216 protein-coding genes, 2 tRNA genes and 3 riboswitches (1 of these 221 cut by a window edge) are annotated in these 222,727 nt (G+C 64.7%); of the genes, 122 read left to right on the top strand and 96 right to left on the bottom strand.

The window, feature by feature from the left end; translation table 11 throughout:
• Window positions 1-190: hypothetical protein (locus AC4D1W_RS10325; RefSeq protein WP_490898679.1), on the top strand; the 190-nt coding region annotated here is incomplete at its 5' end.
• Between the two features lie 297 nt (window positions 191-487).
• Entirely contained in the window at window positions 488-631 is a 144-nt protein-coding gene (locus AC4D1W_RS10320; protein ID WP_490898678.1) for a hypothetical protein, read from the top strand.
• 565 nt (window positions 632-1,196) lie between these two features.
• Here the strand turns inward: AC4D1W_RS10320 and AC4D1W_RS10315 are convergent.
• The 14 genes from AC4D1W_RS10315 to AC4D1W_RS10250 form a co-directional block, all read right to left on the bottom strand.
• Entirely contained in the window at window positions 1,197-2,912 is a 1,716-nt protein-coding gene (locus AC4D1W_RS10315; RefSeq protein WP_490898677.1) for an IlvD/Edd family dehydratase, read from the bottom strand.
• A complete protein-coding gene (locus AC4D1W_RS10310; RefSeq protein ID WP_490890264.1) occupies window positions 2,909-4,063 on the bottom strand; it encodes an acyl-CoA dehydrogenase family protein in 1,155 nt (384 codons plus the stop codon). The genes AC4D1W_RS10315 and AC4D1W_RS10310 overlap by 4 nt, the downstream gene beginning before the upstream one ends.
• A 7-nt stretch (window positions 4,064-4,070) precedes the next feature.
• Complete coding sequence (locus AC4D1W_RS10305) at window positions 4,071-5,249, bottom strand: CaiB/BaiF CoA transferase family protein (RefSeq protein WP_490890262.1); 1,179 nt, start codon at window positions 5,247-5,249, stop codon at window positions 4,071-4,073.
• 38 nt (window positions 5,250-5,287) lie between these two features.
• A complete protein-coding gene (locus AC4D1W_RS10300; protein ID WP_490890260.1) occupies window positions 5,288-6,148 on the bottom strand; it encodes a fumarylacetoacetate hydrolase family protein in 861 nt (286 codons plus the stop codon).
• 56 nt (window positions 6,149-6,204) lie between these two features.
• A complete protein-coding gene (locus AC4D1W_RS10295; RefSeq protein ID WP_490890259.1) occupies window positions 6,205-6,978 on the bottom strand; it encodes an SDR family oxidoreductase in 774 nt (257 codons plus the stop codon).
• The gene (locus AC4D1W_RS10290; RefSeq protein ID WP_490890257.1) at window positions 6,978-7,883 is read right to left on the bottom strand and encodes a dihydrodipicolinate synthase family protein; all 906 of its coding nucleotides are present in this window, start codon (window positions 7,881-7,883) and stop codon (window positions 6,978-6,980) included. Before AC4D1W_RS10290 ends, AC4D1W_RS10295 begins: the two co-directional genes overlap by 1 nt.
• Complete coding sequence (lhgO, locus tag AC4D1W_RS10285) at window positions 7,880-9,112, bottom strand: L-2-hydroxyglutarate oxidase (protein ID WP_490898676.1); 1,233 nt, start codon at window positions 9,110-9,112, stop codon at window positions 7,880-7,882. Before lhgO ends, AC4D1W_RS10290 begins: the two co-directional genes overlap by 4 nt.
• Window positions 9,109-10,344: an MFS transporter gene (locus tag AC4D1W_RS10280; protein WP_490898675.1), complete on the bottom strand. Its 1,236-nt coding sequence runs from the start codon at window positions 10,342-10,344 to the stop codon at window positions 9,109-9,111. Before AC4D1W_RS10280 ends, lhgO begins: the two co-directional genes overlap by 4 nt.
• On the bottom strand, window positions 10,341-12,524 hold the full coding sequence (locus tag AC4D1W_RS10275; protein WP_490898674.1) for a TRAP transporter permease: 2,184 nt from the start codon (window positions 12,522-12,524) through the stop codon (window positions 10,341-10,343). Before AC4D1W_RS10275 ends, AC4D1W_RS10280 begins: the two co-directional genes overlap by 4 nt.
• Window positions 12,521-13,021 (bottom strand): hypothetical protein, encoded by a 501-nt coding sequence (locus AC4D1W_RS10270; protein WP_490898673.1) that lies wholly within the window; start codon window positions 13,019-13,021, stop codon window positions 12,521-12,523. The genes AC4D1W_RS10275 and AC4D1W_RS10270 overlap by 4 nt, the downstream gene beginning before the upstream one ends.
• Before the next feature lie 6 nt (window positions 13,022-13,027).
• The gene (locus AC4D1W_RS10265) at window positions 13,028-14,041 is read right to left on the bottom strand and encodes a TAXI family TRAP transporter solute-binding subunit (RefSeq protein ID WP_490898672.1); all 1,014 of its coding nucleotides are present in this window, start codon (window positions 14,039-14,041) and stop codon (window positions 13,028-13,030) included.
• A 77-nt stretch (window positions 14,042-14,118) separates the two neighbouring features.
• On the bottom strand, window positions 14,119-14,712 hold the full coding sequence (locus AC4D1W_RS10260; RefSeq protein WP_490890248.1) for a carboxymuconolactone decarboxylase family protein: 594 nt from the start codon (window positions 14,710-14,712) through the stop codon (window positions 14,119-14,121).
• Window positions 14,705-15,433 (bottom strand): SDR family NAD(P)-dependent oxidoreductase, encoded by a 729-nt coding sequence (locus AC4D1W_RS10255; RefSeq protein ID WP_490898671.1) that lies wholly within the window; start codon window positions 15,431-15,433, stop codon window positions 14,705-14,707. The genes AC4D1W_RS10260 and AC4D1W_RS10255 overlap by 8 nt, the downstream gene beginning before the upstream one ends.
• A gap of 205 nt (window positions 15,434-15,638) precedes the next feature.
• Window positions 15,639-16,301 (bottom strand): GntR family transcriptional regulator, encoded by a 663-nt coding sequence (locus AC4D1W_RS10250; RefSeq protein WP_490898670.1) that lies wholly within the window; start codon window positions 16,299-16,301, stop codon window positions 15,639-15,641.
• 151 nt (window positions 16,302-16,452) lie between these two features.
• Here AC4D1W_RS10250 and AC4D1W_RS10245 point away from each other — a divergent pair, with 151 nt between their 5' ends.
• Window positions 16,453-16,632 (top strand): hypothetical protein, encoded by a 180-nt coding sequence (locus AC4D1W_RS10245; protein ID WP_490890244.1) that lies wholly within the window; start codon window positions 16,453-16,455, stop codon window positions 16,630-16,632.
• A gap of 10 nt (window positions 16,633-16,642) precedes the next feature.
• Window positions 16,643-17,026, top strand: coding sequence for an Hpt domain-containing protein (locus AC4D1W_RS10240; RefSeq protein ID WP_490898669.1), 384 nt, complete (start codon window positions 16,643-16,645; stop codon window positions 17,024-17,026).
• Here AC4D1W_RS10240 and AC4D1W_RS10235 read toward each other — a convergent pair.
• Both AC4D1W_RS10235 and AC4D1W_RS10230 read right to left on the bottom strand, forming a co-directional pair.
• On the bottom strand, window positions 17,023-17,790 hold the full coding sequence (locus tag AC4D1W_RS10235; RefSeq protein ID WP_490890241.1) for a response regulator transcription factor: 768 nt from the start codon (window positions 17,788-17,790) through the stop codon (window positions 17,023-17,025). The genes AC4D1W_RS10240 and AC4D1W_RS10235 overlap by 4 nt on opposite strands.
• 261 nt (window positions 17,791-18,051) lie before the next feature.
• Entirely contained in the window at window positions 18,052-19,704 is a 1,653-nt protein-coding gene (locus AC4D1W_RS10230) for a sensor histidine kinase (RefSeq protein ID WP_490898668.1), read from the bottom strand.
• A 153-nt stretch (window positions 19,705-19,857) separates the two neighbouring features.
• Here AC4D1W_RS10230 and AC4D1W_RS10225 point away from each other — a divergent pair, with 153 nt between their 5' ends.
• From AC4D1W_RS10225 to AC4D1W_RS10185, 9 genes are all read left to right on the top strand, one after another.
• Entirely contained in the window at window positions 19,858-21,054 is a 1,197-nt protein-coding gene (locus AC4D1W_RS10225) for an ROK family transcriptional regulator (RefSeq protein WP_490890432.1), read from the top strand.
• Between the two features lie 334 nt (window positions 21,055-21,388).
• On the top strand, window positions 21,389-23,542 hold the full coding sequence (locus AC4D1W_RS10220) for a heavy metal translocating P-type ATPase (protein ID WP_490898667.1): 2,154 nt from the start codon (window positions 21,389-21,391) through the stop codon (window positions 23,540-23,542).
• A gap of 18 nt (window positions 23,543-23,560) precedes the next feature.
• Entirely contained in the window at window positions 23,561-24,031 is a 471-nt protein-coding gene (locus AC4D1W_RS10215) for a hypothetical protein (RefSeq protein WP_490898666.1), read from the top strand.
• A gap of 67 nt (window positions 24,032-24,098) precedes the next feature.
• A complete protein-coding gene (locus AC4D1W_RS10210) occupies window positions 24,099-24,731 on the top strand; it encodes a DUF305 domain-containing protein (protein WP_490898665.1) in 633 nt (210 codons plus the stop codon).
• Between the two features lie 230 nt (window positions 24,732-24,961).
• Window positions 24,962-26,347 carry an extracellular solute-binding protein gene (locus tag AC4D1W_RS10205; RefSeq protein WP_490898664.1) on the top strand — a complete coding sequence of 462 codons (1,386 nt, stop codon included), beginning with the start codon at window positions 24,962-24,964 and terminating at the stop codon, window positions 26,345-26,347.
• 182 nt (window positions 26,348-26,529) lie between these two features.
• Entirely contained in the window at window positions 26,530-27,324 is a 795-nt protein-coding gene (locus tag AC4D1W_RS10200) for a carbohydrate ABC transporter permease (protein ID WP_490898688.1), read from the top strand.
• The gene (locus tag AC4D1W_RS10195; RefSeq protein WP_490898663.1) at window positions 27,321-28,208 is read left to right on the top strand and encodes a carbohydrate ABC transporter permease; all 888 of its coding nucleotides are present in this window, start codon (window positions 27,321-27,323) and stop codon (window positions 28,206-28,208) included. Before AC4D1W_RS10200 ends, AC4D1W_RS10195 begins: the two co-directional genes overlap by 4 nt.
• Window positions 28,209-28,212: 4 nt before the next feature.
• The gene (locus tag AC4D1W_RS10190; RefSeq protein ID WP_490898662.1) at window positions 28,213-31,230 is read left to right on the top strand and encodes an alpha-mannosidase; all 3,018 of its coding nucleotides are present in this window, start codon (window positions 28,213-28,215) and stop codon (window positions 31,228-31,230) included.
• A 130-nt stretch (window positions 31,231-31,360) separates the two neighbouring features.
• The gene (locus AC4D1W_RS10185; protein WP_490898661.1) at window positions 31,361-31,624 is read left to right on the top strand and encodes a hypothetical protein; all 264 of its coding nucleotides are present in this window, start codon (window positions 31,361-31,363) and stop codon (window positions 31,622-31,624) included.
• Between the two features lie 308 nt (window positions 31,625-31,932).
• Here AC4D1W_RS10185 and AC4D1W_RS10180 read toward each other — a convergent pair whose 3' ends face one another.
• Genes AC4D1W_RS10180 through AC4D1W_RS10160 form a run of 5 tightly spaced genes read right to left on the bottom strand, consistent with a single transcriptional unit; the run spans window position 31,933 to window position 35,636 of the window.
• Complete coding sequence (locus tag AC4D1W_RS10180; RefSeq protein WP_490898660.1) at window positions 31,933-33,192, bottom strand: HNH endonuclease signature motif containing protein; 1,260 nt, start codon at window positions 33,190-33,192, stop codon at window positions 31,933-31,935.
• Entirely contained in the window at window positions 33,117-33,593 is a 477-nt protein-coding gene (locus AC4D1W_RS10175; RefSeq protein ID WP_490898659.1) for a hypothetical protein, read from the bottom strand. The genes AC4D1W_RS10180 and AC4D1W_RS10175 overlap by 76 nt, the downstream gene beginning before the upstream one ends.
• Window positions 33,594-33,602: 9 nt before the next feature.
• On the bottom strand, window positions 33,603-34,433 hold the full coding sequence (locus AC4D1W_RS10170) for a cytochrome c oxidase assembly protein (protein WP_490898658.1): 831 nt from the start codon (window positions 34,431-34,433) through the stop codon (window positions 33,603-33,605).
• A gap of 10 nt (window positions 34,434-34,443) precedes the next feature.
• Complete coding sequence (locus AC4D1W_RS10165) at window positions 34,444-34,932, bottom strand: DUF2243 domain-containing protein (protein WP_490898657.1); 489 nt, start codon at window positions 34,930-34,932, stop codon at window positions 34,444-34,446.
• Between the two features lie 53 nt (window positions 34,933-34,985).
• Window positions 34,986-35,636 (bottom strand): hypothetical protein, encoded by a 651-nt coding sequence (locus AC4D1W_RS10160; protein WP_490898656.1) that lies wholly within the window; start codon window positions 35,634-35,636, stop codon window positions 34,986-34,988.
• 252 nt (window positions 35,637-35,888) lie between these two features.
• On the opposite strand from AC4D1W_RS10160, the gene AC4D1W_RS10155 reads away from it, so the two are divergent.
• From AC4D1W_RS10155 to AC4D1W_RS10140, 4 genes are all read left to right on the top strand, one after another.
• Window positions 35,889-37,346, top strand: coding sequence for a S8 family serine peptidase (locus AC4D1W_RS10155; RefSeq protein WP_490898655.1), 1,458 nt, complete (start codon window positions 35,889-35,891; stop codon window positions 37,344-37,346).
• 202 nt (window positions 37,347-37,548) lie between these two features.
• On the top strand, window positions 37,549-37,794 hold the full coding sequence (locus tag AC4D1W_RS10150; protein ID WP_490898687.1) for a helix-turn-helix domain-containing protein: 246 nt from the start codon (window positions 37,549-37,551) through the stop codon (window positions 37,792-37,794).
• 319 nt (window positions 37,795-38,113) lie between these two features.
• Window positions 38,114-39,793 (top strand): glycoside hydrolase family 13 protein, encoded by a 1,680-nt coding sequence (locus AC4D1W_RS10145; protein WP_490898654.1) that lies wholly within the window; start codon window positions 38,114-38,116, stop codon window positions 39,791-39,793.
• Between the two features lie 40 nt (window positions 39,794-39,833).
• Complete coding sequence (locus tag AC4D1W_RS10140) at window positions 39,834-40,850, top strand: LacI family DNA-binding transcriptional regulator (RefSeq protein WP_490898653.1); 1,017 nt, start codon at window positions 39,834-39,836, stop codon at window positions 40,848-40,850.
• Window positions 40,851-40,924: 74 nt separating this feature from the next.
• Here the strand turns inward: AC4D1W_RS10140 and AC4D1W_RS10135 are convergent, their stop codons facing one another.
• The 4 genes from AC4D1W_RS10135 to ybaK form a co-directional block, all read right to left on the bottom strand.
• Window positions 40,925-41,959 (bottom strand): M14 family zinc carboxypeptidase, encoded by a 1,035-nt coding sequence (locus AC4D1W_RS10135; protein ID WP_490898652.1) that lies wholly within the window; start codon window positions 41,957-41,959, stop codon window positions 40,925-40,927.
• Between the two features lie 178 nt (window positions 41,960-42,137).
• A complete protein-coding gene (locus AC4D1W_RS10130) occupies window positions 42,138-43,934 on the bottom strand; it encodes a peptidoglycan DD-metalloendopeptidase family protein (RefSeq protein WP_490898651.1) in 1,797 nt (598 codons plus the stop codon).
• Window positions 43,935-44,179: 245 nt separating this feature from the next.
• Window positions 44,180-45,082, bottom strand: coding sequence for a diacylglycerol/lipid kinase family protein (locus tag AC4D1W_RS10125; RefSeq protein WP_490898650.1), 903 nt, complete (start codon window positions 45,080-45,082; stop codon window positions 44,180-44,182).
• Window positions 45,083-45,166: 84 nt separating this feature from the next.
• Window positions 45,167-45,655 carry a Cys-tRNA(Pro) deacylase gene (gene ybaK, locus AC4D1W_RS10120; protein ID WP_490898649.1) on the bottom strand — a complete coding sequence of 163 codons (489 nt, stop codon included), beginning with the start codon at window positions 45,653-45,655 and terminating at the stop codon, window positions 45,167-45,169.
• 117 nt (window positions 45,656-45,772) lie between these two features.
• Here ybaK and AC4D1W_RS10115 point away from each other — a divergent pair, with 117 nt between their 5' ends.
• Together AC4D1W_RS10115 and AC4D1W_RS10110 are read left to right on the top strand one after the other, a co-directional pair.
• Window positions 45,773-47,074, top strand: coding sequence for a cation:proton antiporter (locus AC4D1W_RS10115; RefSeq protein ID WP_490890207.1), 1,302 nt, complete (start codon window positions 45,773-45,775; stop codon window positions 47,072-47,074).
• Complete coding sequence (locus AC4D1W_RS10110) at window positions 47,067-47,807, top strand: YqjF family protein (protein WP_490890206.1); 741 nt, start codon at window positions 47,067-47,069, stop codon at window positions 47,805-47,807. Before AC4D1W_RS10115 ends, AC4D1W_RS10110 begins: the two co-directional genes overlap by 8 nt.
• A gap of 15 nt (window positions 47,808-47,822) precedes the next feature.
• Here AC4D1W_RS10110 and AC4D1W_RS10105 read toward each other — a convergent pair whose 3' ends face one another.
• Together AC4D1W_RS10105 and AC4D1W_RS10100 are read right to left on the bottom strand one after the other, a co-directional pair.
• Window positions 47,823-48,101, bottom strand: coding sequence for an acylphosphatase (locus AC4D1W_RS10105; RefSeq protein WP_490890205.1), 279 nt, complete (start codon window positions 48,099-48,101; stop codon window positions 47,823-47,825).
• Window positions 48,098-48,793, bottom strand: coding sequence for an SDR family oxidoreductase (locus AC4D1W_RS10100; RefSeq protein WP_490890204.1), 696 nt, complete (start codon window positions 48,791-48,793; stop codon window positions 48,098-48,100). Before AC4D1W_RS10100 ends, AC4D1W_RS10105 begins: the two co-directional genes overlap by 4 nt.
• Before the next feature lie 160 nt (window positions 48,794-48,953).
• On the opposite strand from AC4D1W_RS10100, the gene AC4D1W_RS10095 reads away from it, so the two are divergent.
• The 3 genes from AC4D1W_RS10095 (at window position 48,954) to AC4D1W_RS10085 (ending at window position 52,193) form a co-directional block, all read left to right on the top strand.
• A complete protein-coding gene (locus AC4D1W_RS10095) occupies window positions 48,954-49,925 on the top strand; it encodes an aldo/keto reductase (RefSeq protein ID WP_490890203.1) in 972 nt (323 codons plus the stop codon).
• A gap of 7 nt (window positions 49,926-49,932) precedes the next feature.
• Window positions 49,933-50,931, top strand: coding sequence for an SDR family oxidoreductase (locus AC4D1W_RS10090; protein ID WP_490898648.1), 999 nt, complete (start codon window positions 49,933-49,935; stop codon window positions 50,929-50,931).
• A gap of 68 nt (window positions 50,932-50,999) precedes the next feature.
• The gene (locus AC4D1W_RS10085; RefSeq protein ID WP_490898647.1) at window positions 51,000-52,193 is read left to right on the top strand and encodes a TerC family protein; all 1,194 of its coding nucleotides are present in this window, start codon (window positions 51,000-51,002) and stop codon (window positions 52,191-52,193) included.
• A gap of 86 nt (window positions 52,194-52,279) precedes the next feature.
• Here the strand turns inward: AC4D1W_RS10085 and AC4D1W_RS10080 are convergent, their stop codons facing one another.
• On the bottom strand, window positions 52,280-52,528 hold the full coding sequence (locus tag AC4D1W_RS10080) for a hypothetical protein (RefSeq protein ID WP_490898646.1): 249 nt from the start codon (window positions 52,526-52,528) through the stop codon (window positions 52,280-52,282).
• Between the two features lie 174 nt (window positions 52,529-52,702).
• Here AC4D1W_RS10080 and AC4D1W_RS10075 point away from each other — a divergent pair, with 174 nt between their 5' ends.
• The 4 genes from AC4D1W_RS10075 (at window position 52,703) to AC4D1W_RS10060 (ending at window position 55,733) form a co-directional block, all read left to right on the top strand.
• On the top strand, window positions 52,703-53,674 hold the full coding sequence (locus AC4D1W_RS10075; RefSeq protein WP_490898645.1) for an ATP-grasp domain-containing protein: 972 nt from the start codon (window positions 52,703-52,705) through the stop codon (window positions 53,672-53,674).
• A 67-nt stretch (window positions 53,675-53,741) separates the two neighbouring features.
• Window positions 53,742-54,161 carry a ChaB family protein gene (locus AC4D1W_RS10070; protein WP_490898644.1) on the top strand — a complete coding sequence of 140 codons (420 nt, stop codon included), beginning with the start codon at window positions 53,742-53,744 and terminating at the stop codon, window positions 54,159-54,161.
• Between the two features lie 114 nt (window positions 54,162-54,275).
• On the top strand, window positions 54,276-55,334 hold the full coding sequence (locus AC4D1W_RS10065) for an iron-siderophore ABC transporter substrate-binding protein (protein WP_490898643.1): 1,059 nt from the start codon (window positions 54,276-54,278) through the stop codon (window positions 55,332-55,334).
• A 93-nt stretch (window positions 55,335-55,427) separates the two neighbouring features.
• Window positions 55,428-55,733 carry a PRC-barrel domain-containing protein gene (locus tag AC4D1W_RS10060; RefSeq protein ID WP_490890195.1) on the top strand — a complete coding sequence of 102 codons (306 nt, stop codon included), beginning with the start codon at window positions 55,428-55,430 and terminating at the stop codon, window positions 55,731-55,733.
• 72 nt (window positions 55,734-55,805) lie between these two features.
• On the opposite strand, the gene AC4D1W_RS10055 is transcribed toward AC4D1W_RS10060, so the two are convergent.
• The 8 genes from AC4D1W_RS10055 to AC4D1W_RS10020 form a co-directional block, all read right to left on the bottom strand.
• The gene (locus AC4D1W_RS10055) at window positions 55,806-56,039 is read right to left on the bottom strand and encodes a DUF6480 family protein (protein ID WP_490890194.1); all 234 of its coding nucleotides are present in this window, start codon (window positions 56,037-56,039) and stop codon (window positions 55,806-55,808) included.
• Complete coding sequence (locus tag AC4D1W_RS10050) at window positions 56,036-56,299, bottom strand: hypothetical protein (protein ID WP_490890192.1); 264 nt, start codon at window positions 56,297-56,299, stop codon at window positions 56,036-56,038. Before AC4D1W_RS10050 ends, AC4D1W_RS10055 begins: the two co-directional genes overlap by 4 nt.
• Before the next feature lie 105 nt (window positions 56,300-56,404).
• A complete protein-coding gene (locus AC4D1W_RS10045) occupies window positions 56,405-57,790 on the bottom strand; it encodes a dihydrolipoyl dehydrogenase family protein (RefSeq protein ID WP_490898642.1) in 1,386 nt (461 codons plus the stop codon).
• A gap of 78 nt (window positions 57,791-57,868) precedes the next feature.
• A complete protein-coding gene (locus AC4D1W_RS10040) occupies window positions 57,869-58,627 on the bottom strand; it encodes an iron ABC transporter ATP-binding protein (RefSeq protein WP_490898641.1) in 759 nt (252 codons plus the stop codon).
• Window positions 58,624-59,631 carry an iron chelate uptake ABC transporter family permease subunit gene (locus AC4D1W_RS10035; protein WP_490898640.1) on the bottom strand — a complete coding sequence of 336 codons (1,008 nt, stop codon included), beginning with the start codon at window positions 59,629-59,631 and terminating at the stop codon, window positions 58,624-58,626. The genes AC4D1W_RS10040 and AC4D1W_RS10035 overlap by 4 nt, the downstream gene beginning before the upstream one ends.
• Window positions 59,621-60,640: an ABC transporter permease gene (locus AC4D1W_RS10030; RefSeq protein ID WP_490890187.1), complete on the bottom strand. Its 1,020-nt coding sequence runs from the start codon at window positions 60,638-60,640 to the stop codon at window positions 59,621-59,623. Before AC4D1W_RS10030 ends, AC4D1W_RS10035 begins: the two co-directional genes overlap by 11 nt.
• A 47-nt stretch (window positions 60,641-60,687) precedes the next feature.
• Window positions 60,688-61,638 (bottom strand): siderophore ABC transporter substrate-binding protein, encoded by a 951-nt coding sequence (locus AC4D1W_RS10025; RefSeq protein ID WP_490890186.1) that lies wholly within the window; start codon window positions 61,636-61,638, stop codon window positions 60,688-60,690.
• 157 nt (window positions 61,639-61,795) lie between these two features.
• Window positions 61,796-63,121 carry a DUF2252 domain-containing protein gene (locus AC4D1W_RS10020; RefSeq protein WP_490890184.1) on the bottom strand — a complete coding sequence of 442 codons (1,326 nt, stop codon included), beginning with the start codon at window positions 63,119-63,121 and terminating at the stop codon, window positions 61,796-61,798.
• A gap of 51 nt (window positions 63,122-63,172) precedes the next feature.
• Between AC4D1W_RS10020 and AC4D1W_RS10015 the strand changes: the two genes are divergently transcribed.
• The 4 genes from AC4D1W_RS10015 to AC4D1W_RS10000 all read left to right on the top strand — a co-directional run bounded on the left by AC4D1W_RS10015 (window position 63,173) and on the right by AC4D1W_RS10000 (window position 66,106).
• A complete protein-coding gene (locus AC4D1W_RS10015) occupies window positions 63,173-63,988 on the top strand; it encodes a CPBP family glutamic-type intramembrane protease (protein ID WP_490890182.1) in 816 nt (271 codons plus the stop codon).
• A gap of 61 nt (window positions 63,989-64,049) precedes the next feature.
• The gene (locus tag AC4D1W_RS10010) at window positions 64,050-65,249 is read left to right on the top strand and encodes a mechanosensitive ion channel family protein (RefSeq protein WP_490890180.1); all 1,200 of its coding nucleotides are present in this window, start codon (window positions 64,050-64,052) and stop codon (window positions 65,247-65,249) included.
• A 70-nt stretch (window positions 65,250-65,319) separates the two neighbouring features.
• Entirely contained in the window at window positions 65,320-65,706 is a 387-nt protein-coding gene (locus AC4D1W_RS10005; RefSeq protein WP_490890179.1) for a DUF7793 family protein, read from the top strand.
• Window positions 65,707-65,725: 19 nt separating this feature from the next.
• Window positions 65,726-66,106, top strand: a complete 381-nt coding sequence (locus AC4D1W_RS10000; protein ID WP_490890177.1) for a DUF7793 family protein — start codon at window positions 65,726-65,728, stop codon at window positions 66,104-66,106.
• Between the two features lie 33 nt (window positions 66,107-66,139).
• Here AC4D1W_RS10000 and AC4D1W_RS09995 read toward each other — a convergent pair whose 3' ends face one another.
• Window positions 66,140-67,177, bottom strand: a complete 1,038-nt coding sequence (locus tag AC4D1W_RS09995) for an NAD-dependent epimerase/dehydratase family protein (protein WP_490890175.1) — start codon at window positions 67,175-67,177, stop codon at window positions 66,140-66,142.
• A 120-nt stretch (window positions 67,178-67,297) separates the two neighbouring features.
• Between AC4D1W_RS09995 and AC4D1W_RS09990 the strand changes: the two genes are divergently transcribed.
• The 8 genes from AC4D1W_RS09990 (at window position 67,298) to AC4D1W_RS09955 (ending at window position 75,404) form a co-directional block, all read left to right on the top strand.
• Window positions 67,298-68,404, top strand: a complete 1,107-nt coding sequence (locus tag AC4D1W_RS09990; protein WP_490890174.1) for a YihY/virulence factor BrkB family protein — start codon at window positions 67,298-67,300, stop codon at window positions 68,402-68,404.
• Window positions 68,401-68,811 (top strand): four-helix bundle copper-binding protein, encoded by a 411-nt coding sequence (locus AC4D1W_RS09985; RefSeq protein WP_490890172.1) that lies wholly within the window; start codon window positions 68,401-68,403, stop codon window positions 68,809-68,811. The genes AC4D1W_RS09990 and AC4D1W_RS09985 overlap by 4 nt, the downstream gene beginning before the upstream one ends.
• Window positions 68,812-68,904: 93 nt before the next feature.
• Window positions 68,905-69,897: a glutathione S-transferase family protein gene (locus AC4D1W_RS09980; RefSeq protein WP_490890171.1), complete on the top strand. Its 993-nt coding sequence runs from the start codon at window positions 68,905-68,907 to the stop codon at window positions 69,895-69,897.
• A 189-nt stretch (window positions 69,898-70,086) separates the two neighbouring features.
• Window positions 70,087-71,139: a FecCD family ABC transporter permease gene (locus AC4D1W_RS09975; RefSeq protein WP_490890169.1), complete on the top strand. Its 1,053-nt coding sequence runs from the start codon at window positions 70,087-70,089 to the stop codon at window positions 71,137-71,139.
• Window positions 71,136-72,200, top strand: coding sequence for a FecCD family ABC transporter permease (locus tag AC4D1W_RS09970; protein WP_490898639.1), 1,065 nt, complete (start codon window positions 71,136-71,138; stop codon window positions 72,198-72,200). Before AC4D1W_RS09975 ends, AC4D1W_RS09970 begins: the two co-directional genes overlap by 4 nt.
• Window position 72,201: 1 nt before the next feature.
• Window positions 72,202-73,089 (top strand): ABC transporter ATP-binding protein, encoded by an 888-nt coding sequence (locus AC4D1W_RS09965; protein ID WP_490898638.1) that lies wholly within the window; start codon window positions 72,202-72,204, stop codon window positions 73,087-73,089.
• 110 nt (window positions 73,090-73,199) lie between these two features.
• Window positions 73,200-74,267 carry a siderophore-interacting protein gene (locus AC4D1W_RS09960; RefSeq protein ID WP_490898637.1) on the top strand — a complete coding sequence of 356 codons (1,068 nt, stop codon included), beginning with the start codon at window positions 73,200-73,202 and terminating at the stop codon, window positions 74,265-74,267.
• Window positions 74,268-74,394: 127 nt separating this feature from the next.
• A riboswitch (cyclic di-AMP (ydaO/yuaA leader) is annotated at window positions 74,395-74,573 on the top strand.
• A gap of 21 nt (window positions 74,574-74,594) precedes the next feature.
• Window positions 74,595-75,404, top strand: coding sequence for a M23 family metallopeptidase (locus AC4D1W_RS09955; protein ID WP_490898636.1), 810 nt, complete (start codon window positions 74,595-74,597; stop codon window positions 75,402-75,404).
• Between the two features lie 48 nt (window positions 75,405-75,452).
• Here the strand turns inward: AC4D1W_RS09955 and AC4D1W_RS09950 are convergent, their stop codons facing one another.
• Window positions 75,453-76,451, bottom strand: a complete 999-nt coding sequence (locus AC4D1W_RS09950) for a diacylglycerol/lipid kinase family protein (RefSeq protein WP_490898635.1) — start codon at window positions 76,449-76,451, stop codon at window positions 75,453-75,455.
• Between the two features lie 113 nt (window positions 76,452-76,564).
• On the opposite strand from AC4D1W_RS09950, the gene AC4D1W_RS09945 reads away from it, so the two are divergent.
• The 10 genes from AC4D1W_RS09945 to AC4D1W_RS09900 all read left to right on the top strand — a co-directional run bounded on the left by AC4D1W_RS09945 (window position 76,565) and on the right by AC4D1W_RS09900 (window position 85,073).
• Complete coding sequence (locus tag AC4D1W_RS09945) at window positions 76,565-76,804, top strand: hypothetical protein (protein WP_490898634.1); 240 nt, start codon at window positions 76,565-76,567, stop codon at window positions 76,802-76,804.
• 5 nt (window positions 76,805-76,809) lie between these two features.
• Window positions 76,810-77,619: an SGNH/GDSL hydrolase family protein gene (locus tag AC4D1W_RS09940; RefSeq protein ID WP_490890158.1), complete on the top strand. Its 810-nt coding sequence runs from the start codon at window positions 76,810-76,812 to the stop codon at window positions 77,617-77,619.
• A gap of 28 nt (window positions 77,620-77,647) precedes the next feature.
• Window positions 77,648-78,145, top strand: coding sequence for a MarR family winged helix-turn-helix transcriptional regulator (locus AC4D1W_RS09935; RefSeq protein WP_490890157.1), 498 nt, complete (start codon window positions 77,648-77,650; stop codon window positions 78,143-78,145).
• A complete protein-coding gene (locus tag AC4D1W_RS09930; protein ID WP_490898633.1) occupies window positions 78,142-79,278 on the top strand; it encodes a glucose-1-phosphate adenylyltransferase family protein in 1,137 nt (378 codons plus the stop codon). The genes AC4D1W_RS09935 and AC4D1W_RS09930 overlap by 4 nt, the downstream gene beginning before the upstream one ends.
• Window positions 79,279-79,528: 250 nt before the next feature.
• Window positions 79,529-79,765 (top strand): 50S ribosomal protein L28, encoded by a 237-nt coding sequence (gene rpmB, locus AC4D1W_RS09925; RefSeq protein WP_026545364.1) that lies wholly within the window; start codon window positions 79,529-79,531, stop codon window positions 79,763-79,765.
• Window positions 79,765-79,932, top strand: coding sequence for a 50S ribosomal protein L33 (gene rpmG / locus AC4D1W_RS09920; protein ID WP_019481734.1), 168 nt, complete (start codon window positions 79,765-79,767; stop codon window positions 79,930-79,932). The genes rpmB and rpmG overlap by 1 nt, the downstream gene beginning before the upstream one ends.
• 2 nt (window positions 79,933-79,934) lie before the next feature.
• A complete protein-coding gene (gene rpsN, locus AC4D1W_RS09915; RefSeq protein ID WP_309072093.1) occupies window positions 79,935-80,240 on the top strand; it encodes a 30S ribosomal protein S14 in 306 nt (101 codons plus the stop codon).
• Between the two features lie 256 nt (window positions 80,241-80,496).
• Window positions 80,497-80,787, top strand: coding sequence for an HU family DNA-binding protein (locus tag AC4D1W_RS09910; protein WP_056544463.1), 291 nt, complete (start codon window positions 80,497-80,499; stop codon window positions 80,785-80,787).
• Window positions 80,788-80,910: 123 nt separating this feature from the next.
• A complete protein-coding gene (locus tag AC4D1W_RS09905; RefSeq protein ID WP_490898632.1) occupies window positions 80,911-83,067 on the top strand; it encodes a bifunctional copper resistance protein CopD/cytochrome c oxidase assembly protein in 2,157 nt (718 codons plus the stop codon).
• A complete protein-coding gene (locus AC4D1W_RS09900; protein WP_490890153.1) occupies window positions 83,064-85,073 on the top strand; it encodes an NHL domain-containing thioredoxin family protein in 2,010 nt (669 codons plus the stop codon). Before AC4D1W_RS09905 ends, AC4D1W_RS09900 begins: the two co-directional genes overlap by 4 nt.
• A gap of 6 nt (window positions 85,074-85,079) precedes the next feature.
• Here AC4D1W_RS09900 and AC4D1W_RS09895 read toward each other — a convergent pair whose 3' ends face one another.
• From AC4D1W_RS09895 to panD, 6 genes are all read right to left on the bottom strand, one after another.
• On the bottom strand, window positions 85,080-86,063 hold the full coding sequence (locus AC4D1W_RS09895) for a hypothetical protein (RefSeq protein ID WP_490890151.1): 984 nt from the start codon (window positions 86,061-86,063) through the stop codon (window positions 85,080-85,082).
• Window positions 86,064-86,168: 105 nt separating this feature from the next.
• Window positions 86,169-87,521 carry an ABC transporter ATP-binding protein gene (locus AC4D1W_RS09890; protein ID WP_490898631.1) on the bottom strand — a complete coding sequence of 451 codons (1,353 nt, stop codon included), beginning with the start codon at window positions 87,519-87,521 and terminating at the stop codon, window positions 86,169-86,171.
• Between the two features lie 34 nt (window positions 87,522-87,555).
• Complete coding sequence (locus AC4D1W_RS09885; protein ID WP_490890147.1) at window positions 87,556-88,401, bottom strand: carbohydrate ABC transporter permease; 846 nt, start codon at window positions 88,399-88,401, stop codon at window positions 87,556-87,558.
• Window positions 88,398-89,327: a carbohydrate ABC transporter permease gene (locus AC4D1W_RS09880; protein WP_490890429.1), complete on the bottom strand. Its 930-nt coding sequence runs from the start codon at window positions 89,325-89,327 to the stop codon at window positions 88,398-88,400. The genes AC4D1W_RS09885 and AC4D1W_RS09880 overlap by 4 nt, the downstream gene beginning before the upstream one ends.
• 29 nt (window positions 89,328-89,356) lie before the next feature.
• Window positions 89,357-90,682: an extracellular solute-binding protein gene (locus AC4D1W_RS09875; protein ID WP_490898630.1), complete on the bottom strand. Its 1,326-nt coding sequence runs from the start codon at window positions 90,680-90,682 to the stop codon at window positions 89,357-89,359.
• Window positions 90,683-90,902: 220 nt separating this feature from the next.
• Window positions 90,903-91,331, bottom strand: a complete 429-nt coding sequence (gene panD, locus AC4D1W_RS09870; RefSeq protein ID WP_490890144.1) for an aspartate 1-decarboxylase — start codon at window positions 91,329-91,331, stop codon at window positions 90,903-90,905.
• A gap of 132 nt (window positions 91,332-91,463) precedes the next feature.
• Between panD and AC4D1W_RS09865 the strand changes: the two genes are divergently transcribed.
• On the top strand, window positions 91,464-91,802 hold the full coding sequence (locus AC4D1W_RS09865; protein ID WP_490890142.1) for a YnfA family protein: 339 nt from the start codon (window positions 91,464-91,466) through the stop codon (window positions 91,800-91,802).
• A gap of 12 nt (window positions 91,803-91,814) precedes the next feature.
• Here AC4D1W_RS09865 and AC4D1W_RS09860 read toward each other — a convergent pair.
• From AC4D1W_RS09860 to AC4D1W_RS09850, 3 genes are all read right to left on the bottom strand, one after another.
• Window positions 91,815-91,888, bottom strand: a tRNA-Gly gene (locus AC4D1W_RS09860).
• A 91-nt stretch (window positions 91,889-91,979) separates the two neighbouring features.
• The gene (locus AC4D1W_RS09855; RefSeq protein ID WP_490890140.1) at window positions 91,980-92,276 is read right to left on the bottom strand and encodes a protealysin inhibitor emfourin; all 297 of its coding nucleotides are present in this window, start codon (window positions 92,274-92,276) and stop codon (window positions 91,980-91,982) included.
• Window positions 92,273-93,337: a M4 family metallopeptidase gene (locus tag AC4D1W_RS09850; RefSeq protein WP_490890139.1), complete on the bottom strand. Its 1,065-nt coding sequence runs from the start codon at window positions 93,335-93,337 to the stop codon at window positions 92,273-92,275. Before AC4D1W_RS09850 ends, AC4D1W_RS09855 begins: the two co-directional genes overlap by 4 nt.
• A gap of 116 nt (window positions 93,338-93,453) precedes the next feature.
• On the opposite strand from AC4D1W_RS09850, the gene kynA reads away from it, so the two are divergent.
• The 4 genes from kynA to AC4D1W_RS09830 all read left to right on the top strand — a co-directional run bounded on the left by kynA (window position 93,454) and on the right by AC4D1W_RS09830 (window position 95,748).
• Window positions 93,454-94,308, top strand: coding sequence for a tryptophan 2,3-dioxygenase (gene kynA / locus AC4D1W_RS09845; protein ID WP_490890137.1), 855 nt, complete (start codon window positions 93,454-93,456; stop codon window positions 94,306-94,308).
• A 46-nt stretch (window positions 94,309-94,354) separates the two neighbouring features.
• The gene (dcd, locus tag AC4D1W_RS09840; RefSeq protein WP_490890135.1) at window positions 94,355-94,951 is read left to right on the top strand and encodes a dCTP deaminase; all 597 of its coding nucleotides are present in this window, start codon (window positions 94,355-94,357) and stop codon (window positions 94,949-94,951) included.
• Window positions 94,952-95,064: 113 nt separating this feature from the next.
• The gene (locus AC4D1W_RS09835; RefSeq protein ID WP_490890133.1) at window positions 95,065-95,253 is read left to right on the top strand and encodes a hypothetical protein; all 189 of its coding nucleotides are present in this window, start codon (window positions 95,065-95,067) and stop codon (window positions 95,251-95,253) included.
• A 279-nt stretch (window positions 95,254-95,532) separates the two neighbouring features.
• A complete protein-coding gene (locus tag AC4D1W_RS09830) occupies window positions 95,533-95,748 on the top strand; it encodes a hypothetical protein (protein WP_490890131.1) in 216 nt (71 codons plus the stop codon).
• 68 nt (window positions 95,749-95,816) lie between these two features.
• On the opposite strand, the gene AC4D1W_RS09825 is transcribed toward AC4D1W_RS09830, so the two are convergent.
• Entirely contained in the window at window positions 95,817-97,166 is a 1,350-nt protein-coding gene (locus tag AC4D1W_RS09825; RefSeq protein WP_490890129.1) for an MFS transporter, read from the bottom strand.
• A 178-nt stretch (window positions 97,167-97,344) separates the two neighbouring features.
• Here AC4D1W_RS09825 and AC4D1W_RS09820 point away from each other — a divergent pair, with 178 nt between their 5' ends.
• Genes AC4D1W_RS09820 through mnhG form a run of 6 tightly spaced genes read left to right on the top strand, consistent with a single transcriptional unit; the run spans window position 97,345 to window position 103,668 of the window.
• Window positions 97,345-100,338 (top strand): Na+/H+ antiporter subunit A, encoded by a 2,994-nt coding sequence (locus AC4D1W_RS09820; RefSeq protein WP_490890128.1) that lies wholly within the window; start codon window positions 97,345-97,347, stop codon window positions 100,336-100,338.
• Complete coding sequence (locus AC4D1W_RS09815) at window positions 100,335-100,832, top strand: Na(+)/H(+) antiporter subunit C (RefSeq protein ID WP_490890126.1); 498 nt, start codon at window positions 100,335-100,337, stop codon at window positions 100,830-100,832. The genes AC4D1W_RS09820 and AC4D1W_RS09815 overlap by 4 nt, the downstream gene beginning before the upstream one ends.
• A complete protein-coding gene (locus tag AC4D1W_RS09810; RefSeq protein WP_490898629.1) occupies window positions 100,829-102,457 on the top strand; it encodes a Na+/H+ antiporter subunit D in 1,629 nt (542 codons plus the stop codon). Before AC4D1W_RS09815 ends, AC4D1W_RS09810 begins: the two co-directional genes overlap by 4 nt.
• The gene (locus AC4D1W_RS09805; protein WP_490890123.1) at window positions 102,454-103,023 is read left to right on the top strand and encodes a Na+/H+ antiporter subunit E; all 570 of its coding nucleotides are present in this window, start codon (window positions 102,454-102,456) and stop codon (window positions 103,021-103,023) included. Before AC4D1W_RS09810 ends, AC4D1W_RS09805 begins: the two co-directional genes overlap by 4 nt.
• Window positions 103,020-103,277 (top strand): MrpF/PhaF family protein, encoded by a 258-nt coding sequence (locus AC4D1W_RS09800; RefSeq protein ID WP_490890122.1) that lies wholly within the window; start codon window positions 103,020-103,022, stop codon window positions 103,275-103,277. The genes AC4D1W_RS09805 and AC4D1W_RS09800 overlap by 4 nt, the downstream gene beginning before the upstream one ends.
• A gap of 7 nt (window positions 103,278-103,284) precedes the next feature.
• Complete coding sequence (gene mnhG / locus AC4D1W_RS09795; protein ID WP_490890121.1) at window positions 103,285-103,668, top strand: monovalent cation/H(+) antiporter subunit G; 384 nt, start codon at window positions 103,285-103,287, stop codon at window positions 103,666-103,668.
• 3 nt (window positions 103,669-103,671) lie between these two features.
• Here the strand turns inward: mnhG and AC4D1W_RS09790 are convergent, their stop codons facing one another.
• Window positions 103,672-103,932 (bottom strand): DUF4235 domain-containing protein, encoded by a 261-nt coding sequence (locus AC4D1W_RS09790; RefSeq protein ID WP_490890120.1) that lies wholly within the window; start codon window positions 103,930-103,932, stop codon window positions 103,672-103,674.
• A gap of 113 nt (window positions 103,933-104,045) precedes the next feature.
• Window positions 104,046-104,161, top strand: a riboswitch (TPP riboswitch).
• Window positions 104,162-104,215: 54 nt separating this feature from the next.
• Between AC4D1W_RS09790 and AC4D1W_RS09785 the strand changes: the two genes are divergently transcribed.
• The 4 genes from AC4D1W_RS09785 to AC4D1W_RS09770 all read left to right on the top strand — a co-directional run bounded on the left by AC4D1W_RS09785 (window position 104,216) and on the right by AC4D1W_RS09770 (window position 107,773).
• Window positions 104,216-104,827, top strand: a complete 612-nt coding sequence (locus AC4D1W_RS09785; protein WP_490890119.1) for an ECF transporter S component — start codon at window positions 104,216-104,218, stop codon at window positions 104,825-104,827.
• A gap of 1 nt (window position 104,828) precedes the next feature.
• Window positions 104,829-106,322, top strand: a complete 1,494-nt coding sequence (locus tag AC4D1W_RS09780; protein ID WP_490898628.1) for an ABC transporter ATP-binding protein — start codon at window positions 104,829-104,831, stop codon at window positions 106,320-106,322.
• Window positions 106,319-107,116: an energy-coupling factor transporter transmembrane component T family protein gene (locus AC4D1W_RS09775; protein WP_490898627.1), complete on the top strand. Its 798-nt coding sequence runs from the start codon at window positions 106,319-106,321 to the stop codon at window positions 107,114-107,116. Before AC4D1W_RS09780 ends, AC4D1W_RS09775 begins: the two co-directional genes overlap by 4 nt.
• Window positions 107,117-107,260: 144 nt before the next feature.
• Window positions 107,261-107,773 (top strand): sigma-70 family RNA polymerase sigma factor, encoded by a 513-nt coding sequence (locus AC4D1W_RS09770; RefSeq protein WP_490890115.1) that lies wholly within the window; start codon window positions 107,261-107,263, stop codon window positions 107,771-107,773.
• Window positions 107,774-107,786: 13 nt separating this feature from the next.
• Here the strand turns inward: AC4D1W_RS09770 and AC4D1W_RS09765 are convergent, their stop codons facing one another.
• The 8 genes from AC4D1W_RS09765 to AC4D1W_RS09730 form a co-directional block, all read right to left on the bottom strand.
• Window positions 107,787-108,362, bottom strand: coding sequence for a COG4315 family predicted lipoprotein (locus AC4D1W_RS09765; RefSeq protein ID WP_490898626.1), 576 nt, complete (start codon window positions 108,360-108,362; stop codon window positions 107,787-107,789).
• Between the two features lie 129 nt (window positions 108,363-108,491).
• Complete coding sequence (locus tag AC4D1W_RS09760; RefSeq protein WP_490898686.1) at window positions 108,492-109,700, bottom strand: O-succinylhomoserine sulfhydrylase; 1,209 nt, start codon at window positions 109,698-109,700, stop codon at window positions 108,492-108,494.
• A gap of 70 nt (window positions 109,701-109,770) precedes the next feature.
• Entirely contained in the window at window positions 109,771-110,253 is a 483-nt protein-coding gene (locus tag AC4D1W_RS09755) for a rhodanese-like domain-containing protein (protein ID WP_490898625.1), read from the bottom strand.
• A 6-nt stretch (window positions 110,254-110,259) separates the two neighbouring features.
• Window positions 110,260-110,385: riboswitch (SAM riboswitch) on the bottom strand.
• Window positions 110,386-110,472: 87 nt separating this feature from the next.
• Window positions 110,473-111,327: an aminodeoxychorismate lyase gene (locus tag AC4D1W_RS09750; RefSeq protein WP_490890110.1), complete on the bottom strand. Its 855-nt coding sequence runs from the start codon at window positions 111,325-111,327 to the stop codon at window positions 110,473-110,475.
• Between the two features lie 54 nt (window positions 111,328-111,381).
• Window positions 111,382-111,666 (bottom strand): hypothetical protein, encoded by a 285-nt coding sequence (locus tag AC4D1W_RS09745; RefSeq protein ID WP_490898624.1) that lies wholly within the window; start codon window positions 111,664-111,666, stop codon window positions 111,382-111,384.
• Between the two features lie 92 nt (window positions 111,667-111,758).
• Window positions 111,759-113,810, bottom strand: a complete 2,052-nt coding sequence (gene pabB / locus AC4D1W_RS09740) for an aminodeoxychorismate synthase component I (protein ID WP_490898623.1) — start codon at window positions 113,808-113,810, stop codon at window positions 111,759-111,761.
• A gap of 3 nt (window positions 113,811-113,813) precedes the next feature.
• On the bottom strand, window positions 113,814-114,431 hold the full coding sequence (locus AC4D1W_RS09735) for a LysE family transporter (protein WP_490890106.1): 618 nt from the start codon (window positions 114,429-114,431) through the stop codon (window positions 113,814-113,816).
• Window positions 114,428-115,387, bottom strand: coding sequence for an NAD-dependent epimerase/dehydratase family protein (locus AC4D1W_RS09730; RefSeq protein WP_490898622.1), 960 nt, complete (start codon window positions 115,385-115,387; stop codon window positions 114,428-114,430). Before AC4D1W_RS09730 ends, AC4D1W_RS09735 begins: the two co-directional genes overlap by 4 nt.
• A 145-nt stretch (window positions 115,388-115,532) precedes the next feature.
• On the opposite strand from AC4D1W_RS09730, the gene AC4D1W_RS09725 reads away from it, so the two are divergent.
• Entirely contained in the window at window positions 115,533-116,237 is a 705-nt protein-coding gene (locus AC4D1W_RS09725) for a TetR/AcrR family transcriptional regulator (RefSeq protein ID WP_490898621.1), read from the top strand.
• A gap of 24 nt (window positions 116,238-116,261) precedes the next feature.
• Here the strand turns inward: AC4D1W_RS09725 and AC4D1W_RS09720 are convergent, their stop codons facing one another.
• Both AC4D1W_RS09720 and AC4D1W_RS09715 read right to left on the bottom strand, forming a co-directional pair.
• A complete protein-coding gene (locus AC4D1W_RS09720; protein WP_490890102.1) occupies window positions 116,262-116,771 on the bottom strand; it encodes a low molecular weight protein-tyrosine-phosphatase in 510 nt (169 codons plus the stop codon).
• An 86-nt stretch (window positions 116,772-116,857) separates the two neighbouring features.
• Window positions 116,858-117,331, bottom strand: a complete 474-nt coding sequence (locus AC4D1W_RS09715; RefSeq protein ID WP_490898620.1) for a MarR family transcriptional regulator — start codon at window positions 117,329-117,331, stop codon at window positions 116,858-116,860.
• A 91-nt stretch (window positions 117,332-117,422) separates the two neighbouring features.
• On the opposite strand from AC4D1W_RS09715, the gene AC4D1W_RS09710 reads away from it, so the two are divergent.
• The 9 genes from AC4D1W_RS09710 (at window position 117,423) to AC4D1W_RS09670 (ending at window position 126,665) form a co-directional block, all read left to right on the top strand.
• Entirely contained in the window at window positions 117,423-119,621 is a 2,199-nt protein-coding gene (locus AC4D1W_RS09710) for an MMPL family transporter (protein ID WP_490898619.1), read from the top strand.
• A 175-nt stretch (window positions 119,622-119,796) separates the two neighbouring features.
• On the top strand, window positions 119,797-121,671 hold the full coding sequence (dnaK, locus tag AC4D1W_RS09705; RefSeq protein ID WP_490898618.1) for a molecular chaperone DnaK: 1,875 nt from the start codon (window positions 119,797-119,799) through the stop codon (window positions 121,669-121,671).
• Between the two features lie 2 nt (window positions 121,672-121,673).
• Window positions 121,674-122,390 (top strand): nucleotide exchange factor GrpE, encoded by a 717-nt coding sequence (locus AC4D1W_RS09700; protein ID WP_490898617.1) that lies wholly within the window; start codon window positions 121,674-121,676, stop codon window positions 122,388-122,390.
• 150 nt (window positions 122,391-122,540) lie between these two features.
• Window positions 122,541-123,551, top strand: coding sequence for a DnaJ C-terminal domain-containing protein (locus AC4D1W_RS09695; RefSeq protein ID WP_490898616.1), 1,011 nt, complete (start codon window positions 122,541-122,543; stop codon window positions 123,549-123,551).
• Between the two features lie 37 nt (window positions 123,552-123,588).
• Window positions 123,589-124,011 carry a heat shock protein transcriptional repressor HspR gene (locus AC4D1W_RS09690; RefSeq protein ID WP_490890089.1) on the top strand — a complete coding sequence of 141 codons (423 nt, stop codon included), beginning with the start codon at window positions 123,589-123,591 and terminating at the stop codon, window positions 124,009-124,011.
• Window positions 124,012-124,058: 47 nt separating this feature from the next.
• Window positions 124,059-124,664 carry a hypothetical protein gene (locus tag AC4D1W_RS09685; RefSeq protein WP_490898615.1) on the top strand — a complete coding sequence of 202 codons (606 nt, stop codon included), beginning with the start codon at window positions 124,059-124,061 and terminating at the stop codon, window positions 124,662-124,664.
• 5 nt (window positions 124,665-124,669) lie between these two features.
• A complete protein-coding gene (locus AC4D1W_RS09680; RefSeq protein WP_490898614.1) occupies window positions 124,670-125,362 on the top strand; it encodes a PspA/IM30 family protein in 693 nt (230 codons plus the stop codon).
• A 51-nt stretch (window positions 125,363-125,413) separates the two neighbouring features.
• A complete protein-coding gene (locus tag AC4D1W_RS09675; protein ID WP_490898613.1) occupies window positions 125,414-126,106 on the top strand; it encodes an SDR family NAD(P)-dependent oxidoreductase in 693 nt (230 codons plus the stop codon).
• A gap of 46 nt (window positions 126,107-126,152) precedes the next feature.
• Entirely contained in the window at window positions 126,153-126,665 is a 513-nt protein-coding gene (locus AC4D1W_RS09670; protein ID WP_490898612.1) for a DinB family protein, read from the top strand.
• A gap of 9 nt (window positions 126,666-126,674) precedes the next feature.
• On the opposite strand, the gene trmB is transcribed toward AC4D1W_RS09670, so the two are convergent.
• Both trmB and AC4D1W_RS09660 read right to left on the bottom strand, forming a co-directional pair.
• Window positions 126,675-127,544, bottom strand: a complete 870-nt coding sequence (gene trmB / locus AC4D1W_RS09665; protein ID WP_490890079.1) for a tRNA (guanosine(46)-N7)-methyltransferase TrmB — start codon at window positions 127,542-127,544, stop codon at window positions 126,675-126,677.
• A gap of 45 nt (window positions 127,545-127,589) precedes the next feature.
• Window positions 127,590-128,819 (bottom strand): M20 metallopeptidase family protein, encoded by a 1,230-nt coding sequence (locus AC4D1W_RS09660; protein ID WP_490890426.1) that lies wholly within the window; start codon window positions 128,817-128,819, stop codon window positions 127,590-127,592.
• A 308-nt stretch (window positions 128,820-129,127) separates the two neighbouring features.
• Between AC4D1W_RS09660 and AC4D1W_RS09655 the strand changes: the two genes are divergently transcribed.
• A complete protein-coding gene (locus AC4D1W_RS09655; RefSeq protein WP_490890077.1) occupies window positions 129,128-130,771 on the top strand; it encodes a DEAD/DEAH box helicase in 1,644 nt (547 codons plus the stop codon).
• Between the two features lie 130 nt (window positions 130,772-130,901).
• Window positions 130,902-131,306 carry a YccF domain-containing protein gene (locus AC4D1W_RS09650; protein WP_490898611.1) on the top strand — a complete coding sequence of 135 codons (405 nt, stop codon included), beginning with the start codon at window positions 130,902-130,904 and terminating at the stop codon, window positions 131,304-131,306.
• 4 nt (window positions 131,307-131,310) lie between these two features.
• Here AC4D1W_RS09650 and AC4D1W_RS09645 read toward each other — a convergent pair whose 3' ends face one another.
• A complete protein-coding gene (locus AC4D1W_RS09645) occupies window positions 131,311-133,248 on the bottom strand; it encodes a penicillin-binding transpeptidase domain-containing protein (protein WP_490898610.1) in 1,938 nt (645 codons plus the stop codon).
• Window positions 133,249-133,348: 100 nt separating this feature from the next.
• On the opposite strand from AC4D1W_RS09645, the gene AC4D1W_RS09640 reads away from it, so the two are divergent.
• Both AC4D1W_RS09640 and clpB read left to right on the top strand, forming a co-directional pair.
• Entirely contained in the window at window positions 133,349-134,347 is a 999-nt protein-coding gene (locus AC4D1W_RS09640) for an aldo/keto reductase (protein ID WP_490898609.1), read from the top strand.
• Between the two features lie 118 nt (window positions 134,348-134,465).
• On the top strand, window positions 134,466-137,063 hold the full coding sequence (gene clpB / locus AC4D1W_RS09635; protein ID WP_490898608.1) for an ATP-dependent chaperone ClpB: 2,598 nt from the start codon (window positions 134,466-134,468) through the stop codon (window positions 137,061-137,063).
• Between the two features lie 41 nt (window positions 137,064-137,104).
• Here clpB and AC4D1W_RS09630 read toward each other — a convergent pair whose 3' ends face one another.
• Together AC4D1W_RS09630 and AC4D1W_RS09625 are read right to left on the bottom strand one after the other, a co-directional pair.
• The gene (locus AC4D1W_RS09630) at window positions 137,105-137,590 is read right to left on the bottom strand and encodes a septum formation family protein (RefSeq protein ID WP_490898607.1); all 486 of its coding nucleotides are present in this window, start codon (window positions 137,588-137,590) and stop codon (window positions 137,105-137,107) included.
• Entirely contained in the window at window positions 137,590-138,348 is a 759-nt protein-coding gene (locus AC4D1W_RS09625) for a hypothetical protein (RefSeq protein WP_490898606.1), read from the bottom strand. Before AC4D1W_RS09625 ends, AC4D1W_RS09630 begins: the two co-directional genes overlap by 1 nt.
• A 275-nt stretch (window positions 138,349-138,623) precedes the next feature.
• Between AC4D1W_RS09625 and AC4D1W_RS09620 the strand changes: the two genes are divergently transcribed.
• Complete coding sequence (locus AC4D1W_RS09620; RefSeq protein WP_490890069.1) at window positions 138,624-138,851, top strand: DUF3073 domain-containing protein; 228 nt, start codon at window positions 138,624-138,626, stop codon at window positions 138,849-138,851.
• Between the two features lie 147 nt (window positions 138,852-138,998).
• Here AC4D1W_RS09620 and AC4D1W_RS09615 read toward each other — a convergent pair whose 3' ends face one another.
• On the bottom strand, window positions 138,999-140,057 hold the full coding sequence (locus AC4D1W_RS09615) for a LacI family DNA-binding transcriptional regulator (protein ID WP_490890067.1): 1,059 nt from the start codon (window positions 140,055-140,057) through the stop codon (window positions 138,999-139,001).
• Window positions 140,058-140,217: 160 nt separating this feature from the next.
• Between AC4D1W_RS09615 and AC4D1W_RS09610 the strand changes: the two genes are divergently transcribed.
• Genes AC4D1W_RS09610 through AC4D1W_RS09595 form a run of 4 tightly spaced genes read left to right on the top strand, consistent with a single transcriptional unit; the run spans window position 140,218 to window position 145,644 of the window.
• Window positions 140,218-141,522, top strand: a complete 1,305-nt coding sequence (locus AC4D1W_RS09610) for an extracellular solute-binding protein (protein ID WP_490898605.1) — start codon at window positions 140,218-140,220, stop codon at window positions 141,520-141,522.
• Window positions 141,523-141,530: 8 nt separating this feature from the next.
• Window positions 141,531-142,478 carry a carbohydrate ABC transporter permease gene (locus AC4D1W_RS09605; protein ID WP_490898604.1) on the top strand — a complete coding sequence of 316 codons (948 nt, stop codon included), beginning with the start codon at window positions 141,531-141,533 and terminating at the stop codon, window positions 142,476-142,478.
• Window positions 142,478-143,296 (top strand): carbohydrate ABC transporter permease, encoded by an 819-nt coding sequence (locus tag AC4D1W_RS09600; protein WP_490890061.1) that lies wholly within the window; start codon window positions 142,478-142,480, stop codon window positions 143,294-143,296. The genes AC4D1W_RS09605 and AC4D1W_RS09600 overlap by 1 nt, the downstream gene beginning before the upstream one ends.
• Before the next feature lie 2 nt (window positions 143,297-143,298).
• A complete protein-coding gene (locus tag AC4D1W_RS09595; RefSeq protein ID WP_490898603.1) occupies window positions 143,299-145,644 on the top strand; it encodes a beta-xylosidase/alpha-l-arabinosidase in 2,346 nt (781 codons plus the stop codon).
• 74 nt (window positions 145,645-145,718) lie between these two features.
• On the opposite strand, the gene AC4D1W_RS09590 is transcribed toward AC4D1W_RS09595, so the two are convergent.
• Complete coding sequence (locus AC4D1W_RS09590; RefSeq protein WP_490898602.1) at window positions 145,719-146,741, bottom strand: LacI family DNA-binding transcriptional regulator; 1,023 nt, start codon at window positions 146,739-146,741, stop codon at window positions 145,719-145,721.
• Between the two features lie 178 nt (window positions 146,742-146,919).
• Between AC4D1W_RS09590 and AC4D1W_RS09585 the strand changes: the two genes are divergently transcribed.
• Both AC4D1W_RS09585 and AC4D1W_RS09580 read left to right on the top strand, forming a co-directional pair.
• Entirely contained in the window at window positions 146,920-148,059 is a 1,140-nt protein-coding gene (locus AC4D1W_RS09585; RefSeq protein ID WP_490898601.1) for an endo-1,4-beta-xylanase, read from the top strand.
• Window positions 148,056-151,097 (top strand): endo-1,4-beta-xylanase, encoded by a 3,042-nt coding sequence (locus tag AC4D1W_RS09580; RefSeq protein ID WP_490898600.1) that lies wholly within the window; start codon window positions 148,056-148,058, stop codon window positions 151,095-151,097. Before AC4D1W_RS09585 ends, AC4D1W_RS09580 begins: the two co-directional genes overlap by 4 nt.
• Window positions 151,098-151,197: 100 nt before the next feature.
• On the opposite strand, the gene purM is transcribed toward AC4D1W_RS09580, so the two are convergent.
• The 7 genes from purM to AC4D1W_RS09545 form a co-directional block, all read right to left on the bottom strand.
• Complete coding sequence (gene purM, locus AC4D1W_RS09575) at window positions 151,198-152,322, bottom strand: phosphoribosylformylglycinamidine cyclo-ligase (RefSeq protein WP_490890050.1); 1,125 nt, start codon at window positions 152,320-152,322, stop codon at window positions 151,198-151,200.
• Window positions 152,319-153,878, bottom strand: coding sequence for an amidophosphoribosyltransferase (gene purF / locus AC4D1W_RS09570; protein ID WP_490898599.1), 1,560 nt, complete (start codon window positions 153,876-153,878; stop codon window positions 152,319-152,321). The genes purM and purF overlap by 4 nt, the downstream gene beginning before the upstream one ends.
• A gap of 66 nt (window positions 153,879-153,944) precedes the next feature.
• A complete protein-coding gene (locus AC4D1W_RS09565; RefSeq protein ID WP_490890047.1) occupies window positions 153,945-154,238 on the bottom strand; it encodes a hypothetical protein in 294 nt (97 codons plus the stop codon).
• A gap of 18 nt (window positions 154,239-154,256) precedes the next feature.
• Complete coding sequence (locus AC4D1W_RS09560) at window positions 154,257-155,705, bottom strand: DUF2079 domain-containing protein (RefSeq protein ID WP_490898598.1); 1,449 nt, start codon at window positions 155,703-155,705, stop codon at window positions 154,257-154,259.
• Window positions 155,702-156,091, bottom strand: a complete 390-nt coding sequence (locus AC4D1W_RS09555; protein ID WP_490890041.1) for a sterol carrier family protein — start codon at window positions 156,089-156,091, stop codon at window positions 155,702-155,704. Before AC4D1W_RS09555 ends, AC4D1W_RS09560 begins: the two co-directional genes overlap by 4 nt.
• Before the next feature lie 2 nt (window positions 156,092-156,093).
• Window positions 156,094-157,098, bottom strand: coding sequence for an asparaginase (locus AC4D1W_RS09550; protein WP_490890038.1), 1,005 nt, complete (start codon window positions 157,096-157,098; stop codon window positions 156,094-156,096).
• Between the two features lie 96 nt (window positions 157,099-157,194).
• A complete protein-coding gene (locus AC4D1W_RS09545; protein ID WP_490898597.1) occupies window positions 157,195-158,742 on the bottom strand; it encodes a molybdopterin-dependent oxidoreductase in 1,548 nt (515 codons plus the stop codon).
• Window positions 158,743-158,944: 202 nt separating this feature from the next.
• On the opposite strand from AC4D1W_RS09545, the gene purD reads away from it, so the two are divergent.
• Window positions 158,945-160,246: a phosphoribosylamine--glycine ligase gene (gene purD / locus AC4D1W_RS09540; protein WP_490898596.1), complete on the top strand. Its 1,302-nt coding sequence runs from the start codon at window positions 158,945-158,947 to the stop codon at window positions 160,244-160,246.
• A gap of 2 nt (window positions 160,247-160,248) precedes the next feature.
• The gene (locus AC4D1W_RS09535) at window positions 160,249-161,115 is read left to right on the top strand and encodes a phosphoribosylaminoimidazolesuccinocarboxamide synthase (protein WP_490890032.1); all 867 of its coding nucleotides are present in this window, start codon (window positions 160,249-160,251) and stop codon (window positions 161,113-161,115) included.
• Window positions 161,116-161,181: 66 nt separating this feature from the next.
• Here the strand turns inward: AC4D1W_RS09535 and AC4D1W_RS09530 are convergent.
• From AC4D1W_RS09530 to AC4D1W_RS09510, 5 genes are all read right to left on the bottom strand, one after another.
• Window positions 161,182-161,255: transfer RNA gene (locus tag AC4D1W_RS09530), tRNA-Pro, on the bottom strand.
• Between the two features lie 103 nt (window positions 161,256-161,358).
• Window positions 161,359-163,206: an ABC transporter ATP-binding protein gene (locus AC4D1W_RS09525; protein WP_490890031.1), complete on the bottom strand. Its 1,848-nt coding sequence runs from the start codon at window positions 163,204-163,206 to the stop codon at window positions 161,359-161,361.
• Window positions 163,203-165,029, bottom strand: a complete 1,827-nt coding sequence (locus AC4D1W_RS09520) for an ABC transporter ATP-binding protein (RefSeq protein WP_490890030.1) — start codon at window positions 165,027-165,029, stop codon at window positions 163,203-163,205. Before AC4D1W_RS09520 ends, AC4D1W_RS09525 begins: the two co-directional genes overlap by 4 nt.
• Before the next feature lie 116 nt (window positions 165,030-165,145).
• On the bottom strand, window positions 165,146-166,087 hold the full coding sequence (locus AC4D1W_RS09515) for a metallophosphoesterase (RefSeq protein WP_490898685.1): 942 nt from the start codon (window positions 166,085-166,087) through the stop codon (window positions 165,146-165,148).
• Entirely contained in the window at window positions 166,084-168,324 is a 2,241-nt protein-coding gene (locus AC4D1W_RS09510; protein ID WP_490898595.1) for a transglycosylase domain-containing protein, read from the bottom strand. The genes AC4D1W_RS09515 and AC4D1W_RS09510 overlap by 4 nt, the downstream gene beginning before the upstream one ends.
• 37 nt (window positions 168,325-168,361) lie before the next feature.
• On the opposite strand from AC4D1W_RS09510, the gene sp36 reads away from it, so the two are divergent.
• The 4 genes from sp36 to AC4D1W_RS09490 all read left to right on the top strand — a co-directional run bounded on the left by sp36 (window position 168,362) and on the right by AC4D1W_RS09490 (window position 170,936).
• Window positions 168,362-168,523 (top strand): Sp36 family protein, encoded by a 162-nt coding sequence (gene sp36 / locus AC4D1W_RS09505; RefSeq protein ID WP_490890027.1) that lies wholly within the window; start codon window positions 168,362-168,364, stop codon window positions 168,521-168,523.
• Entirely contained in the window at window positions 168,520-169,002 is a 483-nt protein-coding gene (locus tag AC4D1W_RS09500) for a RidA family protein (RefSeq protein ID WP_490890026.1), read from the top strand. Before sp36 ends, AC4D1W_RS09500 begins: the two co-directional genes overlap by 4 nt.
• 4 nt (window positions 169,003-169,006) lie before the next feature.
• Window positions 169,007-169,918, top strand: a complete 912-nt coding sequence (locus AC4D1W_RS09495; protein WP_490890024.1) for an NUDIX hydrolase — start codon at window positions 169,007-169,009, stop codon at window positions 169,916-169,918.
• A 574-nt stretch (window positions 169,919-170,492) separates the two neighbouring features.
• Window positions 170,493-170,936: a hypothetical protein gene (locus tag AC4D1W_RS09490; protein WP_490898594.1), complete on the top strand. Its 444-nt coding sequence runs from the start codon at window positions 170,493-170,495 to the stop codon at window positions 170,934-170,936.
• A 167-nt stretch (window positions 170,937-171,103) separates the two neighbouring features.
• Here AC4D1W_RS09490 and AC4D1W_RS09485 read toward each other — a convergent pair whose 3' ends face one another.
• Window positions 171,104-171,781, bottom strand: coding sequence for a Crp/Fnr family transcriptional regulator (locus tag AC4D1W_RS09485; RefSeq protein WP_026544229.1), 678 nt, complete (start codon window positions 171,779-171,781; stop codon window positions 171,104-171,106).
• Window positions 171,782-171,986: 205 nt separating this feature from the next.
• Here AC4D1W_RS09485 and AC4D1W_RS09480 point away from each other — a divergent pair, with 205 nt between their 5' ends.
• From AC4D1W_RS09480 to AC4D1W_RS09465, 4 genes are all read left to right on the top strand, one after another.
• A complete protein-coding gene (locus tag AC4D1W_RS09480) occupies window positions 171,987-173,171 on the top strand; it encodes a MarP family serine protease (protein WP_490898593.1) in 1,185 nt (394 codons plus the stop codon).
• Between the two features lie 185 nt (window positions 173,172-173,356).
• On the top strand, window positions 173,357-175,051 hold the full coding sequence (locus tag AC4D1W_RS09475; RefSeq protein WP_490890017.1) for an ABC transporter substrate-binding protein: 1,695 nt from the start codon (window positions 173,357-173,359) through the stop codon (window positions 175,049-175,051).
• Between the two features lie 87 nt (window positions 175,052-175,138).
• Window positions 175,139-176,143: an ABC transporter permease gene (locus tag AC4D1W_RS09470; protein ID WP_490890015.1), complete on the top strand. Its 1,005-nt coding sequence runs from the start codon at window positions 175,139-175,141 to the stop codon at window positions 176,141-176,143.
• The gene (locus AC4D1W_RS09465) at window positions 176,140-177,084 is read left to right on the top strand and encodes an ABC transporter permease (RefSeq protein WP_490890013.1); all 945 of its coding nucleotides are present in this window, start codon (window positions 176,140-176,142) and stop codon (window positions 177,082-177,084) included. The genes AC4D1W_RS09470 and AC4D1W_RS09465 overlap by 4 nt, the downstream gene beginning before the upstream one ends.
• An 87-nt stretch (window positions 177,085-177,171) precedes the next feature.
• Here the strand turns inward: AC4D1W_RS09465 and AC4D1W_RS09460 are convergent, their stop codons facing one another.
• The 4 genes from AC4D1W_RS09460 to acs form a co-directional block, all read right to left on the bottom strand.
• The gene (locus AC4D1W_RS09460; protein ID WP_490890011.1) at window positions 177,172-178,905 is read right to left on the bottom strand and encodes a dipeptide ABC transporter ATP-binding protein; all 1,734 of its coding nucleotides are present in this window, start codon (window positions 178,903-178,905) and stop codon (window positions 177,172-177,174) included.
• A 4-nt stretch (window positions 178,906-178,909) separates the two neighbouring features.
• Window positions 178,910-179,386 (bottom strand): type II 3-dehydroquinate dehydratase, encoded by a 477-nt coding sequence (aroQ, locus tag AC4D1W_RS09455; protein ID WP_490898592.1) that lies wholly within the window; start codon window positions 179,384-179,386, stop codon window positions 178,910-178,912.
• 51 nt (window positions 179,387-179,437) lie between these two features.
• Entirely contained in the window at window positions 179,438-180,736 is a 1,299-nt protein-coding gene (locus AC4D1W_RS09450) for an MFS transporter (RefSeq protein ID WP_490898591.1), read from the bottom strand.
• A 145-nt stretch (window positions 180,737-180,881) separates the two neighbouring features.
• Window positions 180,882-182,864, bottom strand: a complete 1,983-nt coding sequence (gene acs / locus AC4D1W_RS09445; protein WP_490898590.1) for an acetate--CoA ligase — start codon at window positions 182,862-182,864, stop codon at window positions 180,882-180,884.
• Between the two features lie 303 nt (window positions 182,865-183,167).
• Between acs and AC4D1W_RS09440 the strand changes: the two genes are divergently transcribed.
• From AC4D1W_RS09440 to AC4D1W_RS09430, 3 genes are read left to right on the top strand one after another with little or no spacing between them, the layout of a single operon-like run.
• Entirely contained in the window at window positions 183,168-184,454 is a 1,287-nt protein-coding gene (locus AC4D1W_RS09440; protein ID WP_490898589.1) for a hypothetical protein, read from the top strand.
• Window positions 184,455-184,505: 51 nt separating this feature from the next.
• Complete coding sequence (gene nth / locus AC4D1W_RS09435; protein ID WP_490890002.1) at window positions 184,506-185,285, top strand: endonuclease III; 780 nt, start codon at window positions 184,506-184,508, stop codon at window positions 185,283-185,285.
• Complete coding sequence (locus AC4D1W_RS09430) at window positions 185,282-185,965, top strand: NUDIX hydrolase (protein WP_490898588.1); 684 nt, start codon at window positions 185,282-185,284, stop codon at window positions 185,963-185,965. Before nth ends, AC4D1W_RS09430 begins: the two co-directional genes overlap by 4 nt.
• On the opposite strand, the gene AC4D1W_RS09425 is transcribed toward AC4D1W_RS09430, so the two are convergent.
• Window positions 185,966-187,672, bottom strand: coding sequence for a bifunctional 3'-5' exonuclease/DNA polymerase (locus AC4D1W_RS09425; protein ID WP_490889997.1), 1,707 nt, complete (start codon window positions 187,670-187,672; stop codon window positions 185,966-185,968). It lies immediately after the preceding gene.
• Window positions 187,673-187,787: 115 nt separating this feature from the next.
• Here AC4D1W_RS09425 and ssd point away from each other — a divergent pair, with 115 nt between their 5' ends.
• The 7 genes from ssd (at window position 187,788) to AC4D1W_RS09390 (ending at window position 192,585) form a co-directional block, all read left to right on the top strand.
• Window positions 187,788-188,855, top strand: a complete 1,068-nt coding sequence (gene ssd, locus AC4D1W_RS09420; protein WP_490898587.1) for a septum site-determining protein Ssd — start codon at window positions 187,788-187,790, stop codon at window positions 188,853-188,855.
• Window positions 188,852-190,042: a TadA family conjugal transfer-associated ATPase gene (locus AC4D1W_RS09415; RefSeq protein ID WP_490889992.1), complete on the top strand. Its 1,191-nt coding sequence runs from the start codon at window positions 188,852-188,854 to the stop codon at window positions 190,040-190,042. The genes ssd and AC4D1W_RS09415 overlap by 4 nt, the downstream gene beginning before the upstream one ends.
• A gap of 1 nt (window position 190,043) precedes the next feature.
• Entirely contained in the window at window positions 190,044-190,766 is a 723-nt protein-coding gene (locus AC4D1W_RS09410; RefSeq protein ID WP_490898586.1) for a type II secretion system F family protein, read from the top strand.
• Entirely contained in the window at window positions 190,763-191,326 is a 564-nt protein-coding gene (locus AC4D1W_RS09405; RefSeq protein WP_490898585.1) for a type II secretion system F family protein, read from the top strand. Before AC4D1W_RS09410 ends, AC4D1W_RS09405 begins: the two co-directional genes overlap by 4 nt.
• 228 nt (window positions 191,327-191,554) lie before the next feature.
• Window positions 191,555-191,845: a DUF4244 domain-containing protein gene (locus tag AC4D1W_RS09400; protein ID WP_490898584.1), complete on the top strand. Its 291-nt coding sequence runs from the start codon at window positions 191,555-191,557 to the stop codon at window positions 191,843-191,845.
• Window positions 191,846-191,872: 27 nt separating this feature from the next.
• On the top strand, window positions 191,873-192,220 hold the full coding sequence (locus AC4D1W_RS09395) for a TadE family type IV pilus minor pilin (protein ID WP_490889985.1): 348 nt from the start codon (window positions 191,873-191,875) through the stop codon (window positions 192,218-192,220).
• Window positions 192,217-192,585, top strand: a complete 369-nt coding sequence (locus AC4D1W_RS09390; RefSeq protein ID WP_490898583.1) for an Rv3654c family TadE-like protein — start codon at window positions 192,217-192,219, stop codon at window positions 192,583-192,585. Before AC4D1W_RS09395 ends, AC4D1W_RS09390 begins: the two co-directional genes overlap by 4 nt.
• 28 nt (window positions 192,586-192,613) lie before the next feature.
• On the opposite strand, the gene AC4D1W_RS09385 is transcribed toward AC4D1W_RS09390, so the two are convergent.
• Complete coding sequence (locus tag AC4D1W_RS09385) at window positions 192,614-194,968, bottom strand: DEAD/DEAH box helicase (RefSeq protein ID WP_490898582.1); 2,355 nt, start codon at window positions 194,966-194,968, stop codon at window positions 192,614-192,616.
• Between the two features lie 59 nt (window positions 194,969-195,027).
• Window positions 195,028-195,678 carry a GNAT family N-acetyltransferase gene (locus tag AC4D1W_RS09380; protein ID WP_490889979.1) on the bottom strand — a complete coding sequence of 217 codons (651 nt, stop codon included), beginning with the start codon at window positions 195,676-195,678 and terminating at the stop codon, window positions 195,028-195,030.
• Between the two features lie 97 nt (window positions 195,679-195,775).
• Here AC4D1W_RS09380 and trhO point away from each other — a divergent pair, with 97 nt between their 5' ends.
• Window positions 195,776-196,693 (top strand): oxygen-dependent tRNA uridine(34) hydroxylase TrhO, encoded by a 918-nt coding sequence (trhO, locus tag AC4D1W_RS09375; RefSeq protein WP_490889977.1) that lies wholly within the window; start codon window positions 195,776-195,778, stop codon window positions 196,691-196,693.
• Between the two features lie 13 nt (window positions 196,694-196,706).
• Here trhO and srmL read toward each other — a convergent pair whose 3' ends face one another.
• A complete protein-coding gene (srmL, locus tag AC4D1W_RS09370) occupies window positions 196,707-197,819 on the bottom strand; it encodes a PheS-related mystery ligase SrmL (RefSeq protein ID WP_490898581.1) in 1,113 nt (370 codons plus the stop codon).
• Between the two features lie 294 nt (window positions 197,820-198,113).
• On the opposite strand from srmL, the gene AC4D1W_RS09365 reads away from it, so the two are divergent.
• The 4 genes from AC4D1W_RS09365 to proC all read left to right on the top strand — a co-directional run bounded on the left by AC4D1W_RS09365 (window position 198,114) and on the right by proC (window position 204,821).
• The gene (locus AC4D1W_RS09365) at window positions 198,114-199,700 is read left to right on the top strand and encodes a DUF7059 domain-containing protein (RefSeq protein WP_490898684.1); all 1,587 of its coding nucleotides are present in this window, start codon (window positions 198,114-198,116) and stop codon (window positions 199,698-199,700) included.
• A 204-nt stretch (window positions 199,701-199,904) separates the two neighbouring features.
• Complete coding sequence (gene topA, locus AC4D1W_RS09360) at window positions 199,905-202,664, top strand: type I DNA topoisomerase (RefSeq protein WP_490898580.1); 2,760 nt, start codon at window positions 199,905-199,907, stop codon at window positions 202,662-202,664.
• 68 nt (window positions 202,665-202,732) lie between these two features.
• Complete coding sequence (locus tag AC4D1W_RS09355) at window positions 202,733-203,719, top strand: Ppx/GppA family phosphatase (protein WP_490889970.1); 987 nt, start codon at window positions 202,733-202,735, stop codon at window positions 203,717-203,719.
• A 256-nt stretch (window positions 203,720-203,975) separates the two neighbouring features.
• The gene (gene proC / locus AC4D1W_RS09350; protein ID WP_490889968.1) at window positions 203,976-204,821 is read left to right on the top strand and encodes a pyrroline-5-carboxylate reductase; all 846 of its coding nucleotides are present in this window, start codon (window positions 203,976-203,978) and stop codon (window positions 204,819-204,821) included.
• Window positions 204,822-204,827: 6 nt separating this feature from the next.
• On the opposite strand, the gene AC4D1W_RS09345 is transcribed toward proC, so the two are convergent.
• Together AC4D1W_RS09345 and AC4D1W_RS09340 are read right to left on the bottom strand one after the other, a co-directional pair.
• On the bottom strand, window positions 204,828-205,466 hold the full coding sequence (locus tag AC4D1W_RS09345) for a potassium channel family protein (protein WP_490890421.1): 639 nt from the start codon (window positions 205,464-205,466) through the stop codon (window positions 204,828-204,830).
• A 22-nt stretch (window positions 205,467-205,488) separates the two neighbouring features.
• Window positions 205,489-206,901 (bottom strand): TrkH family potassium uptake protein, encoded by a 1,413-nt coding sequence (locus AC4D1W_RS09340; protein ID WP_490889966.1) that lies wholly within the window; start codon window positions 206,899-206,901, stop codon window positions 205,489-205,491.
• 180 nt (window positions 206,902-207,081) lie between these two features.
• On the opposite strand from AC4D1W_RS09340, the gene AC4D1W_RS09335 reads away from it, so the two are divergent.
• The 5 genes from AC4D1W_RS09335 (at window position 207,082) to AC4D1W_RS09315 (ending at window position 210,743) form a co-directional block, all read left to right on the top strand.
• Window positions 207,082-208,230, top strand: a complete 1,149-nt coding sequence (locus AC4D1W_RS09335; protein ID WP_490890419.1) for an acetoin utilization protein AcuC — start codon at window positions 207,082-207,084, stop codon at window positions 208,228-208,230.
• A 55-nt stretch (window positions 208,231-208,285) separates the two neighbouring features.
• Window positions 208,286-208,735: an ArsR/SmtB family transcription factor gene (locus AC4D1W_RS09330; RefSeq protein WP_490889964.1), complete on the top strand. Its 450-nt coding sequence runs from the start codon at window positions 208,286-208,288 to the stop codon at window positions 208,733-208,735.
• Between the two features lie 265 nt (window positions 208,736-209,000).
• Window positions 209,001-210,101 carry a 3-deoxy-7-phosphoheptulonate synthase gene (locus AC4D1W_RS09325; protein WP_490889963.1) on the top strand — a complete coding sequence of 367 codons (1,101 nt, stop codon included), beginning with the start codon at window positions 209,001-209,003 and terminating at the stop codon, window positions 210,099-210,101.
• A 133-nt stretch (window positions 210,102-210,234) separates the two neighbouring features.
• Entirely contained in the window at window positions 210,235-210,447 is a 213-nt protein-coding gene (locus AC4D1W_RS09320) for a helix-turn-helix domain-containing protein (RefSeq protein ID WP_490889962.1), read from the top strand.
• Window positions 210,448-210,644: 197 nt separating this feature from the next.
• Window positions 210,645-210,743 carry a 30S ribosomal protein bS22 gene (locus tag AC4D1W_RS09315; protein WP_003792170.1) on the top strand — a complete coding sequence of 33 codons (99 nt, stop codon included), beginning with the start codon at window positions 210,645-210,647 and terminating at the stop codon, window positions 210,741-210,743.
• A 48-nt stretch (window positions 210,744-210,791) separates the two neighbouring features.
• Here the strand turns inward: AC4D1W_RS09315 and AC4D1W_RS09310 are convergent, their stop codons facing one another.
• Window positions 210,792-211,631 carry an HAD family hydrolase gene (locus AC4D1W_RS09310; protein ID WP_490889959.1) on the bottom strand — a complete coding sequence of 280 codons (840 nt, stop codon included), beginning with the start codon at window positions 211,629-211,631 and terminating at the stop codon, window positions 210,792-210,794.
• A 116-nt stretch (window positions 211,632-211,747) separates the two neighbouring features.
• Here AC4D1W_RS09310 and AC4D1W_RS09305 point away from each other — a divergent pair, with 116 nt between their 5' ends.
• Both AC4D1W_RS09305 and AC4D1W_RS09300 read left to right on the top strand, forming a co-directional pair.
• The gene (locus AC4D1W_RS09305; RefSeq protein ID WP_490889957.1) at window positions 211,748-212,017 is read left to right on the top strand and encodes a glutaredoxin family protein; all 270 of its coding nucleotides are present in this window, start codon (window positions 211,748-211,750) and stop codon (window positions 212,015-212,017) included.
• A 153-nt stretch (window positions 212,018-212,170) separates the two neighbouring features.
• A complete protein-coding gene (locus tag AC4D1W_RS09300; RefSeq protein WP_490898579.1) occupies window positions 212,171-212,881 on the top strand; it encodes a redox-sensing transcriptional repressor Rex in 711 nt (236 codons plus the stop codon).
• Window positions 212,882-212,916: 35 nt separating this feature from the next.
• Here AC4D1W_RS09300 and AC4D1W_RS09295 read toward each other — a convergent pair whose 3' ends face one another.
• Together AC4D1W_RS09295 and AC4D1W_RS09290 are read right to left on the bottom strand one after the other, a co-directional pair.
• Window positions 212,917-213,588, bottom strand: coding sequence for a hypothetical protein (locus AC4D1W_RS09295; RefSeq protein ID WP_490898578.1), 672 nt, complete (start codon window positions 213,586-213,588; stop codon window positions 212,917-212,919).
• 117 nt (window positions 213,589-213,705) lie between these two features.
• Window positions 213,706-214,257: a YceI family protein gene (locus AC4D1W_RS09290; RefSeq protein ID WP_490898577.1), complete on the bottom strand. Its 552-nt coding sequence runs from the start codon at window positions 214,255-214,257 to the stop codon at window positions 213,706-213,708.
• 185 nt (window positions 214,258-214,442) lie between these two features.
• Here AC4D1W_RS09290 and AC4D1W_RS09285 point away from each other — a divergent pair, with 185 nt between their 5' ends.
• From AC4D1W_RS09285 to ccsB, 5 genes are all read left to right on the top strand, one after another.
• Entirely contained in the window at window positions 214,443-215,108 is a 666-nt protein-coding gene (locus AC4D1W_RS09285; RefSeq protein ID WP_490898576.1) for a histidine phosphatase family protein, read from the top strand.
• 86 nt (window positions 215,109-215,194) lie between these two features.
• Entirely contained in the window at window positions 215,195-215,767 is a 573-nt protein-coding gene (locus tag AC4D1W_RS09280; protein ID WP_490890417.1) for a TlpA family protein disulfide reductase, read from the top strand.
• A gap of 89 nt (window positions 215,768-215,856) precedes the next feature.
• Window positions 215,857-216,570, top strand: coding sequence for a cytochrome c biogenesis CcdA family protein (locus tag AC4D1W_RS09275; RefSeq protein WP_490898683.1), 714 nt, complete (start codon window positions 215,857-215,859; stop codon window positions 216,568-216,570).
• Window positions 216,571-216,612: 42 nt separating this feature from the next.
• Window positions 216,613-218,301, top strand: a complete 1,689-nt coding sequence (gene resB / locus AC4D1W_RS09270) for a cytochrome c biogenesis protein ResB (protein ID WP_490898575.1) — start codon at window positions 216,613-216,615, stop codon at window positions 218,299-218,301.
• A complete protein-coding gene (gene ccsB / locus AC4D1W_RS09265) occupies window positions 218,301-219,335 on the top strand; it encodes a c-type cytochrome biogenesis protein CcsB (protein WP_490898574.1) in 1,035 nt (344 codons plus the stop codon). Before resB ends, ccsB begins: the two co-directional genes overlap by 1 nt.
• Before the next feature lie 109 nt (window positions 219,336-219,444).
• On the opposite strand, the gene AC4D1W_RS09260 is transcribed toward ccsB, so the two are convergent.
• Window positions 219,445-219,825, bottom strand: coding sequence for a PLD nuclease N-terminal domain-containing protein (locus AC4D1W_RS09260; protein ID WP_490898573.1), 381 nt, complete (start codon window positions 219,823-219,825; stop codon window positions 219,445-219,447).
• A gap of 30 nt (window positions 219,826-219,855) precedes the next feature.
• Between AC4D1W_RS09260 and AC4D1W_RS09255 the strand changes: the two genes are divergently transcribed.
• Window positions 219,856-220,149, top strand: a complete 294-nt coding sequence (locus tag AC4D1W_RS09255; RefSeq protein ID WP_490889943.1) for a DUF4229 domain-containing protein — start codon at window positions 219,856-219,858, stop codon at window positions 220,147-220,149.
• Between the two features lie 21 nt (window positions 220,150-220,170).
• Here the strand turns inward: AC4D1W_RS09255 and AC4D1W_RS09250 are convergent, their stop codons facing one another.
• The 3 genes from AC4D1W_RS09250 to AC4D1W_RS09240 form a co-directional block, all read right to left on the bottom strand.
• Window positions 220,171-221,055, bottom strand: coding sequence for a 1,4-dihydroxy-2-naphthoate polyprenyltransferase (locus tag AC4D1W_RS09250; RefSeq protein ID WP_490889941.1), 885 nt, complete (start codon window positions 221,053-221,055; stop codon window positions 220,171-220,173).
• 65 nt (window positions 221,056-221,120) lie between these two features.
• On the bottom strand, window positions 221,121-222,254 hold the full coding sequence (menE, locus tag AC4D1W_RS09245; protein WP_490889940.1) for an o-succinylbenzoate--CoA ligase: 1,134 nt from the start codon (window positions 222,252-222,254) through the stop codon (window positions 221,121-221,123).
• A gap of 6 nt (window positions 222,255-222,260) precedes the next feature.
• Window positions 222,261-222,727 carry the final stretch of a 1,4-dihydroxy-2-naphthoyl-CoA synthase gene (locus tag AC4D1W_RS09240; protein WP_490889938.1) on the bottom strand. Its footprint extends 505 nt past the window's final position, so 467 of the gene's 972 nt are visible here — the last part of the coding sequence; its start codon lies beyond the right edge, outside the window — the gene reads right to left on this strand; its stop codon occupies window positions 222,261-222,263.

The following is a 222,727-nucleotide window of genomic DNA, read 5'->3' as shown; positions in this document are numbered from 1 at the left end:
GCCTCAAACACACCCAGGCAGAGTCCCTACCCTCGACAAGACCGGAAAATACGGCAGAATAACCAGGGTCAAAGTGGCTCACTTTTCAACCCACAAAACGGCTCACTTTTCGACCATCGCTGACAACGGTACCGTCTGGTATTTCTTCCAACTCTTCCACAGTGACAGGAGGTTGTTGAACGCCGTTTGATTTAGGCATAACGCGTGTATGCAGGACCCAATGAGTGGGTTCCGTGGTTGATCGCTAATCAGTTGGTATTCATCAGTTGGCTCGACCGCGCCTTCAGACTCAACCAAGATCTCGAGTCCCAATTTCTGAGCAACTCCCGAGAGATCGATCTGTTCGTCTAGCGCTTCGAAAACCAATACGAGCTGCGGATCGACAGCCTGAATTGACTCGGTTAGTTGGACTTCTTCACCGAAGGCAGTGACGGCCTCATCGAAGCGAGATTGAATCCGCTCTGCACGTTGCGCAGCGTTTGTGAAGGTGACGCGTGATCGCCCTCCTGACCGCGGAGGTATGGCGTTGGACGGCGAAATAGTGCCCAAAATTACGGGTCTCGCCGTCGAGGCCCCGTCCGTCGGCGACGTCATGCTTCAGTGTCGTGTGCTCGTGCCGACCACTGCCTAAGTAGCTGTTGGCTTACCGCCAGCGAATTCGGCTCCGGACCGGAAAGAATCGACCTCCGCTGGACGTCAAACTGAATGACCAATGGCTGAGTACGATGCCGACCTTCCATCCGCTCGTACCCAAGGCTCCGTTCTACCATGTGCCCGCAGCGTTCACTGAGATCGATCGGGACGCGGCTCCTCGCCCTCAGCTGACAGAGCAAGCGCCGCGCCCGTTCGCCCAAGCCGGTGCACAGGGACACGGCCTTTTCGCGCCTGAAATTACAGCGACGCCGACTCAGTTTCCGAAGAAAAGGGACTATCGCACGATCAAGTTGAGTGAAAAGGACCTGCGATACAGCCCGGGCGTCCACCGGATGGCAGGAATCGCGATGATCATCATCGCAGTTCTTGTGGGAGCGCTTCTAGGCGCTATTCCGGTCGTGGGACCGGTTCTGTTCATTGCGTGTGTGGCTCTGGGTGTTTTCGGCAATGTGCGATCGCGTAAAGTCGCCCGAGCAGTGGCAGCGGCAAGGAGTGGTTCCGGGACCCACGGCTAAGCAGTCCCCTTCGTGGGGGTCGCGCGATCACGCTCTAAGGAAGCGGAAGTCACAACCTTCGTCCGCTTGGGTCACCTCTTTGACGTAGAGCCGTCGATAACCCCGGTCGGGGACTGCCGGCGACGTAGGCCCGAGTTCCGATTCACGTCGCTCCAGCTCCTCCTCCGACACCTCAAGCTGCACCAGTCGCCGGCTAACACTTAGCGTGACGGTGTCGCCGGTCCGCACCAGCCGCAGGGGCCCACCGACAGCTGACTCGGGGGTCATGTGCAGCACCACCGCGCCCGCCGCTGTCCCGGACATGCGGCCGTCCGAGATGCGCACCATGTCCTTCACACCCTGGGATGCGAGCTTCTTCGGGATTGGCAGATAGCCAGCCTCCGGCATACCGGGGTTTCCCACCGGTCCGATGTTCTTCAACACCAAGACGGAGTCCGGCGTGACGTCCAGCGCAGGATTATCAATTCGAGCAGCCAAGTCGGCGGCGTTCTCAAACACGACCGCCGGTCCGGAATGCTCGAGCAGCGCAGGCGACACCGCCGCCTGCTTGATGATCGCCCCACCCGGAGCCAGGTTCCCACGCAGCACCGCCAGGCTGCCCTGCGGATAAATCGGATCGGATAGCGGCCGGATGATGTCCTGTGGGAAGCCCGGACCGGCGTCGTCGATCTCTTCACCCAGCGTTCGCCCGGTCACGGTCAGCACATCGCGGTTGATCAGCGACCCCAGCTCACGCAACACGGCAGGTACGCCACCGGCACGGTGGAAGTCCTCCATGTAGTACTTGCCCGACGGCTTCAGGTCCACCAGCACCGGCGTCTCCGCACTCATCCGGTCCAGCTCATCCAGCGACAGCTTGATCCCCAGCCGCCCGGCCACAGCGGTCAGGTGGATAATCGCGTTCGTCGAACCGCCGATCGCCAGCAGCATCCGCAGCCCGTTCTGGAACGCCTCGGGCATCAAAATCGATGACGGAGCAACACCAGCAGTAGCCAACGCAACAGCCTGCGTCCCGGTAGCCTCTGCAATCCGCACCCGGTCAGCCGTCACCGCCGGAGCCGAAGCGGACCCAGGCAGCGCAATCCCCATCGCCTCGGCGATGCACGCCATGGTGCTCGCCGTCCCCATCACCGAGCAGGTGCCGACGCTGCCCACCAAACGTGAATTCACGTCGTCGACCTCAGGCCTTGAAATTTCCCCACCCCGGAACTTGCCCCAGTACGCGCGGCAATCCGTGCACGCACCGACCCGCTCGCCGCGGTAGCCACCGGTCAGCATCGACCCGGTGACCAGCGAGATCGCCGGCACACCGGCCGACGCCGCACCCATCAGCTGCGCCGGCACCGTCTTGTCGCACCCGCCGATGAGCACGACGGCGTCCATCGGCTGCGCGCGGATCATCTCCTCCGTGTCCATCGACATCAGGTTCCTCAGGAACATGCTGGTGGGGGAGGAGAAGCTCTCGTGCACCGAGATGGTAGGAAATTCCACCGGCAACCCACCGGCCAGCATCACGCCACGCTTCACGGCCTCGACAAGCGCCGGCATGTTGCCGTGACATGGGTTATAGCCGCTGCCGGTGTTTACGATGCCGACGACGGTCCGGTCCAGCGCATCATCCGAATACCCGGCGCCCTTGATGAACGCCTTCCGTAGGAACAGCGAGAACTCGGCGTCGCCGTAGCTGGTGAGGCCGCGGCGGAGGCCGGTCGGTTCGGGCGAGGGGGAGGAGGAGTCGCTCACCGGAACGCAGGCGTTCCCGTGATGTGGTTGCCTAGGATCAGGGTGTGCACCTCGTCGGTACCCTCATAGGTGCGCACACTCTCCAGGTTGTTCGCATGACGCAGCGGGGAGTAATCCAGCGTGATCCCATTGCCTCCGAGCATTGCCCGGGCCTCGCGGCAGATCTCAATCGCCTCCCGGCAGTTATTCAGCTTGCCCACCGATATCTGGTACGGCTCCAGCGTCCCGGCATCCTTCAGCCGGCCCACCTGCAGCGCCAGTAGCATGCCCTTATTGATCTCCAGCGCCATGTTCACCAGCTTCTGCTGCGTCAGTTGGTACCCGGAGAGCGGCTTGCCGAACTGCATACGCTCCTTCGAATACGCCAGCGCCGCCTCATAGCTGTCCCGTGCCGCGCCCATCGCACCCCAGATGATCCCGTACCGCGCCTCGTTCAGGCACTCGAACGGACCACGCAATCCGCGAGCCTTCGGCAGCATCGCCGACTCGGGCAGCCGCACGTCGGTCAGCTCGATGTCGCACTGGATCGACGCCCGCATCGACAGCTTCTGCCGGATCGCGGTCGCCGTGAACCCCTGCGTATCGGTGGGCACCACGAAGCCGCGGACGCCGTCGTCGGTCATTGCCCAGATGATCGCGACCTGCGCAACCGTTGCCAACCCGATCCACCGCTTGGCGCCGTTCAAAACCCAGTCGGAACCGTCCTTCCGAGCATTCGTCGTCATCGATCCCGGGTCGGATCCGGAGGAAGGCTCCGTCAGGCCGAAGCAACCAATCGCCTCGCCCTTGGTCATGCGCGGCAACCACTCGTTCTTCTGCTCCTCGGAGCCGTGCTTCGCGATGGCGCTCATCGCCAGCGACCCCTGCACGCTCACGAACGTGCGCAGGCCGGAGTCACCGGCCTCGAGCTCCAGCGCGGCGAGGCCGTACTCCACCGAGCTGCGGCCAGGGCAGCCGTACCCCTTGATGTGCATGCCGAGCAGGCCCAGCTCGGCCATCTTCGGCACGATCTCCAGCGGGAACACTGCGTTGTCATACCACCCGGCGATGTTCGGCTTGATCTCGGTATCCACGAATTCGCGGACAGACGCACGCAGCGAAATCTCCTCCTGCGACAGGAGCGAGTCGATGGACAGAAGGTCAACAGTCATGGTTCTACTACTTTCCGCTGGTGGTGGTCGAGAGCGACGCGAAGGTCGCATCGTTGTGTTCGCCGAGCAGCGGCGGCAGGCGCCGGTAGCTGGCAGGGGTCTCGGAGAGGTGGATCGGATTGGCGACCTGGTGGCTGGTGCGCGGGCCGGCGTCGTCGGACATTTCGACGGCGGGATCAAGTCCCAGCTCCTCGGCCAGCTGCAGCGCCTCCACAATCGAGTTGACCTTGCCAGCCGGCACGCCCTCCTTCGACAGGACGGCGGACCACTCGGCCGCGGGACGCTTGGCGAGCTGCTCCTCGAGCAGAGCCTTCAGCTCGTCGCGGTGAGCCACGCGCTGGGTGTTGGTCTGGAACCGCTCATCGTCCGCCAGCTCAGGAACCCCGAGGATCCGTACGAGCGACGCGAACTGCCGGTCCGTCCCGACGGCGACAGCCAGCGGCCCGTCCGCGGTGGCAAGCGTCTCGTACGGCGCGATCGACGGATGCGCGTTCCCCATCCGCTGCGGCGCCTCACCGGTGGCCAGCGTGCTCGACGCCTGGTTGACCAGCCCCGCCAGCAGCGACGACAGCAGGTTCACGTCGATCCGCTGCCCCTGCCCGGTGGCATCCTTATGCCGCAGCGCAGCCAAAACCCCGACGACGGCGTTCTGCCCGGTCAGCACGTCCACCAGGGCCACGCCCACCTTGCTCGGCTCCGAGTCCAACGACCCGGTGACGCTCATCAGCCCGCCGACCGCCTGCACCAGGAGGTCATACCCCGGAAGGTGGGCCCCCGCCGTCGCACCGAATCCGGTGATGGAGCAGTAGATGAGGTCGGGCTTTTCGGCGTGCAGGGTTTCGTAGTCCAGCCCGAACTTCTTCATCACGCCCGGCCGGAAGTTCTCGATGACCACGTCAGCGTGCAGCGCAATGTCCCGGGCACGGGCCAGCCCCTCCTCGGTCCGCAGGTCACACACCACCGAGCGTTTGTTTCGATTCACGCTCGAGAAGTACGTGCCGACGCCGTGCTCGTCGACGGGCGGCGTCCAGGACCGGGTGTCGTCCCCGGCAGGGCTCTCCACCTTGATGACGTCCGCCCCGAAGTCGGCGAGCATCATCGACGCATAGGGTCCCGCGAGAACGCGGGAGAAGTCCGCCACCCGGACGCCCTCGAGGGGACCGGTTCGCGATACTGACGTGCCCATTGCGCGTCATCCTCCTTGGTTGGTGGTGCTGTGTGGCCTCAGGGTCCCGCGGTCACGGGATTGCTCAGTGTGCCAACCCGGGCGACGCGGCACTCGGCCGTGTCACCGGGCTTGATGTGGATGGCTCCGGGCGTGCCGGTGGAGATGATGTCGCCCGGGTAGAGCGGCATCACCTTGGAGTGGAAACTGATCAGGTATTCGGGGCTGTACCGCATGTGCGCCACGGTGTTGGTCCGCAGCACCTCGCCGTTGACCACCGTGGACACCTCCATGTCCGCGAGGATCCCGTCACCCACCGCCTCGGCCAGCGGCACAATCCGCGGCCCGAAGGAGAAGAACCCGGGGAAGTTCTTGGACCGCGTGAGGAACCGCGGGTTCCGCTGCAGGATGTCCTCGGCCGTCTGGTCCAGCACGGGCACGACGCCGGCCACATAGTCCAGCGCCTCGTCCACCTCCACGTTGCGGCAGTACCGCCCGATGACGACGGCGACCTCCGCCTCCGCGGTGGTCCGCTCGCTCTGCGACGGGATGGGAATGTCCTCCCCAGGTCCGATGATCGTGTGGTCGCCCTTGATGAACGACGCCGGCTCCTCCGGCACCCCCTCGGACAGGTCCGATGCATGCTCCACATAGTTCAGGCCGATGCCCCACAGCATCCGCGGGTGCCGGTAGGGGGCGCCGTAGGTGACCTCCGAAGGGTCCCGAAAGACGCCGTCGTCGGCCTTGTCAGCAGCCTGCTCCAGCTGGTCGAGGAGCTCCTCGACCAGGATTTCCCGGACGTCGCCGGTGAAGCCGGGGATGAGGTCGCGGACCAGCGCGACCCCGCGTTGCGGGTGCACAACGGCGGCGAACTCCTCCGAGCCTTCAAGGGTGGAGCAGAGGTGCAGGGTGTGGTTCATGGTTCTCTTTCCAGAGTGTGTACGTGGGGGAGGGGAAAGCTAGTACGAACGGAGGGTCAATAAGAACGGACCAGGCCACCGTCGCAACGGATTTGCTCGCCGGTGACGTAGGCTGCGGGCTGGCTGGCGAGGAACGCGACGACGGCGCCGAATTCCTCCGGCTTGCCGTACCGGCCCGCCGGGATGCTTGCCTCGGAGGAGGCGCGGGCTTCCTCGGGCGTCTTCCCGGTGCGCTTGGCGGCGCCCGCGTCGAGGGACGCCACGCGGTCGGTGTCAATACGCCCGGGCAGCACCATGTTCACCGTGATCCCATCGGCAGCGACCTCGTTGGCGAGCGTCTTCAGGTACCCGGCAAGCCCGGCGCGCCCGATGTTGGACAGCGCCAGGTTCGGCAGCGGACTCTGCACCCCGCTGGATCCGACGGCGATAATCCGCCCCCAGCCCCGTTCCCGCATCCCCGGCAACACCAACGAAACCAGCTTGATGTGCTGCAGCAGCAGTTGATTCACGGCGGCCAGTGCCTGCTCATCCGAGACGTCGGCAGCACCACCGGGGGGCGGGCCGCCGCTGTTGAGCACCAGTACGTCGACCGGTCCGAACGCCGCCTCGGCCGCCTCGACCAGCCGCTCCTGTGCCCCGTCCAGGTTCAGGTCAATGCCGACTCCGACGGCGGAGGGCAGCTTCTCGGCCTCAGCCCCCACCAGGTCCTCGCGGCGGGCGGCGAGCACCACATTGGCGCCTTCCTCGGCCAACGCCCTGGCAATGGCCAGCCCGATCCCGGAGCTCGACCCCGGCACCAGTACGTTCTTACCCTTGAGTCCCGTATCCATCAGGCGAGCTCCTTTGCGGTGTTGTCTCGAACAGCGTCGAGGTGTGCGTCGATCATGTCGGCCAGTTCCGGCGGCAGCGTGGGCGCCGGCGGGCGGACCAGCGCTTCGGCGATGATGCCGCGGCGTCTGAGGATTTCCTTGCGCAGCGCCAGGCCAATTCCGGGCTGGCCCTCGAAGTTCGCCAGCGGCAGCCACGGCGCAAAGACCTCCCGGGCGGCGCGGAAGCCGCCGTCGCGGTTCGCTTCGATGGCCAGCTGCAGCGCTTCCGGGTGGGAGAAGCCGGTCATGGCGCCGGCGGCGCCGGCCGCAAGCTCGTCGATCAGGCCGACGCCGCCGAGCCCGCCGAACACCGGGACATCGGTCTTCGCGGTGAGCTGGGCGATCGCCGCGGCGGTGGGCGGCGCCTCCGACTTCACTGCCGAGATGAACGGGCAGCGCTCGACGACGGCGAGGATCTGCGCGGTGCTGATCTTCACCCCGGAGGCAACCGGGTAGTCCTGCAGCACGATGTCGGCACCGGTGGCCTCGTGGATGGCGGTGAAGTGGGCGGTCAGCAGGTCCGGATTCGGCGTGTTCACCTGCACCATGAGCGCGGCGAGGTTGGAGCCCGCGGCGCTCACGGCGGTGTTGGCCTGTTCGATCGCCACGTTCGTGGTCCGCGACGACAGCCCGACGACCAGCGGCGTCTCCTCGGCAGCCTCTGCGACCGTGGACACGGTCAGGATCTGCTCACCGGTATCGAGCGACGCGCCCTCACCGAACACCCCGAGCACCACCATGCCGGTGGCCGGGATGTGCGTGTACAGCTCGACTTCGCGTTTCAGCGACTCGGTGTCGACGGCGAACGACGGCCCGGTGAACGGCGTGGCAAGCACACCCCAGAGCCCCTTCTTCAGATGCGTCATGCGGCTTCCTCACTGTCAGGATTTTGATCTAGTACAAGGGACACAATGTGCTCGGCAATGGCGAGCGACGACGTCGCGGCCGGCGACGGCGCATTCCGCACCGCCAACACCGACCCGTGACGGGTGATCCGGAAGTCGTCCACCAGCGAGCCGTCGCGGTCCAGCGCCTGGGCGCGGATGCCGCTGGGCCCGGGAACGACGTCGTCAATGGTCAGCTCCGGCACGTACTTGCGGGCCTCTGCGACGAAGCGGCGCTTGCTCAGCGAACCCACCATTTCGACGGCGCCGGTACGCCAGTGCTGCTTCGCGAAGGCCCGGAAACCCGGGTACCCGACGGCGTCGCCCAGGTCCCGCGGCGAGACCGTGCCCCAGCCGTACGCCTCGCGGGCGAGCGCCAGCACCGCGTTCGGGCCGACCATCACCTCGCCGTCGGTACGCGGGGTCAGGTGCACGCCAAGGAAGGGGTACCGCGGGTCCGGCACCGGATACACCAGTCCACGGACGAGGGACCGCTTCTCCGGCTTGAGGAGGTAGTACTCCCCGCGGAAGGGCACAATCTTCGGCTCTTCGTCGTCGCCCGCGAGTTTCGCCACGCGGTCTGCGTGCAGCCCGGCGCAGATGATCACGGAGTCGAACACTTCCCACGTGTCCTCGTCGTTGTGGCGCCCGGTCACCAACGTTTCACCGCCGCGGGTGGTCAGCCCGGTCACCTCAAAGCCTGTGTGCACCGTCCCGCCGGCGGCCTCGATGTCCTCGGCGAACGCCCGCGTCACTGCGCCATAGTCCACGATGGCCGTGTGCGGGGAGTGCAGTCCGCCGACGCCTTCAACGTGCGGTTCAATCTCGCGAAGTTCGTCGCGGTTGATGATCCGCACACCCGGGACTCCGTTGGCCCGGGCGCGGGTCATGATGTCTTCCAGGCGCGATTCCTCGACCGCGTTCCGGGCAACAAGTACCTTGCCGCACTCGTCATAGGGGAGGCTGCGCTCGCCGCAGTACTCCTTCAGCAGTTCGACGCCCCGGCGGCACAGCGTCGCCTTCAGCGATCCGGGCGTGTAATACAGCCCGGCATGCACCACGCCGGAGTTCCGGCCCGTCTGGTGTGCGGCGAGTGTCGTTTCCTTTTCGAGGACGGTGACCTTCGCGTCCGGCTGCTGCTGGAGCAACCGCCGGGCGACGGCGGTGCCCAGGATGCCGCCGCCGATCACCGCATAACGTGTGGCTGTCATTGAGTCTCCTTAACAGGGGTCTGATTGCGTCGCAGCGAGGACAGTGTGAACACCGGAACTCCCCGCGACTTGCGGATCATCCGGCGCCCGATGCGGAAGGTAACGGCAGCAGCCAGCGCGACGACGCCGGCCACCTGCCAGGCGGTGGAGTACGAGGTGGCGCTCACCAGCAGCCCGAACAGCAGCGGCCCGCCGGCCGCGCCGAGCGAGAGCCCGGTCTGCACCACCCCGGTCGCCGAGGCGGCCGCCAGCCGGTTATCCCGCACGACGGCGAAGTGCAGCAGCCCCGGCCAGGTCCAGCCTGCGCTGTAGGCAAGGAGTGTGCCGGTCACCATCAGCGCGGTCGACCCGACACTGAGCATCCAGTAGCCGACGACGCCGGCCACCAGCAGGTTGGCGATCAGTACGTAGGGGCTGCGGGTTGGCATTCGATCCATGAGCGCGCCGAGCAGGATGCGGATGCCGAGGCCTATGACCGCCGCACCCGCGAAGAGGTACCCGGCGGTGCTGGGCGCAATGCCCGACTGCACCATGGAGTCCACGAGGAACACACCGAGCGAGGTGGCAGCCGCGGCAGCGAGACCGGCACCGACGGTGAGGACCACCAGCCCGGCGCGCGGGGTGCCCCGGTCTTCCGGGTGGGCTGCCGTCGTCATCGTTGTCATGGGTGCCTGTCCGCGGACCAGCGTCCAGAGGGCGAGCGACAGCGCCAGCGCGGCGCCGAAGAAAAAGGCATACCGCCAGCCGAGCACCAGCGCGACGCCGGGAACCGCCAGCCCGCCCAGTAACGACGCCGCAGGGATGGACGACTGCTTCACTCCGAACGCCAGGCCCAGCCGGTTACTGCCGATGCTGCGGGAAATGCCGAGATTGGCTGAGGGCTGCGCCATGGCGTTGGCAAGGCCGCCGATGAACAGCGCCGCCACCAGAACGGGGAACGACGGCGCTGCTCCGGCGCCTGCCAACGCCACGGTCGCGAGGCAGGCCGAGAAGACCATGCCACGCCCGGCTCCCACCCGCTGCACCACTCCGCCCAGCGGTCGGGCCAGAGTTCCGGACACCGCAAACAGGGTTGCTGTCGCGATGCCCATCTGCGCCGGCCCCATGTGGAGGTCGTCGCGGATCTGTACTGCCAGCGCGCCCAGAAGGAACGCGGGCAGCACCCCGGTAGTGGTGACGGAGACGGCCTGCAACAGGGTGGTTACAGGCCGTCCCGAGGACGGTAGGCTCACGCGGTTGTTTCGGAGGCACTGGCGGCTGCCGGTGCGGGTTCATCGTGGGAGTGCCGCTTCCGGCGGATGAAGTGCAGCACCAGACCGAGGGCCACCATACTTCCGCCAACCATCATGTAGAGCGGCTCCATCACCAGCAACGGCAGCGAGCCGAGACCGATCAGCGCCCGCTCAAGCCAGTTCGCAGGCCCTGCGATCCAACCGCCGAACGCCACGGCCAGGGAAGCCACCGTGATCGCCGAGACGACCAGCGCCAGGAGCACCGTCGCAACACCGCCCTGCATCAGCAGGCCGACGCCCGGGCCCGAGAGCACGAAGATGAACGGCACCAGGAAGGCCGAGAGGGTGTACCGCCAGGTCAGCCACATGGTTGGTATCGGCTTGCCGCCGGTGATGGCGGAGGCCGCGAACGGGGACAGCGCCGTCGGAGGCGAAACCTCGCTGAGCACGGAGTAGTAGAAGATGAACATCGCTGCGGCGAACGCGGGGACACCGACGTCCTGCAGCGCCGGGCCGATGATGACCCAGGAAATGATGAAGCTCGCCGTCACCGGAACCGCAAGGCCCAGCAGGATCACCGAGATAGCCGAGAACAGAGCCGTGAGGAACAGTGACCCGCCGGCGAAGTCCACGATGATGTTCGCGAGCTTCAGGCCGAGCCCGGTCAGCGTCATCACACCGACGATGATGCCGGCGGCCGCCATCACGGGAATGACGGAGAGTGCGCCGGTGGCGCCGATCGCCAGCGCATCCCAGATACGCTTCGGCGTCATCCACGATTCGCGGTCCAGGAAGCTGAGCAGGAAGGCGAGAATTGTGGCATACACAACGGCACGGAACGGCGTCATGCCCATGGCCATGAACACCACGATCGCGACCAGCGAGCTGAAGTGGTACCCAAAGCGCAAAAGCAGCTTGCCTGCCGGCTTGGTCTGCATCTGCACGGGCTTGGTCTTGAACCGCCGTGCGTCCATCTCGATTGCGAGGATGATGCCCAGGTAGTAGAGCAGGGTCGGGATGGTGGCCCAGATCAGCACCTGCAGGTAGGAGACGTTCAGCAGCGCAGCGATGATGAACGCAGCGGCGCCGAGGGTCGGAGGCGACATGATGGCGCCGATACCGGCGGCCGCGAGGACACCACCACCGTTTTCCTTCGGGTAGCCGGCCTTCTTCAGCAGCGGCCAGGAGATACCACCGAGGGTCACCGTGGTTGCAACACCGGAACCGGAGACCGTACCGAGCAGGAAGCCCGCGAGCGTCACGGTACGGCCGGGACCCGACTTGGACTGGCCGAATGCCGAGAAGGACAGGTCAATGAAGAACCTCGTGGCGCCGGATGCCGTGAGCACCGCGCCGTAGATAGTGAACAGGATGATGTACGTCGCTGCCACATCTGTCGGCACCCCGAAAATACCCTGGGTGCCCATCACGTTGTGGCCCACCAGACGGATCCACCCGAATGAAGACGTATTGAACGGCGCCGGGAAGTAGGGACCGAAGTAGGCGTACGCGAAGAAGCCGACCACCACTATCGGAACCAGGATGCCGACGGTCCGCCGGGCAGCTTCAAGGACCACCAGGAGCGCGATCGTACCCATGATGAGGTCGAGGTAGGTGGGGACCACTGCGCGCCGGAAGAACGAGTCCCAGTCACTGATTATGTAGAGGAACGGGACGGCGGCGATGATGGCCAGCGCCCAGTCCAGGATGTGCGGATTGTCGGACTTGCCCGCTGCTTTGTCCTTGTCCGTACGGCCCCAGCCGCGGTAGACGAGGAACGTCATGGACAGGCCGATCATCAGGAAGGCCGGCAGGTAGAACTGTGTGGCCATCGGGTTGAACACCCAGTACAGGCCGAAGGCGGACAGCGCGACGCCGACCACCTTGATGATCATTGCGGGCTTGCCGCTGAGGTGCCGGGCGGGCTTCTCCGCCTCGAACTCGGCAATCAGCGCTTCCTGGTCGATGGTTTCCAGGTCAGCGTCGTCCGCATCCGGTGAGCCCTTGAACTCCTCCTCGGTGCTCCGCTTCTCGGCTGCGGCAGTCTTCCGGTCAGCTGCGGTCATCCGGTGAGAACCTTGGCCGGCCTTGGTCTCGTGGTCCGGGTCCTCGACTAATGATTTCCGTCGCTTCCCCGCTCGGGCGGGCGCGGCACCTTTGCCGTCTGGTCGCTCGGTCATTGGGTCTCCTTGATGTCTAGCACAACGAACGGATTGTCGTTCCCGACGAGCGACCACAGCTCAAGCGGCGGTTGTCCGGGGACGTGGAGAGTACGCTGCCCGAGGTCGGTGGCAGCGATTGAAAGGCTCTGGAAGACCACCGGCCGGGACGGGTTCGGTGGTACAACGTAGTTGCGCCGGTCTTGTGAACCGGCAGGCAGGGGGGCATCAGGAACGCCGTAGTACTCCTCGAGGACGGCCAGCTGGTCGGCCGCTATCTCCACGAGACGGTAGGAGCCGTCGGCAAGCACCTCGTAACGCTCTTCAGCGAGGGTCTGGTAGATCGAGTTGCGGTAGCTCACCGCGAAGGTGTCCCCGGTCAGGGGCACCGTGGCAAGCTCGCCGTCGTCGTTCGAGATCACCAGGGAACGCTGCTCTGGGTCAGCGTTCCCGGCGGTCACGCCGGCCAGTGTGCCAAGGCACAACAGCACGGCGACGACGACGGCGAGCCTGCGCATGGTTGGTTAGCCGGCCTGGTCGAAGTAGTTCTGTGCGCCCGGGCAGGTTTCTACGAACGGAACGTCACCGGCGGTGGCGGGGTCCATCTCTTCCGCGGCGGGGTGCACCTGGATGAGCTGTTCCTTGTTCTCGAAGAGCGCCGTGGTGATGTCCTCCTGGAGCTGCTCATCCATGCTGGACGGGGCAACGAGGATATTCGGCGAGACGATCACCGGAACCGGTTCGGTCTGTCCCTCGTAGGTATTGGCTGGGATTTCCTCCTCGACGTAGAACTCACCGAACTCGTCGGCCATCGGTGCGGCGTACTCACCGATCGGCACGATCACCATGTCGCCGTCGGCCGCGAGGTCGATCAGCGCACCGGTTGGCAGGCCGCCTGACCAGAAGCCGGCGTCGATGGTGCCGTCACGCAGCGCTGCCACCGTCTCGGCAACGCCGAGCTGGCGGCGGTCAATGTCCGTCTCGGGGTCGAGACCGGCAGCCTCCAGGGTGCGGAGCGCGGCAACTTCTGTTGCCGAGCCGGGTGCGCCCACTGAGACAACCTTGCCCCTCATGTCCTCGACGGTCTGGATACCGGTGTCCCCAACCGTGACCGGCTGCAGGTAGTTGTTGTAGACGTTGCCGAGCGAGCAGATCTCCTGTGCGTTGCCCTCGAAGTCATTCACTCCCTCAACAGCGTCCGACACCACGTCACCCACCGCGAGGGCCAGCTGCGCGGCTCCGCTTTCAAGCAGCAGGATGTTGTCCACTGATGCATTGGTTTCCTGGACGGTGGCGTCGTAACCCTCGATGTTGTCGCGGATGACGGTCGCGAAACCGCCGCCCAGCGGGTAGTAAACGCCGCCGGTGCCGCCGGTCGCGATGGACAGTGCGCCACCGTCGCCGGCCTCTGCCCCGCCCGTACCGCCTCCGCCGCCGCCGGGTTCGGGGCTGCCGCAGGCGCTCAGGAACAGTGCCGGTGCAAGGACTGCGGCGGCAACGATGCGCGGTCCGCGTACCTTGTTCTTGGTGCTGGTCATGGGTCTCTCCCTTGATATGTGATCGGTTTCTGGTGCGGTATTGATCTTCACGGTGTTGATTTTGATGGTGTTTGTTCTCACTGCTGATGCCCCTTGTGTGGAGCCGTTTCGGCCGGGGCTGGGACGTCAGCCACGGCCAGCAGTCCCGCGAGGGTGCGGTAGTACCCCACGAGAACTGTCAGTTCTGTCATCCCGCCGGCGCCTAAGTGCTTTTGCGCCTCCGCACGGATGTCTTCTCCCACACCGGCTTCAGCGACCAGCTCCCGGGTGAGTTTGAGGGCAGCGGTTTCGCTGCCAGATGCGCCCGTCGGTATGCTGCCCGCCAACAGCTGCGCCAGCTCCTCTTCGGAAACGCCGACGACGGCGGCCGCGCGGCTGTGCGCGTACCACTCGTACTCGGACTTCAGGGCTGCCGCGACGGCGCAGATCACGAGTTCGCGGGTGCGGTCGGGGAGTTCGCCCTTGAACCGCAGCGCAGCGCCGAGTTCCTGCACCGCGTTGCCGATGGCGGGCGCGAAGAGGAGGGCATTGAACGGGCCGGCGAGGGAGCCGTCGTCGTACAGGATTGTGAACGGGCCGTTGGCGCGTGGGCCGGCGGTGATCCGGTCGTAGAGGTCCCGCTGTTCCTGGGAGAGGTCACCGGGAGCCAGAAGGGGGAAGAGGTCAGACAAGGGTTCGACCTCCGTCCACGTAGAGGACATGCCCGGTCACGAAGGACGCCTGCTCGGAGGAGAGGAAGAGGACGGGGCCGGTGAGGTCGTCGACGTTGCCGAGCCGCCCGGCGGGGACCAGCGACGTGTAGTGCTCGCGGACGCCCGGCTTGTCCAGGTGCGTCCGTGTGAGGTCTGTTTCGGTGTAACCGGGGGCGATCGCGTTGACGGTCACGCCGCTGGATGCCCATTCCCGTGCCATGACGCGCATCATCTGGTTGATGCCGCCCTTGCTCGCAGCGTAGGGCCCGTGGTCGGGGTGGGCGAGGAGCCCCGAGACGGAGGAGCAGTACACCTGCCGGCCCCAGCCCGCGTCCACCATGTGCTTTCCGGCGGCTCTGCCGAGGCGGAAGGCGCTTGAAAGGTTGATGTCGATGGTGCGCTGCCAGTCTTCATCCCTGGTCTCGAGGACGGGGACGCGATGGTTGACGCCGACAGCGTGGAGCAGGATATCGATGCCGCCGAGTGTTTCAACCGTTGCCCGGACGGCGTCTTCGCAGCCGCCAGCCGTCGAGAAGTCGGCTGCCAGGCCGTTCTCGTAGCCTTCGAGGCGTGATGCATCAATGTCCGCAACGACCACGCGGGAACCCGCCGCGTTGAACGCAGCGGCGCACGCGTCGCCTATGCCCCCGGCACCGGCGATAAGCACCCGCCGATCGGCAAGTCCTAGCCAGTTATCCACGTATTTTGCGGTTCCTCTGCTTCGTCATCGAATAAGCGCTATTGGAGATTGTATACAAAACGAGGTCAGGCTGTAACCCCCGTCACATAAAAAGTTAGCAGAGGTAACTTCGTTTTGGGGGAGCGTTATCGGAGTGTGACATGTTACTCGGGACGCCCCGGAACACGGAGCGAGGGCCGACGGAACCTTCCAGGCTCCGGCCGCGCTACGTGGCGTCGAGGAACCTGCGGAGGGCATCGACGGCGTGGTTGCGGTGATCGTCCAGGTGCTTCACGAGCCGATCAGCGTCACGGTCAGCGAAGGCGTCGATGATGAGGTTGTGCTCTTCCTCGACGCGGTGGCGGTTGGTGGGGGCGCCGTAGTACACGAAGCGGTACGTGTCAGTGGCGTCCCACAGGACCTGGATGAGCCGGTCGAGCCGCGGCATTCCGGACGCGGACAGCAGCGCGAAGTGGAACCGGCGGTTGGCTTCGGTCATCGGCAGGATATCGGCGGCGGCGCTCGCGGCCTCAACCTCAAGTGCGGCGTCCTTCATGGCCTGCAGCACCGATGCGTCCGCCCGCTTGACTGCGGCATATGCTGCCTCGGTTTCGAGGAGCTGCCGGATCCGGTACACCTCCAGGAGGTCGGCAAGTGACAGCCGGGCAACCTTGAATCCCCGATGCGGCTCGTAGACGATCTGCCCTTCACCCTCGAGGATCTTGAACGCTTCGCGCAGGGGGACCCGGCTGACCCCCAGCCGGTCAGCGAGAGCATCCTGCCGCAACGGTTCGCCCGGCTGTACCTCGCCGGCGATGATCATGCGGCGCAGTTCGGCCAGCGCGAAGGCCTGGGCGGTAGGGGGCCGCTTGCGCGATGTGGCGGTCATGTGCGCGTCCTCCCTCTTCCGGTCGCCGAAACTCCCTGTTGACTCTAGTTCAACACAAAGCCTCTTCCGGATTGCCCGGGGAGGAGAAGATGAGCCTGCCCGGGGTATTCAGCATTCTTGAGGAAAGCTTCGCCCAAAAGGACGCGGTGGCTTGAAGTATGTGGTTCACAGTGGGAACAGACTTCTCCGGGGCGGACCGTTCGCCGGCCCGGAGATAGATTTCGTCGACGGGTTGGGAGCGCGTGAGGTTGGCCTGGCTGAAGAGCAAACTGAACTGGGCTCTACCCGCGAAACCGGCATCGAACCTGGAACCGGCGGAGTGCGTGCCTGAGCATCTCCCCGTGCACCGACCGGAGGTTATTGCACGGCTCGCCGATGAGCTGCCCGCCGTGGCGGATGCCCTGCGCTATCGCGATAACTTCGCCAGGCTCCTCCCGCAGCGCATTCAGGCCCTCACCACCGAGATTCGCTCGAAGGACGAGCAGGCTGCGCTGGCCACGCTGCTCAGCCTCAAGGTGGGTTCGAGCATGGTCGGCGCACCCCGGCTTCAGCACGTGGTGTCCCAGTGCCTTACGGATATCCGGGCCGGTCGCCGGACCGGCTGTCTGCCGACGCTCGTGCGGGAAGCCGAGCGGTTCCTCACCTGCCTGGCCGATTCTGGCGACGGCGGCGCCGCAAGTCCGGGCTTCAACCCGACTCACGGGAGACACAGGGCCCAGGGCTAGTCGACCGGCATCATCCGGTAGCCGACACCACGGACAGTCTTGATGAAGCGCGGTTCCCTGGTGTCCTCACCGAGTTTCTTCCGCAGGTTCCGGATGTGCACCTCCACGAGGTGATGATCGTCCGTCCAGCCCTCACCCCACACGCGCTCCAACAGGGTTTCCCGTGACCACACGCGGCGCGAGCCGGTGATCAGGGTGGCGAGCAGATCGAACTCGATCTTTGTCAGCGGCAGTTCCTCACCGTTGAGGCGCGCCACCCGCCCCTCGACATCCACAGACAGGGCACCATGCACGACGACGGCCCCGTCACCTTCCGCGGTGTTCCGCGTCCCGTCGCCGTTACCCTGAACTGCCGTGCCGGGGGCGGCCCCGCCGTCAACGAAGGATCTCGGGCGGCGGAACATCGCCGCAACCCTTGCCCGCACCTCACGCGGGCTGAAGGGCTTGACGATGAAATCGTCGGCGCCGATCTCCAGCCCCATTACGCGTTCGATCTCCTCGACGCGAGCCGTGATCATGACGATGTAGGCGTCCGTCTGGGGCCGCAGCTGACGGCAGACCTCCATCCCGTCGAGGTCCGGCAGATTCAGGTCCAGCGTGACGAGGTCCGGCTGGTGCTCCCGCACGAGGTCCAGAGCTTCCCTGCCGCTTGCTGTCTCGATGATGTTGAATCCGACCATCGAAAGGGTGAGTACCAGGAGCTCGCGGATGTCAGAATCGTCCTCCACGATCACTGCCGTGCGCTCGAAAGAATCAGTACCCATACTCAGTACCTTGCCAGACGAGGGCGTGCCCGGGGAGCCGGGTTACCCGAATGTCTTTCCCAAATCTTGAGGAGGCTCCCGCACATCCTTGAGTTTCGTGGGCCACACTGAGGGGGTAGGTCCTGTTCCCGAGAGGACAGAACGCCGCACTGGTGGAGATTTCTGCCGTCCGCGCGGTGACCGTCGGAGCGTTCAGCAGCGTAGCGTTCCTTCGGTTGCCGTCGAGTCTCCCCACAGTCCCTGGTGCCACAGAACCGTTCCTCATATCCGCGGCAGCTCAATGCTGACCGTCGTGCCGACGCCCAGCTCGGAGTGGACGGACAGCTGCCCACCGTGCCGTTGCACGGCCTGCGCTGCGATGGACAGCCCCAGACCGGTTCCCGGAATCTCGGCCGCAACCGAATTGGAAGCCCGATAGAAACGGGTCAACAAATGGGGGAGTTCTTCCTCGGGGATGCCGATGCCGGAGTCCTCGATTGTTACGCGCACCGTGGCGTCGTCGGACAGGAAGCTCAGGGTGACCAAGCCGCCGTCGGGCGTGAATTTCACTGCGTTGGACAGCACGTTCACGAAGACGCGCTCCAGGAGTTCGCGCATTCCCCTGATTCGCTGGGGCGAATCGGCGGGGGCGAGCTGGATCGAGACACGTTTCCTGACGGCGAGCGGCAGCAGGTCCGTCACCACCGAATCAAGCAGGGGAACGAGGTCGATCGGGGCCGAGCCGAGTTCGGTGCCGGAGTCGAGCACAGACAGTGCCAGGACGTTCTCCACCAGTGTGCTCAACCGCTGGCCGTTGCGCTCGATGACCTTCAACATTCTCTGTGCGTCGGACGGCAGTTCACCGCCGTCGCCGTCCTGCAGCAGTTCAATGTAGCCAAGAATCGAGGACAGGGGAGTTCGCAGCTCATGGTGCACCGTCGCCACGAAGCCGTCCTTGGCGGCGTCGAGCTCCCGGAGGCGGTCCACCACCTGCTGCTGACCGACTATCAATTGCCCCTGAATCATTCCGTGCGCCAGGTTGCCGAGCAGGTGCTGGAGCAGGGCAATTTCGGCACTGGACCATTTGCGGGCGCCGCGGTCGGCGACAATCCAGAGCAGGCCGAACGGCGTTGCGCCTTCGCCGATGGGCAGCAGGAGTCCGCTGCGCGTGAAGCCGGCCATGCGGGCGTGGATGTTGGGCAGGGTATCGGGGACTTCGTCGAGCTGCCCGGCGATCACCGCGAGTGAGCCGGAGGTGCGCCACAGTTCGGTACCGACGACCTGCAGTTCGTCCAGCAGATCGGTGACGTCGCTGGGTTGCACGCTCCCATCCCCGCGCTGCCAGCGTGCAGAATCGCAGGAGATGCGCCCGTCGTCGAAGATGTGCAGCGTCACGTCTTCGGCATCAAGTGCTTCGCCGATTCCCTGCAGCGCCTTCTCGACCATCCGGGACGGCTCATTGGTCTGGCGAAGTTCGTCGGAGATGCGCCGCACCCGGTCCCGCAGGAACGCCGACTCATGCCGCCGTTCCTCGCGCAGCCGGTTGCGATGGATAGCAGTGTTGACCCGGTGCAGCAGATCATCGGTTGCGATGGGCAGCAGCAGGTAGTCGCTCGAGCGCATTGCCAGCTCGGGGTGGGAGATGACCTGTTCCGCCGTCTTCGCGGTCAGTACCACGGGGATGTTTCGCGGGAGCAGATGGTCGGCTTCCTTCGCGATGGTTGCCAGATACTCGAGTGCGGTCTCAGCGCCGACGACGGCGACATCAGCGGTGCCCTCGAGCGCTACCTCGATCGCCGGGCCGACGGTGCTGTGAGCGGCCACCGAGAAGCCGGCGTCCCGAAGGCTGTTCGCCAGCTCGTTGAGCAGGTCGACGTCGGAGTCAACCACCAGGGCAGTGCCCAGGGCAGCATCGAACTCGGCGGTTGCACCCAAGACTCGTCCCCTTGATTCGACCTGTGTTGTTGCAGGTTCTGCCGAGTCTAGCGACGTGCTCGTTGCCTTGCTGAAAAGTGGCGGTAGTATCGTGCATCAGCCGCCTCTGAGCGAAAGGCACCAGACGTGCGACGTGGCACCAATCTCCCCCGGATGGGGGACTTCAACCAGAGTGTCATTCTCGATGCCATTCGCCGTTCCAATGAGGGCCTGAGCAGGGTTGAGCTGGTGGATTTGATCGGCTTGTCCCCGCAGGCTGTCTCCAACATCACCCGTCGCCTGCTGGCGGAGGAACTGATTGTAGAGGCGGGTAAATCGGGCACCGGCCCGGGCAAGCCGCGGACCATCCTGCGCATCAACCCGTCCGGCCGGTACGCCATCGGCGTGCACCTGGACCCGGCGCTGATGACTGTGGTGCTGATGGACCTGATGGGCGCCGTGATACAGCGCCGTGTCCGTGAAACGCCGATAGGGACAGAACCAGGGCAGATTATCGACGCAATTGCAGGCGAGATACGTACGCTGCTCGCGGAGTCTTCGGTGGACCCAGCACGCATTGAGGGAATCGGGGTGGCACCTCCGGGGCCCATCGACCAGCCTGCGGGCACCGTCGTCAACCCTCCGCTCCTGCTTGGCTGGGATCGCGTTCCGCTGCGCGATGCCCTGGCGGAGGCTACCGAAATGCCGGTCTTTGTGGAGAAGGACGTGACGGCGGCTGCGGTCGCCGAGATCTGGGGCGGTGGACAGGAGAGCACGCAGAGCTTCGTGTTCATCTACATCGGGACGGGTATTGGCTGCGGCATCGTTGTTAACGGCGAGGTGCTGCGCGGGAGCTCGGGGAACGCCGGTGAGATCGGGCATATCGTCGCGGACCCCAACGGGCCGGAGTGCCCCTGCGGAATGCGCGGCTGTATTGCGGTGACGTGCGATCCGCAGTCATTGGTCCGCGAGGCGGAAGAGCGCGGAGTGCTGAGCGAGGAGGATCACCGCAACGGCGATGTGGCTGACGGGCTGCTGCAGTTGTGCGCTGCGGCGGAGGCGGGCGACAAGGTGGCATGCGACATCATCACCAGGGCTGCCGTCCGCACCGCACGGGCAGTCTCGGTACTGGTCAACGTGCTCGACGTCGACCGCGTGGTGTTCGGGGGGCCATTCTGGGCGCCGCTGGCCAACCGGTATCTGGAGATCGTGCCGTCGTCGTTATTGGACTTCCGTGCCGCACGCAGCATCCACCCGGTGGAGGTGGTTTCCACCGGCATCGGTCACGACGTCGCCGCGGTCGGTGCCGCCTGCCTCATGCTCGAGCGAACGCTTGGTCCGCGGGCAGAGCGGCTGATGCTGGCACGCTGATTTTCGAACGCATAATTCCCGTTCCCTTCGGGGTTGACACATACCCCCCGGGGGTATACATTCGTTCCTACCGGAGCAGGAAGTCCAAGCCCAGACAGGGCCGTTTACTCCTTGAAGGTCTCTCGATACGGCTGGAGCCGGCGTGTAGAACTACCGGATGCGCGTGCTGCGCCGCCCCCATGGTCACGGTGTTGGTTACCGTCACCGTCACCATTTGCCGGACCTCTCCGCCGCGGCGGCACACTCCGCGGACGGGCAGGTGCGGCTATACAACAGCAATGCCTGATTTCGAGGTCCGGGACATCCGTCCCGTGTGACCGAAGGAGAATCAACAATGAAACACCAGACGCACAGCCAGGCAGGCCCGTCGGTGTCAGATCACGAGACACACGGCCAGGCCATGCCTGCAACCCACCCGCAATCCGCCCTCGATGACGTACAGCGCCACTCCGCAGGGCATCAGGATGCCGATCACGAAGTCCATACGCATGGCCAGCACGCCGGGCACTCCACGGCCATGTTCCGGAATCGCTTCTGGATCAGTCTGATTCTGGCTGTTCCGGTTGTCCTGTTCAGCCACATGTTCGCCATGATCGTGGGTTACATACCCCCAGAGTTTCCCGGCTCCCTGTGGATCTCGCCGCTGCTGGGAACGGTCATCTTCTTCTACGGCGGTGCGCCGTTCCTCAGGGGCGGCATCACGGAGCTGAAGTCCCGCCAGCCCGGGATGATGCTGCTGATTGCCATGGCCATCAGTGTCGCATTCATCGCGTCCTGGATCACCACCCTCGGAATCGGGAACTTCAACCTCGACTTCTGGTGGGAGCTGGCCTTGCTGGTTGTCATCATGCTTTTGGGCCACTGGATGGAGATGCGCGCCCTCGGCTCAGCCGCCGGAGCGCTCGACGCACTGGCAGCGCTGCTGCCGGACGAAGCTGACAGGGTCACCGAAGCGGGGATCGAAACGGTCCCGGTCAGCGACCTGGTTCCCGGGGACGTTGTCCTTGTCCGGTCCGGTGCCCGAGTGCCGGCCGATGGTGACATTGTCGACGGCGCAGCAGAGTTCGACGAGTCTATGATCACCGGCGAATCCCGCACAGTCTCCCGTACCCCCGGCGATTCGGTGGTCGCCGGCACGGTCGCTACCGACAACGCAGTGCGGGTTAAGGTCACCGCCGTCGGGTCGGACACCACGCTGGCGGGGATCCAGCGCCTGGTCGCAGAGGCACAGGCCTCATCGTCCAAAGCCCAGGCCCTTGCCGACCGTGCGGCGGCGCTTCTGTTCTACTTCGCCCTGATCGCAGGCATCATCACCTTCATCGCCTGGCTGCTGCTGGGCAGCCCGAATGACGCGGTGATCCGCACCGTTACGGTGCTGGTCATTGCGTGCCCGCACGCGCTTGGGTTGGCCATCCCGCTCGTGATTGCCATTTCCACGGAGCGTGCAGCGAAGGGCGGGGTACTGATCAAGAACCGGATGGCCCTTGAGCGCATGCGGACCATCGACGTCGTCCTGTTCGACAAGACCGGCACCCTCACCGAAGGACGCCCTGCCGTCACCGCGGCCACCGCAACCGGGGGAGTCGGCGAAGCGGAGATGCTCGCCCTGGCGGGTGCAGCCGAATCCGACAGCGAGCATCCGGTTGCCCGGGCCATCGTCCAGGCGGCAGCGGACAATCCGGAAGCAGCGGCGTTCGGGTTCCGGGGGAACGCGTTCTCCTCCATGACCGGACGCGGTGTCCGCGCAACGGTCAACGGCGCCTCGGTTGCTGTCGGCGGGCCGAACATGCTGAAGGAACTCGCCCTGGATACGCCGCCGGACCTGGCGCGTGCAGTCCAGGAGTGGATTGCCCGCGGCGCCTCCGTACTGCACGTGGTGCAAGATGGTGCGGTCATCGGCGCACTGAGGCTTGAGGACCGCGTCCGCGACGAGTCGCGGGCCGCCGTCAAGGCCCTGCAGGACCGTGGGGTGAAGGTTGCCATGATCACCGGGGATGCACGGCAGGTGGCGGACGCGGTGGGTACCGAGTTGGGCATCGACGAGGTCTTCGCAGACGTGCTGCCACAGGACAAGGACTCCAAGGTTGCCGAACTGCAGGCTCGTGGACTGAAGGTGGCGATGGTCGGGGACGGCGTGAACGACGCACCGGCGCTGGCCCGTTCCGAAGTCGGCATCGCGATCGGTGCCGGTACCGACGTCGCGATGGAATCTGCCGGCGTCGTGCTGGCAGGAAACGATCCCCGATCGGTCCTGGCGATGATCGACCTGTCCCGCGCCAGCTACCGCAAGATGATCCAGAACCTGGTGTGGGCCACCGGGTACAACGTTCTCGCTGTGCCGCTCGCCGCAGGGGTGCTCGCCTTCGCGGGCATTGTCCTCTCGCCGGCGGCGGGTGCGGTACTGATGAGTGTGTCGACGATTGTGGTCGCGCTGAATGCGCAGCTGCTGCGCCGGATCGACCTCAACCCGGAACGCATTTCTAACTAGTTCACTACATTGGATTCGATGAGCAGGAAGGCAGCGGCGATGAGCGGCACAGGGAAGATCGGGACAGCCCTGGCCGTTCCGCGCGCCGTCGTGGGCTTCCTTGGCCTCACAGCCGTGATCGTCGGGATCCTTGCGGTGCACGTTTGGATGGGCGGTCACGGCCCCCATGCTGTCGCCCACGGCCCCCATGCTGTCGCCCACGGCCCCCATACTGTCGCCCACGGGTCCCATGCGGTCGCCCACGATTCGCGCACGGTGGCCGACATGGCGCCGACCGACATGGTGCCTGTCTCCCACCCGGACGACGGCGCCGCTGCACTGGGACTCTGCGTTCTCGCTTTCATTGTGGTCACCATCCTGGCGTTCCTGCTTCCCGCTGGGAGGCTCGTTCCCGGGTCTGTGCTGCTGCGCGGTCCACCGTTTATCCGGCTGCAGCCCCTGTCCATACCAACTCCTTCGCTGATCCGACTCTGTATCAGCCGGACCTGACTTCCGCCAGGCAGGAGCTGAATGCACCACGGAAGACTTCCAGTAGAACCAGAAGGATCAGATCACCATGAAGCGTTACCTTTCCCTGTCAGCGCTGAGCGTTGCAGCCGTTATTGCCCTCGCAGGTTGTGGCAGCGAGACCGGGCCGGCAAGCGACCCGCCCACTCCAACGCGGGAAACCGGGGCGACCAACCAATCCGCTGCCGAAGCAGGCTCCGCCCGGCACAACAATGTCGACGTCATGTTCGCGCAGATGATGATTCCCCACCACGAGCAGGCCGTGGAGATGAGCGCCATCATGTTCGCCAAGGACAACATCAGCCCGGAAGTCATGGACCTGGCCACGCGGATCAAGGATGCGCAGGCACCCGAGATCGAAACCATGACCGGCTGGCTGGAAGCCTGGGGCGAACCCGTTGAGATCGAAGGCGGTATGGATGGGCACCACATGGGCGCAATGGACGGCGAGGCCGGCATGTTGAGCGGGGACCAGATGGCCGAACTCGAATCCGCGGAAGGCGAGGAAGCAGCCCGGATATTCCTTGAGTCCATGACCGCGCACCACGTCGGCGCCGTTGACATGGCCAGGGAAGAGATCAGAAACGGCGAGAATCCCGAAGCCATCGCGCTCGCCGAGGAAATTGCGGAATCACAGGAGGTTGAGATTCAGGAGATGCAAGCCTTGCTCGAGGAACTGTAGGCGCGGCTCTGTTTGAGGTCCGCACTGAGCGATAGGGTGGTCGGAGGCCTCATCGGATAAGGGTTTCGGCACGGTGGTCCTGGAACTTTTGCGCAGCTGTGGTGACCGACGACGTCGGGAAGTCACCGGAGTTGCAGGAAAGGTTTCCGGGGCCATTGTGCCTTAAATCCACTCGACGTACTATTCCGGTATCGGAAGTCTCCCGATGCCTTAGTTTCAAAGGAGAAACCATGCGCGGCGCCTCTCGAACCCTCCCAGCGGCGGCGCTTGCCGCATTGCTCGTGTTGAGCGGCTGCTCCGGTGACGGTGACGGTGACGGTGACGGTGACGGAGAGGGGGAGGAAGCCTCCAACCAATCGCTGCGGATCATCTATCAGACAGCCGGCGACGCCTCACCGCTGGACACCCTGATGCAGACCACCAAGGAACAGTTCGAAGCCGCCAACGGGAGCGTCACGGTGGAACTGGAACCGGTCGAAGGCACCGACGAGGATTACAACACCCGCCTCGCGCTGTCACAGCGCTCGCCGGACACCGCTCCGGACGTCTTCTACGAGGACAGCTTCCGCCTGCGCTCCGACGTTGAGGCGGGCTACGTGCTGAACCTCGACGAGCACCTGGCCGGATGGGACGAGTGGGACGCTTTCAATGAAGCCGCGAAGGAAGCAGGAAAGGCCGACGACGGCAGCATCTACGCGGTGCCCCTCGGCACCGACACCCGGGTCATCTGGTACAACAAGCAGGTGCTGCAGGACGCCGGTGTTGAGGTCCCCTGGCAGCCGGAGTCCTGGGACGATCTCCTTGAAATGGCGCGAACCGTCAAGGAAGCGCAGCCCGAATCGCGTCCCTTCAGCATGTACGCCGGAACCGGCACAGGCGAGGGCACCGTCATGCAGAGCTTCTACGAACTGCTGTACGGCACCGGGAGCGGGGGCCTCTACGACGAAGAGTCCCAGAAATGGATCGTAGGCTCCCAGGGTTTCATCGACTCACTGGCGTTCCTGAAGACCCTCTACGAGGAGGAACTCGCCGTCACACCGGCCGAAGCCCTCGACCCCAACGTGTGGCAGGTCGTCCTCGGAACCATGCTGCCGGAGAACCGGATGGGAGCCACCGTTGAAGGTTCCTACGCGCCGTCGTTCTGGCAGGAAGGCGGCATGTTCGCGTGGCCGGAGTACGCCGACGTCATGGGCGTTGCGCCGTTCCCCACGCAGGACGGGCAGGAGCCCGGAGCCGTGAGTATGTCCGGCGGTTGGACGCTGGCGATCGGCGCGGGCACGGAGAACCCGGAGCTAGCGTTCGAGTTCCTCACCACCGCCATGAACCAGGAAAACCTGCTGCAGTACACGGTGGACAACTCGCAGATCGCAGTGCGTAGCGACATCGCGGAAGCGCCCGAGTACCTTGAGGCCAATCCGTTTGTCGAAGAGGTCTCCGCGGTGCTCGATGTGACGCACTACCGGCCCGCAACGTCGAACTACGCCGAGATCTCCACGGCGGTCCAGGAAGCCACCGAAGCTGTCATCACCGGTGGCGCAACACCGGAGGAAGCGGCAGCTACCTACGACGAAGCACTCACGTCGATCGTCGGCGAAGAGAACGTCGTCGAGGAGTAACCATTTCCTCCACGGTCACTTCCCGCGGCGCGTCCTCCGGCGCCGGGCACCGCGGCACCCGCGGGAACAACAGACAGGAGCGGGAGCGCAACGGACGGGCCTCCCGCTCCCTGGCTGCCGGGCTGAAACTCCTGCCCCTCGCGCCCGCGATCATCCTCATCGGCATCTTCCTCGCCGGGCCGATCGTGTGGTCCTTCTACGGGTCCTTTACCAACGCGGCGCTCACCGGCGCCAACGCGAAGGACCCCGAGTGGATCGGCCTCGAGAACTACACCACCCTGCTCGCCGATCCGTTGTTTCCCCAGTCACTGCTGCTCACCGTCGTCTTCGTGCTGGTCTCGGCGGTGATCGGGCAGAACTTCCTGGGACTCGGTCTCGCGCTGCTGATGCGGCGGGCGCACCGGGCGGTTGCCGCCGTCGTCGGCGTGTGTGTGGTGGCAGCGTGGGTGCTGCCGGAGATCGTTGCCGCATTCGTGGCGTACGCGTTCTTCTTCCGCGACGGGACGCTGAACCAGCTCACCGGCTTTGCGGGCGTGCCGGCTGTGGACTGGCTGTTCGAGCACCCGATGCTCGCCATCATCCTGGCGAATATCTGGCGGGGCACCGCGTTCTCAATGATGGTTTACCAGGCCGCGCTGAACGACGTCCCGCGGGAGGTCACGGAGGCGGCGGAGATCGACGGCGCTAACGGCACGAAGACGCTGGCCTATGTCACTGTTCCGATGATCCGGCGCAGTATCGCGACCAACCTGATGCTCATCACCCTGCAGACGCTCGCGGTGTTCACCCTGATCTACGTCATGACCGCCGGCGGCCCCACGAACCGCAGCACCACCCTGCCGATCATGGCCTATGAAGAAGCCTTCCGGTACAGCGACATCGGCTACGGCACCGCCATTGCCGTGGTCATGCTGATCATCGGCGCCGCGTTCTCCCTCGCGTACATCCGCCTCCTGCGCGAGAGGAACCCCTCATGAGCGCGCCGGTTTCCACGACGACGGCGGCGCCCGTAGCCGCGCCGGCGCGTAACTCCCGCCGTGGTCGCCGGGGCTCGCCGAGTTGGAGCGCGAGTGCTGTCCTGGCCGTTATTGCCTTGTGCTTTGTGGTGCCGCTGAGCTGGCTGGTGCTGGCATCCTTCGACCCTGAGGCGACGTACGAGACTGCGTTGCCGTCGTCGTTCTCGCTGGCGAACTTCACCGCCATCCTGACGCCGGAACAGACGTATCTGCCGCTGTGGAACAGCCTGATTCTTTCCGGCGGATCGGCGGCGCTGACGGCCATCGCGGCGGTGCTGGCGGCGTACCCGTTGTCCCGGTTCAACACGCGGTTCAACCGGCCGTTCCTCTACACGGTGCTCTTCGGGACGTGCCTGCCGATCACAGCGATCATGGTCCCGGTATACAGCCTGTTCGTGCAGTTGAACATGCTCGATTCGCTGGCGGCAACGACGTTCTTCATGGCCGCAACCTCGCTCCCCATGGCCATCTGGCTGACCAAGAACTTCATGGATTCGGTTCCGGTGTCGCTGGAGGAAGCGGCGTGGGTGGACGGCGCGTCCGCGATGAAGGCCCTGTGGTACATCGTGGTGCCGCTGATGCGGCCGGGCATCGGCGTCGTCTTCATCTTTGTGTTCATCCAGGCGTGGGGAAACTTCTTTGTGCCGTTCATCCTGCTGTTTTCGCTGGAGAACCAGCCGGCAGCGGTGAGTATCTTCCGGTTCTTCGGGCAGTTCGGGACAGTCGCGTACGGGCAGCTCGCCGCGTTCTCGATCCTTTACGCTCTGCCGGTGATTGTCTTGTACGTTCTTGTCTCACGCGTGTTCGGTGGGTCGTTCGCCATGTCGGGCGCCCTGAAAGGTTAGGTCAATGCACGACAATCGTCTCCTGGTCGAGGCCCGAATCGAGCGTTTGCTCACCGAACGGCTGACGCGTGCCGTGTGGCCGGTATCGGTACCCCTCGAGGTATCCGTCTGGCAGGCCCCGGGTGAGCCCGTGCCGTTTGCCTCGGCGGTGTCCGAGCGGTTCGAGCCGTTCATGGTGGGCTCCGCCTGGGGACGGCCCTGGGGGACCACCTGGTTCCGGTTCACGGGCGCCGTGCCGGTTGAGTGGTCACTCTCCGCCGGTCACGAGGTCGAGGCTGTGATCGACCTTGGATTCTCCACGATCATGCCCGGCTTCCAGGCCGAGGGCCTTGTCTATGTTCCCGATGGCCGGGTGGTCAAGGCGCTGGAGCCGTTGAACATGTGGGTTCCGCTGGATGCGGCGCCCGGTGCCGCCGTCGAGTTCTATGTGGAGGCCGCTTCCAACCCCAATGTGATCGACGGGTTCGACTATCAGCCCACCCCGTTGGGCTCCCTGACCACCGCCGGGTCTGATCCTCTCTATACGTTGCGCCGGGCGGAGGTGGCGCTGTTCGATCGGGAGGCGTGGGAGCTGGGCCAGGACGTGTGGACCCTGAATGGACTCATGCATGAGTTGCCCGTGGACCTGCCGCGCCGCCACGAAATCCTGCGCGCGCTGGAGAAGGCGGCGAACGCGGTCGACCCGTCTGACATCGGAGGTACCGCTGCGGCGGGGCGCGCGTGCCTCGCTGGTGTCCTGGCGTCGCCCGCCTATGCGAGTGCGCACCGGATGCACGCCGTCGGGCATGCGCACATCGATAGCGCATGGCTGTGGCCGGTGCGCGAGACGGTGCGGAAGGTGGCACGGACGTTTTCCAACGTGCTTGAGCTGATGGACCGTAACCCGGACTTTGTGTTTGCTGCCTCGTCGGCGCAGCAGTACGCCTGGCTCAAGTCTTCCTATCCGGACCTGTTCGAGCGGGTGGCCGAGAAGGTCCGGTCCGGGCAGTTTGTGCCTGCGGGCGGCATGTGGGTGGAGTCGGACACCAACATGCCCGGTGGCGAGGCGCTGGCGAGGCAGTTCGTCGCGGGCAAGCGGTTCTTCCTCGAGAACTTCGGGCTGGAGCCGCAGGAGGTGTGGCTGCCGGATTCCTTCGGGTATTCGGCGGCGTTGCCGCAGATTGTTCGGGCGGCGGGATCGCAATACTTTCTGACGCAGAAGATCTCGTGGAACGAGACGAATCTCTTCCCGCATCATTCCTTCAACTGGGAGGGCATCGACGGCACGAGGGTGTTCACTCACTTCCCGCCCGTAGACACCTATAACTCGGACCTGTGCGGCCGTGACCTCGCCCGCGCCCAGCGGAACTATCGGGAGAAGGGTGTGGCGAATACGTCGCTGGTGCCATTTGGCTGGGGCGACGGCGGCGGCGGACCCACCCGGGAGATGCTGGCGGCTGCTGAACGGACTTCTTCCCTGGAGGGCTCGCCTGCGTTGACGATGTCGTCGCCGGCGAGGTTCTTTGAGACGGCGTCGTCGGAGTATCCGGATGCTCCGGTGTGGTCGGGGGAGCTGTACCTTGAGTTCCACCGCGGGACCTATACGTCGCAGGCGCGCACCAAGCAGGGCAACCGGCGCTGTGAACACCTGTTGCGGGAGGCGGAGCTCTGGTGTGCTGTTGCTGCACTGCGCTCCGGGTTCTCCTATCCGTACGACGAGCTCGAAACCGCCTGGCACACTGTGCTGCTGCAGCAGTTCCACGACATTCTGCCTGGATCCTCCATTGCCTGGGTTCACGCGGAAGCGGAGCGCAACTATGCGGCCGTCCAGTCTTCGCTTGAGTCGCTCATCTCGGCGGCGCTGGCCGCGCTGTTGGGCACCGGTTCGGCGACGGTTGCGTTGAATGCCGGACCGTACGACGTCGGTGGTGTGCCTGCGCTGGGAGGTGCGGTGCCGTCGTCGACGGCTGATTATGAGCCGGTGCGGGAGGGATCCTCGTTTGTTCTGGAGAGTGACTCCCTGCGGTTGACGGTCGATGAGAACGGGTTGTTCGGTTCCTTGGTTGCCGGTGGCCGTGAGGTCATTCCGGCAGGTACCCGGGGGAATGTGTTCCAGCTGTTCCGGGATACGCCGAATCAGTGGGACGCATGGGACATCGACGAGCACTACAAGTTCAACGTCACCGAGCTGACGGAGGCTGCGGCTGTTGATGTGGTCGGTGCGGTGCTGCGGGTGGAGCGGGTGTTCGGGAAGTCCCGGCTGGTTCAGCGGATCTCGCTGAGCGCTGACGGCACGGCGGTGGATATGTCGATCGAGGTTGATTGGCATGAGCAGCAGAAACTCCTGAAGCTCGCGTTCCCGGTGGATGTCCTGGCGGACCGGGCCGCGTCCGAGATCCAGTTCGGGCACATTCAGCGGCCTACCGTCACGAACACGTCGTGGGATGCTGCCCGGTTTGAGACGGTGGCGCATCGCTGGGTGCATGTGGGGGAGCCCGGGTTCGGGGTGTCGTTGGCGAATGATTCGACGTATGGATACGACATCTCCCGTTCCGAGTCGAGCTCGGGTGTGCCGTACACGTTGATGCGGGCGTCGGTGTTGCGGGGGCCGCTGTTTCCTGATCCGCAGGCGGATCAGGGGCCGCACACCTTTGAGTTTTCGTTGCGGCCGGACTCGGGTATTGCTGATGCCGTCGCGGAGGGGTACCGGGTGAACCTGCCGGTCCGGGCGAGGACCGGGGTGGCGTCGTCGTCGGTTGATCCGGTGGTGACAGTGTCCAATCCTGCTGTGGTTGTCGAGGCGGTGAAGCTCGCGGAGGACCGCAGCGGCGACGTCGTTGTGCGGTTGTATGAGGCGTTTGGTGGTCGTGCTTCGGCGGTGGTATTGCCGGGGTTTGAGTACTCGTCGGTGGTTGCTACGGACTTGCTGGAGCGTTCAGTTTCCGTTGACTTCATGCATTCCGACGACGGCGGGGTTTCCCTTTCGTTGCGGCCGTTCCAGTTGGTGACTCTGCGCTTCCGGACGGGGGCGCTTTCGCGCTGATCAGGTCGTTTCGGTTCCCGTCCGTTCTCTCCCGCTCCGGCCTTGCTCGCTCTCACCTGTTCCCTTCCGCTCCGGCCTTGCTCGCTGTCGCCTGTTCCCTTCCGCTCCGAGCGGTGGGAGCATTGTTGGCATGAGCGAGACTTCCCAAGAAGACGCGCACCATCACGACGAACGCTTGCCTCCAAAGACGCCCGATGAGCACAGCGGGAACCAGGATCTTCAGGCTATGTTGCACCGGCGACAGGAGGCCGAAGAGAAGCTGCAGGAACGTCAGGAGGAAGCGGATCGTCGAGCTGCGGCGGAGCGCAGTGAAGGCGCAGATGGCGGGGGCCGCGGTGAAGGCGCGGATGCGGACGACTCCAGTCGCGAGGATGGGACAGACCGCGAGGACTGAAGCCGCGGGGATTGAGTCCGACCGCGGGGGACTCAAGCGCCCAAGTCTGGACACGCCGAGAGGTCTCGATCCGCGACGATTTAGACGAACCGTGGTTGATAAGCCCACGTCGGACTGAGACTCCTGGTCCTGCCGACGTCATGGTCCTTCCGGCGCGAGCCTATTTTCCGGCGCGAGCCTACTTTCCGGCTGTGAGCCTACTTTGGGCGCGAACCTATCACCCGTGCTCCTTCGAGCCAGCGCTCCGACAACCATTTGAATGCTCCCAACACGCACTTGAATGGTGCAGCGCCGCCCCCAACCCGCCGTTAGAAGGGTGGTGGGGGTTCGGGCAGGGTGGTGTAGGTCTTGCCTCCGAGTGAAGTGACGCGCGGCGCGCCGTCGTCATCGAAACCGGCAGGCCAGATGCCCTCGGTTTTGAGCGTGTGGTGGAGCTTGCACCGAGGTCTGAGATTTTCCAGCGCAGTTTTCCCGCCGTGCGCCCATGGAGTGACGTGGTCGATTTCGCAGGACATCGATGAACGGTTGCACCCGGGGTGGACGCAGGTCGGGTTGGTAACTCTCACCCAGTCCTGCAGGTGTTTCGGCGGCCGGTATCTGTCCCTGCCGACGCTGAGCACAGCCCCCGTTTCGGGGTGGATCAGGATCCTGGTGAAACTCGGCGCGTGAGCGGCCAGGTTCCGAGCGGTTTCCGGATCGATCGGACCATAACCGTCGAGCAACCCGTTCGCGCAGCCGGTCAGGTTCGGTACGTTGCTGTTGATCGAGTGCGGTGCAGTAGCGCCTGCCGCAACGCGTGGAACGTCGCCCGTGCGCGCTGCGTCCTCCGCAACAGACGCATCGTTCACTACAGCCCCGTCACCAGCACAGTCATGGGGATTCAGTGTTGCTGCTGTTCGGGACGATGTGGGTGCCGTTGTCCCGTTCGTTGCGTCCTGCCAGTCCGTATCAGCCCAGTCTGTTTTGCGGTGGCCGAGGAGGGTCATTACCGGGACGGTGACGAATACGCTCGCGCTGATCCCGCGGTAGCCGGTGCCCTTCTGCGGGTCCCCGGCACACGTGTGTGTGAGCACGTCAGCGAATACGTCTGCCCGTAACTGGGACAGGGTGCGCGACTCCTCGGGACCCTGCAGGGAGCGGGCAGCGGCGTCGACCCGGTTGAAGATCCCGTGTGCCTGCTCCGCGGGCAGGTACGCGCCAAGCCAGGCCATGCCGTCCTGCTCGGGTTGGACCGTGACGTCCCGGTCCTTGACCGCCCGGGCTGTGCGGAGGTTGATGGATTCCGGGTGCAGTTCCTCACGCAGCCGCCGGCAGGACCGGGCGAGTTTCGGGCGGGTCAAGGCTCCGGCCGTTTCCAGGACTGCCTCCTCGAACCCGGCCACCGCCTCGACCGGGATAGACCCGGATTCCTCCACGATGACCTGCGCCTGCACGGGGCTGATCCGGCCATCCTGAAGCGCTTTGCGTGTTGCCGGTAGTTCCTCGGTGAGCCTCAACGCTTCACCGAGCATCCGGTGCGCGGTCCGCCCGGGCACCCGCAACAGCGCAGCGATTTCCTGCGCGGCCAAGGTCCCGGTGAACCGCGGATCCGCCCTACCGCTCCGGAAACCTCGTGGTCCTGGACCTGATGGAAAACTTCGGCGGTCAGCGCCGCCTGCTGCGCTGCGACCCACGACGCCAACCGGTCCGCGGCCCGCAGCAAATCCAACGTGTCCGTCAAATTCCGGAACCGCCCGGACTGCACGGACTGCACGGATCCGGCGTCCTGCAGCCGGTGCACCAGAGCATACGGTGACGCGTTCTCCACCGCCGCACGCGCGTGCGCATCGAAACCGCCACCGTCCTCACCGTCGGGATACAGGGCATTCTCGAGTGCATCCTCCGACCAGTCCCAGGCCGCCTCCGCATAAGCGCGCTCAAGAGCCAGCTCATCAGCGTCCTCAACAATCTCCGCGGTCCCGATCTCCATACAAAACACTCAATCACCCACCTCTGACAAACCTGATCGAGCACTACCGACGCCGGTGCTACCCGACGGTCTCAGCACAGATTCACGAGGACGGGTCGCCGAGTACCAGCCGGCGAACAACAGAACGACCAGTGTCACGTCAACGACGTCACCGCCGTAGTACATCAACTGGGATCCAACCCGGGCATCATCAACGGGCACCCCAGCCGGCGGATGCACATAGAGCCACTTGGCGAGGGTTGAATGGGCGGCGATGAAGAGAATGAGCACGGCGGAACGGAGCCGCATCGACGTCGGGTGCGGGTTGGGATCCACGCCAACGATGGACGCCGTAAAGATGTACCCGGCCAGAAAAATGTGGACATGGACCACTGCATGTACCAGTGCAGAGGAGTGCACGAGCTGATACAGGTCTGTGGTGTAGAGCAGCCAGAGACCGCCGATGTTCACCGTCGAGGCGACTACGGGATGAGCCAGGACCCGAAACGGACCGGCACGGAGAACACGCGCGAGCGACCGTGCTGAGGACACCGGCAAGGCGCGGAGTGCGAGAGTGACAGGTGCAGCCAGCACCAGTAGCAACGGCGCCACCATCCCGACCAACAGGTGACCGACCATGTGCGCGGTGAAGGTCTCCGCAGCGACGGCGTAGAGGTATCCAGCGTCGGCAGAGGCCAGTCCCACATACCAAAAGACAGCCCGACGGCTCGGCCAACGTCCGCGGTTCCGTGCAGCCCGAAGCGCTACAGCATAACCAACGGCGGCCGCGAGCAGAACCAGTACAGCAACGCAGTCGAGCAGCACCCACCCCAGCCCGCTGCCCGTCGAATGGTCATGCATAGCCGGCTCCTCAGGCAGAGGCGCGAGGCCGGGTTCGCCACAGAACGAGCAGGCCGACCAACAGGACGAGTATTGCTGAGCCGATCCAGGTCAGGTCATAAGGCAACAGGTCCACCTCGTAGCGAATCTGGTGAATGCCAAGCAGTTTGTGGCTGACCAGGCCGTCGAGGAGTTGGAAGAACCCGACGCCGGCGGTCACCGCCCCAGCCCAGCGCCCCCACGCCACGTGCGTCCGGCGTCGGACATCGGCGAGCAGGAACAGGCCCCAGATGGTGATGAACCACCCGAAGGCATGAAAGAACCCGTCCGTCGTCAACGCAACGCGGGTTGTGGACAGGTCGTAGAAGTGGTGCCACTGCAAGGCGAGATGAAAGATGAACAGATCGATCATCGAGGCGGCAATCCCGCAGCCGAACAGGAACCCGGACAGCAACAGCCGTCGATCGAACGGAGACTCGGTTTCGGCTCCCAGATTGTGGTTCGTTTCAGCACTGGACATCGAGAACCTCTCAGGTGGCCGCGATCTGTTCCACCATTGTGCGGGCCACCGTGTCAGCGATCAACGGCCGGCCAACCGAACTGGCTTACCCGGGAGTCGCGCTGCTGCCTCGTTCTATCCCACATGAAGAACCCCGCCGCCGCGATGGCGAACTGGAACGGAATGGCGAGCAGAACCGCCGAGGTCTGCTCGTTCGAGACCAGCAGCAGCACGCTACTTGCCACGAGCGGGATGCCGAGCCATCGCGGGAGCACGCCCGACCGAAGGATGAAGATCCCGATCAGCACGAAGCCGACAATGAGGGTCACCATGCCGGCGACGACGAGATACGGCATCCCGGAGAAGTCCCCTCCGAAGAACACGGCCTGGATAAACACCGCTGCGAGCAGGACCAGGAAGCCGACGGCGGCACACGCCACGCCGGCATTCATGAGCTTTAGGGGCCCTCTGGATCTACGCGCCATCAGGGTCAGCCCGACCAAGCCGACCAGCACCAAGAGAGCAGCCACAGCACTGATGCCCGTCACGGTGCCCGACGCCGTCCGCATCGGCTGGGTGGCGCACTCACTTCCGACGCATCCAATTGGTTCGAGGGAATGGAGGAAAATTGCCAGCGCACCCAGCAACCCACCTGCCATCGCGGCAGGGCCGGCCAGATGCGAGGGGAGTCGGGACGAAAAAGCGGATGATGTATCCCGCGTCATGGATGACCGCCATCAACTAAGGAGACCCAGGAGCAAAGACGTTTCATGGTCACCTAGACGGACACAGCGCGTCAAGAGGCGGTATCGGGAGGGCACGGAACGCTTGCGACGGCGGACGACTACCGGGTGACAAGCGCAACTTCTGCATCACCTTGGTCAGGTTTAGCCGAGGCTTTCCCAAGGTTCGACATGTTGCTCCGGCGGGCTGGTTACCTTCGGAGTAACAAGTCAAGTGGACCCGAAAGGTAAGTCGTGCATTCATCATTCCGCTCCCTCGCCGCGGCAACGATCGCAGCCGTGGCACTCAGCACATTCGTTCCGGGCGCGGTCGCAACGGCTGCCCCCGCGGCAGGGGAACAGCAGATCCGCTACCTTGTCCGCTATGAGGCTGGCACCGACGTCGCTGCCGCAGCCGCGTCGCTCCGGAAATCAGGCAAGGCTGTGGGACGAACCTTCTCCACCGCCGTCCGTGCCGCCGTCGTTACGACGACGCCGACGCAGGCCGCGTCGCTTGCTGCCGCTCCAAACGTCGCTGCCGTTGAGCAGGACCTTCCCGTGCGGATCTCGGCCACGCAGTCCAATGCACCATGGGGCCTCGACCGCAGCGATCAGCGCGCGCTTCCCCTCTCGACCACCTACACCCCGCCCGCTGCCGGAGCCGGAGTGAACGTGTATGTCGTGGACACGGGCGTCCTCGCTTCCCATGCTGACTTCGGTGGCCGGGTAGCGTCCGGATACACCGCCATCGCCGACGGTCGAGGGTCCTCCGACTGCAACGGACACGGCACTCACGTCGCCGGTACGGTAGCCGGAACGACCTACGGCGTTGCCAAGTCCTCCACCGTGATTCCGGTCCGCGTTCTGAACTGCGACGGCGGTGGGTACATGTCCGACGTCGTAGCCGGCCTGGACTGGGTGGCCGCCCACCACGCAGCGGGTACTCCCGCTGTGGTGAACGTGAGCCTGGGAGGTGGCGCAAACTCCACCATTGATGCGGCGCTCCAGGGTGTTATCAATGACGGCGTCACCGCCGCGGTCGCTGCCGGAAACTCTTCGGTCGACGCATGCACCAGTTCGCCGGCACGGGTATCGGCAGCGCTGACCGTCGCGGCCAGCGACTCCTCGGACCGGCAGGCTTCGTTCTCCAACGTTGGCTCATGCGTCGATCTGTATGGGCCCGGGGTGGGGATCGCCTCGACCTATCACACGTCGAACACGGCAGTAGCAACCCTTTCCGGCACCTCGATGGCTTCGCCGCATGTGGCTGGCGCCGCCGCCGTCATGCTTTCCCAGAACCCGGCACTGACCCCTGCACAGGTCGCAACGAACATCAACGGCACGTCCACCGCTGGCGTTATTGGCGGAGCTTCGTCAGGCACGCCGAACCGGCTGTTGTTCGCGGGCGCCGGCACAGAAACGACCGCCACGAAACCGTCCGCCGCAACCAACGTGGTAGCTACCGCCGGCAGCAAGTCCGCCAAGATCAGCTGGACCAAGGGAAGCGACGGCGGTTCACTGCTGACCGGGCAGACCCTCTACGTCTACTCCGGCACCAGCAGGATCGCGGCGCTCGCTATCTCGGCGTCAGCGACGAGCGTCACGGTCACCGGCCTCCAGTCCCGCAGCTTCTACTCATTCAGTGTCGTTGCCACGAACAAGATCGGCAGCAGCCCCGAGTCCGCACGGTCCAATACGATACGGGCCCTCTAGGCGAGACGTGCAGGATCAGGAAGGCGGCGCCGTCGTGGGGTGATGCCTGACCTTCAATGGGGTACCCCCGCACAAAAGTGGCCCTTAGCTGCAGATCCCGCTGCTCGGAAGCAGCGGAATCTGTAGCTAAGGGCCACTTGTCGTAGGAGAGACACCCGAGACAGTCCAGCGTTATGGAAGCCGCGCTTCCCGAGAGGATCGAATCTGCGCGCTGAACCTGGCGACTATCCGCAAAGCGGCGGAGCTAACGCAGGATGACCTTGCGCAGCGTTTGGGAGTCGCGCAAAGCGTAGTTTCCAAGACCGAGCGACGTGAGGACATGCTTCTGTCCACGCTGATGGACTACCTCACGGCTGCCGGGGTGGAAGATGCACGGATGGTCGTCCACGTGAACGGGCGTGACATCGAATTGGACTTGCGCAATTTGCAGCACCGAGTCAACAGGTAACAGCGGCGGCAGACGTCCGACAGTGACGCTGACCGAGGGACAACACTTCAGCACTCGACGCTGCGGCGCCTGGCAGAAGCAATAGCCGAAGCCTTCCCTCAGAAGTGGCCTTTAGGTGCAGGATTGCCGCTCGGAAGCAGCGGTTCGGCGCCTAAGGGCCACTTCCCTGAACCCTTCGCAAGCGTTTACCGTCCATCAGCAGTGCAGGACTCCTTCGAGCTAACGATCCTCCAGAATCTAGATCGTGACGGGCAACATCACACTGCCAAATCACTGTAAACGCTTCCAAGTACTCGCGAGTAGCGGCTAGCATGTACACATGTCCAACGCCGTTTCCCTGGCCCCTGCTGTGTCCGCACAGCCTGCCGCGCCTGCTTTCCACGAACCCCTCCACGCAGCACATTCCGATGATGCGTGGTGGCGCTCGTCCGTGATTTACCAGGTGTACCCGAGGTCTTTCCGCGACCTGAACGGGGACGGCCAGGGTGACCTCGCTGGGATCACCGCAGAGCTGCACCACCTGGCCGACCTAAGTATCGATGCCATCTGGATGTCGCCGTTCTACACCTCGCCACAGCGCGACGGCGGCTACGACGTCGCTGATTACTGCGACGTCGACCCCATGTTTGGAACGCTCGATGACTTCGACCGGCTCGCGGCCCGCGCCTCCGAACTGGGTATCAGGCTGATCGTCGATCTGGTCCCCAACCACTGCTCGAGTGAGCACGTCCTGTTCAAGGCAGCCCTCGCAGCTGAGCCGGGATCCGAAGAACGCGCGATGTTCATCTTCCGCGACGGCACCGGACCGGACGGCTCCAATCCGCCGAACAACTGGCAGTCCCACTTCGGCGGGTCAGCCTGGACACGCACCGTGGACGCTGACGGCAACCCGGGCCAGTGGTACCTCCACCTCTTCGATTCCTCTCAGCCCGATTTCAACTGGAACAATCCCGCAGTGCATTCCGAGTTCGAGCGGATCCTCCGATTCTGGCTGGACCGCAACGTCACAGGCTTCCGCGTTGACGTTGCGCACGCCCTGGTCAAGGCCGAGGGCCTCCCGGACTGGCACGGGCGTCCCGACGGCTGCTCCACGGACGGCTACCCGGGCCATGCGGCGCCGATGTTCGGCCAGCAGGGTGTTCACGATATCTACCGCCGGTGGCGGTCCATCCTGAGCGAGTACGACGGCGACCGCATCCTCTGCGCTGAAGCCGTCGTCGATCCGTTGTCGCGTCTCGTCAACTGGGTGCGGGAAGACCAGATGCACCAGGCCTTCAACTTCGCCTACCTTCACCACCCGTGGAATGCGGCGAAGCTTCGCGAGATCATCACCGACTCGCTGCAGGCCTTCGACAGCGTGGGTGCTCCCACCACCTGGGTGCTGAGCAACCACGACGTCACCCGGCACGCAACACGGTTCGAGGAGGAGAATCCGGACGTCGGACTCGACCGGGCGCGGGCAGCTTCCCTCGCGATGCTCGCGCTGCCCGGAGGTGTCTACCTCTATCAGGGTGAAGAGCTTGGCCTGCCGGATCACCAGTCCATCCCGGATGAGCTGCGCCAGGATCCCACCTTCATCCGCACGGGTGGGGAACGCCTTGGCCGTGACGGTTGCCGGGTTCCGTTGCCCTGGCGGGCAGACGAACAACACTATGGCTTCGGGTCTGCGAACGGCGGGTGGCTGCCCCAGCCGGAAGACTGGTCATCTCTGGCCCGCGATATTCAGCAGGCCGACCCAGGCTCCACCCTCAACCTCTACCGTTCGGCGCTCGCACTCCGGAAACAGCTCCACCTCGGCGCCGGATCGTTGAGCTGGGCCGTCGACTTTGATCACACCGATACCGTTGCTTTCCTCAACAATGACGTCATGGTGATCATGAACATGGGAGAATCTGTTACTTACGTACCAACGGGCACGGTTATCGCCGCAAGCCATCCGGGGGCCGGTGCTGATGGCATTCTGGCGCCCAATCGGTGCGTATGGTTGAAACTCAACTAAAAGGACCCCGCGCGCGTCCATTGCTCTGAGGGAGGGCGTCGTGGTTGGCATCAAGGATGTGGCAGCGCTTGCCGGCGTCTCCACGGCCACGGTGTCCCGCGCGCTCAGCGGCAACGGGCAGGTCTCGGAACGCGCTCGGTTGAAGGTAGTTGAGGCCGCGAAACAGCTGGACTTCGTGCCGTCCTTCTCGGCGTCGTCGCTCGCGTCGGGCCGGAACCGGAACGTGGGCGTGGTTGTGCCGTCTGTCAACCGCTGGTACTACTCCCAGATTGTGGACAGTGTGGCGGCGTCCCTCCTGGACGCAGGCTATGACCTCACGCTCTACAACGTCAGCGACGGCGCCGGCCACCGCGACCGGGTGTTCTCCGAATTCCTGCTGCGTCAGCGGTGCGACGGCGTCATCTCCGTTTCGCTGCAGCTGTCCGACACCGAACTTGGACAGCTGCTCGCGGTGGGTAAGCCGATCGTCGGTATCGGCGGCCCGCTGCCGGGTGCGGACACCATCAGTGTCAACGAATTCGTAATAGCCCAACTGGCCACGGAGCATCTGATCAGTCTGGGGCACCGCCGCATTGCGTACATCGGCGGGCCGGAGGACGCCGCAAAGGACTTCAACATCTCGGAAGGTCGACGCCGCGGCTACGAGGTGGCCATGGAGGCCGCCGGGCTCGAAGTGGTGCAGTCGTGGCTGTCCTACGCGGACTTCACCATTCCGGGCGGATATGCGAGCGCCAAACAGGTGCTGGGCTATCCGAGGAACCGGCCGACCGCCGTCTTTTGTGCATCGGATGAGATGGCCATCGGCACCATTGTCGCCGCGCGGGACCTGGGCCTGCGGGTACCCGACGCGTTGTCAGTGATCGGAATTGACGGCTACGACCTCGGCGAGGTCTTCGGGCTGACCACGATTGCGCAGTACCCGGCGATGCAGGGGGCCCGGGCCGTCGAACGGATGCTGCAGCTGTTCGCCTGCGAGGCCGAGTCCGGGGAACGCACCAATCACACGGCCCACACAGAGATGATCGTGCGCTCCAGCACCGCAGCACCGATGGAGTAGGTGGTCAGTCCGGAGCGGTACCGAAGGGCGGTAACCGCAGCACGCGGCTACCGCCCTTCGGTAGTGGCTGACTGCTACTCCGCGCGGGTGTTCTGCGTAGCGAGAGTGTCCCAGAACGACGTATCAGCCGTATTGATCGAGCCATCCGCGATTGCCCGCACTGTGGCGTCGAGCGTGGTGATGGTCTGTTTGATCAGGTAGCCGTTGCTCTTCTGGCCGAGCACCGCGCCCTCATTGAAGTGGTCGGACATGCCGCGCATTTCGAACAATAGGGTGGAGATTCCGTACTCGACCGCAATTCCGTTCCGGCTGATGGTCTCGGCCGAACCGCCGTTGTACTTGCCGAGGTGTCCCCAGCCTGTGGAGTCGACTGCATCAAACACCACCGCACCGAAGCGCTTGGAACCCTCTAGGACTGCCGGCTCAACGTTGGGTGTGGTGGGATGCAGGATTGAGCCGGAGACCAGCTTGCCGTCGCGTTCGCTGCTGGTGCCCTGGTGGTGTAGGTCGATCATGTAGTCGATGTCGTACTTGGCCATGACGTTGTAGTGCAGCGCTTGTGTCTCAGGCTGGATCTTCGCGACATGGTCGCGGTTCAGATCCACACCGACGGCGTTGTACCGGGTGAGGTGCCGGTCGCCGCTGGCGATGTAGTCGTCAAGGGAGAAGTCCACATCGCCCATGGCACCGTCCGGATTCAGCATGGGGACAATCAGTACGTTGACGCCGTCGAGCACGCCGCCTGTCTTTCCTGTGCCGAGGTGCTTGATGAATTCAAGCGCGCCCTCAGTGGTGAGCTGCTCGTTGCCGTGCTGCTGGGTAAGGAAGAGGATGGTCGGGTTGTCCGGGTTGGAGATGTACTTAGCGAGGTACAGGTCTCGGCCCTTGACCGACTGGCCAATAACCTCCAGTTCCATTGCGTCCTGTTTGGCGTCCTGCGTCTTGAGGTAGTCCGCCATTTCGTCGTAGGTCCGGAGGATTGACGTGTTGATGGTTTCGTTGCCGTTGTAATTGGGGCCTTCACCAACCGCAAAGGTGGGCGCGGCGACGGCAACGGAGGAGACAGTGAGCGCGCCGGCGAGAGCGGCTGCAGCGAGTGATTTCTTCACAGGGAAGGGTGTTCCTTTCAAAGAGGCGAATCAGACGAGGTGTCACGACGTTACTTGCAGCAAGCAACTTCCTGATGCAATTCGACCAGATTCATGCCAATTTGGGTCTACCATCTTGACGAACACACGAGATGATGTTGTAGGCGTGGATCGCCAATGCCGTGGCGCGATGCAGGGACTACGGCGTGGTTTGGGCAGCGCCCGGTGCACAAGGACCCGGAATCGGCAACCCTGTCACTGGATCGATGGGCAGCCCTGTCACCGGATCGATGAGTAGTCCTGTCACCGGGTCGATGGCGAACCCCGTCACCGGGTCAATGGCAGCGTCCGGTGCGATCTCGCAGGTGGGCGGCGGGGTGACGGGTGCCGTCGGGTCCGCGGTGGGAAGAGGATCGGGGGTCGGGGTTGGGTCTGGGACCGTGGGCGTTGGGGCCGGAACGGTTGGAGTTGGATCCGGAACGATCGGGCTCGGGGCCGGGGCCACGGGAGTTGGATCCGGAACGATCGGGCTCGGGGCCGGGGCCACGGGGGTTGGGTCCGGAACGATCGGGCTTGGGGCCGGGGCCACGGGGGTTGGGTCCGGAACGATCGGGGCCGGGGCCACGGGGGTTGGATCGGGAACGATAGGCGTTGGATCCGGAACGATCGGGCTCGGGGCCGGGGCCACGGGGGTTGGGTCCGGAACGATCGGGCTCGGGGCCGGGGCCACGGGGGTTGGATCCGGAACGATCGGGCTCGGGGCCGGGGCCGGCGGGGTGGGATCCGATGGCGATGGCGAAGGTGAAGACGTGCCTGGCGCTGAGGGCGAGGGTGAAGACTTGTCTGGCGCTGACGGCGAGGGTGAAGACTTGTCTGGAGCCGAAGGCGTGGGGGTGGGAGAAGGCTTCGTGGTTGTCTTACCCGAGGATGGCGACGACGGCGACGGTGAGGCCGTCACAATCGAGCCCGGCGATGACTTCTCGGTGGTGGAGTACGACCTGCCGGCGGTGGGACGCTTCCCCTGAGCAGACAGTTCTGCGTCCACGCGGACCGGTGACTTGAAAGCCACCGGCTCAAGCGCATGCGCCTTCGGAGAGGCGAGATAGGCAACCCAGGCGGTGTCGCCGTCGCGCCCGTTGCCCGTTCCCGGAGTGAAGTTCGCGAGGCTCGGCATCTCAGCCGGACCGCCCTCCATCGCAATCAGCTTCCACTCGCTCGGATCCGTGTGCACACCGTTCAGGATGGTTTCGAAATGCAGATGGCAGCCGGTGGACCAGCCGCTGGTGCCAACGGTGGCGATGACCCGACCGGCGCCCACGCGGTCGCCGGTCTTGACCGCAATTCCCTCAAGGTGGTTGTAGGTGGTGACCAGGCCGTTGCCGTGGTCAAGTTCAACGCGGTTGCCGCCGCCCCAGGGGTGCCAGCCAACCGCGCGCACAACGCCGGCATCGGCCGAAAAGACCGGCGTACCGCAGGGTGCCGCGAAATCCTGACCGGAGTGGAACTCACCGTGCTCGCCGGTGATGGGGCTGGTCCGCAGGCCATACGGTGAACTGGGTGCCAGGAACTGCAGGGGCGCAACGAGCAGGCCCTTGCCAGGACGCTCCATGCTGCCGCCGAGGAACTCTGCCGTGGCCTTGTCAGCGTTCACCCGGGCGCGGGGAGACGCCTGCGGATCGGGAATCTGGCGACCGGGGACCAGGGAGTCGGTGGTGCCGAAGGGGGACTGGAACGTGGGCTGTCCGAGTACCTGCTCACCGACATAACCGGTATGAGGCTGGGTGGCGCCAGGCAGAATGTCTGTGCCGAGCGCGAGAATCGAGCCGCTGACGCTGGCCACGGGAGCCGCGGAGCCGACGGGGGGCACCGTGCTGGTGACCGGATAACTGAAAGAGGAGATGACAGCAACCGCCAGGCACACGCTGATGCCCGACCGGACCGCACGAGGGCGGCTCTTCAGGGCCGGATGGCCGGACGTTGGCCTAGCTTTTGTCACTGGTACTCCCCATGTGTCTCCCCTAGTGAAGGTCAGTTCCGACCGGACCCCCGGGGAGGAATCCGAACAATCAGCCTTCGCTAGGTGCCCGCAAGGGGCCCGTCATTGCTGGTGGCTGACATTCAGCCTAGTGGGCTGTCTGCCATGGAGATAGAGTGCTCCGCGTCTCTTGTGGAAACCTTGAGTGAACCTGCGGAGCACTATGGCAATACCTCAGAATCGGTGCGATTACTGCGGTGCGGCAACTACTGCGGAGCAATGACGTGCCAAGCGTCGCGCAGCACTTCCCAGCGGCGGTGGGTGAAGGGACCCCGCAGCTCGCCGTCATTGCTGACCCGGAACCCATGGTCGTCTACCGCGGTGATTTCCACAGTCTGCCCGCGCCCGATCCGTACGTCGCTGCGACGTGCGTGGTCACCGTGCTTCAGCCCCAGCGCGTACCCCACCCGGGCAGCCCGGCCCACCGATTTCCAGAGCACGACGTCGACAAATCCGTCATGCGGATTGGCGTCAGGTATGAGACGTGCACCTCCGCCAACGGTGCCGCCGAGCCCGAGGGCAACCATCAGGAGCGGGCGGGAGCCGTCATGCAGCTCCTCACCGTCGACCCGCACGCTCAGGTTCAATCCCGGTGAACTGACACCGGCGGCGATGGCACCCAGGTGATATCCCAGCTTTCCCGCCTTGATCCTCGACAGTTTCTTCTTTACGTCGGCACCCTTGGCCGCGGCATCCGCGCCGATCCCTATATGGAGGGCGTTGACAGCAATGCTGTCATCACTGACCAGCAGTTCCATTGCGCGTGCCGGTCCGGACATTGCACATTCGGCGGCGTGCAGCGGGTCGAGCGGAATCTTCAGCGACCGCGCAAGATCGTTTCCGGTGCCTACGGGAATGATGCCGATCGGCCCCACGGAGTCGAGCTTTCCGGCTCGGTAAAGGCACTGGATTGCGGCGTGGATGGAACCGTCACCGCCCAACAGGATCAGTTGGCGGCCGCCAAGGCCCGCGAGTGCGGTGTCAAGCGCGTCCAGGTCTTCTGTCCGCGCAAGTTCAAAGGTGGTGCCCCGCCTGGCTGACGCCGAGGCAAGGAAGGAAACGACGGCGTCGAGACTCCGCCCGTACGCCGTTCCGGCGGAGGAGTTCACGACCGCCAGAATGCCCTGACTATGCACAGGTGCTCTTGTCTGCAGGAGGGATTGGGACAACCGGCACTACGATAGTACGTCCGGTCAACGGGAGGCGAGGGGCGCCGTCGTACCGCCGGTCGCGCGGAGGAGATCAGCCGGCGAGAGCTCGATTTCGAGCCCCCTCCGGCCGCCCGAGACGAGGATCGCTTCGAAGACGAGCGCAGACTCGTCCAGCACCAGCGGGCTGGGTAGTCTCTGCCCGAGCGGCGATATTCCGCCGATAACGTACCCGGTCCGCCGCTCCGCAGCAGCCCGATCCGCCATGGTTGCCCGCTTGCTGCCGCACGCGGCACCCATCGCTTTCAGATTCAGTGAGCGGCTCACGGGAACGACGGCGACCGCCAGTTGCCTGCCGACATCCACCATGAGCGTCTTGAATACCCGGGACGGATCAACCGCCAGCTTCTCCGCTGCCTCCGTTCCATAGTGTTCGGCAGAGGAATCGTGGACGTAGCTGAGGGTACGGAAGGGAACGCCCAGTCTGGTCAGAAGCATGGTCGCGGGAGTTCCGGGCTTATCCAGGAATTTCATAATTTCCCCCGGGACGCTAGACAGTGACAGCAGTATCCCATCCCAATCCCACGGCCGCCACGAACACGCCTCACACGAGTATCTTTAGGCAGGACCATTCGGCGAGAGGGAACCTTCGTGCTCAAACTTTTTGAGGGCCCCAGCATTATCTTCACGGTTTTGGGTGCCATAGTTTTTGCGGCTGCACTTCTTCCCCGCCTTTTGCGGCGGGCACCCGTCTCCATGCCGATGGTGTTCCTTGCCGCAGGCATCGTGGTGTTTGCCCTGATTGACTATCTGCCCACACCGGACCCGGTGAAGTACGAAGTGGTCACCACGCACCTCACGGAGGTTTGCGTGATCATTTCCCTTATGGGTGCAGGCCTCGCCCTCGATCGACCGATCGGCTGGCGTGCCTGGTCCACCACGTGGCGCATGCTCGGGATCGTGATGCCTGTGTGCATCCTGGTGTTCGCCCTCATGGGTTACGCCTTCCTGGGGCTCGGAGTGGCCAGTGCCATCCTTGTGGCTGCCGCACTGGCTCCTACCGACCCCGTCCTCGCTTCGGAGGTCCAGGTGGGAGAGCCGGCCGACGGAGAGGAAGGGTTCGACCGTGAGGATGAGGTTCGGTTCGGCCTGACAAGCGAGGCCGGTCTCAACGACGGCCTCGCCTTTCCATTCGTGTACCTGGCCATCGGCATCAGCCTCGTCGGCACCGAGCCGAGCGCATGGTTTCCGCAGTGGTTCTTCATCGATGTCCTGTGGCGCATCGGATTCGGCGTGCTGCTCGGGTACGGCACGGGCAAGCTCCTCGGGCGCGTCTTCTTCTCCTCACGCGTAGACTCATTCCGCCTCTCCAGCCATTCCGAGGGGTTCGTTGCGCTCGCGGCGACGTTCCTGGCCTACGGCGTCACGGAAACATTCGAAGGGTACGGCTTCATCGCTGTGTTCGTCTGTGCCATCACCATTCGGGCCGCTGAGCGCGATCACGGCTACCACCGCGTGCTTCACAGCTACGTGGAACAACTCGAACGGTTGCTCTCCGTTGTCATTCTGGTTCTGCTGGGCGGGGCCATTGCACGGGGACTCCTCGAGACGATTGGCTGGACCGACGTCCTCCTTGCACTGGCCTTCCTGATTCTCGTCCGGCCGTTGGCCGGGTTCCTCGGGCTGCTCGGTGGCCAGACAGGTGCGCGGGAGAAGGTGGCGCTGGCGTTCTTCGGCGTCCGCGGAATTGGTTCCCTCTACTACCTCGGCTACGGGCTCAGCAACGGCGAGTTCGACGCCGAGGCGAACGAGGTCTGGGCTTTCGTGGGTCTTGTGGTGTCACTTTCAGTAGTGCTGCACGGGGTAACGGCAACGCCGGTCATGATGGCCCTCGACCGCGTCCGGAAGCGACAGGCGGATACCGAGGGGGAAGCGCCGAGAACCCATGTCTGACCCTTCCGCAGCACGCGATCGGTGGCCGGAGCCGCCTCCGCTGCGCACCCCTGCGCTGATGGACCAGTTCTGGGGCGACGCCGTCTTCCTGCACTGGCGCATCGCCAGCTCCGAGGCAGCCCGCTTCATGCCTGAGGGCACCGTTCCGGACGAGTACGACGGCGACTCCTGGGTGGGGCTCATCGGTTTCCGCATGTGCGGAGCAGGTCTGGGACGCGGATTGCCCGTGCCCTATTTCGGAACCTTCACCGAGGTGAACGTTCGGCTGTATTCGCGGGACTCCACCGGTGAGCGAGGCGTCGTTTTCCTCACCCTCGACGCGTCCCGCCTGGCGGTCGTGCTGGGTGCCCGTGCGGCAGGCATTCCCTACGTCTGGTCCCGTTGCCGGCCCCGGCACCGCGCGCAAGGCACCGGGTACTCCGTGAACAGGTTTCGCGGGGCCATGTCGTCGTTCGCGGTTGTGCCCACAGGGAGCACCGCCGCGGATCCGCTGTCCATTCACCTGACGGCGCGGTTCGGGCTCCACTCGCGGTTTGCGGGCCGGACTATCTACATCCCCAACACCCACTCACCATGGCCGCTCCAGACCGCCGTGCTGGATCACTGCGACGACGGGCTGGTGCGCGCCGCGGGTCTGGTGGTGGAGGGTCCTCCGGAATCGGTGCTCTACTCGCCCGGCGTGCAGACCCAGTTCGGGATGCCGCGCAGGGTCACGGAAACCTCCGGCGACTAGCCGGCTCCTAGCCCGCTAGTCGGTGACGAAGCCGCTCAGTTCGCTGGCGCCGTCGTCGTGCAGGTCTGCATCCACATTCTCGACCCGACCGGGAGTATTCCCGGAGTTCAGCCACTTCAGGAGCTGGTCAACGGACGAGGAGGGGCCGGCGGCCACCACGAGAACCGATCCATCGGGTTGGTTGGTAGCTGATCCCACAAGCCCTAGCTGCTCCGCCTTTTGGCGCGTACGGTAGCGGAATCCGACGCCCTGGACCTCACCCGTCACCGTGGCTACCAGGCGTACCGTGCTCATGCCATGCCCGAGGGTCGGATGTTGAGAGATTCGACGGTGGAATCGCGGGAGGCGTCCACCGCCAGCCGAACCGCCTTGGCGACCTGCGTGGGCTGGATCCACGCGGTGGGGGAGTAGTCCTTGCCCTCGAACTCGTGCAGTTCGGCCTGCATGTCCGTGGCCACCCTGCCCGGGTGAATGGAGGACACCCGGACGCCGTTGGGCCGCTCTTCCTCCCTCAGTGCGTCAGTGAGCGCCCGGAGCGCAAACTTGGTGCCGCTGTACACCGCCGACCCGGACCCCGAGGTGTAGCCTGAGCCCGAGTTGATCGCGATCACCTGTCCGCCGGCGGCACGGAGGGCAGGCAGCAGGAGACGGGTCAGTTTCGCGACGGCGAAGACGTTGATTTCGAAGCTTGTCCGCCAGGCGTCGTCGTCGAGGTCAGCCACGGCACCCATCCTCAGCACGCCGGCGGAGTGCACCAGCACGTCCAGCTGTCCGATGCCGGCGACATCCGTCTCCGAAACCTCACGCACGTCCAGCGCGAAGGGCTCAGCCGACGGGTACGACGACGCGATGGCCTCCAGAGAGGCGCGGTCCCGCCCGCCAAGCAACAGGTGGTGGTTTCGCGCGAGTTCGTCGGCAATGGCGCGGCCGATTCCCCGGGAGGCGCCGGTGATGAGTGCCACGGGCAGTGATTGCGAGGGAGTCATGGGTGAAATCCTAGGCGGACCGGAAGATCCGTGCAGGTCCGGCGAGCTGCACCACGGCTGAATTCGCGAAGGCTGCGCAAAAGTGCCCACTAGCGCAAGGGCCCGAGGCTTGGCAGGATGGAAAGCGGATTCCCATTCGTCCTCGAGAGGAACTTCGCTGATGCAGTACACCCACCTCGGCCGCTCCGGCCTGTCCGTTTCCCGTCTGTGCCTTGGCACCATGAACTTCGGGCCCAAGACCGAGGAGTCGGATTCCCACTCGATCATGGACTCGGCCCACGCCTCCGGGATCAACTTCTTCGACACCGCCAACGTGTACGGCTGGGGCGTCAACAAGGGCCGTACGGAATCCATCGTCGGCCGGTGGTTCGCCAAGGGCGGGGGACGCCGGGAGAAGACCGTGCTGGCCACCAAGCTCTACGGCGATATGGACGAATGGCCCAACAACGGCAAGCTGTCCGCACTGAACATCCGCCGCGCCCTGGACGCCAGCCTCCAGCGCCTCCAAACCGACTACATCGACCTCTACCAGTTCCATCACGTCGACCGGAACACTCCCTGGGACGAGATCTGGCAGGCCATCGAGGTTGCAGTCCAGCAGGGCAAGATCCTGTACTCGGGCAGCAGCAACTTCGCCGGCTGGCACATTGCGCAGGCCCAGGCGGCGGCCGCACGCCGCAACTACACCGGGCTCATCAGCGAGCAGTCCATCTACAACCTGCTCACCAGGACCGTCGAACTCGAAGTCCTCCCCGCCGCCCAGGAATACGGGCTCGGCATCATCCCGTGGTCACCACTGCACGGCGGACTGCTCAGCGGCGTCCTGAAGAAAGAGAACGAGGGCGTCCGCCGGCTGGAGGGGCGCGCCGCTGACACCCTCGAGAAGCACCGCGACCAGATCCAGCGCTACGAGGACCTCGCCGAGAAGCTCGGGCACTCGCCGGCGGACCTTGGCCTGGCCTGGCTCCTTGCCCAGCCCGCCGTGACCGCACCCATCATCGGCCCGCGCACGCAGGAACAGCTCGACGGTGGCCTGCGTGCCCTGGAGATAAAGCTCGACGAGGACACCCTGTCCGCGCTCGACGACATCTTCCCCGGCCACAAGACAGCGCCCGAGGACTACGCATGGTGAGCGACCAGTGAAGATCCTGTGCATTGGCGGAACCGGGGTCATCAGCACCGCGGTGGTGGACCGGGCGCTCGCGCTCGGCTACTCAGTCACCATCCTGAACCGCGGCAGCTCCACCGAGCATCCGGCAGCGTCCCGCGCCGAACTGGTGCAGTCCGATATCCGGAAACCGGACGAAGTGCGCGCTGCCCTCGGTAACCGCACCTTCGACGTCGTCGTCGACTTCGTGGCCTTCACGCCGGACCACGTTGCCACGGACATCGAGCTGTTCACCGGACGCACCGGGCAGTACGTGTTCATCAGCTCGGCCTCGGCGTACCAGAAGCCCCCGGCGTCGCTGCCCATCCGCGAGTCGACTCCGCTGCGGAACCCGTTCTGGCAGTACTCACGGGACAAGATCGCGTGCGAAGACCTGCTGGTGGAGGAGTACCGGGAACGCGGCTTCCCGATCACCATCGTGCGCCCGTCACACACCTACGACCACACCAAGATCGCCATCACCGGCGGCTGGACCGACATCGCACGGATGCGGGCAGGGCGTCCAGTGCTGGTGCACGGTGACGGAACCTCCCTCTGGACGCTGACGCACAGCACCGACTTCGCGAAGGCGTTCGTCGGGCTGCTGGGAGTGCCCCAGGCGATCGGGGACAGCTTCACGATCACGTCGGACGAATTCCTCACCTGGAACCGCATCTACCAGTTGTTCGCCGATGCCGCCGGAGCACCCGAACCGGAGTTGATCCACGTTGCATCCGAGACCATCGCCGCATACCTTCCGGATCTTGGGCCGCAGATCATCGGGGACAAGCAGCACTCGGTGATCTTCGACAACACCAAGGTCAAGGCGCTGGTTCCCGACTTCGTCTGCACAACACCCTTTGCCCTCGGCGCGCGGGAAATTCTCGCCTGGTATGACGCAGATCCCAACCGTCAGCACATCGACTCCGAACTGGATGCAGGGTTTGACCGGATCATCGCGGAGGCGAGGCGGTTGTCTACCGGTAGCTGAACTGCTTGCAGGTGCGTTGGACGTCGAACTACGGTAAATCGACAGCACACTGACGAGGAGACGTAAGCATGGAAGTGCCCACTATTGTCTGGATTCTGACAATTGCAGGAATCGCGGGGCTGCTTCTCTTCGACTTCTTCTTCCACGTCCGCAAGGCCCACACGCCCTCGCTGAAGGAAGCCAGCATCTGGTCTGCCATCTACGTGGGGATCGCGCTGCTCTTCGGCGTGGGTGTGCTCATTTTCGGCGGTACTGACATGGGTACCGAGTACTTCGCCGGGTACATCACGGAGAAGGCGCTCTCCGTGGATAACCTCTTTGTCTTCCTCATCATCATGACCACCTTCAAGGTACCGCGTGCCGACCAGCAGAAAGTGCTCCTGTTCGGCATCGTGTTCTCACTGATCGCGCGGACCGGCTTCATCTTCCTGGGCGCCGCCCTGATTAACTCCTTCGCCTGGGTGTTCTACATCTTCGGCCTGATCCTGCTGCTCACCGCCGGCAACATCCTGAAGCCGAAGAACGTCGAGGAGGAAGAGACTTTTGTTGTCCGTCTGGCCCGGCGGTTCCTTCCGGCTACGGAACATTACGACGGCGACAAGCTCTTCACGATCGAAGACGGCAAGAAAGTCCTCACGCCGATGCTCCTGGTCATGGTGGCTATCGGCGGTACGGATATTCTGTTCGCCCTTGACTCCATCCCCGCAATCTTCGGGCTGACGCAGAGCGTCTTCATTGTTTTCACCGCGACGGCGTTTTCGTTGATGGGCCTGCGGCAGTTGTATTTCCTCATTGACGGGCTGCTGGACCGGCTCATCTACCTCTCCTACGGGCTGGCGGGCATCCTCGGCTTTATCGGCGTCAAGCTGATCCTTCACGCGCTGCACGAGAATACGGTTCCATTCATCAACAACGGTGAGCACGTCGAGGTTGTTGAAATCTCCACCGGGCTGTCTCTGAGCGTGATTCTCGGCGTCCTGATCGTCACGGTCTTGGCTTCCCTCCTCAGCCCGAAGGGCAAGGTGAAGAACCTCGTCTCAGGTGCCCGCCGCCATGCCATTCAATACGTCGATCTCAACTACGAGACGGACATCAACGAGCGTGAGCGGATTTTCAACAAGATGTGCGCGGAGGAGCAGATGCTCAGGAAGCAGCCCGAGAAGTACAAGCGCCTCATCCGCAATGAAACCGAGTTCATGGCGCTCCTCAGGCTCGCACATGAGGAACACGAGGCTGCGCTGGAACGCGAGCCCACCCGCTAGTTCCGCCAACAAGAGCACGACGACGGGTTCCCGCCTTGCAAGGGAGGGGACCCGTCGTCGTTGGTTGGTTGGCTGGTTTCTGCCGTTCAGGCGGCCAGGCTTGATTCCTGGGTGGCCAACCGAATCTGCCAGATGGCGTACTCGTCGGTGTGGAGGATGGCGCGGCGGCCGTCGGACTCATCCCGTATCCACACCACGCCAAGGCCGGGAGCGGTGTCCTCGACCAGGCCGCGATAGTGGACCTCGTCGCGGCGGTGGGCTTCGATGGTATCGCCTCGGCGCAGGATGCCGAGGTCGCGGATGCGGCTGATTTCTGTGGCGTTGATCAGAGACATTGCGGCTCCTTGGTAAGGATGGAACCGGCTTTTTCGCGCCGGTGAGACAAGCTTCCCGCGGCGGTGTTGCCGTCCAGTTACGGCCGGGTTATCTCTGCGGGTAGAACGTGTTGCCGTTGATGCTTCGGCGCCGAGGAGCGGAATAGTGCGCACGAGGCTGCCGTTACAACGGACATGACCAGGATCTACGCCCTGCACGAGAACCCTGAGTGGTTTCCTCCGTTCGCCAGCGCCTTCGAGGAGGAGGGGCTTGAGTTCGAACAGTGGCTGCTGACCGACGGTGTCCTCGACCTGGATGCAACGCCGCCGGAAGGCATCTTCTGGTCGAGGATCAGCGCGTCGGCGCATACCCGGGATCATGGGCTGTCCAAGGACTATGCCCGCGCGGTCCTGTCCTGGCTGGAGGCTCACGGCCGCAGGACCGTGAACGGGCGGCGCATCCTTGAACTCGAAATGAGCAAGGTGGACCAGTTGACCGCGCTCAAGGCAGCCGGCATCGATACGCCCCGGACGGTGGCCGCCATCGGACGCGACCGGATCCTGGAAGCAGCCAAGACGTTTCCGACTCCCTTCATCACCAAGCACAACCAGGGTGGAAAAGGGCTCGGTGTCCGCAAGTTCGAGAGCCACGAGGAACTTGCCGAGTACGTGGCGTCGGACGAGTTCGAGGAACCACAGGACGGTATCACCCTGGTACAGGAATTCATCCGGGCCGCTGAACCGGTCATCACCCGGGTGGAAATCGTGGGCGGTGAGTTTATCTACGCTATCCAGGCGGACACAGCGCGCGGAGGGTTCCAGCTCTGCCCGGCGGACGCCTGCGCCATTGATCCGACCACCGGCAAGCCGGTCATGCCGCCGGGTGCAACGATCGAACCGGAGGCAGATCAGCAACTGTTCAGCCTGCGCCGCGACTTCGATCATCCGATCATCGCGAAGTACCTGCAGTTCGCGCGCCGGAACAACATCGAGGTGTGCGGCATCGAATTCATGGAGACGGCGGACGGACGCGTACTCACCTACGACGTGAACACCAACACCAATTACAACGCCCTGGTCGAAGCCGATGCGCCGCGCTCCGCACCCAGGGCGCTCGCAAAGTATCTGGCGGCAGTGGCAGCCGCGCCGGCGCCGTCGTTCGCCTAGCGGTGCTGCGGGCCCAGCGGTAGCCTCGGAACTGCGGGCCCTACCCGATACGGAAGGAGCAGATGCAATGCCGAAGGTAACCAAGTCAGGGAAGGTCAAGACCGACGAGCTGCCCAGCACCCTGCAGCGGTCTGACAAATTGGCGCAGGAGATCTACGCCAAGACCCTCGATTCCGCGGAGGAACAGTACGGTGACGGCGAGCGGGCACACCGCACCGCGTACAGCGCGTTGAAGCACACCCACGAGAAAGTGGGCGACCACTGGGAGCAGAAGGACTCCAAGGGTCCGTCCGATGAGCAGGCCGAAGGCGGGCGTGGAACGTCGAAGGAGACTGCCGGGGGCGTGGACGCCAACGCAACCAAGGAGCACCTCTACGACATCGCGAAGAAGCTTGACGTGCCGAAGCGCTCGACCATGAACAAGCAGGAGCTGGTGGAGGCCATCCAGAAAGCCAATGACAGGGAAACCCGTAAAGCGCGATACTGACACCTATTACGCAACACAAACATTTCCTAATCGATGAAAGCCTAGGCTAACCTTACTTTCGTAACCATCCCGACGGTCCGTTCGATGCCGTCTCGAAAGTCAAGGAGCCCCCCGATGGCCCCCACACGCGTGCGCGGTTTGATCGCCGCGGCAGCGATTGCGGTAATGTCCCTCTCTGCATGCTCGACCGGCCCGTCCGGAGGCGGCTCCGAAGCTGCCGGAGCGAATGAAGGCGGCTCCGCTGAAGCGTTCCCCGTAACTATTGAGCACGCTTTCGGCGAGACCGTAATCGAGGAAAAGCCCGAGCGCGTGGCCACCGTCTCCTGGGTCAACGCCGATGTTGCCGTGGCGCTCGGCGTGGTTCCGGTCGGCATGCCGGCGGACGAGTATGGCGGAAATGACCAGGGCTCCACACCGTGGAAGGACGCCAAGCTCGAAGAGCTCGACGCCGCTATCGGCACCGAGAACGCGCCCGTTCAGTACTCCGAGGCTGACGGCATCGCCTTCGACGAGATTGCTGCGACCAACCCGGACATCATCCTCGCGGCATACTCCGGTCTCACTGAAGAGGATTACAACACGCTCAGCGAAATCGCTCCCGTGGTCGCCTATCCGGAGGTTGCGTACGGCACCGCGTGGCAGGATTCGACCGCAATGATCGGTGATGCTCTCGGCCTGACCGAAGAAGCGGAGCAGCTCGTGGCCGAGACCGAGGACCAGGTCGCCGAGGCCGCTGCGGAGTACCCCGCGATCGCGGGAAAGTCCTTCATCTTCGGCAACCTGGAACCGAACAGCTCCGAGGGCGTGAACATTTACACCGCCAGCGATAACCGTCCCCGTTTCCTCAGCCAGCTCGGCATGGAAATGGCTGACGTCGTTGCTGAGAACACCACCGGTGACGAGTTCTTCATCCCATGGTCAGCTGAGCGTGCCGACGAACTTGAGTCAGACGTGTTCGTGACCTGGGTTCCGGATGACGCCACCAAGAAAGCAATCGCCGAGGACCCGCTGCTGAGCCAGATCCCAGCGGTGAAGTCCGGTGCGCTTGTCGCCGACGCCGACAACACCCTCACCCTGTCCATCTCCGCAGCCAGCCCGCTGTCCCTCGTCTGGGCGCTGGACAAGTGGCTGCCGATGATCAACGAGGCCGCCGTTGCGGCTGAGGGAGCGTAACCCTCCAGAGAGATCACATGGGAGCGTCGTTGCCTTTGGGTGCTCGATGCACTGGAATGGTAAGGGTACTTCTCATCTACGCTCGGAGGCATCATGGATAACCTCGAACTCGAACAACTGCAGGCAGCCACAGCATGGGACCTCAACGGGGACAAGCTTGGGAACGTCTCGCAGGTGCACTTTGACGGAGTCTCGCGCAAGCCCGCCTGGGTGACCGTCGGGCTCGGATTGCTGAACACGAGGGAGAACTTCGTTCCGCTCGCCGGTTCACGGTTGGACGGCGACAATCTTTATGTCGCGGTCACCAAGGACACCATCAAGGACGCGCCGGACTTCACGGCTGAAGAAGGCCTCACGGCTGAACAGGAATCGAAGCTTCGGGACTATTACCGCATCTGAGATCGACAGACAGCAAAGCGGCCGTCCCCCATGGGGCTCGGCCGCTTTGCTGTCTGGGTGTGACTATGCCGCCTAGGTGAACAGCCCGACGATGTAGCCAACGAAGAACAGGAGCCCAAGCAGTACGAAGATGCCGATCAGCACCAACCAAATGCGGGAAGCCGCCTTCCCGGGTGCGTTTTCCTCGTGGCCCTGGGGCCCGGCTGTACTTGCTTCACCGGGAGGGGTTTCACCTGGAGGCACGCCGCCGCCGGGCTCCAGCCCTGTGACGTTGTCCTGTTCCGGATCCGGGTTTGAGGCGCTCATGACTGTTCCTGCTCAGAAGATTGAGGGGCGTTGGATGCCCGGGGAGTCCATGACATGGTGATGTTTGCGCCCTCGTCAGTCTCGCTGACGAAGAGATGCAGGTCTTCGCCGTAGAGATTCTCATGTTCGACGACGTCCCCCGCCTCGTGTGCGAGGTCAGCGAGCCGGCTGATGGCTACTGCCATTGCCCGGCCCCAGTCGTGCGGGTGCTTGCTGTCCGACTCTTCCGTTACCGAAAACTTCTTCTCCGCGCTGCCCATGGCTACTCCTCACTGCGCTCATACCGGTGCCTCAGGCTCTGTGCCTGTTCGCCCCCGTTGATAAGCAAGCTTTGTAGTGATCCTCGTCCCACAGTAGCAGTCCGACTACCAGGAGTCTTTCCCTGCTCCCCGCACCACCTTCCGCGCCGCATGGCCGATGATCGAACTGTAGGTGGGGTAGGCGAACTTCACGCGGGCAAGGGTGGCGACGTCCGTGCCGGCCGCCATCGCGGCCGCGACCGCCTGAATAACCTCCACTGCATTCTCGCCGACAGCGTGCGCACCGAGGATCAGTTCGCGGTGCCGGTCAGTGACCAATTTCAGGAATCCCTGCTCCCGGTCATCGATGATGGGGCGCTCCACCGCGCCATAGGGAACGACGACGACGGCGCACTCCAGGTCACGTTCCCTCGCGTTCTCCTCGGTCAGCCCCACCCCGGCATAGTCAGGGTCAGTGAAACCACCCTCCGGAAGCAGGTGGTGTGGCGTGGTGCGGTGCGCTCCGAGGACGGCGTTCTCCGCTGCGGTCTCACCCTCGAAGACCGCAGCCTGCACCAGCATGGACGTTCCATTGGCGTCTCCGGCAACGAAGATGTGCGGGACGTTGGACCGGAGGTAGTTGTCCACCGGGATAGCTCCCCGCGTTGCGGTGATCCCGGCGGCGTCCAGACCAAGACCGTCGATGTTCGCCGGCCAGCCGGCAGCCATGACCACCGCTCCAACCTGAGCCGACTCCACGCCATCGGTTCCCTGCCAGCTGATCTCGAGCCGGCCGTCGTCGTGCTTTTCGATGCTCTCCACACCACGGATGCCGACGTCCACGCGCACGCCGCGGGAACGGAAGCTTTCCGTCACGGCGGTGGAGACGGCCTCGTCCTCGGTGGTGAGAATGCGCGGGGCCAGGTCGAGGAGGGTGACGCGCGAGCCGAGCGCATCGAAAATGGTGGCGAGCTGCGCGCCCGTGTGGCCGCCTCCGATGATCGCAACGGCTTCGGGGAGGTCCGGAAGGTCCAGCACCTCATGGGGGAGCACGGCGTGCTCGGCGCCCGGGAGGGGGAGCCGGCGCGCGCTACCGCCGACGCACAGGATGATTGAGGCGGCAGTGACCGTGCGGCCCCCGATAGAGATTTCCTGGGGCGCGGTGAAGGCGGCCTCGCCCTCCAGCAGGGTGATCTTCAGGCGCTGCATGGACTCGCTGTACCCTTTTGCGTCCAGCACGCGGTCCACGGTGGAGCGGACCCGCCGGACCAGTTGCGGCCAGTCAACCGCGGGCTCCTGCACAACGATTCCGTACTCGCGGGCGGTGCGCACCTCCCGGTACAGCCGTGCCGTTTTTGCGAGCACCCGCGTAGGCACACAGCCCGAGTTGACGCACGTGCCGCCCAGCCGGGCACGCTCGACGACGGCGGTGCGTGCCCCCAGTTCCGCGGCGCGGGTTGCAGCAGCCATGCCTGCCGGGCCGGCACCGATGACCAGTACATCAAAATCCATAACGGCCTCCATGGCTCCCATCCTGCCCCATGGGACAGACAATCCGTCAGGGCGCCGCCGGATACCCAGGGCGCGCACTCAGGCGAAATATACCCCGATGCGGTTGCCGTCGATCTCTTCGATGCGGATGTCGATGTCGTACACCTCGCGCAGCAGCGACGTGTGCATCAACTCTGCGGGAGTGCCCTGGTGCACCACCGCGCCGTTTCGCATTGCGATGATCCGGTCCGAGTAACAGGACGCGAAGTTGATGTCATGGATGACCAGCACCACGGTCTTGCCAAGGTCCTCAACGGTGCGCCGGAGCATGCGCATCAGGTCCACGGCGTGCTTCATGTCGAGGTTGTTCAACGGCTCGTCCAGGAAGATGTAGTCGGTGTCCTGGGCCAGCACCATGGCGATGAACGCCCGCTGCCGCTGCCCGCCGGAGAGCTCATCCACGAACCTGTCAGCCATTGAACCCAGATCGAGGTAGTCCAGGGCACGCTCAATATGCAGGCGGTCCTGTGATGTCGGCCTGCCCTGGTTGTGCGGGAAGCGTCCGAATCCCACCAGATCGCGGACCGTCAGCCGGACGGTGAGCTGGTTATCCTGGCGCAGAATCGCCATTTTCCGTGCCAGCGTGTTGCTTGCCGTCGTACTTACGTCCATGCCCTCGATCACAACCGAACCGCTGTCCATGGGCAGCAGCCGGCTCATCATGGACAGCAGGGTGGACTTGCCTGCGCCGTTGGGGCCGATGATCGAGGTGATGCCGCCCTGGCGTATGGCGGCTGTTACGGAGTCGACGACGGTATCGGAGCCGTACGCCTTGGTCACGCCGGACAGCTGGATCATTTGATCGAACCTTTCAGGAGGAGGGCGATGAAAACGATCCCGCCGACGAACTCGATGACGATGCTCAGGGCGGTGTCGAAGCCGAAGACCCTCTCGAGGATCAGCTGACCGCCGAGGAGCGCGATGGCGCCCAGCAGGATGGCGATCGGCAGCACGTATTTGTGCCGGAACACCGCAGAGAGCTGGTAGGCGACCGATGCCACGAGCAGGCCGAAGAACGTGATCGGTCCCACCAGGGCAGTGGAGACTGCCACGAGCACCGAGCAGATCACCAGCACCTGCGTCACGGCGCTTTGGTGGTTCACGCCGAGGCTGAGGGCGGTTTCCCGTCCGAGGGTCAGAACGTCGAACTGGTTCCGGATGCGCCAGCCGGCCGCACTCGCGGCGAAGATGGCCAGCGCTGACACCCCCAACAGGGACGAGTCGACGTTATTGAAGCTGGCAAAGAACAGGTCCTGCAGAACCACAAACTCGCTCGGGTCAATGAGCCTCTGCAGCAGCGAGGAGATTCCGCGGAAGAGCGTGCCGAAGATAATGCCCACCAGCAGCACGAGGTGCAGCGACTTCCCGCCGCCGACGAAGAGCCAGCGGTAGAGCACCCAAGAGAACGCAACCATCAGAACCACCTCCATCAGGAAGCGGGCGCCTGAGCCCAGGGTGAGGAGGGCCTGCGTGCCGATGGTGAAGGCAAGGAACGTCTGCAGGAGGATGTACAGCGCGTCGAACCCCATGATCGACGGCGTGAGAATCCGGTTCCCCGTGACCGTCTGGAAGAGCACGGTGGATACCCCGACGGCGTAGGCCACCAGCAGCATCGACGCCACCTTGGTGGCGCGCAGCGGCAGGACATAGGCCAGGTTCCCCGAGAGGCCGATGGTCATGAACGTCAACGTCAGCGCGGCCGCAAGAAGACCCAGCACCAGGATCCAGGTCCGGGGACCGGGTCCCTGAAGGGGCCGCCGTCGTCGTACGGTCAGTGCGGGAGGCATTGCTTCAGGCGACACGGCGGCGGCTCCTCAGCAGGAGGTAGAGGAAGCCGGCGGCTCCGACGACGGACAGGACGGTGCCTACCGGGATCTCGTAGGGGAAACGGATCAGGCGGCCCAGGATGTCGCACAACAGGAGCAGGCCCGCGCCCAGCAGCGCAACCCACGGCACGGCCCGGCGCGCGTTGTCCCCGATCAGCATGGAGACGAGGTTGGGCACCAGCAGGCCGAGGAACGGCACTGCTCCGACGGTCACAACGACGACGGCGCTGATCAGCGCGACGATCACGAGTCCCAGACTCATCACCGCCCGGTAGTTGAGGCCAAGATTGGTGGTGAATTCGCTGCCCATCCCGGCGACGGTGAAGCGATCGGCGGCAAAATAGCCCACGATTGTGAGTGCCCCCACCAGCCAGAGGAATTCGTAACGGCCCGCGAGCACGCCGGAGAAATCGCCCACCATCCAGCTGTTCAGGCTCTGGAGCAGGTCGAACCGGTAGGCGAAGAAGGTGGTGACAGCGCCGATGATCCCGCCCAGCATGATGCCGACCAGCGGGACAATCAATGAATTCCGCAGGGGCACGCGCCGCAATATAAGCAGGAAGAGCGCTGTTCCGGCGACGGCGAAGACCGCTGCCACGCCCATCTTGGCCAGCAGAGGAGCTGCCGGTATCAGCACCGTGACAACGAGAATGCCGAGCATGGCGGACTCGACGGTCCCCACGGTGGAGGGCTCAACGAACTTGTTGCGCGCCATCAGCTGGATGATGAGCCCGGCCACGCCCACCGCCACGCCCGTCAGGAGAATGGCGAGGGTACGCGGGATTCGGCTGATGAGCAGGATCCGTCCGGCTGTGCCGTCGTCGGACTGGGAGAACAGGGCTGCCGGCGAGACGTCGCTGACACCGATGAGCAGGCTCGCAACAGAAAGGACGACGACGGCGAGCGCCGCAAGCCCGGCGCGTAACGCTGGGAACGGGCGGCGGGCCGTCGTCCGGACATCTGCCGGTGAAGGTGCTGTGATCACAGAATGGCCTTGTGCCGGTGACAGGTGAGTGTAACCGGCGGATGAGATCAGCTGATCAGTGCGTCGTTGACGGAGCTGACCATGGCCTCGACGTTGCCCAGGCCGTACCCCACGAGGTACCAGCTTGCGGCGTCGAGGTACACGATGTGATCCTCCTCTGCTGCGGTGGTGCCATTGACCAGATCGTTGTCCAGGACCGCGGAGGCGGCGTCACCGGACTCACCGATTGCGGAGTCGCGGTCAATCACGAAGAGGTAGTCGGGGTTGGTTTCAGCAATGAACTCGAAGGAGATGGACTGCCCGTGGGAACCGTCCTCAGTGACCTCAGCAGCCGGCTCGACGCCGAGGACGTCATGGATGAGGCCGAATCGGGATCCGGCGCCGTAGGCGGTCAGTTCACCGCCGCTGGTCAGGACGATCAGGCCTGTGCCGGAGCTGGCGGCGTTGCCCTGCGCCTCCGAGATGCCGGCGTCGATGGCGGTGAGGTGCTCGGTCACCTCAGCTTCCTTCTCGAAGATGCGGCCGAGCGTGGTGCTGACCCCCTTGAAGCTGTCGATCGGTGCGGCCTGGTCGACGCTCAGGTCGATGGTGGGGGCGATCTCGCTCAGCTCGTCGTAGTAGTCGGCGGTGCGGCCGGAGATGATGATGAGGTCCGGCGCGCCGGCGGCAATCGCCTCGAAATCGGGTTCCTTGACTGAACCGATCTTGGTGTAGTCATCGGACTCGTACGCGTCCAGCGCCTGGGGAAGATTTCCCTGCGGAACACCTGACACCGCAACGCCGAGTGCGTCCAGCGAGTCGAGCACTCCCAGGTCGAAGGTGTACACGTTCCCGGGATTGACAGGGACAGTTGTGCTTCCCTGTGCGTGTTCCACCGTAAGCGTGGTTCCGGTACCGGCTGCCTCATTGCCGGCGTCTGCGGAACCACCGCATGCCGTCAGGGCCAGGACGGTTGCCGCGAGCGCGGCAACCACACTGATTTTTCCAGGATTTTTCACGTGCGAGACTCCAGGGTGAGAAGGAACAGATGTCGGGAAGCATCATCAGTAGTGCTTCTCTTAGTAAGGTATGGCTTACCTAAGTCCATCTCCAAGCCGACGAGGAGTGAACTATCTCACGTTGATTTCAGGCTGCTTCTGTGAGCACTTACCCGCATCAGGTTGACGGGACGCCCGGTATCCGGTTCTCCCGGAACGCTTCAATGAAGAGCGCATAATCGCTCCGGACCGTTCGTGCATAGGTGTGGGAGAACTCGATGATGTCGTCGATGAACTCCTCCCGGCGCCCATCAACCACCTGCATGATGGCGCGCTCGGTCTGAAAATGAACGAGATCCTGGTCGCTGTCTTCGTCCGACGCGCAGTGCACCTTGGCGGTCGCCCGTCCGAGGTCCACGAGGACCGGTTCAATTTCGTCCGGTTCCGTGAGGTTGTCCCAGCTGAGGTCCGCCTTGTAGGGCGAGAGTTCGTCGACCACGAAGCCCGTGCTGTCAATCGTGGTGTAACCGAGGAAAGTGTCGGTGTGCACCTGCAGTGCCCGCTGGCTGATCACGGTCCGATGGCCGTCATGCTCGAAGTAGGAGCGCACGCGCTCATCCGTGACAACCCTGCTCGGCGCAGCGATATTGCCCTGCTTCATAGCCAGAATGATGTCGTTCTCCAGAGCCTCGTTGTACCCCTCGATGAGCACGTTGTAGGCGGGAAGGCCGGCGCTGCCGATGCCGAAACCCGAGCTTCCGACGATGTCCTTGACGTTGTAGAAGACCTCACGGCCCGAGCGCTTGCCCTCCGGGATAGTCCCCAGATAGTCCTTGAACGCTTCTTCAACCCTTCCGTATTCATCGTCGTCGAGGCGCCGAGTCTTACTGTTGTTCTGGAAATGGCGCTCATGGTTATCGACCAGCGTCATGGAGTCGAGCAGATCGGTTCGGCGGGACGACCGCGCAGTCAGAAGCACATCGTGGATGGTGCCCGAGGTGTTGCCAAGGTGAAGCGCGAAGTCGTCCTGGCCGGCGTCGTCGTAATGCTTCACCTGGTCCAGGTACGCGGACAGGTACGTGCGTGCCAGCGAGCGCACCGATTCCTCGGGGAGCGCCTTCTGCCAGCACATCAGCGCCAGCGATGTCGTGAACCGGCGCAGGTCCCAGGAGAAGTGACCGAGGTAGGCCTCGTCGAAATCGTTGATGTCGAACGTCAGCTGCCCCGTACTGCTCATGTAGGTGCCGAAGTTCTCCGCATGGAGGTCGCCGTGGATCCACACGCGGCTGGTTTTGTCATCGGCCCACTCGTCCGTCATCTCCCGCATGTCCGCGTAGAACAGGCAGGCGCTGCCGCGGTAGAAGGCGAACGGGTCGGCGGCCATTTTGCGGAACTTCGTGCGGAACCCATGCGGGTCTGCTTCCATGAGCGGCTTGAACGCCTCGACCAGGGTGTCGGCGATGAGCGATTGACGGGTTTCGCTGTCGACAGCTTTGTCTACCATTTCGTAAGTCTAGGCGCGCGCTGACGGCAGAGCAGGGCGTAAGCTCGAATCATGATCACCACGGCGAGCCTTGACGCGCGCCCCCGGGTGCTGCCGGTCCTGTCCGCTGCCCTGGTCTCCGCATCCGGTTTCATCACTTTCGCCCTGGAGCAGAGGCTGATCGGCTATCTGTTTCTTGCCGTGGCGCTCACGGTCGCGTACTTCACCGGCAAGGCGCTTTTTCGGGACCTGTCGCTGCTGGCCATCGGCCTTGTCATCATCAGCGCGGTGCCCATCACTACCGATATCAGCTTCAGCCACATGGCGATTATGGGTACGGCGATGCTCTTCGCCGTCGCGGTTCCCTATCTGCTGTCCCGATTCGTCTTCAAGGATCACGCCATCCGCTTTCCGGTGCTCACCGGCCAGAAATGGACCCGGACGGAGCGCTGGTACCTGGTTGCGGTGGTGATTATCGGTTATCTGGTGCTGCCGGTGTACATGATCCCCACCGGGGTCTACGAGAACTGGCCCGCGGCCTCGGACCCGGGAACAATTACTCGGTTGTTCCTGGGGACCAACGTCCTCGGTATCTGGGATGAGCTGTTCTTCATCTGCACCGCATTCACCCTGCTGCGCCGCCATCTGCCCGACTGGCAGGCCAACCTCCTCCAGGCAGTGCTGTTCACGTCATTCCTCTGGGAGCTGGGTTTCCACGCCTGGGGCCCGGTCCTCATCTACCCGTTCGCGCTGATCCAGGCCTGGATCTTCTCGAAGACCAAGTCGCTGAGTTACATCGTGAGCGTGCACCTCTTGTTCGACTTTGTGCTCTTCCTGGTTTTGCTGCACGCACACAACCGGGAGTGGTTCGACATTTTCCTCTACTAGTACCCAACAGGCCGGAACGGTAATTGGACTGACCCCCTGTGCCATCTGAGACTGTAGACGGATGGACTTTCTAGATACGATCACCCCCTTCCTGGCTGTCACGGGAGCGGTGTTCGCCGCCGCCGTGCTGGGGTGGATCCTTCGCCGCGCGGCAGCACGTGCGCTCCGAAAAGTGCCGCAGATCCATGACGCCACCCGTAAATTGCGCGGTCCGCTGCAGGTGGTGCTCGCCGTCCTCGGCGTCCGGATCGCCCTCGGTGCCACCGCGCGTGAGGCCGCCTGGTTCCCGCCCGTCGACTACGTGCTGGTGCTGGCACTCATCGGGTCCCTGGCGTGGCTGCTGATCGCGGTGCTCTCCATGGTGGAGACCATGGTGCTGGGGTACTACGAAAATGCCACCCGCGACAACCGGCGCGCCCGGCGGCTCAAGACCCAGATTATGCTCGCACGGCGGGTTGCCGTCGCGGTGATCATCACTCTCGCACTGGCCAGCCTGCTGCTGACCATTGACGAAGTGCGTGCGCTGGGGGCCGGAATCCTGGCCTCCGCCGGTCTCATCTCGATCGTCGCAGGCCTCGCCGTTCAGAGTTCGCTGAGCAACGTCTTCGCCGGCGTGCAGCTGGCCTTCACCGACGCAATCCGCGTGGACGACGTCGTTCTCGTCGAGGGCGAAATGGGGACGATCGAGGAGATCACCATGACCTACGTGGTGGTTCAGTCCTGGGATGAACGCCGCATCATCCTTCCCTCCACCTATTTCACCTCCACCCCGTTCGAGAACTGGACCCGCCGCCGCTCCGAGCTGTTGGGAACCGTGGAGCTGGACCTCGACTGGCGCGTGCCGATCGAGAACATGCGTTCCCGCCTGCGCGAGATCCTCGACAGCTCCGAGCTGTGGGATGGCCGTACCGGGACGCTGCAGATCACCGCGGCCACCGACGGCGTGGTTCGTGCACGGATTCTGGTGAGCGCGGCGGACAGCGGCAACCGGTGGGACCTGCAGTGCCTCGTCCGCGAAGAAATGGTCCGGTTCATCCAGACCGAGTTCCCCGACGCTCTGCCCCGCCAGCGCTGGGAGCAGGTATCGGCGCCGTCGTCCGTTGCGGCCGTGCCCGGCCAGACCGAGAACGACGACGTGGGCCGGCCCCGTCACGACGCCCGCCTCTTCTCCGGCTCCCCGGAGGCCGAGCGCCGCGGGGAGGACTTCAGCGGTCCGCGCGAGACCGTGCTCGATGAGCGGGACGCCCGCAGGGCATCCTGACACCGTACCTGACACGGTTGATGTGAGGTGGGATACATTTGGCTTCGGTAGCCGGACGAGGGGAGAAGCGATGAACGGGGGAGCGTCCGGTCACCGTTTCGTCCTCGAACTGGAGGAGGGCTATGTCCGCGTCGAGTGGAGCGAAGGCGTCACGGTGAGCGAACAGGATGCCCTGGAACTCGTCCGAAAGCTCGACGAAGTGAACCCGGACCTGTGCGACCCGATGCTGGTGATCCTGAATTCGATGGTCTCGCTCGACGCTGCGGCTCTGGCGATCTTCGCCGGATATCTGAACGTGGCAGCACTGGCGCTCGTGGGGCCTTCAGCGGTGGATCGGCTACTCACCACTTTCTTCAACGACGTTCATCGTCCGCGATATCCCACACGCCATTTTGCGGCGCCGGCCGCGGCAATCGAGTGGCTGCTGACGCCGGGACACAGCACATCTGAACCATGAGTCTGGGGGAGACCGAACAATGGAATATTCAGCCGACAATCATCCGCGTTTCCTGCTGACGGATGAGGGCGCCTTTCTTCGGTTGTGCTGGAATGCCGGGATAATTCTGGAGTTGCACGACGTGCAGGCGAGCATCTCCGCCGTCGAGGCGATGTCGCCCGCGTGCAAGCGGCCGCTGCTCGTGCACATAGACCTGGTTGACGGGATCACCGCTCCGGCCAGGGGCCTCCTGTTGGAAGAGACGTGCTCAAGCCGTACGGCCGTCCTCGGCAAGGACGAGGTTGCGCGCGTGATGACGGCCTTCAACTACCGCGCTGCAACGCCCAGCCGGTACTTCACGGATGAAGCACTGGCGGTCGGATGGCTGACCTCCGACGGCGCCGGCGCGCAGACGGGCTGAACCCCGAACGCTGCGCTCAGGTTCAGGCTGACCTCAGCGGCCGGGACGCAGGCTGGGGGAGCCGTCGTTCCCTTCTCCCTCAGCCATCCCGTCGAGCACCTGGCGGATGGCATCCACCGAGGTGTACTTCGGCTCCCAGCCCAGGACCGTACGGACGTGGTCGGTGTTCATGACCGGCGCCTGGGAAGCCATATCGATCCAGCCCGGGTCCGAAGCCTGCAACCGTAGACCCCATGTGGCCGCGACCAACCCACGGAGGACAGACACCGGCAGGTTGAACACACGTTTTGCTCCGAGGATGCCGGCCACGAGCGCCGGCGTGAGAACAGGATCCGCGGCGACGTTGAAGGCTCCGGATGCCCGATGCTTGACCGCCAGCCAGTAGGCCTCCGCAACGTCTTCCACGTGGAGCGCCTGAAACACGAACTCGGAAGGAATCGGCAGCACCTGCAGCAGACCCAGGCGCCGGACAAGACCTTTTGGAACCAGTGAGCCGAGGAAGTACCGACCTATCTGGCTACCCGCCTCTGTGTTGAAACTCAGGCCTGGGCGGAGCCTTGCCACGGGGATTTCCGGATACTTCTTCTCGAACTCATCCAGGAGGTCTTCCTGAACGGCCTTGTACCGGCTGTAGTGCGACGAGGGAATACCCCCGGTCGGCCAGGTCTCCGTGACCCGTTCGGTCTTCGGTGCGGGGCTGTATGCCGCAACCGAAGACGCGCAGACGAAGTGCCGCACCCCGGCGTCGGCGGCTGCGCGGAGTGCGTTCTGAGTGCCGGTCACGTTGGTGCGGTACAGGGCGTCCTCATCCCGGTTCGGCTGGATGGCCCACACCAGATGTACGACGGCGTCAGCACCCTGGAGTGCGGCGGTGAGACGTTCACGGCCGGCGTCAGTGCCGACGTCGGCGGTGTGCCACTCGACACCGCTGTACGGTGCGTGGTCCCTGGACGGCTCGCGGCGGGAAATCCCCACCAGTTCGATGGCAGGATTCTCGTCGCGGACCTGCTGGAGCCGGCGGAGGAGCGCCGTTCCCACGTTGCCGGTCGCTCCGATAACAGCAATGCGCATGTGGAACCCTTCAATCGTTGCGGAGACGTGAAAACCACACTAAACGCTCGACTACTTATTGCAATAGTAAGTATCCTTATGGTTCGGTTGAGGAAGGCAATTCGAACCGGAGGTAGAAACGTGGCCACTAAAGATCCAGCGAAGGCGGACTCGGCGGAGGAAGCAACCCAAGCCAAGGCAGCCTCGAGCCCGGACCCGGATGACTCCCGGAAGCCGGATGACCCTACCGATCTGGCCAAACCGGCCTGGGGGTACGTCTTCAAACGCACGTTGAACGAGTTCGGCAAGGACCAATGTACTGATATTGCAGCTGCCCTGACCTTCTTCGCGGTGCTGGCCATCTTCCCCGCGCTGCTGGCCCTGGTATCCATCCTCGGACTCTTCGGTCAGGCGCAGGCCACCACTGACACCGTGCTCAATATCGTCTCCAATATCGCGCCGCAGGCGGCGAACACCATCGAGCCGACGGTTGAGCAGTTGGCCTCTTCAGATGCAGCCGGCCTGACATTCGTCATCGGCTTACTCGGCGCGATCTGGTCCGCCTCCGGGTACGTCACCGCGTTCTCCCGTGCAATGAACCGCGTTTACGAAGTCGAGGAGGGACGCCCGTTCTGGAAGTTGCGCCCGATCATGCTGGTGATCACCGTCGTCGTACTGCTTCTGGTTGTGGTGATGGCGCTGCTGTTGATCGTGTCCGGGCCGGTGGCGGAAGCAATCGGCGGGGTAATTGGTCTCGGCCCAACTGCGTTGACCGTCTGGAACATCGCCAAGTGGCCGGTCCTGATTGCCGTCGCGGTACTGACGGTCGCGGTCCTGTACTATGCGACGCCCAATCTTCAGCAGCCCAAGTTCAAGTGGGTGAGTATCGGCTCGATGATTGCGCTGCTGGTCCTTGCCATCGCAACGGTGGCTTTCTCCTTCTACATCGCAAACTTCGGCAACTACCAGCAAACCTACGGCGCTATTGCCGGCGTCATCATCTTCCTGCTGTGGCTGTGGCTTGCGAATCTCTCCCTGCTGTTCGGGGCAGAAGTCGACGCCGAACTTGAGCGAGGCCGTGAATTGCAGGCGGGCATCAAGGCGGAGGAAACCGTGCAGTTGCCGCCCCGTGACACCAAGGCTGCCGAGAAGAAGCGCGACAAGCAGATCGAACTGGTCGATGAAGGTCGCGAACTGCGTCACAAATACGGCCGTGATCATGAGACCCAGAAGGCAGGCAAGTCATGACCCATATCGCTGACATGATCATCGCCCACCCGCGACCCTCCGGTCAGGTTCAGGCGGGGGACCTGGCGGCCACCATCGAGGCATGCCTGGACTGCGTCGCCACCTGCGGGAGTTGCGCGGACGCCTGCCTCGGTGAGGAGGGCATCGAGGACCTCCGGCACTGCATCCGGACGAATCAGGATTGCGCTGACATCTGCCTGGCCACCGCCCGGATGCTTCAACGCCAGGGCGGGCACCATCCCGCGGTCCTTGCGCCGTTGCTCGAGGCCTGTCTGCAGGCCTGCCGGAACTGTGCGGAGGAATGCGAGCGCCACGCCTCGATGCACGATCACTGCAGGATCTGTGCCGAAGCCTGCCGCCGCTGTGAAGCGGCCTGCACCGCGCTGCTTGGATCGCTTGCGCAGTAGGGGTTGCAGGTGCAGGTAGGAGAGCAAGCATCCCACCGCCGGTGCTCAACGAACTCCATTCATGACCGGTATACAACCACCTAGGGTGAAATCATGAGCCAATCCGACCACAGCACCAAGGGTGCCTACGTGGACTCCGGCAAGGAGTTCAAGCGGGACACCCAATACATTGAAACGCGGATCACGCGCGACGGCGCGGACGGCTTCCCGGTGGAGTCGGGGCGCTACCGTCTGATCGCCGCCCGGGCCTGCCCATGGGCCAACCGGGCAATTATCGTCCGGCGGCTCCTGGGGCTGGAGGAAGCCATCTCCATGGGTACGCCCGGGCCCACCCATGACAAGCGGTCCTGGACATTCGACCTCGATCCGGGGGGCAGGGACCCTGTGCTGGGGATCGAGCGGCTCCAGGAGGCATACTTCAAGCGGCATCCGGACTACCCCCGCGGTATTACCGTGCCGGCGATCGTCGACGTCAATTCCGGCGCAGTGGTCACGAACAACTTCCCGCAGATCACCCTCGACTTCTCCACGGAGTGGAAGGAACACCACCGGGAAGGTGCCCCTGACCTCTACCCGGAGGACCTGAGGGAGGAGATCGACTCTGTCAACAAACGGGTTTTCACGGAGGTCAACAACGGGGTCTACCGTTGCGGTTTCGCCGGATCGCAGGAAGCGTACAACGACGCCTATGACCGACTCTTCACCGCCCTGGACTGGCTCGAGGAAAGGCTGACCGGTCAGCGGTACCTGGTAGGTGATTCGATCACGGAAGCTGACGTGCGGCTCTTTACGACGCTGGCGCGGTTCGACCCGGTGTACCACGGCCACTTCAAGTGCAATCGGAACAAACTCACGGAGATGCCGGCTCTGTGGGGGTACGCGCGGGATCTCTTCCAAACCCCCGGTTTCGGCGACACGATCGACTTCGAGCAGATCAAGAAGCACTATTACATCGTCCACGAGGACATCAACCCCACGCAGATCGTGCCGAAGGGCCCGTCGCTGGACAACTGGCACACCGAACACCAGCGCGAGCGCCTCGGAGGAAGTCCTTTCGGGCGCGGAACCGCGCCCCCCGCGCCCTAGCGGAAAGTTTGTGCAGCTCCGGCGACTTCGGCGGCGCTGAAACCACCGGAGCTGCACAAACTTTCCAGGGTCACCCAGGGAAATAGCGAACAGAACCGTTTCCTAATGCTGCTATGCATAGGCTAGCCTTACTTGAGTCCGTCCCGGTGACTGTCCGGCGACTTCGGGTATTGGCTCAAGGAGGCAGGCATGGCACTCGATGCCCCTGCCTCTCCGCTGGACCTCCGCACGCAGCGCGCACCGAAACGGCCCGCCGCCCGGGGCGTGAAGCTGGTCGCTGCGTTCCTCGTGCTCGCGTTCGCGTGTGCTGCGTCCCTGGCAATCGGAGCCCGGCCCATCGGTGTGGAAACCCTTGTGCAGGCCCTGACAGCTCTGGACCCCGCTAACGGTGACCATGCCGTCGTACTCTCGCGCATCCCGCGAACCATCGTCGGCCTGCTCGCCGGAGCCGCCCTCGGCCTGGCTGGAGCAGCCATGCAGGGTGTCGCCCGCAACCCGCTCGCGGATCCGGGAATCCTCGGCATCAACTCCGGTGCCGCGCTCGCCGTCGTGATCGGTATCTTCGTCTTCGGTGTCACCAACTTCACCGGGTACATCTGGTTTGCCTTCCTCGGAGCAACCGCCGCCGCGGTGCTGGTCTACGCCGTCGCCAGCCTCGGGCGCGACGGCGCTACTCCCGTGAAGCTCGCGCTTGCCGGCGCTGCACTCTCCGCCGGGATGGTCTCGCTCCTGAACGCCGTGCTGGTTTCCAGCCAGCAGACCTTCGACACATTCAGGTTCTGGCAGGTAGGCTCCGTAGCCGGCCGCGGCTGGGACGTCATCTTGCCGGTGCTGCCGTTCCTTGCCTTCGGATTCGCCCTGACCCTGCTCACAGGCAAGGTGCTCAACAGCCTTTCACTCGGCGACGACATAGCCCGCGGACTGGGCCAGAACGTCACGCTCGCCCGCGCGCTCACGGCACTCGGCGTCGTCGTGCTCTGCGGAGCTGCGACAGCGGCCGCCGGCCCTATCGGATTTATCGGCCTCGTCATTCCGCACGTGGTGCGTGCGTTCACGGGCCCTGATTACAGGTGGATCCTTCCGTTCTCCATGGTGCTCGCGCCGGTGCTGCTGCTGGCCGCCGACATCCTCGGACGCGTTATCCTCCCGCCCGGTGAGGTGCAGGTGGGCATCCTCACCGCAATCATCGGTGCCCCCGTATTCATCTGGCTGGTGCGGCGCCGGAAGATGGCTGAATTATGAGCCTCGCAGTCCGTCCCACACCCGCTGAGCACGCAGGTGACAAAGGCCTGGGTCTCCCGCAGCGCCATCAGCTGCGCACTCAGCGGGCCGTGAAGATCGGTGTGCTGGCGTTCCTCGTCGTCGTGCTCAGCGCCGTCACGCTCCTGCTGGGCCGCTACACCGTCACCATCCCCGACTTCTTCCGCATCGTGGCAGGCGCCGACATCCCGGGAGCCAGTTTCATCGTGATGGAGAACCGGATTCCCCGCGTCCTGATCGGCGTCATGATCGGTGGAGCCTTCGGCGTTGCCGGAGCGGTGTTCCAGACCATGCTCCGCAATCCGCTTGCCAGCCCCGACATCATCGGCATCAGCTACGGAGCCAGCGCGGCGGCCGTCTTCGCGATCGCGTTCCTCGGCGCATCCGGCCTCGTCCTCTCAGGCTTCGCCATGGGCGGCGCCCTGGTGGTTGCGCTGGCCATCTATTTCATCTCCCGGCGGGGCTCGGTGGCAGGATACCGGCTCATCCTGGTCGGCATCGGGTTCGCGGCGGTCCTGCAGTCCGTGGTCAGCTTCCTCCTCACCCGCACCGACATCACCGTCGCAACCGACGCCCTCGCGTGGCTGAACGGTTCGCTCAACTCGAGCAACTGGGAACGCGTGAGCATACTGTCCGTTGCGCTGGTGATGTTGGCGCCCGCCGTCGTCGTACTGTCCCGCTCGCTGCGGGGGCTGGAACTGGGCGACGACGCCGCAGCCGGACTGGGCGTAAACGTCGAACGGTCACGGCTGGCGCTGATCGTCACCGGGGTGCTCCTCGCCGCAGTTGCGACGGCGGCTGCCGGGCCGGTCTCCTTCATCGCGTTCCTCTCCGGTCCGATCGCCCGGCGCCTCCTCGGCGGGTACCGCCCGCTGGTGACGGCAGCGCTGGTCGGAGCGGTCATCGTTCTGGCAGCGGATTTCGTGGGTGCGAACCTGATTCCAGGAGTTTCCCTGCCGGTCGGAGTGATCACGGGTGTGCTCGGCGCCCCGTTCCTCCTCTGGCTTCTTGCCACATCCAACCGATCAGGCCAGGGAGGCTGACATGAGGTTGAACGCCAAAGACCTGACACTCGCATACGACAACCGCCGGGTGGTCGAAGACCTCACCGTCGAACTGCCGACGGGCAAGATCACAGTCATCGTCGGGGCGAACGCCTGCGGCAAGTCCACCCTGCTCCGCGGCCTGGCGCGGTTGCTCAAGCCTGCGGCGGGAACGGTGCTCCTGGACGGCAAGGACATCCACTCACTGTCCACCCGCGCGGTGGCGAAGACCCTCGGGCTGCTCCCGCAAACCCCGGTGGCCCCGGACGGAATCGCCGTGGTGGACCTCGTGGGCCGTGGCCGCTACCCTCACCAGGGCTGGTTCCGGCAGTGGAGTCCCGACGACGACGCCGCCGTTGCCTCCGCCCTGCGCGTCACCGACACGCTGGAACTCGCAGACCGCAACGTCGACGAACTCTCCGGCGGCCAGCGGCAGCGCGTCTGGATTGCCATGGCGCTGGCGCAGCAAACCGACATCCTGCTTCTGGATGAACCGACCACATTCCTTGACGTGGCGCACCAGGTGGAAGTCCTCGACCTGATCACGGATCTGAACCGTACTGCGGGCACCACCGTCGCAATCGTCCTGCATGACCTGAACCTCGCCGCTCGTTACGCGGACCACCTGATCGCCATGAAGGGCGGCCGCATTGTCGCCGAGGGCTCGCCGTCGAGGGTGGTCACAGCGGAGACGGTCGCCGAGGTCTTCGGCCTGGAATCGCAGGTTATCCCTGATCCCGTTTCGGGCACGCCGATGGTCGTGCCCATCGGGCGGCATCACGCCGCCCCCCGCACTGCAAGCGCAAAGACCACCCCTGAGGGCGTCACGGGTTTTTTACCGAACCCGCAGGACGGGCTCCCCGCACCGGCAATGGAGGCAGCATCGTGACAGAAGTCAGCACAGCGCATCGGGCCCGAAGGACGAGAACGGAGTCAACGTCAGAGACGGGGCCGGAGGCAACTCCACGGACCGCCGCAGCTGCAGGTGCACAGGCGGCCGTGTCCGCGATCCGCGCGTTCAACGTCGTGGTCAGCCGTGTGGAGCACGTCAGCGCGAATTTCCGTCGCATCACGTTCGGTGGTGCCTGCCTTTCCGGCTTCGGCGTCCAGGGTTCCACCCTGGATCTGCGCATCAAGGTGATGATCCCGCCGACCGGCGGTGAAGGCGCGGACCTCGGCGCGCTCATGGACGGCGCGGGCAGCGGGTGGTACCAGCAGTGGCTTTCCCTCCAGCCCGCGGAACGCGGGGACATGCGCACGTACACGGTCCGCGAATCACGCTGCAATCAGGAGGTTCCTGAGCTGGACGTCGACTTCGTGATGCACTTCGACGCGGACGGGAAGGGCGGCCCGGCCTCGCAGTGGGCCGCATCGGCTGAGCCGGGCGACCGGGTATGGCTGATCGGGCCAAACATCCATGCCGCAACCTGCTCAACCGCCGGCGCGTACGGCGGCATCGAGTGGCGCCCCGGCCTGGCCCAGAACGTTCTGCTCGCGGGGGATGAGACGGCCGTTCCGGCCATCAGCGCCATCCTTGAGTCACTGCCGGAGGACATCAGCGGCCACGCGTTCCTGGAAGTCCCGGACGGATCTGACTGCCAGGACATCCGGACCCGTTCCGGCGTAGGTATCAGCTGGCTGGTGCGCGGCGGCCGTCCGCACGGTGAACTGCTCGATGCGGCCGTTCGTCAGGCGGTCAGGGTCCCGGGCTGGGTATCCCTGGCGGCGCCCTTCCGCGTGAGCCTGGGCTCCGACACACCCTCAGGGCAGGCACTTGCCGCGGCAGCCCGTGCCGGCGGTCCTGAACGGGCAGCCGGACCCGAGCCGGAGGACATCGACATTGACAAGACCATCCTCTGGGAGACGCCCCAGCTACTGGATGCCGCGGCCCTTGACGGCTCGCTGAACCCGGACAAGCCTTCGGGCGCGCTGCCGTTTTATGCCTGGATTGCCGGTGAAGCCGCTGTGGTCCGAGGGTTGCGCCGTTACCTCGTGCGAGACGTCGGCATCGACCGCAAGCAGGTCGCCTTCATGGGTTACTGGCGTAGGGGTAAATCCGAACTCTGATAGCACAGGGGGGACGCAATTCCCGTGATTGCCACATAACGAATTTGTAACTTTCGGCAGAGTGCCGTACCGTTGAATCAGGTCATGCGTATCATCGTGGCCGCCGGACTGTACGCCTAGCCCTGTCACCTGTCCGGTTCCTCATCCTCGAAGACAGGGGCGGAGAACCCAATCCGGGCAGTCAGTCTGCCTTTGGGGTGAAGCCTGCAAACTCCTTGATCCCGCCCAAGCGCGGCCATCAAGGTAAGGCCGAGTAACTCTTGCTCGAACCCGACAGCTAACTTCGCCGGCGTCAAGAGAGGCAATCCCTTGTCCCAGCATGATTCCGTGGGCACTCCTGTGCCTGTTTCGGCCGGTCACCGTTCATCGCCAACACATGCCGGAAGTCGGACCCGACGCGCTGAGCGCCGCCACGATCGTGCACGGCGCCGTGTCCGCGCGCTGCTCTGCGTCGGCGGAGCCCTCACAGCTGCGTCAGGGCTTGCGCTGACCCAGGCAGGGCCGCCATTGCTGACAGAGGCAGGGCTGGTGAGGGCGAGCGAGACGCAGAGCGTCACCGCCCCCGAGGGCGCCGCAGTGGATTTCAGCCGCGAGTCGGTTGCACCGTCGTCGCCCAACGACATGCCCGCTGGGGAGAGCAAGGTTTCGACGCTGTCCGAGGGCGAAATCACGGTCGCCCAAGCCGAACCCAGCCGTAAGCCGGCGGAGGCGCCCAGCAAGGAGCCGGCAGAAAAACCTGCTGAGGAACCATCGCTCGGTGCGCCGCTGAGCAAGCTTTCGGTGGCTTCCGCATACGGCAAGCGGATCAATCCGATGAGCGGGTATGGCGAGGAAATGCACACGGGCACGGATTTCGCCGGGGCCTGCGGCACGCCGGTACTTGCCGCGGGCTCAGGCACCGTAACCGAATCCGGGTGGCACCCCTATGGCGGGGGTCAGCGCATTGTGATCGACCACGGCGGGGGACTGCAGACCACCTACAACCACCTCGCCTCACTGGGCACCACCGTTGGTGAGAAAATCGACCGCGCAGAGGCTATCGGCGCAGTGGGAAGCACCGGCAACTCCACCGGCTGCCATCTGCATTTCGAAGTGGTCGTCGATGGGAAGACAGTCGACCCGGGCGGCCACCTCTAGCGACTACCGGGCTCCCGACGCTCGCGCCGGGTCCCTGACCCGCTGGACCTACGGCACCGGGTCGGTCAGGATCGCCGGGTCCTTCTTGCCGTACGGCATCCGCACCTTCAGCGAGTCCGGTTCCACCCGGAAGGACATGTGCGTGCCCTGGCCGAGCGGGTCGCCGTCGAGCTCGATTTCCAGCGGCGTGTCAGACTCCACCTCTGCGGCCTTGCACTGGTAGTACTCCACCGATGGGTCCTTGCCCTTGCCCCGCGCCAGGAGCTTGCCGACGACAGCGAACCACCCGAACTTGCCCCGCGGCGCGATGGTCATGATGTCCAGCAGCCCGTCGTTGAGCCTGGCGCCCGGAAAGATCTCCAGGCCGCCCATGATCTTTCCGCAGTTGCCTCCCATGACGCTGCGCAGGCGGCGGGTGACCCGCTTGCCGCCGTCGATCGAGATATGAACCTTGGAGGGCTTGCCCGGGAGGTTCCGGATGCCGGCGTCGACGTATGCGAGCCAGCCCAACTTGTCCTTGAGGTCGTCGCGGGTATCAGCCATCACCGAAGCGTCGAAGCCAAGCCCGGCCATCACGAGGAAGACATGCGCGTCCTGTGCCCGGTCCACATTCACATGCACCACATCGATCAGCCGTTCGGTGCCACCGAGTGCCGCTTCGACGGCTCCGCGGGGATCGTCGACGTCAATGTCGAGGTTGCGCGCGAGCAGGTTGCCGGTGCCCAGCGGCAGCAGGCCGAGTGCCGTCGTCGTGCCGGCCAGTTCCTCCGCCACGCACCGTACGGTGCCGTCGCCGCCGGCCGCGATGACGACGTCGACCCCTTCCCTGAGCGCCTCTTGTGCCTGGCCGTGCCCCGGATCATCCTCGGTGGTCTCAAGGAAGAGGGGTTCCTGCCACCCCTTCTCGAGGCTCAGTTCCGTGACGATTGCGCGGATATCCTCCTCGGTGGGCTTGACCGGGTTGAGGATCAGGGCGGCGCGCTTTGTCCGCGATTCCGACTGCGTTTCCGACCGCGTTTCAGACTCGGTGTCCGGCAAAGAAGCCATGGGTATTCTCCTGACGAGATTGGTTGTAATCGAGCTTAGCGTCTGCCCCTCACCCGGTGCGCGAAGAGTTTTTACGGGACTATGCTGGGTGGTCAAAACCAGAAGGAGGAGCCATGACACAGGACCAATCCAGCGCAGGCCGGGGCAGCGGGCCGGAAGAGGGTGCCGAGGAGGGCAACCCGCTGAGCGGATCTCCCACGTTCCCCAACCCGTCCACGGCCCGTCCCACCGGTGACACCACCGGGTTCAACGGCTCGTACACCGAGACCGAGCACCAGACCCAGCACGAGTACGACGCCGAGAACCAGCACGCCGAGGGTGACTCCAGTCCCCGTTCCGGCGAGGAGGACTGACACTATTGGGCACTGAGTCTCCGGGCACCGAATTCGCCCATCGTTATGTCGCTCTTGGCGATTCCTTCACCGAGGGCGTGGGGGACTGGGACCCGCAAAGTCCCAACGGCGTGCGCGGCTGGGCTGACCGCGTCGCCGAGCAGTTGGTCCTCGCCGACCCGTCCTGGGGCTACGCGAACCTGGCCATCCGCGGCCGGAAGATGCGGCAGATCCTCTCTGAACAGGTCGATGCGGCGCTCGCCCTGAAACCGACCCTGGCAACCATCTATGCAGGCGCCAATGACATTCTGCGGCCCTCCATCGACCTGGACGCGCTTCTCGAAGAGTACGACGCCGGCATCGCCCGCCTGCGGAACAGCGGTGCCGCTGTGGTCCTCTTCACCGGGTTCGACTCGTCGAAGTCGGCCGTTTTCGGCAAAACCCGCGGGCGCACAGCCATCTACAACGAACTTGTCCGGGAAATCGCGGACCGGCACGATGCCGAGGTGGCTGACTACTGGCGGATGCGGGAGTTCCAGAACTGGGGGTACTGGGACGTGGACCGGATGCATATGTCCGCTGCCGGGCATACGCTCATGGCGGTTCGGGTTCTGGAAGTCCTGAAGTCCGCGCACAGTATCGAACTGCCCGAACTCGAGGCGCGCCCGGCTGCCTCGCGGCTTGTCCAACTCCGGAAAGATGCCCTGTGGGCTCGTGACTACCTCGGACCGTGGGTGGGCAGGCGGCTACGCAGGCAGTCATCCGGGGACGCGTTCACCGCGAAGTACCCGGAACTGACCCACCCGGTTCGGACACAGCAAACAACGTCCCCGTGACAGCCGGTCGTCTGCGAGAATGATCGTCATGACTGGCGCGCGGTGGTTGAATCCGGCCGAAAGACAAGCGTGGCTTGCACTCTATGCCGTGGCTACTATGCTGCCGGGGACGCTGGACGCCAATTTGAATAAGCGTGCCAAGATCACCCTGTTCGACTATCACGTCCTCGCCATGCTTTCGGAGGCAGAGGACCGGACGCTTCCCATGAGTGAGCTCGCCGGCCGGTCCAACGCTTCGCTTTCGCGGTTGAGTCATGTGGTCACAAAGCTGGAGACCCGCGGCTGGGTGCAGCGGAGCCAGAGCACCAGGGACCTCCGGGTTACCACCGCTTCCATCACCCAGGAAGGCCTTGGCAACCTGCAGTCACTCGCCGTCGAGCATGTGGAGCATGTCCGGCAGCTGGTTTTCCACGGGCTCGATGAGCGAGACATTGCTGACCTTGAGCGGGTGGGCAAAAAGATCCTGGCCAGGCTCGATGACGGCCACTGGATTCTGAAGCAGTCCCAGCCGGCGGGTTCGGTGTGAACAAGCCGTCCGTTCTGGCGCTGATTCTCGCTGGAGGCACCGGCGGACGGTTGGGCGCGCTTACAGACAGGAAAGCCAAGCCTGTTGTGCCGGTGGGCGGAACATACCGCCTTATCGACGTCCCGCTCTCGAACCTTCACCACAGCCACATCTCGGATGTCTGGGTGGTGGAGCAGTACCAGCCCAAATCGATTAATGACCATCTGGCCAACGGCCGTCCCTGGGATCTGGACCGCACCAACGGCGGACTGCGTATGCTGTCGCCTTTCCAGGGCGAGCACGGCGAAGGCTTCGCGGCAGGCAACGCGGACGGCCTGTACCGGCAGGCGGAATTCATCCGTCAGTTCGATCCGGACCTGGTTCTGGTCCTCAGCGCTGACCACCTCTATCAGCTCGACTACCGCGACGTCATCAAGACCCACCAGGACACCGGTGCGGTACTCACCATGGTGACCAAACAGTTCGACGGCGATGCCTCCCAACACGGTGTCGTAGAGGTGGAAGACGGCCTGGTGACCGCCTTCGAATACAAACCGGAGAAACCCCGCACCGATGTGGTGGCGGCAGAGATCTTTCTCTACTCCACCGACGTCCTGCTGGACACGCTCGAGGAACTGCATGAAAAGGAGGGTGAGCTGGAGGATTACGGGGACCAGCTGATCCCGTACCTGGTCGAAAACTGCACCGTCGCAGAGCACCGGCTCGATTCCTACTGGCTGGACCTCGGCACACCGAAGAGCTATTACCGTGCTCATATGGACCTGCTGGCAGGAAACGGCCTGGCTTTCGACGATCCCGCATGGCCGATCCTCAGCGCCAGCCCCCGCAGGCTGCCCGCCTTCATCGAGGGCACTGCGCGGATCGGGTCCAGTCTCATCTCACCGGGCGCACGCATTGCAGGATCCGTCACGCACAGCGTCATAGGGCCTGACGCAGTGGTGGAGGAGGGCGCCGTCGTCGAGCATTCAGTGGTGCTGGACCGGGTTCGCATCCCTGCGGGTACGGTGCTGCGGTGGGCTGTCGTGGACACCGGCGCCCACCTCAGTCCCGGCGAGATCGGTGAAACAGACGTTGTTACGGTCGTTGACGCCAACGGCGAGGCCACGCGTCCCGACGAGTCGAACGGCCGCTGAGGCCCTGCAATTGGTCTTAAAGCGGGCTGCCTCCTAGAATGGAAAGGCATCAGGTGGCGGAGCGTGCGCAATTGCTCCGGTTCTCGGGACTTTTTCTCGTCCGAGGTCCGGTAGTTAGGGGCTCAGGTTGCGCGAAAAACGCGAACATCCGGCGGTCATTTCGACCGTCATGACGGTGACGCCCCTGAACGCATTCCATGGCAGGTAGCACTGGCTGTTACCTGTTTCATTCAATCTTTGGAGGATCGTCATGGCAGCTCACTGCCAAGTGACTGGGGCCGAGCCGGGCTTCGGGCACAGCATCTCGCACTCGCACCGGCGCACCAAGCGCAGGTTCGACCCGAACATTCAGAAGAAGCGCTACTGGGTTCCGTCCCTGCGCCGTAACGTAACGCTGCAGGTTTCCGCCCGCGGCATCAAGACCATCGACGTCCGCGGTATCGACGCCGTCGTCGCTGAGATCCAGGCTCGGGGAGTGAAGCTCTAATGGCAAAGGACAAAGACGTACGTCCGATCATCAAGCTGAAGTCCACGGCCGGCACCGGGTACACCTACGTGACCCGCAAGAACCGCCGTAACGACCCGGACCGCATGGTTCTGATGAAGTATGACCCCAAGATTCGCAAGCACGTCGAATTCCGAGAGGAGCGCTAAACATGGCTAAGAAGTCAAAAATTGCTCGTAACGAGCAGCGCAAGGTCATTGTTGAGCGCTACGCGGCCAAGCGCCTGGAGCTCAAGAAGACGCTTGTCGATGAAAACGCAACGGATGAGGCTCGTGAGGCTGCACGCCTCGGCCTGCAGAAGCTGCCCCGCAACGCTTCGCCGGTTCGCCTGCGTAACCGCGACCAGATCGACGGGCGCCCCCGCGGCACCCTCCAGAAGTTCGGTATCTCGCGCGTTCGTTTCCGCGAGATGGCGCACCGCGGCGAGCTGCCCGGCGTGACCAAGTCCAGCTGGTAAATGCCTGAGGCTGAGACAGCTCAGTGAACTGGGATCAGGACGGTGACCATTCGGTCGCCGTCCTGATCGCTTTAACCCCATCGGTAGGTACCCGGGGCCGCTTTCAGGTGAAAAATAGGGCTGAATTCCGCTGAAAACCGGGCAAAGACGCGCCAATCTGCGGGACTTTGCGGTTGAAGCTGATAGGTTTTCCTCCAGAAGCTTCGCCAGCACGGTGAGGTTCTGAATAATCCGCACAAGTCCAGGAGGACATACATTGGCTAAGAAAGAGACCAAGAACCGCAGCGAACTGGTGGCCGAGGTAGCAGCAAAGGCTGACACCAGCCAGACTGCCGTGAACAGCGTGCTGGATGCCCTGTTCGACGTTCTCGCTTCCTCCGCCAAGAACGACGTGAAGGTCACCATCCCGGGCTGGCTGGCAGTCGAGCGTACCGAGCGTGCAGCACGCACCGGCCGCAACCCGCAGACGGGCGAAACCATCGAGATTGCAGCAGGCAGCAGCGTCAAGCTCACCGCCGGCTCCAAGCTCAAGGCTGCCGTCAAGTAAGTCAGCTGATTCGGGGACTGCCACCACCTGCGTGGCAGTCCCCGTTTTTGTTTAAGCCGGCACCGCGGGCAGGCCAGTGCGGAAGGCCACGTTAGTTGGTCGTTGTTCTACTGCGGGTAGACAATGGAGAGCGTGGCCACAACAACAAACCAGTCGAAGCCCGGCAGCGCGGGTGCCACCGGCCGGGCCGGGGTTAGCCCGGGCTGGCTGATCGCCGCGGGCATCACCGTCCTTGTCGCGGTGGTTTTGGCCCTCGCCTTCTCTGGTGCAGCCGCCCCCCGCCAGCTGAGCGACCCCGGCGTCCTCACCCGGTGGGGCCTGCCCGTATCCAAGGCACTTCACAACATCTCGATTGCCGCGGTCATCGGTTCACTCGTCTTTGCGGTGGTGATCCTGCCCCGGCATGCCGGCTCGAGCAACAGATCCGCCCGCTCCGGCACGGGCACTGCTGCTTCGGAGGCGGAGGAGACTCCCGCGTTCTCGAGGGTGATGGCGCTCGCGTCCTGGGCCGCCGTCGCCTGGACCCTCTCCGCCCTCGCCGTCCTTGTTTTGACCTACTCCGATGCCGCAGGATTGCCGCTCAGCGGTGATCCCGCCTACACCCAGGGCCTGGCTTCCTACCTCACCGACTTCGATACCGGCCGCGCCTGGTTGTCCACCGTCATGATCGCCGCCGTCGTGGCCACCATGACCTTCGGCGCCCGCTCCAGCGTGTGGCTGGCACTCACACTCGTGCTCTCACTGGGCGGCGTCCTGCCGATGGCCCTGATCGGCCATTCCGCGAGCGGCGATGACCACAATGCCGCCGTCAGCTCCATCCTGCTGCACCTGGTCGGCGTCTGCCTCTGGGTGGGTGGAATTATTGTCCTCGCAGTGATCAGCGGGAAGCTGGGAACGCAGACCACGGCGGTACTGAAGCGCTTATCCGCACTCGCAGGCTTCGCATTCGCGCTGGTCTTCCTCTCCGGCATCATCAACGCGAGCCTGCGGATCGGCAGCCTCTCACAGCTGGGCTCCGAGTGGGGCCTGCTGGTGACCTTCAAGGCAATCGCAACGATTCTTCTCGGCGGAATCGGCCTCATGCACCGGCAGTGGATCATTCCCGAGCTGGACACCAACATGTCCGCGCGCCGTGTGCTCTGGCAGCTCATCGCCGTCGAACTCGCCATCATGGGCGCAGTGTCCGGTGTCGCCGTTGCGCTCGCAAGGACCGCACCGCCGCGGTCGGAGGAACTTCAGCCCGACGCCACGCCCGCACGCATCCTCACCGGATACGAGCTGCCTCCGGAGCCGACGGCGATGCGCTGGCTTACGGAGTGGCGCCCGGACTGGCTGTGGATCGCTTTCACCGTCACGGTCGCCGTCGCCTACCTCCTGGGTATCCTGAAATTGCGCCGCCGCGGTGATTCCTGGCCCGTGCTCCGAACCATCTCCTGGTTCATCGGGTTGATCGCGCTGACGTACTTCACCTCAGGCGCCCCCGCCGTCTACGGCATGGTGCTGTTCAGCGCGCACATGATCGACCACATGGCCCTGACCATGGTGGTCCCGCTGTTCCTGGTGATCGGCGCACCGGTCACGCTCGCTCTGAAGGCCCTTACACCCCGCAGGGACGGCAGCCGGGGCATCCGGGAGTGGACCCTCGTGATCGTCCACTCGAAATTCTCGGCAGTGGTCACCCACCCGTTGTTCGCGGCTGCGAACTTCGCAGGATCCATCGTGATCTTCTACTACTCGCCCCTGTTCGGCTTCGCACTGCGCGAGCACGTGGGTCATGAGCTCATGAACCTGCACTTCCTGCTCACCGGATACATCTTCATCCTGACCATGATCGGCATCGACCCGATCCCGCGCCGCGCACCGTATCCGCTGCGGCTGCTGCTCCTCTTCGCCACCATGGCTTTCCATGCATTTTTCGGCGTCGCGCTGACAGGGGGCACCTCGCTGCTGCAGGCCTCCTGGTTCGGGAACATGGGCCGCGAATGGGGTCTCTCCGCGCTTGAAGACCAGCAGATCGGTGGTGCGGTGACCTGGGGAATCGGGGAAATTCCGACGCTCCTGCTCGCCATCGGGGTCGCGGTGATGTGGTCCCGCAGCGATGCGAGGGAGACGCGGCGCAAGGACCGGGCCGCGGACAGGAATAACGACGCCGAGCTCTCGGCTTATAACAACATGTTCGCCTCGCTGGCGGAACGGGACAACACCCGGACGTCCGCGGCCCGCGCACCACACGACACTCCCGCAGGACAGCGCACAACCCCACCAGGAGACCTTGAATGACCGAAACCTCGCTCCGCGTCGGCTACCGAGTCCGCGCCTCTGAACTCGTCGGGCGGAACTGGCTCAACACCGGGGGTAAGCAGCTGACGCTCGAGGACCTGCGCGGGAAGATCGTCCTGCTGGATTTCTGGACCTTCTGCTGCATCAACTGCCTCCACGTCCTCGACGAGCTCAGGCCGCTCGAAGCGAAATACTCCGACGTATTCGTCACCGTGGGAGTCCACTCCCCGAAGTTCGAGCATGAGGCCGATCCCGCAGCGCTCGCCGCAGCGGTGGAGCGGTACGAGATTCACCATCCGGTCCTGGACGATCCGGAGCTGGACACCTGGCAGGCGTACACCGCGCGGGCGTGGCCTACTCTCGTGGTCATCGACCCGGAGGGCTACATCGTTGCCCACCTGTCCGGGGAGGGCCATGCCGCCGGGCTGGAATCCCTCGTCGAGGAACTGGTCGCGGAACACGAAGCGAAGGGCACCCTGCACCGCGGGGACGGTCCCTACGTGCCGGCAGAGCCCACCGCGGGCAATCTTCGTTTCCCGGGCAAGGTGCTCGCCCTGCCCGCCACAAATACCTTCCTGGTAGGCGACAGCGGCCATCACCGCTTGGTGGAGCTGGAGTCCGACCTCGAGACCGTGCGCCGCACCATTGGAACCGGCACGCGCGGTTTCGCAGACGGTGGCCACGGCGAAGCCCAGTTCAATGAACCACAGGGGCTGACCCTCCTTCCCGCTGCTATAGCACGCCGGGTGGGGTACGACGTTGTCGTCGCCGACACAGTGAACCACCGCCTGCGGGCGGTGTCACTCGAAAGCGGTGCTGTAAGCACCATTGCAGGCAACGGCATCCAGCGGCTGCTCGATGCCGGCAACCAGGTCAAGGTCCGGCCCGTTGAGCTGCAGGAGGTTTCGCAAGACCTCGGCGGCGACCCCGACGACATCCCGGAGGATGCCGCGCCGCGGTTGGAAGACACATTCCTCGGTACGGACGCACTCAGCATTTCCCTCTCTTCGCCGTGGGACCTCATCTGGTCCGACACCCTTCAGCGGGTTGTTGTGGCCATGGCCGGAACTCACCAGATCTTCACCTTCGACCCGGTGACCGGCGCCGTGGACATCCTGGCGGGTACGGGGTTGGAGGGACTGCTCGACGGCGATGCCACCGCAGCCTGGTTCGCCCAGTCCTCGGGGCTGGCCGAGGACGCGCACGGCAACATCTGGGTCGCCGACTCGGAAACCTCCGCACTACGCGTACTGAGCTTCCTCACCGTCAACGGCAGAAGCCGCACTCAGGTTCAGTCGGCAATCGGTACTGGGCTGTTCGACTTCGGGTTCCGTGACGGTGACGCCGAACAGGCACGCCTCCAGCACCCGCTCGGCGTCACCGCGTTGCCGGACGGATCGGTAGCTGTCGCAGATACCTACAACGGCGCAATCCGCCGCTATGACCCCGCAACACGGCAGGTCTCCACCCTGATCCGGGGACTCGCTGAGCCCTCCGACGTCCTCGTTGATCAGGCGCCGGTGGAGTCGGGCGGAGAACCGCTGCTGATCGTCGTGGAGACGAACAAGCATCAGCTGGTCCGGGTCCCGATTCCCAAGGATGCCCTCGCGGTGGACGAGGGCGCGTCCCAGACGCAGCGCCCCAAGACCCCCGTGGCAGCCGGGGAGTTTGGTGTGACGGTGAGGTTCAGCGCGCCCAAGGGCCAGAAGCTGGACGACCGGTGGGGCGACCCCACGCAGCTCAAGATTTCCTCCTCGCCGGAGTCGCTCCTGGTATCGGGCGCTGGCACCGGCGTCGGCCTTCAGCGGCAGCTCGTCCTGTCGGATGAGGTGACCGAAGGAGTCCTGCACATCACGGCACGCGCTGCCGCCTGTGACGGCGAGCCCGGCGGTGAGATCCCGGACCACGCCGCGTGCCACCTGTACCAGCAGGACTGGGGCATCCCGGTGACGCTCAGTCCCGACGGCGAAACGGAACTGACGCTCGACCTGCGCGGCCTCGACTAGGCGGGCTTAGTACTCCACCACCGGGGTCACGTCGATGCCCTCGTCGGTGACGCCGAGGCGGGCGGTGAACCCGAACTCCTGTGGGACGCTCACGGGTTCAATGATGCCCGTGAACAAGTCCTGAAGGTTCGTTTCCAGCAGCACGGTGCCGGTAAGCGGGGAAATCACCCAGTCGCCGTTGTACGGTTCTATGCGGACTTCTGGGTACTCCGTGATGGACCAGTTGATCGGACCCGCGACCCGGTTGCCGGTCTCGAAGCCGAACGGGCAGTTGGCGGGCTGGAAAACCTTCTGCTCGGCGCAGGAGTCGAGGAACGTCTTCAGCTGCGCGGTGACAGCTTCAGTCAGTGCGGGAGTTGCGGCGGTGGCAAGGTTCAGGCTGGCCGGTGCCTGTTGACGGTCCGTGATGGCAACAGTCTGAGCGGGGGCGGCGAAGTACTCGCTCGTGTAGTGGGCTTCCACCTGTGCGGGGTAAAAGACGGCGAACTGGTTGCGCCCTTCCGGCATCAGCACCCGGGTTCCGTTCAGTGTGGCTTCTCTCTGGTTGATCACCGACACCTCGAGCGTGGGAAGGGTCGAGGGAACAAACTCCCACTGGTTGAAGAAAAGCCACTCCGTCCCGCTCTTTTCCAGCATGAACGCAGTGGTGTGCTCAGTTTCGTCGATGGTGTAGGTGACCCCGACCTCGACCCGGTTCTCACCGGAGGGGTGGGGCGAACCTACCTCGATGCTCTCCACGCCCTGCGTTGCCCGTTGCAGGGCTGGGCCGTCGAGGAGTGCCGCATTGGCGCCCGGAACGGTTGCGTTCAGCAGCCCCAGCGCCCGTTCTCCCTCGCCCTGGCGAAGCGCCTCCAGGTAGCTTTCCACCTGCTGGTGAGGGCCGAATACGTGTGTGTTGACCAGCATCACCGTTGCAATTGCCCCCACGATCGCGAGCATGAGTCCGAGCAGCCAGGCGGCGAGGATTCGGATCAGGCGGGACGAATGCACTCTCTAACGTTACCCAATGGCGGTGTGAGACCCACCAACGACGACGACGGCGTCGCCGCTGCGTCCCGACATGTCCACGTGCGTTCCAGCCGTCGTCGTCCTACGTCAGCGAGTGGCGGCGTGGCTACCTCCGCCACTGTCTCGGTGCCTGCCGCTGCCCGTGCCGCCGTCCCTTTCACGGTCGCTGCCGCGGTCACCGTTCGGGTCCATCGCGCGGTCCGCTTCATGCGCGCTGGCGAGTTCCTCAGCCCGTTCCTGATTCGCCTCGGCTGTGAGGGCTGCTCCGGCCTCGGCATCGCGCGTCAGGTTCTCGCCGGTCTCCGGGTCGAACAAATGAAGCTTGCGGGTATCGAGCCAGATTTCTGACTCGCGCCCGCCGCGGATGCGGCTGGCCGCATCAAGCGTGACCACAACCTGCGGCCGAAGCTCATCGGCGTCCATGTCCCGGGCGAGGTTGTCTAGAAGCTCGCGCACCTCGGGGGCCGGATCGAAGTTGATGTAGCCGTACTGTTCGTTTCCGAGCCACTCGGTGTGGGTGAGCGTGGCCCTGAAGGACGAGCCGTGCGGTTTCTTGGCATCATCGACGAGCTTGGCGTCCTCGAAGAACTCCGGGCGTACGCCCACGAGGACGACCTTCCGGCCCGCTGCCTTCGCCGCCTTGTCAGCAGGTACGTCCAGCGCCCCGAGTGAGGTCTGAAGCTTTCCGTTCTCGATGGTCGCCGGAAGGAAGTTCATCGACGGGGAGCCGATGAAGCCTGCAACGAAAAGGTTCACAGGCTGCTCGTAAAGTTCCCGCGGCGACGCGATCTGCTGCAGTTCACCCTTCTTGAGGACTGCTACCCGGTCGCCGAGAGTCATGGCTTCCGTCTGGTCGTGCGTGACGTAGACGGAGGTAGTTCCAAGACGGCGCTGCATTTGGGAGATTTCCGAGCGCATCTGTCCGCGCAGCTTCGCGTCAAGGTTTGAGAGCGGCTCATCGAACAGGAACGCATCCGCCTGGCGGACGATAGCCCGGCCCATGGCGACCCGCTGCCGCTGGCCACCCGAAAGATTCGCCGGCTTACGCTGTAGATGGTCCGTCAGTTCCAGGGTGGCGGCCGCCCCAGTGACCAGGCGCTGCACTTCCTCCTCGCTGTGCTTGCCCTTGGCGAGCCGAAGCGGGAAGGCAATGTTCTCGAACACGGTCAGGTGCGGATAGAGCGCATAGTTCTGGAACACCATTGCGAGGTTCCTGTCGCGTGGCGCCTTCGAGTTCACTCGCTCTTCGTTGATATAGAGATCGCCGGACGTAATGTCCTCGAGCCCCACGATCATGCGTAGCAGCGTCGACTTGCCGCAGCCTGAGGGCCCCACCAGGATGATGAACTCGCCATCCTCGATATCGATGCTGATGTCGTTGACGGCAGGGAACCCGTCTCCATACTTTTTGACGAGGTTCTTCAGCGTTATAGAAGCCATGTTCTGGATCCTCTTCCTTCAGTTTCTTCGGTTCTCAACCCTTGACTGCGCCTTGGGTCAGGCCTGAGACGATCTGCCGCTGGAACAGCAACACCAGCAGCACAACCGGAATGGTGACAATGATTGCGGCCGCCGAGATGGCGCCGGTAGGGGACTCGAACTGTGAAGCCCCGGTGAAGAACGCAAGTGCCGCGGGTACGGGCCGCGCCGCTTCCGTTGAAGTCAGCGAGATGCCGTACACGAAGTCGTTCCACGCGATGAAGAAGGCGATAATCGCCGTCGTGAATACACCGGGTGCAGCCAGGGGCACAATTGCCTTGCGGAACGCCTGCCAGGTTGTGGCACCGTCCACCTGGGCCGCCTGCTCGAGTTCCCACGGGATCTGACGGAAGAACGCAGCCAGCGTCCAGATTGAAATAGGAAGCGTGAGCGACAGGTACGGGATAATGAGGCCAAGCCAGGTGTCGTACAGGCCGATGTTCCGCCACAGGTTGAACAGCGGGGTCACGATCGAAATGACCGGGAAGATCGACACTGCCAGCGCCGTCGTCAGGATGACTTTCTTGCCGGGAAAGTCCAGTCGGGCAATTGCGTAGGCGCACAGTGTGGCAAGCACGACGGCGATGAACGTCGCTATGAGGGAGATTCCGATGGAATTCCACAAAGCGGAGAGGAATAGCCCCTGCGCGTCACCGACAAGGATCTGTTCGTAGTTATCGAGCGTCGCCAGGCCGGCGGAGGGCAGGAAACGTCCGCTGGTCAGGTCTCCGGGCGGTTTGAACGACGTGGCGAGGATGGATGCAACCGGAAACAGCGCGTAGATGAGGACGAAGATCGAGACGATCGTCCAGATGATCTTTTCGCGACCGGTGGACTTCATCGCTTTCCTCCCGTTGAGCCGGCGAGGTCAACCTTGAACACCTTGATCGCTATGAAGCTGATCAGAAGGACGCACGCGAAGAGGAGAACCGAGACCGCGGACCCGAGGCCGATCTCCAGTCTGCTGATGGACGTTCGATAAGCGAGGAGTGAGAGCACTTCAGTGCCGTACTGCCCGTTGGTCATGATGAACACGTTGTCGAAGATCCGGAAGGCGTCCAGAGCCCGGAACAGGACCGCAACCATGATGGCCGCCTTCATGTTCGGGATGATGACCTTGCGCATCTGCTCCCACCACGTTGCTCCATCCACCTTGGCGGCTTCCGTCAGCTCATCCGGAACCTGTGCCAGCCCGGCAAGGAGGAGGAGCGAGATGAACGGCGTGGTCTTCCAGATTTCCGAAGCCATGATGACCGGTAGCGCCGTGCTCGCCTGCGCGAACCAGTTCAGATCCTGATCGATCCCCGGTACCCAGTTGAACCAGGAGTTGACGTAGCCGGAGCTGATGTCGAACGCATAGAACCAGGCGTAGGCCGAGACCACGGTGATGATGCCGTAGGGCACCAGAATGGCTGTGCGTAGCCAGCCGCGGACGGCCTTGAGCGCCCGATGCATCACCAGAGCGAGCGCGAATCCGAGCACCAGTTCAACGGCGACCGTCACGACGGTGATCAGTAGCGTCACGAGGAGGTCCCGCCACCAGACCGGATCGCTGAGGACGGTCACGTAGTTCTGGAACAGAATGAACTGGCGCTCGTCCGGAGCCGTCAGCCGGAAGGCGAAGAGGGAATCGAAGAACGCCTGGATGATGGGATAAAGGGTGACCGCGAGCATGATGATGAAAGCCGGTCCCGCGAGCATCCAGCCGAGCCGACGCTCAGACTTTGCCCTGTCACTGTAGTCATTGGTGCGCCGGTCGGTCTTCATGGCCTCCGGGTTCTTGGTGATAGCGCTGGTCACAACAACCTCTCCCCTCGCAGCACAGCGGTGATGAACTCCTCGGATTGCTCCGGCGTGGTCTCCGGCGATACCTCGTCCGGCGGGGTCCACGTCTGTTGCAGACCGCTCGAGATCTCGTTGTAGAACGGGGTCTGCGGGCGGGGTGCTGCATTCTCCAGCGATTCACGGATGGTTTCCGCCATCGGGAACTGCTCCTCGATCCGCGGATCTTCATAGGCAACCGAGCTCGATGGCGGGTTGCCGTTGGTCAGGAAATACTCGGCCTGATTTTCCGGTTGCACGATGCACTCGATCGCCTGGTAGGCCAACTCGGGGTTGTCGCTGCTTGCGCCGACGCCGAGGTTGATGCCGCCAAGAGGCGGCGCCGTTTCCTGGTCTTCGTAAACCCGCGGGTAGAGGGCCCAACCGATGTCATCGAGTAGGGCCTGGTCGAGGGAGCCTCCCTCAACGGCACCCTGAGTCGCCGGCCAGACGAACGGATAGTTGACCATGAAGGACCCGCTCTCGCCCTGGAACTCGGTCAGAGAGGTGGCTTCCGTGGATGTCGCCAGTCCCGGTCCACCGAGTCCCTTGTCGCCGATGGTCCCGACGATGCGGGCGGCCTCCTGTCCGGCCTCACTCGCCAAACCGAGCTCGATTTCGTCAGCGGGCGCCTCCGGGTTCTCCAGGATGGTGCCACCAGCTGATTCGATCAGGGAATTTATCCAGACCGTCATCGATTCCGCCTGGGAGCCCTGCACGCCCAACTCAACATCCTGGGCTTCGGCCACTTCCATCAGCTGGTCCCAGGTGACCGGTTGCGACATGTCGAGGCCTGCTTCCTCTGCGACCGACTCGCGGTACCAGAGAATCTGCGTGTTGGCCCAGAACGGGACGGTAACCAGTTCGTCCTCGTACATTGCGCCCTGCAACGCACCTTCGAGGGTGTCTTGGGTGGTGCTCTGGGCGATGTCTTCAGGAACCGGTGCGAGGAAAGTGGCCAGTTCCGGGACGAACGGCGGGTCGATGCTCATGATGTCCAGGGAAGCGTCATTCGCCGCCAACCGGCGTGCGAGCTGCTCACGCTGCGCTGCAGCATCATTGGGCAGAAGTGAGGTTTCGATCCGGTATTCGCCGCCTGCCTCTTCGGTACAGAGCTGCGCAATTGCGGCCTGCCCGCCGGCATCAGGGTTGATGTACCAGGTGAGAGTCGGGACACCGGAGTCTGCTGGTCCGCATCCGCTGAGGAGGAGGGACGCCAGGCCCAGAGAGGAAATGGCTATTGCACCGGGATGCTTCCGAATCCGCTGTTGTTGCTGGTCGGTCCTGCGAATTCCCGGCATACGTACCCCGCCTCCACATCGAGCGTAAGAAACCCCGGCCCGGGGACTGATTGCAGTCGAGGGGACCGGAGCAACCTTGTCTTCTTGACCCTAAGCCTTCCGGGTAATTCGCGCTAGAAGAATTGCCGTGTGGTTGCGGCTCGGCCCGGGGGCAATTGGAGACACGAAAATGGCCCCGCGGGTAGCGGGGCCACCTGAAGGTTTGGTCAGTGATCGCGAATCAGAGGAGTGCGGCGTTGTTCAACGCGAACGGGGGACGCTGGAGCCCCTCCGTCAAACCTTCGGCCGGGTCAGTTCCCAGCTCGATGATCCGGTTGTCAGCGTTGACGTGCACGATGTTGGGCACATAGGAGCGCGCCTCTTCCGTGGTCATCGCCGCGTACGTGATGAGAATGACTGTGTCCCCCTCATGCACCAGATGCGCTGCAGGTCCGTTGATTCCGAGGACGCCGGAACCACGCTCGCCGGCAATAGTGTAGGTTTCCAGCCGCGCGCCGTTGGTGACGTCCACGATGGATACCATTTCGCCGGGCAGAATGTCGGCGGCGTCGAGGAGGTCCAGGTCGACAGTCACAGAACCCACGTAGTGAAGGTCCGCGTGGGTCACCGTAGCGCGGTGGATCTTGGACTTGAACATTGTGCGATTCATCGCGTCAAGTCTACGCTGGCGCCAGCCGGCCTGCCATGTGGGGTTGCGCACCCTCCCGATGCGGGCAGTTGCGGCGGAGGTGTTGTCGTAGCAGGGTCGGCCTGAGCGCTTCCGCAGCGCGATAATTGGCCCATGAGTGTCTTTCTCGTGGTTGTCCTCTTTGCCGTCGCAGCGCTGGCCGAAATCGGGGGCGCCTGGATGGTCTGGCAGAGCATGCGGGAGGGCCAGCCATGGTGGTGGGCAGGGCTGGGCGTGCTCGCGCTCGGCGCGTATGGGTTTGTAGCCACGCTGCAGCCTGACGCTAATTTCGGCCGGATACTCGCGGCCTACGGCGGCGTCTTCGTTGTGGGGTCCCTGGCGTGGGGAATGGCTCTCGACGGGTTTAGACCTGACCGCTGGGATCTCATCGGGTGCGCAACGTGCCTGGCCGGCGTTGCCGTGATCATGTTCGGACCGCGCACGGCGGCGTGAACGGAAACAGAGTGGAGCGGGCGACGGGAATCGAACCCGCGTATCGAGCTTGGGAAGCTAGCGCTCTACCATTGAGCTACGCCCGCAATGCGGCCTGAACCGCTCCATAAACACTACAACATCTCCTGGCGGCCTTCACGACACGTGCGGGTGACAGCGAGCCCGCCAACCTGCGGCTCAGCAGGGGCCCTCGCCAAGCTCGGTCCCAGGCTCGCTGGATGAGGCATCCTTGACCCACTCCACCAATTCTCTCCAGGGGCCTTGCACCGCGCTCTCGGCGACCGTCACCTCGTGGTAGCCGATTGCGATGTGATAGACGTAGCGGTCGCGTTCGGCGCCCTGGGTCTCGCCGGGGTCCGCCTGCTCGAGGAGGGGCAGCCAACGCTCCTCAACCTCTGCAGCGCTCACTTCGACACTCCACGTCCGCGTCAACCCGGCGAAGCCCCCAGAACGCGAGACCTCAATACGGGTCACAGCACTCCCACCTCCCGCCACGCGTAGTGGACCGCTTTTGCTGCCAGGGAGCCCTCACCGAAACGGGCCTTCGCGGACTCCACCGTCACGGTGGCGAACAGTGGAAAGTTGCAATCGGGAGGGATACGGCCCCCGGTTGCGGCGTCATACCAGATTTGCCCTGCACGTTCCCAGGCGTTGCCGCCCAACTGCATCGCCGCGATGTAAAAAGCATGATTCGGGATGCCCGAATTGATATGCACGCCACCGTTGTCAGACGTGGTGTCCACATAATCCGTCATAGTGCCGGGCTGAGGGTCCTTGCCGAGGACGTCGTCGTCGTAAGCGGTTCCAGGTGCCTTCAGCGAGCGGAGGGCAAGCCCCTCCACATGGTCCGTGAAGAGGCCCTCACCGATCAGCCAGCTGGCGGCGTCGGTCGAGTGACTGCGCACGCGCTGCTCCACCAGCACACCGAACACATCCGAAAGGGACTCATTGAGCGCCCCGGACTGGCCCTGATACCGCAGGTTCGAGGTGTACTGGGTGAATCCATGCGCTAGTTCGTGGCCTATCACCGTGAGCGAGGCGGTGAACCGCCCGAAAATTTCACCGTCCCCGTCGCCGAACACCATTTGGCAGCCGTCCCAGAATGCGTTGTCGTATTGCCGACCATAATGAACCGTGGCATTGAGCGGCAGGCCGGCGTCGTCAATGGATGACCTGCCGTACTCCTCGTTGAAGAGCGCATATGTTGCGCCGAGACCGTCATAGGCTTCATCCACCGCGATGTCACCTGTGGGTGGATCGCCTTCGCGGCGGACCGCCTCTCCCGGCAGGGACTCAGTGCCGCCGGCGTCGGAAATTGTCCTGCGAAGAACCAGCACGACGGCGGTGCCCGCCCCGCGCGACGTATCGCGGGGAGCCGTTGACCGCGCGCTATGGATCGGGTCCAGCTCCACCAGCGCTCGCCGGGCGGCAGCAGCAGCACTCTGATGCGCCGGATCCTCCAGGCTTGCAAGGCGGGCCAACAGATAGGGCGGAACAATGCTGCAGTGTACGGGTGCATCTGCGGGTGCGTTCATGCTGTCTCCTTGGTTTCTTCAAACCTACTGGCCGCGTCTGACACTCTTCAACGAATTGTCAGAATGCCGCGACAGGGCCGGCGCACGGAGGAACGGCGAAGAACTACGCTTATTTCATGAGCGTGGAGCGGAACACCCGCAACCTTGAAGCGGGCATCGAGAAGGACTTCTCCGGAAAGATGACCTACGGGTCCTACCTGGATCTGGACGCGCTCCTGTCGGCGCAGCACCCCGTCAGCAGGCCCGAGCACCACGACGAGATGCTGTTCATCATCCAGCACCAGACCTCTGAGCTCTGGCTGAAGCTCGTGCTGCACGAGCTGAGTGCGGTGAGGACCCACCTGCGCGCGGACGATCTGCGGGCGGCAATGAAGGGCATAGCCCGGATCAAGCACATCCAGCGCTCGCTGACCGAACAGTGGTCGGTGCTGGCGACGCTCACGCCGTCGGAGTACGCGGAATTCCGCGGAGCGCTAAAGGCGGCCAGCGGCTTCCAGTCCTACCAGTACCGCGCAGTCGAGTTCCTGCTCGGCAACAAAAACGCGGCGATGCTCCAGGTCTTCGAGAGCGATCCGCAGGCCCTTGACCTCCTGTCAGGTCTCCTCGAGGAGACAAGTATCTATGACGAATTCATCCGCTACCTCTCGCGGCGCGGGTACAACGTTCCCCAGGACCTGCTTGAACGGGACGTCACGCATGCCCACGAGTTCAGCCCCGCGCTGGTGCAGGTCTACAAGGAGGTCTATGAGGATTCCGCGGCGCACTGGGACGTCTACGAGGCCTGCGAGGAACTTGTGGACCTGGAGGACAACTTCCAGCTGTGGCGCTTCAGGCACCTGAAGACGGTGGAGCGCACCATCGGCCACAAGTCCGGGACGGGCGGGTCAAGCGGCGTCGGATTCCTCCAGAAGGCGCTTGAGCTGACGTTCTTCCCGGAGCTGTTCGCAGTGAGAACCGAGATCGGCCGCTGACATTGCCGATGAGATCGGTGCGAACTCCGTACGGTATTTTTAGACGGTGCTGATCTCCGACCGCGACATCCGAAGCGAAATTGCCTCCGAGCGAATTGTCCTCGACCCCTATGACCCCGCAATGGTTCAGCCTTCAAGCGTGGACGTCCGCATCGACCGGTATTTCCGCCTCTTCGACAACCACAAGTACGCGCACATCGATCCGGCGGAGAACCAGCCTGACCTGACCCGCCTGGTGGAAGTGGCACCGGATGAGCCGTTCATCCTCCATCCGGGGGAGTTCGTGCTCGGGTCGACGTACGAGATGGTCACCCTCCCTGATGACGTCGCGGCGCGGCTCGAGGGCAAGTCCTCACTGGGCCGCCTCGGCCTGCTCACCCACTCGACCGCAGGGTTCATTGATCCCGGCTTCTCGGGCCACGTCACGCTTGAGCTTTCCAATATGGCAACGTTGCCGATCAAGCTCTGGCCGGGCTCCAAGATCGGCCAGCTGTGCTTCTTCAAGCTCACCTCGCCGGCGGAGCACTCCTACGGTTCCGGTCAGTACGGTAACCGTTACCAGGGGCAGCGGGGCCCGACGGCGTCTCGGAGCCACTTGAACTTCCACCGGACACAGATTTCCGACGGTTCAATATCCCGCTGAGTGCGCAGATAAAGGGGCTTGCGCCGCGTCATTCCGTCGTTATGTGACCACTCAGCAGTGAAGGCCTGTGGGTAAGTCCGAGACGCGACCCTCCGACGACAACGATTGCTGGCATGCGTACACCGGAACCATTGCCGCAGAACTTCCTCGGCCGATCCTTTTCACTGTCCGAATCGGACGCCGCGGGTCTGGCACGCCATCGCACAGTTTCGGCGGGCCTGGTCATCCCCAGCCGCGGTTTGAGGGTGCCTTGGGGCGTCGAACAGGACCTGCCCGGTCGGCTGCGTCCTCTGGGTGCCTGACCCCTGGTTCAGCGTTCAGCTATTCGACGGAGACGCGATCGTGAACGCACACAAGCGCAGCTTCATGCCGGAACGGAAGGCACTAACGTCCATCGCGGAACTGCGGGGGACTGTACAGCGCCATCCGAAGATGCGCGGGATCCTGAATGCCCGTGCGGCATTGGAACTGCGGCTCAGACTGATTCTCGCAGGTCTGCCGGAACCGGAATTGGGTACGTCATCGTCGACTCTGCAGGCAGGGAGATCACATGGCCCGATCTCGCCTATCCGGAATATCGTGTGGCGCTCCAGTACGACGGTGGACACCACTTCGAGCGTGAACAGGCTGAGCTCGACACTGTGCGAAATGAAAAGACGGCGGGTGCGGGCTGGATTCAGATCACGGTCACCGCTCGGACGCTCGATGCCCTGAGGCAGGACAGCGTGGAGACGCGTGTCGCCCGGGCGTTACAGACGCGCGGTTGGGTCCGCTCTCCCCGTACGCTGAGTGCGTAGATAAACACCTTTTGCGGCGCGCATACGCTGTTTGTCTGCGCACTCAGCGGGGGCTGGGAGGGACCTACTCAGGGAGCGGGTACGACGGCGGGAGTCACCTTCGCGGGCGGCTTCACCGGGAGCAGCACCAGCAGGCCGGCGAGCAGCACAATCAGGATCCCGAGGATCCCGAACCGCTGTTCCCCGAATACAGCGATGGACAGCGAGAACAGCGCCGGAGCCAGGAAGCTGACGGCTCGGCCCGTGGTGGCGTACAGCCCGAACATCTCACCCTCCTCGCCCCGCGGCGAGAGGCGCGCCAGGTACGCGCGTGAAGAGGCCTGAGCCGGACCCACGAAGAGGGTCAGCAGGAGTCCGAAGACCCAGAACGTCGTGTCACCGCTCCATTGCAGACCCAGCACCTGCTGGTCCGCCGCTCCGAGCGCCATCACGGCCGTGCCCGAAATCAGGAGTCCGATCAGGGCCACAATGATGACCAGCTTGGGCCCAACCCGGTCGTCGAAGAAGCCGCCGATCACGGCCCCGACCGCTGCGATGACATTGCCGACAATCGCGAACAGGATCACCTCGCTGAGCGTGAACCCGAACGTGCCTGCCGCGATGATGCCTCCGAAGGTGAACACCGCGGCGAGCCCGTCACGGAAGATCGCGCTCGCGAGCAGGAAGAAAATGGTGTGCGGGCTTGTGCGGTAGATGGCCTTGATGCGCCGGAAGAGCAGTACATAGGACGCGAGGAAACCCAGTCTGTCAGCATTCCGCTGCCGGGGAACTTCAGGCACCGCGAACATCACCGGGAGCGCAAACGTGAAGAACCAGAGCGCGGAGAAAACAGCCACCAGCCGAATGTTCAGGGCATCCTCGGTGCTCGACCCGAACCATTCGAAGGCCGGCTGCACGAAGGCGACCAGGACGATCACGAGTGCGGCAATGCCACCCACATAACCCATGGCCCAACCGAACCCGCTGACCTTGCCGATGCTGGACGGGGTCGAAATCTGCGTGAGCATGGCGTTGTAGTTGACACCTGCGAACTCGAAGAAGATATTCGCTGCCGCAATGAGGGCAACCCCGAGAATCAACAGTTCCGGGCGGGGGAACACAAAAAAACACAGCGCCGTCAGCACGGTTACCGTCAGGGTGTGGACGCCCAGCCAGAGCTTCCGGCGACCGCCGACATCGGACCGCTGACCCGTTACAGGAGCCAGGACGGCAATGAGGAGGCCTGCAATGGCCAGGCCCCAGCCGAGCACCCCGGAGGCGTAGGTTTCCCCACCGAAGACGTCCGATGTCAGATACACCGTGAAAACGAACGTTGTCATGACGGCGTTGAAAGCAGCAGAGCCCCAGTCCCACGACGCCCACGCGAGAACGGGTTTTGTCAGTAGGCGTCCAGTGTGCTGTGCGGAATCCGTACCCATAGGCTGCATGCTATCCGCTGCGCCTAAAAACTGGTTCGAGTCCCTGCTTATTCCACGCGCCTTGGGCGTTGCGCGGAGGGCGGAACCTGCCGGAGGAGCAGTGTATGCCACGGGTAGAATGTAGTCACGCCCTTGACCGTCAGCTGACCGTCTCGATCAGAGAGTTCAGGAGATCATCGTGCTGCTTGTGCTCACCGCCCTCTTCGCGGTGTCCGCAGTAGCGCCACTGATCTTCCGCCTGATGGGGCGCTCGGCGTTCTATGTCCTAGCCGCCGTACCTGCGGCCGGGTTCGTCTGGCTCCTCGCCACCTTCGCTGACTACACCGGAGCAGCACAGGTCAGCGCCAGCGGCCAACCCAACGCGCCGCCGTCCGTCGTCGTTCCCTGGATTCCGCAGCTGCAGCTGGAACTGGCCTTCCGCATGGACGCACTGTCGGCCGTGCTCAGCATTCTTGTTCTCGGCGTCGGATCCCTCGTGCTCTTCTATTGCGCGCGCTACTTCAAACAGGATGACGCCGACATCGGCCCCTTCGGCGCCCAGTTGCTGGCGTTCGCCGGCGCGATGTTCGGTCTCGTCATCGCCGATGACCTCATCCTCCTCTTCATCTTCTGGGAACTGACAACGGTTCTGTCCTATCTGCTGATCGGCTACTCCCGGCACCGCCTTTCGGCCAGACGGGCAGCGCTGCAGGCACTCATCGTGACGACGCTCGGCGGCCTGATCATGCTCGTGGGCCTGATCATCCTGGGACAGTCGGCCGAAACCTACCGCCTGTCGGACATCCTCGCCCGTGCCGAAACCCTCACCGGCCCGGCAATCGAGACGGCGATCGTTTTGATCCTCGTCGGCGCCATCTCCAAGTCCGCGCTCGTGCCCTTCCACTTCTGGCTCCCCAGCGCCATGGCAGCCCCGACGCCGGTGAGCGCCTACCTGCATGCCGCCGCCATGGTGAAGGCCGGCATCTACCTCATTGCGCGCTTTGCCCCCGGGTTCTCCGAGAACCTGCTGTGGTCCCCGGTTGTCCTCGGCCTCGGGCTCGCGACCATGATCTTCGGCGGATGGCGCGCACTTCGCCAGCATGACCTGAAGCTACTCCTCGCGTATGGCACGGTGAGCCAGCTCGGTTTCCTGACCATCGTGGTCGGCCAGGGAGGGCAGGAGGCGGCGCTCGCCGGGCTGGGTCTCCTCCTCGCGCACGGGTTTTTCAAGGCGACCCTCTTCCTGGTGGTCGGTATCATCGACCACCAGTCGGGCACGCGCGACATCCGGAAGCTTTGCGGAGTCGGTCGGTCCGCGCCCGTGCTGGCCTCCGTCGCCGTCATCGCTGCGGCCTCCATGGCAGGCATACCGCCCCTCCTGGGTTTTGTGGCAAAGGAGTCGGTGCTCGAAGCCTTCATCCACCAAGCGCAGGAAGGTGTGCTGGGCGTGGTGGCTCTCGTGGGAATCATCCTTGGCTCCATGCTGACCCTGGCCTACAGCGCCCGTTTCATCTGGGGCGGTTTCGCGCGGAAATCCGCCACACCGACCCCTTTCGAACGCGTCGAGCCGTCCTTCCTTTTCGCCCCGGCGCTGCTTGCCGTTGCTTCCGTTGTATTCGGTGTGCTGCCCGCTCCGCTGGACGCGGCGATCCAGCCGTACGTGCGTACCTTCCCGGCCGCGGAAGAGACGCCGCACCTGCTGCTGTGGCACGGAGTCACCCCAGCGTTGTTCCTGTCCCTGCTCTCGATCGCGGGCGGCCTCGCGCTGTTCCTGATGCGAGACCGTTTCGAGCGGATTCAGGCCCGGATCGCCCCGGACATCGACGCGGAACGGAACTACAAGAGCGTCATCGGCGTGCTCGACGACGTAGCAGTCTGGCTCACTGGCCGTACACAGCGCGGTTCACTCGCGTTCTACCTGTTCATCATCCTGTCGATGGCGATCATCGCTCCGCTCTCGGCACTGATCATCTTCGACGCACCGCTCCCACGGGCCTGGCGCCTGGCCGATTCCCCCGCCCAGCTCATTGCCGGCGTCGCGGTCCTTCTTGGCCTGGTCGCGGCACTGCGCGCCACCAAGCGCTTCATGGCCGTCCTCATGGTCGGAATCACCGGTTACGGGATGGCGCTGATCTTCGCGCTGCATGGCGCCCCCGACCTCGCGCTGACCCAGCTGCTGATCGAGACCATCGTGCTGGTCGCATTCGTACTCGCGCTGCGGTCCCTCCCGGCACGTCTGCGGCAACGGGAACCGGGAGTCCAGCACCGGCTGCTCCGGGCGGTGCTGGGTATTTCCTTCGGTGTGGTCATGGTTACCATCGCCATGTCTGCGATGGCGTCGCGGGTTGCGGACCCCATCTCGCTGAGCTTCCCGTCGCTGGCGTACGACGACGGCGGCGGCGCCAACATCGTCAATGTCACGTTGGTGGACATCCGGGCCTGGGACACCTTCGGCGAGATCAGCGTCCTCGCAATCGCGGCAACAGGCGTGGCAAGCCTGATCTTCATCCGCGGCCGCGGCGACGGACGGGTGCGCGCTGAGGGAGTGGAGAGCGGAACCGTCGGGCGAAACAGGGAACCGTTCGATGCGTACGGCCGGGAGGCCGCAGCGCTCGAGCTGGCCAAGAAGTTCGCAAGTTCCGTCAACGATGCCTGGCTTGTGGCAGGTCGGACGCTGGCCCCTGAACGCCGCTCGATCATCTTCGAGGTGATTACCCGGCTGTTGTTCCACTCAATCATCGTCTTCTCGATCTACCTCCTGCTCGCAGGCCACAATGCGCCCGGTGGCGGATTCGCCGGCGGACTCATGGCCGGACTGGCACTGACCATCCGCTACCTGGCAGGCGGTCGCTTCGAACTCGCTGAAGCAACTCCTATCAGCGCAGGGTTGTTACTGGGCAGCGGACTGGCCACGGCTGCACTCACGGCCATCGTGCCGCTGTTCCTCGGCGGCGCGGTGTTCCAGAGCGCAATCATCGAGCTGACGTGGCCAGTCTTCGGGGACATAAAGTTCGTGACCTCGACAATGTTCGACATCGGCGTCTACCTGGTTGTGGTCGGTCTGGTGCTCGACGTGCTGCGCAGCCTCGGATCTGAGATCGACGAACGCAGCGAGGAAGCAACGGCAACCATGGACGCCGGGCCCCGAGCGCCGGAGACACCCCGGGAACCGGAAGAAGAGGTGGTTCCGTGAGCGTCAACATCACGCTGCTCGTCGTCATGGGCGGATTCTTCGCCGCGGGCATCTACCTGCTCCTGGAGCGTAGCCTGACCCGCGTTCTGCTGGGCCTGATCCTGCTTGCCAACGGGGCGAACATGCTGCTTCTGGCCGCGGGTGGGCCAGGGGGCAGGGCCCCGCTCTACGCATCCGATATCCCCGCTGAGGACTACAGCGATCCGCTTCCCCAGGCGCTGATCCTCACGGCTATCGTCATTTCCTTCGCCGTGACTGCCTTCGTGCTCGGCATCATCTACCGGTCGTGGATTCTCGGACGGCAGGACGAAGTCCAGGATGACATCGAAGACCGGCGGGTGGCGTCCCAGAGCAGCTTCGATGCTGAGGATGACGCGGACATACCCATCGAAACAACGGAGTTCACGCCGGTCGAGGAGGCCGAGGAAGCGCCGGGCGCCCAGCGGACGGCAACCGGCAGAAGACCGGGCAAACCGCGGACGGAGGGGCGATGAACATCGTGAACCTGGCACCTCTGGCGGTAGTGCTGCCCTTCTTCGGTGCAGCGCTGGCCTTCGTACTCATCCGTCGTTCCAGGGCGCAGCGCACGGTCAGCATCACGACACTCTGTGTGACACTGCTGATCGAAATTTTCCTTCTCGTTGATACCAGCGGGAGGGGCACAACGGCGGTCTTCGTCGGCAACTGGGCCGCGCCGTTCGGCATCACGATGGTAGTGGACCAATTTTCTGCCCTGATGCTGGTCGTTTCCTCGGCGGTGAGCCTCGCCGTCCTGATCTACGCCACGGGGCAGGGCATGACCGACGGCGATAAGGACGCCCCGGTCTCGATCTTTCACCCCACCTACCTCATTCTGGTGGCCGGAGTCTCGAACGCGTTCCTTGCCGGTGACCTGTTCAACCTGTATGTAGGGTTCGAAATCCTGCTCACGGCGAGCTATGTGCTCATGACCCTTGGCGGCACCACGCCGAGGATCCGCGCGGGCGTAACCTACGTCGTCGTGAGCGTCGTTTCGTCGCTGCTGTTCCTGATCAGCATCGGCATGATCTATGCGGCCACGGGCACAATTAACATGGCCGACCTGGCGTTGAAGCTCGCGGATATCGACCATGCAACGCAGATGGTCCTGCATCTGATGCTCCTGGTCGCGTTCGGCATCAAGGCTGCGGTCTTCCCGCTGGCCTTCTGGCTGCCCGACTCCTATCCGACCGCGCCCGCCCCGGTGACTGCCGTGTTTGCGGGCCTGTTGACCAAGGTCGGCGTCTACGCGATGGTGCGGACCGAAACTCTCCTGTTTCCCGGAGACCGCATCAACACGCTGCTTATGGTGGTAGCGATGCTCACTATGATTGTGGGCATCCTGGGTGCCCTCGCGCAGTCGGATATCAAACGTATGCTCTCCTTCACCTTGATCAGCCACATCGGTTACATGATCTTCGGGCTCGCGGTATCAACGGTGATCGGCCTCGGCGCCGCGGTGTACTACGTTGCCCACCACATCATCGTGCAGACCAGCCTGTTCCTCGTGACCGGGCTGATCGAGCGACGCGGGGGAACGGCCAACATGGACCGCCTCGGCGGCCTTGCGAAGCTCTCCCCGTTCCTGGCACTGCTGTTTTTCATACCGGGCATGAACCTTGCGGGCATCCCGCCGTTCTCCGGATTCCTCGGGAAGCTGGGACTGCTTAAGGCGGGCGTGGAGCTGGGGACACCCCTGGCGTACGTGCTGGTCGGGGCAAGCGTACTGACGAGCCTCCTCACCCTGCTGGCGGTTGCACGTGTGTGGAACCGGGCATTCTGGCGCCAGCCGGAGGACGCCACACACCCGGACCCGATTCTGCTGATGACGTCGCCCGACGGCTCCGCCGTAACCACCTCGCGGAGGGTCTCCGGGCACAGTACCGGAAAGTTCGCGGGCAGGAACCCCGTGAACCTGCTCCCGCGGTCGATGGTCGGAGCCACCACCGGCCTGGTGTTGCTGGGCGTCAGCCTGACAATTATGGGAGGACCGCTTTTCGCCCTGAGCGAACAGGCCGCACAACAAATGCTTGAGCGAACCCCCTACATCGACGCTGTACTCGGCGACGGTGCTACCGAAGCGGCAGGTGCCACGCCATGACCAGACAACGAATCCCGTTCCGGGTCGAACTGCCGCTGCTGATCTGGCTCGTTCTTGTCTGGGGGGCGCTCTGGCAGGACTTCAGCCCGGGCAACCTGATCTTCGGTGCCATCATCGCGTTCGCCGTGGCAAACCTGCTCTACCTGCCGCCGGTCGAGCTCAGTGGACGCTTCAATGTGTTCTACGCTGCCGGTTTCGCCGTGCGCTTTGTGTACGAGCTGGTGCTGGCCAGCTTCCAGGTGTTCTGGCTGGCCCTCACCCATGGCCCGCGGCTGAAGAACGCTGTGGTTGCGGTACGCCTGCGCAGCCCATCCGACCTCCTGGTCACGGCCACCGGACACGCCATCTCATTGATTCCGGGGTCTCTCGTGATCGAAGTGGACCGCTCCACTTCCACCCTCTACCTGCACTGCCTGAATGTCGCCGGCCCCGATGACGCAGAAAAGGTGCGCCGGAATGTCCGGCGCACCGAGGAGTGGCTGATCCGTGTGATGGGAACCAGGGAGGACCTGGCACTGCTGCTCACCGCCGCCCCTCATCACCTCGAGGAAAGGGGACGCCCATGACCGTCATGCTCGGCGTCATCGCTGCGGTTCTCGGCGTCTCGGCCGTTTGCGCCATCTACCGGGCGGCTCGCGGACCGACGATTCTGGACCGTGTCATTGCCGTAGACGTACTGCTGGCCATCGTCGGCGGGGCGTTGGCCGCGGACATGGTGTTCAACGGCCACACCAACACTCTGGTAATCCTGGTGGCCACCTCCCTCATCGGGTTCATCGCCTCGGTGGCAGTTGCCCGATTCGTCATCGAAAGGAAGTGAGCCGCCGATGGATGCTGCCCTGGATATCCTTACCGCGGTCCTGCTCCTTGGCGGGGCGCTCATGTCGCTGGCGGCCGCCGTCGGGCTTATGCGGTTTCCGGACCTGCTGAGCCGCATGCATGCGGCAACAAAGCCGCAGGTTCTTGGGCTGCTGTTGTTTCTGCTGGCAATTGCAGTGGAGCAGCGCTCGTGGGCGGTTGTGCCCGTACTGATTGTCTGCTGGGTTTTCCAGCTGCTCACGGCGCCGGTCTCGGCGCACATGGTAGGGCGCGCCGGCTACCGCACCAGGCACCTGCGGAAGGACCTGCTCAGCATGGACGAGCTGGACGAGGTCGTGGAACACGCGGCCACCCGGCGCCGTGAGGCGGGCGACCGCGCGTCCGACGACTGACGCTTACGTGATGTGGCGTGTGTTCTCGTAGCGGCGGATGGCGCGCTGCGTGGTGCGGTTGGTGAGCACGCGGATGGTGGTGCTGACCGTACCGGATATCACGGCGAACACGAGCGCTGACCGCAGGCTGTTCTCCAGACCTTCAGTGTCTTTCGGCGGTTCGTTTCCGGTCACCCGCTTCCAGATGAAGTCCACCACCTGCGTGCCTACGAGGCCCGCCACAAGGCCCAGTCCAACACCCATCAGTTTGAAGATCGTATTCATGGTGCCTCCTTCAGTCGGCTTAGCTTTGGTCCCAGCCTAGCGTTATCGGGACCATCGATGGACGACCACGACGCCGGTACCACGGCCGGCGGGTGTACAGTTGGTATCGCTCAAAACAACGACAGGGGAGCGCAGCCACGCATGTGGTGGGCGCTGAGAGTGCGGACCACCGCAGACCCTCGAACCTGATCCGGTTAGTACCGGCGAAGGGAGTCGAGTTCTCAGGGCGACCGGCGCCCTGCCGGAAGGCCTTCCCCTCCTGTACCCAGGAGGATCAACAATCATGACTGCAACACAGAGTCCTACACCGTCCACATCCCGCCGCCGCTACGAATGGCGCGTCGTCGACATTGTGGTCGCCTCAGTCATCTCCGTGGCCGTAGGCGTCATCTTCTTTGCCTGGTCGGCCGGTTACAGCGGTATTGCCGCCGTGACCGCTGCGTACCCGCCGCTGGCCGGACTGTACTCCGGCGGCTGGCTCATCGCCGGTGTGCTCGGCGGGCTCATCATCCGCAAGCCCGGTGCCGCGATCTACTGCGAGGTACTGGCAGCGGCCGTGTCGGCGCTGATCGGCACGCAGTTCGGTATGGCCGTACTCCTCTCCGGTCTGGTGCAGGGCATCGGCGCTGAGCTGGTGTTCGCATTGTTCCTCTACCGGCGCTGGAACATCGGTGTGGCCATCCTCGCGGGCCTCAGCGCAGGTCTTGCCCTCGCGGTGAGCGAGAACATCATGTACAACGTCGAGTGGGCCATGGAATACAAGCTGATGTACGGAGTCTTCGCTGCCGTTTCGGGTGTGGTGCTCGCCGGTGTGCTGCCGTGGCTCGCCACCCGTGGGCTCGCGAAGACCGGTGCGCTGTCATCCTTCGCCGCGGGCCGCACGGCCGACGTTTAGCATGAGCACGACGGGGGTGTCCGCCCCGGCCTCGATCACGGCGCAGGGGTGGGGGTGGCGCCACCCCGGCCGGGTGCGCTGGGCGGTCCGGGATATCGACCTGACCATCGAGGCGGGCCAGCGCGTGCTGCTCCTCGGTGCGTCCGGCGCGGGGAAGTCCACGCTGCTGCATGGACTGGCAGGGGTGGTGGGTGACCAGGACGAGGGCGAGCAGGCCGGCGAACTCACGGTCGACGGCGTCAGCCCGGCTGCTGCACGCGGCCGTTCCGGCCTGGTCCTCCAGGATCCGGACACCCAGCTGGTGCTGGCCCGGGTGGGTGACGAGGTAGCGTTCGGTGCCGAGAACCTGGCCGTGCCCCGCGCCGAGATCTGGCCGCGCGTGCATCGGGCCCTCGACGACGTCGGCCTCGACGTTGCGTTGAATCATCCCACCACGGCGCTCTCCGGCGGCCAGAAGCAGCGGCTGGCCCTGGCGGCGGTCCTCGCGATGCAGCCGGGGCTGCTGCTCCTCGACGAGCCGACCGCCAACCTTGACCCCGCAGGGGTGATCGAGGTGAGGGACGCCGTCGTCCGCGTGCTCGACCGGACTTCAGCCACACTCGTGGTGGTGGAGCACCGGGTCGAGGTGTGGGCCGATGTGGTGGACCGCGTGGTGGTGCTCGACTCCGACGGCGGCATCCTCGCCGACGGTGAACCGGACGCAGTGCTCCGGCACGGGTCAACGCGTTCGCGGCTCATCGAAGCCGGCGTCTGGGTGCCGGGCTACCGGCCGGAAACGCCCGCCGTCGAAACCTCGGCCGGACCGGACCTGCTGCAGGCGGCCGGGCTGGCCGTCGCGCGGTCAAAGCGTGGACGGGCAGTGCTCGACGACGTTGACCTCACCCTCCGGACGGGAGAGGCGGTCAGCGTGCTCGGACCGAACGGAGCCGGAAAGTCAACGCTCGCGCTCACCATCGCCGGACTGCTCAGGCCGCGCGGCGGAACACTCACCGCTCTTGAACCGCTCGCCCGCGGAGCCGGGACCAAGCCGTCGGAGTGGAAATCCGCCGAACTGGTGAGCCGGATCGGTACGGTTTTTCAGGAGCCCGAGCACCAGTTCCTGACCAATACGGTACTCGAGGAGCTTGAATTCGGTCCACGCCGGGTGGCCCGCTCCGACGAAGCGGAAATTCGACGCCGTATTGACCCCATCGCGGAGCGGCTACGCCTGACCGGGCTCCTGAAAGCGAATCCCTACACTCTCTCCGGAGGCGAAAAGCGGCGCCTGTCCGTTGCGACAATGCTCGCCACCAACCCGGACATCCTGATCCTGGACGAACCGACGTTCGGCCAGGACGCCAATACCTGGGCTGAGCTGGTTGCCCTGCTCGCCGAACTCATTCACGGGGGGACCTGCGTGGTCTCGGTAACCCATGACCGTGAGTACACGGCTGCGCTCGGGAGCCGGGTGGTGGCCGTCGACGGAACCTCCGCAACGCTGGAGGTGGTGGCGTGAGCGCCGACGTATTGAACCCTGAGATCACCGGCCGGGTGCTCCCGAGGGCCAATCCGCTCTCGAAGCTCTTCGCCGCGGTGGTGATCACCGTGGTGGTGATGCTCAGCGTGGACTGGGTGAGTGCCGGCGTCGTTCTCGGCAGTGAACTGCTGCTGCTGCCACTGCTGGGAATCAGCGTGCGCAGGCTTTTGCTGCGGACGTGGCCCTTTGTTGTCGCGGCGATCGTCGCGGCGTACGGCACAGCATTGCTCGCGGAGAAGACCGGGCGGGTTCTCTTCGAACTGGGGCCCGTGCTGTTCACCGAGGATTCGGTCAACGCCGGAATGGCCATTGGACTGCGTGGGCTCGCGATCGCGCTTCCCGGGCTCTTTCTGCTCGCCAGTACGGACCCGACGGACCTCGCTGACGCGCTGGCCCAGCGGTTGAAGGCCCCGCACCGGTTTGTGCTGGGAGCGCTCGCGGGAATGCGGCTGGTGGGGCTCCTCTTCGAGGAGTGGCGGACGCTCGGCCTCGCCCGGCGTGCGCGCGGCGTGAGCCATGAGGGAAACCCGGCTGCACGCTTCGGGAACTTTCTCGGGCAGGCGTTCGGGCTCATGGTCCAGGCCATCCGGAGGGCCACCAGATTGGCGGTGGCCATGGAGGCGCGTGGCTTCGGGGCCGGTCCGCGCACGTGGGCCCGGGAGAGCACGTTCAGCCGCGTCGACGCCGTCGTCGTTCTGGCGGGCCTGCTGATCGCAGGGCTCGCCGTGACCGCCGCGGTATATGCGGGAACCTGGAACTTCATCCTCGGTTAGCAAGCCCTGTTCGTAACCCGCTTCGGAGGTGCATCATGAAGAGAACCGGTGCGGGATGCGGCAGGGTTTTCACAACGTCGCACCGCGTCAGTGGTTCGGGTACTGCGGTGTGATGTCTAGCGATGTCTAGTGTGGGGAACGAGCATGGCCGATGGACAGCCGGACTGGCTCAACGTCATCAGGGATAACCACCTGCGCCCGTTGCGGCGGTTCGTCCGCCGCCTGACCCCGGACGCTTTCCTGGCTGATGAGGTGGTCCAGCTGACCCTGCTGCGGGCGTGGGAGCATCCGGTCATGCGCGGACACAGTGAGCTCGAGATTCGCGCCTGGCTCTTTGTGGTTGCCCGGAACATCCTCGTCGACTCGTTCCGCAGCGGCTTCCGCCGCCACGAATTCGACGTGGACGAGGTCCCGGAAATTCCTTCCGACGACGAGGTGGAGCAGCTTCTGACGTCCTGGTTGCTGACGGATGCGCTCAACGAACTCTCGCCGCAGCACCGTGACGTGGTGCTGCACTTCTACTTCCGCGGCGAGACCGTGGCGGAGATTTCACGGGCCCTCTCCATACCGGAGGGGACCGTGAAATCCCGTCTTCACTATGCGCTACGCTCCCTGAAGACAGCGCTGCTTGCCCAGGATGCAGCCTCGGGAAGTTAGACCTCTCCGACCGTCACTGGATCATCGTGCCGTCGGGAGCGACGACGTACCAGACCTCATTCACACCCTGGCCCCTGGTGTCGCCCGCGGCCTCATCCTCAGCGAAGTAGTAGATCGGCATGCCGTTGATCGTGACCTGCATGTCGCCGTCGGGCGTTTGGATGGTGCCCACTTCTCCTGTGACGCCCTCCACCTCGGGCGACTCACTGTCTGTCAGCACCGGCGGCCATGCCTCCAGGCAGCCACCCTCACAGGCGCTGACCCCGGAATCCGGCTCATCGTTGGTGAAGACGTAGACCACCATGCCCTCTGCATCGACGACCACCTCACCCAGGTCGGTTTCCGCGACGCCGAGCGGGGTTCCAACTGTTCCTCCACCGGCAGGCTCGCCGGTTGCCCCCTCGGTATCCCCCTCGGTTGCCTCCACGGGGGGGTCCACCTCGGCCGGGTCCTCGGTAGGCGGTGCTTCCATCGCGGTTTCTTCACCTGCGGGAATGTCCTCGCTCTGGGTATCTGAGCCGCCACAGCCGGTGAGCGCCAGCAGGCAGATGGCGATGACGGCGAACAGGACGCGGATTGCTTTTCTCATGGTGATTCCTCCCGTGATCACCCCTGAACACCGGGGGTGGAAGTGGCCACTCGACCCCTCTGCCGGGAAGACGCTCGAACTACCCCGAATGGTTCAATGTGCGGTCGAACTCACAGCTGAATCCCAGATTCAGCCTGCGGCGAGGGCCTTGCCGAGGTCCGTCTGAAGATCACTTACGTCCTCAAGACCCACCGAGAGCCGGATAACGCCGTCCGACAGCCCGATGGCCGCGCGCCCTTCAGCACCCATAGCACGGTGGGTCGTGGTGGCAGGGTGGGTGATCAGTGTCTTCGAATCGCCAAGGTTGTTGGAGATGTCGATGATGTCCAGCGCATCGAGCAGTGCGAACGCCCGCTCCTTCGCCCGGCCCTCGGGGGCGTCCAGTTCGAATGTGACCACCGTGCCACCGGCCGTCATCTGGGCAGCGGCGAGATCGAACTGCGGGTGAGATTCGAGCAGGGGATAGCGCACCCAGGTCACTGCCGGTTGAGCTTCCAGCCAGCGGGCGAGGGTCAGCGCCGAGGACGAGGAGTGGTTGACCCGCAGGGAGAGCGTCTCGAGTCCCTTCAGGAGGGTCCAGGCGTTGAAGGAGGACAGGGCCGGACCGGTGTGCCGCATGAGGGTCTTCACCGGACCCTCGATGAATTCCTTGCGGCCGAGAATTGCGCCGCCCAGGACCCTGCCCTGGCCGTCCATGTGCTTGGTGCCGGAATAGACAACGACGTCGGCACCCAGTTCCGTGCACCGCTGCAACAGCGGTGTGGCAAAGACATTGTCCACGACGACCTGCGCGCCCGCGGCATGGCCGAGTTCCACGACTGCCCGGATGTCGACGATTTCCTGCATCGGGTTCGAAGGGGATTCGAAGAACACCGCGGTGGTATGGACGCTCAACGCTTCTTCCCACTGGTCGAGGTCCCAGCCGTCCACGAAGACCGTCTCCACGCCCCAGCGCGGGAGGACTTCATTCAGGATGACGAAGCAGGAGCCGAACAGGCTGCGGGAGGCGACTACGCGGTCGCCGGCAGCCAGGAGCGCTCCGAGCGCGGTGAAGACGGCGGACATACCGCTGGCGGTGGCGAAGCACGCTTCCGCTCCTTCAAGAAGACGCAGTCGTTCCTGAAACATGGCGACTGTGGGGTTGCCGTACCGGGAGTAGACAAAGCGGTCGACGTCGCCGGTGAACGCGGCCTCCGCCGCAGCCGCGGAGGAATACACGAATCCCGAGTTCAGGAAGAGGGCCTCGGACGTTTCCTCGAAATTGGACCGTGCGAGCCCACCGCGGACGGCGAGGGTGTCGGGCGACCAGGCGGCGGTGTCGTCGTCCGGCCGTTGGATCCGGGGGTAGCCACCGTTGCCGGCGATCGGCTCCCGACCCGCTGCCGGAGAGAACGACGACGGCGTGGACTCACTCACCGGCGTCGCCCTGCCCGTTGGCCCGACTGGCAGCCGCGGATTCGGCACTGCCGGATTCAGGGGTACCGGATTCGGCGTGGGCGGTGGTCGCAAGGCCGCTGGAGCGCCAGCCGCCGTTCGCCTCGAAACCGTGCAGCACGTTGTAGGCGGTGTGCCCGGCAGCCGTTGCACTCTGCGCCGCGGCAACCGAGCGGACGCCCGAGCGGCAGAGGAACAGCAGTTCCCTGCCCTTGAGGCCGTTCAGCTGGTTGAGGAAGGAGACATTGCGGGTGCCGTCGGAACGGTTCCACTCCAGGAAGAGGGGGACGGTCCCGGCATCGGTGAGGTCAGGGACGCCGACGGTCTGCCACTCCTCGACTGTGCGGACATCCACGAGGACGGCGCCCTTGCTGACGCGTTCCACCGCTTCGCGCGGCGTGATGTCTCCGGCGTAGCCGTTGCCTGGCTGCTGATGGGGGGTGTAATGCTGTGACACTGTGTCTCCTCACGCTGTGCACGCTGGTGATCGTGGATCCTGATCGGTGTGCCGAGTAGTCACCTGAGGCACCCCGCCGTGAAAGAGGGTTGCCGGCCAGCAAGTCAGGGCTTGGCACTGGCGCTCGTTACTCCGGATTGAACCTAGCACCGGTAACCCGGTCTGCCACGCTGTGCCGTAATGTGCGGTAACGCCTGCGCGTGCGCTATATGTTCCGGTTCAGGAGACTGCCTGCACCAGGGCTCCGAGTTCGGCGGTCAACTCGGGAGACACCGTGACCGGCTTCCCGTCAATCGACCCGACTTCGGCGAGCAGGCGGACGCTCGAAATCAACCAGACGCCCTCGGAGTTGAACAGGTCCTCCGGCACCAGTGGGCCATAACCGAGTTCCCAGCCCGCATCACGGGCGGTCGCGAACAAGGCCCCCTGCGACGTTCCGGGCAGGATCCCGCTCTCCAGCTGCGGTGTGATGAGTTGCTTGACGCCGTCGGTCACCCGGGCAATCAGGACCGTCGACGTCGGGCCTTCGAGCACCTTGCCGTCGGTGGAGGTGAAGATGACGTCGTGGGCGCCGTGGGAGCGGGCGTAGCGGAGGGCGGCCATGTTCACCGCGTAGGAGAGAGTCTTGGCCCCCATCAGCAGCCACGGCGCGCGCTGCGCGACGGTGCTGTCATAACCGCGGTCCAGGAGGAGTACCGAGAGGCGCTGCCCGCGCAGCCCCTTGGGTAGCGGTGAGACCAGCACCCAGGAGGTCGCACCGGCCCCTTCCTCCCCGCGGGTGGCGACGAGTTTGACCACCAGTTCGCCGTCGTCGCCGGTTTCCTTCAGCGCGGTGGCGATGGCGCGTTCCCACGCGTCCGACGGCGGCACCTTCAGTTCCAGCGCCTCGGCAGAGGTCGCCAGCCGGGCCAGATGCGCCTGCAGCTTCCGGGGCGCGCCGTTGACGGCGAGCATGGTCTCGAAGATGCCGTCGCCGCGCGTGATCCCGGTGTCAGTGACCTTGAGCTGCGGCTGCGTCGCGTCAGCGATCCGGCCGGCGGGGGAGGAGGAGTCCAGGAACACCAGAACAGTCATGGGCACCAGCCTAGCGACCGAGGGCCCCGGGGCGAGCGCTATGGGCCGGCGTTCTCAGGAATCGGGATTGCTTTCCTCGTTCAGGCCGCGCTGTGCCCAGTCCGCTTCGTCAGAGGCCTCCTCAGGGAGGGGATCGGTGGCGTCCGGAACCTGGTCTAGTGCGTAGTCGATGAGCCCGGCGTCGACCCGCTCCTGCTCCGTGGCTGCCGCCAGGGCGTCATCATCCAGGCGTTCGGGCTCTCCTGCGTGCCCCTGGTAGATCCGGTTGGGCAGGAATTCGTTGTCCGGCTCCTGAACATCGTCCAGGCTGGGCGTGTTTTCATCGCGGGAGCTGGTCATGACCTTTCTCCTTCGTTGATCCGTCCTTTGCCTGTTCAATGCTTCCACACGGGATGAGGTGACGGAAGGCCGCGTGCAGCGAGCAATGTGGACTATGCCGGAAAGGACGAGCCCAGCGCGGACAATACCCCGAACGCCTTCGTCCGCACTTCCTCCCACTCCTCGGACGGGTCGGAATCGGCCGTGATCGCGCCGCCTACGCCGAGCGTGAGGCGGGTGTCGTCGTCGTCATTCTCCATCACGAGCGTACGAATGACGACGGCGAGGTCCGCTGCCCCATCGAGCGAAAAGTACCCGGCGGCGCCCGAATAGACACCCCGCGGTGCACCTTCGAGCCGGTCGAGGATAACCATGGTGCTGATTTTCGGCGCGCCCGTCATGGAACCGGCAGGGAACGCGGCGGCGACTGCTTCGGCGCGGGAGGACCCGGGCCGCAGCTGCGCGTCGATAGTGCTGACCATCTGGTGCACCGTTGCGTACGTTTCGATGTCGCACAGGCGGCTCACCGTGACGGTGCCGGGGATGGCCAGGTGGGAGAGGTCGTTGCGCAGCAGGTCCACGATCATGATGTTTTCCGCGCGGTCCTTGGTGCTGGTGCGCAGCTCGGCCTGCAGGGCGGCGTCCTCGTCAGGATCGGCGGAGCGGCGCCGGGTGCCCTTGATCGGTTCGGCGCGCATCCCGCCGGACGAGTCGAGCCGGAGGAACCGCTCCGGCGAGGTGCTGGCAATAGCAAGGCCGGGGAAAGAGAAGTAGTGCGCAAACGGAGCCGGGTTGGCACGCCGCAGCTCAAGGTAGGCCTCGAAGGGCCGAACCGGACCCTCCGCGTGAGCCGTGAGGGCGGTTGTCAGGCACACCTCGTACGAGTTGCCGTCGGCGATCTCCGCCTTTGCCGTGCGGATCTTCTCCAGGTACTGCTCGCGTGTATCGCGTGCGGAGAAGCGGGGAGCGGGCAGCGGCTCGGCCGGAGCCGGAGCAGTTCCGCCCGAGAGTACGACGGCGCGAGCACGTTCCAGCCAGGCATCGGCGTCAGTGTCTCGGGAGCCGTCACGCAGGGTCAGAAGGTGGGTGCGCCGATCTCGCTGATCGAGGACGACGGCGCGGCCCGCGAAGAGCAGCGAGGCGTCCGGGACCGTGCCGCGCATGTCGGTGCCCGGTGTGGTGGAACCGCCGGTTTCCCGCTTCAGCTCGTAGCCGAGGTAGCCGAGCCAACCGAGGGCGAACGGACCGGGGTAGGTGTCGGGCAGCCGGACGGCCCGCCTGCCCCATACGCCGTCGAGCCAGCGGAAAAACGGCCCGGCGATACGCGCGGTGACCGGACCACTGGTGACCGAGGTGGTGCCGTCGGTGTGCTGGGCGAGCTGGCCGAACCGTCCGCCGTCGTCCGCCAGTATCGAGAACCGGCTGCGGCCCTGGGGGTCCTCGGTGGTGGAGCTGTCCAGCCAGACGGCCGAGGCGGCCGCCCCGTAGAGCTCTCGGAACACCGTTGCGGCCTCAGGGAACGTCTCGATCGTGTCGACCTGCAGTGTGAGGCCGCGCCGCGCCGCCCGTTCCATCGACATGAGGAACTCGCACTGGGGCAACCCGCTCAGGGCGCGGCGAAGCTGATCCGGGACAGCGTTTCCGCGGTGACCCTGCACCAGCAGATCGGCGTGGGGTGCGGGATGGTCTCCCGCGAGCCAGTGTTCCTCCTGGTCGGACCAGCGCTGCCAGAACGGAGCGTACGTGTCGCCGTCACGGGTCAGTGCGCTCGTGCGTCGGAGGTCGTCGGCGGCGTTGATCCAGACGACCACGTCGAGGAACTCACGCGCGGCTTCGCACGCCGCGCCCACTCCCTCCACCACCACAATGTCCGCGGGCTGTGTGAGGCGGGTGTCGCCGTCGTGGTTCGCGGTCCAGTCCCAGGCCGCCCACCGGGCGGGCAGCCCGGATGCGAGCGGGGTGAGCACAGAGCGGACGTACCGCTCCATACCGTCGGCAAGACCGTCCCAGCCGGGGTAGATGTCCTCAAGATGGAACAGGCTCACGGTGTGGTGTTCCCGCAACAGCGTTGTAAGCTCCACCGCCAGCGTCGTTTTGCCCGCGCCCGATCGGCCGTCCACGGCGATGATGAGCGGAAGGACGGCGTTTGCCGGCTTGTGTGCCATGAATCAGGAGAATGCCAGCAGTGCGCCCACGGCGACAAACAGCGTGCCGAAGATGCGGTTGAGCAGGCGTTGTCCGCGCGGACCGCTGGTGAATCGGCTGAAGGAGCGCGCCGCCGCGGCGAAGAAGAGCCACATCACCAGAACATCGATAACGACGACGGTGCCCGCCAAAACACCGTACTGGCCCAGAAGCTCCTGCTCCGGCCGGATGAACTGCGGCACGAACGCCAGGAAGAACACGATTGCCTTGGGATTGAGCAGGTTCACCCAGAGTCCCCGGCGGAACATCGACACCGCGCCTTCGGCGTGCAGCGTGGCGGCCTGCTCGGCGGGAATCGGACGTTCGAGGAACTTCCGGATGCCGAGGTACACCAGGTAGGCGGCGCCTGCATAGCGGATGATGTTGAAGGCCAGCGGCGACCCGGCTACCAGGAGCCCGACTCCGGCGGCCACCACGGCGATATGCACGAGCAGGGCCACCTGCTGGCCGAGGATGCCCCACATGGAACGCCGGAACCCCACCGTGAGGGAGTTGCTCATGGTGTTCACGGCACCGGCTCCCGGAGTGAAGCTGATGAGCGTCTGGGCGCCGACCAGCGCCAGCCAAATCGAGAGGGTCACTGAATAATCTTAGGGGCGTCCGCCGCAGCCTCCTGCCCCTGCCACCAGCTCACAGTCGCGGCCGCGCCGTCCCGGAGAGGAGTAGGTCGGAGTCCAAGGAGTGCCTCGCTGCGCGCGGAGTCCATCACGAACGGGTTCTCGAACTGGTACAGCATCTCCGCGAGCTCCCGCATGTCGCTCGTGACCTTTCCGAGCGAGCGGACCATCCAGCCTGGAATCGGGCGGACCCGTGGCTCTGGTGCGCCGGCGGCACGAGCGAACTCCTGGGCGATCCCGCGTTGTGTCGGAGCAGGAGCTGTCGGTGCGTGCAGTACGGAGTTCCAGAGCTGCTTGTTCCGGGCTGCCGCAATCATGGCTGCCGCGAGGTCGGGAACATAGGTGAAGGAGTGCGGTAGGTCCGCGTCCCCCAGCGGCCGGAAGGTCTTTCCGGCCAACACCCGCGGGATTACGCGCTCGCCGGCATGGGAGGTCCGGACCCGGGGCCCGTAGAAGTCAGACGAGACCACGCTGACCGTCGCCGTAGCGGAGGCTTCCCGCTCCCGCAGCAGCCCGGCGCGCACTCCGCGTTTGCCTGTGGCGGCTGCCCGGGAAGAGCCTTCGGTCATGACTTCATCCGGCTGATCGTATGAATACAGGCTTTCCGGGAAGACGACGACGGCGCCTGCCTTCGCTGCCGCCTCCAGCACAACCCGCTCGGCGAGGGGCAGTTCCGCTTCCCAGGCAGCGGCGGTGTAGGCGGAACCATGAATGCAGTGGAAGACGGCTGCCGCGCCGTCGACGGCTACTTCCATTTCCCGCTGGTCTGATGCATTGGCAAGGACACGCTCGACGCCGGCAAGGTCCGGACCGCTCCCCGAGCGGGTAAGGATCCGCACCCGTGCGCCCTGGCCCGCCAATTGTTCTGCCACGGTCCAGCCCACCGGGCCGGCTCCAGTGACTATGTACAGCTGCGCCATTTCTTCTCCTGGTTGATCGATGCAAGTTTTGATGGATTCAAATGAGAGCACTGCTCTCGCATAAGGATGCGCGCAGTCGATGGTCCTGTCAAGAGCACCGCTCTCTAAAGTTGACACCGCTCTCGAGGGTGGGGAGCATGGATGCATGGCTCTCACACCCCGCGAACGTGCCCGCGCCCAAACCATGGAGGACATCACCCGGATAGGACGGGAACACCTCGCCGTTCATGGAGCTGCCGCACTCTCGCTGCGGGCCATCGCCCGGGAACTGGGCTTGGTTTCTTCGGCGGTGTACCGATACGTGAAGAGCCGGGACGAACTCCTGACGCTCCTCGTGGTCGATGCCTATACGGAACTCGGCGACGAAGTGGACCACGCCGTCTCACTGGCACCCGCCTCCGATCACGCGGCAAGGTTCTTCGCGCTCGCACATGCGGTGCGCGGCTGGGCTCTGAGGGAGCCGGCCCGTTATGCTCTGCTCTTCGGCAGTCCCGTGCCGGGTTATCACGCGCCCGCGGAGCAAACCACCGGGCCCGGTACACGTGTCATCAGGGCGCTTGTTCGGATATTCGACGACGCCTACCGATCCGGCACGGGCGAGGCGTTGCCTGATATTCCGCATGGCACGACCAGTCAGGGTCAGCTGTCGGTGGATCTTTCGCGCATTCGGGAAGAAATGGACCTGGCGGCCAGCGATGACCTGATCGTGCGGGGCACGCTCGTCTGGGCTGCCATTTTTGGCGTTGTCAGCTTCGAAGTCTTCGGCCAGTACGGCGCCGGCACCTTCTCGGACCCGGAGAAGCTGTTCGAGCAGCACCTGCTGGTGCTGAAGGACATTGTCTCGCTGTAGTTAAGCCTGTATCTGCCGAAGCATTTACCGAGCCGCGTGACCCCGCGCGAGATCCTCCTGCACGTACTGGACAATGCCGGGAACGGCGTCGTGAATCATCTGCCAGGTGGCTTCGAAGTCTGCCCCATCCCCGTACCACGGGTCATAGATGCCGAGCTCGGAGACCGGCGTGCCGGCGGTCGACGGGTCGAACTCGCGAAGCAGCCGCACCCGGCTGCGACTGTCGGCGTCAGGGGCTTCGAGCCGCAGGTCCTCATAGTGGTCCACGTCGAGCGCAAGAATGAGATCCCGCTCCGCGTACCAGGTCGGATCGAATTTCCGCGCGCGGTGTGTTTCGCTCTCCAGACCCAGCTCGGTGAGCTTCGCGGCGGCTCGCTCGTCGATCGGGTTGCCGGTCTCCCAGCCGGTGGTGCCGGCGGAGTCCACCAGGACGTCGTCGTTCAGTCCGGCCTCCTCGAAGGCGCGGTTGAGCATGATTTCGGCCATGGGGGAGCGGCAGATATTGCCGGTGCAGACAGTGACGATCCGGTACATGGGTCAATCGTAGGTACTGAAGCAAGACAGGCGCACGGGGGCGTGCCGAACTCCCCGGCTTCTTGACGCCGCTCATGACCGTCAGGTCACTCCTGCGGTTCCTCCACTGCTCGCTGGCGCGCGTGGACCGTGGCGTCGGTCACCTTGCGCATCATGGTGCTGAGCAATTCAAGCTCCTCAGCGGAAAAGTCGGAAAGTGCCCTTTCCACTTCGCGGGCCAGCGGCGCAAAAAGGCGGGACCCGGTTGCGAGTGCCTTCTCCGTCATCTCGAGGTGAACCTGCCTGCGGTCCACGGAACTGCGGGAGCGGCGAACATGACCTGCCTCGTCGAGGCGGTCGATGAGCGCGGTGGTCGCCGGTGAACTCAGGTTCAGCGCCTGCCGCAGCATTCCGGGCGTCACCGTTGCACCCGCTCGGGCAGCACCCATCATGATTCCGAGCGCGTTGAGGTCCGTCCGGTGCAGGGCATCCCGAACGCTGATGGTGTCCACGTAGCGGTCCGTCTCGACGGTGAACTGCTGCAACAGGGACATCAACTCGCGTGGTGCGGTGGCGGCCATATTCCTCCTCTTCATTTAACAGAGTAGGATACTGCCAATTATCTCCATCGTGGATATAGTAGGCAGCAGAGATAATTCAGAGAGGTCAGGAATGTTCCAGAAGAAGTGGGTCCGGGCAATTCTCCCGGCGTTCATAGTGGTGTTGTGGTTTATCGGCGCCGGATTCGGCGGGCCCACCTTCGGAAAGTTGGAGGGCGTCTCCAGTAATGACCAGGCTTCGTTCCTTCCGGCCAATGCCGAATCAACGGAGGCCGGAGAACTGCAGGAGGCATTTACGGAGTCAACGGCATTACCCGCCGTGATTGTCGTCGAGTCGGAGACGGAGATTCCGCCGCAGGAACTGGCGCGGTACCAGGAACTCGCGGGGGAGTTGGAGAAGGTGCCTGGACTTGAAGCGGCCTCGGATGGGCAGCCTGCAGTAGTCGGCCCCATTCCTTCCGAGGATGCCCTTGCCGTCCAGTACATCGCCTCTGTGTCCGACGACGGCGAGTTGGGCGAGGTTGTGGTCGAACTGCGCGAGGTGCTTGAGGCGGAACTGCCCGAGGGTACCGAGGGCTACGTCACGGGTCCGGCCGGATTCACCGCGGACCTGGTCAGTGCCTTCGGTGGCATCGACGGAATCCTGCTGGCAGTCGCACTGACCGCCGTATTCCTGATCCTGTTGGCCGTCTACCGCGCCCTCATCCTGCCCTTCCTGGTGCTTCTCACTTCGGTCTTTGCCCTCGCCACGTCGATCCTGCTTGTGTATGCGCTGGCCTTGTGGGGCTGGATTGAGCTGAGCGGCCAGAGCCAGGGCATCCTGTCGATCCTTGTGATCGGCGCGGCTACTGATTACGCGCTGCTTCTGGTTGCCCGGTACAGGGAGACGCTCAGGGAGTTCAGCTCCAAGTGGGACGCGATGAAGGCTGCCTATCGCGCCTCAGTGGAGCCCATCATTGCCTCGGGAGCCACGGTGATCCTCGCGCTGCTGTGTCTTCTCTTCTCCGACCTCAATTCCAACCGCAGCCTGGGTCCGATCGCCGCCATCGGCATTGTCTTCTCCCTGCTTGCCGCCCTGACCCTTCTCCCTGCGTTTCTCCTGGTCTTCGGCCGGAGTGCGTTCTGGCCGCTGCGGCCAAAGGTCGGCACCCATCCCGGCGGTGTTCATGACCGCAACGTCACCGGCCTTGAAGGTCTGCGCGGCATCTGGAAGCGCGCCGGCAGCCTGGTTGCGCGGTTCTCCCGACCGGTGTGGATCGTGTCGCTGCTGGTGCTGGTCGCCGGTTCGTTGGGACTGCTCCAGTTGCAGGCGTCGGGTGTGCCGCAGTCGTCCCTCATCCTGGCCCCGTCCAACGCTGTGGACGGTCAGGACGCGCTCGCGCGCCACTTCGACGCCGGCGCAGGCAGCCCCGTCACGATCGTTGCTCCCGAAGGCCGACAGGATGGCGTGCTTGAGGTCACCGAAGCACAGGAGGGAGTGGCAGAGGCGACCGTGGTCGCCGATGGCGCAGGCGACGTCGTCGTACGCGAAGGCAACGTCCTCGTCAGGGCGACACTTGATTACCAGGCGGACTCCGCCGAAGCGGAGGAGCTGGTCAAGCAGCTGCGCGTGGACCTGGATGCCGTGAGCCCGGACGTGCTGGTGGGCGGGGTGACCGCAGTGGCACTGGATACCAACGAGACCGCGCAGGCTGACCTGGCGAAGATCATCCCGATCGTCCTCGTGGTCATTCTCCTGATTCTCATGCTGCTGCTGCGGTCCGTGCTGGCGCCGGTGCTCCTCATCGGCTCGGTGGTGCTGTCCTATGCGACGGCGCTCGGCGTGTCGGCACTGGTGTTCAACAACCTCCTCGGGTTCGATGGCGCAGATGCTTCCGTGCCGCTCTTCGGCTTCGTCTTCCTGGTGGCGCTGGGTGTCGACTACAACATCTTCCTGATGACCCGCGTACGGGAGGAATCGCTGCGGATTGGAACCCGGCCGGGCATTCTCCGCGGGCTGGGAGTGACCGGCGGCGTTATCACCTCGGCGGGCATCGTGCTGGCGGCAACATTTGCGGCTCTGGGCGTTATCCCCATCCTGTTCCTCGCACAGATCGCCTTCATTGTGGCATTCGGTGTGCTGCTGGACACCGTGATCGTCCGATCCCTGCTGGTTCCGGCGCTCGCCTATGACATTGGCCCGAAGATCTGGTGGCCGTCCGCACTCTCACGGCACGACGGCGGCGCTGCAGCTCCGCCCCATGCGAAGCACCGGGCGGGCTCCTCCACTGAAACGCATGATGCAGTGGGAGCGTCCGGACAGTCCCACTGACCCCATGCGGGACGTTCGAAGGCAGTCCTTCCCGAGAAGTTGAGCCCTCCCGACTCAACCTTGGTTTGACACCTGAGCATGGCGTAGTAGGGTTGAGTGCAGAACGCTCAATGTGAGCGGAACCTGACAAAGCAGCCAACGGTCCTTGACCGCCGGCTCGTCGAAAGGAACACGCATGTCACGTGCAGTAGGTATCGACCTCGGTACAACCAACTCGGTCGTCTCCGTGCTTGAAGGTGGCGAGCCCACCGTTATCGCCAACGCGGAAGGCGCGCGCACCACTCCGTCCATCGTCGCTTTCTCCAAGGGCGGCGAGGTTCTGGTCGGCGAGATCGCGAAGCGCCAGGCCGTCAACAACATCGACCGCACCATTGCCTCCGTCAAGCGCCACATGGGCACTGACTGGACAAAGCAGATCGATGACAAGACCTACACGCCGCAGGAAATCTCTGCCCGCATCCTGCAGAAGCTGAAGACCGACGCCGAGAGCTACCTCGGCGAGAAGGTCACAGACGCCGTCGTCACCGTTCCGGCGTACTTCAACGACGCTGAGCGTCAGGCAACCAAGGAAGCCGGCGAAATCGCGGGCCTGAACGTCCTGCGCATCGTCAACGAGCCCACCGCCGCGGCCCTGGCCTACGGTCTGGACAAAGGCAAGGAAGACGAGCTCATCCTCGTGTTCGACCTCGGTGGCGGTACGTTCGACGTCTCGCTCCTGGAAGTCGGCAAGGACGAGGATGACTTCTCCACCATCCAGGTTCGTGCCACTTCCGGTGACAACCGCCTCGGCGGCGATGACTGGGATCAGCGGGTCGTAGAGTTCCTGCTCTCCCAGGCAAAGGCCAAGGGCGCAGACCTGTCGAAGGACAAGATTGCCCTGCAGCGTCTGAAGGAAGCTGCTGAGCAGGCCAAGAAGGAACTGTCCTCTGCCAGCTCCACTAACATCTCCCTGCAGTACCTTTCCGTCACTCCCGACGGACCGGTGCACCTCGACGAGCACCTGAGCCGTGCCAAGTTCCAGGACCTCACCAAGGACCTGCTTGACCGCACCAGGAAGCCGTTCCACGACGTCATCACCGAAGCCGGCATCAAGGTTTCCGACATCGACCACATCGTCCTCGTCGGTGGCTCCACCCGTATGCCCGCTGTTTCGGAACTGGTGAAGGAACTGGCCGGCGGCAAGGAGCCCAACAAGGGAGTGAACCCGGATGAGGTAGTCGCCGTCGGCGCTGCCCTCCAGGCCGGTGTGCTGAAGGGCGAGCGCAAGGACGTCCTCCTGATCGACGTGACCCCGCTGTCGCTGGGCATTGAGACCAAGGGCGGCGTGATGACCAAGCTCATCGAGCGCAACACTGCCATCCCCACCAAGCGCAGTGAGACCTTCACAACCGCGGATGACAACCAGCCTTCGGTTGCCATCCAGGTGTTCCAGGGCGAGCGTGAGTTTACTCGCGACAACAAGCCTCTGGGCACCTTCGAGCTCACCGGTATTGCACCGGCGCCGCGCGGTGTTCCTCAGGTTGAGGTCACCTTCGACCTTGACGCCAACGGCATCGTGCACGTGTCCGCCAAGGACAAGGGCACCGGCAAGGAGCAGTCGATGACCATCACCGGCGGCACCGCGCTGTCGAAGGAAGACATCGACCGCATGGTCCGTGAGGCTGAAGAGCACGCTGCCGAGGACAAGCAGCGCCGTGAGGCCGCGGATGTCCGCAACTCGGCCGAGCAGCTGGCCTACTCCGTTGGCAAGCTCATCGACGACAACTCCGACAAGCTGCCCGAAGATGTCAAGACCGAGGTGCAGTCCGACGTCGATGCACTCAAGAAGGCTCTGGAGTCGCAGGATAACGACGACGAGGTGAAGGCTGCCTTCGAGAAGCTGCAGACCTCCCAGACCAAGCTCGGCGAGGCCATCTACGCCCAGGCTCAGCAGGAAGGTGCCGCCGGTCCCGGCGCTACCCCCACCGGTGAGCCCAGCGAAAACGGATCCAAGGCTGACGACGAAGACATCGTCGATGCCGAGGTCGTTGACGAAGACGAGAAGAAGTAGCCATGCCGCACCACGGAAACGAAGAAGAACACTCAGAGCCAGTGAGCTTCCGAGATAACCGGAAGATCGACCCGGAGACTGGGGAGATCCGTGGGCAGCACGGCACAGCCGAAACAGACGGCACGGGCACCCCTGGCTCGGCACCCTTCGCGGGGGCCGGCCAGGAGCCCGGCGCCGGAACCGGGCAGGATGCCTCGGACTCGGTGCACCTGGACGGAGCGGACGCCGGTGTTGATGCACTGGCGCAGGCAGAAGCGATCCTCAATGAGGCCGGTGGCGGAGAAGAGCTTCCTCAGGCGTCCACCAACGTTGAGGCCGAGCTTCGGAATGACCTGCTCCGGCTTCAGGCCGAGTACGTCAACTACCGGAAGCGGGTGGAGCGGGACCGCGACGTCGCACGGGATATGGCAGTGATCGGGGTACTGAACTCGCTCATGCCGGTGCTCGACGACATTGACGCCGCCCGCCAGCACGGCGACCTTGCGGACGGGCCCTTCGCCGCTATCTCCACCAAGCTGGAGAACGCGCTGAAAACCTACGGTCTCTCGCGCATCGATGAGACCGGCGTGGAGTTCGACCCGAACGTCCACGAAGCGCTCATCCAGCAGCCAAGCCCGGACGTCCAGTTCGACAGCGTCAGCCAGATCCTCCGCGCCGGTTACAAGAAGGGTGACCGCGTCCTGCGCGCAGCCCAGGTGATCGTAGCGGTACCGGAGTAGCTGAGCACGCCGTCCCCTCCGAACGGGGGCAACGAAATTCCTACGGGCCTGGCGGCCGCTCGGAATATCAAAGCCCCCTTCCTCGGAGGGGACGGCGGCAATGCTTCCACGAACAGGACAACTTAAAGTTTAAGAGAGAGGAGGGGTCAGATGGCTAGTCAGGATTGGGTCGACAAGGACTTCTACAAGATCCTTGGCGTGCCCAAGGACGCCTCCGACGCCGACATCAAGAAGGCTTACCGGAAGCTCGCGCGCAAGCACCACCCCGACCAGAACCAGAGCACCGGCGGCTCGGACCGGATGTTCAAGGACATCTCCGAGGCCTACTCGGTGCTGTCCGATCCCGAGGAGCGTCAGCAGTATGACGCGATCCGCGCCATGGGAAGCGGAGCACGCTTCACCGCGGGCGGCCCGGGCGGGGCAGGCGGCGGTGCCGGCTTTGACGACATGTTCGGGAACCTCTTCGGTCAGACGGCGGGTCGCCAGCGTGGAGGTTTCGGCGGCGGCAGCAACCTGCCTCCGGAGTTCGCCGATCTGTTCGGCGGAGGCGGCGGCTACTCTTCCGGCGGTGGATTCCCCGGGGGCGGTGGATTCCCTGGGTATCAGGCGCCGCCACGCAAGGGCGCAGACCGCACGGCGAGCACCAGCATCTCCTTCGCCGGGTCCATCCGCGGCACCACCATCGGCCTGCGTGAACCGTCCGGCGAGGTGATCGACGTTCGTATTCCTCCCGGCATCCGTGACGGGCAGAAGGTCCGTGTACGCGGAAAGGGCCAGGCCGGGCCGTCAGGAAACGGTGACCTCATGGTCACTGTGAATGTGAAGCCGCATCCGTTCTTCCAGCGCGACGGCGACAACATCAGGGTGCACGTACCTGTCACCTTCCCCGAGGCAACGCTCGGTGCGCAGGTGGAGGTGCCCACCCTGGACGGTGAGATCGTCAAGGTGAAGGTGCCGGCGGGTACTCCGTCCGGCAGGACCCTGCGGGTCAAGGGCCGTGGAGTGAAGACTTCGAAGGGCACGGGCGATCTGCTGGTGACCATCGACGTCGTCGTTCCGCAGAATCTGAACAAGGACGCAGCGGCCGCCGTCGAAGCATTCGCCACCGCCACGAAGGATGCCGATCCGCGTAACAACCTCGCCGAGAAGGCGCGGCTTTAGGGTGTGGGGAATCTAGCCAGCAGAAGGGAGCGACACCATGTCTGTTGATATCAATATGCCGATCTATGTGATCTCCGTGGCGGCGGAGCTGGCAGACATGCATCCCCAGACGCTGCGTCAGTACGACCGGCTGGGCCTCGTCACTCCCAGCAGGGCGCCGGGGCGGGCCCGCCGGTATTCCCAGCGCGATGTCAATGTCCTGCGCGAAGTGCAGCGGCTGTCCCATGAGGGCGTCTCGTTGGAAGGGATCCGGCGCATCCTTGAACTGGAGAATCAGGTCATGGCGCTCCAGCACAGGGTCAGCGAACTCACCGAAGAGCTGGCACAGCGACGGAAATCGGAGACCAGCCGTGTCTTCGCTGCCGGTCTCGCGGGTGACGTCGTCACCCTCGCCCGGGGCCAGCGTCCCCGCCCGCGCAGCCAGGCACTCATGATCTGGCGCGGGGATCCCTCCCGCTGAGGGCCCCCACGTAGCGCAACCTCCAATTCCACGGCACACTTATATACATGCCTGATTCAGAGTTCGCTGACGCCGCGGAAGTCCTGCTGGAGGGTGTTCTCCAGCTCCTCCTCTTTGGTGGAGCGGTCCTGGGTGTGCTGGCCATCGGTGCGGCAACCGGTACCTGGTTGCTCGTGCGCCGTGTCCGCCATTCGGGGGTCCTCCGCCGCCGGATCGAGCGCGGGTCCAGCCGCCTGCGGTCCTTCTCCACGGATGCATCGGCACGGGAGCTCGCCAGGCTCCGGCTCCAGCTTGAGCGCTCCACGGACGCCACCCGCCGCTCCGTTGCGGCGGCTATCGCACAGGGCTCTCCCACGGGGGACCTGGCTGCAACCGCTGAGGATCTCACCCGGGCCGAAGCCGTACTCGGTGAACGCCTTGCGCTTGCCGAACAGGAACCGAACAGGGCGCTCCGTGAAGACCTTGCAGGCGGCATCGGCGAGCAGGTCAACTCCCTCTGCGAACTGTCGGCTCAGCTGCGTCGGGCCCTTCTCGAGGTTCATCAGGTCTCCGGCAGCAGGCAGCTTGAGCGTGCCACCTCGCGCCTCACTACGGAAATCGGTGCCCTGAGGACCTGGAATGCCGCCTACGGCACCGGCACGCGGCGGGCCTAGGACCAGTGTCTGTACGCCGCCGCATCTCACGCATCCTTTCCTCGCGCCGCAACGCTGCTGAACCGGTCGATCCCATCGCCGCGCTCGGGCAGACCCAGCGGCAACAGGAGGAAAACCTCGACCGTGCCCGCCGCAGTGTTGCCGACCTCGCCGCTGTACGGCACCGGGTCGACAGCCTCGCCCGGCAGGCAGCGGCAGACCTCGACGCGTGCAACCGCGAGGCGGAACGCGCGGTTGCGGACAACAACGACGACGCCGCCCGGGCCGCGCTTCGCCGCGCACTGGACGTGCAGAAAAGGCTCGAGGCTCTGACCCGCCAGCGCGATGGCGTCGATCAGCAGTTCCACTCCCTCGAAGCAGACCTGTACCGGCTTGAAACCTCATTGCAGGAAAATGCAGTCCGCTACGAATCCCTCAAGGCCCAGCACGGCGCCACCCAGGCGGCGCTGGACGTTCAGGGTGCGGTGTCCGCTTCAGCGGGAAGCAGTGTGGAAACCGCTCGTGCCGCGCGCGAGGCGGAGCAGGAAGCCAGGCGTCTGAGGCATCTGCAGGCAGCCCAAGAGGAACTCACCTGGTCGGACCCGTCCTCCGGGAAGCTCGAACAGGCGTTCGGCGAGCTCGAGGCACGTGAGGCAGCCGAGCAGGAACTCCGGCAGCTGAAAGAAAAGGCACAGGACCGCCGTCGAGGGCAGGCATAGGCCTTGCGGGCCCGGGAGGGAAGCGTCAGGGCGGGTTGCTAGGCTCAGGTCATGGGTGAGACCAACGCCGCCGACATCCGCGGCAAACAGTTCCTGGTGGTAGGAGCAACGGGCCAGCTCGGTTCGCGCATAGCTGCAGAACTGGACGCAAGGGGAGCGCGGCTGATCCTCAGCGGACGCGATGAAGCGAAACTCAGCGCTGTCGCTCATCGGTTGGGCGCCCGGTCCGTCGCTGCTGATCTCACCCTGCCCGGAGGGCCCGCCCGCATCGCCGATACGTTGGATGACGAGCCTCTGGACGGCGTGGTTTATGCCGCGGGCGTCGTGGCCTTCGGTTCCCTCGCGGAGCTCGACGATGACACTCTGGACGAGCTGCTGCTCACCAACTTCGTGGGCTTCGCCCGGCTCCTCCGGGCTGTTGTCCCGCGGCTGAGCAAGGGATCGCAGGTGGTCCAGATCAGCGCTGTCGTCGCCGATAGTCCCACCGGAGGCATGGCGGCGTACTCCGCGAGCAAGGCGGCGCTGAGCGCGTTCGGCAAGGCTGCTGCGCTCGAGTTGCGCCGTAGCGGGGTGCGCGTCCTCGATGTTCGGCCCCCGCACACTGAAACCGGGTTGGCGCACCGTCCCATCGAGGGAGTGGCACCCCGCCTGCCGCAGGGCAAGGACCCTGATGCTGTTGCCCGCCGAATCGTTGACGCTATGGCCGCGGGGGAGCGGGACCTGCCGTCGTCGTCGTTTGATTGAGTCAGGTTTGGTCGCTTCAACGCCGCACCCGGATACGCTTCGATCTATGGCAATTGAACCGGATACCAAGGACTGGACCTGGGTGTTGGAACGAGCCTGCACCGAATGCGGATTCGACCCGGCAGACTATCCGACTGATCGCATCGCGGAGCAACACAGAGCAGATCTGCCTCGGTGGCGGACCGTCCTCGAACGGGCCGACGTTCGCGACCGCCCCGACGAGAGCACCTGGTCAGCACTTGAGTATGCTACCCACGTCCGGGACGTCTACGTGCTGTTCACTGAACGCACGGAACTGATGTTGGCGCAGGAGGACCCGCTCTTCGAGAACTGGGACCAGGACCGCACGGCACAGGAGGAAAACTACGCCGCCGAGGATCCGGCCAGGGTGGCAGGCGAGCTTGCAGATGTGGGCGAGGCGTACACCGCGCTGCTGGATTCGGTGACGGACTGGGACCGTGTAGGGCGGCGAAGCAATGGGTCGGGATTCACTGTCGCAACCCTCGCGCAGTACGGACTGCACGACGTCGTCCATCACCTTTACGACGTCCGCGCCTGACGGCAGCGGCTAAAACACCCGCCGGTACGCCAGGTCGAAGATCATGCGGCCGGCGTCATGGGCCTTGTTTTCAAAGCTCGTGAGAATCCGGCCCTCGAAACGCGGTGCCCAGCCTCCGAGCATGTCCTCGCCTTCGCGGGCCGAGGCCGTACCGGCGGGCTCGCGTCCCTCACGGCGGGGCGTCCCGCCGACTTCGTGCTCGACGCCGCTGGCCCACACCTGGGTCAGGGGACTGTCCCCCCCGGCGCGTTCGCCCTCGTGCAGGTTCTCGAACAATGGTGAGGCGTTGGCGGCCTCGCGCATTTGCGCCGCGTAGTCCGACCAGTCGGTGGCGAGGCGCAGAATGCCGCCGGGTTCCAGCACGCGCCCGGCCAGCTCGATGAAGGAGTCCTTGACGAGCCGGCGCTTATGGTGGCGGGTCTTGTGCCAGGGGTCGGGGAAGAAGACCCACAGTTCGGCGACCGACGCGGGACTGATCATCGTGGCCAGGGCTTCTGCCGCGTTCACCTGCGCGACGCGCACGTTGGTCAGCCCCCGCTGGTCAATTCGAAGCAGGGTCTGGGCCAGCCCCGGCTTGTACACCTCGAGGGCGAGGAAGTTGCGCGCGGGGTGCTCGGCTGCTGCATGCGCCACCGCTTCACCCAGTCCCGATCCGACCTCGATCACCAGGGGTGCATCGCGCCCGAAGGAGGCAGCGGCGTCGTACTCCCACATGGGGTCCACAGAAGTGTCCGCCGCGGAACTGCGCGGAACCTCCACGACGAGGCCTTCGGACAGCTCCGCCCATGCATCACGACGGCGGCCCTGGAGTCGTGAGCCGCGGCGCACGAAGGAGACGGGCTGGGCAGGGAAGGGCTGGGGCTCAGGGTGCGTGCTCATCGGTACAAGCGTAGCGAGGCACGCCAAGCCGGCGGTCCGGACGGGTCAGGCGCCCGAAAGCTCGGCGATCCGCGCCACTGCCAGTTGCGCATAGAGGGCGGTGCCGTCGGCGAGGATGCTGTCGTCGAAGGTGGCGTAGGGGGAGTGGTTGAACGCGGTTCCCGCCGGATCGACACCCGGTTGGACGGCGGACAGGAAAACGAAACTCCCGGGCACGGCCGCCAGCACCCGGGAGAAGTCCTCTGAGCCGCTGAGGGGATTGGCCATCTGCGTGTACCGCTCGTCGCCGAACAACTCACCGACGTGCTTCTCAACGTTCGAGGTCTCCGTGGGGTCCGTTACCGTCAGCGGATACTCCGTCTCATACTCCACCGTTGCGTAGAGTCCGTGCGCTTCGGCGATGCCGTTCACCAGGCGCGGGATCGCGGTTCGCATCAGCTCCCGGTTCTGCTCGGAGAAGGTCCGGATCGTCGCTTCTATGCGCGCTGATTCGGGGATGACGTTCCGCTTGGTTCCCGCATGCAGAAGACCGACGGTCAGCACCACGGGATCGAACATGTCGAACTGCCGCGTGATCATCGTCTGCAGGCTGGTCACAATTTCTGCCGCAACGGTGACGGGGTCTTTGGCACGGTGGGGTGCCGACCCATGGCCGCCGACGCCGTGGACGGTCACATCAAGCGAATTGGACGCTGACATCAGCGTGCCGGGCCGGCTGGCGAACAGGCCATTGGGCAGCAACGAGGACACAACGTGAATGCCGTAGGCCGCGTCCGGCCGCCGCCCTGCGGCCTCGAGTACACCCTCGCGGATCATCACCCCTGCGCCATCAAAACCCTCCTCGCCAGGCTGGAACATCAGTACGACGTCGCCCGCCAGCTCCTCGCGCCGGTCAGCAAGGATCCGCGCGGCTCCGGCGAGCATTGCCGTGTGCAGATCGTGGCCGCAGGCATGCATGGCCCCGTCAATCCGGGATGTGTAGTGGACTCCGGTCTGCTCCTGCACAGGAAGAGCGTCCATGTCTCCGCGCAGCAGAACCACCGGCTTCTGTCCGTTCGACGACGGTGCCGTTCCGCGCAGAACTGCGGTCACCGACGTCGTGTCCTTGCCCACGCTCACCTCGTAGGGAAGCCCGTCCAGCGCTTCCAGCACCTTCTCCTGGGTACGGGGCAGGTGCAGGCCGACCTCCGGTTCCTGATGCAGGCGGTGACGCAGTTCAGTTACTTCCCCGGACAGATCTGCAGCATGGGAGCGGATGGCAGCGGCGGTGGACATGGTTCCTCCTGCGGTGTGGTGAGGTTTCAGTGCGGCGCGCGTGGTGGGCTTGCTCACACAATCCCCATCCTCACCAACGGCCGTCAGGAGCGCAACCAGACCACTGATAGACTGGATCCACTTGCTTGCGGCACATGAAGCTTTTTACGAAGACCAACAGCCGCAGCCTGCGTCGATGAACGCATTCTTTTGTCCCGCGCTATCTCGCAAGATTGTGAGAGCGGTTGACACTGTCTGACTTTCCTTCGGCGGACTCTGGGCACCAACCGGTGCGCAGGGAAGATGAGAAGAAAGTTCGTGTACTTTACATGACTACCTTTGCTGCGCTTGGCGTGCCCACAGCGCTGGTCCGTTCCCTTACCGACCAGGGAATCACTGAACCGTTCCCCATTCAGGTCAAGACCCTCCCCGACACCCTTGCGGGCCGGGACGTTCTTGGCCGCGGCCGTACCGGCTCCGGTAAAACGCTCGCGTTTGCGCTGCCCATGGTGTCGCGCCTGGCCGAGCGCGAGGCAGCCTACCGCCGCAAGCCGGGCCGCCCGCTGGCGCTCATCCTTGCTCCCACACGTGAGCTTGCTACGCAGATCAACGCGACCGTCGAGCCGCTGGCCGCCGAGCTTGGCCTGAACACCACCGTCATCTACGGTGGCGTCTCACAGGCTCGCCAGGAAAAAGCGCTGCGTGCCGGCGTCGACATTGTTATTGCCTGCCCCGGACGGCTTGAAGACCTGATGCGCCAGAAGCTGGTGACGCTCGAGTCGGTGGAGATCACCGTGCTGGACGAGGCCGACCACATGGCCGACCTCGGCTTCCTGCCCGTCGTGAAGCGGATCCTGGACACCACACCAACCGAAGGTCAGCGCATGCTGTTCTCGGCCACCCTGGATAACGGCGTGGACAAGATTGTCCAGCGGTACCTGTCCAACCCGCTGACCCACTCCGTGGACACGACACAGGCTTCGGTCACCACCATGGAGCACCACGTGCTGCTGATCGGCGACCAGACCCAGAAGAAGCAGCTCATTGTGCAGCTCGCCTCCGGCAAGGGCAAGCGCGTCCTGTTCATGCGCACCAAGCACCACGCCCGCAAGCTCGCCAAGACCCTGACCGACGCCGGTATCCCCGCCGTCGACCTGCACGGCAACCTTTCGCAGAATGCGCGCGACCGCAACCTGGCTGAGTTCTCCACCGGTGATGTGCGCGTGCTTGTCGCCACTGACGTCGCAGCGCGCGGAGTGCACGTTGACGACGTCGAGCTCGTGGTCCACGTTGATCCGCCCACGGAACACAAGGCGTACCTGCACCGCTCCGGCCGTACTGCCCGTGCCGGTTCCGACGGTACCGTCGTGACCATCACCCTGCCCGAGCAAAAGGGCGAAGTGCAGAAGCTCATGAAGGCCGCAGGTGTGAGCGTCGGCTTCGAGAACGTCACAGCGACCTCCCCGCTCGTGGGCAAGCTGATCGGTGAGGCAGCAGAAAAGATTGACCCGCGCACCCGTGCCGCCCTCCTGGCGCAGCGCGAGACCCCGCGCGGTTCAGGCGCCTCGACCGGCGCCAACGCCGAGCGCAAGCGTGCCCGACGCGCGGCTCCCGCTGCCGGCGGCCGCGGTGGCCGCGGCGGTCGGGGCCGCGTTGCAGCCGAGCCCCAGGGCAATCGTGCGGAGCGCCGCAAGGACCAGCCGCAGGCGCCTCGCTTCGGAACTGACAGTGAGCGTCGTACCGGTGAGGGTGCCGCAGCCGGCGGCAACCGTACCCGCCGCCCCCGTCCGGCCCGCTCGGGTGACGTCGCTGCCCACAGCGCCACGGCCAGTCGCGGCTCGCAGGGCAAGGCGCAGCCGGGCTCGGGTCAGCGCAGCCACGCGCCGTCGTCGTCCGGCCGTCCCGCCGGTAGCCGCGGCTCCGGCCCCCGCAGGGCAGGCGCACCAGCCTCCAACGAGCGCCGCGGCCGCTAAGTAGCAAGCCAATAACACTGCCCACCGAGCTGAAACAGCCGGTGGGCAGTGTTGTTTCTGCACGGGTGGGAAAACAGTTCAGGGAAGACCCTCATGGTCTTTCGATGCTCAAGGCAGGAAGAATAGACCCATGAATGCACTCCTGAACATCATCTGGCTTCTCTTCGGCGGAATCTGGCTGGCGGTCGGCTACTTCCTGGCCGGGATCGTGTGCTGTCTGCTCATTGTCACCATCCCCTTTGGAATAGCATCGTTTCGCATCGGAGCCTACGCGCTGTGGCCGTTCGGGCGGTCCGTGGTGGACCGCGGCGGGCGCACCTATTTCTTCTCCACCCTGGGCAACGTGATCTGGGTTGTGGTGGCGGGCGTCTGGATTGCCATTGGCCACGTGCTGACATCCATTCCGATGTTCCTCAGCATCATCGGGATTCCGCTCGGCATCGCGAATATCAAGTTGATCCCGGTGTCACTCATGCCGTTGGGCAAGGAGATCGTTCCGACGTCGGGCACCCGGCTGCCGCAGCAGCTGCGGTAGCGCTTTACTGACCGGCCCCACGGAGGAATTCCTCCATCAGCGGGCCACCGGAAATGGACCCGCGTTCGCCTTCTCCGACAAAGACGGCGACAGCGAGATCGCCCTGCAGAGCCACCACCCAGGCATGGGTTCGCGGTGGATCCTCCGTGCCGAATTCAGCCGTGCCGGTCTTGGCGAGAACCGGTTCGCCGGGGATGTCCGCGAGCAGTTGTGCCCCTCCCACAGTGACGACGGCGCCCATCATCTCCTTCAGGGCCGCCGCCTCGTCGGCGGTCAGGTTGCTGGGTGCCGGCGCTTCTTCCGGCGTGGCTGTCGCCTCCGGTGAAGCTGACGACGACGGCGCCTCCTCCTGAGCCGCCAGGAGCGTCGGGTCAACCCGTTCGCCGGCCCCGACGGAAGCCGCCATGATGGCCAGTGACAGCGGCGAAACCAGGATTTCGCCCTGCCCGATCATCGACGCGGCATGGGTGATTCCATCGGCCTCCGTGGGAACAGAGCCGAAGAACGCCGGAGTGCCAATGGGAACGTCGATCCCGATTCCGAGGTCCGCAGCAGCCGTTGCGAGTGCCTCCTGGGAAACGACTTCCCGCTGCGAGATGAATCCGGTGTTACAGGACTGTGCGAGCGCCTGCAGCAGGGGGATCTCACCGGTGAATTCCGCCGGGTAACCGGGTACGTTCTTGAACGCGCGGCCCTCGACGTCCAGCTCCTCCGGGCAGCTTGTGGTGGTTTCCGGGGTGAAGCCGTTCCTGAGCAGGGCGAGCGAGGTAACCACCTTGAAGGTGGATCCGGGCGGATACTGGCCGAGCAGCGCGGCCTGCAACCCCTCGCTTCCCGGTCCGTTGGCGACCGTCAGAATTTCTCCGGTGGACGGGCGGATGGCAACAATGGAGGAGGCGGAGGGTTCTTCCGCGAGTACGTTCTCAGCGAGTGTCTGCAGCGCCGGATCAAGAGTGATCTCCAACGGTTTCCCGGGCACAGGTGCCTTCTCGAACAGGACCTCGCTGCTGCGTGCTTCGCCTTCTCCGGTCACGGCCTCGATGAGCATGCCGGGTGTTCCGCCCAGTTGCTGGTCATGCTGCAGCTGGAGGCCGGACAGCCCTGCGACGTCGCCGGCCTTGAGCCGCCCGTCCGACTTTTCCACCAGTTCGGCCGTTACGGCCCCGACGGATCCCAGAAGTTCACGGGCGAAGGTGCGTGTGGGGGCAAGCGGCATGGTGTCTGGAATCCCCACGGTGCCGGGGATGGCGTTCAGCTCTTCGTCGGAGACGGGGCGGTCCTCGGTGTCACGGAAGACTATAGCCTCGACGAAGGCCTGCTCACCGGCGCCGACCACCTGTTCGGTGTAGGCGGCGGAGTCGATGCCCACCAGTTCCGCGAGCGCCGCCGCGGAAGATTCCAGTTCGGACGGGTCAAGGAGGGTCTTGTCGATTCCTACCCGGATGACCGGCCGGTCAGTGACGAGTACCTCACCCCCTGCGCCGAGGATCTCCCCGCGCTCGGCCGGAGTCCTGGAGGCCACGAGCGAGGCTTCCTCGCCGAGGCCATCGACCGCGACGGAGGGGTCCCAGCCCACCTGCCAAACGTCGTCGACCAGGGTCAGCTCCGCCGTAGTGGTGTAGGTCCAGTCCTTGTCGCTCGCGTCGATGTCCCATACGTGGTTGAGCTGGGCCGTAGCCGTGTCCTCGCCTGTGGATTCCACTGATGCGACGGTCACTGTGGGCGAGACCGGATCAAGGGCAGCGGTGATCTCTTCCAGTTGGGCTGTGGCCTGTTCGGGGGAGATCGAATCGAGAGTAACGCCCGTCAGGTCCGCGTTCGTCAGGCCTTCGGCGAGGGTTGTTGCCGCATCTTCGGCGGTAGGGCCATCCTGCGTGCAGGCGGTCAGCGTCAGCGCCATCGCGGCGATGGTCAGGACGGAAGTGATGTCAGCTTTCCCCATGCGCTCCATTATCGCCCACCGGGCTTTCCGTTTGTTTCCCTTTCCACAGCGGCTTGCCGCGCTCTGTCGGGCAGGCCGCCACCGGAATACCATCGAGAGCATGACCCTTACTCGAACTGAACTGGCGGCCGGCTTCACCGTGAGCGCACAAGGTTTCGGCGGCATGGCGCTGACCGAGGTCTACGGAGGACTCGATCAGCAGCAGGCCCTGAAGACTCTCCATCACGCCGTCGATGCAGGAGTGACGTTCATCGACACTGCGGACATCTACGGTGCAGGCAGTAATGAGGAGCTCGTGGGCGAACTGCTCGCCCAGCGGCGGGACGAGGTGGAAGTTGCCACCAAGTTCGGCATCGAGGGAAGCCCGGCTGCGGGTTACACCGGCATACGCGGTGATTCCGCCTATGTCCGAAGCGCGGCTGAGGCGAGCCTGCGGCGGTTGGGAACGGACGTCATCGACCTTTACTACATGCACCGACGGGACACCTCGGTGCCGATCGAGGAGACAGTCGGCGCAATGGCTGAGCTCGTCACAGCTGGGAAGGTGCGCCACCTGGGCCTGTCCGAGGTCACTGCGGACGAGCTCGCCGCCGCCCACGCCGTGCACCCGATCGCCGCTGTGCAGAGCGAGTGGTCGATCTGGAGCCGGGACGTCGAACGCCAGGTCGTGCCGCGAGCCGCCGAACTCGGTGTCGGGTTCGTGCCCTATTCGCCGCTCGGGCGGGGTTTCCTCACCGGCGCGGTCCAATCCCAGTCCCTGTCAGAGGGTGATTTCCGTCATCGCGTGCCGAGATTCAGCGCCGATGCGATGCAGGCCAATGCCGCCGTGGTGGAGGCTGTCCAGTCAGTGGCGGTCAGCACCGGTGCTACGCCCGCGCAGGTTGCGCTGGCCTGGCTTGCGCAGCAGGGCCACAGGTTCGGGCTCCCGGTAGTTCCGATTCCCGGCACCCGCAAGCCCGAGCGCATCGACGAGAACATCGGTGCTCTTTCGATCACTCTCTCCGAGGCGGATTGTGACGTCCTGGACGCCGCAGCCGATCTCGTCGTGGGGGAGCGCAGCGCCGACCCCAATTGGGTCTCCAAAGGTCGGGAGGTTTGAACCGGGCCGGAGCATCAAGGTGGGTTCGCCTGAAGTGAAAACGGGCTCGCGACGCTGCGCACGAAAGTTGAGCGTAGTACACTCAACTTAGTCGTTGTGGTATTGCAGGGAGGCCAGCATGGACACGAAGTTCACCACCAAAAGTCAGGAAGCTCTGAACGCTTCCGCTATGAATGCCTCCACCGCGGGCAACCCGCAGGTGGAGCCGGCGCATCTGCTGAAAGCGCTGATGGACCAGCGCGAAGGCGTGGCTGTCGCGCTGCTCTCGGGCGCGGGTATCAGCGCGGACAGCGTCAGCGTCAAGGCGAGCACCGCGATCAAGGCCATGCCGTCGTCGTCGGGCTCGTCTGTAGCGCAGGCACAGTTCTCACGGCCTATGCTGCAGGTCATCACGGCCGCGCAGCAGGAGGCGGAGTCACTCGGCGACTCCTATGTATCCACCGAGCACCTGCTGCTCGGACTCGCCGCTGACTCCGGCGCCACCGGCAGGATCCTGCGTGAAGAAGGCGCCTCGCGGGATGCCCTTCTCGCTGCGCTTCCCGGGGTGCGCGGTGATCGGCGCGTAACCAGTCCGGATCCCGAGAACACCTTCCAGGCGCTTGAGAAGTTCGGCGTAGATCTGACGGAGATTGCCCGCTCGGGCAAGCTGGACCCGGTGATCGGCCGCGATACCGAGATTCGTCGCGTGGTGCAGGTGCTCTCGCGCCGTACCAAGAACAACCCGGTGCTGATCGGTGAACCGGGCGTCGGCAAAACCGCCGTCGTGGAAGGCCTGGCCCAGCGCATGGTTGCCGGTGACGTACCTGAGTCGTTGCGGGGGAAGTCGCTCATCAGCCTGGACCTTGGTTCGATGATCGCCGGCGCCAAGTACCGTGGCGAGTTCGAGGAACGGCTCAAGGCCGTACTCGAAGAGATCAAGGCTTCCAACGGCCAGGTCGTCACTTTCATTGATGAGCTGCACACCGTCGTCGGAGCCGGCGCCTCCGAGGGATCCATGGATGCCGGCAATATGCTCAAGCCCATGCTTGCCCGCGGTGAGTTGCGGCTGATCGGCGCAACCACGCTGGATGAGTACGGCAAAAACATCGAGAAGGACGCCGCGCTGGAACGCCGCTTCCAGCAGGTCTATGTGGGTGAGCCGAGTGTCGAGGACACCATCGGCATCCTGCGAGGGCTCAAGGAGCGTTACGAAGCGCATCACAAGGTCTCAATTGCCGACTCGGCGCTGGTTGCGGCCGCTACGCTGTCCAACCGGTACATCTCGGGCCGGCAGTTGCCGGACAAGGCGATTGACCTCGTGGACGAAGCGGCGTCCCGCCTGCGTATGGAGATCGACTCCGCCCCGGAGGAGATTGACCAGCTGCGCCGGGTCGTCGACCGCCTCACCATGGAGGAGCTGGCGCTGGAAAGCGAATCCGACGAGGCCTCGGCGGAGCGACTTGCGGCTCTCCGCGCGGACATGGCCGACCGTAAGGAGCAGCTTGCCGCGCTGAACGCCCGGTGGGAGGCTGAGAAAGCCGGACTGAACCGCATCGGCGACCTGAAGGCAATGCTGGATGAGCTGCGTTCGCAGCAGGAGCGTACCGAGCGCGAGGGCGACTTTGAGACGGCTTCGCGCATTCTCTACGGTGAGATCCCACAGGTGCAGCGAGAGCTGGATGCTGCACAGGCTGAGGAGGAGCGGTCCGCTGACTCGCCGGATCTGATGGTTGCGGAGGAAGTCACCGCGTCGGACATCGCTGAGGTCATCTCCGCGTGGACCGGCATTCCAGCCGGGCGCATGCTCCAGGGCGAAAGCCAGAAGCTGCTGCATATGGAGGAGAACCTCGGGAACCGCCTGATCGGGCAGAAGAAAGCAGTCGCGTCGGTCTCCGACGCTGTGCGCCGTGCCCGCGCAGGTATCTCGGACCCGGACCGTCCCACCGGATCGTTCCTGTTCCTTGGTCCCACCGGCGTCGGCAAAACCGAGCTCGCCAAGGCGCTCGCGGAGTTCCTGTTCGACGACGAGCGCGCCATGATCCGGATCGACATGTCCGAGTACTCCGAGAAGCACGCGGTCGCGCGGCTGGTTGGGGCACCTCCGGGCTACGTCGGTTATGACGAAGGCGGACAGCTCACCGAGGCGGTCCGGCGCCGGCCCTACAGTGTTGTGCTGCTTGACGAGGTTGAGAAGGCCCATCCTGAAGCCTTCGACATCCTCCTGCAGGTGCTCGACGATGGCCGGCTCACCGACGGCCAGGGGCGCACAGTGGACTTCCGCAATGTGATCCTGGTGATGACTTCGAACCTTGGCTCCCAGTTCCTGGTGGACCCGACGCTCGACGAATCGGCCCGGCGGGACGCCGTCATGTCAATCGTCAACGTGAGCTTCAAGCCGGAGTTCCTCAACCGGCTCGACGACATCATCATGTTCGACGCACTGAGCCTCGAGGAGCTGTCGCGAATCGTGGATCTGCAGGTGCAGGCTCTCGCCGGTCGCCTTCAGGACCGCCGACTCACGCTCGACGTCACCGATGCGGCGAGGGAGTGGCTGGCGCTCACGGGCTTCGACCCCGCGTACGGTGCCCGGCCGCTTCGCCGCCTGGTGCAGCGCGAGATCGGCGACCGCCTGGCCCGCGGGCTGCTGGCCGGCGAGATCAACGACGGCGACAAGGTCCGTGTGGATCGCGCAGCGGACGGAGCAGAAGGGCTGACGGTTACCGGTGTGAGGGAATAACGCGGCCTCTGTCAGCCCGTCTGTCCAGCGCAAGCGGCGGGCTACTCGGCGAGGAGGGTGTCCGTGATGACGTTGCCTTCGTCGGAAACCACGAAGCAGTCAATACGCCGGTCGCCATCGGCCCAGGTCCCCGAGGTTGGGGTGACCTGGGTGAGCGTGAGTTCCGGGTAACCGGCGGCCGCGTTCTCGTCGATCGGCACCGAGTTGCACAGGTCATCACCGCTGGCGGTCAGCGCGGCTTCCCCGGGGAAATCCGCATCCTCGGAAAAGCTGGTGGTCGCCAGCAGCTGGGCGTTGTGCGGCGTGGTGCAGGAGACCGTTGTGACGTCGGCACTGACGTCCACCGAATCGAATCCGAGGATGCAGGCACCGGCGCCCAGTTCCAGCGGCGAGATGTTCTCGGCAATGATTCCGTCAGCGCCCGGTGTGGTGTTCGGAGTAGACCCTGCCGCCGAATCGCCTGACGCCAATGCGTTGACAATGCCCGTGATCGCGAAGATCAGCAGGGCAATCACCAGCAGACCCACTATGCGAGGAAAATCAGCATCTTTCGTTTCGAACCCTTCGAGGATCGTCCCGCCGCACGCGCCCGAATGCGGGTGGGTGCAGGGGCATCAGGGTTCGCCGGGGGCAGACCGTAGGCGCCGCCCACGGGTGGTACGGGGCTTCCCGGAGCTTGCGGATGGGGGCGAGGGAAAGGCTGCGCCCAAGGTGCGTCAGGAGCTTTGTCTTCTGACGCTGCGTCTTCTTGAGCTGTGTTCTCCGCGGCCGAGGTGTCGGTAGCGGGAGAGGTCGGCGGGCTGTCAGGCAACTGATCTGCGTTTTTCTCTTGCCCGGCTTTCCCCGGACCATCAGCAGGCGGTGCGGGGATCCCCGCGGGCAGATCGGTTGCATCGCCCGGAGCGCCTCCCGCATCGCCGGCAGTGCCTCCGGCAGGTGCAGTGCCCGAGGGTGCTGCACCCTCAGCAGGGTCCTCGGCCGGACGGGGGCCGGCCACGAGCGTCCCCACATTCTCGGCTTCCTGGGCGACCGAATCGGCTTCTGCGGCTGCCTCCTCCAGCGAAGCGGCCTCGGCCACATCGTCGCTGATCTCCGCCCCTTCGAGGGTCGGCTCGCTCAGACGGAGCTCCTCCGCACTTGTGTTGAGGGTCGGCTCAACCGCATCAGCGGAGACATCCGGGTCGGAGAGGCGAACGTCGTCAGCGCTCAGGAGTTCCGGTTCCGGTACAGCGGCTTCGCCCGCTGCGGAATCGCCATCCTCCGGCTTGTCCGGCTGATCGCTCATAGTGAACTGCCCTTTCATGTGCCTGCCGCGGTGACGGGCTGATTCTGGTCCAAAGTACCCCACGACTCTAGCCAACTATGGGGCTTTTCCGCATGGGCGGGGGATAACCGCACAACTATTGCGGGAAGCAACGGCGTCGGCCAGCACGTCGGACCTGTGAAACCATGTAATCTATACGTACGACACATTGACCGGATACTCCGGGGCCTCGTTGCGCCTTTATTCTCAAGGCCCGGCGACCACCTCCGGATCGACGCACAAAAGGGGGTCACGCCATGGGGCGCGGCCGTCAGAAGGCGAAAGCCACCAAGCAGGCACGGGACATGAAGTACTTTAGCCCGGCCACAGACTATTCGGCGCTGCAGCGTGAGCTCACAGGCCCCGGTAGTCGTGCCTCCCGCCGCGATGACCCGGTTGAACCGGATTATTCGGCGTATGAGGACAAGTACGCGGACGAGTTCGATGATGAAGAGGACGACGGCGGCTCCCGCCGCATCGGCTAAGCTCGCTCGGCCGTCGGATTTCACTTAACAAACGGCGCATCGATCCCCTTTGAGGGCGGTGCGCCGTTTTGTGTTGGCTTTCTCTATCGCGGTGTCCAGGTGGGTCAGCTCCATAACCGCCCCCGCGGCCGCGAGTACTGCCTGTGCTCAGGCTTGCTGTCGCATCCGGGGCACATCGCCCTGGCGCTGCTCCGCCGGCCGGGTAGTGCTCTGGCGCACCACGAGGCTGGTGGCCAGGTCCAGTTTGAGGTTGTTGGGGCGCTCGCCCTCGCGTAGGCGCAGGACCATCCGGGTGGCTTCCTCCGCCATCTGGATGAGCGGCTGATGAACTGTCGTCAGGGCGGGGCTGGACCACTGTGCCAGCTGCAGATCGTCATAGCCGACAATCGAGAGTTCCTCAGGCACGCGCAGTCCGAGCTGCCGGGCCGCATCGAGGACGCCCAGCGCCTGTAGGTCGCTCCCTGCGAAGATTGCGGTCGGCGGTTGTTCGCCGCGCAGCAGCGCGAAGGCATGGTCCCTCCCGCCGTCGACGTGGAAGTTGCCGTACCTGATTAATTCAGGATCAATCGGCAACGAGGCCATATTCATGGCGGAGCGATAGCCGTCCACCCGGGCCAGCGAACACATCATGTCCTCAGGTCCGCTGATGACCGCCACACGGGAATGTCCCAGTTCAATCAGGTGGCGCGTGGCCATCATGCCGCCGGCCCAGTTCGCGGAGCCCACGGACGGAACGTCCGGCGCGGGATCTCCGGCCGGGTCAATGATCACGAAAGGGATCCCACGCGCATCGAGCTTCTGCCGGAAGTCCTGTGGCAGCTCCGAAAAGACGAGGACAACGCCGGCCGGCCGGCGGGACATGACGCCCTCGATCCACTCAGCTCCCGGCGCCTGGCGCGTACCGGTTTCCGTCAGAACCACGCTCATCCCGTGTTCGCGCGCCACATTCTCCACGCCGCGGATCAATTCGAGCGCCCAGGCACTCTCAAGTTCGTGGAAGACGAGTTCGACGAGGCCTGTCCGGGTAGTGGAAGCCTGCCGACGCCGGTACCCATGTTCTTCGAGCAGCTTCTCAACTTTCGCTCGAGTTTTCGGGGACACGTCCGCGCGCCCGTTGAGCACTTTTGAAATCGTCGAGAGCGAAACCCCAGCCGCTGTCGCAAGCTGGGCGAGGGTAACGCGTGGTTCTTCCACAGGATTCGACATGTCGTCAGCTTACCTCCGCCACTCTCCAACGCAATGAACTGTTCATCGCATTATGTGACCGCCCGCACCTTTTCGCCTTGCACTTTGTGAGAACCGATATATACACTCGGGGCGTCACATAACTTTCGGTATAATTATCGAAACTTTCGAAAGGCGTTCGATGAAGAACAACCGAACCTGGATGGCGCGGGGCATTGCCGGCAGCGCTGTCATGATGCTGGGACTGACGCTCGCCGGATGCGGCGGGGGAGGCGGCGACGCGTCCAATCGCCCCGAAGGTGAAATTCACGTCGCGGTATACGGTGATGCAGGCAACAAGGTCGAGCAGTCCATGGTGGACAAGTTCAATGCCACCTCCGACGTGAAGGTCGTCCTCGACACCATCCCCGGCGCGGACTACCAGAGCAAGCTGCAGACCATCATTGATACCGACTCGGCGCCGGACGTGTTCTTCAACTGGGGCGGCGGCAGTATCGCGAACTTCGTGGACGCGGGGCTTCTCATGCCGCTCGACGAGTTCATTGAGGAAGATCCGCAGCTGAAGGAAGCATTCCTTTCCTCGGTCTTCGAGACGGCGGTCATCGATGGCAAGGCTTACGGCATCCCGATGCGCGGTACGCAGCCGGTCATGCTGTTCAACAACTCCGAGGTACTCAAGGAAGCGGGCATCGATGCACCGCCAGCCACCTGGGATGAACTGCTGGACGCCGTGGAGAAACTGAAGGCAATCGGTGTCACGCCGATTGCCCTGGGCGGGGCGGACCAGTGGCCCACCCAGATGTGGTTCCAATACGTTTTCGACCGTGTGGCCGGACCGGAACTGTTCCAGGCGGCACTCGACGGCGACACCAGCGTCTGGGATTCCGATGAAAGTCGTGAGGCACTCGGGATGCTGCGTGAGCTGATTGACGCGGGCGCCTTCGGCACCAACTTCGACTCCGTCAAGTTCACCGACGGCGGTTCGCCCGCACTGCTCTCCAGCGGCCGCGCAGGTTTTGAAGTGATGGGCTCGTGGGCGTACGCGACCCACCAGGACTCGGACCCCGAGTTCGCGGAAAACGTCCTCGGTTACAGTGAATTCCCCGCGATCGAGGGCGGCGAGGGCGATCCGAAGAACCTCGCCGGCAATACCAACAACTTCTACTCCGTCCACAAGGACACCCGCTATCCCGAAGAGGTCGCCGAGTTCCTGAAGCTGATGTACTCGGACGAGTTCGTCCACGAGCAGGTGGCTATCGGCAATCTGCCCACCACGACCAACACGGAGAAGTTCCTCGACGAGGCAGCCGATCCGGAGTACGCCAAGTACCAGTTCAACCTCGTACAGGACGCGCCGAACTTCCAGCTCTCCTGGGATCAGGCTTACCCGCCCGAGGCTACCGTGACCATCCACACCGCGGTGTCGCAGTTCTTCAACGGCCAGATCGACGAAGACGGCTTCATCAAGGCCATGCAGAGCCTTTAGGAAACACCATGACAACGCTTGCTACCCGCAGGCGTCCAGCGCCGGGCGGCTCCACCGTGAGCCGCCCGGCCCGCTCGGGCGCCTCCTCCGTGGGACGCCCCGGCTTTGCCTGGGCACTACCGGCCACCATTTTCTTCGCGCTGTTCGCTCTCGTTCCGCTCGCGGCGGTGGCGGTCCTGTCCTTCACCTCCTGGAGCGGCCTCGGTGACCCCAAATTCGTGGGTTTCGAGAACTGGGAAGCGCTCATCGCCGATCCCGTGATGCTCAAGAGCCTCTGGCTGAGCCTGCTCTTCATCGTGCTCGGTGTCATCACCCAGACACCGTTGAGCATCCTGCTCGGCGTCTGGGCCGCGGGTAACCAGCGGAACCGCGCAATCCTGAGCGCCATTTACTTCGTTCCGCTGCTGCTCTCTTCCGCTGCGATCTCCGTACTCTGGCGGGCGCTCCTTGACCCGAACTTCGGGATTCCAGGGCAGATGCCCTGGCTGTTCGGCGACGGAAACCTGCTCGGCAGCCAGGCCGGCGCCATCGGTGTCCTGATCTTCGTGGGAATGTGGCAGTTCACCCCGTTCCATACCCTGATCTACCAGGGCGCAGCGAAGTCCATTCCATCAGTGCTCTACCAGGCGGCGTCCATCGACGGTGCCGGAACTGTGCGCCAGTTCTTCTCGATCACCCTGCCGCAGCTGCGGAACACGGCGATCACCTCGATTATCCTCATGGTCGTCGGCGGCCTGACCACGTTCGAAACTGTGCTCATCCTGACCAACGGCGGGCCGGGCACCGACACCACCATCACCGCCTTCTACATGTACCAGGAGGCGTTCCAGAGCTTCGACTTCGGCGTCGGCAGCGCAATCGCCCTCGTACTTGTGATCGTGGCAACCGCGATATCGCTGGTGGTCGTCAAGGTCTCGGGCTACGACAAGATGACCAGCTCTCTGGAGGGAGTGTAATGAAGCCCCGTCCCAACTACCTTGCCGGCGTCGGCTCTTTCATCTGGCTGCTGATCGTCGCCCTTCCCCTCTACGTCATGCTGTCCGGGACCTTCCAGACACGCGCCGAATTTGGTGACGGTGGACCGCTCGCCCTCCCGAGCAGCTTCACGCTGCAGAACTACGTGGACGCCATCACCAGCGGGTTCGGGCGGTACTTCCTCAATACCGTCGTCGTGACGGCCGGAGTGGTCGGCATTGTTCTGCTGCTTGTTCCGCCGCTCAGCTATGCGATTGTGCGCAGCCGGAGCCGCGGAGCGTCCTTCGTATTCCGCTTCTTCCTCCTGGGCCTGGCAATTCCGGCGCAGGCGGTGATCGTGCCGGTGTTCTACCTCATCAACACCGTTGGCCTGTACGACAACCTGATCGGCGTCATCCTTCCCACCGCAGCGTTCGCGCTACCTATCTGCACGCTGATCCTCAGCGGAACGATGCGCGACATAACAGGAGAGCTGTACGAGGCCATGGCCATGGACGGCGCCAGCCCTGCGCGTGCCTTCTTCCGCCTGGTCCTCCCGCTGTCCAAAGGCGGAATTTCGACAATCGCCGTCTTCTCTGCCCTGCAGGCATGGAACGGGTTCCTCTTTCCCCTCATCCTCACCCAGTCCGAGAGTACCCGCGTGGTGACCCTCGGTCTCTTCAACTTCCAGACCCAGTACGGCGTCAACATCCCGGGGCTGCTGGCCGCAGTAACCCTCTCGATGGTGCCCGTCCTGCTTGTCTATCTGTTTGCGCGCCGCGCGCTTGTCCAGGGCCTCATGGGCGCTGGCGGAAAGTAACCATGACTGAAACAACACTGCACGACGCCCTCTGGCGTAACACCACGGCGGCACCGGAGGACCGGGTCGAAGCCCTGATCAGGGCGATGACGCTTCGCGAGAAGATCGCCCAGCTCGTCGGCGTCTGGGTCGGCGCCAACACGGAGGGCGGGGAGGTGGCTCCCCATCAGAACGACATGAACGAGGCGGTCGACCTTGACGAGCTTCTGCCCCACGGCCTTGGACAGCTGACGCGTCCGTTCGGGACAGCTCCGGTGGAACCGGGGCTGGGCGCACTTTCCCTGCAGCGCACGCAGGAGCGGATCGTGGCAGCCAACCGGTTCGGTATTCCGGCGCTCGTCCACGAGGAGTGCCTGGCCGGGTTCGCAGCATGGAAGGCGACGGCGTACCCGGTGCCCCTGGCATGGGGAGCCACGTTCAATCCTGACCTGGTGCGCACGATGTCCTCCACCATCGGCGCGGACCTCAGGTCCGTCGGCGTACACCAGGGCCTTGCACCTGTGCTCGACGTCGTCCGGGATGCGCGCTGGGGCCGGGTCGAGGAGACCATCGGCGAGGACCCATACCTGATCGGGACCATCGCGACGGCCTATGTGCAGGGACTTGAACAGGCTGGGATCGTTGCCACCCTCAAGCACTTCGTCGGCTACTCGGCGTCGAAGGCAGGGCGCAACCTGGCACCGGTTTCGGTCGGTGAGCGCGAGCGGGCAGATGTCCTGCTGCCGCCGTTCGAGATGGCGATCCGGGAGTCCGGTGTGCGCTCCGTCATGCATGCCTACACGGATATCGACGGCATCCCGACCGCAGCGGACGGCTCGCTGCTCACCGGGCTCCTCAGGGACACCTGGGGATTCGACGGCACGGTGGTCGCCGACTATTTCGGGATCGCCTTCCTGAAGGAACTCCATCGCGTGGCTGCGACTCTGGGCGAGGCAGCTGCTGCCGCCCTCACCGCCGGAGTCGACGTCGAGCTTCCTACCATCCACGCCTTCGGTGAGCACCTGATCGCAGAGATCGACGGCGGGCGGCTGGGGGAAGACATCGTTGACAGGGCATTGCGCCGGGTACTGCGCCAGAAGCTCGACCTCGGCCTGCTCGATCCGGAATGGTCACCCATTCCTCCGGCTCTCACCGATACGGAGCCCGCCACGACGCCGGTCATCGACCTGGACACGGCGGCCGGCCGGCACGTCGCAAGCGAACTGGCCGAGCAGTCCATCGTCCTGGTTCGGAACGACGGCATCCTGCCGCTCGCGTTCACCCCACGGGTTGCCCTTGTCGGACCGAACGCCGATACACACCGCGCGTTCCTCGGCTGTTACTCCTTCCCGGCCCACGTCGGTGAACAGCACCCGGAGGTTGAACTGGGACTTGCCATTCCGACCGTCGCCGAGGCGCTGCACCGGGAGCTTCCCGCCAGTGACATCACTGTGGCTGCCGGCTGCACCATCGACGGGACCGCGACCACCGGGTTCGACGAAGCGCTCGCGGTTGCCGGGGGCGCAGACGTGGTCATCGCCGTGCTCGGCGATCGGGCGGGTCTTTTCGGGCGTGGAACCAGCGGTGAGGGATGCGACGCAGAGTCCCTCTCGCTCCCGGGAGTTCAACAGCAACTGCTCGACGAGCTGCTCGGGACGGGCAAGCCGGTCGTCGTTGTGCTGCTGACCGGGCGACCGTATGCCCTCGGAGCAGCCGCACGTGAGGCAGCCGCCGTCGTGCAGGGGTTCTTCCCCGGTGAAGAGGGTGCAGCGGCCGTGGCCGGTGTCCTCAGCGGGCGGATCAATCCAAGCGGGCGCCTGCCCGTCAGTGTCCCGGGCACTCCGGGAGCCCAACCCTCCACCTATCTCGCCGCTCCGCTGGCACAGGCGAGCGGCGTGTCCAACATCAACCCGACAGCCGCATTCGGTTTCGGCCACGGAATCAGCTACACCGAATTCACCTGGCAGAACCTGGAAGCGGACGCCGTTTCCGCGCCGACTGACGGCGAGGTGACGGTCAGCGTGCAGGTGGCCAATACAGGTGGGCGCGACGGCGTCGAGATCGTTCAGCTGTACCTGCACGATCCCGTGGCATCGGTGGTTCGCCCCGTACAGCGGCTCGTCGCCTACGCGCGGGTTCCGCTCGCTGCGCGCTCATCAGCGCGGGTGGCATTCACCGTCCCGGCGGACGTGACGGCGTTTACCGGCCGGGACGGCCTGCGCATCGTCGAACCAGGGGAGCTGGAGCTCCGGTTCGGAGCGTCCAGCAGCGACATCCGGCTGACTGCCCCCCTCACCCTCACCGGGGAGACCCGGGTTGTGGACCATACCAGGCGGCTTCACTGTGAAGTGGGGATAGAGAGTCTGTAGGGTCCGAATAAGCACGGCAGACCGTCGCCGCCAACCGACGGCGGTCTGCCGCTCCACTCCCCGGCAGGGTTGCGTCAGGAACTGATCGCCCGCACGCTGGCCCGGGTGACGAGCTTGGTGGAGAGTTCGATCCGCGGACTCTCCACGGATTCTCCGCGAACCAGCCGGGCGAGCGTGCGCGCCGCAAGCGATCCCATTTCGGAGAGCGGCTGTCGCACCGTGGTGAGAGGCGGAGAGGCCCATCCGGCTTCAGGCAGGTCGTCGAACCCGATCACGCTGAGGTCATCCGGAATACGCAGGCCACGCTGGCGCGCAGCCTCGTATACGCCGAGGGCCATCTGGTCGCTCGCGGCGAAAATTGCCGTCGGAGGGTCCGGATGGGAGAGGAGTTCGGTTCCCGCAGCGAAACCCGAGGGGTAATCGAAGTCTCCGGTGACCACGAGGTCGGGATCGGCTGTGATGCCTGCGGCTTCGAGCCCTGCCCGGTACCCGTCCAATCGTGCCCGGCTGCACCACAGTCCCGGCCGTCCGGCGACAAACCCGATGCGCCGGTGGTTCTGCTGGATCAGGTGCTCGGTTGCCGTCACTGCTCCGGTCCAGTTGGTCGCGCCGATGGTGGGCACCTCAAGGTCCGGCACACCGGCGGGGTCCACCACCACCACCGGAAGGTTGAGCCGTTGAAGCTCCGCGTGGAGAAACGAATCCAGGTCAGTGGTCACGAGGATGGCGCCGTCGCTGGTCCGGGCGCCGAGCGCGTCGAGCCACTTGCGTGTGGAATCAGCTCCGCCGCGGCGGTGGATTGCCGAAACCACGACGGACATGCCCTCTGCATTGAGGGCTTCCTCAACGCCGCGAATGATCTCGACGGCCCAGGGACTGTCGAGATCATTGAACACCAGGTCCACCAAATTCGACGGCGCCGCCTGCACGCCGCGGCGGCGGTAACCGTACTCACGCAGCAGGTTCTCAATGCGCTCGCGCGTCGCCGGAGCGACGTCCGAGCGGCCATTCAGGACACGCGACACAGTGGGAATGGAGACCCCTGCTGCCGCGGCGATCGCCGAGATCGTGACGGCTGGTTGGGCGTTGTCCTGCAAGGTCTTCCTCCTGTGCGCTCCGGGAGCGGACGAAGGTGCCCCGGATAATTTTTCGGCCGCACCCTTGACCTCATGCGTGCGGCGTTCCTAACATACAACAGCGGTAGTTCCGGAAAGTTCCGGAAAAGTTCCGATCGAGGTATCGGACAGCCGCACCAGGCACCTCAAAGGAGAGCACATGTTGGTCCATCAGTCCCTTGCCGCGGCGGTCCTCGCATCGGCATTGATTCTTCCTACGGCGCTTCCGGCCCTCGCCGAGCAGCGCCAGGCTCCGCAGGCCCCCGGACTTGAGAAGCAGGACACCCTCCGTTGGGTTGCGCCGCAGGATCTCAAAATCGGCACAGCCGTAGCCGGCGGCGGTCATCACGAAACCCAGCCCTACCCGGACCCGTTCACTTTCGATCAGGAATACCGGGAGCGGCTTGCGGCGGAATTCAATTCCGTCTCCCCCGAGAACCAGCTCAAGTGGGAATTTGTCCACCCTGAACGGGATACCTACCGCTTCGCTGAGATGGACGCGATCGTGGAGTTTGCACAGCAGAACAAGCAGGTGGTCCGCGGCCACACCCTGTTCTGGCACAGCCAGAACCCAGCATGGCTTGAGGAGGGCAATTTCTCCAAGGATGAGTTGCGGGCAATCCTGAAGGAGCACATCCAGACGGTCGTAGGCCGGTATGCCGGCAAGATCCAGCAGTGGGACGTCGCCAACGAGATCTTCAACGGGGACGGGACGCTGCGCACCAAGGACAACATCTGGATCCGTGAACTCGGACCGGAAATTATCGCTGACTCCTTCCGCTGGGCCCATGAGGCAGACCCCAAGGCCAAGCTGTTCTTCAACGACTACGGGGTGGAGGGCATCAACGCCAAGAGCAACGCCTACCTCGAACTCATCCCTCGCCTGCAGGCGCAGGGGGTTCCGGTTGACGGCTTCGCCATCCAGGGGCACCTCAGCACCCGCTACGGCTTCCCCGGGGACCTCCAGGCGAACCTCCAGCGCTTCGACGATCTCGGGCTCGAAACGGCAATCACCGAGATCGACGTGCGCATGGACATCGCACCGGGCACAACCCCGACGGCGGCCCAGTTGCAGAAGCAGGCAAGCTACTATGATCGGGCCCTGGAAGCCTGCGTGGCGGTGGAGGAGTGCAATTCCTTCACCATCTGGGGCTTCGTCGACAAGTACTCCTGGGTTCCCGTCTTCTTTGCGGGCGAAGGAGAAGCAACGGTCATGTGGAACGACTTCACCCGGAAACCCGCCTACTACGCACTGCAGGAGACCCTCGAGCAGGCATCTCCGGGCCGGGGTAACCGATGAGGCAGCGGCGTCTCGTTGCGGGCGCCACGGCGTTCGGCCTGATCGCGGGAGCCGGCGCGCTCGCGCTGCCGGCTGCGCAGGCGGAGGAAGCGTCGGTGCTGCTGAGCGAAGACTTCGAAGACGGCAGTTTCAGTCCGCTGACGCAGAACGGCGGGCCGGCACTCTCGGTGGTGGACGCCGACGGTGATAAGGCACTGCTGGTGCAGGGAAGGACGAACGACTATGACGGCATCAAGACACCGGCAAGCCTCCTGCAGGCAGGAGGCACCTACACCTTCTCCGCGCAGGTGAAGCTGTCAGCAGCCGCCGGGACGACGACGTCGGCACGCTTCGTCGTTGAGCCCGCCTACAGCTGGGTAGGCAACACCACCGTCTCCGCTGACGCCTGGACCACTGTGAGCGGCACGTTCAACGCCCCCGCCGGAGCCGATCCGACAACCTTGCGGGCCTATCTCGGAACTGGAGACCTCGGGGCACCCTATGACTACCTCGTGGACGACGTCGTGATCACCGGCACGGCCGCCCCGGCCGACGGCGGCACCTGGCAACTCGCTCCCGATCCATCCTTCGTTCCCGGCGGAGCGGTCAGCCCCACGACCTCACCGCTCGCAGCCGCGCGCGGTGAGGGAAACGCAGTTGCCCTTACGTTCGATGACGGGCCGAACCCGGGTGAGACGACAGCCGTGCTCGACTTCCTGCGTGACAAGGGGATCACCGCGACGTTCTGCGTGATCGGGCAGAATATCCAGGCCGCAGGCGGTGCGGAACTGCTCCGGCGGATCGTTGCCGAAGGACATACACTGTGCAACCACGGAACGTCCTACGCCGACATGGGGTCCTGGACTCAGGCGCAGATCGAGACTGACCTCAAGGAGAACCTGCGGATCATCCGGGACGCTGCGGGCGATCCCACCCTGCCGGTGCCCTACTTCCGGGCCCCCAACGGCAGCTGGGGCGCCACCGGCGAGGTGGCAGCGGCCCTCGGAATGCAGCCGCTGGGTCTCGGCAACGTCATCTTCGACTGGGACGGCAACGATCTCAGCGAGGCAACCCTGACGGCAAACGTTCGCGCGGCCTTCACCCCCGGCGCGGTGGTGCTGGCGCACGACGGCGGCGGTGACCGCACGAACACGGTCCGCGCCGTGACGACGGTCGTCAGCGAAAAGCTCGCCGAAGGCTGGACATTCACCCTTCCGCGCGGCGGCGCCGGAACCGAGGGGTTCAGCGGCATCACCTCCGGCTTCGAAACCGGTACTGACGGCTGGACGGCGCGCGGCGACGGCGTGGAGGTAGCGCCCAGCGCGGACGCCCGCACCGGCACCGGAAGTCTCCTCGTCACCAACCGCACCCAACCCTGGCACGGGGCCGCGCTCGACGTGACGGCGGGCCTGCCTGTCGGCGCCGCAGTGGAAATCTCCGTCTGGGCAAAGCTGGCGCCGGGGCAGTCCCCGGCCTCGCTCAAGATTTCCGTGCAGCGGGACAACGGCGGGGGCAGCGCCTATGAGGGCGTTGCGGGAGCCGGCGCCATGGTCACGGCAGACGGCTGGACGGAACTCAAGGGCACCTACACGCTCGGTGCGGCGGCCGACAAGGCTCAGGTCTATGTCGAGGGAGAGACAGGAGTCTATTTCCTGCTGGATGACTTCAGCCTCGCCCCGATCACCGAAAAGCCGATCCAGACAGACGTGCCGGCGCTGAAGGACGTGCTCGGTGCCCAGGGCATTGAACACGTCGGCGTAGCCATCGATGCGCGGGAAACCGCCGGCACCGCTGCCGACCTGGTGCGCAAGCATTTCAATGCCTTCACCCCGGAGAACGCGGGAAAGCCGGAAAGCGTGCAGCCGGTCGAGGGTCAGTTCGCCTTCACGCAGCTGGACCAGTTGCTGGACTTCGCGGACGCCAACAATGTGCAGGTCTACGGACATGTGCTGGCCTGGCACTCGCAGACCCCGGCGTGGTTCTTCAAGGACGGTGAGCGTGATCTCACCAACAGCCCGGAGGACCAGGCGCTACTCAAGGCACGCATGGAAGCTCACATTAAGGGCATCGCGGATCACATCAATGCCCGCTACCCGGACGGGAACAGCCCTATCTGGGCGTGGGACGTGGTCAACGAAACCATTGCCGACGGCGACACCGCCAACCCTCATGACATGCGGGACAGCCGGTGGTTCCAGGTCCTCGGGGAAACCTTCGTGGATGAGGCGTTCCACCTCGCGGACCGCTACTTCCCGCAGGCGGCTCTGTTCATCAATGACTACAACACCGAGATGCCGGAGAAACGGGCAGACTACCTCGAACTGATCCGCGCACTCGAGGCCCGGAATGTACCGATTGACGGGGTGGGGCACCAGGCCCACGTCGACGTCGCGCGCCCCGTGCAGTGGCTCGAGGACTCGATCAAGGCGGTGGAAGCCGCGAACCCGGAACTCCTGCAGGCCATCACGGAGCTGGACGTCAACGCGTCCACGGAGAACCAGGGAGCGGACGTGAGTGGCGCACCCCAGGATCCGTACAGTCCTGCATTCGAGAATGATGAGGACGCAGCGGCGGAAGTCGGGTATTACTACCGGGACCTGTTCGCCATGCTGCGCGAACACAACGAGTCGGTTGATGCTGTGACCTTCTGGGGTATCAGCAACGCCCGTACCTGGCTGCGGACCTGGCCCATGGCCCGGCCCTGGGAACAGCCGCTTCCGTTCGACGACGAACTGCAGGTCACTCCGGCCTACTGGGGGATCGTCGACCCGGCCAGGCTGCCCGCGCGTCCGGACGATGTGCTCCCGCCGCGGATCGCGGGCCAGTCGGACATCGCAGTGGTGTCCAATGGTGCCAGCGGCGCCAAGGTGAAGTACAACCTTCCGTCTGCCATTGACACCCTCGACGGCGTGGTGCCGCTGAACTGTGCGCCCGGGACTGGCAGCCGCTTCCCGGTCGGGATCACCACGGTGACCTGCACGGCCACGGACGAAGCGGGTAACACCCGGACAAGTTCGTTCGACATCGTCGTGACGCGCAAACAGGCCGGCAAGTCCTGAGGGATTCTGCCGGGCTGCCGCTGAACGGCTGAGCACTGCGAAGCCCCTGCACTCCACGTAAGGAGTGCAGGGGCTTCGTAGTGTCTGCGAGTCGCAGAAATCAGGCGTACGCGCCGACCAGCCGCACCGCGCCGCCGTCGACTCCCTTGGCTCCCTGTACGTAGTCCGGCCCGTCGGTGCTTTCACCGGAGGCACCGGCCACCTGGCCCATGACCCACGCGGGTACACCGCGCTCATTGAGGCGTGCTACGGCGTCGTCGGCGCCCGCGGCGGAGACTACAGCGACCATCCCGACCCCGAGGTTCAATGTCCGCTCCAGGTCCGGCAGCGGTACGCTGCCGAGTTCTGAAACCAGGCTGAAGACCGGCGGAAGTGACCAGGTCGAGCGGTCCACGGTTGCCTCAAGTCCCCGGGGAAGGACCCGCGCGAGGTTGGCAGCGAGGCCGCCGCCGGTCACGTGGCTGAAGCCGTGGACGGCGCCGTCGGAATCGAGGGGGAAGTGGCGGGCGAGATCGAGACAGTCGGCCGCGTAAACGCGTGTGGGCTCAAGGAGTTCCTCACCAAGCGTGCGTCCGAGCTCGGACACCTGACGGTCCAGTGCCCAGCCGGCCTGGTTGATGACCCGGCGGACCAGCGAGTAGCCGTTCGAGTGCAGGCCGGAGGAGGCCATGCCGATGATGACGTCGCCTTCCCGCACCCGGTCCGGGCCGAGAAGGGCGTCGGCTTCGACCACACCGGTGGCGGCGCCCGCGACGTCATACTCGTGTTCGCCCAGGAGCCCGGGGTGCTCGGCGGTCTCTCCGCCCACCAGAGCCGTGCCGGCAACCGAGCAGGCCGCGGCGATACCGCGCACAATAGCGGCGATGCGCTCGGGGACAACCTTGCCGCAGGCGATGTAGTCAGTCATGTACAGCGGTTCGGCACCGACCACGACGATGTCGTCCACCACCATGCCCACGAGGTCGAAACCGATCGTGTCGTGGATGTCCATGGCCTGCGCAATCGCCACCTTGGTGCCCACACCGTCGGTGGAGGTCGCGAGCAGGGGCTTGCGGTAGGTCAGGAGCTTCGAAACGTCATAGAGACCCGCGAATCCGCCGACGCCGCCCACCACGTTGGCCGAGTGGGTGGCCTTGATGGCGTCCTTCATGAGCTCCACCGCCCGATCGCCGGCTTCGACGTCTACTCCGGCGCTTGCATAGGTGATGGGGTCAGAAGAGGTCATACCCGCTCTTTCTTGTCAGCTTCGGTCAAAAGGGTTTCAAGTTCGTTGCCCGGCCCGGGATCGCATCCGGTGGCGCCCGGCTTCTCGGCGGGATCGACCCTCTCAAGGAGGTTCTTGCCGCGGCGGTCTTCCTCGGGCAGCGCGATGGGGTAGTCGCCGGTGAAGCATGCCGTGCACAGACGGTCGCGCGGTTGCTTCGTGGCCTCGATCATGCCGTCTTCCGAAATGTAGGACAGGCTGTCCGCGCCGATGGACTTGCTGATCTCGTCGACGGCGGCACCGTTTGCGATCAGCTCGGCGCGCGACGCGAAGTCGATCCCGTAGAAGCATGGCCAGCGAACCGGCGGGGAAGAGATCTTCACGTGCACTTCGGCGGCGCCGGCCTCGCGGAGCATGCGCACGACGGCGCGCTGCGTGTTGCCGCGGACAATGGAGTCATCGACTACGACGATCCGCTTCCCGCGGATCACCGATTCCAGCGCGTTGAGCTTCAGCCGGATGCCCAGCTGCCGGAGCGTCTGGCTGGGCTGGATGAAGGTGCGTCCCACATAGGCGTTCTTCACGAACCCGTGGGCGAAGGGGATGCCGGATTCCTCCGCGAACCCAACTGCTGCCGGTGTTCCGGACTCGGGAACCGGGATGACGACGTCGGCCTCGGCCTGGTTCTCCCGGGCGAGCTGTCGGCCCATTTCCACGCGGGAGTCGTACACCGAGCGGCCGGCAATGGCGGCGTCCGGGCGCGCGAGGTAGACGTACTCGAAGACGCAACCGGCCGCCGTCGTCGGTGCGAAGCGGCGGGAGCGGACGCCGCCCTCATCGATGGCGATGAACTCACCCGGTTCGATTTCCCGGATGAAACTGGCGCCGACGGTGGCGAGCGCCGCCTGCTCCGATGCGACAACCCAACCGCGCTCGAGCCGGCCGAGCACCAGCGGGCGTACACCGTAGGCGTCGCGGGCAGCGTACAGCGTGCCCTCATCCATGAACACGAAGCAGAAGGCGCCCTCGATCGTGGGCAACAGGTCCATGGCCGTGTCCTCGAGGGAGCGGCCGTCGTCACCGGCGAGCAGCGTGGTGACCAGTGCGGTGTCGGAGGTGTTGCCCTGCGCCATCTCACCGGAGCGGGGCTTGCCGTGGCGCTTGAGGACCGTCTGGTACAGGTCTGCCGAATTGGTGAGATTGCCGTTGTGGGCAAGCGCTACGGTCCCGGCGGCGGTTGCGCCGAGCGTGGGCTGCGCGTTGGCCCAGTTGGAGGAGCCGGTGGTGGAGTAGCGGCAGTGACCAACGGCGATGTGGCCGGTGAGGGTGTTCAGTGTGGCCTCGTCGAATACCTGAGAGACCAGCCCCATGTCCTTATAGACGTTGATCCGGGTGCCGTCGCTGGTGGCTATGCCCGCTGACTCCTGCCCGCGATGCTGGAGGGCGTAGAGCCCGTAGTACGTAAGTTTGGCGACTTCCTCGCCGGGAGCCCATACGCCGAAGACGCCGCAGGCATCCTGGGGGCCTTTTTCGTTGGGGAGTAGATCGTGGGAAAGCTGTCCGTCACCGCGCACCATTGCTCTATTCTCTCACGGCGTAATGGTGCTCCATCTCGCGTCCCCGTCACATAACGGAGCGGTCAGTCACACGTCGTCGTCGTTGGTTCGCTCCGCCGTCGCCTGCTTCATGCGGCGGACGCTGATCCGGTCGAGAAGCAGTGCCATGAGACCGCCCACAAGGAGTCCGGGGACCGCGAAAACCACGGTGAAGAAGCCGAGCACAGACTCCCGGGTGAGCGTGGGATCAGCAGGACCGGTGTAGGCCACGATCAGCGCGGCGATGAACCCGATCAACGCTCCCAGTCCCATGAACGGAGCGAATTTAGGGGCCCGTCGGATGGTGACCTGACGGCGCTGCGGAGGCTGCTGCGAACTCATGCTTAAAGGCTACCGGGATCAGCTCCCGCGCTTGACCAGCTGGTAACCGGCCTCATCGAAGACAAGTGTGTAGTCCTCACCCGGGTAGGTCTCCTCGGCGTGCTGCTCCGCGCTGGCAGGACGCGTGGGCCCCCAGCTCCAGTCCTCGGCGTCCACCACGAGGTAATCCGGTGCCGGATTCTCGTTGCCGATCCAATACACCTCCGTATCCGGCACCAGGTACGGCATGAGCACCACCCCCGACTCCACGGTGGATCCCGCCGGGATGCGGTCCATCATCCGGTGCGCCGCGTCCCAGCGTGGTGACTGCTGGAAGGTTTCAGGCTTTTCCAGCGCGCCGAGCGGCTCGCCCGGCAGCAGCATGAGCGCAACCACGGTGACAACGGGTACGACGGCGGCGCTATACGAGCGCAGCCAGCCTCGCCTGCTGCGGCGGGCGGCGAGGATCGCGTCGATGAGTGCGGCAAACAGGATGGGCATGAGCACGGCGTTGTAGTGCCAGTCCGTGCCCCAGTAGGACGGATTCTCGGCAGCGAAGCGCCACACCAGGGTGGGCAGCATCACGACGGCCAGGGGCGAGCGAAGGAACAGGAACCCGCCGGTGATCAGGAGCAGCCACAGCGTCTCGTATTTTTCCACGGCTGTGAGCATGGTGAAGATGGTGCTGACAGGGTTGGCCAGCAGCGCGTCGACGTCGATGCCGTCGGAGTAGTCGTAGGTTCCGCCGCTGTTCAGCGCCGGGAGTATGACGCGCACCGACAGGACCACCCAGGCGAGCCCCCAGAGCGCCAGCCACAGGCCCGCCTGGAACCGGTCACGGAAACGCCAGGCCAGCACTAGCCCGAAGGCGAACACGGTCAGCCCCATGTCCTCCTTCACGAACACCAGCAGGGCGCCGGCGACGACGGCGGTGCGGAGCCGGCCCTCGATGTACGCCGCCAGCGCCAGAGCCAACAGCGGTAACGCCAGTGCTACCTCGTGGAACTGCACGGCGACGGCGCCCTGGATCCCCCAGGACAGGCCGTAGGCCGTTCCGAGGAAGAACCCCGGAACACGTCCGACATGCCGCACGGCCAGGCGCGTGAGGACCAGGACCGACCACCCCACCAGCAGGTTCTGCAGGATGAGCAGGGTCAGCCCCGAGGGGAAGATCGCGTACGCAGGCCCCAGAATGATGAGCAGCGGATGGAAATGGTCTCCGAGGAGATTGAACCCGTGGCCTTTGATGGGCACAATCGGCGCTTCCAAGCCTGCATACGCCTTTGCGAGCTGCGTGAAGATGCCGAGGTCCCAGGACGGGGTATCGAGCCTGTTCCACTGGGCAATGGAGAAGACCGTGTAGAGGGCAGTGACCACTCCGGCAACCGCCCAGGCCTCGACCGGTTGGCATCGGACAGCGGCGAGTACGCGGCGAACTCCCCGGACCAGGAAGTTCGGTTGGGTAGAGCGCTCGCGCTCGAGGATCATGCCGGACCCGAGGCAGGGGAGGGCGCTGGATGCGGGAAGAGGGGCAGCAGTGCCGACAGGTCGGCCCGCTGGCCGGAGGCCAGGACGGCCCCGGACGCAACGGCCTGGGTCCAACGGAGTTCGCCGGTGACCAGCGCGAGCCAGGTATCTGCATCCGTTTCGATGACGTTGGGCGGAGTCCCGCGGGTGTGGCGGGGGCCTTCAACGCACTGGGTGACGCCGAGCGGGGGCACCCGCACCTCCACGCTGTTGCCGGGTGCGCGGGCGGCGAGCTCCTCCAGGGAGTAGCGCACCGCCGTCGTCCGTTCAGTGCGGTCGGTGCTGCCGGCGGCCACCGCGCGGACCGCAGCGTCACCGGCTGCCGCAGGGATACGCCGTCGTGCCATGGTCAGTCCAACAGGGCCATGACCGGAGCGGCGAGGCGCAGCTTGCCCACGGGCTCGCCGCCGCCGAGCACAGGCTGCACAACCTTCTCCAGCACGGGAGCAACCGATTCGGCGTCGAGTGCGCCGGAGGCGGCAAGGAGGGTCAGCCCCACGAGCGTAGTGGCCCGGATGTTGCCGTCCAGAACCTTGAGCGCCATGGAGACGCCGGTGGGCGCGGCCATCACAAGGACACCCTCGGCGCCGTTCTTGGCGAGAATCCCGAGGTCCTCCATGACCACGGAGTTCTCCCGGCCGTGTCCGTGAACGGCCCAGGGATAGTCGAGCATGGCTGTTGCAATGGTGGCCGCGCGGGCGTCCGCGTTCTTGTCTCCGGGGGCCTTGGCGATCTTGCCGATACCGCGCGCCAGCCCGGTGAGGGACACGGCAGCGAGCGGAGCTCCACACCCGTCAACCGCCCAGTGCTGGATCCGCTCTTCCGTGTATTCCTCGATGACCCCGGCGATCCGCTGCTGCAGGGGATGATCGCGGTCGAGGTAGGTCTTGTGATCCCATGAGTTCTCGGTACAGGCCCACAGGAACGCGGCGTGCTTGCCTGAGCAGTTGAACGCCAGGCGCTGGCGCCCCTTGTCGTTGCGGATCAGCCAGTGGCGGGCTTCCTCGTCCTGGGGCCAGTCGGCCGGGCACTGCAGATCATCCTCGGTGACCCCTGCTGCGCTGAGCATGGACTTCACGACGTCCATGTGCTCGTGGCTGCCCACATGGCTGGCCGCTGCCAGGGCCACCTGCGGTCCACGCAGCGGAACGCCCGCCTGCATGGACGCCAGGGCCTGGAACGGCTTCAGGGTGGAGCGCGGAAAGATCGGCGCGTTTACGTCCCCAAGTTCCGTGACGGTGGTGCCGTCCGCCGCGATTACGACGGCGGAGCCGATGTGGCGGGACTCGATGAAGCCGTTACGCTCCAGGACCGCGAGATCAACCGCGCTGGAGGAAGAGAAGGTGGAGGGCATGCTTCCAGTATTGCGCATCATCCGTTGCTCGTTCCCGACGTGCCTCGTGCCCACCGGAGCGGAGGGTCATCCGGCGGCACAAGTCGGGAGGCGCGGTTACTCTGCCGAGAACTGGACCGTGTGCCAGCCCGACGCGCCGTCCGGAACCGTGTCCGCGCGTTCTTCGGTCTGGACGCCGTCCGGGTCATAGGCCCGTGAGCGGATCCGGTGTGAACCGGGCTCAAGCTGCACCTCGTGTGTCCACTGCCGCCAGGTGTCCACTGTGTACTCGGCTGCCAGGGTGGCTTCTTCCCAGGGACCGTCGTCGACCTGTACTTCCACCTTGTCGATCCCGCGGTTCTGCGCCCAGGCGGTGCCGCCGACGCGGAGCGCTCCGGCGGGGACGTTGGCGAAGGGTCGTGGTACCTCGACCCGCGACTGCGTCTTGATGGGGCCGCGCTCGGACCAGCCGCGGTCGGTCCAGTACGCCCTGGCGTCGGCGAAGCGGGTCACCTCGAGGTCAACCACCCACTTGGTCGCCGAGACGTACCCGTACAGCCCGGGGACCACCATGCGCACCGGGTAGCCGTGTTCGAGCGGAAGCGGCTCGTCATTCATCGCGACGGCGAGGATGGCGTCGCGCTCGTCCTGCAGGATGGGCAGGGGAGTGGAAGCGCTGAAGCCGTCGGTGCTCGTGGACAGGACCATGTCCGCGCCCTCTGTCGGGCGGGCGCGTTCGAGGAGCTTGCGGATCGGGTAGCCGAGCCACTTGGCGTTGCCCACCAGGTCCCCGCCGATCGGGTTGGATACGCAGGTGAGGGTGATGTGCCGCTCTATCAGTTCCGAGTCCAGGAGGTCCTGGAAACTGATCCGGATCTCCTCCTCCACCATGCCGTGGACGCGCAGTTCCCAGGTGTCGACGTCGATGGTGGGTACCTGGAGTGCGGTGTCGATCCGGTAGAAGTCGGGGTTCGGTGTGAGCCACGGCTCGACCCCGTCAAGGTCCACGTCCACTCCCGCCGGCACCGGCATCGCGGGGCTCGCGGGCGCCGGGAAGCTCAGTCGCTCACGGGCCATGTTCACGGTGTTGCGGATTCCGCTGACTACTGCGCCTCCCGCTGCTGTGGCGGCGGCGACGACGGCGGTAACTCCCGCTGCGGCGAAGAACACTCGCCTGCTGACGGCGCGCCCCGGTGCCGCATGAGCGGCGCTGAAGGCGTCGTCGTCGTTGGTTTCTGCGGCTGCGGTGGTGGGCTGGGAAGCATGCAGCTTCCGGATCATCCACCGCAGCACGGCGAGGCCGGCCAGCGTGCCCACGACCGACGGCACCGCGTCGAGCGGGGAGGCCCCGGCGCGGGAGACGACGGCGGCGACCATCACGGCGCCCATGAGCAGGACACCCGCGACGCCGAAAATCCAGCGCCGCCAGGCCAGGTAGCCGAGGACGGCGGCGAGGACGATGATCGTGACAGCCATGCCGATGAAGAGCGCAAGCTTGTCATTGGTGCCGAAGGTGTCGATCGCGAAGTCCTTCAGCCACGATGGCGTGAAGTCGATGAAGGTTGAACCCAGCGCGATCAGCGGCGCGGATCGGGGTGAGAGGAACGCACCGATCAGTTCAGCGACGCCCAGCACCAGCCCTGCCGCCAGAATTCCGGCGAACATCGGGAGTACTGCTGATGAGGCGCTACGCCTGAACGTGCGATCGGTTTTCATACTGAGTGTTCGGAGAGAGCGAGCCAGTGTATTGGTGCTGCAGTTTTTGTCGCCTATCTGCTGCTATCTGCGTCGCTTGACAGCAGGTAGGCAACAAAAACTTCTGTAGTCATTACTTTGGCACAGGACCGAGCCAGTACCCTGAACTACTGTGAAGGTTCTTGTGATAGGCCCCGGAGGCCGCGAACACGCCATTGTCCGAGCGCTTCTGGTTGATCCGTTCGTGAGCGAGGTGCACGCGGCTCCCGGCAACGCCGGAATGGCCCAGGACGTACCCGTTCACGCGATCGACGCGAACAACCCCGACGCCGTGACGGAGCTGGCTGCCCGGCTGGGCTCCGACCTGGTGGTCGTGGGGCCGGAAGCGCCGCTCGCCGCGGGTGTGGCGGACGCGCTGATCGCAGCCGGTGTCCCCGTTTTCGGACCCACGAAGGCCGCGGCGCAGCTGGAGGCGTCGAAGGCGTTCGCCAAGCAGGTCATGGCCGCCGCGTCCGTTCCGACGGCGATGGCGAAGGTGGCTTCGAACGCCGCCGAAGCGAAGGAAGCGCTGGACTCCTTCGGCGCACCGTATGTCGTCAAGGATGACGGACTCGCCGCGGGCAAGGGAGTCGTGGTGACCTCAGACCACGCGGCTGCCCTTGAGCATGCGCAGGCGTGCTTCGACGCCGGCGGCTCCGTAGTGATCGAGGAGTACCTTGACGGCCCCGAGGTGTCGCTCTTTGTCCTCTCCGACGGATCCACCGTGGTTCCCCTCGCGCCGGCGCAGGATTTCAAGCGCATCTTCGACTACGACGAGGGGCCGAACACCGGCGGCATGGGCGCCTATTCGCCGCTGGAGTGGGTACCCGCGGGCCTGGTTGATGAAGTAATTGAGCGCGTCGCGCAGCCCACCATCGACGAGATGGCACGCCGCGGCACCCCCTTCACCGGCGTCCTCTACTGCGGGCTGGCGCTGACCTCCCGCGGGCTGCGCGTCATCGAGTTCAACGCCCGGTTCGGCGACCCTGAGACCCAGGCCGTGCTCGCCCGTCTCAAGACCCCCTTGGGGGGTCTCCTCCTCGCTGCCGCGAAGGGTGAACTGGACACCGTCGACAATCTCAACTGGTCCTCCGAGGCGGCAGTCGCCGTCGTGCTTGCCTCCGCAAACTACCCCGATACGCCGCGCACCGGTGATCCCATCAACGGCCTGGCCGACGTCGCCGCACTGGAAGGCGTGCACGTCCTGCATGCCGGCACCGCGCTCGCGGAGGACGGCTCGGTGGTGTCCGCCGGCGGGCGGGTGCTCGCCGTCGTCGGCCTCGGGGAGGATCTCTCCGAAGCGCGTGACAGGGCGTACGACGGCGTGAGCCGGCTTGAATTGGAAGGCGGCCAGTACCGCACGGATATCGCTGCGAAGGCTGCGCGCAGCGAGGTTGTCGTTTCGCAGGCGGCTTCAGTGACGGGTGAGGCGTAGGCATGGCACAGGAACTTGCGGGCTGGCGGCACATCTACTCGGGGAAGGTGCGGGACCTCTACGAGCCCGAAACGGGTGAGGACGATCGCGTGCTTGTGGTCGCCAGCGACCGGATCAGCGCCTACGACTACGTGCTGTCCTCCGAGATCCCGGACAAGGGACGGGTGCTGACGCAGCTGAGCCTGTGGTGGTTCGAGCAGCTGTCCGGCATCCCCAACCATGTCCTGTCCACCGACGTTCCCGCCGAGGTTGCCGGGCGGGCCATGATCTGCCAGCGGCTGGAGATGTATCCCGTCGAGTGCATCGCCCGCGGGTACCTGACCGGCACCGGGTTGCTGGAGTACAAGGCGTCGCGGACCGTGTGTTCGCTGCCGCTGCCCGAAGGACTGGTGGACGGCTCGCGGCTGGAAGAGCCGCTGTTCACCCCGTCGGCCAAGGCGGAGGTAGGCGAGCACGACGAGAACATCAGCTACGACGCCGTCGTCATGATGGTGGGCGATGACCTCGCGGACAAGCTGCGCTCGTTGACGCTCGACATCTACTCCCGTGCGGAGTCGATCGCGCGGGACCGGGGGATCATCCTCGCGGACACCAAGGTGGAGTTCGGGATGTCGCGCACCGGAGAAGTGACCCTCGGGGATGAGGTACTGACACCGGATTCGTCGCGGTTCTGGGACGCCGCGCTGTACTCGCCGGGCAAGGCGCAGCCGTCCTTCGACAAGCAGTTCGTGCGCGACTGGCTCACGTCCGACGATGCCGGTTGGGACCGCGTCTCTGAACCGCCCGCGCTGCCGGCCGACGTGGTTGAGAAGACCCGCGCCCGCTACATCGAGGCATACGAGCGGCTGACGGGCGAAAAGTTCGTCTAGAGCATTCGGGAAACAGCGTTCCGGAAACACAAAAGGTGCCCGCACCAGCGGGCACCTTTTTCTCTGTCGGGGTGACAGGATTTGAACCTGCGGCCTCGTCGTCCCGAACGACGCGCGCTACCAAGCTGCGCCACACCCCGATGTCTTTCACGGCCATAAGAGCTGCGAAAGCAACCTCTCAAGGATAACGGAGAAAGTCGTCAGTTACGAACTAGAGCGAACCAGCTCGCCACCGGAACATAACTAGACCAGCGAGTCCCGCCACGCGGCGTGCAGCGTCGCGAATCGGCCGTTGCCGCTGATGAGGTCGGCGGGCGTTCCGTCCTCGACCACGGTGCCGTCGTGCACCACCAGAACACGGTCGGCAATTTCCACCGTCGAGAGCCGGTGGGCAATGATCAGCGCGGTCCGGTTGCCCAGCAGCTTCTGCAGGCCCTGCTGCACCAGCCGCTCGCTCGGGATATCCAGGGACGAAGTCGCCTCATCCAGGATCAGCACTGCCGGGTCCGCGAGGAAGGCCCGGGCGAAGCTGATGAGCTGCCGCTGCCCGGAGGAGACCCGGCCGCCGCGCTTGTTCACATCGGTGTCATAGCCCTCGGGCAGCGAGGTGATGAACTCGTGGGCTCCCACCGCCCTGGCGGCTCCCTCGATCTCCTCCCGGCTCGCCTCCGGCTTGCCGAGAGCGATGTTGTCCGCCACGCTGCCGCTGAACAGGAACGCCTCCTGGGTGACCATGACGACGGCGCGGCGGAGGTCCTCCGGCGCGAGCTGGCGAAGGTCCACGCCGTCGAGCGTTACGCGTCCTGTCGAGACGTCATAGAACCGGGCAATCACCTTGGCAAGCGTCGACTTCCCGGCACCGGTCTGTCCGACGAGCGCAACCGTCTGCCCGGCAGGAATGGTGAGATCCATGCGCGGAAGGATGACCGGGCCATCCCCGTAACGGAACTCGACGCCGTCGAACTCGATCCTGCCCTCTGCATTCTTCAGGACTACCGGGTTCTTCGGAGGACGAACGGTCGGTACCTCCTCGAGCAGCCCGGACACCTTCTCCAGGGCTGCGGCAGCCGACTGGAACGAGTTGTAGAACATCGCCATCTGGTCCACCGGCTGGAAGAAACGCTTGCTGTAGAGGAGCAGGGCCAGCAGCGCGCCGATCTCCAGGGACCCGCCGAGAACGCGGAAACCGCCGAACAGCAGCACCGCAGCCACGGTCACGTTGCCGATCAGCACCAGCCCCGGCTGGAAGACACCGTTGAGGTTGATTGAGCGCACCGTCACGCGGCGGTAGTCCTCCGCGAGCTCGTCGTAACGGTCCGCGTTGACCTTCTCGCGGCGGAAGGCCTTCACGGCGCGAATACCGGTCATGGTCTCGATGAAGTGAACGATCAGCTTGGCTGAGACCACCCGCGATGACCGGTACGCGATCTGCGAATGCTTCTGGTACCAGCGGGCCAGGAACGTCATCGGGATGGCCGCGACGAGGATCAGCAGCCCGGTGGGCCAGTCGAGCACAAAGATGGTGACGGCGGTGAAGATCATGTACATGAGGCCGGATGCCAGGGAGCTGACGCCGGAATCGAGCAGTTCGCGAAGTGCCTCAAGGTCGGAGGTCTGGCGGGAAATAATGCGCCCGGAGGTGTACTTTTCGTGGAATTCCAGGCTGAGCCGCTGCGTGTGCCGGAAGACGCGCACGCGCAGGTCCAGCAGCATCTCCTGGCTCAGCCTGGCTGCGGCGAGGACATAACCGGCGGTGAGCGTTGCCGCCAGCACGGCCGCAACGAGGTACGTGATGCCCGCAGCCCAGAGCAGCCCGGAGTCGCCCTGCAGCATCGAGGGAAGCGCATGGTCGATACCGAAGGCGATGATGGCGGGCCCGGCCACCCGGGCCATCTGCGAGAAGACCACCAGGAACGCGGTCCAGATGAACTGCCTGCGGTTGGGACGGATCAGCGACCCGAGGAGTTTGAAGGACCGTGACCGGACGGACTTGTTCTGCGCCCGGTCGAGCATCACCTCGTCCTCGTTGTGGACTCCGGAGGAAATGGCCGACGACGACTTGATCCTGGCCGGCTTCGGTGAGGTACTCATGCGCGGGCCTCCTGGTCATTGTGCTCCAGCTCTTCCAGCTCGCTGTCCAGATCCACCGGCTCCTCGGTCAGGCTCGCGATGACGTAGCGGTAGTGGTCACTGCGCGCCAGCAGCTCGGTGTGGCTGCCGACGTCCGCGATGCGTCCGTTTTCCATCAGGGCCACCCGGTCGGCCAGCGCGACCGTCGAGGGGCGATGTGCCACGATCAGCGTTGTGGTGTCGGAGAGGACTTCGCGGAGCCGTTCCTCAACCAGTTCCTCGGTGCGCACGTCCAGCGCCGACAGCGGGTCGTCGAGGACCAGGACCTTCGGTTTGGCAGCGATGGCACGGGCAAGCGCAAGCCGCTGCCGCTGCCCGCCGGAGAGGCTGAGGCCTTCTTCGCCGATCAGCGTGTCGACGCCGTCGGGAAGGGAATACACGAAGTGTGCCTGCGCCACATCCAGGGCCTCGGCGAGGATAGCGTCGGCGTCGTCGTCGTTCCTCGCGTCCGCACCCATCAGCACGTTTTCACGGACTGAATTCGAGAACAGCGTAGTGTCCTCGAAGGCCACTGCAACGTGCCGGCGCAGTTCCTCAATGGTGAGTTCGCGCAGGTCGATCCCATCGATCCGGATGGTGCCACCGGTGACGTCGTAGAGCCGGGGAACCAGCTGGAGCAGGGTGCTCTTGCCGCAGCCTGTCACACCAACCAGCGCCATGGTTTCACCGGCTTTCAGGGTGAGGTTGACGCCGTCGATGACCGACGTTGACGTGTCTTCGGCGTCGGGATAGCGGAAATGTACGTCGTCGAACGTGACCTCTCCCCGCGGGTCATGCAGGATGCGCGGATTGGGAGGGTCCGTGATGGTGTTCTCGGACTCCATGACCTCGTAGTGCCGGTCGATCGCCGTCTTGGCGGTGAACGTCATGGCAAGCAGGGGACCGATGAATTCGACCCGTCCTGCGACCACTCCGGCGGTTGCGAAGAAGGCTACTAGGCCGCCGATGGTGACCTCGCCGTTCACGGCCAGGAGGATGCCCGTCACAAGCGAAGCACCGAGCGCCAGCTCGGGCAGCAGCGTGACGATGAGCGAGAACGTTGCCAGGCTCCTGGCCTTGTGAATCTCCGTTTCACGCAGTTCCTCGGCCTGGTCGCTGAACGCGTCGAGGGCTTCCCTGCTCCGCCCGAAGGCCTTCAGGACGCGGATGCCGTGGACGGATTCCTCCACCGTGGTAGCGAGATCGCCGGCCTGGTCCTGACTCTTGCGCGAAACCCGGCTGTAGGAGGTGCGGAACCGGAATCCGTAGATCATCACGGGGATCGCGGCTGTAATGAAGATCAGCGCCAGGGGCCAGCTCATGAAGAACATGATGGCCACGCCTGCGGTCACCGTGAGAGCGTCGACCACGAGCATGATGGCGCCGAATGCCATCCACCGCCGCATGAGGTTGAGGTCGGTCATCGCGCGGGACAGCAGCTGACCGCTTCCCCAGCGGTCGTGGAAAGCCACGGCAAGGTTCTGCAGGTGCCGGTAGAACGAGGTGCGCAGATTGGTTTCGACGGTGGTGGCGGGATTGATGACGAAAAACCGCCGCAGCGCGACGAACGCTGCTTCGAGCACCCCGAGCAGGAGCACGATCCCGGACGCAATCCACACGGTGGAGGTGGACTGCCCTTCGGCAAGGGCGTCGTTGACGAGCACCCGGAACACCTGCGGGATGGCCAGGACCATGATGCTGGCCCCGAGCGCGGCGATGAGCCCGAGAACCAACCGCGGAATGATCGGCTTCAGATGCGGGTACAACCGGCTGAGAGACTCCCACAGCGTTGTTTGCGTCGGCATGCTCTTCCCTCGAAAGTTGAAGATAGGAGGGAGGCGATTATTTCGTGTCCCCCAGCAACAATCCTATGTCAGGCCGAGCTTGACGCCCGTCAGGAGTGCCGGTGGGTACCCAGCACTCAGCGGGACGTAAGCGTCAGCAATACTGCTTCGGGGCGGCACGCGAAACGGACTGGAGCAAACCGCGACGTTCCAATGCCGGCGGAAACATTCAGCGGGACAGCCCTGCCGTTGTTCTCCCACCGGGTCAGGCCCCGCGCACGCCAGGTTGGCAGGTCGCAGTTGCTCACGAGCGCGCCGTAGCCGGGTACGCATACCTGACCGCCGTGCGTGTGACCGGCGAGGATCAGATCCGCTCCGCCATTGGTGAAGGCGTCGAGGACACGCTGGTACGGGGCATGCGCGACGCCGACACGGAGATGCGGTGCCTCGGCTGCGGTGCTGCTTCCCGAGGGGAACCCGACGAACCTGTCCCGATTCAGGTGCGGATCATCGACGCCGCTGAGATCGAGGCGCACTCCGCGGACAGCAACTGACTGGCACCGGTTGGTGAGGTCAACCCAGCCGGCAGCGCCGAACCGGGCGAACATCTGCTGCCAGGGCAGTTCCTTCGGCGGCTTGCTTCCATTGTGCGATGACGGTCCGCCAAGGTACCTGAACGGATTCTGCAGGCTTGGAGCGTAGTAATCGTTGGATCCGGGCACGAAGACACCGGGGAAATCCAGAAGGGGTTCCAGCGCTTCCAGCAGGGGAGTCACGGCCTTGGGGTGGCTGAGGTTGTCACCCGTGTTGACCACGAGGTCGGGCTTCAGATCGGCCAGCTCCTGCAGCCATCTGGACTTCGCTTCCTGGCGGGGAACCATATGGATGTCCGACAGATGCAGGATCTGAAGCGGCCGACTGCGCGGGGGAAGGATTGCGAGGGTCTCGGTGCGGAGGCCGAACAGGTTCCTTTCGACCAGCGCGGCGTAGCCTAAAGTGGCGACGCCGGTCGCCGCGGTCAGACCGAGCGTGACGGCAGCGCCGGTGCGCGATCTCGCTTTAGTTGTCCCCACGATCAGCCGTTGCCTCCACCATTGCCGTTGCCGTTTCCAACACCGTTCCCATTGTCGCCCGAATTGTTCGACGACTGATCGGGCCGCGGACGCTCCATCGGGCGGTTGGCGGTCATTCTGGACGGCGGGTCAGCGAACGGCTTCGGCTTGTACGAACCCTGAATCTGCTCCATGTAGCGCGCCCAGGACGGTGCGGCAACGAACGCGCCGTCAATCTCGTCATACACCCGTCCACCGATCTTGAGGGCAGACAGCGAGGTGCTGTTTTCCTTCCAGTTGCCAACCCAGCTCGCGGTGGCCATCGCCGAGTTGTAACCCACGAACCAGGTCTGCGACCGGGCATCGTTGGTACCGGTCTTGCCGGCCATCGGAATGTCACCGAACTCCAGCAGCTGACCTGAGCCACGCTCCATCACTTCCTGAGTGGCGTAGTTGACGCCGCGAGCCAGCTCCTTCGGGATGACCTGCTCGCACTTGGGTTCCGGTACGGGGAAGGTGGTGCCGTCGACGGCGGTGACCTCTACGAGAGCCAGGGGCTCGCAGGTCAGGCCCTCAGCCGCGAGCGCGGCGAACGCCGTTGCCATCGAGATGGGAGCAACCTCGCTGCCACCACCGATCAGGGCAGAGGGCTGGATCTGCAGAGGCGAGTATTCGCCGCTGGCGCTCTTGCCGTCGTGCACGCCCAGCTTCGACGCGATCTCGAAGGGCTTGCAGAGGTCAACCTGCTTCGCGGTGTACATGGTCACGGTGTTGTAGGACTGCGCGAGCCCTTCAAGCACCGTGTAGTTGCCGTAGTTGATATCGCCGTAGTTCTGCGGTTCGTAACCTTCGGCATCGGGAAGGACGTATTCTCCACCGGGCAGGCAGCTGGCCTCCCAGGTTTCCCCCTGCTCGTATTTCCTCTTGCTGCCGTCCACGACGGTGCCGAGGGAACGGCCGTCCTCAAGCCAGGCCGCGACCACGAAGGGCTTGAACGTTGATCCGGGCTGGTAGCCGCCGAGGCCGCCGAGCGGCTTGTTTGGATCTCCGCCTGCGTACTGATCGACGTTGAAGTTGAGCACGGAGTCACCTGCGGTCTCGCCCGGCATGAAGCGCGTGTTCTGTGCCATGACCAGAATCTTTCCGGTCCCGGGCTGCATGCTCACCATCGAGTGGCCCACCGCAGCGTCGGTGGTTTCCCGGTTCGCGGTCTCGTTGATAGCGGTCTGGGCAGCGGCCTGCGCGCGGGCGTCGAGGGTTGTCTTGATGGTGAGGCCGCCGCGATACAGCAACTTCTCGCGATCTTCGCGGGTTTCGCCGTAGGCCGGATCGTTGAGGACCAGGTGGGTGACGTAATCGCAGAAGTAGGGTGCCTGCTCAGCGCCGACACATCCGTTGAGGACCGGGGTGATGGCGAGGCCCAGATCAGACGCGACTGCGGCGTCGTGCTCTTCCTGCGTGATCTTTCCGGTCTCAAGCATGCGGCCGATTACCAGGTTGCGGCGCTCGAGCGAACGCTCCGGGTACAACTCGGGGCTGTAGAAGGTGGGACCGTTGACCACTCCGGCGAGGAGGGCGGCCTGCTGGATGTTCAGGTCCTTGGCCTCGACGTTGAAGAAGTACTTGGACGCAGCCTGAACCCCGTAGGTGTTGCCGGTGAACGGCACGATGTTGAGGTAGCCGGCCAGGATCTCCTCCTTGCTCAGCTCCTTCTCCACAGCGATAGCGAGCTTGGCCTCGCGGATCTTGTCGCCCAGAGTCTTCTGTCCGCTGAAGGTGATGTCCCCGCCGCTCTGCATGCTGGCGTCGATGAGCACGTTGTTGACGTACTGCTGGGTGATGGTTGAGGCGCCGCGGGTGGTGTCGCTGCTGATGTTGCTGATTGCAGCGCTGATGATGCCCTGCAGGTCTACGCCGCCATGGTTGTAGAACTGATCGTCCTCGATAGCGATCAGCGCATCCGTCATGTTTTCGGAGACCTCATCCAGCGTTACGGGCTGGCGGTTCTCCTCGTACAGGGTGGCGATCGGTGAGCCGTCGGAGGCGACAATCTTGGAGGGCTGCGCGAGCGCGCCGCGCTCAAGCTCAGCCGGAAGATTCTCGAAGAACTGGATCGAAGCGGATGCTCCGGTACCGGCAGCAGCAGCTACGGGCACCAGAAGGCCCGCAGCAAGCACCCCGCTCAATCCACTGATTCCAAGAAATGCAATGATTTTCCCAAGGGTGGTTGCCGTGTCAAAGAAAGGTGATTTACGAGCAGCCATGTATTCCAGTTTACTAGCACGCGCTACCCTGTGAGTCATGACCAAATGGGAGTACGCCACAATTCCGCTCATCATCCACGCGACCAAGCAAATTCTCGACCAATGGGGTGAGGATGGCTGGGAGCTGGTACAGGTGGTGCCAGGGCCTGAGGGTAACGGCCTCGTTGCATACCTCAAGCGTGAGAAGAACGCCTCATGACCAGCGCGAATGAAGCGGTCTCCGCTGTCGAGAGCAGGCTCCAGGAGCTGGGGATCACCCTTCCGGCGGTGGCAGCCCCGGTGGCGGCCTATATCCCCGCGGTCGTGTCAGGCAACCACGTCTACACCTCGGGGCAGCTTCCCTTTATTAACGGCGAACTCCCAGCAACGGGCAAGGTCGGTGGTGATATAGGCGCGGAGCAGGCCAAGGCTTATGCGGCGACCTGTGCTGTCAATGCCCTTGCCGCCGTGAAGTCCCAGATTGGGGATCTGGACCGGGTTAGCCGGATCGTCAAGGTCGTCGGTTTCGTAGCATCCGACCCCTCCTTCACTGGCCAGCCCGGGGTGATCAACGGAGCTTCCGAGCTGCTCGGGCAGGTCTTCGGCGAAGCGGGCGCACACGCACGTTCCGCCGTCGGGGTTGCCGTACTACCATTGGATGCGCCCGTCGAAGTCGAAATTATCGCGGAGTTCATCTAGTTTCGTGAATCGTTCAAGCACCAGGTTGTTTCCAGTCCCGGACGAGCAGCAGGGCGCCGCACGCAGTTGGATTGATCACGGCGAGCGCACCCCCATGAAGCCGCGACCGGCGTCGTCGGTCGTGTTGATTCGTGACGCTCCGGCGGGCACCGAGGTGTACCTCTCGTATCGCCGCGGGGAATCGCCGCTCGGGGTGGTGGCGTTCCCGGGCGGCAGCGTGGAAGAGAGCGACGACGACCACATCACCTGGTTTGGTCCCTCACCCGCCCAGTGGGCCGCGGCGCTTGCCACGGACGATCATCATGTCGCCCGGCGCTTTGTTGTTGCCGCGATCCGGGAGCTGTTCGAGGAAACCGGCGTCCTGTTGGCGGGACCGGACGCTTCGAGCCTGATTGAGGGAACCCGACATCCCCAGTGGATGGAGGCACGAGAAGCCATGGCGGCCGGTGACAAGACCTTCGCTGAGATCCTCGGTAAGCGCGGACTGGGCGTGCGCACTGACCTCATCAAGCCGCTGTCGGCCTGGCTCAGCCCCGACTTCGCGCATCGCCGCTTCGATACCCGGTACTTCGCGGCGGCACAGCCGGTGAATCAGGAGCCCACCCTGCTCGCGAGCAAGGGTGTCTGGGGGCAGTGGCGGTGGTCCGCTGAGGAGATCATGCAGCGGAACACCACCGCACTCGGCGATGAGATCGGCCAGCCGAACACCGTCGGTCGGACCTTGAGCGAGTTGACCGTTCCCGCCGTTGAACTGATCCTCGAGAAAATCGGTTCCTCGCGCGGCTGTATCGCCTACCTGTCCCACAAGCGGCCCATGAAGGTATATTCGCCTCGCCTGATCGAGGCGGACGGGGAACCCAAGATTGAAGTCGAGTGCTCAACCGCCACGGAAGGTTCCGAGCAGCGCGGCCGGTAGCCGCCATCGTCGTTCTCCCTCCCCTGGAACTTTCGCGCACCTATGGTGGCTTCCCTGCGCCGTAACCCGCCTGACCTACGGAAAGTTCCCGGCTGTGGATAGCCAGCACGCAGGGGATGCCGAATGCGCTGAGATGGACCATGCCCAGACGCACGCCCCTGCCTGAGGAACTGGCTGCCCGGTCGTTTACGTTGCGAGAGGCTCTCAGCGCGGACCTGTCGAGAAGTCGAACCCGTGCTAAGGACCTGAACACACCCAGTCGGGAAGTCCGAATTCCGGCCGGTGTTACCCAACCCGTGCTGTCGCGTTGCCGGCCATATGTAGACCTACTCCCGGGAAGTTTCGTCTCGCATACCACTGCGGCGGATATCCACGGGATTCACCTGCCGCCGTGGATCTCGCGGGAGAGCTTGCACCTGTCCCGGGGCAAGCAGTCGGCCGCACCCCGCAGGAAGGGAGGGAGTGACAGGACACCGGCTCGACGTCTCAGAAAGGGACGTGGTTGAGATCGACGGCTTGTCGGTGACGAACGTGGCTCGATCTCGCAACGCTGCTCTCTCTCGAGGATCTCGTGGTGGCCGGTGACCAGATTGTGAGCGAGCACGTCCGCTCCTTCGATCGTTTGCGTGTCGGTGTTGATTCTCCTCCAGAGACGCTTGTGCGCTTGATCCTCGAGGACGCAGGCTTGCCCGAGTTTGTGGTGAACTACCCGCTGCGCGACCCCGCTCGGGAAATCATCGCCTGGACTGATCTTGGCTGTGAGGCATTCAGGACCTGCATCGAATACGACGGCGAGCATCACCTGACGTCTGAGCAGCAAGCCAGGGACATGGCACGGGACGCAAAGGTTGCGGAGATTGAATGGGCTCAAGTGAAACTGAACCGGCTTGATCTGCAGGAGGGCGGTTGGCGAGTCGTTTCGAAGGTACGGAAAGCTCTTCTACGGCAAGGATGGCGCCCGGGATCTCACGAAGTTTTGCGCAGCTTAGGTGACTCCGACCGTTGGGAAATCGCCTGATCTGCCCGGAAGTTACGGATGATGAGGTGCTGAGACGTCGACGGCGGGTGGTCCCATGGTGACCACCCGCCGTCGTACTGGTGGGAGCTTTTGTGCATGTCCGGCGGCATCGCGGCCTCCGAATTCCCCCGATCTGCCCGAAAGTTCCGAGGGTGAAAGCTGAAGGCCTAGCGGCTCCGCTGGCGCAGGCGCTGGATGTCGAGGATGACGACGGCGCGTGCCTCCAGACGCAGCCAGCCGCGCTGCACGAACTCCGCGAGGGCCTTGTTCACCGTTTCACGGGAGGCTCCAACGAGTTGTGCGAGCTCTTCCTGGGTGAGTTCATGCGCCACGAGGATGCCGTCCGTCGCGGGCCGGCCGAAGCGGTCCGCGAGGTCGAGCAGGGCCTTGGCCACGCGCCCCGGAACGTCGGAAAAGACGAGGTCTGCGAGGGACTCGTTGGTGCGGCGCAACCGGCGGGCCAGAGCCTGCAGCAGCTGGGCAGACACCTCGGGCCGGGTCTCCAGCAGCGCGCGGAGGTTCTCGTTCTTGAGTCCTGCGAGGCGGGTTTCTGACACAGCCGTGGCCGTCGCGGTGCGCGGGCTGGGGTCGAACAGGGCCATCTCACCGAACAGCTCGCCGGGGCCGAGGATTGCAAGCAGGTTCTCGCGTCCGTCCTGCGCGGTGCGGCCCAGCTTGATCTTTCCGGAGACGATGAAGTAGAGCTGGTCGCCCTGGTCGCCCTCCCGGAAGACCGACGCGCCGCGGGACAGATCCACTTCGGTCAGCTCGTCAGTGAGTGCCGCAAAGACCTCGTCGCCCAACGAAGCGAATAGGGGCGCCCTGCGCAGTACCTCGATATCCATGAAATCTCCTATGTATGATGCAAACCAGCCAGTTTCCCGTCTTTTCCCATCTTGCCGTACGCAGAGACGTTGTGACACCTGCTACACGCGTGTTCGCCCATGGGGTAGGGGAAATCACGCCGAGCCGCTCGGCGGACTGTCAGCCCGGGACCGTAGAATCGAAGCTCAGCAGGGGAAGTGCCGCGCTTCCTGAGAGGGGAGTGGAGTGTTCGGCTTTACGCTCCTGGACATCATCCTGATCCTGATGCTGATCGGCTACCTGATTACAGGGCTGAAGAACGGCTTCCTCGTTACCCTCGGCGGGATCATCGGGTTCGCTGCCGGTGCCGTTGCTGCCTTCTTCGCCATTCCGCTGGTAAGCGCCTGGGTATCAGAAGACGCCTGGCGGCTGGCAGCGGTGATAGCCACTGCGTTGATCCTGGTCATCATCGGGCAGGCGCTGGGCGCCGGTTTGGGGCGCGCACTCAGTAGCAGGGCGGGCTCGGTTCCCGTGCGCGTCGTAGACCGTCTGCTAGGCGGCGCCACGAACGTTGTTGTAGCGGCGCTCGTGCTCTCCATGCTCGCGTTCAGCATCAGCACCATGGGAGTGCCATTCCTGTCCCAGGCGATCGCGTCGTCGAAGGTGCTGGACAGCATCGATGTCCTGACGCCGTCGCCGGTGCGCGCCTGGATGGCGGAGATCCGTTCCATCGCGGTGGCCGACGGGATTCCCACCCTCCTCGAGGGCGTGGCGCCGGCCACACCCGCTCCGGTACCGGACGCGTCCGTGGATACGCCGGAGCTTGCCGCTGCCTCGCAGTCCGTCCTGCGGATTGCAGGTACGGCGTTCCAATGCGGCCAGAACCAGACCGGGTCAGGTTTCGTCATCGCACCCGGCAGGGTGGTCACCAACGCCCACGTAGTCGCCGGTGTGAACCAGCCGGTGGTGGAGGTACCGGGTGAGGACGCCATGCCCGGCAATGTTGTCTACTTCGACCCGGTCAGGGATCTCGCCGTGATTGCGGTGGACGGACTCGACCGTGCGCCGCTTGTGCTCGGTGAAGGGCTCGAGACAGGCGCCACCGCCGCTTTCGCGGGGTATCCCGCCGGCGGGCCGTTCCAGATTCAGCCGGCCAGCGTACAGAACCGTTCCGACGTGCTCGTTGAGAACATCTACGGTGCCGACCCGACGGCGATCAACGTTTACTCGCTCGCCGCCAACGTCCAGCAGGGGAACTCCGGAGGGCCGTTGCTGGACATGCAGGGGCGGGTTGCCGGCCTCATCTTCGCCAAATCCACTGCCGATCTCCCCGTGGGGTACGCGCTCACGCTTGACGAACTCCGCCCCGTCGTCGAACAATCCCCGGCACTCAACGAGACCGTATCCGCCGGGCAGTGCACCGAACGCTAACCCTGCAACATTCTCCGACTGATCGGGATACCGACCGCGTAATCAAATCGTGATGGCTTGCTGGCGGGAAATACTGCGAGCGTCAATGCTGAGAGTTAGGCTCGTCACATTAGGTAACACGGCATGCCGTGCGCCACACGGACACAGTGACGTGTCCGACCGGTACCAGATCACCAGGAGCCTCAATGTTCACAAGCAAAACGGCGCGGGGGACGCATCCCACAAGGAAGCGTGCTGCCGCCTTCACTGCCGGCGCCGCAATCAGCGCCATGCTGCTCAGCGGTTGCGTCCAGAGCGATCGTGAAGAAGGCGGCAGCACAGGAGATGCGGAAGCTGTTGACTCGACCTTCGTGTTCGCTGCATCGTCCGACCCGGCATCGCTTGACCCGGCATTCGCAAGCGACGGCGAGTCCTTCCGCGTCAGCCGGCAGATCTTTGAAGGTCTCGTCGGCGTGGAGCCCGGGACTGCTGACCCGGCGCCACTGCTGGCCGAGTCCTGGGAGACGTCCGAGGACGGACTCTCCACTACGTTCCAGCTGAGGGAAGGCGTCACCTTCCACGACGGCACTGAGTTCAACGCCGAAGCTGTCTGCTTCAACTTCGACCGCTGGTATAACTTCACCGGCCTGGCCCAGGCGCCGTCGGTGTCCTACTACTACAACAACCTCTTCCGCGGTTTTGCAGACTCACCGGAAGCCGCTGTCTACGAGTCCTGCGAGGTGAACGGCGACCAGGAGGTCACCGTCACGCTGGCAAAGCCGTTCGCAGGCTTCGTCCCAGCGCTCTCGCTTCCCGCATTCGCCATGCAGAGCCCCACCGCGCTGCAGGAGTACAACGCCGATGACATCGGCGGCTCCGCGGAGGCACCCCAGCTGAGCGAGTACGCGGAGGGGCACCCGGTTGGCACCGGCCCATTCAAGTTCGACTCCTGGAACGTCGGCGAGGACCTCACTATCTCCGCCTACGACGAATACTGGGGCGAGCAGGGAGATGTCCAGAACGTAATCTTCCGTATCATCGATGACCCGCAGGCCCGTACGCAGGCCCTGCAGGCTGGAACCATCGACGGCTTCGACCTCGTGGCACCGGCCGATATTCCGGTCCTGGAGGACGACGGCTTCAAGATCGTCCAGCGCGATCCGTTCACGATCCTCTACCTCGGCATCAACCACGCTGTCGAAGAATTGAGCGATCCGCTGGTACGCCAGGCCATCCACCACGCAATCGACAAGCAGGCCCTGATCGACCAGACGCTGCCCGAGGGCACCCAGCTGGCCACCCAGTTCATCCCGGATGTCGTGGACGGGTACAACGAGGACGTCACCACGTACGAGTACGATCCTGAGCGTGCAAAGGAACTGCTCGCTGAAGCCGGGTACCCGGACGGGTTCGAGGTCCAGTTCAACTACCCAACGGACGTTTCCCGCCCCTACATGCCGACTCCTGAGCAGGTCTTCACCAACATCAGCGCCCAGCTGAAAGAGGTAGGCATCACCGTCACTCCGGCGCCCGATGTCTGGACGCCTGACTACCTGGACCGTATCCAGGGCTCGGAGGACCACGGACTGCACCTGCTCGGCTGGACCGGCGACTACAACGACACCGACAACTTCATCGGCGTCTTCTTCGGTCAGGAAAAGATGGAGTTCGGTTTCGACAACCCCGAGCTCTTCGACGCACTGAGCGAGGCCCGCGGCATGACCGACCGCGAGGAACAGACCGAAATGTACGAGGAGATCAACGAGCAGATTGCGGAGTTCAACCCGGCGATCCCGCTGGCGCATCCGGCGCCGTCGTTGGCCTTTGCTCCGCGGGTGGAGTCCTACCCGGCGAGCCCGGTCAATGACGAAGTCTTCAACATGATCGAACTGAGCGAGTAACAACATTGGCGGAGGGGCCGGTCACGCGGGTCCCTCCGCTTTTGTCTGCACTCGTTCGCTTGGGTACCGCACTGTTGAAAGGACACTGTGCTTCGCGTCATTGGTAAACGTCTTGCCCTGCTGGTTCCCACCCTGTTTGGACTGTCCGTCCTGCTATTCCTCTGGGTGAGAGCACTGCCGGGCGGTCCGGCCACAGCTCTGCTGGGAGAGCGGGCAACCCCCGAGGCGGTCGCCCGCGTCAACGAACTGTATGGGTTCGACCAGCCGTTGATTCTTCAGTACTTCACCTACATGGGGAAACTGCTCCAGGGTGATTTCGGTACGTCAATCATCACCGGCCGGCCGGTCCTCACCGAGTTCGCCACCCGCTTCCCGGCAACCATCGAACTCAGCATCGTCGCGCTGATCTTCGCGATCGGCATCGGTATCCCGCTGGGCTACCTCGCAGCGCGCCATTACGGGCGGGTGCTGGACCATGGTTCGGTGGTCCTCAGCCTGATCGGGATTACCATCCCGGTGTTTTTCCTGGCGTTCATCCTGAAGTACCTGTTCGCCATCCAGTGGCCCATCCTGCCCCCGGACGGACGGCAGAATCCCCGGATCAACGCCACCCATTTCACGGACTTCTACGTCCTGGACGGCATCCTCACGGGAGAGTACGACGCCGCGTGGGACGCCTTCCAGCACCTGATCCTTCCGGGGCTGGCCCTCGGAACCATCCCGCTTGCCATCATTGTGCGCATCACGCGTGCTTCAGTGCTGGAAGTGCAGAACGCTGACTACGTGCGGACGGCACGCGCAAAGGGCCTGATGGAGAAGACAATCCGCAGCCGCTTCATCCTGCGCAACGCCATGCTGCCTGTTGTGACGACGATCGGTCTGCAGACCGGTCTGCTGATTTCAGGTGCGGTTCTTACCGAGACCGTATTTGCGTTCAACGGCATTGGACGTTTTCTCCGCGACGCCATCTTCGAACTCGACTACCCGGTGCTGCAGGGCTTCATCATCTTCATCGCCATCCTGTACGCGCTGATCAACCTCCTCGTTGACATCTCCTACACCATCATCGATCCAAGGGTGCGTGTGCAATGAGTACTGTCTTGCCTCCCGCCGCGGGCGGGCCAACCTCTCCCACCACGGAGCCAACCCTTGAAGAAGGCGGCGGAACCGGTCTCTGGAAAGACGCATTCCACAGGCTGCGCCGGAACCCGCAAGCCATCACCGGTGCCGTCATCATCGGGTTGTTCCTGCTGGTCGCCGCACTGGCGCCTATTCTGGCGCCCTATGGCGGGGAAGCGCTGCCCGGCCGTACGCAGATCACACCCATCAACATTCCCGGACCGGGTGAGCTGCCGGAATATCCCCTGGGGCTCGACCGCTTCGGCGGCGATGTGCTCAGCAAACTGATCTGGGGTGCGCAGGCCTCGTTGCTGATCGGTGTCATTTCGACCGCGATCGGTCTGGCTGGTGGAATGCTCCTGGGGCTACTGGCCGGAGGGCTGGGCGGCTGGGTGGACAGCGTCATCATGCGCTTTGTGGACATCCTGCTGTCGGTCCCGAACCTGCTGCTCGCTGTGAGCATCGCGGCGATACTGGGGCAGGGGCCGTATGCGGTGATGATCGCGATCGGTGTTTCGCAGTTGCCGATCTTCGCCCGCCTGCTCCGGTCCTCCATGCTCTCGCAGCGTGGGTCGGACTACATTCTCGCCGCGCAGACACTCGGCCTGAGCAAACGCACCATCACGATGAGCCACCTGCTTCCCAACAGCGTCGGTCCGGTGATTGTGCAGGCGACGCTGTCCCTCGCCACCGCCGTCATCGATGCCGCTGCCCTGTCCTTCCTCGGACTCGGCGGCGGGCTCCCGCAGACAGCTGAATGGGGCCGCATGCTCACGTACGCGCAGGCAGAACTGGCGTCCTCACCGCATCTGGCGTTCCTGCCCGGTGCGTGTATCGCCATCACCGCGCTCGGGTTCACCCTGCTGGGAGAGTCGCTGCGCGAGGCACTGGACCCGAAGACCCGGCAAAAGTAGCCCCGAGGCCTGAAAGTACGACGGCGGCCGGTCACCTCTCCAAGGGAGGGTGACCGGCCGCCGTCGTACCGTGGTGGATCCGGGGGCTCAGGCGATGTTCAGTTCGTTGCCCGGGATGGAGGCCAAAAGCTTCCGGGTATAGGGGTGGCGGGGGTTCTGGAACACTTCCTCGGAACTCGCAGCTTCAACCAGCTCGCCGTCCTTCATGACGCACACATAGTCCGAGATGAGCCGGACCACGGCGAGGTCGTGGGAAATGAACAGGTAACTCAAACCCATCTGGGACTGCAGGTCGCCCAGAAGCTTGAGGATCTGCGCCTGGACCAGCACGTCGAGGGCCGAGACGGGCTCATCACACACGATCAGTTCGGGCTTCAACGCCAGGGCGCGGGCGATGGCGACGCGCTGGCGCTGACCGCCGGACAGCTCCGACGGGTAGCGCCGCAGGGCGTTGTGGGGCAGAGCCACCTGGTCCATCAGCTCCCGAACCCGGGCAGAGCGCTCCTTCTTCGAACCACGCTTGTACGCGTTGAGGGGCTCCTCCACGATGCGCTCGATGGTGAACATCGGGTTCAGCGACGAGTACGGGTCCTGGAACACCGGCTGCACGCGCTGCCGGAAGTCGTCGAGGTGCGCCTTGTCGAGGGTTGCCACGTCCATGCCGTCGAAGGTCATGGTGCCGGATGTGGGTTCGATCAGCTTGAGGAGCATGCGCGCCGTCGTCGTTTTGCCTGATCCGGACTCACCCACGATTGCGACGGTCTGCCCGCGCGGGATGTCCAGCGTGACGTTCTTCGCGGCGTAGAAATCCTCGGAGCTGCCGCGTCGCTTGTAGATCTTGGTCAGGTCACGGATCTCGACGATATTGTCGGTAGGAGCCGCTTCCTCGACCGACTCGGCGTCCGCCTGATGCTCCTGGAAGGCGGCCTGCGCCGCGGCTGTGCGCTTCGCGGCGTCCTCGTGATACGCACCGGGGCGCAGCCGGACAGCCGCTACGCTCGGCGCAGCCCGGACGAGAGACCGTGTGTAGGGGTGCTGGGGATCATTGAGGAGCTGCGCGGCGGGGCCGGTCTCCACAACACGGCCGCGGTGCATCACCACGAGCTCCGACGCGCGTTCAGCTGCCAGACCCAGGTCGTGGGTGATCAGCAGGACAGAGGTTCCGAGCTGCTCGGTCATGGAATCGAGCTGGTCCAGGATGGTGCGCTGCACGGTGACGTCGAGGGCGCTGGTGGGCTCATCGGCGATCAGCAAACGCGGACGGCACGCCAGACCGATGGCGATCAGCGCGCGCTGGCGCATGCCGCCTGAGAACTCGTGCGGGTACTGCTTGGCACGGTCGGCGGCATCGGGCAGGCCTGCCGCAGACAGCACCTCGACCACGCGCTCCTTGACGTTTTTCTTGTTCGCCAGGCCATGGACCATCAGCGTCTCGGCCACCTGCGTGCCGATCTTGGCCACCGGGTTGAGGTTGGACATGGGATCCTGTGGTACCAGCCCGATCGCGCGGCCCCGGATGCTGCGCATCGCCGATTCGGGGAGCGGGACCAGATCGCGGCCCTCGAACAGGATGCTGCCGCGGGTGACCCGCCCGTTGCCGGGCAAAAGCCCGATGCAGGCCATCGCCGTCGTCGATTTCCCGGAACCTGACTCGCCCACGATCGCCAGCGTCTTTCCCCGGTGGAGAGTGAAGCTGGCGTCCTCGACGGCGGATACCTCGCCGTAGGTAGTGCGGAAGCTGACTGCCAGGTTCTTCACCTGAAGCATGGGAGCATTTTCGGCGCCATCGACAACGCTGTCGATTGAGGTGATTTCCGTCATAGGTCTATCGTGCCTCATAACCGCCGGTCATCAGGTCCTGCCGCGTCAGTTTCCGGACAAGGTGGTCAACGGCCAACCGGTAGCCGTCCACGCCCGCCCCCACGATGACAGCGTCGACCACCGCCGACAGATAGGAGTGATGCCGGAACTCCTCCCGCTGGTGCACGTTGCTGATGTGCACCTCGACGGTCGGCAGGTTTACTGCGCTGATCGCATCCCGCAGCGCAACCGAGGTGTGGGTATAGGCGGCGGCGTTGATGATGATCCCGTCCGCCGTTCCCGCAGCACGCTGGATGGCGTCAACCAGCTCGCCCTCATGATTGGACTGCCTGCAGTTGACGGCCCACCCGTGTGCACCGGCGGCCGAAGCGCAGAGCTCCTCCACATCGTCGAGCGTGTGTGATCCGTACACGCCCGGCTCCCGGGTGCCAAGCAGGTTCAGGTTCGGGCCGTTGAGGATCAGCAGGGTAGTGGTCGCCATGGCTTAACTATGCCTGATGCGGGGGTTGCGCCCCGCTGGGTGCGCCGGGCGTCAGTCGCTCGTCAGCGCAGGCCGGCGCAGGCGTGCTGCCGCCGTCGCGCCGGCAACCGTCACGATGCTCATGAGCGCCAGTACGACGCCGGGATGCCACCACGCGCCGTCTGTCGCCTCGCCGAAGGCCTGGGTGATCGACGGCGCGAAACCGGCGACGATCGCGGCGATGCTGTAGGAGAAGGACAGGGCGGTGAAGCTGGTGCTCGGTTCGAAGAGGTCGGCCATGAGTCCTCCGAGAGCAGCCCAGCTGGCGGTCGGCAGGATTCCGCCGAGCAGAATCGCCGCGACATACAGGGGGGCGTCCGCAATGCTGATGACCCAGTACAGCGGGAAGCTGATCAGCGCGGTGCCAACGGCACCGCCCGCCACGACCTTCGCCGAACCGATCTTCATGGCCAGCCAGCCGAAAGCCGGAATGGTCGCCAACTGCAGCAACGAACCGATGAGCGCCGCGTTCAGCACCGTTGCTTCCGACAGGCCCAGCCGCTCGGTCCCGTACGCCTGCGTGTAGGAAACCATGAGGAAGTAGGAGCCGATGCCGAGGACGGCTGACGCAATGGCCACAACGACGGCGGCCGGCTGGGACTGCAGCACGCTCAGCAGCGGTACGCGCACCTTCTGTGTGGTCCGGAAGACCGGCGTCTCGTCGATCGCGAGGCGAAGGTAGAGGGCGACGGCGAGGAAGGGGAAGGCGAGCAGGAACGGGATGCGCCAGCCCCACGTGCTCATGACGTCCGGAACGGTTACGGCCAGGATGAGGAAGATCAGCGAGATCAGCATGGTGCCCACTGGGGAGCCCAACTGGGGGATGGCCGCGTACAGTGCGCGCTTGCGTTCGCTCGCGTGTTCGGTGGCGATCAGAATCGATCCGCCCCACTCACCTCCCAGCGACAGGCCCTGGAGCAGGCGCAGGACGGTCAGGATGATGGGCGCCCACACGCCGATGACGCTGTAATCGGGAAGAAGACCCACGGAGCCCGTGGCGAGGCCCATGAGCAGGATGGTCCAGATGAGGGTTTTCTTCCGGCCGATCCGGTCACCAAGGTGACCGAACAGGATGGCCCCGAGCGGACGGGCGACGAAGCCCATCGCGAAGATCAGGAACGCCGACAGGGTGCCGGCGAGCGGGTCCTGCGCGGCGAAGAAGACCTCGTTGAAGACAAGTGCGGCGGCGGTGCCGAAAACGTAGAAGTCGTAGGACTCAAGGGATGTTCCCACGAAGGACGCGGCAGCGGTCTTCCGGGCCATTCCGGGGCGGACGGCCGGCGTCGGGCGGGATGCGGTAGAGGTGGACACGATTCGAAATTGTCCTCGCCGCCCGCCCGGCGCGGCCACTTTTTCCCGGCAACGTCACAGGCCTGCTTGACCCAGCTCACAGTCCTGTCGCCCGGCGTTCGCTTCGAGTGAAGCGGCGGCCGGGCGACAGGGATCCGGCAGGACCCTACTTACGCAGTGACGCGGCGATCTGCTGCATGATTGTCGGATCGGACAGCGTGGTGGCATCGCCCACCTCGCGGCCCTCCGCGACGTCCTTCAGCAGGCGGCGCATGATCTTGCCCGAGCGTGTCTTGGGCAGCTCCGGAACCACCAGGATGTTGCGCGGCTTCGCGATCGGTCCGATCTCCTTGGCGACGTGGTTGCGCAGGGTGGTGACGACGTCGTCGTCCTGAACCGCTGAGCCACGCAGGATTACGAAGGCAACCACCGCTTCACCGGTGGTCTCGTCCGATGCACCGACGACGGCGGCCTCCGCCACGGACGGGTGGCTCACCAGCGCCGACTCGATTTCCGTTGTTGACAGGCGGTGACCGGAGACGTTCATGACGTCATCCACCCGGCCGAGCAGCCAGATGTCGCCGTCCTCGTCCCGTTTGGCGCCGTCGCCCGCGAAATACATGTTGTCGAACCGGGACCAGTAGGTGTCCTTGTACCGCTCCGGGTCACCCCAGATTCCGCGGAGCATCGCCGGCCAGGGCTCGCGGATCACAAGGTAGCCTCCGGAGCCGTTGGGGACGGACTGGCCCATCTCATCAACGACGTCCACCGCGATGCCGGGCATGGGGACCTGCGCGGAGCCCGGTTTGCACGCCGTGACGCCGGGCAGCGGGGCGATCATGTGCGCGCCGGTTTCGGTCTGCCACCAGGTGTCGACGATCGGTGCGCGGGTTTCCGAGCGTCCTCCGTTGCCGCCGATGATTTCCCGGTACCACATCCACGCTTCGGGGTTGATGGGTTCGCCGACCGAGCCGAGGACGCGGATGGAGGAAAGGTCGAACTTCGCGGGGATGTCGCGGCCCCACTTCATGAAGGTACGGATGGCTGTGGGCGCGGTGTACAGGATCGAGACCTTGTACTTCTCGACCAGCTCCCACCAGCGGCCCTGGTGCGGGGTATCCGGAGTGCCCTCGTACATCAGCTGCGTGGCGCCGTTGACCAGCGGGGAGTAGGCGACGTAGCTGTGGCCCGTGACCCAGCCGATATCCGCGGTGCACCAGAAAACGTCGGTCTCGGGGTGCAGGTCGAAGGTGTTTTTCTGGGTGAACGCCGTCTGGGTGAGAAAACCGCCGGTGGTGTGCAGGATGCCCTTCGGCTTCCCGGTGGTCCCTGAGGTGTAGAGGATGAAGAGCGGATGCTCGGAATCGTGTCCCTCGGCGGTGTGCTCCTCGGAAGCCGGTTCGACGACGTCCTCCCACCACACGTCCCGGCCTTCGGTCCATTCGACCGGTTCGCCGTTGCGCTTGACCACAACCACGTTCTCCACGGTGTGCCCGGGACGTTCCAGGGCGCCGTCCACGGCGGGTTTCAGGGGGCTTGGCTTGCCACGGCGGTACGTGCCGTCGGAAGTGACCACCAGCTTGGCTTCGGCGTCGTCGATCCGGCTGCGGAGGGCGTCGGCCGAGAATCCGCCGAAGACCACGGAGTGGATGGCCCCGATGCGTGCGCAGGCCAGCATGGTGATGACTGCTTCGGGGATCATGGGCAGGTAGATGGCTACGCGGTCCCCTTTGGCGACGCCGAGGGACTCGAAGGCGTTGGCGGCCTTCTTTACTGCGGTGGTGAGTTCGGCGTAGGTGTACGTGCGGGTGTCGCCGGGCTCGCCCTCGAAGTGGATGGCGACCCGGTCACCGCGGCCCTGCTCCACATGGCGGTCCAGCGCGTTGTAGGCCGCGTTGACCTTCCCTCCGACAAACCACTTGGCAAAGGGGGCTTCCGACCAGTCGAGGGCCTGCGAGAAATCCTCGTGCCAGGTCAGCAGTTCACGTGCCTGATTGGCCCAGAACTCCGGGCCTTCCTTACCCTGCTCATACAGGTCGGCCGTGGCGATGGCGTTGGCCCTGAAACCCTCGCTGGGCGGGAAGCGCCGTTCCTCATGCAGCAGATTTTCGAATGCGTCACCCGCGTGAATCTGGGTGTCTTCAGACATTGTTGAACCCCTTAGGCCAATCGGTGCTTCGGGCGGACGTGAACAGACTTCAACAGCCCGCGTATGTGTCGTGTCCCACATTAGTAGCGGCTTCGCCCGAACGGTGTGCCAGTGGTCACAAGACAGATGCGAAAGGCACTGTTTCTGCGATGAGCGGTGAGCGCGCGACGCCGACATGTCCCATCATTGATATGAAAGGAAGTGGGCGTTGACTAGGGTTGTCAAAGAAATCCGAAACCGGCGCAACGCCCTCGGCACCCTGACTGCGGCACGCGCCGCCGTTATGAAACGGAGAATCCAGACATGACCGAACAGCGCCAGTACGACGGCGGCGCCGGCACCGCGCATAGCTCGCCGGTGCAGCAATCCGGCCGGTCCGAGACACCAGCTGATCCCTCCACGTCCGACGAACACACCGGGCCGGAGGCTGTAGCCGGTCCCTTCACCCTCCGCGAGACAGTCATCGGCGCTTCCGTGCTGGTGATGTTCATCGGCACCATCCTGCCCTTCGCGGACGGCGTCAACCTCTGGCGCACGTTCTCCCTGTTTTTCCTCGGTATCGGAATTCTCCTGCCGGTCACCGCCCTGGCGCTGTTGGTGGGCCGCCGGCTCGGCGCGAAGGGTCTGCGCGTCGGTTCGCTGTCCGTGGACCAGTTCGCCTCCGTGACCGCGTCGTTCGCCACTGCCTTCTTTTTCCTGCAGACGGTCACTACATTCGGTATCGGCTCCTTCGTCGCGCTGCTCGGATCGGTCGCATTCTTTGTGGCCACGGTCGGCGGCCCCCACCTTGGCGTCTTCAAGCCCGACTTCTCAGGGCGTCCGTCGTCGTCTGCGCACCGCATTGCCCGCGAGGCGCTGCCCGCCAAGCCCCGCCCGCCCAAGCCGGTCCCGGGAGAAACGGCCAGTGGCTGGAACAGCCCACACACGTCCGATGCACCCATTACGAGCGGTCCGAGCAGCGCCGGCTACAGCGCCGGTTACGCCGTGGCGGGTTACGCGGCAGGCCAGGGAGCTGCTGCCTCGAAGAGCCCCGCCGTCGAGCAGCAGCCCGAGGATCACGCATTGCAGTCCGAGAGCGCCCAGGCGCACAAAGAAACCCGCGAAGAGCAGACCGCCCCTGGTGGGGCAACGGCCGTTCAGGCTGCCCCCGCCGAGGCCACGGCCGGTCAGGCTCAGCCCGCCCCGGCTGAGACCGGCACTGATGCTCCCGCCGAGTCCGACGGCCCCGCGGCTACCGTGGCGCAGCCCAAGGTTGAGGAAGCATCCGGGAAGAGCGTCGCGGAACAGACGTCCCAGCAGGCTGCACACACTGATGAGCAGGCGGCACACCCGCGGACGGAGTCAATTTCGGCTACACGTGAGGCCGAGGATGACGAGCCCGTGGTTGAGGCCTTCTGGTTCGCCGTCGGAACGCCGCGCTCAGTGGTGGATGAGCAGACGGGAGCAACGCTGTTTGTCCTGCAGCCCGGGGATTGGGAAGTCGGTATCGAGGACCGCGGACACGAATTCCTGGTTCAGGACAAGAGGACGGGCCGCATCGGCGTGATGCGGGACCTGCGGAACATTGAGCGCGCTCCCACCGAGGGGTAGCCACACGGAACGAACGGGTCGGCGGGAACGGAAGGGGAAGACGGGGTCAGCGTGGATGTATCACCTATCGCTCTGAAGCGCCGCGCGCGCAGGATTCATCGCGAACTCGCCGACACCTATCCCTACGCGGTCGCCGAACTGGACTTTCGCAACCCCTTCGAACTGCTGGTCGCAACTGTCCTGTCGGCGCAGACCACGGATGTCCGGGTCAACCTGACCACGCCGGCGCTGTTCGCACGCTATCCCGATGCACGCACTCTCGCCGAAGCCCCCGAAGACGAACTCCAGGACATGATCCGTCCCACCGGGTTTTTCAGGGCAAAGTCCCGGAGCCTGCTCGCGCTCGCCACCAGGATCGTCGACGACTTCGATGGTGAGGTGCCGGGCCGCCTGGAGGACCTGGTCACCCTGCCGGGTGTGGGACGCAAGACGGCCAACGTGGTGCTCGGCAACGCCTTCGGAGTACCCGGTATCTCCGTTGATACCCACTTCGGCCGGCTGTCCCGCCGCTTCGGGTGGACCACGGAAGACGACCCGGTGAAAGTGGAGTCCGACGTCGCCTCCCTGTTCGAGCGGAAGGACTGGACAATGCTCTCGCACCGAGTGATTTTCCACGGACGCCGCATCTGTCATGCCAAGAAGCCGGCCTGCGGCGCGTGCCCGGTGGCAGCGCTCTGCCCCTCCTACGGCGAGGGTGAGGTGGACCAGGAGAAGGCGCGGAAACTGCTCAAGTACGAGTTTGCGCCCGGTCGCGAAGAGCTGCACCGCCGCATGCGGGAGGGCGCCTCGCGTGCCGAGCTCCTGGCCGCCGGGTTCACGCTGAGCCCATGAGCGCGTACAGCCAGTTGAAGGCCTTCGCCGAGCGTTCGACACCCATCGGTCCTGGTGTGGATACCACCGAGTCCTGGCAGCTGCGGGGCATGGACATCGCAACTGCCAGGGCCGCAGCCGTCCTCATCCTCTTCGGGCACCTCGATGATCGGCCGGCCAGGGTCCACTCCACCGCGGTGCCCGATGATCTCGATGTCCTGTTCGTGACACGCGCTGGAACATTGCGCAGCCATCCCGGTCAGGTGGCCTTCCCGGGCGGGAAAATTGACGACGGCGACGCCGATCCCGCCGCTGCAGCCCTGCGCGAGGCGGAGGAGGAGACCGGGCTGGATCCCGCCGGCGTTGAAATCCTTGGCGCCCTCCCGGAGGTCAGCCTCCCGGTCAGCAATTACCTGGTGACTCCGGTGCTCGCGTGGTGGGCCTCGCCGACGCCGGTGCGCGTGGTGGACCATGCCGAGTCATCACACGTCTTTCGTGCACCCGTCGCTGACCTGCTCTCAGCCGAGGTGCGCTTCACCGCGGTGGTCCGGCGGAACGGACGTATCCACAGCACGCCGGCCTTCACGATCGACGGAATCACGATCTGGGGCTTCACCGGCCTGCTGCTTTCGAGGCTTTTCGACGGGTTGGGCTGGACGCAGCCCTGGGATGAGACCAGGGAACGCGACGCGCCCATTTAGCTACTTCGCATCAGCGTAGGAGTCCACCACAACAACGCTCACCGGGAACTCCACCGGGATCTCGCCGAACATCAGCCGCGCGGCGGCGCGGGCGGCCTCGGTGACCATGGCGGACACCTGGTCCGCGAGTTCGCGCGGCACGTGCAACATCACCTCGTCATGCAGGAAGAAGACGAGGTGCGCTCGGGCGAAGTCGGCAGTGTCCGTGCGCAGCCGGCGTCGTAATTCGGCCAGCCAGCACAGGGCCCATTCGGCCGCGGTCGCCTGGACAATGAAGTTGCGGGTGAAGCGGCCGCGTGACCGCGCGAGGGAATCAGCCCGCTGCTGCTCCGCGGCGCTGCTGGTGCGCTGCGCAGCGAGCCACCGGTCCGAGGGCGGTGGGCAGCCGCGGCCCAGGAAGCTGGCGACGACGCCGCCCGCCTCGCCCGTTCGTGCCGCCGCCTCCACCACGGAGATTGCCTGCGGATAGGTGCGGGTGAGCTGCGGCATGAGACGGCCGGATTCGCCCGTGGTTGCGCCGTACATGGCACCGAGCATCGCGACCTTCGCCTTGGCGCGGTCGCCGCTGAATCCCTGGTCCGCAATGCCCTGGTAGAGGTCGAGGCCGCGTCCGGCTGCGGCCAGGGCGGAATCCCGGCCGAGCGCGGCGAGCACCCGTGGTTCCAGCTGCGCGGCATCCGCGACGATGAGTACGTTGCCGGGGTCCGCGCGGACGGCGTCGCGTACCTGATGGGGGATCTGCAGCGCACCGCCGCCGCGTGATGCCCACCGCCCGGACATACTGCCGCCCACGACGTACTCGGGCCGGAACCGGCCGTCGTGCACCCAGGTGTCCAGCCAGGTCCAGCCGTTGGCGGTGAGGAGCCGGGAGAGTTTCTTGTACTGCAGCAGCGGTGCGATTGCGGGGTGGTTATGGCGCTGGAGCTCCCATGATCGGGTGGACGAAACTTCGATGCCGGCCCGGTGAAGGGCGCGCAGGAGCTCCTGCGGGGAGTCGGGGTTGAATCGTGGATTGTCCAGGGCTGCGCGGAGCTCGCCGGCAAGCCGCTCGAGTTCGGCGGGGCGATGACCTTCCCTCGGGCGGAGTCCGAGCTGCGATTCAAGCAGGTTGTTGTGGATGTCTGCGCGCCACGGGATTCCGTGGAACTCCAACTCCGCGGCGATCAGGGCGCCGGCAGACTCGGCCGCCAGCAGCAGGGCCAGTTGGGCCGGACGCTTGCTGTTCCTGAGCGCGTGCTGCTGCGCCGCGAACTCCTCCGTGACCTCGAGTGCATCGGCGCCGGCTACGGGTTGAACGGCCTCGAACAGGCTGCCCTGGAGCGGCGACGGCGCCACGGGCGGCAAGGCACGGCCGGGATTCGCGTCCTCGGCCTCGGCCGGTCGTGACTGCAGGCGGCTTCGGTAGCCGGTCTCGGCACAGTCCGGGGAATGGCGCATGATCTCGCGGCTGAGGGCGATGTCATGGCAGCGCTCAACACTGATACCGGCGGCGAGCAGGCCGGGATACCAGGTCCGGGTGCTGTCCCAGACCCATCGGGTTTCGGGACGCTGCAGCCTGCGGACCGTCTCTGCCAGCTGGTCTGCCGGAACGACTACGGCCTCCGCAGTTGGGATTCCCGCCGGGTTCAGGGGCAGGAACGCTACCTGCGCACCGTCCGATCCGCTGATGCGCTGCCCGATCGATGGCGGCGCGAGGACGATGTACACGCCTCCTATTGTTGCCCACCCCGAGGCGCCGACTATTCCTGCACTTCTGCTGGAGATATCCACATACGCAGTACACGGACGTGGCGTGGCTTCTCCCGGCGCGCAGGCTTTCCCTATGTCTTCCTGGATTCCGGCTGCTGATTCGGCCGCCGTCGTGCTGGTCAGCTCCTCGCAACGCATTCGCGACGAGGTGGCACGCGTTGCTGTTGCTGCGGGTCTGGTGCTGGCCAGCGCCGCCTCGGTAAGTGACGCTCTGGCGATGCGCCCCGCCGTCGCGCTGCTGGACAGCGAGAGTGCGAGGCACGCTGTCCCGGGATGTGCGGTCATCGTGGTCGGACTCGATGGTGAGGAATCAAACGCCTGGACCGCGGCTGCGCGGTGCAATGCGGATCGGGTGGCGATCCTGCCACAGGCTTCCGGCTGGCTGGCCGAACACCTGGGCATGCTCCAGCGCGCCAGGGATGAGGGAACCGTCGTCGGAGTGCTGGGCGCGGCAGGGGGAGTAGGCGCCAGCACCATCAGCGTGTGGCTTGCCGCCTGTGCGGCAGCACGGAGCCTGCGCCCGCTGCTCGTTGACGGTGACCCGTTCGGCGGTGGGTTGGAGCTTGCCCTCGGCAGTGAAGGACTGCCCGGGGTACGGTGGCCGGACCTTGGTGAGGTTCGCGGCACCTTGAACCCGGACCAGCTGGTTCACGCACTGCCGTCGATGGACGGGTTCTCACTGCTGTCGATGGGCACCGAACCGCCGGTTCCGGGCGTGCTCGCATCCGCAGCGGTACCCCCGATCATGGAGGCGGCGCGGTCCGCATTCGAACTCACGGTGGTCGATGTGGCGCGCGGCTGGTCAGCGGACGGGTCCCTGCTTCCGTACTGCGACAGCATCCTTCTTGTGGTTCCCGGTCGTGTCCGGGCAATCTCGGCCGCGCGGTCCCTGGTGACCCAGCTCCAGCCGCTTCCCGTCCGGGCTGTGGTCCGGGGTCCGCTCGGCCCGAACCTCGACCCCGGCAGGGTTGCAGATGCAGTCGGCGTGCCGGGAGCCGGCTACCTGCCTCACCTTCGTGCCGCTGCCGCCACCGAGAACCAGGGGAGGGTCCTGGAACCGGCACGTCACCGAGCCGTCCGGTCCTTCGGGCGTTCCGTCCTCGACGCCGTGCTACCTGAAACGCTGAAGGCGGCCGCATGAACCGGGAGGTCAGGACCCGCCGGGCCCGCCAAACCGCCCAACTCTCGGATGCGGCCATGGTCGCGCAGGTCCGTGACGCCGTGCTGAGCGAGGCCGCACCGGTTACAGGAGCCAGACTGGCGGCCGCCGTGCAATCGACCGGACGACTACTCGGTTCCGAGGGAGCCTTCCGCACGCTGGACCGGGTCCGCGCTGAACTGCAGGGGCTCGGTCCGTTACAGCGCTTCGCCGAGGATCCGGCGGTGACGGACATTCTTGTCAACGGCCCGGGCGCCGTCTGGGTTGACGACGGCGCCGGCCTGCGTCGCACCGACCTCACCTTCGCGAACGATGCGGACGTGCGCGCGCTCGCAGCCCGGCTCATTGCCGCGGGCGGGCGCCGACTGGATGACGGAAATCCCTGCGTGGACGTGCGTCTGGACCGTTTCCGGGTGCATGCGGTTCTGCCGCCGCTCTCCACGGCCGGAACGCTGCTGTCCATTCGCATCCAGCGGCAACGCCACTTCTCCTTCGACGAGCTGGTGGCCTCGGGTGCGCTGGACCACCAGATGGCCGCGGTGCTGCGCGGGATAGTGAGGAAGCGGCTGAACTTCCTTATCAGCGGCGCCACGGGCACTGGGAAGACCACCCTGCTCGCCGCCCTGTTGTCACTGAGCGGACCCGATGAGCGGTTGGTCACGGTCGAAGACTCTGCTGAGCTCAGTCCTGCCCATCCCCATGTCATTGGACTCCAGAGCAGGCACGGCAATGTGGAGGGCAGCGGGTCGGTGGACCTCGCCGAACTGGTCAGGCAGGCCCTCAGGATGCGGCCGGACCGGCTCATCGTCGGTGAGTGCCGCGGCGCCGAGGTACGTGAACTGTTGGCAGCGATGAATACCGGACACGACGGCGCGGGCGGGACTATCCACGCGAACTCGGCCACGAGTGTCCCCGCCCGGCTGTCGGCGCTCGCAGCCCTCGCCGGGATGGAGGCGGCACCGCTGGCGCTGCAGGCAGCCAACGCGCTCGACGTCGTCATCCATGTCATCCGTGCCGGACCCGGACGGACCGTCTCGGAGATCGGTGTTGTCGAGAAGGCTCCTGGCGGTGAGCTGGTGGTCCGGGCAGCGCTGACACGAAACGGCGCCACGTCGGACCGTGGACCGGCGTGGGAAATGCTGGCGGCGAAGCTGGACCGGGGCCGCTGACTTGAGCAGCGCACTCGTAGCCGGATTGATCTTCGCCGCCTGCTGGGTCCTCGCAGTGCCGCGCCGCCCACTGAATGCCGCGGAGTCCAGACGGCGAAGTTTCATTGCGCTCACCCGGGCTCCCCTTCGGAAGAGACGTCCGAAGACTGACCCACATGAAATTCCCCTGTTCGTCCACCAACTGACAGGCCTTCTTCAGGCCGGACGGACCCCCTCGCAGCTGTGGGGTGATGCGTTCGGCGTCCACGGCAACACAGGATCAGGGTTCTCGGTTGCGGTCAGGCCGACGCTCCAATCGGCCCATCAGGCTGCGCAGCTTGGTCTCAGCGTCCCGGAGGTCCTGCGCGAAGCTGCGTCCCGCACTCGTGATCCTGCGTTGAGGACGCTCTGGCAGGATCTGGCGGCATGCCAGGAGGTTGCCGAGCGCAGCGGGGCGCCCCTGGCCGCCGTCCTTGCGCGTTATGCGGTGCAGCGCGAATCCCAGCTGGACTCCGATGCTGCCCGCGACACCGCGCTCGCAGGTCCCCGCGCCACCGTCCGGCTGCTCTCCTGGCTGCCGTTGTTCGGACTGGCAGTCGGTTACCTGATCGGGGTCGACCCGCTGGCCGTCCTCCTCGGTTCTGTGCCGGGCATCGCAGCGTTATGTGCCGGGTTCGTGCTCATGGTGGCAGGCAGGATCTGGTCGAGCCGTCTCGTTCGGGCAGCCGCAGGAGAACCAGCATGACCGGTGTACTTGTCGCGGCGCTCCTCTGGGCCGGCTGTTGGCTGCTTCACCGTTCACCCCCGCTTGGGTATCGATGGTCAGCCGGTATGCGGAGCGATCCCGTCGGGATTGAACGGGAAGGGCTCCGCGACCCGGCACTGATGATGGATCTCATGGCAGCCATGCTCGCCGTCGGATCACCACTGGACCGGGGACTGGACGTCCTCGCGCGTTCATCCTCACCGCCGGTCAGTGCTGCCCTGACCGCAGTCAAAACAGCACTGGACCTTGGCGCGCCCTGGGAGGTGGCGTGGGCGGCGGTCCCTTCCACCGGGAGCACCCAAGCCGCGCATGAACTCGGGCATGCGCTGCGATTCGCCGGAACAACAGGAGCCCCGTCCGCCGCCGTGGTCACCGCGCACGCCGCACAGTGCAGGCGCAGGAGGAACCGGGAAGCGGAGCAGCGCGCTGCCGCTCTCGGTGTGCGGCTGGTCGTGCCGCTGGGCCTGTGTTCCTTGCCGGCATTTGTGTGCCTTGGCGTCATCCCGATCCTTGTCGGTTTGTTTCCCGCCTTCAGCTGACAGCTTGCCCGTCGTGGGTGAACCCGGCAGCGGAACGCGTCCGCTCCGTCTGATGCTCCACAGCCCACGGGAATGCCTGCACTTGTCCACTTAGCGGCCTCTCCATCAGCTCTGAACCCGCCCACGCGAAACACTCGAAACAGCCGCTGACGCGGTTTGGCCGGAACGGCACACGCTGCCCCGGCAGCCCGGAAGTACCCACAAGAAACAATCAACCAAGGAGTTGTCATGACACGTTCCACCACCGCAGCAACAACAACCGCCTACGAGGACCGGCGGGAATCCCCGGCCCAGGAACCGCCGCTGGCGACTGTTACCTCACTGCGGCCCGAGACCGTTGAGTCCGGCCGCAGGAGGTCCGGGCTCATGCGATCAGAGGCAGGACTGGCCACCGCCGAGTACGCGATCGCAACGCTGGCTGCTGTGGGCTTCGCCGCACTGCTCGTCGCCGTGCTGTCGAGCGGGGAGATCCGCGGCATGCTCATGTCGCTGATCACCAGCGCCCTCAGCTTCGGCTGACGTTTCATGCGGCGGACAGGATCGCAGGTGAGGAACCCCACCGAGGACGGGGCAGTAACAGCGGAGGTGGCAGTGGCGTTTCCTGCGGTGGTTGCACTGTTGGCAGTTGTCCTCGCCGCTGCGGCAGTGGGACTGTCCCAGCTGCGCATCGAGGAAGCGGCAAGGGCCGGTGCCCGTGAAGTCATGCGAGGCGAGACGGCCGCCGTCGTTGGGGCGACTGTCCGCCGTATCGCCGGAGAGCAGGCGCACATCGCTGTTCAGTCCGGGGACGCCTTCAACACGGTGACCGTATCGACCACTGTTGACGTGCCCGTGCTTGACCTGTTCGACGTCGACCTCTCGGCTAGCGCAGTTGCCGTGCCGGAGCGGAAATGACGTGCTGCCACCCGGGACGGGAAAGCGGGGCCGGCACAACGTTGATGGCGGGTGTCGCAATGGCCGCGGTGCTGCTGCTCTCGGTTGTCGTCCTGTTCGCCCAGGCGTCTGTAGCGGCATCGAGGGCAGCAACGGCAGCAGACCTGTCAGCCCTCGCGGCGGCCGACGCCGCGAGGGGGCTCCGCGATGGGAACCCGTGCGTGGTCGCCGCGGAGGTTGCCCGGCACCAGAACGCACGGCTTACGGGCTGCTCGGTTGAGGGAGGATCCGGACACATAGTCGAGGTTCACACCGAGGTGGATTCCATTCCGGCACTGCCTCCGGCGTCGGGGCGGGCACGAGCAGGCCCACCGCCCGTTCCCTGATTGACCCGTTCCCTGATTGAAAGGAGGACTACGCGTCGAGCATGCCGTTGCCTGGCGCAGGCTCACCGTCCGGAGCCTGCGCCAGCAGCATGTCGAGCAGGGCCAGCGCGCCGTCCTTGCTCAGGGGGTTGTTGCGGTTGCCGCACTTGGGCGACTGGACGCAGGAGGGACAACCGGTGTCGCACTCACACGCCCGTATCGCCTCCGCAGTCGCGCTGAGCCACGTTTCCGCCGCCTCGAAACCCCGCTCGGAGAAGCCGGCGCCACCCGGATGGCCGTCATATACGAAGATGGTCGGCAGTCCTGTGTCAGCGTGCAGCGCGGTCGACACCCCGCCGATATCCCATCGGTCGCTCGACGCAACCAGCGGCAGCAGGCCGATGGCGGCATGTTCCGCGGCGTGGAGCGCGCCCGGAAGATCCGCCGCAGTGATGCCGCTGCGCTCGAGCAGCTGGTTATCACATTCGAACCACACGCTTTTCGTAAAAAGCTCACGTGCGCCGAGATCCAGCGGCTCCTCGCCAAGGATTTCGTTGGAAACGAACGCCTTCCGCTGGAAGGAAATCACCTGGGTGGTCACCTTCACCTCCCCGAAGCACACCCGGATAGGACCCCACGGCACATTGCGTTGCTCAGAGATCACCTCAATCTGTGTGACGTCCCGTGCCTGCGTGTAGTAGTCCGGGTTTGAACGGGTCACCATCGCGCAATGGTCCTGCTCGTTCAGTTCATCCACAACGTAGCTTTGGCCCTGGTGCACGTACACCGCGCCGGTGTGCGCCTGATAGTGGCTCTGGGGCGAGTCCATGGTCCCGAGTACCGTCCCAGTGTCACTCTCGATGATGTTGATGGGCCCACCGCCGTCCGCGCGCAGGTTGACCATGCCCGCAGCGCTCTGCGGATGTGTCCAGAACCAGCCCGCAGGGCGGTGGCGCAGCAACCCCTGATCCACCAGCTGATCCAGCAGCGCCGGCGCGGTCTCGCCGAAGAGCGGCAGGTCCTCGACGGTCAGCGGCAGCTCTGCGGCGGCTGCGCACAGATGCGGTCCAAGGACATAGGGATTGGCGGGATCGAACACCGTGGCCTCGACCCCAACGTCAAACACCGATTCCGGATGATGGACCAGATAAGTGTCCAGCGGATCATCACTGGCGACGAAGGCGGCAAGCGCGTCCTGGCCGGAACGGCCCGCCCGACCGATCTGCTGCAGCAGCGACGCGCGGGTACCGGGCCAGCCGGCCACCAGGACCGCGTCCAGGCCGGAAATGTCGATCCCAAGCTCCAGTGCGGACGTGCTCGCGACGCCCAGCAGCCGACCGGAACGCAGTGCCGCCTCCAGCTGACGGCGCTCCTCGGGTAGGTATCCCGACCGGTATGCCGCAACACGCGGCGGGAGTTTCGCGTCCACCTCACTGAGCAGCCGCTTGGTGTTGGCGGCGATGCTTTCCGCTCCGCGGCGCGATTTGATGAAGGCGATCGTCCGGACCTGCGCCGACACCAGGTTTGCCAGCAGATCCGAGGTCTCCGCGATGACAGTCCTGCGCTGCCGGGCGCCGTTCTCACCCCGAAGGTCGGTCAGCTGCGGCTCCCAGAAAGCTACCGTCGTCGACCCGTGCGGCGAGGTGTCCTCGCTGAAAGCACTGACCGGTGCGCCGATGAGCTTCCCGAAGGACTGCGCGGGTGCAGCCGAGGTCGCCGACGCCCCGATGAACACCGGGTCCGCCCCGTAGTACGCGCACACCCGGCGCAGCCTCCGCAGCAGATTGGCAACGTGCGATCCGAAGACGCCGCGGTAGCTGTGGGCTTCATCCACGATCACGTAGGTGAGACGCCGGAAGAACCGCGACCACCAGGCGTGATTTGGAAGGATCCCGTAGTGGAGCATGTCCGGGTTCGCCAGCACCAGATTGGCGTGGTCGCGGATCCAGCGTCGCGCGCCAGGGTCGGTGTCGCCGTCGTACGTGTCTGCGCGGACGGTAGCCAGCCCAAGGGACGAGATGGCGGAGAGCTGGTCCGCAGCCAGCGCTTTCGTCGGCGACAGATAGAGCGCGACGGCGCCGGCCGGCTCAAGCGAGACCTTTTCCGCCAGTGCGGAACGGTGGATCGCATCCAGGACAGGCAGTTGGTAGCTGAGGGACTTCCCGGACGCAGTGCCCGTGGCGATGACGACGTGCGAGCCTGCGTGAGCGGCATCCGCGGCAGCGCTCTGGTGCTTCCACGGCTCCTGAATTCCCCGTCCCCGGTACGCCTCCATCACATCGGGGTGAACCCACTCCGGCCAGTCGCTGTACACCGCGTCGCGGGCGGGAAGATGCCGGATGTGAACAAGCTGCTCAGGATCCACGCCGCCAAGAAGCGGAATCAGGGAATCATGGGCAGCCACCTGGCTATTTTGTCACCCCGGCACAAATCAAACCGGGTTCACCGTCTGGCTGCCAAGGGTCAGCGACGGATCACGAAGGCGTCAGCCAGATACGTCCAGCCCAGGTGCTGGTACAGGTGGCGTCCGTCTTCGGACGCCATCAGCAGCCCGGTGTCCACCTCGTCTTCGAGGATCGCGGCTGTCAGCGCGCGCATCACGAAACTGCCCAGGCCCCGTCGGCGATAGTTTGGGTCAGTGATGATGCGGTCAAAGACTGCGTGATCATCCTCTTTGGCTACAGAACCCTGTGCCACCTCTTCGCCGTTCACTGTCACTGAAACGCGCCGGCAGTCCGCCTCCCGGATGTGCTCGAGTTTGAATTCGTCGTCCGGGTGACGCGGGTCTTCCACATCCTGTCCGTCCATGTCTGCGCACATCAGGGCCTGCTGATAGTCGGTAATTCGCAGCTGAAGGGGAGAAGATGCATTGATGAGGTCGTGCATGCGGTTGGTGACGACGGTGAGCACACGGGAGGAATCGTCGCGGGTCAGATTGGCGAGTTCCAGGTACTCGCCGATCGTGGGCTCGTAGATGATGGTTTCGAGGTCGTCCTGCTGGTCGGTGAGAAGAACGGACATGCTGCGGCCGTTGTCCTGTGTCTTATAGCCCCGGCATTTAGCCCAGCCGGAAACCCACGTGCGGACGAGTTCTTCAGAAAGAGCGGCTCCCATGCCTGAACGATAGTGGCGGGCAGGCCGGTTGAACATAGCTCAGCCAAGAGGTTGCCGATTTGAGACCTGACGCCTGCGCGCCGGTACCCTTTAATGCGTGTCAATGAACCGAATTGTTCTGTACTATGCGTTCACTCCGTTGCCAGATCCCGAAGCCCTCCGGCTGTGGCAGCGCGCCCTGTGCGAGAAGCTGGGGCTCCGAGGACGAATCCTCATCTCCAAGGACGGCATCAACGGTACCGTCGGCGGGGAGCTGAACGCCGTCAAACAGTACGTGAAGGCAACGCGCGAGTACCCCGCCTTCAAGAAGATGGACATCAAGTGGTCGGAGGGCGGCGCCGAGGACTTCCCGCGGCTCAGCATCAAGGTCCGCGAGGAAATCGTGTCCTTCGGAGCGCCCGGTGAGCTGAAGGTTGATGAGAACGGGGTCGTCGGCGGGGGTACGCACCTCAAGCCGGAGCAATTGCATCAGCTGGTCGATGAACGTGGTGACGACGTCGTCTTCTTCGACGGCCGCAACGCCCTCGAAGCGCAGATCGGGAAGTTCAGGAATGCGATCGTCCCGGACGTGAACACTACCCATGACTTCGTGAGCGAACTCGAATCGGGGAAGTACGACCACCTGAAGGACAAACCCGTGGTCACCTACTGCACCGGCGGCATCCGCTGCGAGGTGCTCTCGAGCCTGATGGTCAACCGCGGTTTCAACGAGGTGTACCAGTTGCAGGGCGGCATTGTGCGCTACGGCGAGACATACGGCGATTCAGGTCTCTGGGAAGGCTCACTGTACGTATTCGACAAGCGCATGCACGTCGAGTTCACCAGGGACGCGAAGACGATCGGCAAGTGCGTGCGCTGCTCCGCGCCCACCAACAAGTTCGAGAACTGCTCGAACCTGAGCTGCCGCAACCTCACCCTGTACTGCGCCGACTGCGCCGCAGATCCCGCCACGCTGCGCTGTCCGCAGGGCTGCGAAACGGACGAGGCCGAAGCCACTGCAGTCGGCGCCGCCTGACCTCAGCCTGACCTCAGCCGGTGAGTTCAAGGATCGGCCCCTCGTGCAGCGCGAGGTACACACGGTCCCGCAGCGCGTTCGCCTCGGCGTCAGTCAGGGTGCGATCCAGCGCCTGCAGTGTGAGTCGGACCAGCAGGTTCACCTGCCCCTGCCGGGCGTGAAGGCGTACGACGGCGGCGGTCGGCAACTGCTCCACCGGCGTCCGCGTGCGGATTGCGAGCGACTGCATGACGTCGGCGTCCTTCCCGAGCGCTTCCCGGGCGACGTCCCCGAGTGTCTCCTCGTCCGCACCCGGCCCGCACAGGACGGAGAGGTCCCGCCGGACGGCGGGCATGAGCGACACCGGACGCCACGGTTCCAGATCGAGCATCTGTACCGAGACACGGGGGTCGGGCGAGCGCAGCAGCCTGATGTCGTCCACGCTCTTGCGCAGCATGAGGGCCCGGTCCAGTCCCATCCCGAGTGCGAGGCCGCTCCAACGGCGGGGATCCAGCCCGGAGTTCCGGAGGATTCCCGCGCGCACCAGGCCGCACTCCGCCAGTTCCAGCCAGCCGGCCGGAGTCTCGACATCGATCTGCATGCCGTGCGAGGTGTAGGTATGGGTCGCCGGCACCGCACGCCAGCGCGCGCCGGGCAGCACCGCGTCCACGACGGCGGCGGCCATGCCGTGCAGGTCCGTCTCGCTCAGCAGACCGCGGGCCTTCAACCGCCACAGGTCCATCTGGTGCGGAGTGCCGACGTGGGTGCGGTCCACCGCGTCGCGGCGGTAGACCAGCCCGGGGAGGACATGAAGCCGGTCATACGGGTCGTGGATCGGAGCGAGCGAGTCCAGTACCGCGGGGATTCCGGCGGAAGTGTGGCTTCGGAGCATGACGGTGGGACTGGCATGGCGCGAGTAGCGCGCGTCCCGGGTGACGTCGTCGGGCGCGTAGCCCAGTCGGTCATAGTTGTCCGCCGTTGCAACGAGGGGAGTGGTCCGGTGCACCGTGGCGGGAATACTCCAGGCCTGCGTCAACCGGGTGACGATGCCGTCGAGCAGTTGCTGCATGGCGTGCGGACCCTGCCCGGGATCGGTCAGGTCGCGGACAGAGAGGGCGGAGGTGAGCTGAGGAATGGTGAGGTACATGGCTGGTCCTTCGGAAGCGGGGAGGGTTCGTAGGAGAGAACCCCCGGCCGCGGACACCGTGTGGACTTAGCTGGAGTTAGACGCGCAGCGCAGAGCCCTCACGGCCGACAGGCGGCCGGGGGCTGATAAATCGCTGGTTTGCGTGCATGGGTCCATGGTACGCGAGGACATTTTCGAGCGAAATGTTCAGGTTCGCGCGATGATCGGGCGGCGTCGTCGTTTTCGACCGAAAATGTGGACGGCGGGGAGGCCAAGCAAACCGGGCGTCCCGTTCGCAAATAAACTTGCCCAGTGATGAACCTTGCCGCTATCCCCGATGCCCCGAAAAGCGACGACCAGGACCTTCTGAACCGTCTCGCCGTGGATTTCCGGACGGCGGACTACACCGTCGACGGCGTCGCGGATCTGGTCGGCCCCGATGCCTATGCGGCGCTTGAACGGGACCAGGCGGTGCCTGCGCTCCTCGCTGCCCGCGCCGCCGGGAACGCCGGCACCGGAAGCCGGCTCGCCGCCGTCGTGCTTGTTTTCCTGCTCGGAGAGACGGTGCCCGCCGCGTCGCTCGACGGCGCGCTCCCTTCGGTCGGTGCCGCCGGTCTGCTCGCGCTGGGACTGGTAGAGGATCACGACGGCGGCCTCCGCGCCTCGGTGGACCTGCGCCCCTATTCGTCGGACACCGGCGGTGACGTGTGGGTTGCATCGGACCTCGGTTCCCACGTCCGGCCGGGAGTGCTTCGGAACGATCACGTGCTTGGCATTGGCCGGGCGTCGCTGACACTCGCCCAGTTCGCAGCGCGTGCTCCGGTGGAACGGGCGCTGGACCTGGGCACCGGCTGCGGAATCCAAACCTTTCACCTGCTCGCCCATGCCCAGCACGTCACGGCCACCGACGTCTCCGAACGTGCGCTCGCAGTCACCAGGTTCAACCTGCTGCTGAATGCCTCGGCGCTCGGGATCGATCCGGCGAAGTTTGAGGCCCGTGTCTCGCTGCGTCTCGGGAGCCTGCTGGAACCGGTGGTGGGGGAGATATTCGACCAGGTCGTGTCCAACCCGCCATTCGTGATCACCCCGCGCAGCGCCGGTGAGACGGCTCAGGATCAGTTCACCTACCGCGACGGAGGCCTCGCAGGCGACGACATCGTGTCCTCGCTTCTCCGTGCCGTTCCGGCTGTCCTGTCACCGGGCGGGACCGCCCAGCTTCTCGGGAACTGGGAAATACCGGAAGGGCAATCCTGGGAAACCCGGATAGCGGGCTGGCTGCCGGACACCGCCGACGCCTGGGTGATCCAGCGCGAGCAGGTTACGCCCACCCACTACGCCGAGACGTGGCTCCGTGACGCCGCTGAAAACCGGAACCCGGCCCGCTTCGCTGAGCGTTTCGGCACCTACCTGTCCGACTTCGCATCCCGAACAGTGGAGCACGTCGGTTTCGGCATGGTGTGGCTGCGGAACTCCGACGGCGCGGCGACCCTCCGTCTCTTCGAGGAGATCACCTACGACCTCGAGCAACCCATCGGCCCGCACGTCAGCACGGCGGTCCTGCGCCACGACTGGCTCGGTGCCTGCCGGGACCTGTCAGCCGAGCATCTGCTCGTTGCCGACGACGTCACCGAGGAGCGGCATCAGCGCCCCGGAGCCGAGCATCCGGGCGTGATCCTGCTGCGGCAGGGCGCTGGTTTCCGCCGCACCACCCTGCTCAGTACGGAGCTGGCAGGTTTCGTTTCCGCGTGCGACGGCGACCTCACCGCCGGCCAGATCACCGGTGCCCTCGCGGCGCTGTTGGACCGTGACGACGACGAGTTCCGGGTTGCACTTCTGGCGGACGTGCGCAACCTGGTCGAGGACGGTTTCCTGGTCCCCGTTTCGGTGTCCGACGGCCGCTGATACAACCGTCCGGGAGTGGGTTCGGTGCTGTTGGATTATGCACAGCGGGATTCCCCGTGACGAGGTGCCTCCGGTCAAGCCGTTACCCTAGTGCAGGTAGGCATACCGCATACTGTGAAGGGCAGGACGCCCACCAATACAAATATTGAGCTCAGAATGAGCGGTTGTTCTGCTGTTTAAGAAGCACCTGTATCGAGGAGTGAAGTGCCAGCTAAGGCAACGGACAAGAAGCCCGGCAAGAAACTCGTAATCGTCGAGTCTCCGGCCAAGAGCAAGACGATTGCGGGCTACCTCGGTGAAGGCTTCGAGGTCACCGCATCGATGGGCCATATTCGCGACCTTCCCCAGCCTTCGGATCTGCCCCCGGAGCTGAAGAAGAGTTCGCTCGGCAAGTTCGCTGTGGACATCGAGAATGATTTCGAGCCGTACTACGTCGTGTCGACGGACAAGAAGAAGCGCGTCGCGGAGCTCAAGGCTGCGCTCAAGGACGCCACCGAACTTTACCTCGCAACTGACGGTGACAGGGAGGGTGAGGCCATTGCATGGCACCTCCTTGAGGTGCTGAAGCCGAAGGTGCCCGTCTACCGGTTGACCTTCCCCGAAATCACGAGGGAAGCCATTCAGCGCGCAATGGAAGAGCTGCGTGACCTGGACATCCCCATGGTTGACGCACAGGAAACCCGGCGCATCCTCGACCGCCTCTATGGCTACGAAATCTCACCGGTCCTGTGGCGCAAGGTTGCTCGCGGACTTTCCGCCGGACGTGTCCAGTCCGTCGCCACGAGGCTTGTTGTCGAACGTGAGCGTGAGCGCATGGCTTTCCGCGCGGCGTCGTACTGGGACCTCACCGGCACCTTTTCGCCGGAAGATGCTTCGAAGGGGGAGGCCTTCAGCGCGAAGCTCGTCTCCGTTGACGGAACCCGCGTGGCAACCGGCAAGGACTTCAGTGACCTCGGCCAGCTGAAGTCGCAGAGCGTTGCCCTCCTTGACGAGGCAGCCGCACGGAGCCTGGCCGAAGGCCTGCAGCAGGCGGCTTTCGAGGTCCGTTCGGTCGACACCAAGCCGTACACACGCCGTCCGGCCGCACCGTTCACCACTTCGACGCTGCAGCAGGAAGCCGCACGCAAGCTGCGTTACTCTTCGCGCGTGACCATGCAGGTTGCCCAGCGCCTGTACGAGAACGGCTACATCACGTATATGCGTACGGATTCGCCGGCGCTGAGTGACCAGGCGATCAACGCTGCCCGCCGCCAGGCTTCTGAGCTGTACGGCGCCGAGTATGTTCCAGACGCACGCCGCGTCTACAAGGGAAAGTCGAAGAACGCGCAGGAAGCCCACGAAGCTATCCGCCCCGCGGGCGACTCCTTCCGCACACCGGCGCAGGTAGCCAAGGGGCTGCACGGAGACGAGTTCAAGCTCTACGAACTCATCTGGAAGCGCACAGTCGCCTCCCAGATGGCAGACGCCAAGGGCTCGACGGCGTCGGTGCGCCTCGGAGCGCGCACGCCTGACGGGAAGGACGCCGAGTTCTCGGCCTCCGGGACGGTCATCACCTTCCGCGGCTTCATGGCCGCTTATGAGGAGGGACGGGACGCCTCCCGCGATGAGGATGACGCAGCAGGCGGAGCCGATCAGCCCGGACAGGGCGGCCGGTTGCCGAACCTCGCCGCCGGTGACGCCCTGGGTGCCGAATCCATCGAACCGGTCGGGCACGAGACCTCACCACCCCCGCGCTACACCGAAGCCTCGCTGGTCAAGGTGCTCGAAGAACGCGGGATCGGGCGGCCCTCCACCTATGCCGCCACCATCTCCACCATCATGGACCGGGGTTACGTCCGCACGCGCGGCCAGGCCCTCGTTCCAAGCTGGATCGCATTCTCCGTGGTCCGCCTGCTGGAGGAGCATTTCCACGACTACGTCGACTACGACTTCACCGCCGAACTCGAGGAAGACCTGGACCGCATTGCACGCGGCGAGGAGAGCCGTGTCCAGTGGCTCAACCACTTCTATTACGGTGACGGCAAGGAAACCGGGCTGAGCACCATTGTCAATGACCTCGGCGAGATCGACGCCCGACGCATCAACTCGGTGGAAATCGCGGACGGCATTGTCCTGCGCGTCGGTAAGTTCGGGCCCTACCTGGAGAAACCGCTGTCGGAGGACGCCCCTGAAGGCACCGAGCCCCAGCGTGCCAACGTGCCTGAGGATCTTGCGCCGGACGAACTGACGGCCGAGAAAGCCGTGGAGCTGATGAACAGCCCCGCGTCCGAGGAACGCGTGTTGGGAACCGACCCGGAAACCGGGCGGGACATCGTGGCTCGCGATGGGCGCTACGGTCCCTACGTCATTGAAATTATTCCGGAGCCCACAGCCGAGGACCTGGCGAACCAGCCGGTGGAGTACTACAAGAACGGCAAGCCCAAACCGCCCAAGAAGCCTGTAAAGGTGAAACCGCGAACGGGATCGTTGTTCAAGTCGATGTCCGTCGAAACGGTCACCCTCGAGGATGCCCTGAAGCTCATGAACCTTCCCCGCGTCCTGGGCAAGGATGCTGAGGGCAACGAGATCACTGTCCAGAATGGGCGTTTCGGGCCATACTTGAAGAAGGGCTCGGACTCCCGCTCGATCGGCTCGGAAGAGGAAATCTTCACCATCACGCTGGAGCAGGCGCTGGAAATTTACTCCCAGCCCAAGCAGCGTGGCGGACGGACCGCCACCCCGCCGCTTGCGGAGTTCGGTGACGACCCTGTGTCCGAAAAACCGATCGTGGTCAAGGAAGGCCGTTTCGGTCCGTACATTACGGACGGCGTCACGAACATTACCGTCCCGCGGTCCACTGCGATCGAGGAACTGACACGCGAAACCGCCGTGGCGTTGCTGGCTGAAAAGCGTGCAAAGGGCCCGGCGCCCCGCAAGTCAGGTGGCCGCGCGCCGGCCAAGCGCAAGGCCACCGCCCGGAAGTGAGCGGCCCGTCCCTGGGCCACTTGCCGGTCGATTGAGCCTGGGCAACCGGCGCGCGACATAATGGGGTCATGCGGCTAGGCGTCCTTGATATCGGATCCAATACGGTGCATCTCCTCTTGGTGGATGCACACCCTGGAGCACGGCCGGTGCCTTACGCTTCCCATAAAAGGCCACTTCAGCTGGTGAGCTTCCTCGATTCCGAGGGCAGAATCAGTGATAAAGGTCAGCAGGAGCTGGTCGGCTTTATCCGGCAGGCCCGTGCCTTCGCGTCCGATCATCGCGCCGAGGATTTCCTCGGGTTCTGTACTTCGGCCATCCGGGAAGCCGGGAACGGTGAGGAAGTCCTGAGACGTGTAGAGGCTGAGACGTCGGTGGTCCTGCAGGAGCTCACCGGAGACGAGGAAGCTGCCATGACTTTCCAGGCGGTGCGGCGCTGGTACGGCTGGAGCACCGGATCCATCCTCAACCTGGATATCGGTGGGGGCTCATTCGAAATGGCCATGGGCCACGATGAGCTCCCCGAGGTCGCGCGCTCGGTGCCGCTCGGCGCGGGCCGCCTCACCCGGGAATGGCTCCCCGGTGATCCGCCGGCACCCCGCGACGTCAAAAAGCTGCGCCGTTACATCCGCCAGACCCTCAAGGAATCCGTCGGAAGCTTCACCAGCCTTGGCGAACCCCACCTCGTTGCCGGGACATCGAAGACCTTTCGGTCCCTGGCGCGCATTGCGGGGGCAGCGCCGTCCGCGGCCGGGCCGTTTGTCCGCCGCACGCTTCGGCTCCAGGACCTCGCTCTGTGGGCGAAACGTCTGGAGGCGATGTCCGTCGCTGACCGGGCCAACCTGGACGGAGTCTCCGAACTGCGTGCGCGTCAGGTGCTTGCGGGGGCGCTGGTCGCTGAGGCAGCCTTTGAAATCTTCAAGGTGAAGGAAATGGACATCTGCCCGTGGGCTCTGCGTGAAGGGCTGATCCTGAGGCGCTTCGACACCCTCATGTTCGAGGCGGAAGAGCCCATGCCGTCCGTCGGAGTAGGCCACGTGCGTCTGGGAGCGCCGTGAACAGTGAGCCGGCAGGCGCAGGACCACGCGGGTGCAGGACCACACTTGAGGTGAATAAGGAAGTGCCGGTGAGCCGTCAGCGTGGTTGGGGGAAACACTGCTGCGGCTCACCGGCACGGACCGGGCCAGGGAGAGCCCGGCCTCATCACTCGCACCTTTATGAGGTAATAACGACTGTACTGCTATTTCGTGAAACTGCACCCCGGAACACACTGTGAGGATGCTGGGAATCGTTCAGTCATGACACGATGGGCCGATGGTTATCAACATTCCACAGCACATTTCATTCCTCGGCTGCGGTTCCATGAACGGCGCAATCCTCACGGGCCTGCTGGCTGCCGGGCTTCCCCCGGCGCAGGTAACAGCTACCGTGAGGGATCCCGAGAAGGCAGCGAATCTCTCGAAACGACACGGCGTGTCCGTACTGTCGTCCACCGAAGAGCCAGGCGCCAACCGCACAGCGGCGGCTGGGGCCGACGTCGTACTGCTGGGAGTGAAGCCGGTCGGTATCCTCGACCTTGCACGGGAAATTTCGCCCGCGCTGAAGCCGGGAACGGTGGTGATCAGCGTTGCGGCCGCGATCTCGATCGACATGCTGGAGGCGGCCCTGCCTGAGGGCCAGCCGGTGATCCGCAGCATGCCCAATACGCCGTCGAGCCTTGGCCGTGGGGTGCTGTCCATCTCTCCGGGAAGCAACGCGACCTCCGAGCTGATGGATCAGGCGCGCACTATCCTGAGTGCCGCGGGCACCGTCGTCGAAATCCCGGAGGAACAGGTCGCCGCGCTCTCCGCGGTGAGCGGTTCCGGCCCGGCATATGCGTTCTACCTCGCCGAAGCGATGGCCGCCGCCGGGATGAAGCTTGGCCTCGACGAGGATCTGGCGAAATTGCTGGCCACCCAGACAGTCGCGGGAGCCGGGTTCATGCTGGCGGAGGACGGTGCCGATGCAACTGCCCTGCGCAAGGCTGTCACGAGCCCGAACGGTACGACCGAGCGTGCCATTGCGACCTTCGACGAGCAGGGACTGCCTGACATCGTTGCTGCCGGGGCGCGTGCGGCGGCGGAACGTGCCGCTGCAATCACCCGCGAGCTCGGCGGATAACCATTCTCAGGGTCGCGCTGCGAACCGCTCGAGGAGATCCACGTGCCCGGAAACGATGAGCATGTCGCGGCTCGTGACCTTGGTGTCGGGCCGCGCGTAGGTGAAGTCCTCGCCCGGGGACTTCACGCCGACCACCGTGACGCCGTATTTCGAACGCACCGCTGACTCGCCGAGGGTGAACCCCTGTGTCTCCTTCGGCGGGTACATCTTCACGATGGCGAAGCCGTCGTCGAACTCGATGAAGTCCAGCATCCGGCCGCCCACCAGGTGGGCGGCCCGCTGGCCGGCGTCGGCCTCGGGGTAGATGACGTGGTTCGCGCCGATGCGTTTGAGGATCTTGCCGTGTGACGGCGTGATGGCCTTGACCCACAGGTTGTCGATATTGAGGTCCACAAGGTTGGCAGTGATGAGGACACTCGCCTCGATCGAGGTGCCGACCCCGACGACGGCGGCCGGGAACTCCTGCGCTCCAAGCTGGCGAAGCGCATCAACGTTGGTGGCGTCAGCCTGCACCACGTGGGTCAGGGTTCCGGACCACTTCTGGACCAACTCCTGGTCCTTTTCGATCGCGAGAACCTCGCGCCCCTGCTTCACAAGCTGCGCCGCGGTCGCGGAGCCGAAACGTCCGAGCCCGATCACGAGCACGGGCGCGTTGTGTGCTGGTTTCTCAGCCAATGATGGGCCTCTCTTCCGGGTAGTGGTAGAGCGTACTGCGCTGGCGCAGGGCCAGCGCCGAAGCAACGGTGATGGTTCCGAGGCGCCCGGCGAACATGAGGGCTGACAGAACGTACTTGCCTTCAGGTGGGAGTTCGGCGCTGAGGTTGGTGCTGAGACCGCAGGTGGCAAAAGCCGAGATCACCTCGAAGAGTACCCGGTTGAGCTCTACTCCCGAGATCCACAGGATAAGGCCGGTTCCAATCAGGACAATCGTGGCACCCGTGAAGATGACGGAAATGGCCACCCGCATGGCGCCCTGCGGGATCTTCCGGCCGTAGACGCTGACATCGGAATCACCGCGGGCTTCAGCGACGATTGCCAGGAACATCACGGCGATGGTCGTCACCTTGATACCGCCCGCGGTCGACGCCGACCCGCCACCGGCGAACATAAGCGCGTCCGTCAGGAGCATTGTCGTCGGCTCCATGAGGCTTTGGTCCACCGTGTTGAATCCACCGGAGCGGGTCATGATCGACGCGAAAACAGAGTGGATGATCTTGTCGCTCGCGCTTGAGTTCCCTATGGTGTCCTGATTGGTCCACTCCATGGCTGCCCAGAGTGCGGCTCCGACGACGAGCAGGATCACCGAAACGTTGACGGTCAGTTTTGTGTGCAGGGTCCACTTCTGCACGTGGTGGCGGTACTGCACGAGGATGAGAATCGCGGGGAACCCGAGGCTGCCGACGAAGACGCCGACCATGATGGGCGTCAGGATCCAGAGGTCCGTGCCGTACGAAAGCAGCCCGTCGGAGTGGATAACGAATCCCGCGTTGTTGAAGGCGGAGATGGCGTAGAAACTCCCGTGCCACACGGCCTCCCAGAACGGCTCGCCGAGGATGATGAACCGCGGGATCAGAGCCAGCGCGAGGACCAGTTCCACCACAACAGAGGTGGTGATAACGATCCTCAGCAGGGTGCCGACCTCGCCCAGAAGGCTTGCGTTGTTCAGGGCAGACTGCGCCAGGAGTTTTCCCCGCACGCCAAGCCGTTTACTCACCACGAGAGCCAGCAACGAGGCGAGGGTGATTGTGCCAAGGCCCCCAACGAAGATGCCGATCAGGATGATCACCTGGCCGAAGAAGGACCAGTAGTCCGGTGTGCTCACAACAGTCAGTCCGACGACGCACACTGCGGAAACGGCGGTGAACAGGGCATCGTGGAGAGGCGTCACCTGGCCTGTTTGTGTTGCGAAGGGCAGGCTCAGCAACGCGGTGAAGATCATTACGACTACGAAGAAGACGAGCAGGGAAACCCGTGCGGGGGAACTGTTGACGATACCATCGATGAAGTCACGCGCCCTGCCCAGCAATCGCAGGCGGACCTGGTCGTCCCCTCCCAACCACGAGGGGTGTTCTCGTGCCATCCTTGCTGTTCCGCTCCGATCAGGTGGGGTTGCCGCTCACAGTCCTCCGAGTAGTAAATCACTTCCGACCAAGGACTGTGGGCAGGACCGGTGCGAATCGCGTAGCCTGCAGGAGTGGCCAGTACCCCCGCTCCTGCCCTTGCAACTGCCTTTGCAACCAAGGTGGTGTGGGACGACTCCATGCTCGCGTATAACTTCGGCGCCCATCACCCGATGAATCCGCAGCGGCTTGACCTTACCGCACGGCTTGTCCGGGCAGTCGGTCTGTTCGATCTCCCGCAGGTCGCGGTCGAGGCGCCGCAGGTGGCTGACGACGCCAGTCTGTTCACGGTGCACGACGCTGATTATGTACAGGCGGTCAAGGCAGCCGACGCCGACCCGGACGCCGCCGACGGAACGGCAGGGTTCGGAACGGACGACACCCCGGCCTTCGCGGGCATGCACTCCGCCAGCGCCCGGCTGGTTGGCGGTTCACTCGCCGCAGCCGATGCGATTCTCTCCGGTGAAGTCCAGCACGCTGTGAACTTCGGTGGGGGACTGCACCACGCCGGCCGTGCCAGGGCCAGCGGGTTCTGCATCTATAACGACGCGGCCGCCGCGGTGCAGCGACTTCTGGATGGCGGCGTGAAGCGCGTCCTGTATCTCGACGTCGACGCCCACCACGGAGACGGCACCCAGGAGATCTTCTGGGATGATAAGCGCGTCATGACCATCTCCATCCACGAGACCGGCATGAGCCTCTTCCCCGGGACCGGTTTCTCGAACGAGATCGGCGGACCGTCCGCGTCCGGGTATTCGGTCAACGTTGCCTTGCCCACCACCACGGGCGACTCCGGCTTCCTGCGTGCCTTCCACGCGGTGGTGCCGCAACTGACCGCCGCATTCGAACCCGAGGTGATAGTGAGTCAGCACGGCTGTGACAGCCATGTCGAGGACCCGCTCACCAACCTGCGCATCACCGTGGATGCCCAGCACGCGGCCGCCGTCGCCGTCCGCGACCTCGCCTCCAGGTACTGCGAAGGACGCTGGATCGCCACAGGCGGCGGCGGGTACAACATAACGTCGGTGGTCCCGCGCTCGTGGACCCTCCTTACGGCCGTGGCAGCCGGTGCCGACATCACCCTGACGACGCCGGTGCCCGCCCCCTGGCGGACCTACGTCGCCGAGCGCTTCGGCCGCAATGCGCCCGAATTGATGGGTGACGGTTCCGACACCTGGTGGCAGTCATGGGAAGCCGGGTTCGACCCCAATGAGCACCTGGATCGATCGGTCATGGCGACACGCAAGGCCGTTTTCCCACTCCACGGACTGGACCCCTGGTTCGACTGACCTCCCGGCGCAGGCGAGGGATGCCGCTTTCGATATATACGGTTATGGTAATGGGATGGTCATGGATGATGTGTTCGCCGTCATCGCCGAAGCCACCCGCCGTCAGATCCTGACATCGCTGCGGGACGGGGACAAAGCGGTAGGCGAGTTGGTGCTTGAATTAGAGGTCAGTCAACCCACCGTTTCCAAGCACCTCAAAGTTCTGCGGGAAGCAGGGCTTGTCACCATGCGGGCGCAGGGTCAGAAGCGTTTCTACTCGCTCGATCCAGAACCGTTGCAGGGAATCGCCTCCTGGCTCGCCGAGTTCCAGTTGCCCGTAGTACAAATCAACTCATCGCTGGCGCCGGCCGTCATTGAACCTGAGCTCGGGGAGCTTGTTCCCGTGACTCCCGGCCTCGCGCAGCCCGATGGTTCCCAGCCGTTCGGACGAACCGTGGGCAGGGCTGCCGAGCGTGCCGCAGACCTCCTGTCCCAATTTCCCAAGCTGCGACGCCGCAAGGAGTAGTTGCTGCGGGCAGGCCGTGTGACGCCCCGGCGGTCACAATTGGGCACCGGTGTTTTGCAATCTGCACCTCGACCGTTACGCTCAGTCCCATGACAACCCGTTGGTATGCGTATTTTGCGTTGGCTCTGGAGGAGCCCGCGGCTTAGTACGCTGACCAACACCTTCAGAGCCAACAGGGCAGGACACGCTTCCTGCCCTTCGTCGTTTCCACGGCGGGTTCTGCAGGACAGTCCCGCCGAAGAACCCTCTTCGAAAGCCGGGACCCATGAAAACCCTCGCCACAGCATCCTCCAACGTCAACGTCCGGGGGATTGAACCGCTGCCGACGCCTGCCGCACTGATCGCCGAACTGCCAGGCACCGACGAGATCGCTGATTCTGTTCGCCGTTCACGCGAAGAGATCAGGGCCGTACTCAACGGGGTGGATGACCGCCTCCTCGTCATCGTCGGCCCATGTTCCATCCATGACACCGACGCGGGCCTCGAGTACGCCCGCCTGCTTGCCGATGCCGCGCACATGCACCGTGAAGACCTGCTGGTGGTCATGCGGGCCTACTTCGAGAAGCCACGAACCACGGTGGGCTGGAAGGGGCTTATCAATGACCCCCACCTCGACGGCAGCCACGACATCGCCGCCGGCCTGCGCGCCGCCCGCGGATTCCTTCACGATGTCGCAGCCCTCGGGCTTCCGCTGGGCACGGAGTTCCTCGAGCCGATCAGCCCCCAGTACATTGCGGATCTGGTCAGTTGGGGCGCGATCGGCGCCCGGACCACGGAGAGCCAGGTCCATCGACAGTTGTCCTCGGGCCTGTCCATGCCGGTTGGCTTCAAGAACGGCACCGACGGCGGTATCAGCGTGGCGCTGGATGCTTGCGCTGCCGCCGGTGCGCCGCAGGCTTTCCTGGGCGTCGACGACGAGGGGCGGGCATCTCTCGTCTCGACCACCGGGAATCCTGACACCCACCTGATCCTGCGCGGAGGGTCCGACGGCCCGAACTACGGCCCCGGCGACGTGGCGAACGCGTCAGCCAGGCTAGCCGCGGCGGGCCTGAACGAGAGGCTGATCGTGGATGCAAGCCATGCAAACAGCGGCAAGGATCACCGGCGGCAGGCGGAGGTCGCAAGGGAGTTGGCGGAAGCCGTGGCAGGCACGGATACCATCGCCGGCGTGATGCTGGAAAGTTTCCTCGTCGAGGGGGCACAGAAGCTGGATGTGAGCGCGCGCGGCGAGCTTGTGTACGGTCAGAGCGTCACCGATGGATGCATGGGGTGGGGCGTCACCGCTTCTGTGCTGGGTGATCTCGCAAGGGGCGCGCGCCGTCGTCGTACTGTGGCCAATCGTAACCAGCCTGAGCTTTCACTTTAGTCACACCAACCACTAGAGTATCTCCGTAGACGGATAATCCTACGGTCTCAAGGCGACACGCCGTCCGGCGTTCCATCCGTTGTCGGTGGACGCCATCTCAGGGTTAGCTCCAGAGAATAAGGACAGTGGTGAGATGACGAGCGGGAGCAACTTTTCCGATGTGCGCTTCCTGACGGTTGCGGAGGTCGCGAAAGTAATGCGGGTGTCGAAGATGACCGTGTACCGGTTGGTGCACTCGGGGGATATGCCGGCCGTCCAGTTCGGGCGCTCGTACCGGGTGCCCGAATCCGCCGTGCAGCAGTACCTGCGCTCCGCTACGGTGGAGGGCGAGTCGGGTACCGGCTAGGGGCTCCGGGCGGGGCCGGTCAGGAAGGCCGGTTTGAGCGGGTACTCTGTTAAGAAGCGTTTTGCGTAGGCGGCCGTTAGCACGGCCGCATGATGTACGTCATCGCGATGTACGTCTTTGTCAGATTCGAGCGTCCCTGCCGCAGTTGATGCGGTAGAGGTTGTCCGGAACCGGAATCAATAGTTTGTGAGGACTTTATGGGTTCAGTAATCAAAAAGCGCCGCAAGCGGATGGCGAAGAAGAAGCACCGCAAACTGCTTCGGAAGACCCGCCACCAGCGCCGCAACAAAAAGTAGCATCGCATCCGGTCCGCCAGTCAGGCGGACCGGTTTTGCATTTAAGGACTAGCCCCTCATCCTGGTGAAGCCGCGCCACAGACCGTAAACGGCACCGGCTCCCGTTGCTGCCTTCAGGCCAAGGGTCGCCGCACGACGGCCGCTTCGGAAATCGTAGATGGGCCAATTTGCGTCACGGGCGTGCTTGCGGAGACGACGGTCCGGGTTGATCGCTACCGGGTGGCCCACAAGGCTGAGCAGTGGGATGTCATTGTATGAATCGCTGTACGCCCAGCAGCGGGACAGGTCCAGGCCTTCATTCCCGGCCAGCTCGCGAACGGCCGTAGCTTTCGCGGGCCCGTGCAGGAACTCACCCACCAGCTTGCCCGTGTAGAGACCCTCAAACACTTCTCCCACGGTGCCGAGCGCCCCCGTGAGCCCCAGACGATTGGCGATGACACTGGCCACCTCCACCGGAGTTCCCGTGACCAGCCAGACGCGGCGCCCGTTCCGCAAATGCTGCTCCGCCAGGGCGCGCGCTCCGGGCCAGATCTTCGAAGCGATCATTTCGTCGTAGACCTCTTCGCCGAGGGCGAGAATGTCCTCGTGGGCAATGCCGATAGCGAAGGCAAGCGCGGCGTCCCGCACGGCATGAATGTCGGTCATGTTCTCGCCGCGCATGGTGAAGCGCAACTGTTTCCACGCCAGCCCTGCAGCAAAGCGGAGGGTGAAGGCGCGCCGCTGGTACATCTTGCGGGCCACATGGAAGAGGCTGGCGCCGCGCATCATGGTGTTGTCGACGTCGAAAAAGGCTGCTTCTCCAGTGGGACCGCCCAGCGATGCCGCTTCAACCGGCGACTCCGCGGCGGACCCTGGTACGACGACGGGTCGGAGGCTGGCTGCGGACATAGCACGAGTCTAATCACAGCTTGGCGCCCGATGCGCCGCCCGCGCCCGTAATGCCTACTTGACCCCCCACCTCACTTCACCGGGCACGGGACCCTCGGCAGTAGGCTTAGGGGATCATGAACCAGCAGACCCAGCCGCCGGCGGGGGACTGGACCTCCGGCCTTGTGTTGGTGACCAGGCCCAACTGCCACCTGTGCGAAGCAGCACGGGAGACCGTTGCCCGCGTCACCGGCGAGCTCGGCGTCAGCTGGCGGGAGGAATCCATCACCGCCCATACCGAGTTGCTTGAGCGGTTTTCGGAAGAGGTGCCCGTCCTACTTCTCGATGGAGTCCAGCGGGACTTCTGGACGATCGATGAGGCGCGTCTGCGCCGGCTCCTCGCCTGATGCGCAGCATCCATCACCAGATAGCGGGCATCGGACTTTGAGCGCTCCGCCGGGGGACCTAAAGTGGTGGTATCCCGCCGTCATCCTCCGGCGGGCGGGCGGAGCAGGTCCCGGCCGCCCGGCGAACAGTGATGGAGCGATGATCCAGTGACCATGTCGGAGATCCCCGGGCTACGGGCGGCCACCAACGACCAGCAGGGCAGGCAGATTCCGCCTGCGTCTCTGGCCCGGTTGACGATCTACCTGCGCGCCTTGAACTCATTGCTGGCGGAGGGTATAGAGCGTGTGTCCTCCGAGGAACTTGCTGACGCGGCGGGGGTGAACTCGCCCATGCTCCGCAAGGATCTGTCCTATCTCGGTTCCTATGGAACCCGCGGCGTGGGCTACGAGGTCCAGTACCTCAACAGTCAGATCTCCACCGCACTGGGGTTGACCAAGGACTGGCGCGTTGCGATTGTCGGTGCCGGCAACCTCGGGCGGGCGCTCGCAGGATACTCGGGATTCCAGTCGCGCGGTTTCGAAGTGGTCGCCCTGTTCGATGCCGACCAGATGGTTGTCGGTACGGAGGTGGGTTGGCTGCGCGTCAGCCCGGTGCAGGATCTCGCTACGGTGCTGCGTCGGACCAGCGCCAATATGGCTGTCCTCGCCGTGCCGGCCAGCGTCGCCCAGGAGCTTTGCGACGAACTGGTTGAGGCAGGCATCACGAGTATCCTCAGCTTCGCGCCGGTTGTCCTGCAGGTGCCCGACCATGTGCAGTTGCGCAAGGTGGACATGGCTACGGAACTTCAGATCCTTGCCTATCACGCACAGCGGGCGCAGGACCCGGACATGGATGCCGGTTCCAGCGCCCGCGCTGCCCAGTAACCCAGCGCTCCTCGCAAGAGCGCTGGGTGGTGCCGTTAGTGGGTGATCTGCTGCGCTCTGAAGTAGGCGTTGGAAGGCTTGAGCCAACATAGCACCACTCCGGCCACACCCAGCAGGACCACGAGGATGTTGATGGTGATCGCGAAGCCGCTGGGCTGGAGGCTCTGATCGCCGAGCTGCGCCTGAACTTCGGGGTTCGATTGGAGCGCGCTGAGGGTAAGCCAGCTCATCAGCAGGAGCAGTAGCGAGATGCCGGCCAGAACCGTTGCAGTGATGCGTGCCCAGTTGTGCCCCTTGCGGATGAAGACAGCGAGGAGAACATAAATGCCGGTGGTGAGGATGCCGACTATCAGCGCTATTCCTATGCCGATGCCTGCCGCGCCCGCTGGTCCGGCGCTGCCTGACCCAAGCAGGGTGGAGATGAAGTTCAGCGCACCTGCGGCGATGATCAGCCAGAAGGCCAGATTCACTTCCCTGGGTAGCGGCGGCCGGGCAGCCTCCGGCATATTGGTCGCGCTGGGGTAGGCGTACCCAGCCGGCTGGGCCGACTGATAAGAGTACGGAGACGCCGGTTTCTGCGGCTCCGGGGACAAGCCCGCCCCCGAATTCTGGGCGGGCCCGGGCTCTGCGGGATTCAGCGGGTCGGTTCCGGAGAGCTGACGAGGGTCACGTTCGGATGGCTCGGGATCGTGTGATGGCGTACTCATGCGCCCAGCGTACCGCCGGGCATCCAGACGTTGGAGTGTTTCGGGTGGAAAAACCGATGGGGCGTACCGGCAGATCCGGTACGCCCCATGAAGGGATGGCCTTTGACGAAAGAAAGCCTAGTTGGCCGAGGGCGCTACGAAGGCGGCGTCGAGGTTGATGGTCACCTTGTCGCCCACCAGAACGCCGCCGGCCTCGAGGGCCGCATTCCAGGTCAGGCCGAACTCCTTGCGGGAGATGACTGTCTGACCGGAGAACCCGGCGCGGGTGGCGCCGAAGGGGTCAACAGCGACGCCGTTGAACTCGGTGTCGATGACAACTTCCTTGGTGATGCCGCGGATGGTGAGGTCACCGATGAGCTTGTAGGTCTCGCCGGCGCCTTCCACGCGCTTGGACTCGAAGGTCATCTCGGGGAACTGTTCGACGTCGAAGAAGTCATCGCCGCGTACATGGGCGTCGCGGTTCGCGTCGTTTGAGTTGAATGATTCAGTCTTGATGGTCGCAGTGACCTTGGAGTCCTCGAGGGAGGATCCGACCTGCAGGGAGGCGTCGACGGTCTCGAAGTTTCCGCGCACCTTGCTGATGCCTGCGTGGCGGACGGTGAAACCGACTTCGCTGTGGGAGCCGTCGAAGTTCCAGGTGCCCTGGGTGAGTCCGGTGGGGATAGCCATGATGATTCTCCTGATCTGAAGTGCTTGGGGTGTACGGCCGGGGGGCCGCACGGGCTTGTACATGTAATAAACATGCATTTGCATCTTTTATTCCAGAGATCGCTTGAAACTTCAAATATTTTCTCTCGGGCATGTGTTGCCCGCTCGATTTAGCCGTCTGACGCGAGGGATGCGAAACTTGACGCATGCCCTCAGCCACCGTTCACCTCGTGCGCCACGGCGAAGTCCATAATCCGGACGGAATCCTCTACGGCCGACTGCCCGAGTTTCATCTGTCCGAGCTTGGCCGCGAGATGGCAGAGCGGATAGGAACCTACTTTGCGGAACGCAGGAATGACGGCGCAGACATAACCCACCTGGTTGCCTCGCCGCTGACGCGCGCGCAGGAGACCGCCGAGCCGACGGCGCGGGAGCTCGGCCTCTCCATCGTGACCGATGAGCGCATCATCGAAGCGGAGAACCGGTTCGAGGGAATGACGCAGGTTGCCCAGCAGCTCAGGCACCCCAAGCACTGGAAGTCGCTGAGGAACCCGTTCACCCCATCCTGGGGCGAGCCGTACAGTGCGCAGGTGGAGCGGGTGATGGCAGCGGTTCATGACGCACGCCGCGCAGCACTGGAGGCTAACGGGGGCAAGGATGCCGAAGCCGTGATGGTCAGTCACCAGTTGCCCATCTGGGTTGCCCGGCTCGCCGCGGAGAAGCGTCGCCTGTGGCATGATCCACGTCAGCGCAAATGCACGCTGAGTTCCGTGACGTCCCTCTATTTCGACGGCGACGACCTCACCGGCGTGAGGTACGAGGAGCCCTGCGCAGACCTGCTACCGCGCGCGAAGAACCTCCCGGGAGCGTAATACAATTACTACACGTTGTAGAACTTGTGGAAGATGTTGTGACTCATTCTGATGCTGCCCACCGCCGCCAACGAGGCGGCAGGTTGATGCGCCTGACCGCGCCGGTGCTCGCCGCCGTCGTGGTCCTTTCGGGCTGTGCTGCACAGGACCCGCTTGCCCAGCAGGCGGCGGAAGGCAACAACAAGAATTACATCGCCGGTGACGGTTCCGTCACCGAGTACACCGCCGCCGAGCGGGGTGAACCCGTGCAGATCGAGGGCACGCTCTACGACGATTCGTCCGTTTCCTCGTCCGAGTGGCCGGGCGATGTGACCGTTCTTAACTTCTGGTACGCCGCCTGCGCCCCGTGCCGGGAGGAAGCACCCGACCTCGTCGCGCTCCACGAGGAGTACCAGGCGCAGGACGTCCGGTTCTACGGCGTGAACATCCGTGACGGTAAGCAGAACGCAGAGGCGTTCGAGCGGAACTTCGGCATCCCGTACCCCAGTTTTAACGACTCCGACGGCGGGGTCCTGCTGTCGATGACAAGCTACGTGCCGCCGCAGGCCGTTCCGACAACCCTTGTGCTGGACAAGGAAGGGCGCGTGTCCGCGCGCATATTGGGCCTGGCCGACAAGGGAACCCTCAGCGCGCTCATAGACTCCGCGCTGGCCGAGTAGTGGCCGTGACCTCCACCTTTTCATCCGGTGCCGTGATCGCCCTGGCTCCGGCGGGAAACGCCTTCGCTGACACGGTGCTCAACGGTTCCATGCTGCTCGCGCTGCCCGTGGCGCTCCTGGCGGGCCTGGTCTCGTTTGTGTCGCCCTGCGTGCTGCCGCTTGTTCCCGGGTACCTCGGCTACGTCAGCGGACTCACCGGCGTGGACCTGGAGCAGCAGAAGCGTGGGCGGATGGTGGCCGGGATTGGTCTTTTCGTCATCGGTTTTTCGCTGGTCTTCATGGCATACGGCGCGCTGTTCGGGCAGCTCGGAGCGTGGATGGCCGGCTCCCAGGAGTGGCTGATCCGGATCTTCGGCCTCGTGGTGATCGTGCTCGGGATTGTCTTCATGGGCGGGCTGTCGTGGTTCCAGCAGGACCGGAAGCTTCACACCAGGGTCCCGAGCGGCCTCTGGGGGGCGCCGCTCCTCGGACTCACGTTCGGCCTGGGTTGGGCCCCGTGCATCGGCCCGACTCTCTCTGCGGTGCAGCTGCTCGCTTTCTCGAACGACGGCGCCAGTGCGGCCAAGGGCGCGCTGCTCACCTTCGTGTACTGCCTGGGCCTCGGACTGCCGTTCCTGCTGATCGCCCTGGGACTGCGGCGGGGGATAGGTGCGATGGCCTTCTTCCGGCGCCACCGGCTGCTTCTGCAGCGCTCCGGCGGTGGCATGCTCATCCTGGTCGGCGTGCTCATGGCGTCCGGCGTCTGGAACCTGTGGATCAACGAGCTCCAGCAGTGGCTGGGCGGCGTCACCCTTCCGATCTGATGACTCATGAATAATTCGAAGGCTGAAGTTAAGGACAACTCAATGGCAAAGAAGGACCGCGAAGACAACGTCGCGCTCCCGGCTCTTGGGTTCCTGGGCAGCTTGCGCTGGGTGTGGACCCAGCTGACGAGCATGCGCACGGCCCTTTTCCTGTTGCTCCTGCTTGCGGTCGCAGCGGTGCCTGGCTCGCTCTTCCCGCAGCGTCCTGCAAACCCTGCCGTTGTCACCCAGTACATTCAGGACAACCCGGAGACCGGCCCCATCCTGGACTGGTTCCAGCTGTTCGACGTCTACTCGTCCGTCTGGTTCTCAGCGATCTACCTGCTCCTGTTCATTTCGCTGATCGGGTGCGTCATCCCCCGCGCGATCGCCCACGGCCGTGCCTGGCGCTCGAAGCCGCCCCGCACGCCGAGCCGGCTCTCACGCATGCCGATACACGGCACGTTCGCACTCCCGGCCGGACCGGGGCCCCGCTCGAGTGGGCAGGAAGGCGGGCGCCCGACGTCGGCCGCTGCCGCCGTCGTCGATGCCGCGGGCGTGCTGAAGAAGCGCGGCTACCGGGTGGACGTGCGGGACGGGAACGGTGCACGGCCCTCCGTCGGCGCTGAGCGGGGATTTCTGAAGGAACTCGGGAATCTCGTGTTCCATCTGTCCCTGATCGGGGTGCTGGTCTCCGTAGCCGTCGGCGGGCTGTTCGGCTACCGCGGGCAGAAGATCCTGGTCGAGGGCGAGACCTTCGTGAACACGCTCGTCGGCTACGACTCCTTCACACCGGGCACCAACTTCTCCGAAGACAACCTGGACCCGTATTCCATCACGCTTGAGGAATTCGACGTCCAGTTCGACCGGCAGCTCACCCACTATGGGCAGCCCATCGACTTCACCGCCACCATGACCAGCAGAACCGCACCCGGGGAGGAACCGGAGGAGCGGATCCTGAAGGTCAATGAGCCGCTGACCATCGGCGGCACCAGCGTGTACCTGGTGGGCAACGGCTACGCACCCGTCGTGACAGTGCGCGACGGCGACGGCAACATCGCGCACCAGGGCCCCGTCGTGTCGATTCCCCAGGACGGCCTGTTCACTTCGCTCATGGTGATGAAGGTGCCCGACGCGCAGCCGGAGCAGCTCGGCTTCGTGGGCTTCTTCCTCCCGACTGCGGCGATCGATGAGAACGGTGTCTCCTTCAGCCGCGATCCCGACCCATTCCTACCGCAACTGAACCTGAATTCCTACTACGGTGATCTCGGACTGGACGACGGTGAACCCCAGAACGTGTACGTCCTGAATACTGACACCCTGACCGAGCTGAACAGCCGGAACAGTGAGGCGGGCGGCATCGTGCTCGACGCCGGTGAGACGTTCGAACTGCCTGACGGCCTGGGCACGATAACGTTTGACGGGCTGCGCCGCTACGCAGCGCTGGACATCACCCACGACCCGGCGGAGCTCGGCGCTCTGGTGTTCTCATCCCTGGCCCTGACGGGGCTCAGCGCCTCCCTGTTCATTGGCCGACGCCGGGTGTGGATACGGACGGGCACCGGCGCGGACGGCGGGATCACGGTCGAGTACGGCCTGCTGGCGCGCGGCGAGGATCACAGGCTGGCAGGCGAGAGTGCAGCGATCGAGAAGCTTCTGCGGGAACGCTGGCTGGCGGACGGCACCGAAGACTACGAGAATGAGACAGCGCACGCGGGGGCGTCGGCGCCCGTAAGCGGTAAGGACAACTGATGCAGAACATTAACCAGACCCTTGGACAGTACAGCGAGCTGTTCATGCTGCTCGCTGCTCTCGCCTACACGGTGGCTTTCCTCGCCTTCACCTGGGACCTCGTCAAGAGCAGCAGGCGCATCCGGGAAATCGAAGCAGAACTCGCCGAATCGGCCGAGGAACGGGAACTCGTGCTCGCCGGCACCGTAGCCGGGGGCAAGCGCGGGAAGTCAGCCGACGACGACGGCGCTCCAGTCGGATCCACCGCCGACGACGCAATGAACTACCAGGGCGAGCGACGCTCGGTGGCGCGCATCGCCGTCGCACTCACCATCGTCGCCGCTGCGATCCACGCGGTTGCCGTGGTCAGCCGCGGTGTTGCCGCCGGCCGGGTGCCGTGGGGCAACATGTACGAGTTCTGCACCACCGGCGGCCTGGTGGTTGCTGTTGTTTTCCTGCTGGTGCTCACGCGTAAGGACCTGCGGTTCCTGGGCACTTTCGTGATCGGCCTGGTGGTGGTCATGCTGTGCGCGGCCACTATCGGATTCCCGACGCCGGTGGCCAACCTCGTGCCGGCGCTGCAGAGTTACTGGCTCATCATCCACGTGTCCGTGGCCGTTGTGGCCTCAGCGCTGTTCACCCTGACCTTCGCGATGTCGGTGCTCCAGCTGATGCAGGCGGACCGGGTCTCACGCCTTGCTTCGGGTCGGAATGACCGTCTGCCGTTCATGCGGTTGGTGCCGTCCGCACTGAGCCTGGAGAACCTTTCCTACCGCATCAATGCGATTGCCTTCGTGCTGTGGACGTTCACCCTCATGGCCGGAGCCATCTGGGCCGAGAAGGCGTGGGGCCGTTACTGGGGTTGGGACACCAAGGAAGTCTGGACGTTCGTGATCTGGGTGGTCTACGCCGGTTACCTGCACGCCCGTGCCACCCGCGGATGGACCGGAACGCGCGCCGCATGGCTCTCGATCGTTGGCTACCTGTGCATCGTCTTCAACTTCACGATCGTGAACATCTACTTCTCGGGACTGCACAGCTACGCCGGCGTCTGACCGCTCAACACCCAGCGCTTCAACCACCCAACGTTGAATGGGCAGGACACGCCCCTAATGCTCACGCGTTAGGGGCGTGTCCTGCCCATTCGTTCGAGTCAGCTAAAGCCTAAGAGGTCTTGCCGTCGCTGGCTGTGCCCTCGTCCTTCTTTTTCTCCTCGCGAGCGCGGCGCTCGGCCTCACGCTTGCGCTGTTCGGCCTCGCGGGCTTCCTGCCGACGCTGGACCTCAAGATTGCGCAGGAACTGAGGGTCGTCGTCGGGCGCGGTAGGGCGGCGCGTCTGACGCTGGCTGGGACGGTCATCCCTGCGTGGACGACCGAACAGGAACCACAGACCGGCACCCAGAAGGGGGACAAGGAGGATGGTGAAGAACCAGGCCGGTTTTGAGATGCTGCGCACTGATTCGGCCCGGCTCATGATGCAGTCGAACAGCGCATAAACAATGACAGCGATCCCCAGGATCAGGAGGAACAGCAACAGGCGCGGCATGCATCAATTGTAGGCGAGTAAACTTGACACGTGCCCTTCCTCAAATTCACCGCTTTACGCCTCGGCTTCGTCGCGGTGTTCTTCGTGATCTGCTATTCCCTCGGCCTGGGGGCGATCTTCTCCGTGATCGCCGCAGCCATCATGGCCTGGTGCGTCACGTACCTCTTCTTCCGCGATCTCCGCAACGAAGCAGCGTCATCCCTGCAGCGCAGATTCCGGGACGGAGCCCCGCCCGTCCGCACCGCCAGTGAACTGCGCGATGCAGACGCCGAGGATACCCTGGACCCGAATACGCCAGTCAACTCCGACCGCCGCCAGCCGTAATCGCAGGCGGGCGAACCGGGTCTAGGACAGTGAGCTCGAGAGCACCAGGCCCGCGCCGAACAGCACGCTGAAGCCCAGATTGATGATGCTCGTCTGTTTCAGGACGGGAATGAGGCTGCGCCGTTTCTTGCCTTTGAGCATCAGCCAGCTCGGCATCAGGCACAGCGGGACCAGGAGCAGGACCAGCAGCACCCACGGGTAGTCGTAGACAAGGAACAGTGGCAGCAGCAGCGACACCGCAAGCATCATGACGTAGCTGATCCGGGCGGCCGTGTCGCCGAGGCGGACAGCGAGGGTGAGCTTGCCCGCTTCCCTGTCTGTGGGGATATCCCGCACGTTGTTTGCCATCAGCAGCGCCATGGCGATTATTCCGGTACTGACCGCTCCGACCCAGGCGGGGCCGCTCAGCTGCCCGGCCTGGGTGTAGGTGGTTCCAAGGGTGGCCACCAGGCCGAAAAAGACGAAAACAAAAAGATCCCCGAGGCCCATGTACCCGTACGGGTTGCGCCCGCCCGTGTACCCCCAGGCTGCAGCAACGCAGCCCAGTCCCACGAGCAGCAGGAACCAGGCCTGGGACAGCACAATCAGGGCGAGACCTGCGACCATGGCCAGTGCGAAGCACCCGAAAGCGGCCCACTTCACCTCAGACGCTTTTGCCGCCCCGGAGCCGGTCAACCGCAGCGGACCGACGCGGTCATTGTCGGTGCCGCGGATACCGTCGGAGTAGTCGTTCGCGTAGTTGACCCCCACCTGCAGCAGGATCGCCACCAAGGCGGCCAGAAGGGCATTCACGGGTTTGAATGCCCCGAGGTCAAAGGCCGCGGCGGACCCGATGATCACGGGGGCCACCGCCATCGGAAGAGTGCGGGGACGCGCTCCCTCCACCCATTGCGCAGCTGTTGCCACGGTGTTCCTCCGGTTGTCTACGGTGTTGGTCCTGCCTGGACGCTGCTCTCGGGTGCGGGAGCCCATTACAGCGTTGACTGTTCGAACAGCGCGCGAACAGCCAGCCGGTCGGGCTTGCCGCTGGGCAGCATGGGAAGTTTGTCGAGAGTGAGCACGATTTTCGGTGCCGCGTGGGGCCCCAGCTGCTCCTGCGCGTGCTGCCGCACCGCGTCCGGATTGACTGAGCCGACGACGGCGGCAGCCACCTGGGCGCCCCACTCCGGGTGCGGGATGCCAAGCACCAACGCTTCACTGACTCCCGCCAGGCCCTCGATGACGCTGGCCACCGCGACTGCTGAGACCTTGAGACCGCCGGTGATGATGACGTCGTCCACCCGGCCATGAACGGTGAGCACACCGTTGTCGATGGTGCCGTCGTCGTCAGTACGGAACCAGCGGCGCCCGGAGTTGAACGGGAACCTCTCCCGGGTCAGCACCGGCTGGCCCAGATAACCGTCAGACAGGACGGGGCCGCTGATCCAGAGCCGGCCGTCTTCGTTGGTGAGTTCCACGCCGTCGAGGGGGACGCCGTCGTACACACAGCCTCCGCAGGTCTCGCTCATGCCGTAGGTGCGGACGATCTTCAGGCCGTGTGCACGGGCTCTGCTGCGGAGCGCCTCGGTGACGGCCGCGCCGCCGAGCAGGATCGCGTTGAACCGCTGGAGCGCCTTGATGGTTTCAGGCGCGGGATCATCCAGCAGACGGTGCAGCTGGGTGGGCACCAGGGACGTGAATCGCACCTTGTCGGTCAGTTCACCGGCGGCTTCAGTAAAACGTTCCGGGCTGAAGGTTCCGCTGAGGTCCATGGCCCATGGCCGGGTTCCTGCGTACAGGGAACGCACCAGCACCTGGAACCCGGCTACGTAGTGCACGGGCAGGGTCAGCAGCCACTGCCCCTCGGCTTTGAGTGCGTACGCGGTGCCCATGGCGGACGCGGCAAGCGCATCGACGCTGAGCATGGTCTGCTTCGGGGTGCCGGTGGACCCGGACGTGCTGAGCACCGCAGCAATCTCGTCGTTCGGCAGTTCGCCGTCGAAGCGCTGGTGCTCATCGGTGTGCGGCGCAACCGCGGGACCCTCGCCCGCGAGGGCTGCTGCGAGCGGGGGGAGCAGGGTATGCGGGTCGAAGCCGGGCGGGGTGTGAACGGGCAGGAGTTCCATGGGCGCCTAGAAGTAGTAGGGGAAGCTGGACCAGTCGGGGCTGCGTTTCTCGAGGAACGCTTCCTTGCCCTCGACGGCCTCGTCGGTCATGTATGCCATGCGGGTGGCTTCACCGGCGAAGACCTGCTGTCCGGCCAGCCCGTCATCGGGCAGGTTGAAGGCGAACTTCAGCATGCGGATAGCCTGCGGACTCTGCCTTGCGATGTCTGCCGCGTACTCAAGCGCGACTTCCTCAAGCCGTTCGTGATCAACGGCTTCGTTCACTGCTCCCATGTCGACCATGTCTTCGGCGGAGTACTCGCGTGCGAGGAAGAAGATCTCACGGGCGCGCTTCTGGCCGATCTGGCGGGCGAGGAGGGCTGACCCGTAGCCGGCGTCGAAGCTGCCCACAGTTGCATCGGTCTGCTTGAACTTGCCGTGCTGCCGCGAGGCGATCGTCAGGTCCGCCACCACGTGCAGGCTGTGGCCGCCGC

Source organism: Arthrobacter sp. TJ-170 (assembly GCF_058269305.1).
The sequence above is the reverse complement of the archived record's forward strand: the minus strand, read 5'-3'. Positions and strand labels throughout refer to the sequence as shown.

Excerpts from the sequence above, each read along its gene's own strand:
- AC4D1W_RS10085 (WP_490898647.1), top strand. The coding sequence starts at position 51,000 with ATGGAAGTGCCCACTATTGTCTGGATTCTGACAATTGCAGGAATCGCG.
- AC4D1W_RS10190 (WP_490898662.1), top strand. The coding sequence starts at position 28,213 with ATGCACGACAATCGTCTCCTGGTCGAGGCCCGAATCGAGCGTTTGCTC.
- AC4D1W_RS09935 (WP_490890157.1), top strand. The coding sequence starts at position 77,648 with ATGACTGGCGCGCGGTGGTTGAATCCGGCCGAAAGACAAGCGTGGCTT.
- AC4D1W_RS09280 (WP_490890417.1), top strand. The coding sequence starts at position 215,195 with ATGCGCCTGACCGCGCCGGTGCTCGCCGCCGTCGTGGTCCTTTCGGGC.
- AC4D1W_RS09555 (WP_490890041.1), bottom strand. The coding sequence starts at position 156,091 with ATGGCACGACGGCGTATCCCTGCGGCAGCCGGTGACGCTGCGGTCCGC.
- AC4D1W_RS10235 (WP_490890241.1), bottom strand. The coding sequence starts at position 17,790 with ATGGGTACTGATTCTTTCGAGCGCACGGCAGTGATCGTGGAGGACGAT.
- AC4D1W_RS09790 (WP_490890120.1), bottom strand. The coding sequence starts at position 103,932 with ATGAATACGATCTTCAAACTGATGGGTGTTGGACTGGGCCTTGTGGCG.
- menE (WP_490889940.1), bottom strand. The coding sequence starts at position 222,254 with ATGGAACTCCTGCCCGTTCACACCCCGCCCGGCTTCGACCCGCATACC.
- AC4D1W_RS09485 (WP_026544229.1), bottom strand. The coding sequence starts at position 171,781 with ATGGATATCGAGGTACTGCGCAGGGCGCCCCTATTCGCTTCGTTGGGC.
- AC4D1W_RS10070 (WP_490898644.1), top strand. The coding sequence starts at position 53,742 with ATGCCGAAGGTAACCAAGTCAGGGAAGGTCAAGACCGACGAGCTGCCC.
- rpmB (WP_026545364.1), top strand. The coding sequence starts at position 79,529 with ATGGCAGCTCACTGCCAAGTGACTGGGGCCGAGCCGGGCTTCGGGCAC.
- ybaK (WP_490898649.1), bottom strand. The coding sequence starts at position 45,655 with ATGAAATTCCTGGATAAGCCCGGAACTCCCGCGACCATGCTTCTGACC.
- purM (WP_490890050.1), bottom strand. The coding sequence starts at position 152,322 with ATGACCTCTTCTGACCCCATCACCTATGCAAGCGCCGGAGTAGACGTC.
- AC4D1W_RS10105 (WP_490890205.1), bottom strand. The coding sequence starts at position 48,101 with ATGAGCACGGTACGCCTGGTAGCCACGGTGACGGGTGAGGTCCAGGGC.
- AC4D1W_RS09715 (WP_490898620.1), bottom strand. The coding sequence starts at position 117,331 with ATGGCCGCCACCGCACCACGCGAGTTGATGTCCCTGTTGCAGCAGTTC.
- sp36 (WP_490890027.1), top strand. The coding sequence starts at position 168,362 with ATGACCAAATGGGAGTACGCCACAATTCCGCTCATCATCCACGCGACC.
- AC4D1W_RS09585 (WP_490898601.1), top strand. The coding sequence starts at position 146,920 with ATGTTGGTCCATCAGTCCCTTGCCGCGGCGGTCCTCGCATCGGCATTG.
- AC4D1W_RS09765 (WP_490898626.1), bottom strand. The coding sequence starts at position 108,362 with ATGAGAAAAGCAATCCGCGTCCTGTTCGCCGTCATCGCCATCTGCCTG.
- AC4D1W_RS09380 (WP_490889979.1), bottom strand. The coding sequence starts at position 195,678 with ATGGGAGCCGCTCTTTCTGAAGAACTCGTCCGCACGTGGGTTTCCGGC.
- AC4D1W_RS09800 (WP_490890122.1), top strand. The coding sequence starts at position 103,020 with ATGACCGTCATGCTCGGCGTCATCGCTGCGGTTCTCGGCGTCTCGGCC.
- AC4D1W_RS09355 (WP_490889970.1), top strand. The coding sequence starts at position 202,733 with ATGCGGCTAGGCGTCCTTGATATCGGATCCAATACGGTGCATCTCCTC.
- AC4D1W_RS09340 (WP_490889966.1), bottom strand. The coding sequence starts at position 206,901 with ATGGCACGAGAACACCCCTCGTGGTTGGGAGGGGACGACCAGGTCCGC.
- srmL (WP_490898581.1), bottom strand. The coding sequence starts at position 197,819 with ATGTACCTCACCATTCCTCAGCTCACCTCCGCCCTCTCTGTCCGCGAC.
- AC4D1W_RS10045 (WP_490898642.1), bottom strand. The coding sequence starts at position 57,790 with ATGGATTTTGATGTACTGGTCATCGGTGCCGGCCCGGCAGGCATGGCT.
- AC4D1W_RS10290 (WP_490890257.1), bottom strand. The coding sequence starts at position 7,883 with ATGACGCATCTGAAGAAGGGGCTCTGGGGTGTGCTTGCCACGCCGTTC.
- AC4D1W_RS09605 (WP_490898604.1), top strand. The coding sequence starts at position 141,531 with ATGACAACGCTTGCTACCCGCAGGCGTCCAGCGCCGGGCGGCTCCACC.
- AC4D1W_RS09405 (WP_490898585.1), top strand. The coding sequence starts at position 190,763 with ATGACCGGTGTACTTGTCGCGGCGCTCCTCTGGGCCGGCTGTTGGCTG.
- AC4D1W_RS10055 (WP_490890194.1), bottom strand. The coding sequence starts at position 56,039 with ATGAGCGCCTCAAACCCGGATCCGGAACAGGACAACGTCACAGGGCTG.
- AC4D1W_RS09745 (WP_490898624.1), bottom strand. The coding sequence starts at position 111,666 with ATGACCAGCTCCCGCGATGAAAACACGCCCAGCCTGGACGATGTTCAG.
- AC4D1W_RS09720 (WP_490890102.1), bottom strand. The coding sequence starts at position 116,771 with ATGTACCGGATCGTCACTGTCTGCACCGGCAATATCTGCCGCTCCCCC.
- AC4D1W_RS09975 (WP_490890169.1), top strand. The coding sequence starts at position 70,087 with ATGGCACTCGATGCCCCTGCCTCTCCGCTGGACCTCCGCACGCAGCGC.
- AC4D1W_RS10225 (WP_490890432.1), top strand. The coding sequence starts at position 19,858 with ATGGGGGACTTCAACCAGAGTGTCATTCTCGATGCCATTCGCCGTTCC.
- AC4D1W_RS09650 (WP_490898611.1), top strand. The coding sequence starts at position 130,902 with ATGAATGCACTCCTGAACATCATCTGGCTTCTCTTCGGCGGAATCTGG.
- AC4D1W_RS10110 (WP_490890206.1), top strand. The coding sequence starts at position 47,067 with ATGTCTGACCCTTCCGCAGCACGCGATCGGTGGCCGGAGCCGCCTCCG.
- AC4D1W_RS09810 (WP_490898629.1), top strand. The coding sequence starts at position 100,829 with ATGAACATCGTGAACCTGGCACCTCTGGCGGTAGTGCTGCCCTTCTTC.
- AC4D1W_RS09560 (WP_490898598.1), bottom strand. The coding sequence starts at position 155,705 with ATGATCCTCGAGCGCGAGCGCTCTACCCAACCGAACTTCCTGGTCCGG.
- AC4D1W_RS09325 (WP_490889963.1), top strand. The coding sequence starts at position 209,001 with ATGAAAACCCTCGCCACAGCATCCTCCAACGTCAACGTCCGGGGGATT.
- AC4D1W_RS09310 (WP_490889959.1), bottom strand. The coding sequence starts at position 211,631 with ATGTCCGCAGCCAGCCTCCGACCCGTCGTCGTACCAGGGTCCGCCGCG.
- mnhG (WP_490890121.1), top strand. The coding sequence starts at position 103,285 with ATGGATGCTGCCCTGGATATCCTTACCGCGGTCCTGCTCCTTGGCGGG.
- AC4D1W_RS09675 (WP_490898613.1), top strand. The coding sequence starts at position 125,414 with ATGGGTGAGACCAACGCCGCCGACATCCGCGGCAAACAGTTCCTGGTG.
- AC4D1W_RS09785 (WP_490890119.1), top strand. The coding sequence starts at position 104,216 with ATGACTGCAACACAGAGTCCTACACCGTCCACATCCCGCCGCCGCTAC.
- AC4D1W_RS09980 (WP_490890171.1), top strand. The coding sequence starts at position 68,905 with ATGAGCCAATCCGACCACAGCACCAAGGGTGCCTACGTGGACTCCGGC.
- AC4D1W_RS09700 (WP_490898617.1), top strand. The coding sequence starts at position 121,674 with ATGCCGCACCACGGAAACGAAGAAGAACACTCAGAGCCAGTGAGCTTC.
- AC4D1W_RS10020 (WP_490890184.1), bottom strand. The coding sequence starts at position 63,121 with ATGGTAGACAAAGCTGTCGACAGCGAAACCCGTCAATCGCTCATCGCC.
- AC4D1W_RS09415 (WP_490889992.1), top strand. The coding sequence starts at position 188,852 with ATGAACCGGGAGGTCAGGACCCGCCGGGCCCGCCAAACCGCCCAACTC.
- AC4D1W_RS10050 (WP_490890192.1), bottom strand. The coding sequence starts at position 56,299 with ATGGGCAGCGCGGAGAAGAAGTTTTCGGTAACGGAAGAGTCGGACAGC.
- AC4D1W_RS09825 (WP_490890129.1), bottom strand. The coding sequence starts at position 97,166 with ATGGGTACGGATTCCGCACAGCACACTGGACGCCTACTGACAAAACCC.
- AC4D1W_RS09390 (WP_490898583.1), top strand. The coding sequence starts at position 192,217 with ATGACGTGCTGCCACCCGGGACGGGAAAGCGGGGCCGGCACAACGTTG.
- AC4D1W_RS09945 (WP_490898634.1), top strand. The coding sequence starts at position 76,565 with ATGACACAGGACCAATCCAGCGCAGGCCGGGGCAGCGGGCCGGAAGAG.
- AC4D1W_RS10170 (WP_490898658.1), bottom strand. The coding sequence starts at position 34,433 with ATGCATGACCATTCGACGGGCAGCGGGCTGGGGTGGGTGCTGCTCGAC.
- AC4D1W_RS10075 (WP_490898645.1), top strand. The coding sequence starts at position 52,703 with ATGACCAGGATCTACGCCCTGCACGAGAACCCTGAGTGGTTTCCTCCG.
- AC4D1W_RS10185 (WP_490898661.1), top strand. The coding sequence starts at position 31,361 with ATGAGCGAGACTTCCCAAGAAGACGCGCACCATCACGACGAACGCTTG.
- AC4D1W_RS10275 (WP_490898674.1), bottom strand. The coding sequence starts at position 12,524 with ATGACCGAGCGACCAGACGGCAAAGGTGCCGCGCCCGCCCGAGCGGGG.
- AC4D1W_RS10300 (WP_490890260.1), bottom strand. The coding sequence starts at position 6,148 with ATGAACCACACCCTGCACCTCTGCTCCACCCTTGAAGGCTCGGAGGAG.
- AC4D1W_RS10210 (WP_490898665.1), top strand. The coding sequence starts at position 24,099 with ATGAAGCGTTACCTTTCCCTGTCAGCGCTGAGCGTTGCAGCCGTTATT.
- AC4D1W_RS09965 (WP_490898638.1), top strand. The coding sequence starts at position 72,202 with ATGAGGTTGAACGCCAAAGACCTGACACTCGCATACGACAACCGCCGG.
- AC4D1W_RS09900 (WP_490890153.1), top strand. The coding sequence starts at position 83,064 with ATGACCGAAACCTCGCTCCGCGTCGGCTACCGAGTCCGCGCCTCTGAA.
- AC4D1W_RS09510 (WP_490898595.1), bottom strand. The coding sequence starts at position 168,324 with ATGGCTGCTCGTAAATCACCTTTCTTTGACACGGCAACCACCCTTGGG.
- trmB (WP_490890079.1), bottom strand. The coding sequence starts at position 127,544 with ATGAGCACGCACCCTGAGCCCCAGCCCTTCCCTGCCCAGCCCGTCTCC.
- AC4D1W_RS09400 (WP_490898584.1), top strand. The coding sequence starts at position 191,555 with ATGACACGTTCCACCACCGCAGCAACAACAACCGCCTACGAGGACCGG.
- AC4D1W_RS09985 (WP_490890172.1), top strand. The coding sequence starts at position 68,401 with ATGACCCATATCGCTGACATGATCATCGCCCACCCGCGACCCTCCGGT.
- AC4D1W_RS09430 (WP_490898588.1), top strand. The coding sequence starts at position 185,282 with ATGAGCGCGTACAGCCAGTTGAAGGCCTTCGCCGAGCGTTCGACACCC.
- AC4D1W_RS09805 (WP_490890123.1), top strand. The coding sequence starts at position 102,454 with ATGACCAGACAACGAATCCCGTTCCGGGTCGAACTGCCGCTGCTGATC.
- AC4D1W_RS09275 (WP_490898683.1), top strand. The coding sequence starts at position 215,857 with ATGCTGCTCGCGCTGCCCGTGGCGCTCCTGGCGGGCCTGGTCTCGTTT.
- lhgO (WP_490898676.1), bottom strand. The coding sequence starts at position 9,112 with ATGACAGCCACACGTTATGCGGTGATCGGCGGCGGCATCCTGGGCACC.
- AC4D1W_RS10005 (WP_490890179.1), top strand. The coding sequence starts at position 65,320 with ATGAACGGGGGAGCGTCCGGTCACCGTTTCGTCCTCGAACTGGAGGAG.
- AC4D1W_RS10195 (WP_490898663.1), top strand. The coding sequence starts at position 27,321 with ATGAGCGCGCCGGTTTCCACGACGACGGCGGCGCCCGTAGCCGCGCCG.
- kynA (WP_490890137.1), top strand. The coding sequence starts at position 93,454 with ATGAGCGTGGAGCGGAACACCCGCAACCTTGAAGCGGGCATCGAGAAG.
- AC4D1W_RS09295 (WP_490898578.1), bottom strand. The coding sequence starts at position 213,588 with ATGAGTACGCCATCACACGATCCCGAGCCATCCGAACGTGACCCTCGT.
- AC4D1W_RS09685 (WP_490898615.1), top strand. The coding sequence starts at position 124,059 with ATGCCTGATTCAGAGTTCGCTGACGCCGCGGAAGTCCTGCTGGAGGGT.
- AC4D1W_RS10145 (WP_490898654.1), top strand. The coding sequence starts at position 38,114 with ATGTCCAACGCCGTTTCCCTGGCCCCTGCTGTGTCCGCACAGCCTGCC.
- AC4D1W_RS10310 (WP_490890264.1), bottom strand. The coding sequence starts at position 4,063 with ATGACTGTTGACCTTCTGTCCATCGACTCGCTCCTGTCGCAGGAGGAG.
- AC4D1W_RS09440 (WP_490898589.1), top strand. The coding sequence starts at position 183,168 with ATGACCGAACAGCGCCAGTACGACGGCGGCGCCGGCACCGCGCATAGC.
- AC4D1W_RS09610 (WP_490898605.1), top strand. The coding sequence starts at position 140,218 with ATGAAGAACAACCGAACCTGGATGGCGCGGGGCATTGCCGGCAGCGCT.
- AC4D1W_RS09305 (WP_490889957.1), top strand. The coding sequence starts at position 211,748 with ATGAACCAGCAGACCCAGCCGCCGGCGGGGGACTGGACCTCCGGCCTT.
- AC4D1W_RS09620 (WP_490890069.1), top strand. The coding sequence starts at position 138,624 with ATGGGGCGCGGCCGTCAGAAGGCGAAAGCCACCAAGCAGGCACGGGAC.
- rpmG (WP_019481734.1), top strand. The coding sequence starts at position 79,765 with ATGGCAAAGGACAAAGACGTACGTCCGATCATCAAGCTGAAGTCCACG.
- AC4D1W_RS09330 (WP_490889964.1), top strand. The coding sequence starts at position 208,286 with ATGGTCATGGATGATGTGTTCGCCGTCATCGCCGAAGCCACCCGCCGT.
- AC4D1W_RS10220 (WP_490898667.1), top strand. The coding sequence starts at position 21,389 with ATGAAACACCAGACGCACAGCCAGGCAGGCCCGTCGGTGTCAGATCAC.
- AC4D1W_RS09520 (WP_490890030.1), bottom strand. The coding sequence starts at position 165,029 with ATGCCGACGCAAACAACGCTGTGGGAGTCTCTCAGCCGGTTGTACCCG.
- AC4D1W_RS09695 (WP_490898616.1), top strand. The coding sequence starts at position 122,541 with ATGGCTAGTCAGGATTGGGTCGACAAGGACTTCTACAAGATCCTTGGC.
- clpB (WP_490898608.1), top strand. The coding sequence starts at position 134,466 with ATGGACACGAAGTTCACCACCAAAAGTCAGGAAGCTCTGAACGCTTCC.
- AC4D1W_RS09780 (WP_490898628.1), top strand. The coding sequence starts at position 104,829 with ATGAGCACGACGGGGGTGTCCGCCCCGGCCTCGATCACGGCGCAGGGG.
- AC4D1W_RS09460 (WP_490890011.1), bottom strand. The coding sequence starts at position 178,905 with ATGACGGAAATCACCTCAATCGACAGCGTTGTCGATGGCGCCGAAAAT.
- AC4D1W_RS09320 (WP_490889962.1), top strand. The coding sequence starts at position 210,235 with ATGACGAGCGGGAGCAACTTTTCCGATGTGCGCTTCCTGACGGTTGCG.
- AC4D1W_RS09465 (WP_490890013.1), top strand. The coding sequence starts at position 176,140 with ATGAGTACTGTCTTGCCTCCCGCCGCGGGCGGGCCAACCTCTCCCACC.
- dnaK (WP_490898618.1), top strand. The coding sequence starts at position 119,797 with ATGTCACGTGCAGTAGGTATCGACCTCGGTACAACCAACTCGGTCGTC.
- panD (WP_490890144.1), bottom strand. The coding sequence starts at position 91,331 with ATGAATCGCACAATGTTCAAGTCCAAGATCCACCGCGCTACGGTGACC.
- AC4D1W_RS09950 (WP_490898635.1), bottom strand. The coding sequence starts at position 76,451 with ATGGCTTCTTTGCCGGACACCGAGTCTGAAACGCGGTCGGAAACGCAG.
- AC4D1W_RS09885 (WP_490890147.1), bottom strand. The coding sequence starts at position 88,401 with ATGAAGTCCACCGGTCGCGAAAAGATCATCTGGACGATCGTCTCGATC.
- AC4D1W_RS09905 (WP_490898632.1), top strand. The coding sequence starts at position 80,911 with ATGGAGAGCGTGGCCACAACAACAAACCAGTCGAAGCCCGGCAGCGCG.
- AC4D1W_RS10270 (WP_490898673.1), bottom strand. The coding sequence starts at position 13,021 with ATGCGCAGGCTCGCCGTCGTCGTCGCCGTGCTGTTGTGCCTTGGCACA.
- AC4D1W_RS09660 (WP_490890426.1), bottom strand. The coding sequence starts at position 128,819 with ATGTCCACCGCCGCTGCCATCCGCTCCCATGCTGCAGATCTGTCCGGG.
- AC4D1W_RS10060 (WP_490890195.1), top strand. The coding sequence starts at position 55,428 with ATGGATAACCTCGAACTCGAACAACTGCAGGCAGCCACAGCATGGGAC.
- AC4D1W_RS09625 (WP_490898606.1), bottom strand. The coding sequence starts at position 138,348 with ATGAGCGATCAGCCGGACAAGCCGGAGGATGGCGATTCCGCAGCGGGC.
- AC4D1W_RS09865 (WP_490890142.1), top strand. The coding sequence starts at position 91,464 with ATGAGTGTCTTTCTCGTGGTTGTCCTCTTTGCCGTCGCAGCGCTGGCC.
- AC4D1W_RS09535 (WP_490890032.1), top strand. The coding sequence starts at position 160,249 with ATGGCACAGGAACTTGCGGGCTGGCGGCACATCTACTCGGGGAAGGTG.
- AC4D1W_RS10250 (WP_490898670.1), bottom strand. The coding sequence starts at position 16,301 with ATGACCGCCACATCGCGCAAGCGGCCCCCTACCGCCCAGGCCTTCGCG.
- AC4D1W_RS10160 (WP_490898656.1), bottom strand. The coding sequence starts at position 35,636 with ATGACGCGGGATACATCATCCGCTTTTTCGTCCCGACTCCCCTCGCAT.
- resB (WP_490898575.1), top strand. The coding sequence starts at position 216,613 with ATGGCAAAGAAGGACCGCGAAGACAACGTCGCGCTCCCGGCTCTTGGG.
- AC4D1W_RS09670 (WP_490898612.1), top strand. The coding sequence starts at position 126,153 with ATGGCAATTGAACCGGATACCAAGGACTGGACCTGGGTGTTGGAACGA.
- AC4D1W_RS10265 (WP_490898672.1), bottom strand. The coding sequence starts at position 14,041 with ATGACCAGCACCAAGAACAAGGTACGCGGACCGCGCATCGTTGCCGCC.
- AC4D1W_RS09890 (WP_490898631.1), bottom strand. The coding sequence starts at position 87,521 with ATGGCTTCTATAACGCTGAAGAACCTCGTCAAAAAGTATGGAGACGGG.
- AC4D1W_RS09290 (WP_490898577.1), bottom strand. The coding sequence starts at position 214,257 with ATGGCTATCCCCACCGGACTCACCCAGGGCACCTGGAACTTCGACGGC.
- rpsN (WP_309072093.1), top strand. The coding sequence starts at position 79,935 with ATGGCTAAGAAGTCAAAAATTGCTCGTAACGAGCAGCGCAAGGTCATT.
- AC4D1W_RS10000 (WP_490890177.1), top strand. The coding sequence starts at position 65,726 with ATGGAATATTCAGCCGACAATCATCCGCGTTTCCTGCTGACGGATGAG.
- AC4D1W_RS09725 (WP_490898621.1), top strand. The coding sequence starts at position 115,533 with ATGGCTCTCACACCCCGCGAACGTGCCCGCGCCCAAACCATGGAGGAC.
- AC4D1W_RS09315 (WP_003792170.1), top strand. The coding sequence starts at position 210,645 with ATGGGTTCAGTAATCAAAAAGCGCCGCAAGCGGATGGCGAAGAAGAAG.
- AC4D1W_RS09525 (WP_490890031.1), bottom strand. The coding sequence starts at position 163,206 with ATGAGTACCTCACCGAAGCCGGCCAGGATCAAGTCGTCGTCGGCCATT.
- pabB (WP_490898623.1), bottom strand. The coding sequence starts at position 113,810 with ATGGCACACAAGCCGGCAAACGCCGTCCTTCCGCTCATCATCGCCGTG.
- AC4D1W_RS09600 (WP_490890061.1), top strand. The coding sequence starts at position 142,478 with ATGAAGCCCCGTCCCAACTACCTTGCCGGCGTCGGCTCTTTCATCTGG.
- AC4D1W_RS10295 (WP_490890259.1), bottom strand. The coding sequence starts at position 6,978 with ATGGATACGGGACTCAAGGGTAAGAACGTACTGGTGCCGGGGTCGAGC.
- AC4D1W_RS10095 (WP_490890203.1), top strand. The coding sequence starts at position 48,954 with ATGCAGTACACCCACCTCGGCCGCTCCGGCCTGTCCGTTTCCCGTCTG.
- purF (WP_490898599.1), bottom strand. The coding sequence starts at position 153,878 with ATGGTGCGCGGTGACGGACAGCTTTCCCACGATCTACTCCCCAACGAA.
- AC4D1W_RS09335 (WP_490890419.1), top strand. The coding sequence starts at position 207,082 with ATGCTCGCGTATAACTTCGGCGCCCATCACCCGATGAATCCGCAGCGG.
- proC (WP_490889968.1), top strand. The coding sequence starts at position 203,976 with ATGGTTATCAACATTCCACAGCACATTTCATTCCTCGGCTGCGGTTCC.
- AC4D1W_RS09640 (WP_490898609.1), top strand. The coding sequence starts at position 133,349 with ATGACCCTTACTCGAACTGAACTGGCGGCCGGCTTCACCGTGAGCGCA.
- AC4D1W_RS10215 (WP_490898666.1), top strand. The coding sequence starts at position 23,561 with ATGAGCAGGAAGGCAGCGGCGATGAGCGGCACAGGGAAGATCGGGACA.
- AC4D1W_RS10065 (WP_490898643.1), top strand. The coding sequence starts at position 54,276 with ATGGCCCCCACACGCGTGCGCGGTTTGATCGCCGCGGCAGCGATTGCG.
- AC4D1W_RS09750 (WP_490890110.1), bottom strand. The coding sequence starts at position 111,327 with ATGACTGTTCTGGTGTTCCTGGACTCCTCCTCCCCCGCCGGCCGGATC.
- AC4D1W_RS10040 (WP_490898641.1), bottom strand. The coding sequence starts at position 58,627 with ATGATCCAGCTGTCCGGCGTGACCAAGGCGTACGGCTCCGATACCGTC.
- AC4D1W_RS09875 (WP_490898630.1), bottom strand. The coding sequence starts at position 90,682 with ATGCCGGGAATTCGCAGGACCGACCAGCAACAACAGCGGATTCGGAAG.
- AC4D1W_RS10080 (WP_490898646.1), bottom strand. The coding sequence starts at position 52,528 with ATGTCTCTGATCAACGCCACAGAAATCAGCCGCATCCGCGACCTCGGC.
- AC4D1W_RS09285 (WP_490898576.1), top strand. The coding sequence starts at position 214,443 with ATGCCCTCAGCCACCGTTCACCTCGTGCGCCACGGCGAAGTCCATAAT.
- ccsB (WP_490898574.1), top strand. The coding sequence starts at position 218,301 with ATGCAGAACATTAACCAGACCCTTGGACAGTACAGCGAGCTGTTCATG.
- AC4D1W_RS10175 (WP_490898659.1), bottom strand. The coding sequence starts at position 33,593 with ATGGAGATCGGGACCGCGGAGATTGTTGAGGACGCTGATGAGCTGGCT.
- AC4D1W_RS10010 (WP_490890180.1), top strand. The coding sequence starts at position 64,050 with ATGGACTTTCTAGATACGATCACCCCCTTCCTGGCTGTCACGGGAGCG.
- AC4D1W_RS09690 (WP_490890089.1), top strand. The coding sequence starts at position 123,589 with ATGTCTGTTGATATCAATATGCCGATCTATGTGATCTCCGTGGCGGCG.
- AC4D1W_RS10100 (WP_490890204.1), bottom strand. The coding sequence starts at position 48,793 with ATGACTCCCTCGCAATCACTGCCCGTGGCACTCATCACCGGCGCCTCC.
- AC4D1W_RS09835 (WP_490890133.1), top strand. The coding sequence starts at position 95,065 with ATGCGTACACCGGAACCATTGCCGCAGAACTTCCTCGGCCGATCCTTT.
- AC4D1W_RS09710 (WP_490898619.1), top strand. The coding sequence starts at position 117,423 with ATGTTCCAGAAGAAGTGGGTCCGGGCAATTCTCCCGGCGTTCATAGTG.
- AC4D1W_RS09545 (WP_490898597.1), bottom strand. The coding sequence starts at position 158,742 with ATGTTCGCCGGAATTCTGGCGGCAGGGCTGGTGCTGGGCGTCGCTGAA.
- AC4D1W_RS09550 (WP_490890038.1), bottom strand. The coding sequence starts at position 157,098 with ATGCCCTCCACCTTCTCTTCCTCCAGCGCGGTTGATCTCGCGGTCCTG.
- AC4D1W_RS09995 (WP_490890175.1), bottom strand. The coding sequence starts at position 67,177 with ATGCGCATTGCTGTTATCGGAGCGACCGGCAACGTGGGAACGGCGCTC.
- AC4D1W_RS09730 (WP_490898622.1), bottom strand. The coding sequence starts at position 115,387 with ATGGCGCAGCTGTACATAGTCACTGGAGCCGGCCCGGTGGGCTGGACC.
- AC4D1W_RS09770 (WP_490890115.1), top strand. The coding sequence starts at position 107,261 with ATGGCCGATGGACAGCCGGACTGGCTCAACGTCATCAGGGATAACCAC.
- AC4D1W_RS10165 (WP_490898657.1), bottom strand. The coding sequence starts at position 34,932 with ATGTCCAGTGCTGAAACGAACCACAATCTGGGAGCCGAAACCGAGTCT.
- AC4D1W_RS09850 (WP_490890139.1), bottom strand. The coding sequence starts at position 93,337 with ATGAACGCACCCGCAGATGCACCCGTACACTGCAGCATTGTTCCGCCC.
- AC4D1W_RS09500 (WP_490890026.1), top strand. The coding sequence starts at position 168,520 with ATGACCAGCGCGAATGAAGCGGTCTCCGCTGTCGAGAGCAGGCTCCAG.
- AC4D1W_RS10305 (WP_490890262.1), bottom strand. The coding sequence starts at position 5,249 with ATGGGCACGTCAGTATCGCGAACCGGTCCCCTCGAGGGCGTCCGGGTG.
- AC4D1W_RS09475 (WP_490890017.1), top strand. The coding sequence starts at position 173,357 with ATGTTCACAAGCAAAACGGCGCGGGGGACGCATCCCACAAGGAAGCGT.
- AC4D1W_RS09595 (WP_490898603.1), top strand. The coding sequence starts at position 143,299 with ATGACTGAAACAACACTGCACGACGCCCTCTGGCGTAACACCACGGCG.
- AC4D1W_RS09565 (WP_490890047.1), bottom strand. The coding sequence starts at position 154,238 with ATGAGTTCGCAGCAGCCTCCGCAGCGCCGTCAGGTCACCATCCGACGG.
- AC4D1W_RS09970 (WP_490898639.1), top strand. The coding sequence starts at position 71,136 with ATGAGCCTCGCAGTCCGTCCCACACCCGCTGAGCACGCAGGTGACAAA.
- acs (WP_490898590.1), bottom strand. The coding sequence starts at position 182,864 with ATGTCTGAAGACACCCAGATTCACGCGGGTGACGCATTCGAAAATCTG.
- AC4D1W_RS09580 (WP_490898600.1), top strand. The coding sequence starts at position 148,056 with ATGAGGCAGCGGCGTCTCGTTGCGGGCGCCACGGCGTTCGGCCTGATC.
- AC4D1W_RS09615 (WP_490890067.1), bottom strand. The coding sequence starts at position 140,057 with ATGTCGAATCCTGTGGAAGAACCACGCGTTACCCTCGCCCAGCTTGCG.
- AC4D1W_RS10015 (WP_490890182.1), top strand. The coding sequence starts at position 63,173 with ATGATCACCACGGCGAGCCTTGACGCGCGCCCCCGGGTGCTGCCGGTC.
- AC4D1W_RS09300 (WP_490898579.1), top strand. The coding sequence starts at position 212,171 with ATGTCGGAGATCCCCGGGCTACGGGCGGCCACCAACGACCAGCAGGGC.
- aroQ (WP_490898592.1), bottom strand. The coding sequence starts at position 179,386 with ATGGCGACCACTACCCTGCTGATCCTCAACGGCCCGAACCTGAACCTG.
- AC4D1W_RS09365 (WP_490898684.1), top strand. The coding sequence starts at position 198,114 with ATGAACCTTGCCGCTATCCCCGATGCCCCGAAAAGCGACGACCAGGAC.
- AC4D1W_RS10205 (WP_490898664.1), top strand. The coding sequence starts at position 24,962 with ATGCGCGGCGCCTCTCGAACCCTCCCAGCGGCGGCGCTTGCCGCATTG.
- ssd (WP_490898587.1), top strand. The coding sequence starts at position 187,788 with ATGTCTTCCTGGATTCCGGCTGCTGATTCGGCCGCCGTCGTGCTGGTC.
- AC4D1W_RS09880 (WP_490890429.1), bottom strand. The coding sequence starts at position 89,327 with ATGAAGACCGACCGGCGCACCAATGACTACAGTGACAGGGCAAAGTCT.
- AC4D1W_RS09645 (WP_490898610.1), bottom strand. The coding sequence starts at position 133,248 with ATGGGGAAAGCTGACATCACTTCCGTCCTGACCATCGCCGCGATGGCG.
- AC4D1W_RS09260 (WP_490898573.1), bottom strand. The coding sequence starts at position 219,825 with ATGCCGCGCCTGTTGCTGTTCCTCCTGATCCTGGGGATCGCTGTCATT.
- AC4D1W_RS09655 (WP_490890077.1), top strand. The coding sequence starts at position 129,128 with ATGACTACCTTTGCTGCGCTTGGCGTGCCCACAGCGCTGGTCCGTTCC.